The following is a 230,686-nucleotide window of genomic DNA, read 5'->3' on the forward strand; positions in this document are numbered from 1 at the left end:
GTTGTTTCTGGTGTGGTGTTTGAGAACTGTAGAGTGGATGCGAGCATCTTTGTGGTCAAGTTGTTAAGGGCACATGGTGGATGTCTTGGCTTCAGGAGCCGATGAAGGACGTAGGAGGCTGCGATAAGCCTCGGGGAGCTGTCAACCGAGCTGTGATCCGAGGATTTCCGAATGGGGAAACCCAGCACCAGTGATGTGGTGTTACCCGCACCTGAATATATAGGGTGTGTGGAGGGAACGCGGGGAAGTGAAACATCTCAGTACCCGTAGGAAGAGAAAACAACCGTGATTCCGTGAGTAGTGGCGAGCGAAAGCGGAAGAGGCTAAACCGTGTACATGTCAAGCTGTCAGGCGTTGTGTATGCGGTGTTGTGGGACCCGCCTTGAAGAGACTGACATTTCTTCGGGTTGTTGTGCTGGTTAGTGGAACCGCTTGGGATGGCGGGCCGGAGTGGGTGAGAGCCCCGTACGCGAAAATCAGTGGCAAGGACCTTGGTGGTGTTCCCGAGTAGCAGCGAGCTCGTGGAATTTGCTGTGAATCTGCCGGGACCACCCGGTAAGCCTAAATACTTCCTGAAGACCGATAGCGGACGAGTACCGTGAGGGAAAGATGAAAAGTACCCCGGGAGGGGAGTGAAAGAGTACCTGAAACCGTGTGCCTACAAGCCGTCAGAGCTCACTTGTTGGGTGATGGCGTGCCTTTTGAAGAATGAGCCTGCGAGTTAGTGCTGCGTGGCGAGGTTAACCCGTGTGGGGTAGCCGTAGCGAAAGCGAGTCTGAATAGGGCGTATGAGTCGCGTGGTCTAGACCCGAAGCGGAGTGATCTACCCATGGCCAGGGTGAAGCGACGGTAAGACGTCGTGGAGGCCCGAACCCACTTAGGTTGAAAACTGAGGGGATGAGCTGTGGGTAGGGGTGAAAGGCCAATCAAACTCCGTGATAGCTGGTTCTCCCCGAAATGCATTTAGGTGCAGCGTCACGTGTTTCTCTGCGGGGGTAGAGCTACTGGATGGTCTAGGGGCCTTACCGGGTTACCGAAATCAACCAAACTCCGAATACCGTAGTGTGAGAGCGTGGCAGTGAGACGGCGGGGGATAAGCTTCGTCGTCGAGAGGGAAACAGCCCAGAACACCAGCTAAGGCCCCTAAGTGTGTGCTCAGTGGGAAAGGATGTGGGATTGCCCAGACAACCAGGAGGTTGGCTTAGAAGCAGCCACCCTTGAAAGAGTGCGTAATAGCTCACTGGTCAAGTGGTCCTGCGCCGACAATGTAGCGGGGCTTAAGCACACCGCCGAAGCTGTGTCATTCATGCAATACATCGGTTGTTCTCCTTGAGGGAACGATCTAGTGGTGTGGATGGGTAGGGGAGCGTCCTGCATCCGGGGAAGCGGCGGCGGAAGCCAGTCGTGGAGGGTGTGGGAGTGAGAATGCAGGCATGAGTAGCGAATGCAGAGTGAGAAACTCTGCCGCCGGATGACCAAGGGTTCCTGGGCCAGGCTAATCCGCCCAGGGTAAGTCGGGACCTAAGGCGAGGCCGACAGGCGTAGTCGATGGACAACGGGTTGATATTCCCGTACCCGAGCATGTGCGCCCATGACGAGGCGTTTGATACTAACCACCCGAAGCCGCTCGGCGAAGTCTTCGGACCTAGTTGGGTGTGTGGAGCGTGGGGCCTGATTTCGTAGTAGTCAAGCGATGGGGTGACGCAGGAAGGTAGCTCCGCCAGGCGATGGTTGTCCTGGTGTAAGCGTGTAGGCCGGAACATAGGCAAATCCGTGTTCCATATAGGTTGAGACGTGATGCGTAGCCGTTTGAGGCGAAGTAGAGTGATCCTATGCTGCCGAGAAAAGCCTCTAGTGAGTGCATGCACGGCCCGTACCCCAAACCAACACAGGTGGTCAGGTAGAGAATACCAAGGCGATCGGGTGAACTGTGGTTAAGGAACTCGGCAAAATGCCCCCGTAACTTCGGGAGAAGGGGGGCCAAACACTCTGAAGCCTTTTTCGGGCTAGGGGTGGGTGGCCGCAGAGACCAGCGGAAAGCGACTGTTTACTAAAAACACAGGTCCATGCGAAGTCGCAAGACGATGTATATGGACTGACGCCTGCCCGGTGCTGGAACGTTAAGAGGACCGGTTAACTCCCTTTGGGGGTGAAGCTGAGAATTTAAGCGCCAGTAAACGGCGGTGGTAACTATAACCATCCTAAGGTAGCGAAATTCCTTGTCGGGTAAGTTCCGACCTGCACGAATGGCGTAACGACTTTCCGGCTGTCTCAACCACAGGCCCGGCGAAATTGCACTACGAGTAAAGATGCTCGTTACGCGCGGCAGGACGGAAAGACCCCGGGACCTTTACTATAGTTTGGTATTGGTTTTCGGTTCGGCTTGTGTAGGATAGGTGGGAGACTGTGAAGTGGTCACGCTAGTGGCTGTGGAGTCGTTGTTGAAATACCACTCTGGTCGAATTGGGAATCTGAACCTCGGGCCATGATCTGGTTCAGGGACAGTGCCTGATGGGTAGTTTAACTGGGGCGGTTGCCTCCTAAAGAGTAACGGAGGCGCCCAAAGGTTCCCTCAGCCTGGTTGGCAATCAGGTGTTGAGTGCAAGTGCACAAGGGAGCTTGACTGTGAGACAGACATGTCGAGCAGGGACGAAAGTCGGGACTAGTGATCCGGCACCTCCTGGTGGAAGGGGTGTCGCTCAACGGATAAAAGGTACCCCGGGGATAACAGGCTGATCTTGCCCAAGAGTCCATATCGACGGCATGGTTTGGCACCTCGATGTCGGCTCGTCGCATCCTGGGGCCGGAGTAGGTCCCAAGGGTTGGGCTGTTCGCCCATTAAAGCGGCACGCGAGCTGGGTTTAGAACGTCGTGAGACAGTTCGGTCCCTATCCGCCGCGCGCGTAGGATACTTGAGGAAGGCTGTCCCTAGTACGAGAGGACCGGGACGGACGAACCTCTGGTGTGCCAGTTGTCCCGCCAGGGGCATGGCTGGTTGGCCACGTTCGGAAGGGATAACCGCTGAAGGCATCTAAGCGGGAAGCCTGTTCCAAGATGAGGTATCCCACCCTTTGTGGGTTAAGGCCCCCAAGAGACCATTGGGTTGATAGGCCAGAGATGGAAGCACAGTAATGTGTTGTCGAGTTGACTGGTACTAATAGGCCGAGGACTTGCCTACGAAGGTGTTACGCATCCACTCTACGGTTCTGAAACACCACACGCTGCTCTGTGTTGAGCAGATGTGTTGTTTCGTAGTGTTTCGGTGGTTTTAGCGTCAGGGAAACGCCCGGTCCCATTCCGAACCCGGAAGCTAAGCCTGATAGCGCCGATGGTACTGCAGCCGAAGGGTTGTGGGAGAGTAGGACACCGCCGAACTCACGTTGGGGAAGGCCCCGGTCGAGAACCTGCTGGTTCTCCCGGGGCCTTTTCTCATACCCAAATCCGGCCGTGTCGCCCCTCCAATCACGCGAGTTGACCCTTCCAGCACCCTCGCCGGCGTGACTGAGGCCGGAACTGGCGTGATCAGAACCGGAACTCACGTGATCGGAGCCGGAACTCGTGTGATTGAAGCCGGATCTCGCGTGACTGACCGGGCATCTCGCGTGATTGGAGAGGCATCATGCGTGCCTGCAGGGGCATCACTCGTGATTGGCGGGGCGACACGGTTAGTCCGCGGGACGGCGGAGCAGGTAGGTGTCCATGATCCAGCCGTGCCGTTCGCGGGCCTCGGCTCGCGACGAGCGGATCCGGGCCGCCAGCGCCTGGGTCAGCGGACCCGAGATGAGGATTTCGTCGGGCGTGCCGACGTACGCGCCCCAGAAGATGTGCAGGCCGGTGTCCGTGTAGCGGTCGAACGTCGTGTGGGCGTCCAAAAGCACGAACACGTCGTCGACTCCCGACGGCCAGCCCGTTGCCAGGCGGCGGCCCGTGGTCAGCTGGACCGCGCGGCCGATCTGGTTCATCGTCGTCCGGTGGCGGGCCACCAGTGCCGAAATGCTGCTGATCCCCGGGATCACCTCGTACTCGAACGCCATGTTGCCGCGCGCCAGCACCGCCTCGATCAGCGCGATCGTGCTGTCGTACAGCGACGGGTCGCCCCACACCAGGAACGCGCCCGTCGACGACTCGTCCAGCTCCGACAGCAGGAGCTGCTCGTAGACCGCCGCCCGCGCCGCGTGCCAGTCGGCCACCGCTGCCCGGTAGTCCTCCGGCGTACGGTCCCGGGGTGGATCCGCGACCAGCACGATGCGGTGAGGACGGGTGACGAACCGGTCGAGGATCTCCTGCCGCACCCGGACCAGGTCGGCCTTCTCCGTCCCCTTGTCGAGCACGAAGAAGACGTCGACGCGGTTGAGCCGGTCGATCGCCTGCACCGTGAGGTGCTCCGGGTCACCGGCGCCGATCCCGATCGCGTAGAGCTTCCGCATCCCGCGAGTCTGCCGGGGGCCGGTGGAGAACCCCTACCCCCGATGGGTATAAAGGAAGGACCACGAAAGGAGCTGCCGATGACCCGGACGACCTACTCCGTCGAGGGCATGACCTGCGGACACTGCGCCACGTCGGTCCACGAAGAGGTCTCCGAGCTCGCCGGGGTCCACAGCGTGGACGTCGACGTCGCGAGCGGCCGCGTCACCGTGACCAGCGACACCCCGCTGGCCACGGACGCCGTCGCCGCGGCCGTCACCGAGGCCGGCTACCGCCTGGGTGCCTGAGCCGTGACCACCGCGACCCGTGTCGAGCTCGCCATCGGCGGCATGACGTGCGCGTCGTGCGCCGCGCGTGTCGAGCGCAAGCTCAACAAGGTCGGCGGCGTCACCGCGACCGTCAACTACGCCACCGAGAAGGCCCAGGTCAGCTACCCGGACGAGCTGACGATCGACGACCTCAGGGCCGTCGTCGAAGCCGCTGGGTACTCCGCGCGGCTCCCCGAGCCCGAAGAGCCGGCCGAGAGGCCGACGCTGCGCAAGCGTTTGCTCCTTTCGGCGGCGCTCACACTCCCGCTGCTGGCCCTCGCGATGGTTCCGGCCTGGCAGTTCGACTATTGGCAGTGGGTCTCGCTCGTCCTCGCCGCCCCGGTCGTGACCTGGGGCGCGTGGCCGTTCCACCGCGCCGCGGCGGTCAACCTGCGCCACCTGACCGCCACGATGGACACGCTGATCTCCCTCGGCGTCGTCGCTTCGGTGGCTTGGTCGCTGTACGCGCTCTTCTTCGGCATGGCCGGCGAGATCGGCATGCGCCACGGCTTCGAGCTGATCAGCGCGGGCCCGGCCGGCGACAGCCTCTACTTCGAAGTGGCCGCCGCGGTCACCACGTTCATCCTGGCCGGCCGCTTCTTCGAGGCCCGGTCCAAGCGCCGCGCCGGCGCCGCCCTGCGCGCGCTCATGGACCTCGGCGCGAAGGACGTCACGGTGCTCCGCGGTGGCGACGAGCACCTGATCCCGGTCGAGGACCTGCAGGCCGGCGACGTCTTCGTCGTCCGGCCGGGCGAGAAGATCGCCACCGACGGCGTCGTCGTCGAAGGCGGCTCGGCGGTGGACGCCGGCATGCTGACCGGCGAGTCCGTGCCCGTCGAGGTCGGGCCGGAAGACGCGGTCGTCGGCGCCACCGTCAACGTCGGCGGGCGGCTGCTCGTGCGGGCCACCCGCGTCGGCGCGGACACCCGGCTGGCGCAGCTGGCGCGGCTCGTCGAGTCGGCGCAGAACGGCAAGGCCGAGGTCCAGCGGCTCGCCGACCGGGTCTCGGCGGTGTTCGTCCCGGTGGTCGTCCTCCTGGCCCTGGCGACCCTGGTCGGCTGGCTGGCGACCGGCGGAAGTCCCGAAGAAGCGTTCACCGCGGCCGTCGCCGTGCTGATCATCGCCTGCCCGTGCGCGCTCGGCCTCGCGACGCCGACGGCGTTGCTGGTCGGCACCGGCCGGGGCGCGCAGCTCGGCATCCTCATCAAGGGGCCCGAGGTGCTGGAGTCCACCCGGTGCGTCGACACCGTGGTCCTGGACAAGACCGGCACGGTGACCACCGGCCGGATGACGCTCGTCGAGGGCGACGGCGAGGTGCTGCGGCTCGCGGGTGCCGTCGAGGTCGCGTCCGAGCACCCGATCGGCCGCGCCATCGCGGACGCCGCCCGCGAGCGGTTCGGCGCGCTGCCCGCCGTCACGGACTTCCGCAGCACTCCCGGCGTCGGCGTGACCGGAGTGGTCGACGGGCGCACGGTCAGCGTCGGGCGAGGCGAAGGCGACGCCACCACGGTCGCCGTCACCTGGGACGGCGAGGTCCGCGGCACCCTGGCCGTCGCCGACACGATCAAGCCGACGTCCGCGCGGGCCGTCGCCGAACTGCGCGAACTCGGCCTGACGCCGGTGCTGCTGACCGGCGACAACGCGGGCACGGCCCGGGCGATCGCCGCCGAGGCGGGGATCGACGAGGTCGTCGCCGAGGTGCTGCCAGAGGGCAAGGTCGACGTCGTCAAGCGGTTGCAGGCCGAGGGCCGCGTGGTCGCGATGGTCGGCGACGGCGTCAACGACGCGGCCGCGCTCGCCCAGGCCGACCTGGGCCTGGCCATGGGCACCGGCACCGACGCGGCCATCGAAGCGAGCGACCTGACGCTCGTGCGCGGCGACCTGCGGGTCGCGGCCGACGCGATCCGCCTGGCCCGGCGGACGCTGGCGACGATCAAGGGCAACCTGTTCTGGGCGTTCGCCTACAACGTCGCGGCCATTCCCCTCGCGGCGCTCGGCCTGCTCAACCCGATGATCGCGGGCGCGGCGATGGCGTGCTCGTCGGCGTTCGTGGTGAGCAACAGCCTCCGGCTGCGCCGCTTCCGCTGAACCCCCGGAGGGTATAGTCGGTCGTCAGGGACGTCGAGGATGGGGACGGGTGCGCGATGACGGGTTACGGCAGTGAGCGGGAGGCCTACCTCAAGCGGCTGCGCCGGATCGAGGGGCAGATCCGCGGGCTGCAGCGCATGGTCGAGCAGGACAAGTACTGCATCGACATCCTGACCCAGGTCTCCGCGGCGACGAAGGCGCTGCAGTCGTTCTCGCTGGAGCTGCTCGACGAGCACCTGGCGACCTGCGTCGTCCAGGCGGCCGCGGCCGGCGGCGACGAAGCGGATCTGAAGGTGCGGGAAGCGTCCGACGCCATCGCGCGGCTGGTGCGTTCCTAGCGCACCAGCACGGCGAGCGTGAGGCCGCCGGCGTTCGTCACGAAGTGCACGATCACCGACGCGAGCACGCCGCGCCCGAGGTGGCGCCACCAGTGCAGGAAGATGCCCGCGACCCCCGCCGCGGCCATCGCCAGCACCTGGAGCACCACCACCGGCGTCGACCCGAACACCGCGTGCACCGCGGCGTTGCGGCCGATCGCCAGCGCGGGGAGCGCGTGCCAGAGCCCGAACAGCGCCGCCGAGCAGAGGATCGGGGGCCAGCTCCAGCGCTCGTCCGTCGCGCCGAACAGGCCCGGGAGCACCCCGCGGAACGCGATCTCCTCGATGAGGACCGTCCCGAACAGGATCCGGCCGCAGGTCAGCCACAGCAGCTGCCCGAAGTCCGGGTCGCCGACGCGGCCGTCCTGGTACACCGTGCGCAGCGCCGGCACGGCCAGCGCGATCCCGAACACCACCGCCATCAGCCCGGCCCCGGCCAGCCCGGCCAGCGCCGGCCGCCGCAAGCGGCTCAGACCCAGGTCGGTCCACGTGCACCCGGCCGCGCGCCCCAGGACGACCAGGACCACCGCGGCGACCAGCCCGCACACCGGGTACGCCCAGCCGGGCAGCACGCGGTTGGCCAGCGTCGTCGACGCGGCGAGCGTCACCACCGCCACGACCAGGGCCGACACCCGACGGAGAGACATCGGCGACGGGCTTTCCGCGGCCCGGGCGGATCCCGCGAACGTCGTTCGCACGGGCGTCCCCCTCTCAGCCGGTCTCCTGATCATGGAGGGTCCCCGGCCGGGCGACAAGGTTCAGCCCACGGCGTCGGTGAGGTCGCCGGCCGGTGAGCGCCGCTGGACCGGCACTCTCTTCGACATCGGCAGCGTGGCCTCCGGATCGAACGGTGCCGGGCGGTCGTCGAGGGCGACGGCCGCTTCGGCCAGCAAGGAGCGGCAGCCGGTGAGGCTCGCCTTCAGCTTGTCGCGGACGTCGTTGAGCTCAGCGACCTCGCGTTCGGCCGCCTCGACCAGCGTTTCTCCGTGGCGAGTGGCTTCGGCGACCAGGTTCTCGGCCTTGGCCGAGGCGGCGGCCAGCTCGCGCTTCCCGGCGGCGACCAGCTGCTCCGCCTTCGCCCGGGCGGCTGCTTCCCCCTCGGCCAGTTCGCGCATCGCGTCGGCCCGGCGGACCGTCATCGCCCGCGTGTGGTCCTCTTCGAGCCGGGCGCGGCGGTGCGCGGCGGCTTCGTCGAGCTCACGACGGCGTTGCTCGGCCGCGCGCACGAATTCCTCGTGCTCGGCGCGCTGCCGCTCACGCTCGGCCTCGGCTTCGGCGACCAGCCGGCGTTCCTTCTCGGTGAGCCGGACGGCCTCCTGCTCGGCCTCGCGCCGGATGCGGTCCGCGGTTTCCCTTGCCTGCGCGGTGATTTCGGCCGCTTCCTCGCGGGTGAGCTCGATCATCCGGCGCGAGCGCTCCTGCAGCGCGTCCGGTTCGATCGGCGTCCGGCTGATCCGGTCGATCTTCAGCCGGAGCTCGCGGTTGTCCTCGGCGATCACCGACACGCGCTGCCGCGCGGAGTCGCGTTCGGCGGTGAGCCTGCGGATCTCGGCCTCGGCCCACGCGACGTACTCAGCGACCTGGGCGCGGTGAAATCCGCGCCACGCCAGGTCGAATCCGGGCTGCGTCTGCGCCACGTCCTCGCCGCCGCCGGGGGCCATGCCTCACCTCCGAATTGGATGGTTTCTCCTCGGCCGCACGTTTTCCTTGCGGTACCGGGGAATTCCGTCTGCACCCCAGTGTGCCGCAAACCCGCCCCCGCGCGCTGCCCGGGCGGGCGATCATTCGTCGAGCGGTTCCCCGGCGCCGGTGGACGTGCTCCGCACGCCCGGCAGTTCGGCGAGCTCGGCGGCGAGGTCGTAGAGATCACCGCGGCCGTCGAGGCGCAGCGTGACGACCGCGATCCGTTGCCCCTCCTCGGAAACCGGCTCGTGGTCGACCTCGACGTGGTGCACCCGACCACCCGCGTCCGGTGCACGCGGCGAGTGCCGCGCGCAGCACGCCGTGGCCGTCGAGGTAGCTCAACCGCACGACGGGTGGTTCACGCCGGTGCCGCGCGACGAACCGCTGCAGCGGCGGGAAGCCGCGGGTCACCACGAAGTGCCCGACCGTCGTGCCGACGGCGAGCACCGGCAGCCCGGCACCGCAGGCCGTGCCGACCGCGGCGGTGAGCCAGATCGTCGCCGCCGTCGTCAGGCCGCGCACGGCGTCGCGGCGGACGAAGATCAGGCCGCCGCCGATGAAGCCGATGCCGGACACGATCTGCGCGGCGATCCGCGACGGGTCGAGCGCGACGTGGTCGAAGCCGAGCAGGTCGGCGAAGCCGTACTTCGACACCAGCATGAACACGGCCGCGCCGACGCCGACCAGGCTGTGCGTCCGCAGCCCGGCGGCCTTCATGCCGGCTTCGCGCTCGAGCCCGATGGCGACGCTGAGCAGCAGCGCGAGCAGGACCGGCGGCAGCAGCTGCCACTGCGCCGTCGTGGACCACAGGGTGGTCAAGATCACTACCTCCCGGAGTCGGCGGTGTCGGCACGCGGGGAGCACCGCCGGGGCCGTCACCTGGGCACACTGGGCCGGAAGCCCGATCGTGCCAGGTGAGGTGGGGACGCGTGACAGCGAGTCGGCCGGGTGGGGTGGCGGTACGCGCCGTTGCCGGTGCCGGGGCGACTGATGCCAGTGTCACCCCGGGTCGCCGCTGCGAGTCTCAGCCGCCGGGCGGGCTGGCCGTGAGCACCGCTGCCAGTGCCAGGACCACCGATGCCAGCGTCACCTCGGCCGTCACCGCGAGCCGGAGCCGTCGCAGCTGGGAGGTCAGCACCGCCGTGCCGCCTCCTCCGGTGCGGTCGGCCGTCACTCCGCGCTGGACCGCGCGGCGGGCGGTGTTCGCCACCGCCAGCAGGGCCACGAACCCGGTGATCTTCGCCAGCAGGAGCCAGCCGTACGTGGTCGTCCACAGCGCCGACACCGAGGGCACGATCCGCAGGGCCAGTACGCCGCCGCTGATCGCGATCAGGGTTACGCAGGTCATCGCCAGCCGGGAGAACCTGCTCACCACCGGGCCGAGGTCCTCCTCCGGCGCCGGGCGGGCCAAGCAGAGGGCCAGCTGGACCAAACCGCCGGCCCACACCGCGATCGCGCCCCAGTGCACCAGGTCCGCGCCCACCGAGAAGTACATGATCGGGTCCGTCACCGGGTGCCCGCTCGCGGAGAACGTCAGCAGCACCGCCACCCCGGTGACGATCGCGAGGTTCTCGAGCCTCCCGCGTCGCCGCTCGGGCAGCGGCGGGCCCAGCAGCCGCGGCAGCACGAACGCCAGTACGCCGGCCGCGGCCAGCCGGAGCAGCAGCAGCTTGCCGTAGGGCAACCGGAGCGTGTCGGCCAGCAGGCCGGTGTCGAAGAGCCCGCCGAGGCCGCGCCCGGCCGCATACGGGCCCTGCAACAGGCCGGTGGCGACCGCGGTGCCCGCCGTCAGCCAGGCACCCCACCGCAGCACGCGCCGCGCCCGCGGGTCCGCCCGTCCGCCCGGGCGGACGGCCAGGAGGAACACCAGGCCGCCAAGCAGGACCACGCCGGCGTAGGACAGCCAGCGCACGACCGTCGAGACGACGTCGACCGCCGGGTCGGTGCCGGTCGCGGCGGCGACCGCGCCCGCCGACGTGATCAGCGGTCCCGAGCCGACCACGAACGCGAACGTGCCGCGCACCGGGTGCGAGTCGGCGGAGATGAAGGCGTACTCGACCAGGTAGCTGCCGTCGGGCAGGCCCGGCCGCAGCCGGACGGCGACCTGCTCGGCGACGTCGCCGGGCTGGAACACCGGCCCGGTGTCGACGGCCGTGCCCTGGGTGTCGACCACCTTGAGCGAGCCGGGCTGGATGCCGATGTTCTCCGACAGCGTGACCGACACCTGCGCCGGCGCCGTGGTCAGCCGCGTGCCGTCGCCGGGGGTGGCGGAGATGATTTCGACGTGTGCCGACGCCGGTGCGGCGGTGAGCACCAGCCAGCCGGCCAGGAAGGCCAGCAGGGCCAGTGCCCGCCGCACGGTCCGGCCGCTCATGCGCACACCTCGCCGACGCTCGGTGCGGCCTGAGCGGCCAGCGCAGCTCGCGAGCTCGCTCATGCCGCGGCGAGCGAGGGCCGCTCCGGCAGGCCGCAGGTGCAGCCGGTCAGCTCGTGCTCGGCGGCCGAGGCCCGCCGGTGCAGCACGACCGCGACGATCATCGGGATGGTGACGATCGTGTTGTAGAACAGGTGCAGCTCGACCCGCGGCACGAGCAGCTGGATGATGCTCGTGGGCACCTTCTGCCCCGCCAGCCGCCAGCCCGTCTGGGCCTGGACGAACAGCAGCAGGTGCTCGATGTGGTGCCAGAACTGGATGGCCAGCGCCAGGTTCCACCACTGCCGCGACCGGCCGGCGAACCCGTGCCGCAGGATCCACAGGAACACCAGCATCACGAGCGCGTAGCCGTAGTGCAGCCATTCTTGCGAAATGAGCCACGGGAACGGCATCCCGAGGATGCCGCGGGCCCGCGTGGTGGGCCAGCCGAGCCCGTAGATCTGGACCGCCTGGACGATGTGCTCCGCCCAGTGCGCGACCACGATCACCATGAACGCGGTGAGGGCCCGGCTGTGGTGCTTCCCGTTGAGCGTTCCCAAGAACCCGGCGGGCCGGGCGAGTTCGGACGTGGCCATGCTGTCCCCAGTTTCGCGAGTCGACGACGGCGATGCGTCGACGATAACCGTGGCCCGTTCGGCGCCGGTTACTCCGGATTGCCGATCTTTTCCCAGGAGTTGCGACGTCCGGCGGAGTGCGCCGCGACCGCGTCAGTGCACCGCGAGCCCGCTGGCGCGCTCCGGCGCCGGGGGGATGTGGAACAAGCGGGTGAACAGCTCGAGGTGCGCCGGTTCGCCGTGGACGCGGACCTTGCCGCTGCTCAGGGCGTCCTGGGCGGTCAGGTTGCCGTTGAGCAGGTCGAGCATCGCCGGTCCCTGCGGCTCGATCACCAGGTCGGCCGCGGGCAGCGAGCCGGCGGAGACCTTGACCGCGCCGTCGTCGACCATGGCGTGCACGATCATCTCGCCGCCGAGGTGGTGCAGCTCGTAGTTGACGTGCACGCCGGCGGCGGCCTCCTCCTGGAACGTCGTGTAGAGCGAGATGATCGCGGTGTCGAGGGTGAAGACCTCGTCCGGCTTCGGGTACGTCAGCGAGCGGGCACCCCACAGGCCGAGGTCCAGCACGATGTGGTCGAGCTCGGCGCCGTACTCGGTGAGCTCGTAGACGACCCCGGCGTCCAGCTGCGAGAGCACGCGGCGGCGGACGACGCCGGCCTCCTCGAGCTCGTTCAGCCGGGAGGTGAGGATGCTGACCGGGATCTTCGGGAGGGTGCGCTGCAGGTCGGTGAAGCGCTTCGGGCCGAGCATGAGGTCTCGGACGACGAGCAGTGACCAGCGTTCGCCGACGATCTCGAGCGCCCGGGCCAGGCCGCAGAACTGTCCGTACGTGCGAGCGGAAGTAGGCATACTCGGGTCCTCACTTGTTCGTGCCAGGCCGGGCGCGTCCGGCTCGCGCGGGTCCGCGAGCTCCGTTACGGTGCTCGCGAGACGCACCGTGCCGACACGGGCGTCGCTGTCTACGGTGACGGTTCCCCGTTGTGCGCGGCCAGTGAGCCGCACATGTGTGCCCCATGCGTTCCGCATGCCAGGCCATGCGTTTTCCACGATTCGCCCGTGCGCCGTGCACTGGCTGAGCCGCCGTGCCGTGGCGCAGGATTCGGGGTCTCTCGTCCCGCGCCCTTTCGACGAACGGCAGGAGAGCCCAATGCGCACGACAGCGGTGGACGCGCGGGTCCCGGACGACGGCGGGGGCACCGCGGACGCACCGGCCCCTTCGCGGGCTCCCGCGTTCCGGCGGCACCTGCGGGCGGAGGTCCGGGCGGGCAAGGGGGCCTACCTGTTCTCGGAGCAGGGCGTGATCGCCTTGCGCGGAGCGAAGATCGAGTCGCTGGCGGCGTTGCTGGACGGCACGCACGACCTCGACCGGCTGCTGCGCGGACGGCCCGGCGGGATGCCGCCGGAGGAGGTCGCCGCGCTGCTGGCGCAGCTGGTCGACGCCGGCCTGGTGACCCTCCGCAGCGCCGTCGAGGACCCGCCCGGCGACGAACGCGCGCTGGCCTACTGGGACGCCTGCGGGGTTGACGCGGACGTCGTCGCCGCGCGCCAGGGCACCGTGCGGCTGGTCGCCGTGGGCGACAGCGCCGACGGCGTCGACCCCGGCGCGGTCGAGCGGGCACTGGCCGGCGCCGGTCTGGACGTCGTGGGCTCGGACACCCGCGCCGCCGACCTGTCGGTCGTGCTGTGCGCCGACTACCTCGACCCGCGGCTGGCCCGGATCGACGCGCAGCACCGGCTGGCGGGCCGGCCGTGGCTGCCGGCGCGGCCGTTCGGCGCCCAGGTGTGGATCGGCCCGGTGCTGCGGCCGGACGGGGCGTGCTGGCACTGCCTGACCCACCGGCTGTGGGGGCACCGGCACGCCGAGGCGTGCGTGCAGGAGGAGCTCGGTCACGACGGGCCGGCCCGCCGCCCGGTCTCGGCGCTGCCGCCGCTCACCGCGGCCGCGGCCCACCTCGTCGCGCTCGAGGCGGCCAAGTGGGTGGCCGGCTACCGCCACCACGGCCAGGAGTGCGTGTGGACGCTGGACACGCTCGACCTGCAGGGCCGGTTGCACGAGCTGCGCCGCCGCCCGCAGTGCCCAAGCTGCGGCGAGCCGTCCCTCGTGGCGCGCCGCTCGGCGCAGCCCGTCGTGCTGCAGCCGGCGAAGAAGGCGACGACCGGGGGCGGCGGGCACCGGACCGCGACGCCCGCGCAGATGCTCGAGCGGCACCGGCACCTGGTCAGCCCGGTCACCGGCATCATCAAGGAGATCCGGCCCGACCCGGCCGCGCCGTGGTTCGCCAACGCCTACCGCTCCGGGCCCAACGTCGCCCGCGGCGTCACCGGCATGGCCGCGCTGCGGGCCGGCCTGCGCTGCGAGAACGGCGGCAAGGGCGTCAGCCCGCTCGACGCCGAAGTCAGCGCGCTCTGCGAGGCCGCGGAACGGTTTTCCGGCAACTTCCAGGGCGACGAGCTGCGCATCCGGGGTTCGTACGACGAGCTGGGCGAGGAAGCCGTGCACCCCAACGAATGCATGCTCTTCGCCGACCGGCAGTACGCCGACCGGGCGGCCTGGAACGCCGCGCACGCGGACTTCCAGCGGATCGGCGAGCCGTTCGACCGTTCCGCGGTGACCGACTGGACGCCGGTGTGGTCGACGGCCGGGCGCCGCCGCCTGCTGCCGACGTGTTACCTGTACTACGGGACCCCGGCCGAGAGCGCGGTGCGCGGCGTCCGCGCCGACTCGAACGGCGCCGCGGCGGGCAGCAGCCTGGAGGACGCAATCCTGCAGGGCGCGCTCGAGCTCGTCGAACGCGACGCCGTGGCGCTGTGGTGGTACAACCGCACGCCGGTGCCGGGCGTCGACCTCGCGTCCTTCGGTGACCCGTGGCTCGACGAGATGGGCGGCAACTACGCGGGGATCGGCCGCGAGCTGTGGGTCCTCGACATCACGTCCGACCTGCGGATCCCGGTGATCGTCGCGTTGTCGCGGCGGATCGACGGCCCGCACGAGGACATCATGATGGGGTTCGGCGCCCACCTCGACCCGCGGGTGGCCGTGCGCCGGGCGGTGACCGAGCTCAACCAGATGCTGCCCGTCGTGCACACCGCGGGACACACCCTCGACGACCCGGACGCGCGGCGCTGGCTGGCCCACGCCACGGTCGCGAACCAGCCGTACCTGCCGCCCGCGGCGGGCCTGCGGATGCGGACGGCCGCGGACTTCCCGTTCGTCAACCGGGCCGACGTCCGCGACGACGTCGACGCGGTGGCCCGGGTCTTCGGTCGCGCCGGCCTGGAACTGCTGGTGCTCGACCAGACCCGCCCGGACGTCGGGATCCCGGTGGTCAAGGTGCTCGCGCCCGGCCTGCGCCCGTTCTGGGCCCGGTTCGCGCCGGGCCGGCTCTTCGACGTCCCGGTCCGGCTCGGCCGGCTGGACGCGCCGACGCCGTACGAGCGCCTCAACCCGATCCCGATGTTCCTTTGAGAGAGCAGGCGGACGCTGGATGTCCGTTGTTCGTTTGAGGAGTCCGCTTTGCCTGCTGACCGCCCGGCGGAGGTTCCGGAGACCGTCCGGCTCTGGTCCTTCACCGAAGACACGCTGCTGGAGACGGGGGACGGCGACACGCTCGTCGCGATCACCTGGTGGGGTGAGTACGAACTGGCCGGCGTCCCCCCGCCGGTGCGCGAGTCGCTGGGCCGGATGGCGCTGGGCCCGGTCTCGATGGGCAACCTCGCCTCGTCGGCGAGCGGGGCGGCCGAAGCCTGGGCGGCTTCGCTGCGCAAGGTCCTCAACCGGCTGTCCGGCTCCGTGGTGCACTCGCTCGCGCTCAACGACGGCCGCGGGCCGCTGCTCTCGGCCGTCCCGGTGACCCCGGCGCCGGTCTTCCCGGCCGACCCCGTGCCGGCCGGCCGGCCGGTCAAGCTGTCCCGGTACTCGGCGATGCGCCCGGACGGCGGCGTGCTGCAGCTGGAGTCGCCGCGCGCCCGGTACCGGGTCGCGCTGCTGCGCCCGCTCGCGGTGACCGTGGCGTCCTCGCTGGCCGGGCCGGTCACCGTCGCGCAGGTCGCCGCGGTCTCCGGGCTGGCCGAGCCGGTCGTGGCCGAGGTCGTCGCGTTCCTGGTGGCGGCGGGCGTGGTCCTGGTGGCCGACGCCTGGGCCGAGTTCGCCGAGGACACCGACGCCGACCTGGCCGCCTGGTCGCCCGACGACCTGCTGTTCCACGCCCGCAGCCGGACGTGGCTGAAGGGGGCGCCGCCGGACCGGGAGGAGCACCGGTCGGGCGTCGAGCCGCCGGTGGTCAAGCAGATCACCGCCGGCCCGACCTTCCCGCTGCACCGGCCCGACCCGGCGGTGCTCAAGGCGACCGACCCGACGCTGGCCACGCTGCTCGAGCTCGACCACACCTGCCCCGAGGTCACCGAGCACGCCTTGTCGGCCGAGCAGATCGGGGAGTTCCTCTTCCGCGCCGCGCGGGCCCGCTCGATCGGGCCGGCCCACCTGCCCGGCGGCCCCGGCCACGAGGCGTCCCAGCGGCCGTACTTCAGCGTCGCGTGCCTCTACGAGCTCGAAATCTACGTCGGGATCAACCGCTGCGCCGGCCTGGCCCGGGGCATCTACCACTACGACCCGCGGTGGCACACGCTGACGCTCATCAACGACGACCTCGGGATGCTCGACGGCATGCTCGACCTGGCGATGGTCGGCGCGGGCAGCCACCGCAGGCCCTCGGTGCTCCTGACGATGACGGCGCGGATGTCGCGGATCGCCTGGGTGCTCGGCAGCGCCGCCTACGCGACGACGCTGGTGCACGTGGGTGCCCTGCAACAGGTTCTCTACCTCGCGGCGAAGGCGATGGGGCTGTCCGCGCACGCCGTGCCGGTCGACGCCGGCGACCGGGTCGACCGCTCGCTCAAGCTGGAGTGGCCGGCCGAAGTGAGCGTCGGCGAGTGCGTCCTCGACTTCCCCGGCCCCGGCTGACACCTCGGCCGGAAACGTCCACCCTGTTACCTTTGACGTACTGGGGTCTGGGGTGAGTCGGGAGGCGCCGTGGCATTTCCGGCACGGATGCGGGGGAGAGTTCCGTGGCGGGCCGCGCCCGCCGGCGGCACGCGGGGCGGGCAGGTCCGCGGCATCGGCGAGGAGCGGCTCGTCGCGGGCGGGCAGGCGGCGGCCGCCGTCGTGGTCGCGCTCATGGCGTTCCTGCCCGTGCCGGCCGACCGGGATTCGGGGGCCCTGCGGCTGGGCGCGCTCGCCTGCGCGGCGGCGCTCGTGGCGATCCACCTGGCGGCGTTCGCCCACGGCCGCGTCCGCCGCCTCGAGCCGGCCCTGGCCGCGCAGGCGCTGCTCGCCTACCTGCCGATGCTGCCGCTGGGAGCGCCGTGGAGCACCGCGGCCGGGTTCTTCGCCGGGGGGCTGCTGCTGGCCGCCCGGCCCGCCAGGGCGGTCCCCGGGGCGGTCGTGGCGTGCGTCCTGGCCGGGCTGGTCCCGGCCCGGTCCGGCGCGCCGGGCTGGGTGGACACCGTCGTCGCCGGCACGGCGTCGTCCGGGGTGGCCGCGCTGGCGCTGTTCGGGCTGGGCGTGGCCGCGCGGATGGTCGCCGCGCGCGAGGGCGAGCTGCGGGAGCTGCAGCGCAGCGCGGTCGCCGAGGAGCACAAGCGGTTCTCCCGCGACGTCCACGATCTGCTCGGCCTGAGCCTGTCGGCGATCACCCTCAAGGGTGAACTCGTCGACCGGTTGATGCTCGGCAGGCCCGAGCGGGCCAAGGAGGAGCTGGCCGAGCTGCTCACGATGTCGCGGCGCGCGCTGGCCGACGTCCGGACGATCGCCGCCGGCTACCGCGAGCTGTCCCTCGACGACGAGTGCCGGGCCGCGGCCGCCGTGCTGGGCGCGGCGGGACTCCGGGTGACGATCGCCCGCTCCGGCACGGGGGACCTGCCACCGGCGGTCGCCACCACCTTCGCGGTGGTGCTGCGCGAAGGCGTGACGAACGTGGTGCGGCACAGCACCGCGAGCTGGTGCGCGTTCTCGGTGAGCACCGAGGGCGGGACGGCCTGGCTCGAGATCGTCAACGACGGCGCGGGCAGCGCCGCGGGCGGCGCGGGTTCCGGCTCCGGCCTGCGGAACCTGTGCGACCGGGTCGGGTCGCTGGACGGGAAGCTGTCGGTCGAGGTGGGCGCGGACGGCACCCACCGCCTGGTCGCGGCGGTACCGGTGGCGTGCCCCGGGCGAGCGCGGGACGAGCTGAGCGCGTAAGCGCTTTCCGGTGCCGGACGCCGACGCCGTGGCGGCCGTCCACACGCGACCCCGGCCGGCCGGAGCGGTGGCGTGGCTAGAGCCACTCCGCTTCGGTCGCGATGCGGATGGCGTGGACGCGGTTGCGGGCGTTCAGCTTCGTCACGACCGCGGCCAGGTAGTTGCGGACCGTGCCCGCCGAAAGGAAGAGCTCGGCGGCGATGTCGGCGACGTTGCGCCCGCGTGCGGCCAGCGACAGGATCTCGACCTCGCGCGGGGTGAGCGGGCAGTCGTCGGTCTCCCAGGCGGCCAGCGCCAGCTCGCTGTCGATGACCCGCCGTCCGATCGCCACCGAGCGGACCGCGTTCGCCAGCTTGTCCGACGGCGAATCCTTGAGCAGGAAGCCGTTCACCTTGGCGTCCAGCGCGCGGCGCACCGTGCCGGGCCGGCCGAGGCTGGTCAGGATCAGGGTGTGGACGTCGGGCAGGCTCTCGTGGATCTCGATCGCCGCGGAGAGCCCGTCCTTGCCCGGCAGGTCGATGTCGATGACCGCGACGTCGGGCTGGGTCGACTTCGCGGCCGGCAGGATCTGGTCGCCGCTGGCGACCTCGGCGACCACTTCGATGTCGGACTCCAGGTTGAGGAGTGCGACCAGGGCGCCGCGGACCATGTGCATGTCCTCGGCCAGCAACACCTTGATCACGACGGTACCTCGCACCCCAGTCCGACGACTCCGAACGGCGATACTACGCCATTGCGCGGCGGCGCCGGTGCTTTCCGGAAGCGCACTCGGGTGTGCGCCGCGGGGAATGCCCGGAATTCGCCGGTGCCGCCCGCCGGTCCCGGAGTCCGGCCCGGTACCGGCAATCCCGGCCGCGCCGAGTCCCGGCCGCCCATTAACGAACGGAGGATTCGCCGGTGCCGGAATTGCACGGTCGAGCTCAGACCGCCAGCGGGCTCGCCACGGCCGGCCGGCGCAGGTCCGGCAGCGCCAGCAGGACGGGCGGGTCGAAGCCGTTGCGCGGCCGCAGCTGGACGTCGGCCAGGCCCGCCGTGACGCCGCGGTGCACGGTCACCGGCCCGGCGATGCCGGTGTAGGGCCGCAGCGCCTGGTTGTCGGGTGCACCGCAGCCGAAGGCGTGGGTGAGCACGTACCACGAGCCCAGCGGAACGTCGGCCAGCGCGTACGGTCCCGGTCCCCGCAGGATCGCGTACCGCGCCGGCGCGCCCTCGGCGATCCGGGCGGCGAACAACCCGACGAACACCGCCCCGACCTCGGCCGACGGCGAGACGCGCAGCTGGCCGCGCACGGTCGTGCCGGAGCCGGGCCGGGTGGTCCGGTCGGCGATCCGCGGCGCCGGGCCGCGCAGCTGCCGGTAACCCGACGGCGAAACGCCCACGCTGCCGCTGAACCGCGCGCTGAACGTGCCGACGCTGTTGTAGCCGACCTGGTGGCTGATGTCGGCCACCGAGATGCTCGTGGTGGCGAGCAGGCGCTTCGCCTCCGCCAGCCGCAGGGCCGAGAGGAACCGGCCCGGCGACAGCCCGGTGACCCGCAGGAACACCCGGGTGAAGTGGAACTTGCTGAACATGGCGGCCCGGGCGAGGTCGTCGACCGTGAGCCGCTCACCCAGGTTGCCGCGCATGGTCACGATGGCGCGTGCCACTGCTTGCCGGACGATCTCATCCATGGTGGCCGTCCTTCCCGCCTCGACGATGCCGCGCGGGTGGCGTCCCCAGTAGGCGCCCGGCGCGGAGGATGTGATTTCGACCAAACTGTAGGTCGCCGGGCGTCTACTTCTTAAGTGCTCTGTGCACCGGTCGGGATGGATTTCGCGCGTGCCGGACATGCGTTTTGCACATCGGGGGTGAACGGGGTGCGGACCGGGAACTCCCGACCGGGGCGCATGTGCGTTTCTCACAGTGGTCGTAGCGCGGGGGATGCGCTCGGGAGCGCACCGTGACGAATTCGCCGCGATTCGACGGGTACCGACCGGCTGATTAGGCCGTTCGGAGTCTTTCCCGGAACCGCACGGACGATGCGTAAGACACAGCACGCCGATGATTCGGGCACTGGTTGCCGCCGCGGCGCTGGGCGACGATTTATGGCACGTGAAGCATTCATCTTCGCCACTGGGGAGCATCAATGTCCGAGTTGGTTTCCGTGCAGGTTCGCTCTCTTTTCTCCGAGCTGGGGATCGAGTGTGAAAGTACCGCCGACGAGTTGGTCATCGAACGGTTCGAGCTGTGGAACAACGGCGCGGGTCTGGGTCGTCCGGTCCGTCCCACGGTCTGCCGGTACGAGGACCTCGAAGCGGCCTGAGTCGTATTTCCGCTGTTCTGGACCTCGCGGGCCGGTCACCGCCGGCGCCTCTCGTGCGCTCGCGGTGGCCGGCCCGACGCATGTGCGGCTCGGGGCACCCGGGATCCGGGGAAAGTTTCCAACAAGCTGGAAGCATTGTCGGGCACCTGTCACGGCTGGTAGTCGCGTGATCGCGAACCGGCGTTTTTAACCCTGCATTTGCCTACGCACGGGCATTGCGCGGCGAACGTGGCGGAGAGGTGCCCGAATGGTGCAACCGATTCGCCAAATCGAATGTTTAACTGGGCACCTGGGGAATCGTGAGTGCGGAGGCACCTGTGATCAGAGTGCTGGTTGCCGAGGACATGCACATCGTGCGGGGAGCACTGGTGGCGCTGCTGCGGCTGGAGCCCGACATCGACGTGGTCGCCGAGGTCGCCTCCGGGCTCGAGATCCTGCCCGCCGCCCGGGCCACGCAGGCGCAGGTGGCCGTCATCGACATCGACCTGCCCGGCAAGGACGGCCTCACCGCCGCCGGTGAGCTGCACGTACAGCTGCCCGCGTGCCGGACCCTGATCCTCACCAGCCTGGGCAGGCCGGGAACGCTGCGGCGGGCCCTGGACGCCAAGGTGAGCGGGTTCCTGCTCAAGGACGCGCCGCCCGACAAGCTCGCGAACGCCGTGCGCGGGGTGCTCGCCGGCCGCCGCATGGTCGACGGCGACCTGGCGCTGGCCGCCTGGGACTCCGTCGACTGCCCGCTCACCGCCCGCGAGCTCGACGTGCTGCGGATGACCGCGCAGGGCTACGGGACGGTGGAAGTCGCCGCGCGGCTGTACCTTTCCGCCGGGACAGTACGGAACTATCTCACGACCGTCGTCGCGAAACTCAACGCCCGCAACCGGGTCGACGCGATCCGCATCGCCGAGGAGTCCGGCTGGGTGTGACCGCCAATGCCAGGAACCAGGCGGAGACGTCGGGCGCTCGCGCTGCTCCGTACCGGGGCAAGACCAGCTGGGCTCTGACCGTTCTGGCGCTGATTGACCAGTCGCCGAATACCGTGAGGGCACCCATGAGGGTGCCTTCGGCATCACTGCCTCGCACGGCCGGCCGCCGGGAAGAGCCCGCGCCGCGGGGTCAGACCGGGACGACCGCCCGCAGCCGGAACCGGCCGTCCGGCTCGACGCCGGCGGTGAGCTCTCCGCCGAGGTTGGCGACCCGGTGCGACAGGTTGCCGATGCCGCTGCCCGGGGACGTGTCGGCCGGCCCGCTGCCGTTCTCCGCGGCCCGGGGTGCGGGCACCGCCGGCGTCGAAGGCGCCTCGGCCGGGACGTCGGGGCACTCCCGGTCTCCGTCGCGCTCGACGCCGTCGTTCACGATGTCGAGGCAGACCCCGGTGTCGGTGCGGCGCATCGCGATCTCGCAGCACTCCACCTTGCTGTGCCGCAACACGTTCGTGACGCCTTCGCGCAGGACGACGGCCAGCACCGTGCGCACCGGCGGCGGCAGCTCGTCGCCGAGCATCTCCATGCGCACCCGGACGTCGGCGGCGGCCAGCACGGACTTCGCGGTGCGGGACTCGCTGTCGAGGGACAGCTCCCGGTAGCCGCTGGCCACGGACCGGACGTCGGAAAGGGCCTGCCGGGTGAGGCCGAGGACCTCGGTCAGCTCCTCGGTGGCGCGGCCGCGGTCCAGGGGCAGCAGCCGGGCGGTCAGCTCGCTCTTCAGCGCGATCGCGGACAGGCTCATGCCGAGCAGGTCGTGCAGGTCGCGGGCGAAGCGCAGCCGCTCCTCGGCGAGGGCCATCTCGGCCAGCCGGCGCCGGGTGTTGTCGAGCTCGGTGACCAGCCGGACCAGCCACAGCAGCCCGAACACGGCCAGGCCCGTCATCACGGTCGCCGCGGTGTAGAAGACCGTGGCCGTGGCGCTCGCGCCCGAAACCGACTGGATCTCCGCGTAGGCGGCGATGTTGAGCGCGAAGAACACCCAGCCGGCCACCGGCGGCAGGACCAGCAGCGCGCTGCCGATCAGCAGGCCCGGCACGCTGACCCAGTCGGCGCGCAGCGGCAGCAGCGGGAGGTAGGTCAGGCAGGCCTGCACGAACAGCATGCCGTAGCTCTGCGCCGAGCGGAGGTTGGTCGCCGGCCGGTTGAAGTAGGAGAACTGCAGGGCCAGCAGCGCCACGATCGAGCCGACGACCAGGACCACTTCCCACGGCCGGGCCGACAGCTCCAGCACGTGCACCGTCGCGCCGAAGCCCATCAGGGTCATCACGACCGGCAGGAGCCGGCGGATCCGCTTCGACTCGGCCTCCGACCGCCGCTCGGCGCTGTGCGCGGCGGGGGCGCCCGGGCGGCCGGGCACCGGGAGCTCGACGCGCAGCCGGAACCGGCCGTCGGCGCCGGTCTTCGCGGTCGCCGTGCCGCCGAGGGCGGTGACCTCCTCGGGCAGGGTCGTGAGCGTGCTGTCCGGGGTGAGCGCCGGGTCGTCCGCCGTCACGCCGTCGTTGACGATCTCGAGGGTGACGCGGCCGTCCTGGTGCCGGACGTCGATCTCGCAGTGCTCGACGTCGCTGTAGCGCAGGACGTTGGTGACTCCCTCCCGGAGCACCTTCGCCAGCAGCGTGCGGGCCTGCACCGACAGGTCGCCCTGGTCGAGGTGGATCCGGACGGCGATGTCGGACGCCGACAGCAGCGATTCGGCCGTCCGCGTCTCCTTCTCGAGCGACAGCTCGCGGTAGCCGTGGGAGACGGCCCGGACGTCGGACAGCGTGCGCTGGGCGGCGGCGGTGATCTCGGCGAGCTCGGCCTTGGCGCGGTCCGCGGACTTCCGCATCAGCAGGTGCGCGAGCTCGCCCTTGAGCGCGATCGCGGACAGGCTCAGCCCGAGCAGGTCGTGCAGGTCGCGGGCGAAGGCCAGCCGCTGCTCGGCGACCGCGCGCTGGGCCAGCTCGGTGCGGGCCTCGTGGAGCTCGTTGACCATCCGCGCCAGCCGGGCGAGCAGGTAGAAGACCAGGCTGTAGAAGCCCGCCGCGATGACCCCGCCGTAGATGGTGTCCAGCGGCGACGCGCCGAAGATCCGGTAGACGCCGACGACGCTGAGACAGACCGCGCCCAGCGCGGGCCAGGCGAACCGGGACGGCAGCACGAGCAGCACGGCCCCGCCGACGAAGTCGGGCATGTCGGCCCAGAAGATGCCGAAGGTCAGCAGCGGGACGTAGGCCAGTACGACCATGACGCCGAGCAGGACGCGGCTGGTGGTCGAGTCGAGCCGGGCGGACGGGCGGCTGAACCACAGCAGCTGGATGGCCAGGAGGCCGGCGACGGCCGCGACGGCGTACCCGGCGTGGAAGACGTCGACCGAGCGCGGCAGCAGGGTGAGGACGCCGGTCACGCCGAACCCGGCGACGACCACGACGATGATGGCCGAGGTCAGGTAGGTGGCCAGCCGGGGGCGCCGATCGACCGCGGTGGTCCCGCGCGGTTCGGCGGTCGCGGAGAGCCCGCCGGCGGGCTCGCGTGCGGCGACCGGAGACATCATCGCGGACCCCCCGGAATCGACGCGGCCGCCGGGCCGGCCGGGAAGCCCGGTGCGGGGCGCTGAGTGCATGCTGACGGTCGATCCTAACTCACGGCGCGCCCCGGATCCGGGACGAAGGCGCGGGGAAGTCGGCCCCGGCGCCGCGGAACGGACGACGGGGAAGGAACCGGGAGCGCCGCGTCAGCGCTGGTCCGGCAGGGGCGGGAACCCGTCCGGGCCGGCGAGCAGGGCGAGGAAGTCCAGGCGTGGCACGACGACCGACCCGTGGTGCAGCAGGAAACCCTGCTCCAGCCGGAAGAAGCTCAGCCCGGAATCCTCGTCGGCCCACGGGCCGCCCACGGCGCCCGGCACGTGCCGGGTCGCCGGGAAGTCGGCGGTGAACGCGGTGCCCGCCGCGGAGTAGGCGGCCACGTCGCGGCCGAGGTACCGGTGGTACTGCGCCAGCTTGGCGTAGGGCGCGCGGGAGACGAGCACCAGCCGCAGCCCCGGATCGTCCAGCGCGGCGGCGATGTCGGCGGTGGCCACGACGTCGTCGGGTCCGCTGTGGTCGGGCATCGCGTGGTGCACGGCCAGCCGCGGACGGCCGCCGAACAGCTCGGGCAGCGCGACGCGCCCGTCCGGGCCTTCGAACAGGTACTTGGCCCCGGCGACGGCCCGGGGGCGGTCCAGCTCCGGCACGGTCAGCTCCGTCATGACTCGTCCTCCCTGGCGGCGGTCTCCCTGCGGATTGTGGGCCGGGGGCCCGGCCGCGCCCAGGGATCGGCCCGGGAACCGCAAGCTGGGAGACGCGCGGCCGGGGCACCCCGGACCCCCGCCGCCGTGCTCGCCGGCGGCCCGGACCCTAGGCTCTGCGGTCATGGCACGCTATTTCGACCTGCACCCGGAGAACCCGCAGCGCCGGTCGCTGGGCCAGATCGTCGAGATCCTCCGCGGCGACGGCCTGATCGCGTACCCGACCGACTCGTGCTTCGCGCTCGGGTGCCGGCCGGGCAACCGCGGCGGGCTCGACCGGATCCGCACGATCCGCAAGCTGGACCACCGCCACCACTTCACGCTGGTGTGCCAGGACTTCGCCCAGCTGGGCCAGTTCGTCCACATCGACAACGCGGTGTTCCGCGCGATCAAGGCGGCGACGCCGGGCAGCTACACGTTCATCCTGCCCGCCACCAAGGAGGTGCCGCGGCGGCTGATGCACGAGAAGAAGAAGACGGTCGGCGTGCGCATCCCGGACCACCGCGTCACCCAGGCGCTGCTGGCCGAGCTCGGCGAACCGCTGCTGTCGAGCACGCTGCTGCTGCCCGGCGAGGGCGAGCCGATGACCCAGGGGTGGCAGATCAAGGAAGAGCTCGACCACCAGCTCGACGCGGTGCTGGACTCCGGCGACTGCGGCGTCGAGCCGACGACTGTCGTCGACTTCTCTTCCGGGGAGCCGGAGATCCTGCGCGTCGGCGCGGGCGATCCCACGCCGTTCGAGTGAATTCGCTCAGCGTTCCAGCAGTTCCAGCCATTCGGCGGTGTGCTCGCCGGTGAACGTCAGTGCCAGGTCTTCGACGTGGCGGCGGTTCGTCACCAGGAGGCAGAAGTCCTCGGCCGGGCCGGTGACGCGGTCGCCGGCCTCCTCCGGTCCGAACTCCCACACCGTGCCGGACGGCGCCCGCAGCTCGAACCGGAACGGCCCGGGCGGCGTCAGCCGGTGGCGGCGGTAGGCGCGGTCCCGGGACCGGACGCCGTAGTAGGCGACGTGCCCGATCTCGTCGCCGCGCCGCGGCCGGACGCCGAGCGTGTCGGCGATGTCCTGACCGCAGGCGAACAGCTCGGTCAGCGCCGCCGCGGCGAGCACCGACGGGCGCAGCGGTCCGTCGCTCCAGGGCAGCTCCAGGTCCGGCGGGGCGGACGCGAGCAGGGCGTTGGCCTTCCGCTGCTCGATCAGCCACGTCAGGATCGCTTCGTCGAGCGTGTCGTAGGAGATCTGCGGGGTGACGCCGAAGGCCGCCGGGTTCTCGGTGCTGAGCCGGACCAGCCGCGCGGTCGACGTCAGCCGGGCGAAGTGCGCGGTGGTGTCGGGGCCGGGCCCGTACCCGTGGCGCTCGGCCAGCGCGGTCAGCGCGTCGGTCTCGGTCTGCAGGTCCGTGAACACGTCGGCCATCGGTGCCAACCTCCTGGGTCCGGTTACCCATCCGACCAAAAGCAGGCCGACCCGCGAGACGCAGGTAACCGCTGCTACGAAAGCCATTCGGCCGTGACTGTGGTCGGATTGGTAACGATCAGCACACAACCGGCTGCGCGGGTCCAGGCTGGCACGCCGGCGCACCGGAGCTCGACTCCGCGCGTGCGACGTGGTGCCACGGCCGCCCCGGCGATTGGCTATGTTCGTGCCGAGGACGATGCGGCGGCGGCCGAAGGGAGCCCCGAAGGTGAAGTACCTGCTGGCGATGTACCTGAATCCCGAAGTGCTGGCCGGGCTGTCCGAGCAGGACATGGACGGCATCATGACCGGGCACCAGGAGTTCATCCGCACGATCCGCGAGTCCGGCGAGATGATCGGCACCCAGGCGCTCGGCCCGGTCGCCGAGAGCAGCGTCGTGCGGGTGCGCGGCGGGCTGCCGGCGGTCACCGACGGGCCGTTCCTGGAGTCGAAGGAGTTCCTGGCCGGCTACTACCTCGTGGAGTGCGCGGACAAGGCGCGCGCCCTCGAGCTCGCCGCGATGATCCCGGACGCCGCCGTCGAGGGCCTGGGCATCGAGGTGCGCGAAATCGTCTTCTTCGCCGACGCCGAGACGCAGTCCGACTTCACCGGTTCGTGAGGTGACCGCGTCCGCCCCGGTCGCCGAGGTCCTGCGGCCGCTGGTCCCGCAGGTGCTCGGCGCGCTGGTCCGCAGGCACGGCCAGTTCGACGCCTGCGAGGACGCCGTCCAGGAGGCGCTGCTGGCGGCGAGCGAGCAGTGGCCGGCCGAGGGCGTCCCGGACAACCCGCGCGGCTGGCTGGTCGCGGTCGCGACGCGGCGGCTCACCGACCACTGGCGCAGCGAGAGCGCGCGGCGACGCCGGGAAGAGTCGGTCGCCGTGCGGGAGCCCGCGACCGTCGTGGCCGGCCCCGGCGAGGAGCGGCCGCCGGACTCCGACGACACGCTGAAGCTGCTGTTCCTGTGCTGCCACCCGGCGGTGTCGCCGCCCTCCCAGGTGGCGCTGACCCTGCGCGCGGTCGGCGGCCTGACCACGGCGCAGATCGCGCGCGCGTTCCTGGTGCCCGAGGCGACGATGACCCGCCGCATCACCCGCGCCAAGGAAAGCATCGCGGCCGCGGGGTCGACGTTCAGCGAACCCTCGCCGGACGACTTCGGCGAGCGGCTGCGCGTGGTCCTCCAGGTGCTGTACCTGATCTTCAACGAGGGCTACGCGGCGACGTCGGGGGAGAACCTCGTGCGCGCCGAGCTGGCCGCGGAGGCGATCCGGCTGACCCGCGCGGTGCACGCGCTGGTGCCGGGCGAGGGCGAGGTGGCGGGCCTGCTCGCGCTGATGCTGCTGACCGACGCGCGACGGGCGGCGCGCACCGGCCCGGAGGGCGAGCTGGTGCCGCTGCCCGAGCAGGACCGCGGCCGGTGGGACGCGGCGATGATCGCGGAGGGCACCGAGCTCGTCCGGGCGACGCTGGGCCGCGGCCCGGTCGGGCCGTACCAGGTGCAGGCGGCGATCGCCGCCCTGCACGACGAGGCCCCCAGCACGGAGGCGACCGACTGGCCGCAGATCGTCGAGCTCTACGGCGTGCTCGGCGAGCTCATGCCGGGGCCGGTCGTGACGGTGAACCTCGCCGTCGCCGTCGCCCAGGTGGCGGGTCCCGCGGCCGGCCTGGACGTGCTCGACCGGATCGACGGCGAGCCCGGTGTCGGGCAGCGGGTGGACGCCGTCCGCGCGCACCTCCTGGAACGCGCCGGCCGGCCCGGCGACGCGCGCGAGTACTACCTGCGTGCCGCGAAGCGGGCCGGCAGCGAACCGGAACGCCACTACCTGGCGGGCCGGGCGGAGCGGGCCGGGCGGGCCTGACCCGCCCGGCACCGGGACGGCGCTGGGACGGCGCTGGACTCAGTGGACGACGATGCCGGTCGCCGGCTCCGGGGCCGCCGGGACGTGGAACAGGTTCGCGAACAGCTCGAGGTCCGCCACGTCGCCGTCGATGGCGAGCTTGCCCGAGCGGACCGCCGCGGCCGCCGTCAGCTGGCCGCTCATCAGGTCCAGCAGCGCCGCGCCGAGCGTGACGTCGACCACCAGGTCGGCGCCGGGGAAGCGGCCTTCGCCGACCTTGACCACGCCGTCCTCGACCAGGGCGTGCACGACCATGTCGCCGAAGTACCGGAGCTCGTAGCTGATCTGGACGCCCTGGGCGTGTTCGGCGCGGAAGGTGGTGTAGAGCGACAGGATCGCCGCGTCGAGGGTGAGCACGTCGTCGGCGCCCGCGTTCCCCAGCGAGCGGGCCCCCCAGAGACCGAGGTCGAGCAGGATCCCGTCGAGCTCGGTGCCGTACTGCGTCAGCTCGTAGACCAGGCCCGCGTCGAGCTCGGCGCGGACGCGGCGGCGGAGCACGCCGGCCGCCTCCAGCTCGTTGAGCCGGGCGGACAGGATGGACGGCGGGATCTTCGGCAAGCCGGCCTGCAGCTCGTCGTAGCGCTTCGCACCGAGCACCAGGTCCCGGACGATCAGCAGCGACCAGCGCTCGCCGATGATCTCGAGCGCACGGGCGATGCCGCAGAACTGGCCGTAGGCGCGGGTGTGCGGAGTGGGCATCGGACTTCCTCACTTCTTTCCGGTGGTGCGGTTTCGGCGGGGTGCCGGGGAAGCGGTCAGCGGTGGCCGCCTTCGGAGATCAGCTCGCGGTGCAGCAGCTGGAGGTCGTCGCACGGCTCGACGCCCAGCTCCCCGGCCAGGCGGGTGCGCAGCATGCGGTAGACGGCCATCGCGTCGGACCGCCGTCCGCTGCGGCCGAGCGCGCGCATCAGCTGCCCGTGCAGGGCTTCGTCGAGCGGGCTGCCGGTGGTCAGCGAACGCAGCTCGCCGATCAGCTCCCGGTGCCTGCCGCTCAGGATCTCCGCCTCGATGCGCAGGTGCAGGACGCCGCGCCGCTGCTCCAGCAGCTCGGTCCGGTACGCCGACAGCACCGGTCCACATTGGACATTGGTGAAGGGCGTGCCCGACCAGACGTCGAGCGCGGCGCGGTAGGCGTCGGCAGCCGCGGCCTGGTCGCCGGCGTCCTGGTGCTCGTGGCCGGCCTGCTGCAGCCGCGCGAACCGGTGGGTGTCCACCTGGGACGGATCGATGTGGAACGTGTAGCCGGACTGCTTGGTCACCAGCATCGCCTCGGCGTCGGCCGCGAGCCCGTTCTGGACGATGCAGCGGCGGAGGTGGTAGACGTAGGTGTGCAGCGTGGTCCGCACCGTCCGCGGCGGGTGGTCCGACCACAGCTCCCGGATCAGGGTGTCGATGTGTACCATCTTGCCCGGGCGCATCACGAGCACGGCCAGCAGTGAAAGAACCTTCGGTGCCGAAGGCGCGTAGTCGACCCCGTCACGCAGGACTTCCAACGGCCCCAGCACGGTGAAGCGGACCCCGCCGCGGTCCGGCTGCTGTTCGGAGTACATGGCAAGCCTCCAGCATCGTCAATGCGTCCTCGCGCTCCCCAGGTCGTGCCGCGCGGATCGGTGGACGGCCGAAATCCGGGCTTCTATCCGAATGTGACAGAGCGCGGCGCCCACGACCAGTGAACGGCCCACCAGAGTCGGCGTGCGTTCGCCCCGTTCCCACCTGCGTTTCGCATGTTCCGGATGTGCGTGGCGCACCTCGGCCATCCGGCGGAACCTGCGGCTCGCGGGGTGGCGGGGTCCCTGGAACGGACCAAGGGCCCGCCCCGCGGGACCCGCCCCCGATCACTTCGGCGGGCGTCGCGCACGGCGCACCCGGGCGTTCCGCACGGAGGGGCCGGGCGAACCACCCGCGCTCGACCGGGTGTCCCACGAACGGCGGAGGCCACGCCCCGGAGTCCTCGATCGCTCGTCCATCGATCCCCCAGTTCCGGCGTCTTCCCTGGCACCAGGAGAACCGCCATCAGGGGAATTCGAGGTTGGACTGATGATGTTGCACTCTGTCGCGGCTGCCGGATACGACAGCAAGCTCGACGATCCGCCGCGGGAGCCGGCGCTGGATCGCGTGGAGAGATCGATCCGGCCCGCCGTGCTGCAGGCGATCACGTCGATCCGGGACCGGTACTTCGAGTCGATCACGCTCGCCGACCTGGCGTCCGAGGTGTTCATCAGCCGGTTCCACTTCTCCCGCATGTTCGCCGACGCCACCGGTGTCACGCCCGGCCGGTTCCTGACCGCGGTGCGCCTCTTCGAGGCGAAACGGCTGCTGCTGACGACGTCGCTGAACGTCTCCGACATCGTGTGCAGCGTCGGCTACAGCAGCGTGGGCACGTTCACCAGCCGGTTCTCGCGCGCGGTCGGGATGACGCCGACGCAGTACCGGGAGCCGCAGGTCGCCGAGCTGCTCGTGGCGATCTCGCCGACGCTGCAACGGATTCCCCCGCTGCGGAAGCTGCGCGAGGCCGGCCGCAACTGCGCTTCGCTGCAGCCGGGCCCTGGTGTCCTGTCGATGCAGCTCGACCTGCCGGGCTCGGCGCCGGCGGACACCCTGGTCGGGCTCTTCGCCGACCCGGTGCCCCAGTGCGGCCCGGTCGCCTTCAGCGGCATGGCCGGCATGAAGTCGGGGGAGCTGACCCTGCACGGCGTGCCCGCCGGGCGGTGGACCGCGATCGCGGTCGCGCAGCACCGGACGAGCGCGGACGAGCCGTCGCTCTCGATCGGCTACACGACGGTGCAGGTGTCGCCGTTCGGCCGGTCCGCCGGCCGGGTCGCCCTGCGCGTGCCGGCCGCGACCGACGCACCGATCGCGGTCACGCTGGCTTCGAAGCAGTCCCCGTTCACCCAGCGGATGCTCTCCGCGCAGCGGCCGCACCTGCACGCCGCCTGATCCACCGACGAGCAAAGGACGACCAGGACGATGTCCACCTTGATCGGAGTCCTCCGCAAGCGCTTCCTCGCCCCGTCGCTGGCTTCGGTGGGGTTCGCCGAGCGCGGCTTCCCCGTCACCCACACCGACGCGACGGCCCGGCTGGAGGCGGTGCCGCAGGCGGTCGTGTGCGGGTTCGAATGGGCCATCGAGGGCGCGTCGCTGTGGGAGATCGAGCGGCGCCTCGCGCTCGTCGAACCCGAGCAGCGCGGGTTCGCCTACGAGGGCGCGACGATGGGGTACACCATCCTCGACGCCCTGCCGGGCGGCGGCCGCGACCGCACCCGCCTGCTGCTGGAAGGGCCGGCGCGCCCGCACATCTTCCTGACCTACATCGGCATCGGCTTCGCGATGGCGCGGCTGCCGCGTCCACTGTGGCGGAACGTGCTGCCCGAGCTGACCGGGGAGCCCTACCACCCCGTGATGAGCTGGCTCGCCGTCGACGGCTACGGCTTCGACCGCGCCTACTTCGACACCGAGAAGTGGGTCGAACGGCAGGCCGACCCGGTGCCCTACCCGTGGGACGGGCACCCCGAGTACTTCGGGCGGGCGTTCGACCAGGGGGTCGGCCGGGCGCTGTGGTTCATCCACGGCGGGAACCCGGAGGCGGTGGCCGCCGCGGTCGGGCGCTTCGCCGAGCACCGGCGGGCGGACCTGTGGAGCGGCGTCGGGCTGGCCTCGACGTTCGCCGGCGGCAGCGACCAGCTCGGGCTGACGAAGGTGCGCAAGGCGGCCGGGGAGTACTACGACCAGCTCGCACTGGGCGTGGTGTTCGCGGTGAAGGGCCGGACGTACGCGGGGTACGTGCCCGCGCACACCCACCTCGCCGCCGGCGTGCTCACCAGCCTGTCGGTGCAGGCGCTGCAGGACATCTCCGACCGGACCGAGGCCGTGGACGGCGACGGCGGCCCGCTCCCGCGGTACGAGCACTGGCGCGCCGCGATCCGGGCGGAATTCCGCTCCGGCCGCTATCGCGCGGTGGGCTGAAACACCGTCGTCCGGCCCGGTGGCAAACGTGGAGTAGAGCACCCGGTACGAAATCTGTGACCGTGGACGCAGCACTGAACACAAATCCGTGACCCGTGAGGGGGAAGTGCGTTGGGCGACGGTTGGCGCGCGCTGAGGCGCCGGATCCTGACACCGGACGTCTCCGAGACGTCCCTGGACAAGCGTGGTTTCCACAAGAAGAGCCCGCAGGCTCAGGACTTGCTGGAAACGGTGGGCCAGAACTTCCTGCTCGGTTACGCGCACGCCGTGGAAGCCCGCACGCCCGCGCAGTGCGAGGAATGGCTGGGCCGAATTCCGCCGCAGTTCCGCGGATTCGCCTACGAAGGCGCGGGAATGGGTTACGCGATGCTCGACGGCCTGCCGTTCGGCGACCGGCGGCACATCGAGGACTTCCTCGCCGGCCCGGCCGGGACCACGCAGCACTACATCATCCTGGTCGGCGTCGGCTGGGCGATGGCGCGGCTGCCGCGGTTCGCCTGGCCGAAGGCGGAGCGGTTCGACCCGCTGCTGCGCTGGCTCGTCCTCGACGGCTACGGCTTCCACCAGGCGTACTTCAAGACCGAGAAGTACGTGCGGCAGCAATACCAGGACCGCAGCTTCCCGTGGCCCTCGCCGGCGCACAGCGCCTACGCGCTGCGAGCGATGGACCAGGGCATCGGCCGCGCGCTGTGGTTCGTCTGCGGCACGGACGTCGACCTGGTGACCAGGACGATCGCCGGGTTCGACCCGGCCCGCCACGGTGACCTCTACGCCGGGGTCGGCCTGGCGTCGACCTACGCGTGCGGCGTGCGGGAGGACGAGCTGACCGAGCTCGCCCGGCGCGCGGGCGAGCACCGAGGGCAGCTCGCCCAGGGCAGTGCCTTCGCGGCCGACGCCCGGGTGACCGCGGGGCTGCTGATCCCCGAGACCGAGGTCGCCACCCGCGCGCTCTGCGGCCTGTCCGCCGAGCGCGCCGCGGCGATCACCCGGGAGGTGTGGCCGACGGAGGTCGTCGACGGCGAGCTCCCGGCGTTCGAAACCTGGCGGCAGCGGATCGCCGGCGAAGTGCTGACCCATGGAGGAGTGAACCCATGACCGCGACCTTGCGCTGGCTGCGCCGGCAGCTGGCCGGCCTCGTGGCGATCGCGTTGGTGCTGACGCTGTTCTTCGTCGCGCGCCTCCCGAGCGTCTCGGCTGCCGAGCAGGACCAGCTGGCCGCCAAGTTCCATTTCACCCCGATGACGATCGCGTTGCCGGCGGCGGCGAAGTCGCAGAACGTCCGCACGCTGAACAAGCAGTACGAGCACATCTCGGCGTGGATGTCCTCGACCGGCGCCGCGATCGCGATGAACGACCTCGACGGCGACGGCCTGGCCAACGACATCTGCCTGGTCGACCCGCGCAGCGACCAGGTCGTCGTGACCCCGACGCCGGGCAAGGGGCAGGAGCGCTACGCCCCGTTCGCGCTCGACCCGGCCCCACTGCCGACGTGGGACTACATGGCCCCGATGGGCTGTGTCCCCGGCGACTTCAACCAAGACGGCCGGATGGACCTTCTGGTCTACTACTGGGGCCGCACGCCAATCCTGTTCCTGCAGAAGGCCGGCGCCACCAAGCTTGATGCGTCGGCCTACGAGCCGGTCGAGCTCGTGCCGGGCAACAAGCGTGGCCCGGACGGCAAGTACAACGGCCCGCTGTGGAACAGCAACGCGGCCACCATCGGCGACTTCGACGGCGACGGTCATGTCGACGTCTTCGTCGGCAACTACTTCCCGGACAGCCGGGTCCTCGACCCGAATGCCGACGGCGGCATCACGATGAACCAGTCGATGTCGCACGCGAAGAACGGCGGCGGCAAGTACATCTACCGCTGGACCGGCGGCACCGCGGGGGCGCACCCGACCGCGACCTTCGCGGACGCTTCGGACGCGATCCCGCCGGACGACCGGTCCGGCTGGACGCTGGGCGCGAGCGCCACCGACATCGACGCCGACGGCCTGCCCGAGCTCTACATCGCCAACGACTTCGGGCACGACCACCTGCTCTACAACAAGTCCACGCCGGGTCACGTCGCCTTCGGCGAGGTCACCGGCGTCCGCGGGATCACCGACCCGAAGTCGAAGGTGCTCGGCAACGACTCCTTCAAGGGCATGGGCGTCGACTTCGGCGACTTCAACCACGACGGGCTCTACGACATCTTCGTCAGCAACATCACGACGTCGTGGGGTGTCGAGGAGTCGAACCTCCAGTTCGTCAACACCGCCAAGGACACCGCGGACCTGCGCAAGCAGCTGCAGGCCGGCGTGGCCCCGTTCCACGACGAAAGCGGACAAACCGGGACGGCGTGGTCCGGCTGGGGCTGGGACCCGAAGATCGAGGACTTCAACAACAGCGGTGACGTCCAGATCGCGCAGGCGACCGGGTTCATCAAGGGCCAGGTCAACCGCTGGCCGCAGCTGCAGGAGCTGGCCGTGGCCAACGACGGCATGACGTCCAACCCGTTCTGGTGGCCCAACGCCCGGCCCGGGGACGACCTCGCCGGTGACCAGACGCTGCACTTCTTCGTGAAGCGCTCGGACGGCACCTACGTCGACCTCGCGCCGAAGCTCGGCCTGGCCGTCCCGGTGCCCACCCGCGGCATCGGCGTCGGCGACGCGGACGGTGACGGCCTGCCCGAGTTCGCCGTCGCGCGGCAGTGGGAGCAGCCGGTCTTCTACCACAACGACAGCCCGAAGACGGGCAAGTTCCTGCAGCTGAAGCTGAGCACCGATGCCCCCGTGGCGCCGGGGCCGCTGCCGTCGGCCGGCTCGCCGGCGATCGGCGCCGAGGCCACCGTGACCACCGCGGACGGCAAGAAGTACGTGGGCCGCGTCGACGGCAGCAGCGGGCACTCCGGCCGCCGCAGCTTCGACGTCCAGATCGGCCTCGGCGAGAACGTCGCCGGTCCGCTGGCGGTGCACCTGCAGTGGCGGGACCGCACCGGGCAGCTGCGCACCCAGGACCTGAAGCTCGCGCCGGGCTGCCACACGTTCCAGCTCGGTACCCAGGCGAAGGAAGAGATGTGACGTCATGGCGACGCCCATAACGACCAAAGTGGACAGTGCCCCGCCGAAGCGGACCAACAAGGTCATCACGGCCCTGCGCCGCTTCGCCATCTCGATCACGATCTTCAACATCCTCGGCTACACCGTGCTCGGTTTCGAGCAGCCGTGGCTGTACCCCTTCCTCGCCGTGGGGACCGCGTACACCACGGAGATCCTGCTGGAGATCATCAACGCGAAGGTCACCAAGCGGCCGGTCCGCTTCCGCGGCAACGGGTTCCGGGGACTGGTGGAGTTCCTGTTCCCGGCGCACATCAGCGGCCTGGCGCTGAACATGCTGACCTACGTCAACGACCACGTCTGGGCGATGATCTTCGGGGTCGTCGTCGCGGTCGGCGCCAAGTGGGTGCTGCAGGCGCCGGTGTACGGCCGGATGCGGCACTACATGAACCCGTCGAACTTCGGCATCACGATCATGCTGCTGGTGTTCCCGTGGGTCAACATGACGCCGCCGTACCACTTCTCGGAGAAGGTCGACACCTGGGTCGGCTGGCTGATCGTCGCGGTCATCCTGATCTCGGGCACGGTGCTCAACTCGCTGCTGACCGGGCGGATGTGGCTGATCGCGGGCTGGCTGTCGTTCTTCGTCGTCCAGGCGTTCCTGCGCGGGGCGCTGTTCGGTACAGCCATCCCCGGGGCGCTGGCGATGGGCACTGGGATCGCGTTCGTGCTCTACACGAACTACATGGTGACCGACCCGGGCACATCGCCGTCGAAGCCGTTCTCGCAGTTCGCCTTCGGGGCGGGGGTCGCGCTGATGTACGGGTTCTTCACCGCCTCGCACATCGCCTACGGGCTGTTCTTCGCCACCGCGAGCGTGTGCCTGATCCGCGGGCTGTTCCTGTGGGGCCTGCACTTCTCGAACCAGGCGCGGATCAAGTTCGAGGCCGAGCAGGCCGCGCAGAAGGCGACGCTCGCCGTGGCACCGCCCGCCCAGGCCGGCGACGAGAAGCCGCTCGCGGCGTGAACCCGGAGCGCCGGGTGACGGCGCTCCACTTCGGACAGTCAGGAGGTAGGCCGGTGGCCGGCGAAGAGGAAGTCCAGGTGCTGACCCTGGAGGCGTACGCCGACACGATCGTGCCGGGCGAGAAGCGGTTCCCGGAGGACCGCTCGGTGGCGGGTGCCGCCCCGGGCCCCGGTGCGGTGGAGGCGGGTGCGCTGGATCTGCTGAACCACGACGCTACCGGCGTCACCGCCGGCCTGCCGTACCTGGTGCAGTCGCTCAACGACCACGCGAAGGCGTACGCGGGGGAGGTCGAGCTGGAGCTGGACCTCGACCTCCCGCCGTTCGTCGCGTTGCCGTACGAGCACCGGCGGGCCCTGGTGACCCGGCTGACGAAGCCGGGGCACCCGGAGAAGGAGGGCTGGGTCAGCCTGGCGCTGTTCTGCAACATGGCCTACGACACCGCCCCGCACCGGCACACCGCCGAGGCGCTGGCGGCCGGGCACCCGGGCCTGCTCGCGCTGGGCTACCGGCTGCCGGACGCCGACGGCCTGTGGCGGTTCCCCAAGTTCTCCTACGGCCGCAAGCTGGCCGAACTGCATCCCGACACCACACCTTCGGGGAGTCCCGCATGAGCGCGATCGAGAAGACCGACGTCGTCATCGTCGGCAGCGGCTTCGGCGGGTCGATCCCGGCCTACCACCTCGCCGCGGGCGGCGCCAAGGTGGTCGTGCTCGAGCGCGGGCCGTGGCTGGCCGCGGACGACTTCGAGCACGACTACCTGCTCGGGTCGTCCTACACGCGGGTGTTCGACTTCGTCGCCGGCGACGGGATGAGCGTGCTCGGCGGCAACTGCGTCGGCGGCGGGAGCGTGGTGTACTTCGCCGCGATGCCGCGGGCGCCGAAGTTCGTCTTCGACCGCCACGGCAGCATCGGCCGCCGCATGTGGCCGGCCGAGATCAGCCGGGACTCCCTGGAACCGTGGTACGACCGGGTCGACGAGTCGATCCCGGTGTCCAAGCAGGACTGGACCGACGTCTCCTACGCGGGCGGGCTGTGGGCCGCGGCCTGCAACCACTCAGGGCGCACGGCGAACCCGGCGCCGGTGGCGGTGGACAACGACCGGTGCACCAACTGCAACTTCCAGATGGCGGGCTGCCGGTTCGACGCGAAGCGCTCGATGCTGACGAACTACCTGCCCGCCGCGCTGGCGCACGGTGCGCAGATCCGGCCGCTGCACGAGGTGGAACGGCTCGAGCGCACGGAGGACGGCGGCTACCGGGTCCACTTCGACCTGATCGACGAGGTGGACTACCGCATCCACAACGGATCCGGCGTGATCGAGGCGAAGGTCGTCATCATCGCCGCGGGCGCCGGCGCGACGCCGGTCATCCTGCAGCGCTCCGAATCCGCGCTGGGCAAGATGCCGCACGGCGTCGGCCGGTACTTCTCCGGCAACGGCGAACGGCTGAACACCGCGATCATCGACGAGGACCGCGTGCGCGAGGTGCTCGGACTGTCCCGTGAGGACGGTGCGGTGTACGCGGCCAACCACATCGGCAAGGGCCCGACGGTGGCGAACTGGGACAAGCTCGACGGTTCCCTGCCCGAGTACGAGCGGTACTCGCTGGAGCAGCTGTACTTCCCGCCCGGGCTCGGCACCATCCTCGCGCAGGCGCCCGGCGGCGAAGAGCCGCGGTGGTTCGGCGCGGAGAAGAAGGAAATCCTCAAGCAGTGGGCCAACTGGCTCACCATCTTCCTGATGACCGAGGACGACAACGAAGGCGTCTTCGGCACCCCGCCGCCCACCGGCAACGCCTACCGCATCTCGCAGCAGATGCTCGGCCGCGGGCCGCTGCGCTACGAGCCGACGGCGAACACCCGGCGCGGCTGGGCGCTGGCGGACGCGGACTGCAAGGCGATCATCGAGAAGGACGGCCTGGCGAAGGTCTCGCCGTGGACCAACGACGTCGTCGGCGCGTACACCGTGCACCCGCTGGCCTCCTGCCGCATCGGGGACGACCCGGAGACCTCCGCGCTGCACCCCAGTCACGAACTGCGGGACCACGCGGGGATCTTCGTCACCGACAGCGCGTCGGTGCCCGGCGCCCTGACGGTGAACCCCGCCATGACGATCGCGGCGCTGGCCGAGCGGGCCGTCCCGGGCATCGTCCGCGCGCTGAACGAGCGCGGGGTCGACGTCCGGTACGGCGCCCCGGCGCCCGACGGGTCGATCACCGGCCGTCGGGCCGTTTCGAAGCTGGACCTGGTGGCGGGCAGCTGAGCCGGCCGGACGAGAGGACGGGACAAAGTGACTGACACGACAGCGGTGCTCGCCGACCTGACCGCGGAGGCCGCCGAGGTCGACGCGCTCGTGGCCGGCCTCACCGAAGCGGAATGGGAGACGCCCACGCCCGCACCGGGCTGGCGGGTCCGCGAGCAGATCGCCCACCTCACCTTCATCCTGCGCATCGCCGGCCTGGCCGCGGCCCAGCCGGAGGTCTTCGTCGCCATGACGAAGTCGCTCACCGGCGGCCTCGACGTCGCCGTCGACGCGGCGCTGAAGGAGTTCGAACACGACCCGGCGGAAGTGCTGCTGACGAAGTGGCGGGCCGATCGCGACACCGCGATCAAGGCGCTCGCCGCGGTGCCGGGCGACCAGCTCGTGCCGTGGCTGGTGCGGCCGCTGCCGCCGTACGTGCTCGCGTGCGCCGGGATGATGGAGCTGTTCGGGCACGGCCAGGACATCGCCGACGCGCTCGGCGTGCGCCGGGTGCGCACCGGGCGGCTGCGCCACCTCGTGGGCTTCGCCGTCCGCGTCCGGGACTTCGGCTACGAAGCGCACCAGCTGACGCCGCCGGACACCGACTTCCGGTTCGAGATCACCGGGCCGTCGGGCGAGCTGTGGACCTTCGGGCCCGAGGACTCGCCCGAACGGATCACCGGCGGCGCGGAGGACTTCTGCCTGCTGGTCACCCGCCGCCGGCACCGCGACGACCTCGGCCTGCGGGCCGAGGGTGCGCTGGCCGATCGGTGGCTGGACATCGCGCAGGCGTACCGGGGTCCGGCGGGCGACGGCCGGCGGGCGGGCCAGTTCGGCGACTGAGCGCAAATCTGTCCACTGTGGAGTGAACACGATTTGTCGCAGCGTGCGGCCTCGGTGGCCGCGGGCATGGAGAGAGAAGACGAGACCGGCCGGCCGCGACATGCTGGAACGGATCGGTTACTGGGGCACAAAAGCCAGTGGGAGTGCGGTGGCATGAGCGGTGAGCGGATTTCGATCGTGGGTATCGGTCTCCGGTACCCGGACGCAGGTTCCCCGGAGGAGCTTTGGGAGAACGTGCTGGCCGGCCGCCGGGCGTTCCGGACGCTGCCCGACGAGCGGATGAACCGGGCGGACTACTATTCGCCCGATCCCAAGGCGCCGGACCGGTTCTACGCGCAGAAGGCGGCGGTGCTGCGCGACTACGAGTTCGACCGCGTCGCCCACAAGGTGGCCGGCAGCACGTTCCGGGCCACCGACACGACGCACTGGCTCGCCCTGGACGTCGCCCAGCAGGCGCTGGCCGACGCCGGGTTCCCCGAGGGCGATGGCGCGCCGAAGACGGCGACCGGCGTCGTCATCGGCAACAGCCTGACCGGCGAGTTCTCCCGCGCCAACGTCCTGCGGCTGCGCTGGCCCTACGTCCGGCGCACGGTCGCCGCGGCGCTGGCCCAGCGCGGCTGGGGCGACGAGGAGACGGCGGACTTCCTGCGCGAGCTGGAGGGCCAGTACAAGGAGCCGTTCCCGGAGATCAACGAGGACACCCTCGCCGGCGGCCTGGCGAACACCATCGCCGGCCGGGTCTGCAACCACTTCGACTTCGCCGGTGGCGGCTACACCGTCGACGGTGCGTGCTCCTCTTCGCTGCTGTCCGTGGTGAGCGCGTCGAACGCGCTGGCGCAGGGCGACCTCGACGTCGCCGTCGCCGGCGGGGTGGACCTGTCCATCGACCCGTTCGAGGTGATCGGCTTCGCGAAGACCGGTGCGCTCGCCAAGCGCGAGATGAAGGTCTACGACGCCGATTCGAACGGCTTCTGGCCCGGTGAGGGCTCGGGCATGCTCGTGCTGATGCGCGAAAGCGACGCGATCGAGCAGGGCAAGCGGATCTACGCCTCCGTGACCGGCTGGGGCATCTCCTCCGACGGCAAGGGCGGGATCACGCGGCCGGAGGCGGCGGGGCACCAGCTCGCCCTGAAGCGCGCCTACACCCGCGCCGGCTACGGCGTCGAGACCGTGTCCTACTTCGAGGGCCACGGCACCGGCACCGCGCTCGGTGACGCCACCGAGATCGAAGCGCTCTCCACCGCCCGCCGCGAAGCGGACCCGCTGGCCAAGCCGGCCGCGTTGTCCACGATCAAGGGCAACATCGGGCACACCAAGGCCGCGGCCGGCGTCGCCGGGCTGATCAAGGCGACGCTCGCGGTGTACCACCAGGTGATCCCGCCGGCCACCGGGCACTTCGACCCGCACGAGTCGCTGGTCGGCGACTCCGCCCGGATGTACGTGCCGCGAGAGGCCGGCCTGTGGCCGCCCGAGCAGCCCGTGCGCGCCGGGGTGTCCGCCATGGGCTTCGGCGGCATCAACTCGCACATCACGGTGGCTGAGGCACCGGACGCGGCCCGGCGCGGCGAGCTCGACGAACGCTCCCGCGCGCTGGTCGCCGGCCGCCAGGACGCCGAACTGCTGCTGTTCGACGCCGACGACGTCGCCGGGCTCCGCGGCCGGCTCGCCGCGCTGCTCGAGATCGTGCCGAAGCTGTCGTTCGCCGAGCTGACCGACCTGGCCGGCGCACTGGCCGCCGAGCTGTCGGGCAAGCCGGTGCGGGCCGCGGTCGTCGCGGCGAACCCCGAGCAGGCCGAGCGGAAGCTGACCCGGCTGCTCGAGCTGCTCGAGGGCAGCGACTCCGTGTTCGAGGGCGCGGACGGGATCTTCGCGAGCACGCGGCCCACCGCGCCGAAGATCGGGTTCCTCTTCCCCGGCCAGGGTTCCGGGCGGGGCGGGGAGAGCGCGCTGCGCCGCAGGTTCGCCACCGCCCGCGACATCCACGACGCGGCGGCGTTGCCGGTGGCCGGCGACCAGGTCGCCACCGAGGTGGCGCAGCCGAGGATCGTCACCGGATCGCTCGCCGGCCTGCGCGTCCTGCGCTCGTTCGGCATCGAAGCGAGCACCGCGACCGGGCACAGCCTCGGCGAGCTCACCGCACTGCACTGGGCGGGCGCGCTGGGCGAGCGGGACGTGCTGAAGCTCGCGAAGATCCGCGGCCGGGTGATGGCGACCGAGGTCGGTCCCGGCATCGGCGCGATGGCGGGCATCGCCGCGTCGCCCAGCCGGACCGAAGAGCTCGGCCTGGGTTCGGACGTCGTCATCGCCGGCTACAACTCGCCCCAGCAGACGGTGATCTCCGGACCGGCCGCCGCGGTCGACCGCGTGGTCGCCCAGGCGAAGGCCCAGGGAGTCGGCGCGGCCCGGATCAAGGTGTCGCACGCGTTCCACTCCCCGGTGGTCGAGCCCGCGGCGGTCGCGATGACCGAGCAGCTCGGCGGATTCACCTTCGCGCGGCTCGAGCGGCCGGTGGTCTCCACGGTGACCGGCGACGTCCTGCACGCCTCGGAGAACCTGCCGGAGCTGCTGCGCGAGCAGATCGTGCTGCCGGTCCGGTTCCGCGAAGCGGCGGCGAAGGTCGCCGAGCGCAGTGACCTGGTGGTCGAGGTCGGCCCCGGCCGGGTGCTCACCGGGCTGTTCGAGGAGATCGCACCGGGTACGCCGGTGCTCGCGCTCGACACGGACAACGGCTCGCTCGCCGGTGTGCTGCGGGTGCTCGGCGCGGCGTTCGCACTGGGTGCGCCGGTCGACCCGGAGCAGCTCTTCGCCGGCCGGGTGGTGCGCGCGCTGCCGGCCGACGGGGTCTTCAAGTTCCTGGCCAGCCCGTGCGAGGCGGCTCCGGCGATCGACGCCGACCTCGCCGCCGAGCTCGCCGCCGCGCAGGCGACCGACGCCTCCGCGGCCGCGGAGGCCGGGACCGCCGACGCCGGCAGCACCACCCTCGACCTGCTGCGCAAGCTCGCGGCCGAGCGCGTCGAGCTGCCGCTGGAGACGGTCACCGCCGACACGCACCCGCTCGACGACCTGCACCTGTCGTCGATCACGGTGGGGCAGCTGGTCAACGACGTCACCCGGGCGCTGGGCCGGCCCGCGCTCGAAGGCATGCCGAACTTCGCGACCGTCTGCCTCGGCGACCTCGCCGAGATGATCGACGAGCTGGCGCAGACGGCCAAGCCCGCGGACACCGCGGGCAAGGGCGAAGCACCCGGCATCGGGCCGTGGGTCCGGCCGTTCGCGGTCGAGTACCTGCCGGCGGCCCGGCCGGTCGCGGACCTCGCGGCGGGCGCCGGCACCGGGCAGTGGCAGGCCTTCGCCACGCCGCGGCACCCGCTCGCCGAGCCGCTGCGGGCCGCGCTCGCCCGCAGCGGCGCCGGGGACGGCGTCCTGCTGTGCCTGCCCGCCGACTGCGACGCGAGCCACGTCGGGCTGTTCCTCGACGCGGGCCGCGCGGTCATGGCCGCGCCCAACGGCACGCGGTTCGTCGTGGTGCACCACGGCTTCGGCGCTTCCGGCCTGGCGAAGACGCTGCGGCTGGAGGACCCGTCGGCCAAGACCACGATCGTCGACCTCGCGGACCCGGTCCCGGCCGAGCCCGAAGCGATCGACACGGCGGTGGCGGCCGTGGTCGCCGAAGTGGCGGCGACCAACGACTTCATCGAAGCCCGGTACGACGCCCAGGGCGGCCGTTCGGTGCCGAAGCTGGTCAGCCTCCCGGCCGCGCCGTCCGGGCCGGTCCGCGAGAGTCTGGACCGCACCGACGTCCTGCTGGTCACCGGCGGCGGCAAGGGCATCACCGCGGAAAGCGCGCTGGCGATGGCGAAGGACTCCGGCGCGAAGCTCGCGCTCCTCGGGCGCAGCGACCCCGAGCAGGACACCGAGCTGGCGGAGAACCTCGACCGCATGGAGGCGGCGGGCATCCTCCACCGCTACGAGCGGGCCGACGTCACCAACGCCGCGCAGGTCGCCGAAGCCGTCGCCCGGATGGAGGCCGCCCTCGGGCCGGTCACCGCGGTCCTGCACGGCGCGGGCCGCAACGAGCCGGCCGCGTTGTTCAGCCTGACCGAGGACACCTTCCGCAAGACCCTCGCGCCGAAGATCGGCGGCCTGAACGCCGTGCTGAACGCGGTCGACCAGGACCGCATCAAGCTGCTGATCACCTTCGGCAGCATCATCGGGCGCGCCGGCCTGCGCGGCGAGGCGCACTACTCGACGGCGAACGACTGGATGACCGAGGCGACGCTGCGCTTCGGCCGCGAACACCCGCAGGCCCGCGTGTTCGCGCTGGAGTGGTCGGTCTGGTCCGGCACCGGCATGGGCGAGAAGCTCGGCGTCGTGAGCGCCCTGATGCGCGACGGCATCACGCCGATCCCGCTCGACGACGGCATCGCGATCCTGCGCCGGCTGCTCTCCGACCCGGGCACCCCGCCGGTGCTGGTGGTCTGCGGCCGGATGAACGGCCTGCCCACGCTGCCGATCCAGCGGCGCGAGCTGCCGCTGACCCGGTTCATCGACCGGACGGTCGTGCACTACCCCGGGGTCGAGCTGATCACCGAGGCGGAGCTGTCCGCGGGCAGCGACCCGTACCTGGCCGACCACCTGCTCGACGGCCAGCTGCTCTTCCCGGCCGTGCTGGGCATGGAGGCGATGACCCAGGTCGCGTCCGCCACGCTCGGGCGCGGCGGCACCCCGGTGCTCGAAGGCGTCGAGTTCCTGCGGCCGATCATCGTCTCGCCGGGCAAGTCGACCACCATCCGGCTGGCCGCGCTGGCCCGGGACGCCGACACCGTCGACGTCGTGGTCCGCAGCGAGGAGACCGGCTTCAGCGCCGACCACTTCCGGGCCCGGCTGAACTACGTCCGGCCGGAGGTGCTCGGCGAGGCCGCGCCGCGGGACGTCGCGCTGCCGGCGGTGCCGGTGGACCCGATCCGCGAGCTCTACGGCTCGGTCCTGTTCCAGGGCAAGCGGTTCCAGCGCGTCGTCGGTTACCGGCGGGCCAGTGCCCGGCACGCCGTCGCGGAGATCTCGACCACCGCGAACGTGTCGTGGTTCGCGCCCTTCCTGCCGCAGGAACGGCTCCTGGCCGACCCGGGCACCCGGGACGCGATGATGCACGCGATCCAGTGCTGCGTGCCGAACGCGACCCTGCTGCCGCAGAGCATCGAGAAGCTCTACCTGGCCGCGCCGGGCGAGCAGCACGACGAGTACGTCCTGCTCGACGCCCGCGAGCGGTCCCAGGACGGCGACAGCTTCGTCTACGACCTCGACGTCCGGAACCCGGACGGCAAGCTCGTCGAACGCTGGGAAGGCCTGATGCTGCGGGCGGTCCGCAAGAACGAGGGCGCGGGCCCGTGGGTCCCGTCGATGCTCGGCTCCTACCTCGAGCGGGCGTGCGAGCGGCTGCTCGGCGGCACGCGGGCCGTCGTCCTCGAGCCGGACCCGGCGGACCGGCCGTGCGAAGGGATCGCCGAACGGCGGGCCCAGACCGCGCTGGCCGCGGGCCGCACCCTCGACCGGCCGGTCGAGATCCGGTACCGCCCGGACGGCAAGCCGGAGCTCGACGGGGTCGAGGTCACCGCGTCGCACACGGCGCAGCTGACCCTGGCCATCACCGGCACCGGGCTGGTCACGTGCGACATCGAGACCGCGATCGAGCGGACCGACGAGGACTGGGCCGGGCTGCTCGGCGAAGAGCTCGTCGCCGTCGGCCGGTTGCTGGCCGCGGACACCGGCGAGCCGGTCGCGGTGGCCAACACGCGGGTCTGGAGCGCGCTGGAGTGCGTGCGCAAGACCGGCGAGATGACCCAGGCGATCACCGTGCGCCGGGTCGAGGCCGACGGGTGGGCCCTGCTCGCCAGCGGCGGAGCCCTGATCGCCACCTGGTCGACCACCATCGACGACCGCCCGGACCCGGTGGTCTTCGCTGTCCTCCACGCAGAGGGGAACCGAGCATGACCGGCTACTACGAGCTCCGCCACACGGTCGGCTTCGAAGAGACCAACATGGTGGGCAACGTCTACTACGTCAACTACGTCCGGTGGCAGGGGCGCTGCCGCGAGATGTTCCTCGTCGAGCGGGCCCCGGCCGTGCTGGAGGACATCCGCGGCGACCTGAAGCTCTACACGCTCAAGGTGGAGTGCGAGTTCTTCGCCGAGATCACCGGGTTCGACGAGCTGTCCATCCGGATGCGCCTGGAGGAACTGACCCAGACGCAGCTGCAGTTCACCTTCGACTACGTCCACCTGCACCCGGACGGCGAGCGGCTGGTCGCCCGCGGCCGGCAGCGGATCGCGTGCATGCGCGGGCCGAACTCGGCCACGGTGCCGGTGCGGGTGCCGGAGGCGCTGCTGGAGGCGCTGGCCCCGTACGCGACGGCGTCGGCGCTCAACGGCAAGGGAGCGTGAACAGTGGGCTCTCCAGGGGCGAACTCCGTCGAACGGCGGCCGTTGCAGCGGTTGCCGAAGTCGAAGGCCCACCGCGGGCTTTCGCCGGAGCCGGCGCTGCGCCAGGTGATGGCGCAGTTCGCGACGGGCGTCACGGTGCTCACGGCCGGGGGTGAAGACGCGCACGGGATGACGGCGAACGCGTTCTCGTCGGTTTCGCTGGACCCGCCGCTCGTGCTGTGCTGCGTGGCCAAGGCGGCCCGCATGCACAGCTCGATCGTCACCGCGGGCTCGTTCGCGGTGAACGTCCTGGCGGCCGACCAGCAGCGCCTGTCGGAGTACTTCGCCGACTGGCGGCGCCCGGACGGGATGGCCCAGTTCGACGCGGTGGGCAGCACGCCGGGCGCGCGCACCGGCGCCCCGCTGCTCACCGGTGCACTGGCGTGGCTCGAATGCGAGCTCGCCCAGGTGCTCGACGGCGGCGACCATTCGATCTTCCTCGGCCGGGTCGTCGCGACCGGCCGGGGGAGCGGGACCGACGCCCTCGTCTTCTACGGCGGCGGCTACCACCACGTGGACGGCCGGGCCCGAGCGGCGTGACACCGGCGACGGGCCCGGCCGACCCCGGGGCCGCATCGACAGGAGGAGGCTGACCATGACCGCCAGCGACGCAGGACGCCCGGACGCCGGCGCCCCCGCGACCCCGGAGCCCGCCCCGATCGACCAGCTCGTCCGCCCCATGCCCCGGCTGGGCCGCGGCCTGGTCTGGTCGGACGTCGTCGCCGAGATGCAGCGCGACCTGGAGGAGCGGACGAGGGATGCCGCGTGAGCGGTTCCTTCGACGGCGGCGCCCGGCGCGCGGACGACACGGACGTGGTGCCGGTGCCGCCGGAGGTGCGCGCCGGGCGCCGCCGGCTCGCCCGGCCCGGTGACGGCGGCGACGCGCAGGTGATCGCGCTCGCCGGCGCCGCCGGCCGGGCCCCCGAACCCGCGCCCGGCATGCCGTTGCTGCGCCAGCGGCACCAGGAGCTGCGCGAGCACATCGTCGACGGCAAGCTCGACGCGGTGCGGCGCCAGCACTCGCTCGGCAAGCTCACCGCACGGGAACGGCTCGCGCTGCTGCTCGACGAAGACTCGTTCGTCGAGCTCGAGCCGTACCGGCGGCACCAGGCGACCGGCCACGGCCTGACCGCGAACCGGCCGCACACCGACGGCGTCGTCACCGGCTCCGGGACCGTCGACGGCCGCCGGGTGTTCGTCTACGCCCAGGACTTCACGCTCTTCGGCGGGTCGCTGGGGGCGGCGCACGCGGCGAAGATCCACCGGGTGCTGGACCTCGCGGTCGCCACCGGCGCGCCGGTGATCGGGCTCAACGACAGCGGCGGCGCGCGGATCCAGGAAGGCGTGCTCGCGCTCAACGGCTACGGCGGGATCTTCCGCCGCCAGGTCGACGCGTCCGGGGTGGTCCCGCAGATCAGCGTGATCCTCGGGCCGTGCGCCGGCGGCGCCGCGTACTCCCCGGCGTTGGCCGACTTCACGTTCATGGTGCGCGACACCGCGCGGATGTACCTGACCGGCCCCGACGTCGTCGAGGCGGTCACCGGCCGGCGGGTCAGCCACGAGGAGCTCGGCGGCGCCGACGTGCACGGCACGCATTCGGGGGTCGCCGCGGTGGTGCACGACGACGAGGAGGACTGCCTCGCCGACGTCCGCTACCTGGTTTCCCTGCTGCCGTCGAACTACCTCGAGCCACCGCCCGCGACGGCCCCGACCGGCGCGACCGAGGACTACCGGCCGCGGCTGGCGGACATCGTCCCGGCGGCCCCGAACCAGCCGTACGACATGCGCGAGGTGTTCGCCGAGATCGCCGACGACGGCGAGTTCTTCGAGGTCCACGCCGGCTGGGCGCGCAACGTGCTGTGCGCGCTCGCGCGCGTCGACGGCCGGGTCGCCGGGTTCGTCGGCAACCAGCCGATGGTGTCCGCGGGCGTGCTCGACGGGCCGGCCTCGCAGAAGGCCGCGCGGTTCGTCCGGTTCTGCGACGCCTTCGGCATCCCCCTGGTCAGCCTGGTCGACGTCCCCGGCTTCCTGCCCGGCGTGGAGCAGGAGCGGAGCGGGATCATCCGCCAGGGCGCGCAGCTGCTGCACGCCTACTGCGAGGCGACCGTGCCGCGGATCCAGGTGATCCTGCGCAAGGCCTACGGAGGCGCGTACATCGTGATGGACTCGCGGTCCATCGGGTGCGACCTGTCCCTGGCCTGGCCGACGAACGAGATCGCCGTGATGGGCGCCGAGGGCGCGGTGAACGTGCTGCACCGCCGGGATCTCGCGGCCGCGGCGGACCCGGCGGCGTTGCGCGCCCGGCTCGTCGCGGAGTACACCGAGGAGTACCTCGACCCGCACTACGCGGCCGAGCGCGGCCTGGTGGACGACATCATCGACCCGGCGGCGACGCGCGCGGCGATCGCCCGCGGCCTGGCCATGCTGCAGGACAAGCGCAAGCCCGGGCCGGCCCGCAAGCACACCAACCCGCCGGTCTGACGGGGGCACGGGGATGTCTGCGGTGGAGGAACTGGTCCTGGTGGTCCGCGGCCGCCCGGACGACGCCGAACTGGCGGCGCTGGTGGCGGTACTGCTGCGGTGCGCCTCTTCGCCGGGCCCGGGGGGCCCGTCGCGTTCGGCGTGGGCGGGCGAGCCGTGGCGGCCGGCGGCCGGCGGGTGGCGGCGCTCCGGCTTGCCGAGGTGAGTTCACGGTTCGTCCGAAAGCCTCGTCCCGGTGGCGTACCCCCGGGACGGGGCTTTTCGTTGTCCGGAAAGGGAAAAGCCCCGCCTCCGCGTGCACCCTCGACGGGGTGGGAACGCGGAGGCGGGGCTTCCGGGGTGAGCGCCGGTCCGCGGCTCTTCGCCGAACCCGGCCCGGCGCCCCGTTCAGGCGGGGTCCGGTTCGGCGAGCCAGGTGCTGACCCGGCGGGCCGCCGCCATGCTCGCCCACGCCGCCAGCTCCAGCAGCGTGCCGTCGCCCGGAGTGGTGGCCCGGTACGCCGCCACCAGGCCCTCGTCGACCTGGTAGGACGCCAGCGCGATCGCCAGCGCCAGGCGGCCGGCCGCGCGTTCGGCCTCGGGCAGCTCCGCCACGGCCTCGCCGAGCCAGGCCCGGCTCAGGCCCGGCGGCTGACCGTCCCATGTGGACAGCCGAGCCTGTACCAGCGCGCGCACGCCGGGCGGCACCGCCCGCGCGCCCGCCGCCTCCGCGGCCGCGTACGCACGGGCGAAGGCGTCCTCGACGGTCGCGTTCCCGCGAGCCCAGCCCAGCTCGGCCGGGACGGGCACCGCGGGCAGCAGGTCCAGCGACGCCCCCGGCCGCGGCCCCGAGTCCGCCCGCGGCCGCAGCACGCCGCCCAGCACCCGGCGCGCCCGCGGCTTCGCGGACTCCGGGACGTGCGACGGGAACGGCGAGTCGCGCAGGAACACGTTGACCACGCGGTTGTAGTACTGGAACGCCACCGCCACGCCGATCAGCTCGGGGGCCTGCGCCGCGGTGAACGGGGGGACGCCCGCCGCTCCGGTCGCCGACACCCGGGCCCACTTCTCGAGCGCGTCCCGGTCGGACTCGCCGACCGGGATCGCGGCCAGCGTCATGCCGTGCACGTCGACGCAGTAGGGGCAGCTGTTGGCCGCGGAGACCCCGGTGGCCACCGCTTCCTTGGCGGCCCGGTCCGCGATGCCCTGGGCCAGCAGGGTTTCGCGCAGGATCGTCCACGCCGCGGCGAGGACGTCCGGCGCCGCGGAGTGCAGCGCGACCGGCGGGGCGAGCATGCCGAACTCGCGCTCGACCTGCCGGTACACCTCGGCTACCCGGCCGGTGGCCCGGGCCCGCGGGACCACCCGGACGAACCGGGTGTCCCGCAGGGACCGGCGCACCGCCAGCCGGACCAGTCCGGCGACCATCGCGGGCCCTACCGGGCCGCGCGGGCGATCACGGCGCCCACGACGAAGTCCGGGTACTCCTCGGCGATCGCGTCGACGTCCGGCAGCACGGTGACGTCGGCGAGCCCGGCCGCCTCGAACGTGGCGCGCCAGGCCGCCGGCGTCAGGAAGCCGTGCGTCGGGCGCTTCACCGGGTCGGTCATGACGTCGGTGAAGCTGTCGAGGAAGTCGAAGATGATCTCGGCGTGGATGGGCCGCGACAGCTTCGTCGGGCGCACGCACTCGGACACGACGACCGCCCCGCCCGGCTTCAGCGCCTTCGCCGCCTCGGCGACGACGAAGTCCAGGTCGGGCGCCACGTGGAAGCAGTTCACCGCGTAGACCGCGTCGAACGTGCCCGGCTCGACGCCCTGGGCCTCCCACGGAAGCGTCATGTCGACCCGGGCCGACTCGACGGTCGTCGTCGGGGACGCGGCCGCCGTCGCCGCCTTCTCGCCGTGCCGGGCGAACGTTTCGGCCACCTCGGTGAACCGGTAGCGCGTGACGTCGGCGCCGAGGGTGCGCAGCACCTGCTCCGCGCCGCTGCCGCAGCCGCCGCCGATCTCGAGGATCTCGAACGTGCCGGCCGCCTCGGCCGCCAGCCGGGAAAGCGCTTCCGCCCCGACCTTGTTGTTGATGGAGTACAGCAGGTTGTCGTTGGAGAAGTACTTCAGCCACAGCGGGAGCTTGTCCGGCGCGAAGAGGATCTCGTCCCCGGCGGCCTCGCCGGCGAAGAACTTCTTCGCCTCGGTGACCAGCGTCCCCAGGATCTCGACGGCGACCGCGGCACCCGGCTCCCGCACGGCGAGCTCGGCCGCGACGTCGTCGAAGTCCGGCACGGCCACCGCGCCGGGCACGTAGCGGCTGCCGTCGCGGACGAGGATCCCCGAGTCCGACAGCTTTTCGTAGAGGAAGTGCAGCGGGATCGTCCGGCGCCACGGGATCGACAGGTCCCGCTTGGCCTGCTGGACCGAGATCCCGTCGGCGGTGGGCACGGCGCCGATCGCGGCGAGGATCCGGTGCGCGGTCGCGTCGACGAGGCGCGCGAACGTCTCGTTCGCCGCCAGGAACCGGAACGGGAAGTGCGCGCGGACCCGCTCGTCGGCGATGGCGGCGCGCAGCTTCGCGAACTCCGCCGCCTTCGGGTGCTGCTCGGGTGTTCCGTACGCGTGCTCCGCCGAGTCACTCATGATCTTCACTCACTTTCGCGATGTCGGACGGTCAGGCCGCGGAACGGCCGGCTGCCGGGAAGTGGCGGACGGTGAGGGGGAGCCCGCCGCCGAGCCGCAGCGACATCATCGGCTCGGGCTTGGCCGCGTACCCCGGCACCGGGTCGAAGCTCAGGTCGCGCAGCAGCGTGGAAATGATGAAGGTCGCTTCCATCATCCCCAGGTGGTTGCCGACGCAGAACCGCGGACCGGCGCCGAACGGGATGTGCGCGTAGCGCGGCCGGTCCACCGGGACGTCCGGGTCGAACCGCTCGGGGTCGAACCGGTCCGGCTCCGGCCAGTACCGCGGGTGCCGGTGCAGGGTGTACGGGCAGATCAGCACCTCGGCGCCGGCCGGCACGTGGTAGCCGCCGACCTCGTCGTCGGCCAGCGCGCGGCGCGGGAGGATCCACACCGGCGGGCGCAGCCGCATGGCCTCCTGCAGCACCATGTGCGTGTAGCGCAACGACGTCAGGTCCGCGTAGGCCGGACGGCGGTCGCCGTAGACCGCGACGGCCTCCTCGTGCAGCCGGTCCCCGACTTCCGGGTGACGGCTGACCAGGTCGAGCGTCCAGCCGACGGTGCTGGCCGTGGTCTCGTGCCCGGCCAGCAGCAGCGTCACCAGCTCGTCGCGCATGCGGCGGTCGCCGACGCGCTTGTCGGTCTCCCGGGCGGTGGAGGCGATGAGCCGGGTCAGCACGTCGTCGCCGGCCGCGGAGGGCTGGGCCTTCCGCCGTTCGACGAGCGCGCCGACCACCTCCTGGAGGTGGTCGCGGGCCGAGCGGAACGCGCGCTGCCCCTTCAGCGGCAGCCACCGCGGCACCATGCCGAGCGTTTCCATCTCGAACATGGCCTGGTCCTGCACGGCCTCGAAGGAGTGCTCGACGCCGTCGAACTCGCCGAGGTCGATGTCCAGCAGGGTGCTGCCGAGCACGCCCAGCGTGAGGGCGGTGACCTCGGTCAGCACGTCGGCCGGGCGGCCGCGGCCGGCGTGCGCGGCGAGCCGCTCGACCAGGCCGAGCGCCTCGTCGACGATCACGTCGGCCTGCGCGGCGATCCGCTTGTGCTGGAACACCGGCTGGATGGTGCGCCGCTGTTCCTTCCACAGCGCGCCTTCCGACGTCAGCAGCCCGTCGCCCAGCGCCCGCTTGGCCTCCGTGTAGCCGATGCCCTTGTGGTAGTTGGCCGCGTTGTCCGCGAGCACGTGCTTGGCGTGGTCGGGGTGGTTGAAGATGTAGAGCGTCTTCGGGCCGATCGCCACCCGCACGGCGTCGCCGTACTCGCGGACCGCCTCGCTCATCAGGCCCAGCCGGTCCGCGCGCAGCTTGCGCAGGATGCCCGGAGCCGCCCGGCGGGGCGGTCCCGGTGGCACGCGCCGCGAGCCGGTCATGCGGAGACGGCGTCCGTGCCGGGGAAGGGCAGGCCGACCTTCGAGGTCGTGTTCTGGTAGGCGGCGAGCTGCCACTGGCCCTCGGTGCGCACGACGAGCCAGGACGCCCGGATGGCCTGCGCGTCGGACACCTCGGTCTCGCCTTCCGCCAGGACACCGCCCGAGGACAGCAGCAGGGCGACGTCGGCGCCGAGGAACCGCAGGCCGATCGGCTTGCCGACGACCTGCGTGCCGGCGTAGTGGCTCGCGAACGCGTCGGCGAAGTAGGCCTTGATGTCCTGGCGGCCCTTCCGGAACACGCCGGGCAGGATCAGCGTCCCGTCGTCGGTGAACAGGTCGGCGATCGACGCGGCGTCCTGGTGCGCCCAGGCCGCGAGGAGGCGCTGGGGGATCACTGCGACGGCCGCCTGGTCGGCGGCCGACACCTCGGTCGTGGTCATGGTGCTTCCTTTCGGCGCGAGCGACGGAAACCGCGGGCGGACGAAGGAAACTGGCCCCGAACGCGGGCGCTCGTCTCCCAGCCGGCCGGTCCAGGTTCGCATCGGCGCCGCGCCGGCCACGTCTCCCGCAGTGCGGATCGCCGTGGTCAGGCCGCCGATCCGCGGGCGCGGACCGGGGCGTGGGTGCTGTGGCCGGCGTGCACCGCGACGTAACGGACTTCGCCGTCGATCAGCACTTCCAGCTCGGTCCGCCGGCCCGGTTCGAACGCGCCGCCGCACGCCGCGCAGGTGCGCTGGCGCGCAGCCGCGCCTCCCTCGGCGAGCGAAGCCGGGCCGGTGGCGTCTCCGGCGCGGACGCGGCGCGGGGCGGGCTTCTCGGTCATGGGGCACCTCCTGTGCGGACGCCGGCGTCGTCACCGGGCGGGCGTGCGGAACTCCGGTCCGGCCAGTGCACACCGCACGGGTTCGGCGGGACGACTTGTGCGTTGCGCAACCGCCGCGGTATGGCGGATCCACCGGTGCGGCAGCGCACGGCGGGAGATGCCGCCGCGCCCGCGCCCCGGCCAGACTGGAAGCCGTTTGGGCCGGAGTGTCACCGGGCCCGGCGCGGACCAGGCCCGCGACCCGTCCGGGTGCCCGGCGGAGGTTTGAGGGGGAGGCCGGCTGATGGCGATGCGCCTCCAGCTCACCGAGGGGTTCGAGCTGCTCGAGGAGTGGGCCGAATCGGCGTCGCAGGCCGAGCGGAACGTCCTGTACGAGGCCCTGTTCGCCGTCGGCGACGGATCCGCTTTCCTGATCTACGACATTTTCGGCGACCCGCGTGACCGGAGCAATTTCATCCTCGCGGTGAAACCGGCCCTGGTGCTGAAAGTCCTGCTGCGGCGCGCGGATTCGTCGTTCGCGATCCGCTACATCGGCGCACCGGACGACGACCGCGTCGACGCCGTCGAGGACACCGCGCCCGCCCAGGAGCAACCGAGCAGCCCGGACGGGGCCTAGCGGGACGTGGCCGTGTCCGGAAAGCCCGGTGTCCCGGTAGCACGCACGTCAATCTCGCCGGCCGCACCCGCAGGGCCGGCACCTCGACCGCGGGGCGGCGGCCGGGCGCGCCGATCACGAAGTCGATCATGAATTCCTCACCTTGACAGTTTCTCTCAGCATGTGAAAGCCTTTTTACGTTTGCTGGTCAGCCCTCATTACTGGGGTCTTCAACATAGGAGGCTGCACCATGTCATCACCTGAATTGCCGGGGTTGGACGTCTCCGGCCGCGTGCGGGCCCGTGATATTCAGATGACCGGTGTGGCCGACCTCGGCCGCCGGGTGCTGATGATCACCGGCGCGATCGACACCACCGACCACGACGTCGCGGTCAACGTGACCCTGCCGGAGCCGGGCCGCTGGCAGGTCATCAAGGCCGAGACGAACCTCACCGACCGGACCTGGGTGGCCATGCAGGCGGTGCTGGACGAGGATTCGACGTTCGTCGACGACGCCGGCACCGCGGTGATGTCCCCGCAGTTCGCCAAGAGCTTCATGACGCCGGACCAGCGGCGGCTCACCTTCTACGACGGCGAAGTGCGCCCGGGCGAAGCCGTGCTGAAGATGTATTCGATGGAGACGAGCGGCCGCAAGCCGGGCTACTTCTACTCCCGCTACAGCCCGATCGCCACCGACAGCGCCGAACAGTCCGAGGCGACGCTGGACCAGCTGGTCAGCGACGGGATGCAGCAACGCCCGGTGATCGAGCTGATCGTGCCGATCACCGTCGTCGACTGAGCCCGGCAGGGGCCTCGTGATCACGTTCGTGCCCGAGCCGCACCTGCTCGACTCGCCCCGCGGGCGTGACTGGCCGCGCGTGGGCGCACCGGTCCGCCCCGGCACCACGCCCGGGAACTCGGCCGACGTCGTCATCGTCGGGGCCGGCCCGGCGGGGCTCGCGGTCGCTTCCGCGTTGTGGCACCACGGCGTCCGCGACGTCGTGGTGCTCGACCGGACCGGCCGCCCCTGCGGGCGGTTCTTCGACCGGATCGACCGCCTCGGCCAGCGGGTGCTGCGCTCGCCGTACGAGCACCACCCCGGCGTGGAGGGGTACCGCGACTGCGAACTGCTGGACTTCGCCCGGCTGCACTGGGCGCGGTTGACGCGCACCGAGCGGCGGGAGATCCGGATGGCGCAGGCCGGGCACCGCTCGGTCGTGCCGGTCGACGTCTTCGAGGCCTACTGCGACCACCTCGTGACGAGCCACCACATCGCGGAGACGACGTGGCAGGCGTCCGTGCGCGAGGTGCTGCCGACCGCCGACGCGGTGACGGTGCGCGCGGACCGGTTCACCGTCACCGCGCGGCACGCCGTGCTCTGCCTCGGCGAGGAGCGCAGCCCGGCGCCCGACGCCTGGTGGGGCGGCGGCCGTCCGCCGGCCGGAGTGTCCTTTTGGGACGAACCGGGGCCCGCGGGCGGGCCGCGCCAGATCGTGGTCGGCGCCGGGCTCACCGCGGCGCACCTGATCGCCGACGCGCTGCGGGCCGGCCGCCGGGTGCACTGGGTGGTCCGGGAAACGGCCGAGCGCTACCAGTGCGCCGACGTCAATTCGTCGTTCTTCCGCCCGGAAGGCCGTGCGCGCTTCGACGGCGTCGACCGGGCCGGGCGGCTGGAGCTGATGCGCCGCCACCGGCGAGCGTCGATCATGTTCGAGTTCCGCCCGCTGCTGCGGGAAGCCGAGTCCGACGGGCGGCTGGTCGTCCACCGCGGCGAGGCGGTGAAGGAGATCGGCGACGGCGTCGTCTGCCGGCTGGAGAGCGGGCGCGTGGTCGAGGCGGACACCGCCGTGCTGGCCCTCGGCACGACGCCGTCGAGCGGCGCCGGGCTGATCCCCGCGGACCTCGTGGGCGAGCGGGACGGCTGGCCGGACCTGGACGAGCGGACGCTCCGCTACACCCACGCGCCGCGCGTGTCGGTGGTCGGGGCGGCGGCCGGGCTGATGCTCGGGCCGGCCGCGCGCAACATCGACGGCCACCGCGTGGCGACCGCGCGGGTGGCCGCGTCGATCGCGCACGGCCTGCGCCACGGAGACGTCTGCGGGGAGCGAGTCGGTGCCTGACACCCGGTTCGCGCTCCCCGCCGTCGACGATCCGGGCTCGACCGAGGTGGGCGTCGTCCTGCTCGGCCTCGACGCGCAGCGCCTGCTGGCCGGGCTCGGGTTCGCCCGGCTCGCCGACGATCCGGCGCTGGTGACGCAAGCGGTCGACCAGGCCCGGCACGGCGCGGCCGGGTTCGGCTTCCCCGGCCTGGTCGCGGCCGGGTGCACGCGCTGGCGCGCGGTCCGCGGAGCCTTCGCGAGCCCGCCGGGGACATCGTCTCCCGCCTCGCTGCGCCGGGCGTGGGCCGAGGCCGCCGAGCGGGCCGCCACCGCCGTCCCCGACGCCGGCCCGGCCTCGATCGCCTACCTGACCGCCTGTTCGCTGCGCCGCGCGGAAGTCGACCGGCTGGCCGACGGAGACGGAGAACCCGATGTCGTACCTGAAGTCCCTGCCGGCTGAAACCCGGCTCCTGCACGTGTTCGAGGCCTATCCCGGTCCGGCACGCCCGCTGCTGGACCTGCACGAGCAGGTGATGCGCGCCGGCTCGCCGTTCACCCCCGGCGAGCGCGAGCTGATCGCCGCGTACGTGTCGGGCGTGAACAGCTGCGGCTACTGCCACGGCATCCACACGGTCACCGCGGAGGCGTTCGGCGTCCCCGAAGGGCTGCTCGCCGCCGCGGTGCGCGACCTCGGTTCCGCGCCGGTGGACGAGAAGATGCGGCCGGTGCTGGCCTACGTCGGCAAGCTGACCCGCACGCCGTCCCGGATGACCGACGCCGACGCCGAAGCCGTGTTCGCCGCCGGCTGGGACGACCGTGCCCTGCACGACGCGATCCAGGTCTGCGCGCTGTTCAACTTCATGAACCGCGTGGTGGAGGGCGTGGGCCTGCGGGCCGACGACGCCTACGCGACGACGTCCGGCCGGCGGCTGCGCGACATCGGGTACGCCGGCCTGGCCGAGTTCCTCCCGAAGGTGAGCTGAACGGCCACCCCCTGCGCAACCGTGAGGACGCAGGTACTCGCCGTCCCGCCGGATGCTCGATCGGCAGCAGCCCCGCCGGCGCCCGCCGGTGGCGGACGGCGGATGCGCGGAGGGGTGCGGAGATCATGGTGATCGTCATGGCCGTCGATGCCACGGCCGAAGACGTCGAAGCGGTCGTCGAACGGGTGACCGCGGCGGGCGGCGAAGCCTTCGTCAGCCGCGGGGTGAGCCGGATGGTCATCGGGCTGGTCGGCGAGGTCGACCGGTTCGAGGCGCTCAACCTCGGCGCGATGCGGGGCGTGCGCAGCGTCACCCGCATCTCCGCCAAGTACAAGCTGGTGAGCCGGGAGCACCACGCGGACCGGTCGACGGTGCACGTCCGCGGCGTGCCGATCGGCCCGGACACGATCACCCTGATCGCCGGGCCGTGCGCGGTGGAGACGCCGGAGCAGACCCTGGAGTCGGCGCGGATGGCCCAGGCTGCGGGCGCGACGTTGCTGCGCGGCGGCGCCTTCAAGCCGCGCACGTCGCCCTACGCGTTCCAGGGGCTCGGCGAGCTCGGCCTGCGGATCCTGGCCGACGTCCGGGCCGAGACCGGCCTGCCGGTGGTCACCGAGGTGGTCACGGCCCACGACGTCGAGATGGTCGCCCACTACGCGGACATGCTCCAGATCGGCACCCGGAACATGCAGAACTTCGCGCTGCTGCAGGCGGCGGGGGAGGCGGGCAAGCCGGTGCTGCTCAAGCGCGGCATGAACGCCACCATCGAGGAGTGGCTGATGGCCGCCGAGTACATCGCCCAGCGCGGCAACCTCGACATCGTGCTGTGCGAGCGGGGGATCCGCACGTTCGAGACCGCTACCCGCAACACCCTCGACATCTCCGCGGTGCCGGTGGTCCAGCAGCTCTCGCACCTGCCGGTGATGATCGACCCGTCCCACTCCGGCGGCCGGCGCGACCTCGTGCTGCCGCTCTCGCGCGCGGCGGTCGCGGTGGGTGCCGACGGCGTGCTCGTCGACGTCCACCCCCATCCCGAGCAGGCCCGCTGCGACGGCCCGCAGGCTCTGGTCGCCGACGACCTGCGCGTCCTGCAGCGCTCGATCGAAGACCTCGCCGCGGTGCTCGGCCGGAAGCCGCCGACCTGGTGGAACCGGCGCTTCCTGGCCGGGTGAGCGGCCGCAGGGCCCGAGGTCCGCACGCTCGAATGTTCCTTCGTGGCAAGGGTTCTGGCTAATCTGCGGGGACGGTTCCCTCAACCCCGTGGAGTTTTCGTGATGGTCAAGCCGAAGCACACGATGTACCAGACCACCGTGCTCGACGCCGATCCGGACACGGTCTGGACCGAGGTCCGCGACGTCCTGAAGCTGGTGAAGATTCTCTTCGGCGACACCGTGGGCGGCGTGGCGTGGGTCGAGGGCGGTTCGCCGGAGCGGGTGCCGGCGCGCTACCAGTTCACGATGCTGGCCACCCAGGGGCTCGTGCAGCAGGAGGTCGCCGGGCGCGACGACGTGGCCCGGTCGCTCACCTACCGGACGCTCGCGCCCGTGCTGTGCCTCTACGACTACATCGCCACCTACCGCGTCTTCCCGGTGACCAACGATCCCGGCCGCAGCTTCCTGGAGTACTCGCGCGAGTTCATGGTCACCGACGACGCCGAGCCGGGGATCGTCGAGGCGCTCATGTCCATGATGGACAACCAGATCAGCGTCGTACGGGACTACTTCGCGACGCCGGCCCGGTAGCCACGATGGACCGGACACTGCCGCCGGGCGACGTCCCCTTCCTGGACGTCGCCGAGCCCGGGTTCGGCTTCGGGACGCCGGAGGTGGCCGAGGCGCAGGCGAAGAACTGGTACGCGGAAAGCCCCGTGGGCCTGCTCGTCCTGCGCTACGCCGAGGCGCACGCGCTGCTCCGCGATCAGCGGCTCGACCACGACGGCAAGCGGTTCCTGGAGATGAACGGCGTCTTCGCCGGGCCGATCCACGACTGGTTCGTCCCGATGATCATGAACCACGACGGGGCGTACCACCGGGCGCCTGCGCGGCCTGGTGAGCAAGGCGTTCACCCCGCGGATGATCGCGGGACTGCGGCCGTTCGTCCGGACGCGGGCGCGGCAGCTGGCCGAGCGCCTGGCCGCGGTGGCGGAGTGCGAGTTCGTCGAGGACTTCGCCAACCCGTTGCCGCTCGCGGTGCTGAGCGAGATGCTCGGCGTGCCGCCCGAGGACCACGGCGTCTTCCACACGTGGACGACGGACATCGGCTTGGTCTTCAGCCTGGCGCTCGGAGGCGACGTCGTGACGCGCGTCGAGTCCGCGCTCGTCGGGCTCGACGAGTACATCGCTGCGCTGATGGCGCGGAAGAAGGCCGCTCCGGCCGGCGACCTCATCTCCGCGCTCGTCGCGGCGCACCAGGACGACCCGCTGATCAGCACGGAACACCTGCGCAACCTCATCGTCACCATGGTGTTCGCGGCGCACGACACGACCCGCCACCAGCTCGCCAACGCGATGGTGGCCTTCGCCGAGCACCCGGCGCAGTGGCGGCTGCTGGGCAGCCGGCCGGAGCTGGCCGACCGGGCGGTCGACGAGGTGATGCGCTGGCTCCCCTCCTCACCGACGATCTACCGGTTCGCCGCGCAGGACTTCGAGTACCAGGGGCTGTCCATCACCGAGGGCACGTTCCTCACCATGTGCGTGACGGCGGCCCAGCGCGATCCCCGGGTCTTCCGCGACGGCGCCACGTTCGACATCACGGTCGCCCGCGAGGCCCCGCTCCTCCAGTTCGGCGCGGGACCGCACCACTGCCTCGGCGTCGCCCTCGCCAAGGCCGAACTGGCCGAGGCCCTCCCGGCGCTCGCCGCCCGCCTGGCCGCCCCGGCCTTCGCCGGCCCCTTCACCTGGCGCCCCCCGGTCGGCATCCACGGCCCGAACACGCTGCCGTTGCGCTTCGGCCCCGCCTGAGCACGGCGGGGGTTCCTCAAGCGGCCTTCGGCAAGTCCTCCTCGACCGGGACGAGCCGGAGCCTCGCCTCGCGTCGTCCGGCGCGCTGGTCGAGGTAGGTCGCGATCGGTGCGGTCATGGCCGTGGAGACCAGGGCCATGAGCACCAGCATGGTGAACATCGTCTGCGACAGCACCCCGAGGTCCAGCCCCACGTTCAGCACGACCAGCTCGGTGAGGCCCCGGCAGTTCATCAGCACGCCGATCTGCAGGGACCGGCACAGGCTCTCCCCGACGCTGCGCGCCGCCACGGCCGCGCTGGCCAGCTTGCCCACCACCGCGACCAGCAGGATCGCGCCGCACCACAGCCACAGCGACGGGTCGGCGAGGAGCCCGAGGTTCGTGCGGAGGCCGCTGAAGGCGAAGAACAGGGGCAGCAGCAACGACGTGGTGATCCCGTTGGTGTTCTGGTGCAGCCACTTCTCGGCCACGTTGCCGCGCGGGAAGACCAGGCCGAACATGAACGCGCCGAACATCGCGTGCACGCCGATCCACTCGGTCGCCGTCGCGCACAGCAGGACACCGACCAGGGCCAGCGGGGCGAGGCGGCGCAGCGTCGTGTCGGGGGTCCGGGCGAAGAACTTCGCCATCAGCGGGCGGCCGACGAAGAACAGCAGGCCGGCGAACGCCGCGGCCAGGCCGAGCGTCAAGAGCACGCCCACCAGGGACGACGCCGTGACGAGCGCGACGACCATGGCGAGCAGCGACCACGCGGTCACGTCGTCGATCACCGCGCAGGTCAGCGCGACCACCCCGGACCGGGTGTGGAACATCCCGGTGTCCTTGAGGATCCGGACGAGCACCGGCAGCGCCGTGATGCTCATCGACACCCCGATGAACAACGCGAAGGCCAGCGATCCGACGCCCTTCGGCGCGAACTTGGCGTACGCGACGGCGGCGAGCAGGATGCCGAGCACGAACGGCACCGCGATGCTGACGTGGCTGACCACCAGGGCCAGGTGCCCGCGGCCGCGGATCAGCTTGGTGTTCAGCTCGAGCCCGGTCAGGAACACGAACAGCACGATGCCCACCTGCGCCAGCACGTTCAGCTGGGGCATGATCGCCTCCGGGAGCAGGGCGGCCGCGGCCGACGGCGAGATCGCCCCGAGCACCGACGGGCCGAGCACGATGCCCGCGGCGATCTCGCCGATCACCGGCGGCTGGCCGATCCGCTGCAGCACCCAGCCCGCAGCCTTGCACACGATGACGACGACCGCGATCGCCAGCAGCAGCTGGGCCAGCGGATGCCCGATGGCGGCCGCCCTGGACGCCCCGACCGGCCCTCGGTGCTCCCGGGTGAGCAGCGCGATCGCGGCCAGCACGGGGAGCACGACGAGCAGGCCGTAGACACCCACCGCGCGCCGCCCGTGCTTCTGCCTGGTCTGCGTCATCGAGGATCTCCTTTGGTGCGAAGGCCGTGCTACGACGCGTACGGGCGGACCGTGACCGGCACGCCGTTGAACACGGCGTTGCCGGACGGAACGTCGAGCACCAGCTCGTCGGTCAGCGCGTTCGCGTTCACCCCGGGGTGCCGGGCGGCGACGCGCTGGCTGCTGCCCGCGTGGCCCCAGCCGTGCGGGAGGCTCACGACGCCCGGCATGATCGCGTCGGTCGGCTCGACGTCGACGACCACCTCGCCGGCCGACGAGCGCACGACGGCCCGGTCGCCGAGGCCGTACCGGGTGACGTCGGAGGGGTTGACGTGCAGCGTGCACTGGTTGCTGCCGCCGACGAGCGACGGCACGTTGTGCAGCCAGCTGTTGTTGGACCGCAGCTGCCGCCGTCCGATCAGCAGCACCTCCGGCGCCGGCTCGGCCAGCCGCGCGCGCAGCCGGGCGAAGTCGGCGACGATCGGCTCCGGCGTGAGCTCGATCCGGCCGGACGGCGTGCACACCAGCTCCTTCAGCCGCGGCTCGAGCGGGCCGAGGTCGATGCCGTTCGGCTTCTCCTTCAGCTTCGCCAGCGAAAGGCCGTACGGGCCGAACTTCAGCAGCGTGTCCAGGATCCGCTCCGGGCCGTCGTCGCCCTCGATCGTGGCCCGCAGCACCTCGACGTCCATGCCCTCGACCGGCGAGCCGGGCAGCTGCGTGGCCCCGGTCAGCAGCTGGCCGATGAAGCCCTCGTCGACGGCGGACGCCGGCACCTGCAGCGGCGCGCCGCCCGCGATCAGCGTCAGCCGCGCCAGGATCTCCGCCTCCGACCGCTGGTCTTCGTCGAGCGGCAGCGCCGCCGGGGAGTAGCGGGTGTAGTTGCGCACCATGACGATCTGCATCAGGAAGTCGTAGTGCGCCATCTGCAGGATGCGCGGCGGCGGCAGGATGACGTCGGCGTGCCGGGTGGTTTCGTTGAGGTACGGGTCGACGCACACCATGAAGTCCAGCGCGTCGAACGCGCGCCCGAACCGCGGTCCGTTCGGGGCGGCGACGACCTGGTTGGCCGCGATGTTGATCAGCGCCCGGACCTGGCCGTCGCCGGGCGTCTCGATCTCGTCGGGCAGCGTCGCGGTCGGCAGCTCGCCGAGCACCTCCGGGAAACCCTTGACGCGGCTGCGCCAGCGGCCCCACTCGAACGGCTGCCCGGTGCGGAACACCTCGAGCGCGGCGGTCCGCGTGAACATCGTGCCGCCGGGGTTGTCCAGGTTGCCGGTCAGGATGTTGATGACGTCGACGAGCCACTGCGTGAGGGTCCCGAACTCCACGACCGACCCGCCCATGCGCGAGTACACCGCGGCCGTCGGCGCCGCGGCCAGCTCGCGGGCGATCCGCGCGATGTCCTCGGCGGGCACGCCGCACACCAGCTCGGCCGCCGCGGGCGAGAACTCCTCGGTCAGCGCCGTCAGCTCGTCGAGCCCGGCGACGTCGAGGGTCACCGTGGCGAGGTTCTCCTGCAGCAGCGTGTGGACGATCCCCAGCAGCAGCACGGAGTCCGTGCCCGGCCGGACGAAGAAGTGCTCGTCGCAGTGCTTCGCGGTACGGGTGCGGCGCGGGTCGACCACGACCAGCTTGCCGCCGCGCTCGCGCAGCGCCCGCAGCCGCGCCGGCATGTTCGGGGCGCAGAACAGGGAACCGTGCGACTCCATCGGGTTCGCGCCGAGGACGAGCAGGTAGTCGGTCCGGTCGATGTCCGGCACGGCGATGGCGAACGGGTCGCCGTAGAGGTGCGCGCAAGCGACGTGCTTGGGCATGTGGTCGATGGTGCCGGAGGAGTAGACGTTCTTCGACGCCAGCGACTGGATCAGCGGGATGCGGTAGAGGAACCCGGCCATCGTGTGGTAGGTCGGGTTGCCGAAGTAGACGGCGACCGCGTCCCGGCCGTGCTTCTCGATGACGCCGGTGATGCCGCGCTCGACGGCCTGGAACGCCTCGTCCCAGGACGCCTCCCGCCACTGGTCGCCCTCGCGGATCATGGGGTGGCGCAGGCGGTCCGGGTCCTCGTCGAGGGTGCCGATGCTCGCGCCCTTGGGACAGAGGTAGCCGGCGGTGAACGGGTCGTCGGAGTCACCGCGCACTTTCGTGACGCGGCCGGCGGGGTCGAGGTCGATCTTCAGGCCGCAGACGGCGTCGCAGATGGGACAGGTCCGGTGCGCGGTGGTCATCGCCACTCCAGGGGTGGGATCGCCGGTACGGGCACGGCCACGACAGTCCCGTGAGGACTGTCGTGGCCGTGGTGAACAGGGAGAACGGTCATGCCGCCTTCGGCAGCTCGGCGGCTTCGCCGAACGCGGGTTCGACGCCGTCGGCCACCGGGAACGTGTACGGCTCACGGCTGTCCTTCGCCGGGCCGAACAACGACTTCCACAGCACCTTCAGTGCGAAGCCCGGCTTCATCAGCGCTTCCGGCTTCTGGACGAGGCCCGCGGTCTTGAAGTACTCGGCGGTGATCGCGCCGTCGTGGGTGGCGGCGATCTGCACCCGCTTCAGGAACCAGTTGCCCATCTTGACCTTGAACGAGCGCTCGCCCTCGACGCCCGGCAGGCTCAGGTCGATCTGGTTGGTCATCTCCCAGGCCTGGTCGATGGCGTCGGTGGCCAGGTCGCGGAAGTAGTCCTGCGGCACCGGCGCGGCGCCGCTGTGCAGGTGCTGCCGGAGGACGAGCGCGCACAACGCGGCCACGCTCATGCCCTGGGCGTACACGGGGTTGAAGGTGGTGACGGCGTCCCCGGTGACGAGCAGGCCCTCGGGGAAGCGGCGCAGCTTCTGGTAGTGGCGGCGCAGCGTCGTCGGGAACTTGAACGGCATCGCCTTGTCGACCGGGTCCGCGTACCGCAGCGTGTTGTACACGTCCTTGGCGGGCAACGACTTCAGCCACGCCATCAGGCCGTCGTAGTCGGTGGGCGGGTGGTCGCCGAGGATGCCGTAGGTGGTCAGCTCCACCTTGCCGTCCTCGACCAGGAAGAAGACGTTGCCCCGGGGCACGGCGGCGTGCGCGATCTGGTTGATCGCGACGTCGTTCTGGAACCCGTTGGCCCCCTCGCGCAACCGGAAGTGCTGCGTCACGTAGCCGAGGTCGATCTTCTTGCGCTCTTCGAACGGCTTCTCGTAGCCGAGCTGCTCCAGCCAGACCGGGGTCCGCGAGCCGCGGCCGGTGGCGTCGACCACCAGGTCGGCCTCGATGACCTCGTCGGTGTCCGTGCCGCGCTTCTGCACCCGGGCCCCGGTGACCTGGCTCTTGTCGGCCGTCGTGGTGAGGCCGAGGATGTCGTGCTCCTCGACGAAGGTCACGTTGGCGAACTGCTGCACGCGCTCGCGGATGAAGTACTCGAACATCGGCCGCACCACGCCGAGCGTGGTCAGGCCGGCGTGCTGCTGCTTGAGGCGGTTGCCCCGGGCGTACCACCGGCAGGAGCCGGACAGGTCGCCGGACGGCACGCCGTAGTCGATCATCTCCTGGGTGAGCCCGGGGAAGAGCTCCTCCATCACCTGCACGCCGCGGGCGAGCAGCCCGTTGGCCTGGTGGCTCTGCGGGCAGAACCGCCGGACGCCCTTGACGCCGACGAGCTTGTCGCGGTCGACGATCAGCACCTCGTCGTAGGCGTCCGCGAGCACCCTGGCCGCGAACAGTCCGGCAATGCTGCCGCCCAGCACCACCGCGCGGGTTCCAGCTTCCTGGACCATCGCGGTCACCTCCTTGATCCGTGGGGTTTGCGTCACAGCTGAACGGTCGTGTTCATCGGCAGCGAGCCGACGAGCCCGCCGTCCACGCCGAGGTCCTGGCCGGTGATGTAGGCCGCCTTGTCCGACAGCAGGAAGGTCACCGCGTCGGCGACCTCCTCCGGCGTGCCGAGGCGGCCGGCGGGCACCAGCTGCCCGCACACGTCGCGAGCCTCGTCCGTCGGGGCGAGCTCGTCGAGCATGTCCGTGCGGATGAAGCCGGGGCTGACGGAGTTGACCCGGATGCCCTGGCTCGCCAGGTCGGCGGCCAGCAGGCGGGCCAGGCTGGCGACGGCGGCCTTCGTCGACGCGTACATCGTCGCCAGGCCCATCGCCAGGCCCATGCCGCGGTGCGCGAGGCAGGTGCTGTTCAGCACGACGGAACCGCCGTCGTCGAACAGCGGCAACGCCTTCTGGACGGTGAAGAACGCGCCCTTGAAGTTGACGCCGACGTACCGGTCGAAATCGGCTTCGCTGACGTCCGCGCGGGGGGCGATGGGATTGTACGAGGCCATTCCGGCGTTGGCGAAGACGCCGTCCAGCCTGCCGAAGCGGTCGCGGACCCGGGTGGCGAGCTCGTCCAGCTCGTCCTCGCGGGACACGTCGGTACCGACCGCGAGCACCCGATCCCCGCGGGGATCGAGGTCTTTCGCAGCCCGGTCGAGCACCTCGGCGCGACGCCCGGCGAGTACCAGGTTCGCGCCCGCGTCGACGAGCTGCCGCGCGGTGGCAAGACCGATGCCGCTGCCACCACCTGTGATGAGAACTGTCTTGCCGTCGAAAGCAGCCATGCGAAAAGCGTCACACCTGCCACGTGCAGTGACGTCTCCAGCGTTGCGGAAGGGCGGACGTGGCCGGCCGGAAACCGCGCACGTCCGGAGAACCGTGCCGGGTTCGGCGGGTGATGATGGTGGCGGACAGACGTCAACGCACACCGGAGGATCCCGCGTGGGCGTGGGGTGGACAGGCGAAACGCACACCGGAGGATCCCGGTGTGCGTTTCGTGTGTGCGTGGGTGCCGGGGTCAGGCGGACCCGCCGGTCACAGGTCCCGCACCGCGATCGTGGGGTTGGTCGTGACCAGCGCCAGGATCTCGCGGTAGTTCCCCAGCAGCTTCTCGATCGTGGACTCGAGGAAATCCGCCTTGTTGTACCGGGCGTGCGCGGCGATTTCGCCCGAGGGCAGCAGGTCCACCGTGAACACGATCCCGTTCGGGATCTCGGAGGTCTCCGAACTCGACTGCACCCGCCGGCGCACCTCGGTGTAGGTGAGGTCGCCGACGGTGGTGTCCTCCATGAGGCCCGGGAACTGGAACGACTGGAACGCGCAGGCCGAGAGGTTCCCGGCTTCGTAAGGCTTGTTGAGGTCCGGTGCCTCGGCCGCGATGTGCGCGAACGGCAGGTCGTAGGCGTAGGCCTCCAGGCAGGTCGCCCGGGTCCTGGTGACCAGCGCGGTGAACGTCGGGCAGTCGGACAGGTCGGTGCGCAGCGGCACGAGGTTGAAGAACGGCCCGATCGCCTCGGCGAAGCGTGGCTCGCCGCGGCCGGACGACAGGGTCGGGACGACCACGTCGGCATCGCCGGTCATCTTGTACCAGAGAGCGTTGAACGCGGCGAGCAGGACCATGAACGGCGACGCGCGGAGCCCCTTGGCCAGGTTCTGGGCCGCGGTGGCCAGCTCGCGCGGGAAGATCTGCCGGTGCACCGCGTACCCGTAGGGCACGCCCTCGGGCTGGTCCGTCGTGAGCATGGACATCTGGGCGCCGTCGAGCTTGCGCCGCCAGTACTCCCGGGCGCGTTGCGCGTTCTCGGAGGCCAGTGCCTCCTGCTGCCACGCCGAAAACTCCTTGTACTGCACGGGAGCCGGCAGGTCGGCGGGGCCGAAACCCTTGTGCTGCGCGTAGAGTGCGGCGATCTCGCGGATCAGCACGGCCATCGAGTAGCCGTCGCTCGCGGTGTGGTGGGTGAGCAGCACGAGCACCGCGTCGCGCTCGTCGAAGCGGCCCAGCACCGCCCGGATGTGCGGCAGGTGCGCCGCGCGCAGTTCGAAGTGCTCGACCTCGTTGATGAAGCCGTCCGCGCGCTCGTCACGGGATCGGGCGTCGTCGGCGGGCAGGTCGATCACCTGGAGGTCGACCGGAGTCGGCGGCAGCACCCGCTGGTGGTCGTCCCCGGTGCCGCGGATGACCTCGGTGCGCAGGATCTCGTGCCGCCGGACCACGTCGTCGAGTGCGCCGCGCAGCGCGGGGACGTCGATCTCGCCGGTGACGCGCCAGCCCAGGTTGACCAGGTGCCGCGGACCGAACGCGCCTTCGTCGTCGCCCTTGTCGAAAATGCAGAACAATTCGAGGTTCGCCGACAGCGGAAAACGGTTCGGCTGCGCACCCGATGACGGGAACACCTCGGCAACAGTCATTTCCCGGACTCCTCGACATCACGGCTGAATGGGCGCGGCGACGCGCCCGTCGCCGCTGGTCGACGGTAGCAACCTTCTCGTGGGCGCGGTTATCCCAACATGCCGACCGGTCCGGCAACGGGGGAGAAGCAGGTTTCCCCCGCCGGATGTCAAGGTCGGTTCAACGACCGGGAGGATCGATGACCACAGCGCGCACGCAAGTCTTCGAGAACATGGCCGTCGACTACGTCGAGTTCTACGTCGGCGACATCGGCCACAACCTCGACTGGCTCGTCGACGGCTACGGGTGCGCGGTGCGCGCGACGAGCGGCCCGGACGACGGGCAGGCGCCGGTGCGGACGTTCTGCGTCGGTCAGGGTGACATCGACCTGCTGCTCACCGCGCCGCTCGAGAGCGACCACCCGGCGGCCGCCTACGTGGAGCGGCACGGCGACGGGGTGGCGAACATCGGCCTGCGGGTGCCGGACACGGCCGCCGCCTTCGCCGCGGCCGTGCGCGGTGGCGCCCGGCCGGTCATGGCCCCCACCGAGCGGGACGGCATCGTGACCGCGACGATCATCGGCTTCGGCGACGTGACGCACACCTTCGTGCAGCGGCCGGCCGGTTCCGCCGCGCACGACGCGCACGGGCTCGTCGCGGTGCCGGGCGCCGAGGCCGGACCGGGCACCGGGCTGCGCGCGGTGGACCACTTCGCGGTCGCGGTCGAGCCGGGGCAGATCGACGCGACCGTCGAGTACTACCAGCGGGCGCTGGACTTCGATCTCACGCTCACCGAGCGGATCGTGACGGGCGAGCAGGCGATGTTCATCAAGGTGGTGCAGAGCAAGTCGCGGGCGGTCACGTTCACGCTGATCGAGTCCGACGCGTCGATGGAAGCGGGCCACGTCGACGACTTCCTGAAGGACCACGGCGGCGCGGGAGTGCAGCACATGGCGCTCAGCACCGGCGACATCCTCTCCTCCGTGCGGCAGCTCGGGGAGCGGGGCGTCGAGCTGCTGTCCACACCGGACACCTACTACGCCGCGCTGACCGAGCGGGTCCGGCCGGACCGCCACCGCGTCGAGGACCTGCGCGCGCTGGACATCCTGCTCGACGAGGACCACGACGGCCAGCTCTACCAGATCTTCGCCAAGTCCGTGCACCCGCGGAACACGATCTTCCTGGAGATCATCGAGCGGGCCGGGGCGAGCACGTTCGGCAGTTCGAACATCAAGTCCCTCTACGAGGCGGTCGAGACACAGCGCAACCGGGATGGGAACTGACCGCACGCGAAGCGAAGGAGGAATCACGACAATGGTTGGCAAAGACGACTTCGACGTCGTCATCATCGGTGGTGGTCCCGGTGGCTCGGCGACGGCCGGACTCCTGGCGCAACAGGGTCACAAGGTGCTCGTCCTGGAGAAGGAGAAGTTTCCCCGCTACCACATCGGTGAATCGCTGATCACCGGTTCGATGCCGACGATCGAGGCGCTGGGCCTGCGTGAGCGGCTGGACAAGATGGGCTACGTCCGCAAGTACGGCGGTTCCCTGCTGTGGGGCCGGAACCAGGGCACGTGGGACTTCCGGTTCACCGAGGCTTCGGAGTACGAGTACACCTTCCAGGTCCGCCGCGCCGACTTCGACTCGGTGCTGCTGGGCCGGGCCCGCGAGCTCGGCGCGCTGGTCATCGAGGAGGCCAACGTCCAGGAGGTCCTCTTCGACGGTGACCGCGCCGTCGGCGTGCGCTACCAGCGCAAGGGCGACCAGGAGCCGACGACGGCGAACAGCAGGCTGGTGGTCGACGCCACCGGCCAGTCGCACCTGCTCGCGCGCAAGCTCGACCTCATCGACTACCACGAGGACCTGCGCAACATCGCGACGTGGGCGTACTTCCAGAACTGCCGGCGCTACGGCGGCACCCGGGCGGGCGACACGCTGACCGAGAACCGCCCGAACGGCTGGTTCTGGTTCATCCCGCTCTCGGACGGCACGGTCAGCGTCGGCTACGTGACGCACATCGACGCGTACAAGAAGTCCGGCATGACGCCGGAGGAACTGCACGCCGCCGAGCTCGCGGCCGCCGACGAGGTCACCTCGCTCACCAAGGACGCCACCCGGGTGAGCGGCTACCGCACGATCAAGGACTGGTCCTACACCTGCACGAAGTTCCACGGACCGGGCTGGGCACTGGTCGGCGACGCGGCGGCCTTCATCGACCCGCTGCTCTCGACCGGCGTCGGCCTGACCCTGCGCGGCGCGCTCGGCCTCGCGGAGACGGCCAACCTGGCGCTGCGCAACCCGGGTGACGAGGTGGCGCTGTACGACCGCTACGAGCGCAACTACCGCGACTTCCTCAACTCGCTGCTGGAGTTCGTCCGGTTCTTCTACGACCGCACCAAGTCCAAGGAGGACTACTGGGAAGCGGCGCAGCAGAGCATCGACCCGCGGCGCATGCGCCCGCGCAAGATCGACTTCGCGCGGATGCTGTCCGGTGTGTCGGGCACCCGCGACATCTTCGACGGACCGCTGGCCCTGCGGGCGTTCCGGGACAGCGACGCACCCGCGGCGCCGGACGAGCTGGCCAGCTGACGCGGCCCGCGGCGAAAGGTGACGGGAGCAAACTGATGGAGTCTTTCTCGATCCCCCAACGGTTCGCCGAGCAGGTCGCGCGTACGCCGGACGCGGTCGCCGTGTCCGGCGGTACGGCCGGGTTGACCTACCGCGAACTCGACGAGCGGGCCAACCGGCTCGCGCACCGGCTCATCGGGCTCGGCGTCGGTCCGGAAGACCGGGTGGCGGTCCTGCTGGACCGGTCCGTCGACCTGGTGGTGGCCGTCCTCGCGACGGTCAAGGCGGGGGCGGCCTACGTCCCGGTGCACGAGGGCTACCCGCCCGACCGCAGGCAGTGGGTGGTGGACCACTCCGGCGCGGTGGTGCTGCTGGCCGACACCGCGATGCGCGCGGGCGGGCTGCCGACCGGGGTGCCGACGGTGATCGTCGACGACGATCCGGCGACCGCCGGCCAGCCGGCCGGCGATCCCGCGGTGCCGAGTCACCCGGACCAGCTGGCGTACGTGATCCACACGTCCGGCTCCACCGGCGAGCCGAAGGGCGTGGCGGTGACCCAGCGGGACGCGCTGCGGCTCATCTTCGATCCACAGTGGACGGTGGAGCGGCACGAGCGGGTGCTGATGGTGGCGCCGTACGCGTTCAACGTGTCCACCTACGAGATCTGGATGCCGCTGCTGCACGGTGGCGAGATCGTCGTCGCGCCGCCGGGACGGCTCGAGCCGAGCCTGCTGCGCGAGCTGATCACCGGGGCGCGGATCACCGGCATCCACCTGACGGCGGGCCTGTTCCGGGTGCTCGCCGAGGAGGCGCCGGAGACCTTCGCCGGGCTGCGCGAGGTGCTGACCGGTGGCGACGTGGTCGCGCCGGCCGCGGTGCGCCGGGTGCTGGACACCAACCCCGGCCTCGTGATCAGGGCGATGTACGGCGCCACGGAGACCACGCTGTTCTCCGCGCACAACCCGCTGACCGCGGACTACCGGCCGGGCATGGTGGTGCCGATCGGCAGCCCGCTCAGCGACGTGACGCTGCACATCCTCGACGACCGGCTCTCGCCGGTGCCCACCGAGGTCGAGGGGGAGATCTACATCTCCGGCCGCGGGGTCGCCCGCGGCTACTTCGGTGACCCGGAGCTGACCGCGCAGCGGTTCGTCGCCGACCCGTTCGGCGAGCCGGGCACGCGGATGTACCGCACCGGGGATCTGGCCCGCCGGACCGGCGACGGCCTGATCGAGTTCGCCGGCCGGGCGAACAGCCAGGTGAAGATCCTGGGCTTCCGGATCGAGCTGGCCGAGGTCGAGTCGGTGCTGGCCGGCTTCCCGGGCGTCGCGCACGCCGTCGTCGTGGTGCGCGAGCTGGACCAGGGCGAGAAGCGGCTGGTCGGCTACGTGGTGCCGGAGTCGGGCGAGGTCGACCTGGGAGCGCTGCGCGCGCACACCCGGGAGGCGCTGCCCGACTACATGGTGCCGGCCGCGTTCGTCGCGCTCGACGCACTCCCGTTGACCCACAACGGAAAGCTGGACCGCAGGGCGATGCCGGAGCCCGACTTCGCCGCGGTGTCCACCTACCGGGCGCCCCAGACGCCGCTGCAGGAGAAGCTGTGCGCGATCTTCGGCTCGGTGCTCGAGGTGCCCAGGGTCGGGATCGACGACAGCTTCTTCGACCTCGGCGGCCAGTCGCTGCAGGCGATGCGGCTGCTCGGCCGGATCCGGGCCGAGCTCGGCGTCGACCTGCTGATCAACGTGCTGTTCGACGTCCCGACCGTGGCCGGGCTCGCCAAGCACATCGACGACGAGTCCGCCGCGGCGGCCTGACCGGGAGGAGAGGCGGATGACGAACCCGTTCGAGGTGCCGGACGTCAGCTACACCGTGCTGCGCAACGAGGAGGACCAGCACTCGCTGTGGCCGGCGTTCGCCGACGTGCCGGCCGGGTGGACCGTCGCGCACGGGCCGGACCGCCGCGAGGAGTGCCTGGCCTACGTGCGCGAGAACTGGGTGGACCTGCGTCCGCGCAGCGTCGCGGCGTTCGTCGCCGGCCACGCCGGCGATCGGTAGCCCAGCTCCATTCGGGACGAACGACACGAGAGCGCGGCCGCCGGCCGCGCTCTCGTGTCGTTTCGGGTGCCAGCAGCGGATTCCTCCGCAACCACGGAGACGTCATCGGGTTCCGATCGGCAGATGATCGTACCCATCCGTCATTCGAAGGCAGTACCGAAGTACCTGGGAGGCGCCATGACCGCGCTGGTGTTACAACGACTTACCGAACTGATGGTGCAGTGCGGCGACCGGGATCCGGCCGTCGACGTGGCGCTCGACGACAGCATCGGGGACCTCTCCTTCGAGGAGCTCGGGTTCGACTCGCTGTCCCTGTTCAACATGTGCCTGCAGATCGAGAACACCTACCCCGTGCGACTGGCGCTGGACGACGTGCTCGCGGCGGAGACGCCGAACGGTCTGATCGATCTGGTCAACGAGAACCTAAGTCGCAGCGCTTGACGCCAGGGTGGCGGTGGGAGAACTGATGTGTGGAATCGCGGGCTGGGTCGACTTCAGCCGGGACCTGACCAAGGAATACGCCACGGTTCAGGCGATGACGAGAACGCTCAAGAACCGGGGACCCGACGCGGAGGGCATCTGGACGGGACGGCACGTCGCGCTCGGCCACCGCAGGCTCGCCATCATCGACGTCGTCGGTGGCGCGCAGCCCATGGAGTTCACCGAGAACGACCGGCAGCTGGCCGTCCTCACCTTCTCCGGTGAGATATTCAACTTCCGTGAACTGCGCGCCGAGCTGCGCGCCCGCGGCCATCACTTCCACACGCGCAGCGACACCGAAGTGCTCCTGCACGCCTACCTGGAATGGGGCACGGCGTGCGTGGACCGGCTGCTGGGCATGTACGCCTTCGCGGTCTGGGACGCCCGCCGCGAGGAACTGGTCATGGTCCGCGACCACATGGGCGTGAAGCCGCTGTTCTACCTGGAGACGCCGCACGGTGTGCTCTTCGGCTCGGAGCCGAAGGCCATCCTGGCGAACCCGATGGCGCCGTGCCGCACCGATCTCGACGGCTTCCGCGAGATGTTCGACATGGTGAAGACGCCGGAGGAGACCGTTTACGTCGGCATGCGCGAGGTGCGCCCCGGCCACCTCGTCCGCGTCAACGCCAACGGCATCGTCAAACAGCGGTACTGGTCGCTGGAGGCGAAGCCGCACACGGACGACCTGCCCGAGACGATCGGCCACGTCCGGGGTCTCCTCGAGGACATCGTCTACCGCGAGCTCAACTCCGACGTGCCACTGTGCACGCTGCTCTCCGGCGGCCTCGACTCCTCCGCGGTCACCGCGCTGGCGGCGAAGAACCTCGGGCGAGGCGAGGTCCGGTCCTTCTCGGTCGACTTCGCCGGCGCCGAGTACGGCTTCGAGGCCGACGCGGTCCGGGGCTCCGCGGACGCGCCGTTCGCCAGGGAGGTCGCCGAGTTCGTCAGCTCGCGCCACACCGAGATCCTGCTCGACAGCGCGAACCTCGTCGACCCGGCGGTGCGCGCGGCGGTCCTGTACGCGACCGACCGGCCTCCCGCCTACTGGGGCGACATGTGGCCGTCGCTGTACCTGCTGTTCCGCGCGATCCGGCTCACCTCGACGGTCGCCCTGTCCGGCGAGTCGGCGGACGAGCTGTTCGGCGGGTACCGGTGGTTCCACAACCCCAACGCGATCAAGGCCGAGACGTTCCCGTGGCTCACGTCCGGCTCGTCGCGCTACTTCGGCGGGATCGGGCTGCTGAACCGGGGTCTGGTGGAGAAGCTCGACCTGGGGGAGTACCGCAGGCAGCGCTACTCCGAGGCGATGGCCGAGGTGCCGCGGCTGCCGGGCGAGCCGGAGCACGACCGGAAGATGCGCGAGATCACCTACCTCAACCTCACCCGGTTCGTGCAGACGTTGCTGGACCGCAAGGACCTGATGAGCATGGCGGCGAGCCTCGAGGTCCGGGTCCCGTTCTGCGACCACCGGCTGGTCGAGTACGTGTTCAACGTGCCGTGGCAGATGAAGTCCTTCGACGGCCGGGAAAAGAGCCTGCTGCGGGCGGCTTCGGCGAACCTGCTGCCGACCTCGGTCCTGGAGCGGGTGAAGACGCCGTACCCGGCCACCCAGGACCCGCTCTACGAGGCCGCGTTGCAGGCGGAGCTGCGTGAGGTGCTGTCCGACCTGAACGCGCCGGTCCGGCCGCTGCTCGACCTCGACAAGGCCCAGGCCGTGGCGGTCCGGGAGGCCGGTGCGGTGAGCCGGGCCTACGACCGGGGAAGTCTCGAAATGGCGCTGTGGCTCAACCGCTGGCTCACCGCCAACGACGTCATGGTGGACCTGTGACCGAGGAGGTGCGTCCGGTGGACGACAAAGACGTGAGCCATCGGCAGATCCTGCCGAAGGCGTTGGTGCACAAGGACGGCTTCGACGATGTGTTCTTGACCAGCTTCGCGGTCCGGGGCCCCCGCGAGTCGGTGCTCGGCGCGACGCTGCCCCGTTCGCACCGCTTCTACTGCGAGGTGCCGGTCGGCAGCCGCGTGCGGGACCTGGCGACGCTGGTCGAGATCTGCCGGCAGGCGTGCTTCGTCGTCGCGCACGAGCAGTTCGACGTGCCGCTCGGCGGCGCGGCCGACGCGAAGTTCCTGATGCGGGAGCTGTCCGGGCGGTTCGAGGACACCGGTCCGTTCGACACCGACCAACCGGTGAACGTCGCGGTGGACTGCGTGGTCGAGCAGGTGTCCCGGCGCGCCGGCCGGGTTTCCGCACTGGAGTGGGCCTTCACGGTGCGGGTGGGCGAAGTGATCGTCGGCCGGGCGCGGATGGCGCAGACGCTGATGAGCAGGGCCGTGTGGGGACAGATGCGCGACCGGCTGCGGACCGAGCGCGGGGTGCCGGCCCGGATGGGCGCGGTCACGCCGCCGGGGCCCGGGGACGTGGCGCCCGCCGAGGTCGGGCGGGTCAACCCGGACAACGTCGTGATCACCGCGGTGCGCGCGGTCGACGGCGGCTACGCCGCGCTGGTGCACGTGGACCTGCGCCACCCGGTGCTGTTCGACCACCCCGCCGACTACATCTTCGCGATGGTCCAGCTGGAGGCCGCCCGGCAGCTGTCCCTGGTGGCGGCGTCCCGGCGGCTCGCCGTGCCTGCGACGCGCCTGGAGCTGTCCTCGGTCACCGCGGAGTACCTGGCGGTCGCGGAGTTCGACCTGCCGACCGTGCTGCGCGCCAGGTTCGTCGAGGCGGCCGGCGAGCCGCATCCGCGGCTCGCGGTGACGGCAGAGCAACAGGGCAGGCGGGTGTCGGTCTTCGAGCTGACCGTCCGGCCCGCGGTCTGACCCGTCCCGGGTCGGGGGACCCGGGACTCCACCACACCGAGAAGACGAGGAAGCATGCTGGACAGGCGAAGATTGTTGACACTGGGTGGAATCACCGCCGGCAGCGCCATCGGCGGGATGTTGCTCATCCCGCACGCACCGACCCCGGCGTCCGCCGGCGTCGCCGCCGCCGACGACGGCGGCGGGCACACCGGTCACGGGCAGGCCGCGGGCGGGCACTTCACCGTGGGCACGCCGTTCACGCAACGCATGCCGGTCCCGCGGGAGCTGACGCCGAGGACGAGATCCGGCGTCGACACGTTCACCATCCCGATCCAGCCGGCCCAGGCCGAGTTCGTGCCCGGGCAGCCGACGCCCGTGCGCACCTACGCCGGCCAGTTCGTCGGCCCGACCATCCGGGCGAAGACCGGCCGGCCGGTGCGGATCACCTTCACCAACCAGCTGACCGGGCCGACGAACGTGCACCTGCACGGCGGGCACGTCCCGCACGACAGCGACGGCTACCCGATGGACCTCATCGCCCCGGGGGCGAGCCGCGACTACGACTACCCGAACAACCAGCAGGGGGCGACCCTCTGGTACCACGACCACGCGCACGGCCTCGAGGCCGAGAACGTCTACCTCGGACTGCACGGCTTCTACATCGTCGAGGACGACGCGGAGCGCGCGCTCAACCTGCCGAGCGGGCCCTACGACGTCCCGATCATGCTCCGGGACGCCCTGCTCGACGAGAACGGCCAGCTCGTCTACACCGTCCACCCGCCGGAGCGGACCACGATCCTCGCCAACGGCGTGGTGACCCCGCACTTCCCGGTCGCCCGGCGCAAGTACCGCTTCCGGTTCCTCAACAGCGCGACCGAACGGGTCTTCCGCCTCAAGATCGGCGGCGTCGACATGACCCAGATCGCCTCCGACGGCGGGCTGCTCCCCGCGCCCGTGCCCCGGTCCGAGCTCGTGCTCGGCTCGGCGGAGCGCGCCGACGTCGTGATCGACTTCTCCCAGGTCGCGATCGGCACGCAGCTGGTGCTCTACGACGTCTCCGGTGCGGTGCTGCGGTTCGACGTGACGCGGGACGCCGACGACCGGAGCCGGGTGCCGGCCACCCTGCGGCCGCTGCCGTCGCTGGCCGCCGCCGCCGTCGACCGCGTGCTCTCGATGAAGTTCGACCTGTCCGGCCCCGAGCCGATCGGGCTCATCAACGGGCAGACGTTCGACCCGAACCGGGTCGACTTCCAGGTCAAACGGGGCTCGACGGAGATCTGGGAGCTCCACAACGACGACGTCGAGCTCGGCATCCCGCACACGTTCCACGTGCACCTCGAGCAGTTCCGGGTGCTCGACCGGGGCGGGAAGCCGCCGTCACTGGACGACGCGGGGCGCAAGGACACGGTCTTCCTCGCGCCGGGGGAGCCGGTCCGGATCCAGGTGAAGTTCACCGACTACCTCGGCAAGTACCTGTACCACTGCCACTACCTGGAGCATTCGGTGCACGGGATGATGGGCCAGGTGGAGATCGTCGAGTAGCGGTGCACCGCATCCACGCCGTCCGTACTGGAGGAACTGTGTCAGGTTCTGCCGCTTCGACCGGGCCGGTCACGATCGACGTCTGGCTCGCGGGGCACCCGATCCCGCATTTCCACGACACCGCCCGGGAAGCCGCCGAGTCGTTTTCCCGGGCCCACCCCGGCTACCAGATCCGCCTCCGGGAGGTCGGCTTCCGGGAACTGCCGGGTGCGGTCGCGCGCGCGGCGGCGGAAGGCAGGCCGCCGGACCTGGCGGAGTACTACTTCACCGCCACCCAGCTGGCGCTCGACACGCGCGCCGGCGGCGGACGGCCGCTGTTCACCCCGCTCCAGGACGCCATCGGGGACCGCACGAAGATCCTGGGCGAGCCGGTGGTGCTCGACGACGTCGTGCCCGCCGTCCGGGACTACTACAGCCAGGGCGGCCGGCTGGTCTCGATGCCGACCGTGGTGTCGACCGCGGTCCTGTTCGCCAACCAGGACCTGCTGACGCGGGCCGGTGTCGACCGGATGCCGGCGACGTGGCAAGAACTCGAAGCGGCCTGCGAGGCGGTGTCGCGGCTGCCCGGCGCGCCCGCCCACGGCGTCGCGTGGCCCAACCACGGCTGGATGTTCCAGATGGAGGTCGCCGCGCAGGGCGGGCTGCTCGGCGACCACGACAACGGCCGGTCCGGGCGGGCGACGCGGGTCGCGCTGGACTCACCGGAGATGCTCACCTACGTGCGGTGGTGGCGGCGGATGCACGACCGCGGCCACTACCTGCACACCGGCACGCCGCGGGACTGGCTGGCCGGCATGGAAGCCTTCCGGCGCCAGGAGGTCGCGTTCGTGGTCAGTTCGTCGGCGGTCGGGCTGATGCTGTCGGACATGGCCGCCGAGGCCGGGTTCGGGCTGACGACCGGCCACCTGCCGCACAACGGGGACCGGCCGCGCGCGGGCAGCCTCCTCGGCGGCCAGTCGATGTTCCTGACCGCGGGCCTTCCTCGGGAGAAGGAGGACGGCGCGCTCGCGTTCACGCAGCACCTGCTCAACCCGCACCACGCACTGCGGCGCGGGTACACCGGGTCGTTGCCGGTGACGGCCGGGGCGCAGCGGCAGCTCGCGGCCGAGGGCTGGTTCGACCGGCACCCGTACTTCGGCGTCGCGGTGGAGCAGGTCGCCGGGTCGAACGGGACGCCGGCGGCCGCCGGCGCGATGATGGGCGACCTGAGCGGCATCCAGGACGCGATGACCGCGGCCATGCACGACGTGCTGACCGTTCGCGCGGACCCGGCTTCCCGGTTCCTCGCGGCGACCCAGGAGGCGCAGGCACGCCTCGACCGCTACAACGCCTCGTGCCTGGGGAATCCTCCCTCGACGCCGGAGGCCCTCGAGGCAGGCTGAGGCGACGCAACGGAAAGAGTCCAGCCGACGCGCGTCGGCTGGACTTTTTTCGTGCCCGGGCCAAGGACCTGGTCACGAAAAAGCCGGGGCGGACAACGCGTGTCCGTCCCGGCTTCGGTGTGGCGTCAAGCGGCCTTCGGCAGATCCGTGCCCGGTGCGTCGTTCTCGGCGTCCAACCAGGACGGACCGGGTGCCGGCATGCGCGGGGCGAGCCGCAGCACCCGGGCCGCCAGGCCCGGCTTGAACATGGTCTCCGGCCCGGCGACCATGCCGGCCACCCGCAGGAACGCCTTGGTGACCTTCGGGTCCCTGCTCGTGGCGTACTGCACGCGGGCCATGTACGCGTTGGCGAAGCGGGTCCTCGCCGAGCGCTCACCGGGCACCTCGGGGAAGGCGAGGTCGCCGCCCGCGTTCATCTCCCACGGCGTCCGGACCGCGTCCGCGACCACCTTGAGGAACTTCTTCGGCTCGATGCGGCCCGTTCCCCTCTCCCGCAGCATGTCCCGCAGCGCCATCGCCTCGATCGCGGTGACGGTCATGCCCTGGCCGTAGAGCGGGTTGAAGCTGGCGACGGCGTCGCCGAGCACGACCAGCCCGTCCGGGAACCGGGTCAGCTGCTCGTAGCGACGGCGCACGCTCGTCGGGAACCCGAAGCTGGTCGCGTTCTCCAGCGGCTCCGACTCGCGGATCGCGTCGTAGATGACCGACTTCGGCAGCGTGCGGGCGAACTCGAGGAAGCCGGCGGGATCGGTCGGCGGGTGGTCGCCGAGGATGCCGGTCAGCGACAGCACGCAGACGCCGTCACCGAGCTGGCCGAAGAACGCGCCGCGCGGGTGCGCGGGGGAGGCGATGAAGACGATCGACTGCGCGCCTTCGAACCACTTGGGGTCGACCCGGTAGTGCCGGGTCGTGTAGGTGAGGCCGATCTTGATGCGGTCCTCCGCGGGCCGCTGGTAGCCGAGCTCGGCCAGCCAGGCCGGGGTGCGCGACCCGCGTCCGGTGGCGTCGACCACCAGGTCGGCTTCGAGCTCGAGCTCCGCGCCGTCCGACTGCCGGCGCACGAGCACGCCGGTCACCCGGTCGCCCGCCGGGGTGCTCAACGGCCGGAGGATGTCGTGGCGCTCCAGGTACCGGACGTTCGGCAGCGCGGCCACCCGGCCACGCACGTGGTATTCGAGCACCGGCCGGGACGGGGCCAGCATCACCAGGCCGACATCGGTCGGCGCGATCGGCCGTCCGTTGAAGTGCCAGCGGATCCGGCCGATGTCCGAAGCCAGCGCTCCGGTGGCGAGGACTTCCTCGGTCAGCCCGGGGAACAGCTCCTCGACGATCATGAGGCCGCGTGAGTGCAGGCCGTGTGCGTGGTGCGAATGGGGGGTGCCCCGCCGTGACTTCCGCACGCCGATCAGATCGTCCCGGTCGATGACGACCACGTCCGAAAAGGACTCGGCGAGTACACGCGCGGCAAGGGTGCCGGCCATGCTGCCACCGAGGACGACCGCGCGCTCTCTGGTCAGGTTCATCGTGGTTCCTTTCCCGGTATGGGCTCGAAGGTAACAGCGGCGCGACGCCTTCCGGTTATCGTGGAGTGCCGGACCGGCCGCGACCCGGCCGGGTGAAGGTGGCGGCCAGCGCACACTGGAAGATGCGAGTCGATGATCACCGTGTCAGCGTCATTCTTCGGAATCAGAGTGACACCGCCCGTGGTGTCCAGGGTTTGACAACTGGGTCCGTGGCGGAGGTGCCCGACGTGTTGTCAACGGAAGGGGCAGGAACGTGACCGTCGAAAACGCGCCACCGAAAGCGGGGCGCCGAGAATGGATCACTCTCGCAGTGTTGATCTTGCCGACACTGCTGGTCACGATGGATTTGAACGTACTGCTGCTGGCTCTGCCGCGCATCTCCGAAGACTTGCAGGCAGGCCCGATCGCGCAGCTGTGGATCACGGACATCTACGCGTTCATCGTGGCGGGCCTGACGGTCACCATGGGACACGTCGGTGACCGGTTCGGCAGGCGGAAGGTCCTGCTGATCAGTGCCTCGGTGTTCGTCGTCGCCTCGTTGGTGTGCGCGTTCTCGACCTCGGTGCCGATGCTGGTCGTCTCCCGCGGGGTGCTCGGCGCGTCCGGCGCGGCGATCGCTCCGCTGACCCTCGCCATCATCGTCGCCACCTTCAAGAACCCGAAGCAGATGGGCTTCGCGCTCGGCATCTGGGCCAGCGCCCTCGCCGGCGGCGTCGTGCTCGGTCCGCCGGTGGGCGGCATCCTGCTGCACTCGTTCTGGTGGGGCTCGGTCTTCCTGATCGCGATCCCGATCATGGCGGTGGTCCTGCTCGCCGGGCCGTTCGTGCTCAAGGAATCGCGCAACCCGGACGGCGGCTCGATCGACGTGCGCAGCGTCCTGCTGTTCCTGGTGGCGATCCTGCCGCTGGTCGGGGCGCTGAAGGAGACCGCGCGGTCCGGGTTCGGCCTGCAGCCCGCGGCGTTGCTGGTGCTCGGCGTGGTCGGCATCGTCCTCTTCGTGCGGCGGCAGTCGCGCATCCCGAACCCGCTGATCGACCTGACGTTGTTCAGGGACAAGATGGTTCGCTCCGGGATGTCCGTGTTCGTGACCGGTGGTCTGTGGTCCGGTGCGCTCTCCCTGGTCATCGCCTTGTACCTGCAGCTGGTCGAGGGGCTCTCGGTGCTGGTCGCGGGTCTGGTGATGCTGCCGGCCGCGTTCATCGGCATGGTCTGCAACATGATCGCGCCCAAGTTCGCGAACGTGTTCCGGCCCGCGCGCGTGGTGGCCGTCGGGTTGCTGATCGCGATGGTGGGTGCCCTGACGCTGACGCTGGTCGCGCCGCTCGGCGGGGTCGTGATCGTGGTGGTCGGCATGACGCTGGTGATGATCGGGTCCAGCCCGATCGGCCCGGTGACCAACCACGTCGTCATGTCGAACATCCCGCCGGCGAAAGCGGGCGCGGTGGGCGGCATGATCGCGACCGGCGGCGAGCTCGGTGTCGCGATCGGTGTCGCGGCGATGGGCAGTGTGGCGAACGCCGTGTACCAGGGCAACGTCACCGTGCCGGCGGGCGTGCCGGCGGACGCGGCGACGTCGGCCGGCGATGGCATCACCGGTGCGGTGGCCGTCGCGCGGACGCTGCCGCAGGCCCAGGGGACCGCGCTGCTGGACTCGGCGCACGACGCGTTCAACGCCGGGCTGGTGACCGTCGCGGTGATCGCGGCGATCGGGTACACCCTCGTCGCCACGGTGGCGTGGCGCGGGATGGGACACGTCCTGCCGTTCGGCGCCGGGCAGGAAGCGCCCGCGAACGACGGCACGGGCGGGGAACCGGATCCCGACGCCGAACGGGCCGCGGCCTGAGTGCTGAACTGAACCGGGATTCGAACCGGGACGGGCGGAGTCACCGCGCCCGTCCCGGTTCGGCGTTTCCGCGCCGGGACATTCTCCGCACCGGCGGCATGCGCAACTCTCGATAATCGAAGCCGTTGCCGGGCGCTACTCTGAGGTCTCAATGGGGGGTACGCAATGCGTGCAGCGGCGACCTCGCCAACGCGGCGTTCGTTCCTGGTCTCGGCCAGTTCGAGTTAGAGGAGTTGACCTTGTCCGCCAATATCCAGCTGGTCGACGTGAAATCGTCGAACGCGCGCCGAGGGGACCTGCCGGCACTGACCGGATTGCGCTTCATCGCCGCACTCGTGGTGTTCTTCGGTCACGTCATCTTCCCGATCGACCCCGGTAACGCCAATCTCGCGAAGCCGTTCCGCGATCTCGGCGTCACCACGTTCCTCAACACCATCGCCGCCCCCGCGACCTACATGGCGATGACGTGTTTCTTCATGCTCAGCGGATTCGTCATCACCTGGTCCGCCAAGCCGGGCGAGCGGCTGACCTCCTTCTGGCGGCGGCGCGTGGTGAAGATCTTCCCGAGCCACGCCGTGACCTGGGCCCTCTGCATGCTCCTTTTCGCCGGCGCGTACACCGCGAACCACGGCATCCTGAACCTGTTCTTCCTGGACACCTGGCCCAACGAGCTGAGGCTCTGGGGCGGCGCGAACGGCCCGGCCTGGTCGCTGAACGCCGAAATGCTGTTCTACCTGCTCATCCCGCTGCTGCTGATCCCGATCAGGCGGATCCCGGACAACCGGCTGTGGCGGTGGGCGGGCGCTGTCGTGGTGCTGTACGCCGGTGCCCTCGTCTTCACGGTGACGGTCATCCCGGACACCCCGACCTACGGCGGCGCGTACTCGATCCCGCAGTTCTGGTTCGTGTACTTCTTCCCGCCGATGCGGCTGTTCGAGTTCCTCCTCGGCGTTTTCGTGGCGCGCATCGTGCGGAGCGGCCAGTGGCCGCGCATTCCGGCCGTCGTCGTGGGCGTGCTGCTCGCGGGAAGCTACGCGCTCATCTTCTTCGTGCCGTTCGTGTTCCGGATCGCGCTCGTCGCGCTCGTCCCGATGGCACTGGCGATTGGCACCCTCGCGTCGGCGAACCTGCGTGGTCGCCGCACCGTGCTGGGCACCAGGCCGATGATGTGGCTCGGCAAGGTCTCGTTCGGGTTCTACATGACGCAGGCGGCCGTCCTGCTCTGGTTCCGGTACACGGTGTTCGGCGACGCCGAGTTCGGTACGGTCGGCGCCATCCTGCTCATCCTGGCGTTGTTCGCCGTCAACCTGCTCGCCGGCTGGTTGCTCCACATCGGCGTCGAACGTCCGGCGATGAAGCACTGGAGCCGCTCGAAGAAGAAGCCTGTCGCCGATAGCGCGCCGCGGACCGGCGAACCGGACAAGCTGGCGGCGTAGTGCATTAGCCGATGACTCGACTGGCCGGGCGGTTTCTCCGCCCGGCCAGTCGCGTAATACGCAACTCTCGATAATCGAATGCCGTTCCGCGAGCTATTCTGGTGTTCTCGACAGAGGGGTGCGTAATGCGTTTTACGGCGTTCTCGCCGACCCGGCGTTTGTTCCTGGTCACGGCCAGTTTGAGTTAGAGGAGTTGACCTTGTCCGCCACCCTACCGCTGGTCGACGTAAAATCGTCGAACACGCGCAGACAGGACCTGCCGGCGCTGACCGGCCTGCGATTCGTCGCCGCACTGCTGGTGTTCTTCACCCACGTCTCGAAACCGCAGAACCCGGGCAACCCCCACCTGGCGGCGCCGTTCCGCGACGCCAATCTCGTCACGTTCCTCGGCGACAACGGCTTCCGGACCGGTATCGTCGCCGTGTCGTGCTTCTTCCTGCTCAGCGGATTCGTCATCACCTGGTCCGCCAAGCCCGACCAGCGGCTGTCCGCCTACTGGCGGCGGCGCGTGGTGAAGGTCTTTCCCAGCCACTTCGTGACCTGGGCGCTCTGCATGCTCCTCTTCGCGGGCGTGTTCACCACGAACCACGGCATCCTGAACCTGTTCTTCATCGACACGTGGTTCACCGACCCGAGCTACTGGGGCGGCGCGAACGGCCCGGCGTGGTCGCTGAACGGCGAGATGCTGTTCTACGTCGTCTTCCCGCTCATGGTGATCCCGATCAGGCGGATCCCCGAGCGCAAGCTGTGGCTCTGGGCGGGCATCGTGCTGGCCGCGCTCGTGGTCGCCACCGTGCTCTCGCAGGCGTTCCTCCCGGACACCCCGCCGTGGCAGAACACGTCGATCCCGAAGTTCTGGTTCGTCTACTTCTTCCCGCCGATGCGGTTGTTCGAGTTCGCCATCGGCATGATCGTCGCGCGCATCGTGATCAGTGGCCGCTGGCCGAGGATCCCGTTGTCCCTGGTGGGCGTGCTGGCGGTGGGCGGTCTCCTGCTCGCGCTCGTCGTGCCCTACCCGTTCAACATCACGCTGGTCATGCTGATCCCGCTCGTACTGACGATCGGCTCGCTCGCGTCGGCCAACCTCCGCGGCAACCGCACCATTCTGGGTACCAGGCCGATGGTGTGGCTGGGCAAGGTGTCGTTCGGGTTCTTCATGACCCAGGCGATCGTCGTGTTCTGGTTCCGCCCGGCGGTGTTCGGCGCCACGGAGTACGGCACGGCCGGCGGCATCCTGCTCATCGCCGCCCTGTTCGCCGTCAACCTGGCCTTCGGCTGGGTGCTGCACAAGTTCGTCGAGCTCCCGGCGATGAAGTACTGGGGCAGCTCGAAGAAACGGGTCGCCGGCAACGCGCCGCGGACGGAAGAACCGGACAAGGTGCCGGCATTGTGAAATAGCCGACGGCGGCGCCGGCCGGGCGGAATCTCTCCGCTCGGCCAGCGCTCTGCCGGCTCCCGGGATCGTGCCAACGGAATTCTTCGCAGTGGCCTTCCGCACGATCACGGAAGTGTTGCGAAAGGAGACGTGACAGCATGGGACAGCGGGCAAGCGAAGAATGTGCTGCCCCGTATTTTCGGGAAGCCACGATCATGTGACGGTGGCGATGTGACCCGGGCTAGGGAGGATTCGATGGCAACGGACGCGTCCACGGCGCTGGACACGCCCATGGTGCCGGTGGCGGTCGTGCACGACACGGGGGTGGACACGATCCAGCTGAAGCTGGAGGCGTTCAATCGGTACGGATCCCTCAAGGCACGGACCGCCGTCGGACTGGTGGACGCGCTGGAGGAACGTGGCCTGGTGTGGCCGGGTATCCGCATCGTGGAGTCGACGTCGGGCAACCTTGGTGTCGCGCTCGCCGGCGTCGCCGCCGAGCGCGGGTATCGGTTCACTGCCGTCGTCGACCCGCGCACTTCGCCCGCGCTGCTCGCCGGCATGATCGCGCTGGGTGCCGAGCTCGACATGGTGACCGAGGACGACGGCGCGGGCGGCTACCTGATCTCGCGGCTGCGCCGGGTGCGTGAGTTGACCGAGGGCGCCACCGACCGGGTCTGGACCGACCAGTACGGCTGCCCGGCCAACCCCCGGGCCCACGAACTCGGCACCGGCCCGGAGCTCGCCCGGCAGGCCGGTGGCGCCATGGACGCGGTGTTCGTCGCGGTGTCCACCGGCGGCACGCTCGCGGGCATCGCCAGTTACTTCCGGGAACACCATCCGGAGTGCCGGGTGGTCGGCGTGGACGTCCCCGGCTCGGTGGCGTTCGGCGGGCCACCCGGGCCCCGGGTGCTGACGGGCATCGGCTCGAGCGTCCGGTCACAGTTCCTGCGGCCGTGGATGTACGACGAGCACATCGAGGTCGAACCCGGTGCGGCGCTGGCCGCGTGCCGCCGGCTCGCCGCGCAGACCGGGATCGAGGTCGGCGGGTCCGGCGGCGCCGTGCTCGCCGCCAGTCTGCGCTACCTCCAGGCGCACCCGGAGATCCGGCACCCGGTGTGCCTCTGCCCGGACAGCGGGTCCAGCTATCGCCAGACGATCTTCGACGACGACTGGCTGACCGCCAACGGGCTGGGCTGCGCGCTCGACCCGTGGCCGGGTGGCGCGCCGCTGTTCCTGCGTGGGGAGCTGTGATGACGACCAGAGAGATCCAGGCATCCTCGTTCGGCTCGGCCGCCGCCACCTACACGGCGGTGCGGCCCGGCTACCCCGGCTCCGCGATCCGGTGGGGCCTGCCACCGGACGCGCGAGTCGTGCTCGACCTGGGTGCCGGCACCGGCAAGGTGACCGAGGCGCTGCTGGCACAGGGACTGACCGTGCACGCGGTGGAACCGGACGAGCGGATGCTCGACGAATTGCGCCGCGTCGCTCCCGCCGCGGACGCCCGGCTCGGCCCGGCCGAGGCGATCCCGCTGCCCGACGCGAGTGTCGACGCCGTGTGCGTCGGCCACGCGTTTCACTGGTTCGGCCCGTCCGCGCTGGCCGAGATGGCCCGGGTGCTGCGTCCCGGTGGCACGGTGGCGCTGCTCTGGAACCTCCGCGACGACGCCACCGACTGGGTCGCGCGGTTCGGCACGCTGATCGCGCTGGGCGCACAGGACAGCACGCGCTACGAGTCCCCGTCCCCGTTCGCGGAGAACGCCGACTTCACGGCGCCGGTCCGGCAGACGTTCGCACACACCCAGCGGATCGACCGCGCGGGGTTGCTCGCCCTGGCCGGCACCCGCGGCTATGTCCTCGCCCTGCCGGCGGACCGGCGGGACGAGCTGCTGGCCGAGGTGGCCGAGCTCGTCGACACCCATCCGCAGCTGGCCGGCCGGGACCAGTTCGAACTGCCCTACGTCACCGAGGTCTGGCGCGCTGTGCGCCGGAATGGAGCCGACCATGCGTGAGGCGCTGTTCCGCGCCGCCCAGCAGGGTGCGTATTTCACCGACGAGGAAACGGTCGGGCGCTGGCAGGACGTCGAGCTGACCGATCGAGTACTCGCCGGGTCGCTCGTGCCCATCACCGCCGCGACCGCAGCGCCCTCCACCGAAGAACCGCTCGTCGTGTGGCCGTATCCCCGCGGCACCATGCACATCATCGACCGGGCGAACTGCGCGGACCACTTCCTGCGCGCCAGGCCGGAGTTCCAGCTCATCACCGAGTCCGGATTGGACAGTCCGGCCGAATTGCCGGCCGGTCCGGTCCTCGTCTTCGCCCCGTTCGACGCGATCCTGCCGATGCTGCGCGCGGCGGACGACGGCTACCTGACGCTGGCCGGACGGCCGATCACCGCGCTGCTCAACGAGCTGTCGCTGGCACACCTGGTCCGCCACGGTGTGCTGGCCACGGACACGGTGACCGCGGCGGGTTACCAGCCGATCGTGCCGCCGCCGCGTACCCACCTGATCAACGGCACGCAGCTCACCCTATTCAAGGGGCGGCAACTGAGGCACGTCGCGGACCTCGCGGGCCGGCTGGCGCCGCTCGGGGTCGCACCGATGCCGTACGCCACCAGCGCCGGCCGGGCGGACGCGATCGAGGCGGTGGTCGCGCTCGGCGCGACCGGCAACGCCGTCGTGGTCCGGCCCTTCGGCGCGTCGCAGGGCACCGGCGTCACGGTGATCGGCCATGCCGAGGACGCGGCCGCGGTCGAGGCGGGCCTCGACCGGCTCGACCGGGCGGTCGCCGGCCGCTACGGCGGGTCGGGTGCCTACCCGGTCACCATCACGCCGTTCGTCGAGGGCCGCAAGATCGACGGCGCGGTGACCGACGTGCGGATGTTCGTGGTCTACGACCCGGCCGGCGGCGGGCTGCGCGCGCTGCCCGGCATGGTGCGCCGCGCCGCACAGGCGTTCCGCCCGGACGAGATCACCGGAGAAACGGTGCTGGCCAACGTGTCCGGCGCCGTGTCGGCAGACGACCTGCCCGGGCCCCGGGTCTTTCCGGCGAGCCGGGCCGACATCCTGGAAAAGCTCGGGCTCAGCCCCGAGGGGCTGGTCGACCTCGGCCGGGCGGCGAGCATCCTGTGGGCCACCGCGGTCGAGGCCGAGGCGGCCGAGCGCGGGACGCCGGTGCCGTTCAGCTACGGCAGCGTCGACTTCCTGATCCGGCAGGACGACGGCCGCGCGGTACCGATCGAGATGAACGGCGCCAACGTCGGCGAGCACCCGACCGTGGCGGTGCACCGGCTCGACCTGTTCGCGGAGGCGACCACGGCGGCTCTCACCGGGCTCGGACTGTCCGCTTTGGAGCCGGCATGGACCCGTTGAGCCTGTGCTACATCGACGCGGCGGAGGTCGCCGCGGCGCTGGCCACGATCGACCCGGTCGACCGGGTCCGGGATGTCCTCGCGCTGCACGCCAAGGGCGAGACCGTACTGCCGGACGAGGCGTACCTGCCGTGGACCGGCCCGGACGGCTCAGCGTGCCGCAGTCTGAACATGCCGGGAATCATCCGGGGCGGCGTGGCGGGCATCGAGACCGCGGGAACCAAGATCATCAACGCCAGCCTCGGCAACCCGGACCGCGGGCTGCCGAGGGCCGCCGGGCTGGTCGTGCTGTTCGACCCGCTCACCGCCCGGCCGCGGACCCTGCTGGACGGCACCGCGATCAGCGCGCTGCGGACCGCAGCGGTGTCGGTGTGCGCGATCGAGCAACTGGCGTCCGCGACCGGGGTGCTGGCTCTGGTCGGCTGCGGTGCGCTGGCCGCGGCGCACCTGAGCCTCATGCTCACGCGACTTCCCGGCGTCGCCGAGGTGCGCCTGTTCGACCGGGTGCCCGAACGGGCCGCTGCTCTCGGCGCCTCGGTCGACCGGGACGTCCGGGTCGTGCGCAGCGCGGAGGAAGCGGTTCGCGGCGCGGACATCGTGGTCCCGGTGACCACCACCACCGAGGGCTACCTGCCGATGTCGTGGCTCGCACCGGGGGCGGTCGTGGTGAACGTGTCGCTGGACGACGTGCTGCCGGACGTGGTGCACGGCGCCGGGCTCGTGGTCGTCGACGACTGGGGACTGGTCGCCGCCGACGACCGAAGGCTACTCGGCCGGATGCTGCGCCGTGGCGAGATCTACGGGCCACGCGAGCCGACACCCGCCGGCCCGGCACGCCGGATCGACGCCGAGCTCGGCGAGATCCTCATCGGCGCCCACCCCGGGCGGGCCGACCGCGACGACGTCGTGCTGGTCAACCCGTTCGGCATGGCCATCGCGGACCTCGCCATCGCCGCCGCGGTGGAGGGGAAGGTCAGGCAGGAAGGCCGGGGCCGATGGCTGCCGTTCGGCTGACCAGCCGGCTCGGCGGGGTCGTTCGCCCGCCCGGCGGGCGGGCCGGCCGGGTGCTGGCCACCAGCATCACCGTGGACGCGGTGGGGCGGGGGCTCTTCCTCGCCGGATCCGTGGTGTTCTTCACCCGCGAGGTCGGGCTGTCCGCGGCCGAGGTCGGCGCCGGGCTCGCGATCGCTGGCTTCGTGGGACTGCTCGCCGGGTACCCGGTCGGCCTGCTCGCCGACCGGTTCGGCGCCCGCCAGGTGCTTGTCGGGCTACACGTCTACCGGGCGCTCGCGCTCGCGGCGTACACGCTCATCGACTCGTTCATCGGCTTCGCCCTGGTAGGCGGGTTGGTCGCGGTCGCGGCCGGGAGCACCGTCCCGGTACTGCAGACGCTGGTCGGAGACGCGGTAGGGCCCGAGCAGCGGGTCACCACGATGGGCTACCTGCGCGCCGTGCAGAACGCCGGGTTCGCGATCGGCGGGTTGCTCGCGGCCGCCGCGATCGGCATCGACACCCGGACCGCTTATGTGACGCTGATCCTGGTCAACGCGGCCAGCTTCGTGGTCTCGGCGCTCCTCGTGCGCCGGTTGCCCTCGGCCGGGTCCTCCCATCGGGCCGGGGGTACCCGCGCGCTGGACGCCTTGCGGGACATACGTTTCCTCATGGTCACGGCGGGCAACGGGATTCTGCAGCTGCACACCACGCTGCTCGCCGTCGGCGTGCCGCTGTGGATCCTGCTGCACACCACCATGCCGCCGGTCGTGGTGGCCGCGGTGTTCGTGCTGAACACGGTGCTGGCCGTGGCCCTGCAGGTGCCGGTCAGCGCGACGGCGACCACGCTGCCCGGCAGCGGCACGGCGTTCCGCCGGGCGGGTCTCGCCCTCGCTCTCTGCTGCCTGCTGCTGGTGGTCTCCGGGTACCAGACCGGGGTGGTGGCGGTCGCGCTGCTCGTGCTCGCCGTGATCGCGCTGACGTTCGGCGAGATGCTGCAGGCGGCCGCGGCGTGGAGCGCGGGCTACGCCCTCGCGCCCGAACAGCGCCGGGCCAGCTACCTGTCCGTACTTGGGATGGGTACCAGCGTGCAGAGCATGGCCGGTCCGGTGATCGTCACCGCCGTGGTCGGCGTCGGAACGTGGGGCCTGCTGCTGCTTGCCGCCGGCCTGATGGCCGCAGCGGAAGTGGTCCGCGGCGTGATCCGCGGCCGAGGAGGTTCGTTATGATGCCCTATGTCGGTCAAGCAGACGGAAGCCCTTGTCCCACAGTGGTTCTGGACCGACGGCAGCTGCCGGAGGATCCGGCCGAGCTGACCGCGGCGCTCGCCGCGGTGCGCTACCGGCACCAGTCGGACCAGTGGGCCGGGGCCATGAAGATCGCGTTGATCTCGCCGTCCGCCAACCCGCTCTACGACCTCGACTACCGGTTCGTGCAGTGCCTCGACCCGCACTGGAATCGCCTGGATCTACGCGGAAACTGTGGCCACTCGATGCTGGTCGCGATCACCGCCGCCACGCGGATGGGCTGGGTTCCGCTCTATCCGGGGGCGCGGGTCCGGGTCAACGTGATCAACAACGACGATCTGGTGGTCGGCGAGGTCGACCGGCTCAGCCAGCGGGTCGCGGAGTTCACCGTGCACCTCCTGAGCACGCGGCCGCGCCCGGTGGCCGGGGTGCTGCCGACCGGCGCGCCGCTCACCGCCCTGCGCACGCCGTTCGGCCGGCTCGAGGTGTCCTTCGTGGACTGGGCCAACCCGTACGTCCTCGTGGAGGCGGCCGATCTGGGCGTCACTGACCAGGCAGCGTTGTTCGCCGCCGACACGGACCTGCTCGAGCGGCTGCGGGCGGTCCGGGCGTGCGCGGCCGAGGTGCTGGGATGGGCGCCGGACGGGGCCTTTCCCAAGATCGCCGCGCTCGGTCAGTACCGGCCGGGCGAACTCGCGGTGCGCGCGGTCACGGTGCCGAGCTGGCATCCAAGCCTCGGGCTCACCGGCGCCTGCTGCCTGGCGGTCGCCGCGGAGGTGGCGGGCACGGTACCCGCGATACTTCGCGATCGGGCCGGGATGAGGCGTGGTGAGCTGGTCCTGTGCACGCCCGGTGGCACCGTGCGGGCCAGCGCCGCCCTGGTCGACGGCGCCGTCGGCTGGGCCAGCGTGTCCGGCAAGACCGTGCGGTTCGAAGAAGCCCGCGCGCCGCAGACGATTGAGGTGAGCTGACCGTGATCGACACATTGCTGATCAACACTGTGAGCACTGACCCGATCGAGTCGCTGGAGACCGACCCGGAGATCCGGCTCACCGTGCTCACTCACCCCGAGTACGCGCATCACTACCGGCCCGATACGCCGGTGCTGCTCGTCGACGACGTCACCGATCTGCACCAGGTGCGGAACACCGTGGTCGAGCTGATCCGCACCAGACCGATCGACCACGTGGTCGCGCCGTCCGAGCGCGGCCTTCAGCCGGCCGGCTACCTGCGCTCGTTCCTCGGCCTGCCCGGCACCGGCTACGACACGGCCAACCGGTTCTCCAACAAGTACGCGATGAAGCGCGCGCTGGCCGCGGCCGGCCTGCCGGTGGCCCCGTTCGCCCCGCTCGGCAGCCTGGCCGACCTGCCGCGGCGGGCGACCGAACTGGGCTGGCCGGTCGTGGTCAAGCCGGTGATCGGAGCCGCCGCGCGGGACACCCACGTGCTCGCCGACCCGGCCGCGTTCACCGAATTGCTCTCCTCGCCGCACGCGGCCGGGCTGCGCGACTGCCGGTATCCGCTCATCCTGGAGCGGTTCGTCGACGTCGAGGCGGAGTTCCACTGCGACGGGGTGGTCAGCGACGGCGTGGTCCGGTTCGCCTCGGTCTCCCGCTACGTGCTGCCGCCGCTGGTGCGCCGCGGCCGCATCGCCGGCTCGTACACGCTGCCGGCCGACAGTCCCGAGCTGGCGCCGATCGCCGAACTGCACCGGGCCGCGGTGGTGGCGCTCGGTCTGCGCGACGGGGTCACCCACCTCGAGGTCCTGCGCACCGGCGCCGGCTTCCTGATCGGCGAGATCAGCGCCCGCCCGGGGGCGGGCGGGATCGGCGAGATGGTCCGGCTCCGGCACGGCGTGGACCTGTGGCAGGCGTTGATCGATGTCTCCGTCGGCCGTGAACCTGCTTGCACCTCAACCGATTCCGGCGATGTGGTGATCGCCTGCATGCTGCCCGCGCGTCCCGGTCGGGTCGAGTACGTGACGCCGGCCGCCGCGCTGGCCGCGCTGCCCGGCGTGGTCGGCGTGCGGGGGCTGGTGGAGCCCGGTGCAGTGGTGCCGGACGAGAGCAGCTCCGGGATCTACGCCGGCGTGGTCTTCCTTCGGGCGCCCACCGAGGCGGCGGTGCCGGCGAAGATCGCCGCGCTCGAACGCGCCTTCACCCTGAACGTCAGCCCAGCGAAGGCGGCATGACGATGAATTCCCGGGTACTCCTTTTCGGCGGCTCCCGGCAGACCATGCGCCGCGCGGACGAACTCGGCATCGAACCGCTACTGCTGCAGCGGCCTGCCGACCACGACGAGAGCTACCGGCCGCTGGTCACCGCGCTGCGTGTGGTCGACTACGACGACACGGCGGCGGTGCTGGCCGCGGCGCGAGACCTCCACCGGCGATGGCCGTTCGACCGGGCCGTCTCGGTGACCGAGGCCGGGATGCTGGCCGCGGCCAGGGTCAACGAGTTGTTCGGCCTGGGCGGCAATCCGGTGAGCTCGGTTCGCCTGCTCAAGGACAAGGCCCGGATGCGTAGCGTGCTGAACGGGATCGGCCTGAGCCCGGTGGCCGCAGCTGTTGTCACCGGACCGGCCGGAATCCGCCGGTTCGGCGCCGAGCACGGCTTCCCGGTGATCGTCAAGCCGGTCGACGCCTCGGCCAGCGTCGGGGTGTCCCGTGTGGACGGACCGGAGGGCGTCGCCGCGGCTTGGTCGGTCGCGAACGGGCTCGGTCTGCGCCGCATGCTCGTCGAGGAGTACCTGTCCGGTCCGGAGATCAGCGTCGAGGCGTTCAGCTTCGGCACGGGCCGCCACCACGTCGTGGCTCTGACCGCCAAGACCACCCTGCCCAACTTCGTCGAGGTCGGGCACGTGGTGCCCGCGCCGGTACCCGAGGACGTGGCGCCGGCCATCACCAGCCAGGTCACCGCGTTGCTGAACGCGGTGGGTCACCGGGACGGGCCCTCGCACACCGAGCTGAAGCTCACCAGTGCGGGGCCGAGGGTCATCGAGTCGCACAACCGGCAGGGTGGTGACCGGATCACCGATCTCGTCGAGCAGGTCTACGGCGTGGACGTGATCAAGCTCGGGCTGGCCTGGGCTACTGGGAAACTCGAGCCGTGGGCGGCCGCCCCGGCCGCCGATGGCGCGGCCGCCATCCGTTTCATGACCCCGCCACCTGGTGTCGTAGGCGCGATCACCGGTGTCGACGAGGCCCGCGCCCGGCCAGGGGTGGTCGGCGTCTACCTGGACGTGGCCCCCGGCGACACGATCCGGGAGGTCCGCAGTTCGCGTGACCGGGCGGGCAGTGTCGTCGCCCGTGCCGCCGACGCCGCGACTGCGACCGTCCTCGCGTCGAGCGCCGCCGAGCGGATCCGGTTCCAGCGGGTGTCGTCGGCCGGCCGGGGCGACGGGCGGGACGCCGCGGCCGGCTAGTGTCGCGCGTCCGAGGTTCGCTGCCAGCGGCCCGGATGTACGACGGCGTGCGACGCGCGACACCAGGTGAACCGATTCCGAGGCCCTCGTAACCGACCATCACCTGGCCTTGTGCGGCCAGGTGATGGTCGACCTCGTGGCTGCCGTTCGCCGACGGCTATTTGACGACCTGGTATCGCATCCGCACGGTCTCGGTGCCGGTCGCGGCCGAGATGAGCCGGAGCTCCGTTCGGGCGTCGAGGTGGTCGAACAACCGGATGCCCTTGCCGAGCAACACGGGCACGACGTGCATCTGCAGCTCGTCCAGGAGCCCGGCGTTGAGACACTGCTGGGCGAGGCCGGCGCCGCCGAGCACGTACACCGCGCGGCCGCCGGCCAGTTTCCGCGCCCGTGCCACCGCGGCCTCGATACCCGACTCGAACACGAAGCTCGTCCACTTGCCGCTTGCGACCTCGTCGGGGACGTCGTGCGACAGGATGACGTGGGGCACCTTCATCGCCGGGTCTCCGCCCCAGCCACTGGCCAGGTCGAACGTCCGCCTGCCCGCGAGGACGGCACCGGCGTCGACCTCGGCCAGCACTTCGTGCAGCTCATCGCTGAAGCGCATGTTCTCCGTGCCTGCGCCGGTGAACACCCACCGGTGCAGGCGCTCCACGTCGTCGCCCGGTCCGGCGACGAAGCCGTCCAAGGACACCGACATGTCGAGCAGAACCGTCCCCAAGATCTTGTTTCCTTCCGCGGTCATGGCCAGAGCTCGGGCTCGGGTACGCGGGTTCGATTCCGCTGGGCCGGGCACCCGGCTGCGGAACAGCCAGGTGCAGCACGGAGAAGGCCAATGCGACGAGCAATGTGGGCGGCCCGAGGACCACCGACGCACCCCATCCCCGTCGCCCGCTCCCGGAGTCGTACTTGCACTGGTGACGATTCTGATCCGTGTCCTCGTCGACGTCACCCGTGGCGCTCTGGCGTGTGGTGCCTGTCGTGGTGCGGTTACGAGTCGGTCACTCGCTCAGCGCGGCCTCGATCTCGAGGTGGATGTCGACCTTGTCGCCCATGATCACCTTGCTGCCCTCGGTCGCCACCCCGAAGCTGACGCCGAAATCGCTGCGCGTGATCGACGTGCGGCCGTCGAAGCCGACTCGCTGCTCGCCCTGCAGTCCCGTCGGGTCCACGCCGAGGAACTCCAGCTCGATCTCCACCGGCTTGGTCACGTCCCGGATGGTCAGATCCCCGCTGAGCACCCAGGAATCGCCGGCCGGGCGCACGCCCGTGGTGGTGAACGTCATCTTCGGGGTCTGCTCGGTGTCGAAGAAGTCCTTGGTGCGCAGGTGGTTGTCCCGCATGTCGTTGCCCGTGTCCACCGAAGCCAGCTCGATGGTCACCGTCGCGCGGGACTGCTCTGGCGTGTCGGCGATGGTGATCTCACCGGCGAACTCGGTGAACCTGCCCCGTACCCGACTCATCAGGTGCCGCACGGAGAACCCGACGTTCGAGTGCGCGGGATCGATCACCCAAGTGCCGGCGACCACCCCGGGCAACGCACTCTGACCGACGGAGTTGATTACAGCCTCGCTCACAATTCCTCCTAGATAGCACGCGATGCCGAATACGCGCGGGTGACCACCCGGCTGTCCGCCTGTCACGTCCTACCACTCGTCGCGACCGCCGGACAGCCCAGCGGTCTCCGCATGTTCATCGTCGACCGGGGCGCACGACATGGCATCTTCGAGAGTGCTGTTTTTGGGCCGTGCGCATTTCCACCACCCCTTTCGGGGTGTTTTAATGACAGCGCTGAAACGAAGCCGGCGAAGCATTTGAAAAACAGGAGGTGGGAATGAGCGGCGCGGTGCAGGTCGTTCTGTCAATGTCCCTCGATGGGTTCATCACCGGAAAAGACCCCACCGTGGAGAATCCGCTCGGCGACGCCGGCGACATCATCCGCCCTGGCGGCGAGCGGTGGATGCGCGACGAGACGATGGCCGCCATGGGTGCGGTCGTCGCCGGTCGTACGGTCTACGACCACACGCACGGATGGGGGGACGAGCCGCCGTTCGAGGTGCCGGTGTTCGTGCCGACCCACCGGCCACGCGACGTCCGGGTGGCCGGCGCCACCACCTTCACGTTCGTGCCGGACGTGAAGACCGCGGTCACCATGGCGAAAGAAGCCGCCGGTGACAAGAACGTCTACCTCATGGGTGGCGCGAACACCGCCAACCAGGCGTTGCGGCTCGGTCTGGTGGACGAACTCATCCTGCACATCGAACCGGTGTTGCTCGGTGCCGGCGCCAGGTTGTTCGCCGACCTCGGTGACCAACGGATTCCCCTGGAGCGGGTCAAGGTCGTCGAGGGTGAGAAATCGACCCACGTGTGGCTGCGCGTACTGCACGCCTGACCGCGGCGTCGGCTCCGACACTCGGCAAAGCAGAAGGTGCGTCTCGTGCCGGTGGTGGTGGACCATGGCGGGGACAGAGCAGACAGGAGGCCCGCATGGCTGGCAACGGCTGGAAAGTTGCAATGAACTCCGACGGTGTCACCATTTCGAGTGACCTCTTCCAACTCACCACCAATTCCGCGGAGCCGACTCAGTTGGAGACCGTGGTAACCGAGCTGCAGAACATCACGCACGGCACGTACGGGCAGTACTGCGGCCTTGCCCGGGCCTCCGAGATGATCGGGGAACGCTGGAGCCTGCTGATCCTGCGGGATCTGCTGGTGAGCCCGAGGACGGTGGCCGACCTGCGCGCCGGCCTTCCGCGGATCTCGGCCAACGTGCTGGAAACCCGCCTGCGGGAGCTGGAGTACAGCGGCGTGGTCCGCAAGCAGGGCCCCACGCGGGAGCCGGACCAGGCCGTCTACGAGCTCACCGAGTACGGCCGGTCGGTCGAGGATGTCATGCTGGCGCTGAGCAGGTGGGGCGCGATGGCGCTCGCCGCCCCGCGCCCGGAGGACATCCTCACCGAGGATTCGGTGGTGATGGCGTTGCGCTCGACGGCTCACCGCGAGGCGGCAGGCGAGCGCAAGGTGAGCTTCGAGGTGCGCCTCGGCGAGGTCGTGGTGCACGCCGTGGCCGACAACGGCGAGCTCACGGTCAACGGCGGGGCGTTGCCCGGCGCCGACCTGGTCATCGAGTCGTCGACCGAACTCAAGGGCCTCCTCAGCGGCGCGTCGAGCCCCTCCGACGCCATCGCGGCCGGGCAGGTGACGGTGACGGCGGGAGACCCCGCGCTGCTGGACACGTTCGTCGAGCTGTTCCACCTGCCGTCCTTGCCGGAGCCCGTGCGGATCTGAGCGGCGGACACACAGGACGAGGCCCGCGCACCGGAGCGCGGGCCTCGTCCTGTGTTGTCGTTACGCGGTTCGCATCGGCGCAACTTCGGCGCGCACAGCGGCCGTCGCGGCGCGATCAGGATCACGAAGCCCGGCATCGGGTGTCCGATGCCGGGCCGGTGACGAACAGCCGAGTTCTTGTCGCCCTTCGCGGGCCGGTCGATCCGGGGGCCTAGCCGCCCAGCGTGCCGCGGCCGAGCCGGCCCAGGTCCGTGAACGACTCGAGGTCCGGCACCGTCCAGCCGTCCAGGTCGTACTCGGAGAGGCACTGGTCGACGAGCTCCTTGTACCCGTCCAGCTGCCCGTCGCCCAGTTGCCCGTACAGCAGCTCCACCCGGGTGTTTTCGTGGTTCCCCGCGTAGTTACGCTCGTAGAGCTCGTGGCGTCCCCCGAATTCGGTACCGACCGCGTCCCACAAGAGCTTCATCACCTTGACCCGCTCGACCGAGTCGACGCCGTGCGAGCCGCGCAGGTATTTGTCGAGATACGGCCGGACTTCCGGATTGGCGAAATCCTGCGCGCTGGAATTCAGGTAGACCAGTCCACTCGCGACGTCCTGCAGCGCGATCTCGCGGATCCGCGCGTAACCGAGCTGGGAGAACCACCGGTACGCCATGCCGTAGCGCGGGTTGGGCAGCACCGCCCCGTTGCGCCAGGGCACCGGGTTGCGGGCGGCCGCGTCGGACAGCCCCCAGAACAGGTTCCGCCAGGCGAGCACCTCGCCGAGGCGTGCCTGCACGCCGCGGAAGTCGGCGGACCCGGTGATCTCCAGCGCCTTGGCCAAGAGCCCGGCGAGGAACTCGCACTTCACCGCGAGCCGGGTGCAGCCGTGGAAGGTGAAGCGCTCGATGAAACCGGACTGCCCGGTGAACATGCCGACCTTGGCCACGTCACCGTAGATGAACACGTTCTCCCACGGGATGAGCACCTTGTCCAGCACCAGGATGGTGTCGTTCTCGTCCAGCCGGGAGGACAGCGGGTAGTCGAACGGGCTGCCGGTCAGCGCGGACGCGGCCGTGTAGGACTGGCGGCAGATCAGCTTCATACCGGGCGAGTCCATCGGCACGGTGGCCACGAGCGCGAACTTGCGATCCTTGATGGGCAGTCCGTAGTGCGCGATGAAGTTGTAGTGGGTCAGTGCCGAACCGGTCGCCACGACCTTCGCGCCGCTGACGATCACGCCGGCATCGGTCTCGCGTTCCACGTGGACGAACACGTCGGCGACCTCGTCCGGCGGCCGGTGCCGGTCCACCGGCGGGTGCACGATCGCGTGGTTCCAGTACAGGACCTTCTCCTGCGACTCCCGGTACCAGCGGCGCGCGTTGTCGGCGAAGGGGTTGTAGAAGTCGGCGTTCGCGCCGAGCGTGCCGAGGAACGACGCCTTGTAGTCGGGGCTGCGGCCCATCCAGCCGTAGCTCATCCGCGCCCACGCCGCGATCGCCTGCTGGTCGGCCACCAGGTCGTCCGCGTTGTGCGGCGTGGTGTAGAAGCGGTGGGTGTAGCCGCCGGGGCCGCCCGCGTCGGTGGCCGTGGTGAGCACGTCACGGTGCGCCGGATCGTGCAACGCGTCGTAGAGCCGCGCGGTCATCCGCACCGGGTTGCGGAACGCGGGATGCTCGGTCACATCCTTGACCCGCTCGCCGTAGAGGTAGATGGCGCGGTCGTCGCGCAGGCTTTCGATGTACTCGGCGCCGGTGAGCGGCCGGGTCTGCTCGGTCATCTGATCACCGCTCTCGGGTGCTGGCATCGGGTCAGCCGGCCACGTCGAAGACCAGCTCGGCGAGCTGGCGGTTGGCCACGGTCGCGAGGAAGACACTCACTCCGGCGTGGCTGTGCTGGGTCGACATGTCCCGCCAGACCCGCTCGATGCGGGCCCCCGCGCGCACCGCGCTCGACCCCGCGGTCGGGAACAGGTGCTCGGACACCGCGCTCCAGGAAAGCCGGATGGCCTCGCGGCTGATGGTGGACAGCCGCAGGTCCAGCTCACGGGTACACGCCTGCGGCCCGCGTCGCGCCGCTGTGTCCCACTGCCGCACCGCGTCGTGCAGCGCCGCGGCCGCGGCCGCGATCCGGCCCGCGGCCTCGCCGTAGTGGGTCTGGAAGTCCGGGTTCTCCGCGCGGAGCGTGATCGGCGGGAACGTCGTGCTGCGGCTGCGCATCAGGTCGGCGTAGGCGTCCAGTGCGCCGGTGGCCATGCCGACCGCCAGCGCGCCGAGCTGGAACTGCAGCGAGCTCAGCACCCCGCCGCCGTACAGGGGGTTGCCGTGCAGCTCGCGCCCGGGCGTGCCGTCGGCGACGCTCGTCAGGCCGAGGTGCGTGCCCGGCAAGGCACGGTGCTCGGGAACGTGCACCTTCTCGATCGCGATGCTGTGCGAGCCGCTGCCCTTCAGGCCGAGCTGCGCGCCCCAGTCGTCCAGGCGCGTCCACTGTGCCCTGGGCACGGCGAACATCATCGGCGCCGGCGGCTCGCCCTCCTCGCCCGCCACCAGGGTGTGGCCGATGAAGTAGGTGGCGTAGGGGGAGCCGGAGCAGTAGCCGTGCACGCCGTCGACGATCCAGCCGCCGTCTTCGGCCCGCTCCGCGAACCCGACCGGCGCGACCGTGGCCGGGCAGATGAAGTCGCCCCCGGCGAACAGCTCGTCCTGCGCCGCTTCGTCGAACAGTGTGGCGGCGGCGAGGGCGTGCGTCGCGCCGAACGCGTACATCCAGGCCGTCGACGGGCAGCCGCGGGCGAGCGCGGACACCACTCGCACGCTGGTGTCCAGGCCGAACTCGTAGCCGCCGTAGCGCCGGGGCACCAGCAGCCGGTACAGGCCGGCGCCGAGGAACTCGTTGTGCGTGTCCAGCGCGTAGTACCCGCGCTGCTCGGTTTCCGCTTGCCGGTCCACGAGGGTCGCCGCGATCCGCTCCGCGCGGACGACGACGTCGTCCGCGGTCAATCCCGGCTCCGGTGGGGACGGGTGGCCGTTCGCCGACACGCTCCAGGCGGTTGTCATGTCCGGTACATCCCTTCGGAGAGCCCTGATCCGCACCGCACCCGAGCATCACATCGCGGCCGGGCACGGACATCCTTGTGAATGCGGTGTTCTCGTAACCGGAAAGCGACCCTCGCCGCACGGCAGAAGAAGAACAGTCCTCGACGGTGCGGTCGGCGTGCCGAAATACGTTGCGCCGCAACCAGGTTCCGCCGCCGGTCACCCGACCGGCACGGGAGGAGATGCGCACGCGTCCCCCGCGGCGGCAGTCTCGGAGTCGAACATCCACGGACGCCCACGCGGTTTCGAGCGACTTCCTTTCCTTGCTTGGAGGATATCTTGGCCACCACGATCCCGACCCGCGAGGAAATCGTGCGCAAGGTGTCGGACCTGATCCCGTCCCTGCGCAAGCAGTCGCTGTGGGCCGAGGAAAACCGCCGGCTGCCCGAAGAGACCATCGAGGCACTGGCCGACGCCGGCGTGTTCAAGTTGCGGCGGCCCAAGCACTTCGGCGGGTACGAGGCGGACACCACCACGCTCACCGAGGTCGCGACCGAGCTGGGCCGCGGGTGCGCCTCCACCGCCTGGGTGGCGTCGGTGTACTGGATTCCGACCTGGATGGCGTGCCAGTTCCCGGACGAAGTCCAGGAAGAGGTCTTCTCGACCCCGGACACGCGCATCTGCGGCACGCTGAGCCCGTCGGCGATGGCCACGCCGGCCGACGGCGGCATCGTCGTGAACGGCAAGTGGGGCTTCATCAGCGGCGCCCACCACGCGCAGTGGCAGGAGATCATCGCGATCCTCGTCCCGCCGGACGGCGAGCCGTACCCGGTGATGGCGCTGGTGCCGCTGTCGGACCTGCTGGTCGTCGACGACTGGGACACCTCGGGCCTGCGCGGCACCGGCAGTATCAGCACGTTCGCGAAGGACCTGTTCGTGCCGCAGGAGCGGGTGCTGCCGCTCCCGGTGGTCCTGTCCGGCCAGAGCGCGTCCAAGCGCAACGCGAACTCGCCGATCTACCGCGCCCCGCTGATGCCGGTGGCGGCGGCGTCCTCGACCGGCGCGATCGTCGGCATGGCCCGCGGCGCCATGGACGTCTTCCAGAACCGCCTGCCCGACCGCAAGATCACGTACACGAACTACGACAGCCAGCGCGAGGCGCCGATCACCCACTTCCAGGTGGCTGAAGCGGCGCTGAAGACCGACCAGGCGGCGTTCCACGCGTGGCGCGCGGGCAACCTCGTGGACCGCAAGTGCGAAGAGGGCACGGAGTGGAAGCTCGAGGAGCGGGCCCGCACGCGCGCCGACGTCGGCAGCGTGATCCAGCTGGCCAAGGAGGCGATCGGCATCCTGGCCAACGCGAGCGGCGGGACGTCCATCTACAAGGGAATCCCGATCCAGCGCATCTACCGCGACATCCTGACGGTCAACCAGCATGCGCTGATGCACCCGAACACGAACTTCGAGCTCTACGGCCGGGTCCTGTGCGGCCTCGAGCCCAACACGCTCTACATCTAGTCCGGGCCCGGGGACGTCCGCGCCCCGACGAAGAAGCCGCCGTGGCGGCCTGACCCGCGAGGGGCCGTTGTCCGTGCCGCGGACAACGGCCCTTCTGCTAGGGGGAGGTTCGATGCTGGTCAGTGTCACGGGCGGCACCGGGTTCGTCGGCGCGCACTCGGTCGCGGCGCTGCTCGGGGCGGGCCACCGCGTCCGCCTGCTCGTCCGCGACGAAGCGGGCGTGGAACGGGCATTCGCGCCGCTGGGCGTGGATTCCGCGGCGGTGGACGTGGTCACGGGCAGCGTGCTCGACCCGTTCAGCGTGGACCGCCTGGTGCGCGGCGCGGACGCGGTCCTGCACGCGGCAGCGGTCTACTCGTTCGACAGCCGGGCCCACCGCGAGCTGGCCCGCACCAATGTCGCCGGCACCGAACGGGTGCTGGAAACGGCACGCCGCGCCGGGACCAGCCGGATCGTGTACGTGTCCAGCTTCGGCGCGCTGCTCCCCGCGCGGACCCTCGGCCCGGACTCGCCGGTCGGCCGTCCCCGCGAGACGTACCTGGCGGCCAAGGCCGCGGCCGAGTCCGTCGCGCGTGCCCATCAGGCCGCGGGCGTCCCGGTGACGATCACGTACCCGCCCGCCCTGCTCGGCCCGCACGACCCCAAGCTGGGCGACCAGGCCACCCGGCTCCGCAACACCCTGCGCGGGCTGATGCCGGTGTGGCCGTCGGGCGGCCTCCCACTCGGCGACGTCCGAGACACGGCCGCCCTCCACGCGGAGCTGATCAGCGGCCGAGGCCCGGCCGGAAACCGCCACTTCGCCCCCGGCCGCTACCTGACCACCCGCCGATTCGTGGCGACGCTGCGCGAGGTCACGGGCCGCCCCCTGCCGACGGCGTACCTGCCGGCCCACGCAATGCTGCCCCTCGGCGCGCTGATGGGCCTGGTGCAGCGAGTGTGGCCATGGCACATCCCGGCCGAGTACGGCGCGATCTACACATGCGCGTGCGCGGCCCGCGTGGCCGAAGAGGCAAGCGCCCGCCCCGGCCGACCGACGGAGGAGACGTTCGCCGACACGGTCCGCTGGCTGCACGACGCGGGCCTGCTGTCGGCCCGCGCGGTCGGCACGATAGCGGCCGCCGGCCGGCGCGCGGCCTGACCGGCGCGAAGGTCGCTCCGGCGGGTTCTTGGCTGCTCGTCGCTGATTCGAGCGCGACTGCCTGAACCGTCCTCATCGGACACCGCAGGTCGCCTCGTGGTCAGCGCCGTGGTGACCGCGGCCGGGCCTGCCGCGAACCACGGCCCGGCGGGTTCGCTGTGCGGGCGGACCGCCTCGGGCCCGGCCGTGCCAGCTCGTCTGTGATCGCGCTTTGACCCGTGACGCTTCGGCGTTTCCTCTTCGGATGCCGCTTCGCTCGCCGCTGGCGCTCCACAACTGGGGTGAACATCGCTGTTGCGGCCGCGTGTCCGAACCGTTATGCGGCCTGCGGTGGATCCTCCGAGCCGCGGGTTGGTAGGACTGTCCTCGGCACGGTTGGAGCGCCGTTCCCGGAGGCCTCCGGGAACGGGCTGCTGTCCGGCAGATAACCGGCGCGGTGTCGGCCGGTCCGGCGGGCTCGCTCGGAAAGGCGGGTGAGCTTGAGGATGTGGCGTTGCACGAGCCCTGCCCGCCGGGCTTCGGCGAAGGCTGCGCGTGCCGTGTTGTTGGTGCGCCGGCGCTGATGTCGTTCCGGTTCGTTCTCGTCCACAATGGTCTCCTCGGTCGCCGCGCATCCGCGGTCGCTGTCGCTGACTGTGATGGGTTGGTTTCACCCGTGCGTTCAGGCCGCGTTAGGTGGCGGTTTTCCTGCGGGGAGTTTCGGCCGGATGGCGGCGGATGTTCGCCCGATCGGGGCTGGGTGGCCGCGGACGCGGGTGCATCCACTGTGGCCGTAAAGGGTGTGGGCTCGGTCACGCGTCTTGGATGCGCCGTGCGCGTTTCGCGCACGGCTTCCCGAAGGCGCCCCCGGCAGGACTCGAACCTGCGACCTAGAGATTAGAAGGCTCTTGCTCTATCCAGCTGAGCTACGAGGGCCGGCGCCGACGACCTCTGCCGGCCGCGCCGGTTTCCCGGCTTGGGCAGCTTAGTCGTCGCCATCCTCTCGATCGTTCGACACCGGCGAATCGTTTCAGTCTCGATCGACGTAATCCGGGACTTCGGCGAAGAGGACGTCACGGCACGGCAACGGTCGTGGCTGCTGTGTTCGACTGACCCCGCTGGGTGATGGTGGTGTGGACCTCTTCCGGTTCGGGACGGATTCGGGTGGGCGCCACCGGCGCTGTGCTGAGGGGATGGCCCCGGTAGCTCGGACCTCCGCCGCCTCGGGAAGGTGCCGCCGCCGCGCTGAGGACGGGTTCATGTGGCCTGGACCGGAACAGCGCTGGTGGACCCGTGGGCGCGCCCTGCCGCAAGGACGCGCCCACGGGGTGGGGCCGCTGTCGGGAGCAGCGGCCCCGGACGGGCCCGGCCGCCGCCGCGAGCCGGCTCCCCCCTTGGTGCGGACGGCGGTGCGGGCCCAGCTCAGGACGTCACTCCCAGATCTGGATCCCCCTGACCAGGAAGGGCGCGTCCGGGACGAACGTGCCACCACCCGGATAGGTGACGAAATCTCCCTCGGTCGAGCATTCCTCGCTCTGGTAAACCGTGACGTCCCGCGTCAGCAGATTCGCGAATGACGATCCGGAGAACCCCTCGGGCAGGGGAATGCATTCCCCGGGATTCGCCGTGCGCAGGTCGAAACGCTGGGTGTCGCCGCCGTAGTCGTTGGCCGACCACAGGCAGAACTCGCCTTTCTGGCACCCCGGGTCAGACGCGGCCTGAGCCGTTCCGACGCTGGTCATCAGCCCCAGTGCGGCCAGGACCAGCAGGTGCGGCAGCCGGGCGCGGAGACGGCGTGAAGACATGGTGTGGATTTCCCCTCTGGATTCGCGGCTTTCGGGAGCCGCGGTGAACTGGTGATTCCAGATTGGCGGGTGGGGGGAGGTTTGTCAGCCCGCCTTTTCGATTCTGTGGACAACCGCCGGGGCGGGAGCCGGTTGTCCACAGATCCGCGAACGGTCTTGCCGGCGAGCTGTGCCGGTGCTACGCGGGTCCCGTGCTGGCCCGCACGACCAGCGAAACCGGCACTTCGGAAGGCGGAGGCACGTCGCCGCCGTCCAGCAGCCGCAGCACCAGCTCCCCGGCGATCCGGCCCTTGGCCGCGAGGTCCTGCCGGACCGTGGTGAGCGGCGGCGCGGACCACGACGCCGGCGGGCTGTCGTCGAACCCGACCACCGAAAGCTCGGCGGGCACGCGGATCCCGAGCTGCGCCGCCGCGGCGAGCACGGCCAGCGCGAGCTGGTCGGACATGCACAGCAGCGCGGTCGGCCGCGGCGTCCGCCCGAGCAGCGCGAACGCCCCGGCCATCGCGCTCTCCGCGCTGAGCCCGGCCGCCTCCTCGACGACGACCGCAGCCGCCCCCAGCTCGCCGAGGTAGCCGGCCAGCCGCTCCCGGGTGTCGCGGAACGCGGCGGCCGCGGCCGAGTCCACGGAAAGCGGCCCCCCGCCGGGCCGGACGCGGCTGCACGCGGCGAAGATGCCGAACCGCTCGTGCCCCAGGTCCAGCAGGTGCCGCGCCGCGAGCGCCGCGCCCACCCGGTCCTGGCAGCCGACCAGCGCCGCGCCGGGCAGCTGCGGCTGGTCGATCACCACCAGCGGCAGTCCTCGCGCCCGCACCGCGTCCAGCGCCGGCGTGCCGTCGGCCAGTGAGTACGCGACCGCGACGTCCGCCTGCGCGGCCAGCACGCGCGCGGCGGGCGGCCCGCCGTCCCGGCCGCCCGGCAGGAGCAGCAGGGCGTGCCCGTGCGGGTCGGCCACGCGCGCCAAGGCGTCCAGCGTCAGCGACAGCGCCGGGTCGGAGAACGCCGTCGACAGCGAAGTGTCCAGCAGGACCGCGATCGCGCCGGTCCGGCTGGTCGCGAGGCTTCGCGCGGTCGGGTCCGGGCCCGCGTAGCCGAGCTCGGACGCCGCCCGCAGGACCTCTTGCCGCAGCTGTGCCGACAGCTGGTCAGGCCGGTTGTAGGCGTTGGAGACCGTGGCTCGCGAGACGCCGACGGCGACAGCGACGTCGTCGAGCGTGGGACGGCGGCGCCGGGTCATCCGCGCAGTGTAGCCATGGACATTCTGAAGCGCTTCAGTCACGCTGGAGCCATGCAGCGGGATCGGCTCGCGGTGTTCACCGTCTTCGCGCTCAACGGGCTCGCGCTGGGCTCCTGGGCGTCCCGCACGCCCGCGCTGGCGGCGCAGGTGCACGCGGCACCCGGCGTTTTCGGCCTGGCCCTGCTGGGCGCGAGCGTCGGGATGCTCGCCGCGGCGTCGGTGTCCGGCCGGATCATCGAGCGGCTGGGCGCCCGCGCGGTCGTGGCCGGGAGCACCGCGCTCGCGGCCGCCTCGCTGGTGCTGGTCGGCTTCGCGCCGGACGTGCCGCTGCTGGCCGGCGCGCTGCTCGTGATCGGCGCGAGCGTCGGGTTGCTCGACGTCGCCATGAACGTCGCCGCCGTCGCCGTCGAACGCCGGGCAGGCAAGCCGCTGATGCCGGTGTTCCACGCGGGGTTCAGCTTCGGCGCCCTCGCCGGTTCGCTGGCCGCGGGCCTCGCCGCCGCCCACGGGTGGTCGCCGGGACGGCACCTGACGGTGGCCGCCGTCGTCGCCGTCGCCGTGCTGCTGCTCGTGATCCGCGCGGTCCCCGGCAGCCGGCCCGAGCACAGCGAAGAAGGCACGCCGAGCCGGGCGCCGATCCGCCGTCCGGTGCTGTGGCTGCTCGCCGCCGTCGCGTTGTGCTCGGCGATCGCCGAGGGCGCGTCGTCGGACTGGTCCGCGCTGCTGATGTCGGTCGAACGCGGCGTGGGCCAGGGTGCCGCGGCGCTCGCGTTCGCCGGGTTCCAGCTGGTCATGGCCCTGACCCGGCTCGCCGGTACGTACGCGCAACGCCGCTTCGGCCCTGCCCGCTGCCTGGCCGCGGGGTCGGTGCTCGCCGCCGTCGGCCTGCTCGCCGCGGCAACGATCCCGGTCGCCGCGGTCGGTTACGCCGGGTTCGCGCTGGCCGGCGCGGGCCTGGCCGCCTCGTTCCCGATGGCCCTCAGCCTGGCCGGCGACGCCGGGAAGCGCGGCGACGGCACCGGCGGCGAGCGCGAGATCGGCTTCGTCACGGCCATCGCCTACACCGGGTTCCTCGCCGGTCCGCCGATCGTCGGCGGCATCGCGCAGGTGACGGACTACGGCATGGCGTTCGGGTTCGTCGCGGTGGTCGCCGCGCTGATCCTGCCCGCAGCCCTTGGCGCCCGGCGCGCGCGGGACCGGGAGGAAGCCGCACTGACGGTCGAATCGTGACGCAACGCCGGGATCCGGGCGCTCGGCCGCGCGTCTCTTCCGTACGGGCCCCCTACCGCCGTGGCCCCGTTGACAGTGCGGAACCGGGCGCGGCAAGCTGAGCGCGTCGTAAGCTGAAATGAATGTGCCGACGTTACGAGTTCAGGTGGGCTGGTCAGGGTAGGGGCCCTGACCCGGGGAGGACGTCGTGAGGGTTGTGCTGCTCGGCGGCGCGGGGGCGCTCGCCGGCGGAGCCGGGCTGCCGCTCGTGCAAGGGGCGGTGCCGAGGTTCGTGCTCGTGCCGGTCGCGTTCCGGCTCGCGCTGTTCCTGCAAGCGGTCTGGGCCGGCGGCCCGCCGGGCGCGCCGGTGCTCGGCCTCACCATCGCGCTCTACCTGGTGCCGAACCTGGCCGAGGTGGCCTGGGTCTTCCACCGCAGCACCGGCATCCGGCCGGTGCTCGCCGCCGACACCGCGTACACGCTCGTCACGAGCTTGGCCGCGGCGATGTTCGCACCCGGCCTGCTCGCCCTGACCTGGCCGAACATCATGGGCACGGTCATGGTCTGGACGTTGCTGCGCGGCGCTCCGGCGGGAGCGATCGCGATCTCCGGCGCGGTGCTCCTGCGCTACGGCATGGCCGCGGTGTCCGGCACGTCCGCGCCCGCAACGTGGATCGTGCTCGCCCTGGTCGCGGCCGCCGCGACGGCGCTGGCGATCGTCCTGCTCGTCGCCGGCGCGATGCGATTCGCGCACCGGCTGGGGGAGCAGCGCGGCCGGGCCGCCGAACGGGAGCGGCACCGGCGCGACCTGCACGACACGGTCCTGCAGGTGATGGAGTCGATCGCGCTGCCGGCCCCCCGCGACGGCCTCGACCCGGTGGGCAGCCTCGACCAGGTCCGCCGCATCGCCCGCGCGCACGCTCTGCGCCTGCGGCTCAGCCTCGACGGCGACGAGCCCGCCGAGCCGGGCGGCCTCGAGCACCGCCTCGGCGCGCTGGCGGTCGAGATGACGGCGGAGGGCCTGCGCGTGGACCTCGTCGCGCTCGCGAAGCCCGCCGAAGTCCCCGAGAGCGTCGTCAACTCGTTGCACGACGCGGCTCGCGAAGCGCTGCGAAACACGTTGAAGCACGCGAAGACGCTGAAGGCCGTCATGTGCCTCGAAGAGCACAACGGGATCGTCACGGTGTCCGTGCGCGACCACGGGACGGGCTTCGACGCCGGGGCGCACCGCGCCGGGTTCGGCATCGAGAACTCGATCCACGCGCGAATGGCCGAGATCGGCGGCACCGCGCGCATCGACTCGGCGCCGGGCCAGGGCACCCGGGTCGTGCTGACCGCGCCGTTAGAGCTGGGTTTCGCCGTCGGGTGAGTCGCGCCACTGCGCGAACGGACGGTCCAGCGCCCACTTGCCGTCCTGCTCGTCGAGGACGCGGTATTCGCAGGTCCCCGGGTTGGACAGCGACTCGAACAGCTCGGTGCTCCAGCCGAAGAGCCGTCGGCACAGCAGTCGCAGCGTGAGCCCGTGGGACACGATCAGCACCGTCTCCGGGTGACGTTCGTCGCGCAGGCGCAGGTCCGAGAGGAACGCCGCCACGCGGTCGTCGACGTCCGCGCCCGACTCGCCGAAGGGCAGCCGGTAGAAGAAGTGCCCGAACTGGTGGCGCCGCGCCTTCTGGACCTCCTGGTCGGCCGGGTCCTGGAGATTGCCCCAGTCCTGTTCGCGCAGCCGTGGCTCCTGCAGCAGCCGCTCGCACGACGCCTCGATGTCCAGCAGCCGCAACGTTTCCCGCGTGCGCAGGTACGGGCTGACGTAGACGGCGGGCCGCTCCCCGTCGAGCAGCCGGGCGATCTCCGGCGCGACCGCGCGGGCCTCGCGTTCGCCCTTCGTGGTCAGCGGCAGGGCGTGGTCGGGGATCCGCGTGTAGGCCAGCTCGTCGACGTTGCCGAGCGACTCGGCGTGCCGCAGCAGGATCATTCGCACGCTCCCATCCTGCCCGTCACACGGGCCTGACCGGGGCTGGGCATACCCTCAGTGGCGTGTCCGCGACGAAATCCGACGTCCCCACCCAGCGCCGGGCCAGTGTGCTGCCCCTGCTCGCGGTCGGCGTGCTGCTGGCCGCCGTCGTCGCGATCGGGCTGATCGCGCTCACCGGCGGGGCCGGCTACGTCATCGCCGGCCTGCCGGATCCGGGCCTGGTGACCAAGTACGGCATCACGGTCATGCGCGTGCTGTCGGAGGCCGCGTCGGTGATCTGCGTCGGGTCGCTGCTGCTGGCCGCGTTCCTGGTGCCGCCGCAGAAGTCCGGCACGCTCGGCCCCGAGGGCTACGGTGCCCTGCGCGCGGCCGGGATCGCCGCCTGGGTGTGGTTCGCCGCGGCGCTGCTGTCGGTCGCCTTCACCGCCGCCGACACCGCCGGGAAGCCGTTCGGCGACGTCCTGGATCCGCAGACGCTGCTCGACCTCGTCGGCGCCATCGAGCAGCCGAAGGCCTGGTTGTGGACCGCCCTGATCGCCGTGCTCGTCGCACTCGGCTGCCGGCTCGCGCTCTCGTGGGGCTGGACGGCGGTGCTGTTCTTCCTGGCCGTCGGCGGCCTGGTCCCGGTCGCGGTCACCGGGCACTCCGCGAGCGGCGGCTCGCACGACGTCGCCACCAACAGCCTCCTGTTCCACCTCGTCGCCGCGTCCCTCTGGGTCGGCGGCCTGATCGCGGTGCTGGCGCTGGGCTACCGGCGCGGGAACCACCTGAGCCTGGCGGCGCAGCGGTTCTCGCGGCTCGCGCTGGTGTGCTGGATCGTGATGGCGATCTCCGGCGTGATCAACGCGCTGGTGCGGATCGAGCTGAACGACCTCTTCACCACCGACTACGGCCTCCTGGTCGTCGCCAAGACGGTCGCCCTGCTGCTGCTCGGCGTCTTCGGCCACCAGCAGCGGCAAAAGGGCGTCAAGGACCTCGTCGACGGCAGGGGCGGCGCGCAGCTGCTGCGCCTGGCGGCGGTCGAGATCCTGATCATGTTCGTCACGATCGGGATCGCGTCCGGACTGGCCAGGACGCCGCCACCGGCGGACGCGATCACCCAGCCGTCCACCACCGAGCTGCTCATCGGCTACAACCTCGACGGCGCGCCGACGGTGTGGCGGCTGCTCTTCGACACCCGCTTCGACCTCGTGTACGGGACGCTCGCGCTCGTCCTCGGCGGCCTGTACCTCGCCGGCGTGCAGCGGCTGCTGCGCCGCGGCGACACCTGGCCGGCCGGCCGCACGGCCGCCTGGATCGTCGGCTGCGTCGTGCTGCTGATCGCGACGTCGTCGGGGATCGGCCGCTACTCGCCGGCGATGTTCAGCGTGCACATGGGCAGCCACATGCTGCTGTCGATGGTGGCGCCGGTGCTGTTCGTGCTCGGCGGACCGGTGACGCTCGCGCTGCGCGCCCTGCCGGCCGCCGGCCAGGACACCCCACCGGGGCCGCGCGAGTGGATCGTCGCGGCGGTGCACTCGCCGGTGTCGCGGTTCCTGACCCATCCGGTGGTCGCGCTGCTGCTGTTCGTCGGCTCGTTCTACGCGCTGTACTTCTCCGGCCTGTTCGACAACGCGCTGAACTACCACTGGGCGCACCTGGCGATGAACGCGCACTTCCTGCTCGCCGGGTACGTCTTCTACTGGCCGGTGATCGGCGTCGACCCGGCGCCGCGGCGGATCCCGTACCTCGGCCGGCTCGGCATGATGTTCGCCGCCATGCCGTTCCACGCCTTCTTCGGCGTGATCCTGATGAGCAAGCAGACCGTGATCGGGCAGGCGTTCTACAGCCAGCTGCACCTGCCGTGGGTGGCGGACCTGCTCACCGACCAGCGGCTCGGCGGCGGCATCGCGTGGGCGTCGGGCGAGCTGCCGGTGCTGCTGGTGCTGATCGCGCTGCTGGTGCAGTGGTCGCGCCAGGACGAGCGCGAGGCGAAGCGGCGTGACCGGCGCGAAGCGGCGACGGGCGACGAGGAGCTGAACGCCTACAACGCGATGCTGAAGAACCTCGCCGAGGGCAAGCGACCCTCGGGTTCCAGTTGAGGTTGAGGTCTCGTCGGACGCCCGGAAACAGCGCTTCCGGTGATCCCGGGCTGACATTCGGTAGTCCGACGGTGACCGGCGTCAGGCCGCGATCAGGTGCGCTCTACGATCGTGCGTATGGCCGAGTTCATCTACACCATGAAGAAGGTGCGCAAGACCGTCGGGGACAAGGTCATCCTCGACGACGTCAGCACCGCGTTCTACCCCGGCGCCAAGATCGGCGTGGTGGGGCCGAACGGTGCCGGTAAGTCCACCGTTCTCAAGATCATGGCGGGGATCGAGCAGGCCAGCAACGGCGAAGCGTTCCTCCAGCCGGGCGCGAGCGTCGGCATCCTCATGCAGGAGCCGGAGCTCAACGAGGAGAAGACCGTCCGCGGGAACGTGGAAGAGGGCCTCGGCGAGATCAAGACCAAGCTGGACCGCTACAACGAGATCGCCGAGCTGATGGCGACCGACTACAGCGACGCCCTGATGGAGGAGATGGGCCAGCTCCAGGAGGAGCTGGACCACGCCGACGCCTGGGAGCTCGACTCGACCGTCGAGCAGGCCATGGACGCGCTGCGCTGCCCGCCGGCCGAGGAGGGCGTCTCGCACCTGTCCGGTGGTGAGCGCCGCCGCGTCGCGCTGTGCAAGCTGCTGCTGTCCGCGCCGGACCTGCTGCTGCTCGACGAGCCCACCAACCACCTGGACGCCGAGAGTGTCCTGTGGCTGGAGCAGTTCCTCTCCCGCTACGCCGGCGCCGTCCTCGCCGTCACCCACGACCGGTACTTCCTCGACAACGTCGCCGAGTGGATCATGGAGATCGACCGCGGCCGCGTCGTCGGCTACGAGGGCAACTACTCGACGTACCTGGAGAAGAAGCGCGAGCGCCTCGAGGTCCAGGGCAAGAAGGACATGAAGCTCGCGAAGCGCCTGAAGAGCGAGCTCGAGTGGGTGCGGTCCAACGCCAAGGCCCGCCAGACGAAGTCCCGGTCGCGCCTCGACCGCTACGAGGAGATGGCCGCGGAGGCGGACAAGCACCGCAAGCTCGACTTCGAAGAGATCCAGATCCCGCCGGGCCCGCGGCTGGGCAACGTCGTGGTCGAGGTCGAGAAGCTCAAGAAGGGCTTCGACGACCGCGTCCTCATCGACGGCCTGTCGTTCGACCTGCCGCGCAACGGCATCGTCGGCGTCATCGGCCCGAACGGTGTCGGCAAGACGACGCTGTTCAAGACCATCGTCGGGCTCGAGGAGCCGGACGACGGCGTGGTCAAGATCGGCGAGACGGTCAAGCTGTCCTATGTGGACCAGAACCGCGGCGGGATCGACCCGAAGAAGACCGTGTGGCAGGTCGTCTCCGACGAGCTGGACTACATCCACGTCGGCCAGACCGAAATGCCGTCGCGCGCGTACGTCAGCGCGTTCGGCTTCAAGGGCCCGGACCAGCAGAAGCCGGCGGGTGTGCTCTCCGGCGGTGAGCGCAACCGGCTCAACCTGGCGCTGACGCTCAAGCAGGGCGGGAACCTGATCCTGCTCGACGAGCCGACGAACGACCTGGACGTCGAGACGCTGGGCTCGCTGGAGAACGCGCTGGAGCAGTTCCCCGGCTGCGCCGTCGTGATCTCCCACGACCGGTGGTTCCTCGACCGGGTCGCGACGCACATCCTGGCCTGGGAAGGCACCGACGAGAACCCCTCGCAGTGGTTCTGGTTCGAGGGCAACTTCGAAGGGTACGAGAAGAACAAGGTGGAGCGGATGGGCGCCGAGGCCGCCCGCCCGCACCGTGTCACCCACCGCAAGCTGACCCGCGACTGAGGGGGCGGGTTTCCCCGTGGAAGCCAGCAAGCAGCACCGGACGGGCCCGCTCTCGCGCACCGAGAGCGGGCGCTCCGGCAATGCCGGGGGAACCCTCTCCGCGGTCGGACGGCTCATCGAGCGAGCGGACGCGCTGCACCTGCGCGCGCCCGAACTCGCGCTGGTCCTCGGGGAGCGCGCGGCCGCGCTTTCGGAAGCGGCCGGGGCGGACGAGCAGTGGATCCGGGCCGAGAGCCTGGTCGTGTCCGCGCGCGTCCGGCTCGGCGACCGGCCGGCCACGGTGGCCCGGGCGGTCGCGGCCCTGCGCGCGGCCGAGCACGCCGGCTACGGCGACATCGCCGCCCGGCTGCGCATCGATCTCGCCGTGTGCGCCCGCAGCCTGGGCGTGCCGCTGACCGGGCTCGCCGCATTGCGGCCCGTCCTCACCGACCCGGTCGTCTCGCCGGTGCACCGCGCCGCCGCGCTGACCCACCTGGTCGGCTGCCTCGGCTTGCTGGGGCGGAAGGCGGAACTGGACCGGGTGCTCGTCGAGGCGGACAAGCTCGTCCTCGGCGACGAGTCACTGGGCGCCGACACCCAGCTGCTGGTGCGGGCGCTGCTGCGCGTCGGCACGGCCGCGCACCGCCGCCGGCACGGAGATCTGACCGCGGCGGCCGACGCCGCCCGGACCGGCCTGGGTTTCCTGGAGAAGCTCGACAACCCGGCCGACGACGGCGGGCTCGTCCGGATCCGGCTGGTGCTGCTGCTGGTGAGCACGTTGCTCGACCGCGGCGACGCCGAAATGGCGTACGAGATCGCCGAACCGATCCTGGCCGAGCCGGTGCGGGCGGCGGGCGTCGCGCCGATGGGCTGGCTGCGGCTGGCCGTCGCGACGCGCATCCACCTGCCCGCGGGCGCCGGCGAGGCGGCGACCGAGCTGGTCCGCGAAGCCGTCGCGAGCACCGACCGGCACGGGCTGTCCGCGGTCACCGCGCGGTTGTGGCTGGAGCTGGCGCAGCTGGAGGAGCGGTTCGGGCATGCCGAGGAGGCCATCGCGTGCCTGTACCGCTCGCGGGCGGCCGAGCAGCTCCACGCGCGGGCCCGGCGGCAGGCGTGCAGCGTGCTGGCCGGCGAGTTCGGCACGGGGGAGCCGGCGTCGGTCGACCTGGACGAGGTGTTGAAGGCCGTGCCGTCGCGGCCGGTCCCGGTGGCCGCGGCCGCGCCTGCCGAGCCGGTGGACTCGCCTGCGCCGGCCTGGTCGTTCGGACGCGAGGAACCGCCGAAGTCCGAGCCTCGGCAGCCGGCGCCGGCGTGGTCGTTCGAACGGCCGCGGGTGACCGCCGACGCGGCCGAGACGTCGGTGATCCCCGCGGTGCGGGACGAGCCCCTCGTGCGTCCCGAGCCGGTCGTCGTGGAGCGGCGGCGGCCCGAGCCGGCCGAGGCGCAGCCGCCGGGCCGGCGGCGGGCGCCCGAGGTCCAGGCGGAGCCGATCGAGGTGAAGTCGGTTCCGGCCGAGCCGGTACGGCGGCGGGAGCCGGAGCCCAGCGAGGCGAAGTCGGTTCCCGTGGAGCCGGCACGCCGATGGGAGCCGGAGCCGATCGAGGCGAAGTCGGTTCCCGTGGAGCCGGCACGCCGATGGGAGCCGGAGCCGATCGAGGTGAAGTCGATTCCGGTCGAGCCGGCACGTCGGCGTGCGCCGGAGCCGATCGAGGTGCGGTCGGCGTCCGTCGACCCGCCGTGGCGGCGTGAGTCGCCCCGCCAGGCGCAGCCGGTTCCGGCGGCCGCGCCGGAACCGGCCGACGCGCAGCCGTCCGGACGACGGCGCGCGCCGGAGTTCCCCGCCGAGCCGATCGAAGTCCGCACCGAAACCCACGGCGAACCGGCCGAGGTCCGGGCTGCCGTTTCCGAGCCACCGGCGCCGGCGGAAAGCGAGAAGCCCAAGTTCTCGTGGGCGGCGCTCGCCGAGTCGCGGCTGCGGGAGACCGCCGCCGAACGCGAGTCCGCGCCGACGCGCATCACGCCCGCGTTGCCGCTCGCGCCGGAGCCCGCCGCCGAGCGGGAGTCGTGGGAGCCGGAGGTGCGGCACGAACCGCAGCCGTCGACCCGGCACGACGCCGAGCACGGCTCGGAAGCCGCCCGGTCGGTGCTGGACCGGCTGGGGATCTCGTCGTCGGGCGGAGCGGGCGGCGGCCGTCGCCGGGCGGAGGACGCGGAGAGCCCGCGCGCCGAGGTGCGTCCCGAGCCCGAGCTGGCCCCGCCGCCGCGGCCGGAGGACGAGCCACCTTCGGTGCCCGACTACCGCGACGAAGCCGAGCCCTGGCTGCCGCGGCTGCGGATGCCACCGTCGCTGGAGCCGATGGAGGACTTCGGCCACTGGACGCCCGCGACGGCCCCGTTCCCGGAGAGCTACGCGCGCGCCATCGCGGAGGACGAGCCCCCACCGGACGCGGGCCTAGCGGACCTGCTGGCCCGCGCGCTGGCCGAGCACCAGGCAGGCACGGCGAGCGCGGCCGCGCTGGTCAAGCAGCTGGGGTCTCAGGACACGGGCCGCCGCAACGGCCACGGCCGCAACGGCCACGGCGCCGAGGTCTCGGACTCCCGCCGCCACGGCTCAGGCGACTGACGGCCCGCCGCACGGCTGCGGCTTCCCGCTGGGACAGCTGGTGTCTTGAAGGACTCGTTCAAGACGCATCGCCGGAACCACCCCCCCCCCCCCGGGGGGCCGAGTTCCCCAAGCGGTTCGAGTCGGCGAACTTTCGAGCCGCACCAAGCTGGCGCCGCGCCGGGCCGCGCCGCTCTGGGACGCGCCGCGCCGGCCGAACAGCGCCTGGGCGAGCAGCGCCGCGCCGCGGCGGGCTCCGCTGAGTCGGGCTTTGCCGTGGAGCGGCGGCCGCGCTGAGCGGTGGGCCGCGCTGAGTTGGGCCAGGCTGCGCCGGGCCGAGCGGCGCTGCGCCGCCGCGAGCCGCGCTGAGTCGGGCTGAGCCGCGCGAACCCCGGCGCCCGACTACCCCGGCTCGTCGCCGAATCGCCGGATTCGCCCCACCCGGCTCGCCTCCGCGACTGCCCGCGTCGGCGAGACACCCCTATTCGTCGCCGACCTGTCCGGCCCGTGACGAGAGTGGGATCCGTCGCACCTCGACGTCGCCGACCGGCCGACACCCTTCGGCGAACGGCGTGTGCCTGGCTCTGCTGAACCGATCATGTTGGCTTCACCGGCCGTAACGTCTGCGGAGCCGGGCTGGTCAACGCCGCGCAGACCTCGGAAACCGAACCCGTCAGTAGCTTGACCGATCATGCGAATCCGCTGGCCCGGAGGGGTTTTTCGACGCTGGGGAACCCCTGGGTCTTCATGTGATCCCCGACCGCGGCGCATTAGTGTGGGGTGGCCGGAGTTCAACGCCGAACCGGCGCGGTGCCACCTCTCGCATACTGGAGTGTTGTTTCACATGAGCTCGACCGGAGTCTCGTCCCCACCCGGAACCGGAGCCGAAACCGAACCCGAATTCGGTCGGCCCTCCGCGGCCAGCCCGGAGCAGATCAGGGACGACCTGATCGACGCCGCCGCCGGACTGGCGCCGGAGATCGGTGAGCTCATCCGGCTCTACTACCGGCACATCCCCGCCGAAGAGATCGTCGGCGACGAGCCCGTCAACCTGGTCGGCGCGGTGCGCTCGCACCTGCAGCTCGCGAAGTCGCGGATGCCCGGCCGCCCGGCCGTGCGGCTGCTGAACCCGACCGTCGCCGAAGACGGCTGGGCGCGCGAAGCCACCGTCGTGCAGGTCGTCACCGACGACATGCCGTACCTCGTCGACTCGATCGCCGCGGAGTTCGCCCGGGACGGCGTGCAGGTGCAGCGGATCGTCCACCCGATCGTCGTCGTCAGCCGCGACCTGACCGGCGAGCTCCAGGAAGTCCACCCGGACGCCGACCCGGCCGACCCGCCCGCGAACTCGGCCGCCGAGTCGTGGATGTACATCGAGATCGACTTCGTCACCGACCCGAACCGCGCCCGCGAGCTCGACAACCGCCTCTCCAGCGTCCTGGGGGACGTCCGCGAGGTCGTCGAGGACGCCGAGAAGATGGCCCAGACGGCCTGCCAGCTCGCGAGCGAACTGGAAACCGAGCCGCCGCACCTGCCGCAGGCCGAGGTCGCCGAGGGCGCCCGCCTGCTGCGCTGGCTGGCCGACGGGCACTTCACCTTCCTCGGCTACCGCCGCTACGAGCTGATCGACAACCCGCACCCGGACTCGGACGAGCCCGCGTTGCGCGCGGTGCTGGCCTCCGGGCTCGGCGTGCTGCGCCAGGACAGCCTGGCCGCCCGCGGTCTCACCGCGGGCCCGGACACCGCCGCGTCCGCGCTCTCGCCGACGCTGCTGGTGCTGACCCAGGCGAGCGCGCCGTCGACCGTGCATCGCCCGGTCTACCCGTACTACGTCGGTGTGAAGACCTTCGACGGCGAAGGCAACGTCACCGGCGAGCACCGCTTCCTCGGCATGTTCACCACCACCGCGCTGCACGAGAACGTCCTCGACATCCCGGTGGTCTGCAACCGGGTCCGCGAGGTCATCCACCGCGCCGGGTTCCCGATGGAGTCGTTCTCCGGCCAGCGGATGCTCGAGGTGCTGCAGAACTGGCCGCGCGCCGACCTGTTCTCCGCCGACACCGACTCGCTGTACTCGACGACGACCGGCGCGATCACGCTGTCCGACCGCCGCCGGCTGCGGCTGTTCCTGCGCCGCGACCCGTACGGCCGCTTCTACTCCTGCCTCGTCTACCTCCCGCAGGACCGCTACACGACGCGGTCGCGGCTGGCGATGCAGGAAGTCCTGCTCGAAGAGCTCGAAGGCACCCAGCTCGAGTACAGCGCGCGGATCGGCGAGACCGTCCTGGCCCAGGTGCACTTCATGGTGCACACCGATCCCGCGCGCCGGCTGGAGCCGGACACGGCGAAGATCCAGGACCGGCTGAACGACGCCGTCCGCAGCTGGGACGACCGGATGGTCGAGGCGGTCCTCGACGAACGCCGTGAGCGCTCGGACGGCGGCGTGGCCGTCGGCGTGCTCGGCGAGGAGTCGGCGACCGAGCAGGGCCAGCGGTACGCGAGCATCTTCCCGGAGGGCTACAAGGAGGACTTCTCCGCCGAGGAGGCGCTGGCCGACCTCCGGTCGCTCGACTCGCTGACCGACGAAGGCGACCTCGCGCTGTCGTTCTACCGGCCGGCCGACGCCGAGCCGGGCGAGCGGCGCTTCAAGCTGTACCTGCGCGGCGAAGGCGTCACCCTCTCGAAGGTGCTGCCGGTGCTGCAGGCCATGGGCGTCGAGGTGGTCGACGAACGGCCGTACGAGCTGCACCGCGAAGACGGCGGCGCCTGCTGGATCTACGACTTCGGCCTGCGCGTCGCGCAGAAGATGCTCGACGAGTCCGACGACCACGCGGTCGAGCAGCTGCGCGGCCGGTTCCAGGACGCCTTCGAAGCCGCCTGGCGCGGGGACGCCGAGGTCGACGGGCTCAACGGCCTGGTCCTGCGCGCCGGGCTGACCTGGCGCCAGGCGGCCGTGCTGCGCGCGTACTCGCGGTACCTGCGCCAGGCCGGCAGCGCGTTCTCCCAGGACTACATCCAGAACACGCTGCTGAACCACACCCAGGTCGCGACGAAGCTGCTGCGGCTGTTCGAGGCCCGGTTCGACCCGCAGCTGGGCGACGCCGACCGCGAGGCCGCCACCGAGGCGCTCGCCGGTGAGCTGAGCGCGATGATCGACGAGGTCACCAGCCTCGACGAGGACCGGATCCTGCGCCGGCTGATGGCCGTCATCCGGGCCACGCTGCGGACGAACTACCACGTGACGGACGCCGACGGGAAGCCGCGGACCTACCTGGCGATCAAGCTCGACCCGGCCGGCGTGCCGGACCTGCCCGAGCCGCGGCCGCGGTTCGAGATCTTCGTGTACTCGCCGCGCGTCGAAGGCGTGCACCTGCGCTTCGGCGAGGTCGCGCGCGGTGGCCTGCGCTGGTCCGACCGGCGCGAGGACTTCCGCACCGAGATCCTCGGCCTGGTCAAGGCGCAGGCGGTGAAGAACGCGGTGATCGTGCCGGTCGGCGCGAAGGGCGGTTTCGTCGTGAAGACGCCGCCGGCCCCGACCGGCGACGCCAGCATCGACCGCGAGGCCCTGCTCAACGAGGGCATCGCCTGCTACCGCATGTTCATCTCCGGGCTGCTCGACCTGACCGACAACCGGATCGAGGGCAAGACCGTGCCCGCGCCGGGCGTCGTCCGGCACGACGCCGACGACTCCTACCTGGTCGTCGCGGCCGACAAGGGCACCGCGAAGTTCTCCGACATCGCCAACGAGATGTCCGCGCGGTACGGCTTCTGGCTCGGCGACGCGTTCGCCTCCGGCGGTTCGGTCGGTTACGACCACAAGGCCATGGGCATCACGGCCAAGGGCGCCTGGGAGAGCGTCAAGCGGCACTTCCGCGAGCTGGGCAAGGACACCCAGACCGAGGACTTCACCGTCGTCGGCATCGGCGACATGATGGGCGACGTCTTCGGCAACGGCATGCTGCTGTCCGAGCACATCCGCCTGGTCGCCGCGTTCAACCACATGCACGTGTTCCTCGACCCGAACCCGGACGCGCCGTCGACGTTCGCCGAGCGCCGCCGGCTGTTCGACCTCCCGCGCAGCTCGTGGGACGACTACGACCGCTCGCTGATCAGCGAAGGCGGCGGGATCTACCCGCGCACGGCGAAGTCGATCCCGATCAGCCCGCAGGTGCGCGCGGCCCTCGGCCTCGACGAGGGCGTCACCGCGCTGGCGCCGATGGACCTGATCCAGGCGATCCTGCTGGCGCCGGTCGAGCTGCTCTGGAACGGCGGCATCGGCACGTACGTCAAGGCGGAGACCGAAACCCACGCGGCCGCCGGCGACAAGGCCAACGACGCCATCCGCGTCGACGGCAAGCAGCTGCGCGTCAAGGTGTTCGGCGAAGGCGGCAACCTCGGCCTCACGCAGCTGGGCCGGATCGAGTTCGCCCGGGGCGGCGGCAAGATCAACACCGACGCGCTGGACAACTCGGCCGGCGTCGACTGCTCCGACCACGAGGTCAACATCAAGATCCTGCTCGACCACCTCGTCCAGACCGGCAAGCTGGAGCGCGAGCAGCGCAACGAGCTGCTGGAGGAGATGACCGACGAGGTCGGCGCGCTGGTGCTCAAGGACAACTACCGGCAGAACGCCGTCCTCGGCGTCAGCCGGGCGCACGCCGCGCCGATGGTGTCGGTGCACGCCCGCCAGGTCCAGGCACTGGTGTCCGCGGGTGCGTTCGACCGCAAGCTCGAAGCACTGCCGAGCAACTCGGAGTTCCGCGAGCTGGAGAAGGCGGGCAAGGGCCTCACGTCGCCGGAGCTGGCGACCCTGCTCGCGCACGTCAAGCTGGAGCTGAAGGACGAGCTGCTGGCCAGCGACCTGCCCGACTCGAAGGTGTTCGCCGGCCGGCTGTCGGAGTACTTCCCGAAGCCGCTGCGCGAGCGGTTCACCGACGCGATCGGCGAGCACCCGCTGAAGCGCCAGATCATCACCACGATGATCGCCAACGAGGTCGTCGACGGCGGCGGCATCTCCTTCGTCTACCGGCTGATGGAGGAGATGAGCGCCACGGCGACCGACGCGGTGCGCGCGTACGCCGTCGTGACGCGGGTGTTCGACCTGCCGGCCCTGTGGGCGGAGATCGACGCGCTGGACAACGTCGTGCACACCGACGTCGCCGACGCGATGGTGCTGGAGACGCGGCGGCTGCTCGACCGGGCCGCGCGCTGGTTCCTCACCAACCGGCCGCAGCCGCTGGCGCCGCTGTCGGAGATCAAGCGCTTCGGCCGGGTGCTCGGCGAGCTGGTGCCGAAGATCGGCGACCTGCTGCGCGGCCGCGAGGCGGAGTCGGTGCAGAAGCACGTGGAGGAGCTGATCGCCGCGAACGTGCCCGAGGGGCTGGCCCGCCGCGTCTCGCTGCTGCTGCACACCTACGGCCTGCTCGACGTCACCGAGGTGGCCGAGCTGGCCGAGCAGCAGATCGGCGTGGACGCCACGCACAGCCCGGCCGAGACCGCGGAGCTGTACTACGCGCTGTCGGATCACCTGGGCATCGACAAGATGCTGACCGAGATCAGCGCGCTGGAACGCGGCAACCGCTGGCACGCGCTCGCCCGGCTTTCGCTGCGCGACGACGTCTACAGTTCGCTGCGCGCGATCACGCTGGACGCGTTGCGGCACAGCGATCCCGGCTCGTCCGGGGACGCCAAGATCGCCCAGTGGGAGAAGACGAACGCGTCGCGGCTGCAGCGGGCGCGCGTCGCGCTGGACGAGATCACCAAGTCCGGCCGGCTCGACCTCGCGACGCTTTCGGTGGCGGCCCGCCAGATCCGGAGCACGGTTCGGTGACCTACGTTGCGCACGTCCGCCCGCGCTGGACGGACATGGACGTCTACGGCCACATCAACCACGCGAAGATGGTGACGCTGCTCGAAGAGGCGCGGATCCCGCTGCTGTTCAAGGGCGCCGTCGAGGCGGGGCTCGACCAGCTGCCGAAGGGCATCGTCGTGGTCAAGCTGGAGGTGGCCTACAAGGCGCCGATCGTGGTGTCCGGGCAGGAGCTGCGCGTCGACATCGACCTGACGGAGCTGCGCGCGGCGAGCTTCACGCTGGCCTACCGCGTCCGCACGGGGCCGGCCGAGTCCGATCCCGTGGCGGTCACCGCCGAGACGGTGCTGGCGCCGTACGACACGGTCGCGTTGCGGCCGCGTAGGCTCAGCCCGGCCGAGTCGGAGTTTCTGAAGCAGGGGTTCGCGGATGCCTGAGTTGTTCGTACCGGACGCGGCGGACCGCGAGACCCTCGGCGCGTTCGTCGCCCGCGCGGTCCGGCTGGACGGCCAGACGGCCGTCCGGTTGCGGCAGCGCGGCGACGGCGTCGTCGAGGCCTGGACGGCGACGCCGTTCGAGTGCTTCGCGACGCGCGCGGTGGCGGGTGACGTCACCCCCGGCGACGTCACGGTGTCCGGCAACGAGCTGCTGGCGGCGCTGACCGTGGCGGGCGGCCCGCGGATGGACCCGGGCCCGGCCCGCGACCTGCTGTGGCACGGCGAACTGCCCCCGTCCGGCCGCTGGCCGCTGGTCGACGAGCTGCCGGCGCGGGTCGTCGCGGAGCTTGCCGACCGCGGCGTGACGCTGGCCAGGGACAACGCCGGTCCGCACGGCACCCCGCCGTCGTCGCTGATGGACCAGGCGGTGCTGACCGTGTCCGGCGAAGCGGTCGAGGTCAAGGTCCAGATGCGCTGCCTGTTCGCGATGTCCGGCATGGGTTTCGTGGATGCGGACCTGGCCGAGGACGTCGTCCGCGTGTCGGCGACGGACTCGTGGCTGCGCCTGGACGCTCGCTACGGCGCGATCGTGCGGCGCCGGCACGCGCTGCTGCCGCTGCTGTTCTGATTACGGAGTTCTTGCGTCGCGGGCGTGCGCCGGTTTTCGGTGGCACGCTGGAGCCGTGCCCCCGGAAGACGACCGGACGGCGGACTTCCTCGACGAAGTCCGCGCGGAAGAGACGCCATGGCGCCGCGAGCGTCCGCCCGGGGAGCAGGCGCCGGGGCGCGCCGAGCGTCCTGAGAGGTGGGGCCGCACGCGAGCGGCGGGCCGGGCGGCCGCCCAAGCTGCGCCCTACCTCCAGGCCGCGGCCCTGGTGGCCTGGCTGGCGAGTGGCGCCTTCGACGACGGCTCGGGCTCGGGCGACGCGTCCTGAATGACTCGTTCAGGACCTCACCAGCCCTGAATGAGTCATTCAGGACACCGCCGGGAAGCCGTGTCAGACCAGCCAGGCGGCCGAGTCCGCCGGCAGCTTCCCGTCCACCAGCGGGCTGCTGCTCAGCAGCACCTCACCCGGCGGCAGCGCGATCGGCGACGCGGACGTGTTCAGCGCGCACACCAGCCCGCCGCCCTTGCGGCGGAACGCGAAGCAGCCTGCCGGGGCGCCGTACCACTCCAGCTCGTCGCCGTCGAACGCCGAATGCGTCTTCCGCAGCTCGATCGCCTGCCGGTACAGCGAAAGCGTCGAGTCCGCGTCCTCGATCTGCTTCTCGACGGTCAGTCCGGCCCATTCGCCCGGCATCGGCAGCCACGTCCGCGGGTTGCGCGAAAACCCGAACGGCGGCAGGTCGCCCTCCCACGGCAGCGGAACCCGTGAGACGTCCCGGCCGAACTCCGCCCCGCTCGTCTTGGCGCGCGGATCGGCCATCTCCGAAACCGGGATGTCCACGTTCGCCAGGCCCAGCTCTTCGCCGTTGTACAGGTAGACCGCGCCGGGCAGGGCCAGCTCGACCAGCGCCATCGCCCGCGCGCGCCGCACACCCGCGGCGCCCCCGCCGTAGCGGCTGACCTGGCGCCAGACGTCGTGGTTGCCCAGCGTCCAGGTCGCGGGCGCGCCGACCTTCGCCGGCACCGTCAGGGACCGCTCGATGGCCGTGCGCATCGCGTCCGCGTCGAAGTGGGTCAGGACCAGGCGGAAGTTGAACGCGAGGTGCAGCTCGTCGGGCCGCAGGTACCGCGACAGGCGCTCCTCGTCGGTCACCCAGATCTCGCCGACGGCCATCGCTTCCGGGAACTCGTCGAGCACCTTGCGGATCATCTGGTGGATCTCGTGGACGCCGTCGTAGTCCCAGCGCGGGTCGTAGTAGTGGCTCGGCCCGAGCGGGTCGGCGCGCGGGTCCATGTCCGGCAGGCCGGGCGGCTTGGCCATGCCGTGCGCGACGTCGATGCGGAAGCCGTCGACGCCGCGTTCGAGCCAGAAGCGCAGGGTGCGTTCCAGGTCGGCGGCGACCTCCGGGTTGGCCCAGTTCAGGTCCGGTTGCTGCGGCGCGAACAGGTGCAGGTACCACTGGCCGTCCGGCACCCGGGTCCACGCCGGGCCGCCGAACGCGCTGACCCAGTTGTTCGGCGGGTCCTCGCCCTGGGGGCCGACGCCGTCGCGGAAGACGTAGCGCTCGCGCTCGGGGCTGCCCGGCTCGGCCGCCATCGCGGACTTGAACCAGGCGTGCTGGTTGCTGGTGTGGTTGGGGACCACGTCCACGGTGACCTTGATGTTGCGCTTGTGCGCCTCGGTCAGCAGCACGTCGAAGTCGCCGAGGGTGCCGAACATCGGGTCGACGTCACGCGGGTCGGCGATGTCGTAGCCGTGGTCGGCCATCGGGGACCGGTAGAACGGCGTCAGCCACAGCGCGTCGACGCCCAGCAGCTCCAGGTAACCGAGCCGGGAGTGGATGCCCTCCAGGTCCCCGACGCCGTCACCGTCCGAATCGGCGAACGAGCGTACGTAGACCTGGTAGAAGACGGCGTCCTGCCACCAGGCTTCCCGTCTCATACGAAGCTGTTCATCATGCTGTGCGCGGCCATCTCCAGGTAGGCCCAGAGCTGCCCGCGGTAGGGCTCCTCGAGGTTCTCCTCGTCGACCGCGATCCGGATGCAGCGCAGCCAGGCGTCGCGTTCGATCGGCCCGATCTTGAACGGCGCGTGCCGCATCCGCAGCCGCGGGTGCCCGCGCCGGTCGGAGTAGGTGTGCGGGCCGCCCCAGTACTGCATGAGGAACAGCCGGAACCGCTCCTCGGCCGGGCCGAGGTCCTCCTCGGGGTAGAGCGGGCGCAGGATCTCGTCGCGCGCGACTTCCTCGTAGAACCGCCCGACGATCCGGCGGAACGTGGGTTCGCCGCCCACCGCTTCGTAGAGGTTCGCCGGTTCGCTCACTGCAGACACGCCTTCCATTTTGCCCTCCGGGTTCGGGTTCCCGACGCCCGGTCCCGCCCCTCGCCGGAAGGTCGCGAACCCGTTTCCCAGCGTAACCACCGGGGCCGGGTCGTGAGGCAGCTCACGACCCGGCCGCGGGGTTCGCTACTTCTCGATGGCCGGGGCCGAGTTCGGGAACAGCCGGCCGAGCGGGGGGTCGAAGCCGGCTTCTTCCAGTGCCGCCAGCAGCTGGGCGCGCAGGGCTCGCTGGACGGCCCACTGCTTGCCCGGCCGGACCTTCACGGTCAGGCGCAGCTCCAGGCCCTCCGGGGTGACGCTTTCCACCCCGAGCATCTCCGGCGGCTCGAGGACGTTGTCCTTCAGCAGGTCGCTCTCGGTCGCCGTGGAGGCGGCCTCGCCGAGCACCGTGGTCGCGCGCTCGACGTCGGCCGTGTAGCCGAGCGGGACGTCGACGACCGCGACCGCGAAGCCCTGGCTCGAGTTGCCGACGCGCAGGATCTCGCCGTTGCGGACGTACCAGACCGTGCCCTTGAGGTCGCGCAGCGTGGTGATCCGCAGGCCGACCGACTCGACGGTGCCGGAAGCCGCGCCGACGTCCACGACGTCGCCGACGCCGTACTGGTCCTCGACCATCATGAAGATGCCGGACAGGAAGTCCTTGACGAGGTTCTGCGCGCCGAACCCGATCGCGACGCCGATGATGCCGGCCGAGGCGATGATCGGGCCGAGGTTGATGCCCAGTTCGCCCAGCACGAGGATGAACGCGAGACCGTAGATCAGGAACGTCGCCATCGACTTCAGCACCGAGCCGATGGTCTGCGCGCGCTGGCGGCGCCGTTCGATCACGGCGGAACCGAGCACCTCGGGGGCGCGCTCACGCAGGGGACGCAGCAAGGCAGGGAGCTTTCCGCTGCCTCGGGGGAGCGTCGTGACCCGGTTGATCAGCCGCCGCACGAGCAGCCGCACGACGAACGCGATCACGATGATCATCAGGATCTTCAGCGGCTTGGTCAGCAGCCAGTTCGCCGAGCCCGCCAGCCACGCGTTGTGCGTCGCCTGGAACACCGTGTAGCAGAAGGTGCTGGGGTCGGTGGTGCAGGGTGGGTCGGCGGAGAGCAGGGGGAACACGGGAGTTCGATCATCCTTCCGATCAGGTCGGTGAGCCCAACTGTAAGTGGATGTTGGGTCGCGCGGATGTGACACGTCTTGTAACACACGTGCGCTGGGGGCCTGTTCTGTGGTCGACTATGCCTACGCCCCTGGAGGTGGTCGAGTGCCAGACCGACAACCCAGCCCCCGCGGCGTCTCCGGCCAAGCCATGGCCGCCGAGACGCCAGAGGTGGTCCTGCGCGCCTATCCGGGGGGTTCCGCATCCGGCGGAGCCGTCCCGGCCGGGCCGGGGAACCGCCCAGGGGGAGTTACCCGCCCGCCCGGACAGCGTAGTAGAGGCCGGGATCCGGCCGCCCCGGCCTGGGGCCGGCGCCGGGTGCTCCTGCTCAACGCCACCTTCGAGCCGCTGACCGCGTTGCCGCTGCGGCGCGCGGTCGTGCTCGTGATGTGTGGCAAGGCCGAAGTGGTGCACGGCGATCCCGGCGGCATCGAGCTGCATTCGGCCAAGGTGTCGCTGCCCGTGCCCTCGGTGATCCGGCTCAGCACGTACGTGCGCGTGCCGTACCGGGCGCAGGTGCCGCTCACCCGCGCCGGGCTGATGCACCGCGACCGGTACCGCTGCGCCTACTGCGGGGGGCGGGCCGAGACGATCGACCACGTCATCCCGCGCAGCCGGGGCGGACCACACGCCTGGACGAACTGCGTCGCCTGCTGCGCCAAGTGCAACCACCGCAAGGCGGACCGGCTGCTCTCGGAGATCGGCTGGCGGCTGCGGGTCGTCCCGCGGGCGCCCCACGGCCCGCACTGGCGGCTGCTGGCGCACTCCAAGGAGGCCGATCCGCTCTGGCGGCCGTATCTGGGCTCCGCCGCCTGACGTCCGGCCTGACTGCGGAGCCCCGGACATGCCGGCGCCCCGGCTGCCTGTGCGGCGGCCGGGGCGAGCCGGGTGCTTGCGCGTGTTCAGGTAGTGCGTGCGGCCCTGGGGAGGTTCAGGCAGCGAGCGCGTAGTCGCTCTGGCAGGTGACGCGGGTCCCCATGGTGACGCGCGTGCCGCGGGTCACGCGGGTGCCTCGCGTGACGCGGGTCCCGCAGGTGACGCGCGTGACGCGGGTCCCGCAGGTGACGCGCGTGCCCGCCGTGACCCGCGTGCCCATCGTGACCCGGGTGCCCCTGGTGACTCGTGTACCGCGGGTGACGCGCGTCCCGGCCGTCACCCGGGTGCCCATGGTCACGCGGGTTCCGGCCGTCACGCGAGTACCGCGAGTGACGCGTGTACCCCGCGTAACCCTTGTGCCCGCCGTCACACGCGTTCCGGGCACGAATTCGATTTCAGCGGGTGACGAGGTGGTCTCGGTGATCGCCTGTGCGGGGGTGTGGGCGCTGTTCATGGCAAGGCCTCCTGGGACCGGTGCGTTACCTGCTGGGGCTGGGGAGCGGGGCGCAAGGCCCGTACAGGTGAAAAAGCTACGAGGATTTCAAGGCTGCGACAAGGCGACAGCGGCGGGTGCGGCCGCCTGTACGTTGAGTTGCAACCTTTCGGCCCGACGGTCTTCGCCCCAACGTTCCAGTGGCCGCGAGCCAAGCGGCGGACGGCACTCGGCTTACGACGAACGGTCGAGTGCGGCGCGCGCGGTGGCCGCCGAGGTCATCCGATACGCTCAGCGCCGTGAACATCGTCGAGACGATCCTGGTCTTCGCCGTGATCCCGCTGGCCATCTACGGCCTCGCCGGACTGCTGACGCTCCGGCGCAGGTCCGGCGGCGCCGCGCGGTACCGGTCCGGCCAGGCCTGGGACTACCCGGCCATGTGGTGGAGCGCCAACCCCGAAGGGGTCGGTGCCGGGCACCGGCACGCCGGCGCCGAGAACAGCGCGCCCGAGGGCGCCCCGACCGCGGCGGGAGGCGCTCGTGGCAACTGGTGAGCTGACGAAGCGGGTCGACGAGTCCGAACTGGGCTACGGCGAGGGCCTCACGTCCAGCGGCCGCGTGTCGGCCGCGAAGATGTACGAGCCGGCGGCGCCGACGAGCCCGTTCAGCACCCGCCAGCTGGCCCGCCTCGACGAGGCGCTGACGTTCGCGAGCCGCGAGACGGGTCTCGACTTCAGCCTGTACCTCGGCGAGCTGGGCGACGACAGCCGCTCGGCGGCGGAGAAGCTGCACGCGACGACGGCGGACCCGGCGAACTCGGTCCTGATCGCGGTCTCCCCGAGCGAGCGCCTGATCGAGATCGTGACGGGCACGACGGCGCACGTTCGCCTCCCCGACCGCGGCTGCAAGCTGGCGGTGGCGAGCATGGTGGCGTCCTTCAAGGAGGGCGACCTCGTCCGCGGGCTGGTCAACGGCCTGGTGAACGCGCTGCGCATGCTGTCCGACCAGGCAGGCCCCGCGCCCCGCTGACCCGAGACACGAAGAGCCCCGCACCTCGGTGAGGTGCGGGGCTCTTTCACGTTCGGTGCCGGTTGTCCACAGCGTCTCCGTGATGTGGACAACCGGGCCGCCGAAGTGGCCGTAACCCGCCTTTCGTCGGGCGCCCCCGATACGCTGGACAAGGGCACGCCCCCCAGGGAGGGCGGGGCGTTTTCGGGGGCGGTGGGGCTCAGGCCTGGGCGTCGAAGTCCCGGGCCGCCAGCGCCCGCACGATTCCCGCCCGGCCCTCCGAAACCAGCCGACGCAACGCCTGCGAGTGCTCGCCGGCCAGCCACTCGTCCGACGCCGTCACCGTCTGCGGGGCCACCGCCCACGACGGGTACAGCCCGATCGCGATCGGCTGCGCGCGCTCGCTCGAGCGCCGCTGCCACACCTCGTCGATCACCTCGAAGTACTTCGCCACGTACGAGCCCAGCAGCGCCTTCTGGCCCGGGTGCGAGAAGCCCGAGATGAGCGAGTCGCTGACCGCGTTCGGCAGCTCGTCGTCGTACACCGCGCGCCGCCACGCGTCGGCCTTGGCCTCCGCCGCCGGGCGCAGCGCGCGGGCGCGCTCCGCCTGGCGACGGCCCGCGGCCGTGTCGTCGCGGGCCAGCTCGGCGTCGATCTCCGCCGTGTCCGCCTTGCCGTGCGCCACCAGCGCGTGCAGCAGGCGCCAGCGCAGGTCCGTGTCGACCGTGAGACCCGGCAGCGGCGCGGACCCGTCCAGCCAGCCCGCCAGCACGTCCAGGGAACCCGCGTCCAGCACCGACCCGGAGAGGGAGTTGACGAACGCCAGCTGGTGATCCGAGCCCGGCTCGGCGCCGCGGACCAGCTCGAGCAGGCGCCCGGTGAACGCCGGCCAGCCGGTCGACGCCGCCCAGCCCTGCTCGGCGTAGGAGTTCAGCGCCGTCTGGGCCTGCAGCAGCAGCCGCTGGACGACGCCGACCTCGGTCTCGGTGTGGATGCCGCGCTGGACCAGCGTGACGAAGTCGCGGGCCTTCAGCTCGGCCTCGCGGGTCATCTCCCACGCCGCCGACCAGCACAGCGTCCGCGGCAGCGGCTCGGTGATGTCGGCGACGCGGTCGATCAGCGTCGTCAGCGACGCCGGGTCGAGCCGCATCGTGCAGTAGGTCAGGTCGTCGTCGTTGACCAGCACGAGCTTGCCCGCGGGCCGGCCGACCAGGTCGGGCACCTCGGTGCGCTCGCCGTCGACGTCCAGCTCGACGCGCTGGGTCCGGACGATCTTGCCGGAGCCGTCCTCGTCGTAGATCCCGACGGCGACGCGGTGCGTGCGCAGCTCACCGGCGCCCGGCTTCGCGCCGGACTGGACGACGGCGAACGAGGTGAACGTCCCGTCCGCGCCGACCTCGTAGCGCGGGCTGAGCGAGTTGAGCCCGGTGGTCTCGAGCCACTGCGCGCTCCACCACGACAGGTCGCGCCCGGACGCCGCCTCCAGCGCGCCCAGCAGGTCGGCCAGGGTCGCGTTGCCCCAGGCGTGCTTGCCGAAGTACACCTTCAGGCCGTCGAGGAAGTGGTCCAGCCCGACGTAGGCGACGAGCTGCTTGAGCACGCTCGCGCCCTTGGCGTAGGTGATGCCGTCGAAGTTCACCTCGACCGCGTGCAGGTCGACGATGTCGGCCGCGATCGGGTGCGTCGAGGGCAGCTGGTCCTGCCGGTAGGCCCACGACTTCTCGATGTTCGCGAAGCTGGTCCACGCGTTCTTGTACTCGGTCGCCTCGGCCTGGGCCAGGACGCTCGCGAAGGTCGCGAACGACTCGTTCAGCCACAGGTCGTCCCACCAGCGCATGGTCACCAGGTCGCCGAACCACATGTGCGCCATCTCGTGCAGCAGCGTCTCGGCGCGCCGCTCGTAGGCGTAGCGGGTGACGCGGCTGCGGAAGACGTAGTCCTCGAGGAACGTCACCGCGCCGGCGTTCTCCATCGCGCCCGCGTTGAACTCGGGCACGAACAGCTGGTCGTACTTGGAGAACGGGTAGGGCGTGCCGAACTTCTCGTGGTAGAAGGCGAAGCCCTGCTTGGTCTCGGTGAACAGCTTGTCCGCGTCCATGTGCTCGGCCAGCGACGCGCGGCAGTAGACGCCCAGCGGGATCGTCTTGTGCTCGTCGGCGTACTCGTCGCGCCACTCGGCGTACGGTCCGGCGATCAGCGCGATCAGGTAGGTCGAGAGCCGCTCGGACTCCTTGAACACCGTGCGGACGGCGCCTTCGGGCGTCTCCTCGGTGGACTCCGCCGCCGTGTTCGAGATGACCTTCCAGTCCTTCGGCGCGACCACGGTGAGCCGGTAGACCGACTTGAGGTCGGGCTGGTCGAAGCAGGCGAACATCCGCTTGGCGTCCGCCGTCTCGAACTGCGTGTACAGGTAGACGCTGTCGTCGACCGGGTCGACGAACCGGTGCACGCCCTCGCCGGTGTTCGTGTAGCGGCAGTCGGCGGTCACGGTGAGCTCGTTCGCCTCGGCCAGGTTCGCCAGCGCGATGCCCTTGTCCTCGACGTAGGCGCTGACGTCGACGTCCGTGCCGTTCAGGGTCGCCGAGTGCACGCGATCGGCGATGAGGTCGACCCACGTCCGCTCGCCGGCCCGGGCGCTGGAGAACCGGACGGTCGTCTTCGACGCGAAGGTCTTCTCCCCGGGGCCGCCGTGGCCGTCGGTGAGATCCAGCTCGATGTCGTAGCCGGTGACGTCGAGCAGGTCCGCGCGCAGCTTGGCTTGGTCGCGGGTCAGGTTGGGGGCGGGCACAGGCACCTCTGGTCGTTGGTATCGGTTTTCAACTCCCCGCATCCAATCATGGGGACGGGGTGCCGGGCGACGGGGAACAAGCCCGGGTCTTCCGGTGTTGGCCCGCGGTGGAGGGGTGTGCCCGCCCCCGGACCGGACCTGACTTCGCACAGGAGAACCTGATGACCGCTGCCGAGCAGCCCACGAAGGTCGACTTCTACTTCGACCCGATCTGCCCGTTCGCCTGGATCACCTCGCGCTGGATCCTCGAGGTGGAGAAGCACCGCAACCTGGACCTGAACTTCCGGATCATGAGCCTGTCGGTGCTGAACGAGGGCCGGGACGAGCTGTCGGAGAAGTACAAGGAGCTGCTGGCGCAGGGCTGGGGCCCGGTGCGCGTGGCCGTCGCGCTGTCGCAGCTCAAGGGCGAAGAGGTGCTGCGCGACTACTACACCGAGTTCGGCACCCGCTACCACAACCAGGGCAACAAGGACCGCGACGCGGTGATCAAGGAGGCGCTGGCCGCCATCGGCGCGCCGGCCGAGCTGTACGACGCCGCGAACTCCACCGAGTACGACGAGGCGCTGAAGAAGAGCCACCACGAGGGCATGGACCCGGTCGGCATGGACGTCGGCACCCCGACGATCCACATCGACGGCGTCGCGTTCTTCGGTCCGGTGCTCAGCTCGATCCCGCGCGGCGAAGACGCGCTGAAGGTGTTCGACGGCGCCGTCGCGCTGTCGAGCTACCCGGACTTCTTCGAGCTGAAGCGCACTCGCTCCGGTGAGCTGAACTTCGACTAAGGCGTGTTCAGCGCGGCCAGGGTGACGTCGCCGGGGTAGCGGGACGCGGCCACGGCGGCGGCCTCGGTCGTCTCGCCGCGCCCCATCGCCGCCTTGAGCGCGATCAGCTCGTGCAGGCCGTGGCGGTGGTAGCGGACGAAGTCGGCGTCGACGGGGTCGCCGTGGCCGGGCACGATCACCCGCGGCTCCAGCGCGAGGAGCGTGTCGAAGGTGTCCGGCCAAGCGGTCAGGTCCGTCTCGGCGCTGAAGGAGAACGCGCTGAAGCCGTGTTCGGCGTTCTCGACGACGTCGCCCGCGAAGAGCACGCCCGCGTCCGGCACGTGCACGACGGCGTCGTGGTCGGTGTGGGCCCGGCCGGGGTGCAGCAGGACGGCCGTGCGGCCGCCCAGGTCGAGCTCGGTCCGGTCGGTGAACAGGTGGTCGGGGGCGACGAGCGTGGTGCGCGCGATCGCGTCGGCGGTGTCCGGCTTGTTCTGTTCGCGGTAGTAGGCGATCCACTTGGCCCGGTCGGCTTCCCCGGACTCGGCCAGCTCGGCGCGGCAGCCTTCGTGCGCCCAGATCGCGCAGGGCGTGAACGCCTCGGTGCCCCAGGCGTGGTCGAAGTGCGCGTGCGTGTAGACCACCGACCACGGCAGCGGGGTCAGCTCCCGGATCGCCGCCGCCAGTTCGGCGCCCTGCTCGACGTCGCCGCGGGTGTCGACGACCAGGCACCGCTCGGCGCCGACGACGAGCCCGACGGTCAGGTCCAGTTCCGCGTAGCGGCGCGCGTGCACGCCGTCGGCGACTTCGATCCAGCGGCCGGTCATGCCAGTACTCCTTCGCTCAGTACGGGAGCAGCATCGCTCACGTCGAGCCGCGCGGCCAGCGTGACGTCGCCGCCATGCCCGGCCTCGGTCAGCTCGCGGCCGGACACGCAGCCCGCCAGCGCTGTGACGTCGACCGACCGGGCGGCGAGTGCGGCTTCGGGGGACAACGACAAGCCTTGCCCGGCCAGCGCCGCGGCGATCGCGCCGGCGCCCATCTGGTCTTCGACGCACGGCCGCAGCGGCCCGCACGCTTCGCCCGCGCCGAAGATGGTCACGCCCCAGCGTTCCCCGGCGGCGATGAGCCCGATCGGCCCGCCCAGGTCGGATGCCTTCGCGGCGACGGCGGAGGCGTTGCGCAGGCAGCCGGCGAGGACCCGCGCGCCGGTCGCCGCGGCGGCAGCGCACAGCGTCGCGCCATTGGGTGAGGGGAGCGCGAGCAGTGTCCCCGGCGGGATTTCCGTCACAGAAGACGGCCTGAGCGTGAACGCGCCTTCGCCCGCGATGACGGCACCGGCCGCGCGCGCCTGAGCCACACCTCGGTCGTCGCGCCAGCGGACCGGCAGCACGCGGCCACCGCGGCCGACCACGAGATCCGTCGTGGTGCTGAAGGAAAGGACGTCGACGACGACCAGCACCGCGCATTCCCGGCCGAGCGCGGCGACGCCTTCGGCACCCCAGTCGAGCCGGACGTCGTACCCCGGCTGCTCCCAGCTGCCCACCCCCGGAGCATGCCCGAAACCGGCCGTGATGGCAGACTCCCAGCCGTGCGTGTCTACTTGGGATCCGACCATGCCGGCTTCGAGCTGAAGAACCACCTGGTGGCTCACCTGGAGAAGCAGGGCCACGAGGTCACCGACATCGGTCCGCGGGTCTACGACGCGGCCGACGACTACCCGGCGTTCTGCGTCGAGACGGCGTTGCGCGTGGTGGCCGACGAGGGCAGCCGCGGCATCGTCGTCGGCGGCTCCGGCAACGGCGAGCAGATCGCCGCGAACAAGGTGCCCGGTGCGCGGGCCGGCCTCGCCTGGAGCGTCGAGACCGCCCAGCTGTGCCGGGAGCACAACCACGCCCAGCTGATCGGCGTCGGCGCCCGGATGCACACCGTCGAGCAGGCCACCGAGATCGTCGAAGCCTTCCTGGCGACCGAGGTCTCGCCGGAGGAGCGGCACGCGCGCCGCGTGCAGCAGCTGCTGGACTACGAGCGCACCGGGACGCCGCCGGCGCTGCCGGAGGCCTGATGCCCGAGGGGCACACGCTCCACCGGCTCGCGCGGCTGCACAAGCGCCGGTACGCCGGCTCTCCGGTCGAAGTGAGCAGTCCGCAGGGCCGGTTCGCCGCCGAGGCGTCCCGTTTGGACGGTCAGGTGTTCGTCGGCGCGCAGGCGTACGGCAAGCACCTGTTCCACGACTACGGGTCCCTCGGGATCGTGCACATCCACCTGGGCCTCTACGGCACCTTCGGCGAGTCGCCGCTGCCCGCGCCGGAGCCGGTGGGGCAGGTCCGGCTGCGGCTGGCCGGGCAGACCCACTGGACGGACCTGCGTGGGCCCACCCGGTGCGAGCTGCTGTCCCCCGACCAGGCTGACGCGATCAAGGCGCGGCTGGGCCCGGACCCGCTGCGCCGCGACGCGAAACCCGAGCAGGCCTGGGCGCGCATCTCGCGGTCCAAGACGTCGATCGCGGCGCTGCTGATGGATCAGGCGGTGCTGGCGGGCGTCGGCAACGTCTACCGCGCCGAGGTGCTGTTCCGCCACGGCGTCGCCCCGCTGACACCCGGCCGGGCGCTGGATCGCGCGCTGTGGGACGACCTGTGGGCCGACCTGGTGACCCTGATGCGCGACGGCGTCCGCGTCGGCCGGATCGACACGGTCCGGCCCGAGCACCTGCCGGAGGCGATGGGCCGCGCGCCGCGCGTCGACCGCCACGGCGGTGAGGTGTACGTCTACCGCCGCGCGGGCGAGCCGTGCCTGGTCTGCGGGACGCCGGTCGCGAACTCGGAGCTGGTCGGGCGGAACCTCTACTGGTGCCCGACCTGCCAGCCCGCCTGACTCAGAGCCTCGCCGCGAACGCCTTCGCGAACGTGTGGACGTCGCCGGGCCAGCGGGCCGAGACGTAGTTGCCGTCCTCGACGACGAACGCCGGCCGCGCGTCGCCGAGCCGGTCGCGGGCGCGGCCGCTCGCCTGGACGCGGTCGGTCGTGTCGCGGAAGTCCTCCGGCCGCGCCAGCGCGCGCGTGACCTCCTGCTGCACCGACATATACCCCTGAGGCTGCCCCGGCGCTTCGCGGTAGGTGCGGTAGTAGTCCGGGTCCCAGAACCGGGTCCGCCGCGCGAGCCGCCAGGCCGTCCGTTCCAGCTGCCAGGTCAAGGCCGTCGTCGTGCGGCCGTGCAACACCGACCGCCCGGTGGCCGGGTCGACGCTGCGCGCGGCGAGCAGAACACCGTGGCAGATCGCGCCGACCGGCAGGTCGCGGCGGAAGGCGTCGACGACCACGTCCTGCAGCACCGGGCTTTCGAGGTACTCGCGCATCCCGCGGGCCCGGTGCCCGCCCGGCAGCAGCAGGCCGTCGAAGTCGTCGAGCGCGATGTCGTCCCAGCGGATCGGGGCGCGCCACGCGGGATCCGCGAGCAACGCGCGGTGCGCGTCACGCGCGGCCTGGTCGGCTCGCAGCACGCGGCCGAGGGCCGTGAGCTTCCGCAGGCCCGGCACCCGGCTCCACGGGTCGAGGCCCTCGCCGGTGACCATGATTTCGTCGCAGGTCGCCTGCGACCCGTCCGGCGTCGCGAAGACCACGGTGTGCCCGGCGAGGACCGCCCGGCTGACGGCCACTTCGGACGGGTCCGAGTCCCGGGCCGGGACGGGGATCAGCACGGTCGCCACGGCATCCTCCTGAAGGTCGTCCAGGAGGATGCCAGCCGGCGGTCAGAAGTCGAAGCCGCCCCCGTCGAAGCCCCCACCGTCGAACCCACCACCGTCGAAGCCGCCCCCGCCCCAGTCACCGCCGCCCATGTCGCCTCCGCCGTCACCGCCGCCGAAGTCGCCTCCGCCGTCGCCACCGAAGTCACCGCCGTCGCCACCCAGGTCACCGGACTCGAGTGCGTCCTGCTGGCCCGCGTCGTAGCCCGATTCCCAGGCCGACGCGCCGGCGATGCCGCTCATGCCGGAGAACATCGCGCTGAACAGGACCATCGACCCGAGGCCCCAGGCGCCGGCGACGAGCGCGGGCTTCCACCACGGCTCGCTGTACCAGCCCTGCGGTACCGGCCGCCCGGCCACGCGGCCGCCGGGGTAGTAGTACGGCGTGTCCTGGCCGGCGTCGGGCGACGCGGCGTAGCGCTGGCCTTCGACGTCCACCTCGCGGTGCTCGGTGACCTTGCCGGCGCGCTCGCGCTCGGCCTCCTCCGGCAGCTGGGGGCCGGGGTCCATGCCCATCGCGGTGCGCGCGGCGCGGACGTAGTAGAGGCCCTCGATGGCGGTCTCCTTGACCAGCCGGGCCTGCTCGATCGTGCGGGCCTGCTCCATCTGCGAGCCGGCCGCGTTGTAGCGCTCGGCGGCGTCCGCCATCGCCTGCTGCGACGCGGTGTCGTTGCCGCTGATGTTGAGGACCTGACCGCCGAGCCGTTCGACGAGGCGCCGGGCGTCGGCCTTGGCGTCGTCGAGCTCCCGCTGCCGGGCCGCGGCGCGCTGCCGCGAGAAATAGAGGCCGCCACCGACGATCACGACGACGAGCACGATCAGGAAGATCGCGGTGCCCATGGACCACTCCCAGAAGCTCGGTGCCCGGTGACCGGAAGTCACCTTTGATTCGGACAACGCGGACGTTACGCGGAGGGTTCCCGGGACGTGATCCGGCACACCGCGCGGGCTGGCCGAGGAAACTAGAACACGTTATAGTTCCGACATGAAGTTCACCCTGTCGATCGCGATGAACCCCCTCGATCAGCTGGGCGAGCTCGCCCGGGCCGCCGAAGAGGCCGGCTTCGCCTCCATCGCCCTGCCGGACTCGCTCTTCTACGCCGAAACGGTGGACACGGACTACCCGTACACCCCCGACGGCAGCCGGTTCTGGACCGCGGACACCCCCTGGGTGGACCCGCTCGTCGCGACCGCGTCGATGGGCGCGGTCACCAGCCGGATCCACTTCTACACCTCGGTGCTCAAGCTCGGCTCGCGCAACCCGGTGCTGCTCGCGCGCCAGGTCGGCTCGGCGTCGGTGCTCACCGGCGGCCGGTTCGGCCTCGGGCTCGGCGTCGGCTGGCTGCCGCAGGAGTTCGAGTACTGCGGCGTCCCGTTCGAGCGGCGCGGCAAGCGCGTCGACGAGGCCATCGACGTCCTCCGGCTGATCCTCGACGGCGGGATGGTCGAGTACCACGGCGAGTTCTACGACTTCGACAAGATCCAGATGAGCCCGGCACCGCCGTCGCGCGTGCCGTTCTACATCGGTGGGCACACCGAAGTCGCGCTGAAGCGCGCGGCCCGGGTCGCCGACGGCTGGTCGTCGGCGATGATGAAGCTCGAGGAGCTGCGCGACACGATCGCCCGGCTCAGGGAGCTGCTGGCCGAGCGCGGCCGCGCCGACGACCCGTTCGAGTACCAGGCCGTCTGCATCGACAAGTTCGGTCTCGACGGCTACCGCGAGCAGGCCGAGGCAGGCGTCACCGACATCATCACCATGCCGTGGGTGTTCGACGGCGTCGGGTTCGACGCGCCGGTCGAGCCGAAGCTCGAAGCGATCCGCAAGTTCGGCGCCGAGATCATCGCGAAGTTCGAGGAGTGACTCCCATGGGCGTGCAGGTCAGCTGGGACACCGCGGCGGAGCAGCCGCCCGCGCGGCGCGCGGCGTTCGCGTCGATGACCGCGGTGACGGCGGGGGACAAACAGGCGTGGCTGGACCTGTTCGCGCCGGACGGCGTCGTCGAGGACCCGGTCGGGCCGTCGTTCTTCGACGAGGAGGGCAAGGGGCACCACGGCCGCGAGGGGATCAGCGCGTTCTGGGACAAGACGATCGCGAACGTGGAGCGCTTCGAGTTCACGATCCGCGACTCGCACGCGGCGGGGGACGAGTGCGCCAACGTCGGCACGATCACGACGTACCTGCCGGGCGGCTACCGCGTCGACACCGACGGGGTGTTCGTCTACCGCGTCGGCGAGGACGGGCTGATCACGTCGATGCGGGCGTTCTGGGAGACCGAGCGCGCGATGGCGACGGCCCGGCAGGTGACCGCGGAGTAGCGTCCCGGCCAGCGGAAACCCAAATTCATATCTGATACATGATCTCTTGACTCCCGGTTAGGCAGGACTCTTTACTAACGGGTGCAGACCTCCGACGTCTTCATCCACCGGGAGTGCGTATGTCCTTTCTCCGGCGAATCGCGGGCGCGGGCGCCGCGCTCGCGATCGCGGCCAGCGGTCTCGTCCTGTCCCAGTCCCCGGCGCTCGCCCTCGAGAACGGGCTCCTGCGCACGCCGCCGATGGGGTTCAACAACTGGAACTCCACGCAGTGCAAGGCGGACTTCAACGAGACGATGATCAGAGGTATCGCCGACCTGTTCGTCAGCAAGGGGCTCAAGGACGTCGGCTACACCTACGTCAACATCGACGACTGCTGGGCGCTGCCGGATCGGAACGCGAAGGGCGACCTCGTCCCCGACCCGGCGCGCTTCCCGCACGGCATCAAGGCGCTGGCCGACTACGTGCACGGGCAGGGCCTGAAGTTCGGCATCTACACCAGTGCGGGCACCCACACGTGCAACAAGGCCGGCTTCCCCGGCGCGCTCGGCCACGAGCAGCAGGACGCGAACCTCTTCGCCTCCTGGGGCGTCGACTACCTGAAGTACGACAACTGCAACAACCAGGGCGTCGACGCGCAGCAGCGCTACAAGGCGATGCGGGACGCGCTCGCGAAGTCCGGTCGCGCCATCGCGTACTCCATCTGCGAGTGGGGCCAGAACCAGCCGTGGACGTGGGCCGCGCCGGTCGGGAACCTGTGGCGCACCACCGGTGACATCTCCGACAAGTGGTCGAGCATGATCTCGAAGGCCCAGGCGAACCGCGGCCTGGCGCAGTACGCCGGGCCCGGGCACTGGAACGACCCGGACATGCTGGAAGTCGGCAACGGCGGCATGACCGCGGCGGAGTACCGCACGCACTTCAGCCTGTGGGCGATGATGGCGGCGCCGCTGCTCATCGGCAGCGACCTGCGGAAGGTGTCCGACGACAGCTTCTCGATCCTGAAGAACACCGACGTCATCGCGCTCGACCAGGACTCGCTCGGCAAGCAGGCGACGGTGCTCAGCGCGACCGGCGGCCTGGTCGTCTACAGCAAGGTCCTGGCCAACGGCGACCGCGCGGTGGCGCTGTCCAACGAGACGTCGGCCACGGCGACGATCAGCACCTCGGCCTCGGCGACCGGGATCGGCAGCGCGTCGTCATATTCGCTGAAAGACTTGTGGAGCAAGGCTGTCCGCACGACTTCGGGGTCGATCAGCGCCTCGGTGCCCGCGCACGCGACGGTACTGTACCGGGTTTCTCGCGCCGGCGGTTCCACTCGTTACGAAGCCGAATCGGCCACCCTGTCGGTGGGCGGCACGGTGGACTCGAACCACGCGGGCTTCTCGGGGACCGGCTTCGCGAACGGCGCCAACGCGGTGGGCAGCTACGTCGAGTGGCAGGTGACGGGGCCGGCGTCGGCGCTGACGTTCGGCTACGCGAACGGCACGGCGGCGGCGCGCCCGGTGGACATCACGGTCGACGGCACGGTGGTGGCGACGGCCGTACCGTTTCCGGCGACCGGCGCGTGGACGACGTGGAGCACGGTGACACGTCCGGTGGCCTTGGGTGCGGGTCCGCACACGGTCCGCCTGACCGCGACGGCCGCGGACGGCCCGGCGAACCTCGACTACCTGGATTTGGCGTCGTAGGCCTGGCGCGCCTGCTCGACCTTGCCGAGGTTGGGTGACCATTCGGCGAGGCTGGCGAACAGCGGCCCGAGGCTGCGGCCCAGCTCGCTGATCTCGTACTCGACGCGCGGCGGCACCTCGGCGTGGTAGGTCCGGACGACGAGGCCGTCGCGCTCGAGCTGCCGCAGCCGCTGGGTGAGCACCTTCGGGGTGATCGTGGCGATGCTGCGCTGCAGCTCGACGAACCGCTGGCGCCCGTATTCGTTGAGCGCCCACAGGATCGGCGTCGTCCACCGGCTGAAGACGATGTCGACGACCGGGGCGATCGGGCAGGCGAGCTCGGGTGTGGTTCCGGTCACTTTCGGGCCCTCCAGTCATTACTTTCCTCTAGGTACCTACTATACGTCGGAATGTAGCGTCGTTCCCATGATTGTTGTGACAGGAGCGACGGGAAACGTCGGACGGCCATTGGTGGAAGCGCTGGCGGCGGCGGGTGAAGAAGTGACGGCGGTGTCCCGCCGGGGGCCGTATCGAGGTGACTTGTCGGACGCGGCATCGTTGCGTCCGGCGTTCTCCGGAGCGTCGGCAGTGTTCCTGCTGCTGCCGCCGGGCTTCCGGGGTCCGCTGGAACCGGTGCTGGACCAGATCGCCGGGGCGCGGGTCGTGTTGTTGTCGTCGCAGGGCGTCGGAACGGGCCGTCATCCCTCGGTGTTCGAGGACGCGGTGCGGAAGTCGGGTCGGGAGTGGACGATCCTGCGGCCGGGCGGATTCGCGTCGAACGCGTTGCAGTGGGCGGAAAGCGTGCGTTCGTCGCGGACGCTGTCCGCGCCGTTCGGGGACGTCGGGTTGCCGCTGGTCGACCCGTCGGACATCGCCGCGGTGGCGGCGGCGGCGCTCGTGAACGCCTCGCACGCGGGCCGAACGTACGAACTGACGGGCCCGGCGCTGGTGACACCCCGCGACCAGGCGGCGGCGATCGGAGAAGCGCTGGGGGAGCCGGTGCGGTTCCTCTCGCAGACGCGGTCGGAAGCGTTCTCGGTCATGTCGGGCTTCATGCCCGCCGAGGTGGCGGAGGCAACGCTGGACATCCTGGGGACGCCGTTCCCGGCGGAGCAGCGGGTGAGCCCGGACGTATCGCGGGTGCTGGGTCGCCCACCGCGTCCGTTCTCGGAGTGGGCGGCCCGCACCGCGGTGGCGTTCAAGTGAGTCCTTTGTCCTATGTGGACGTCGGCGCGGGCGCACCGGTAGTGTTCCTGCACGGCAACCCGACATCGTCGCACTTGTGGCGCACCGTGATTCCTGCGGTGCCGGGCCGCCGGCTGGCCCCGGACCTGATCGGCATGGGCGCCTCGCCGCGGCCGGCCATCGAGTATTCGTTCGCCGACCACGCGCGGTACCTGGAGGCGTGGTTCGACGCTCTGTCCTTGGACGACGTGGTCCTGGTGGGCCACGACTGGGGCGGAGCGTTGGCGGCCGACTGGGCATCGCGGCACCCGTCCCGGGTCCGCGGCTTGGTGTTCACGGAGGCGGTCCTGAAGCCGATGACGTGGGAGGAGTTCCCGCCGGCGGGAGCGGCGGTGTTCCGCGCGCTCAAGGAGCCGGGCGTCACCGACCTCCCGGAGTTCATGCTGCCTCGGGAGTACGCGGAGACGTACCCGACCGCGGAGTCGCGGATCCCGTTGCTGCGCTGGGCCAAGTCCCTCCCGCTGGGCGGCGCACCGCCGGAGGTGGTGGCCCGGATCAAGGCATTCGACGACTGGCTGGCATCCACGCCTTCGATTCCGAAACTGTTGATCACGTTCGACCCGGGTCCGGACACGATGCTGACGCCACCGACGATCGAGTGGATGACGTCGAACTTCGCATCGCTGGAGGTGATCCACCACCCGGTAACGGCGGGCCACCACACGCCGGAGGACCAACCGGCGCTGATCGCGTCGACGCTGACGTCCTGGCTCGCTCAGGCCGTCAGCGCTTGACGCGGGCGCGGATCGCCAGCGCGGTCAGAGCGAGTAAGAGCGGGCCGAGGAACCGCGCGACCATGACCGTCCAGGTGCCTGTCGTCGTGAGCTTCTGCCCGGCGTCCCGGAACACGACGGCACCGAGCGCGATGCGCGTGGCGTCGCCGGCGCGACGCCACGTCCATCGTTGCCCGGCTGGCGGGAGCTGAGCGGGAAGATCCACCGTGGTCGTCACCGTCTGGGACGACGTCGTGGTCGTCGTCGATTGGGAGGCGGGGCCGGGGCTGGGCAACCCGAAGCCGATCAGCAGGCTGGTGACCACGGCGACGAGGAGCAGGAGCGCCGCCGTGGCTCTCGAAGCGCGCTGACCGTATCCGGAGATCAGCCAGTAGGCCCAGAGGATGATCTTCTCCACGCGCGAGGTGGCGTCGGCGCGACGCCGTGCTTCTTGCTCGCCGTAGTAGAAGTCGCCCGCGCCGGCTTCGTTCTTCCCGTCCTCCAGCGCTTTCCGGAGCGATCGGTAGACCGCGGCCAGGCGTTCGGCGCCCACGTCCTCGGCCCGGCCGCCCTGGGGCTCCCACGGAGTGGCGCTCAGCCACCCTTCGCGTGGCCGGAGACCAGCGCGCCAGAGGTGCTCCTCGAAGAGGACCTGCCGCGAGGTGCGCCACCTGCCCCGGGGCGGCTTGTGGAACAGGCTGACGCCTTCGATGCGGAGCTTGTCGAGATGGTGTGCCCCGGCGAAGCGGCACCACCGGACGTCGACGTCCGTGAGGGCCAGTTCGCTGACATCCGTGCTGCGCAGCGACATGAGGACCGGCCGGTGGTCGGCGGACTCGCGGTCGTCGCCCGAGGAGAAGCGGGCGGCCGACGTGGACAGCGAAGAGGCGGAACCGAAGAACGCTTCCGCGAGGTCCACCCGGCCGTGCCGGACGCGGAGTTCGGCTCCGCCGGTGAACCTCGCACCGCCACAGGACAGTTGCGTGGTCTCCGCTTCGATGACCACCGGGTTCTTGAAGGACGCTCGGGTGAGGAGGATCGAATCGGCGACCAGCGGGCCCAGCCGCTGGAGCTCATCGAACTTCGCGCGGCTGAAGTCGAGGTGGTCGAACGTGGAGCCTTCAGCGTCGAACCCTTTGGCAAAGGTGGTCTCGTGGAAGCGCGCGGTCGCGAAGCGTGAATCGGAGAAGAAGGCGTCGCGGGCGAACGTGGCGCCGGCGAAGTCGGCACGAGCGGCGAAAGCGGTGCGCGTCAGGTAGGCGTCACCGTCGAAGATCGCGCCGGAGAAGTCGCTGCCGTTCCTGAACGTTGTCCGGTCGAAGTGCACGTCTTTGGCGAAGTGTGTTGGATCGCCCATGACTTCGCGATCACGGGTGGACGTCCGCGAGAAGTAGGCGCCGTTCGTGAACGTGACCTCGGTGAAATACGCGTCGTCCTCGAAGGCTGTGCCGGTGAAGTAAACGTCTCCCGCGAATTTGGTGCGACTGAAGTAGACCTTCTTCATGAAGGTCGTGTCGGTGCAGTAGACGTTCCCGGTGAATCCCGGTGGGTTGTCGCCGATTTCGGAGAAGTACACGTCGCCCAGGAACGTGGCGCCGGAAAGGTAGAGATTTCCGGTGGCCGGGCTGCCGTCGAAGTAGGTGTCGCCCGTGAAGGTCGCGCCGACGAAATAGGCGTCGTCGCCCTCCGGTCGGTCGGTGCCGGTCCACCGGATGTGGGCGTCGCCCAGGAAGGTCGCGGCGGACAAGTTGATCTCACGAGATGGTTTCGGCGCGTCTTCGACTCGGGCGTCTTCGGCGAGATTCGTGACGACGCGATCGAGAAGTGTCTCGGCAATGGGCGGGTCGAGCAAGTCGCGCTCGGTGACGTCCCGGCTGAGGCCATGGACGTACCGCTCGAGTTCGGCGGAGGTCAGATGGTGCAGGCAGCGATCCGTGCCCCGGACCCGGACTCTCGTGCACCTGGTACCGGCCGCGGATTCCGCGCAGGGTTCCCGCCCGCCGTTGACGACCATGTCCGTTGACTCCCCGTGGCACCCCGGGCCGTTGCAGCCAGCCCGCCCGGGGTGCGGCGGCCCCTCCGGACCGAAGGGGCAACGCCGTCGTCCATGGTCAAGCTGGTCGGGATGACAGGATTTGAACCTGCGACCCTTCGCTCCCAAAGCGAATGCGCTACCAAGCTGCGCCACATCCCGTGACACCCCCAGGGGGGTGTGTGGTCAGCCTAGCGGGTCACGCTAAGCTGGCCCCGCACCCGGGTACCTCGGGGGCACGCGGGTGTAGCTCAATGGTAGAGCCCTAGTCTTCCAAACTAGCTACGCGGGTTCGATTCCCGTCACCCGCTCCACCGAACGACGCGGCGTCCGCCTCCAGGGACGCCGCTATCACGTCCAGTAGCTTGTCCGTGTCCACCGGCTTCGTGATGTAGTCGTCCGCGCCGCTGGCCAGGGTCCTGGCCCGGTCTTCCGGGGTTGCCTTCGCCGTCACCGCGATCACCGGCAAGTCCGCGTTGACCGCCTCCGCGCGGATCGCCGCGATCGTCGCGTTGCCGTCCAGCTCCGGCATCATCACGTCCATCAGGACCAGCGCGGTGTCCTCGTGGCGCTCCAGCGCCCGGATCCCGTCCACGCCCGTCTCCGCGTAGACCACCTCCAGGCCCGCCTGCTCCAGGACCGCGGCCAGGGCGAACACGTTGCGCAGGTCGTCGTCGACGATCAGGACCTTTTCGCCGTGGAAGCGCTTGGGCGTGACGTCCGGGGCGGCGACCAGGACCGTGCTCGGGACCGCCGGCAGCCGCGGTGACGACAGCGCCGTCACCGCCGGGTCGACCAGGTTGGCCGCCGCCACCGGGAGGTACAGCGTGAACGTCGACCCGACTCCTGGTTCGCTCACCACGCGCAGCTCGCCGCCCAGGAGCTCCGTCAGCTGCTGGCTGATGTTCAGCCCCAGGCCGGTGCCGCCGTACTTGCGGCTCGTCGTGCCGTCCGCCTGGCGGAACGCCTCGAAGATGACCGCCAGCTTCTCCTCCGGGATCCCGATGCCGGTGTCCTCGACGGCGAACGCGATGATGCCCGGCGCGTTCCGGAGCGCCTCCTGCTCCACCTCGGCGGGGTCGGCGGCCCGGATGTGGAGCCGCACGCTGCCCTCGTCGGTGAACTTCGCCGCGTTCGAGAGCAGGTTCCGGAGGATCTGCTGGAGGCGGTGCTCGTCGGTGTGGACGCTGCCCGGCACCGGCGGGTCGATGTGGACGGCGAAGTCGAGGCCCTTGTCCGCGGTGAGCGGCCGGCACAGCGATTCGACGTAGTCGACCAGCTCCGGCAGCGTGATGTCGGACATCTGCATGTCCAGCCGGCCCGCCTCGACCTTCGCCAGGTCCAGGATGTCGTTGATCAGCTGCTGCAGATCGGACCCGGCCGCGTAGATCGTCTTCGCGAACTGGATCTGCTTCTCCGTCAGGTTGCCCTCGGGGTTCTCCGAGAGCAGCTTCGCCAGGATCAACGCGCTGTTCAACGGCGTCCGCAGCTCGTGCGACATGTTCGCCATGAACTCGGTCTTGTACTGGGACGCCACCGTGAGCTGCCCGGCACGCTCCTCCAGCTCCTGGCGCGCCTGCTCGATCTCGCTGTTCTTGACCTCGATGTCGCGGTTCTGCTGGGCCAGCAGCGCCGCCTTCTCGGCCAGCTCCGTGTTGGACCGCCGCAGCTCGCCCTGCTGCGCCTGCAGCTGCTCCGAGCGCGCCCGCAGCTCCTGGGCCAGCCGCTGCGACTCGGTCAGCAGCGCTTCGGTCCGCGAGTTGGACAGGATCGTGTTCACGTTGACGCCGATGGTGTGCCGCAGCTGCTCCAGCAGGTCCTGGTGGACCGTGCTGAACTCGTTGACCGAAGCCAGTTCCAGCACCCCGAGCACCTCGCCCTGGAACAGCACCGGCAGCACGATCAGGTTCACCGGCGACGCCGAGCCGAGCCCGGACGACACCAGCGCGTACTCCGGCGGCGCGTCCTGGACGAGGATCGTGCGCTGGTCGACGGCGGCCTGGCCGATCAACGACTCGCCCATCGCGAACCGCAGCCCGGCGCGGGACTGCGCGAGCCCGTACGCGGCGATGCACTCGAGCACCGTGCCGTCGCGGTCGTCGTCGCGGGCCAGGAAGAACGCGCCCTGCTGGGCGCGGACCAGCGGGGCCAGCTCGGACAGGATCAGCGCGGCGACCGACGCCAGGTCGCGGTGGCCCTGCATCCGGCCCGACAGCTGCGCGAGGTTCGTCTTCAGCCAGTCCTGCTCGCGGTTGGTCCTCGTCGTCTCCTTGAGGTTCGCGATCATCTGGTTGATGTTGTCCTTGAGGTCGGCGACCTCGCCGGACGCGTCGACCGTGATGTGCCGGGTCAGGTCGCCTGCCGTGACGGCCGTCGCGACCTGGGCGATCGCGCGGACCTGCGTGGTCAGGTTGCCCGCCAGCTGGTTCACGCTCTCGGTGAGCCGCTGCCAGGTGCCCGACACGCCGTCGACCTCGGCCTGGCCGCCCAGCTTGCCCTCGGTGCCGACCTCGCGCGCCACGCGCGTGACCTCGGAGGCGAACGCCGAGAGCTGGTCGACCATCGTGTTCATCGTGGTCTTGAGTTCCAGGATCTCGCCGCGGGCGTCGACGTCGATCTTCTTCGTCAGGTCGCCCTTCGCGACCGCGGTGGTCACCTGCGAGATGTTGCGCACCTGGCTGGTCAGGTTGTGCGCCATGAAGTTGACGTTCTCGGTGAGGTCCTTCCAGGTCCCGGCGACGCCGGGGACCCGGGCCTGGCCGCCGAGGATGCCTTCGGTGCCGACTTCGCGCGAGACGCGGGTGACCTCGTCGGCGAACGCGCGCAGCGTCTCGACCATGCCGTTGAGCGTCTCGGCGAGTGCCGCGACCTCGCCCTGGGCGTCGATGGAGATCTTCTTCGACAGGTCGCCGTTGGCCACGCCGGCCGCCACGGTGGCGATGCTGCGCACCTGGTCGGTCAGGTTGGTGGCCATGACGTTGACGTTGTCCGTGAGGTCCTTCCAGGTGCCCGCGACGCCGCGGACGGTGGCCTGGCCGCCGAGCTTGCCTTCGGTGCCGACTTCGCGGGCGACGCGGGTGACTTCGTCGGCGAAGGCGGAGAGCTGGTCGACCATCGTGTTGAGCGTGGTCTTCAGCTCGAGGATCTCACCGCGCGCGTCGACCGAGATCTTCTGCGTCAGGTCGCCCTTCGCGACCGCCGACGTCACCGTGGCGATGTTCCGGACCTGGTCGGTCAGGTTGTTCGCCATGAAGTTGACGTTATCGGTGAGGTCCTTCCACGTCCCGGCGACGCCGGGCACGGTGGCCTGGCCGCCGAGCTTGCCTTCGGTGCCGACTTCGCGGGCGACGCGGGTGACTTCGTCGGCGAAGGCGGAGAGCTGGTCGACCATCGTGTTCAGCGTGGTCTTGAGTTCCAGGATCTCGCCCCGGGCGTCGACGGCGATCTTCTGCGTCAGGTCGCCGCGCGCGACGGCCGTCGCGACCTGGGCGATGTTGCGCACCTGGGTGGTCAGGTTGTTCGCCATGAAGTTCACGGACCCGGTGAGGTCACGCCACGTCCCGGCGACGCCGGGGACCTGCGCCTGCCCGCCCAGCTGACCTTCGGTGCCGACTTCGCGGGCGACTCGGGTGACTTCGTCGGCGAAGGCGGACAGCTGGTCGACCATCGTGTTCATGGTCGTCTTGAGCTCGAGGATCTCGCCACGTGCGTCGACGGTGATCTTCTGGGTCAGGTCGCCCTTCGCCACGGCCGTGGTCACGTGCGAGATGTTGCGGACCTGGTCGGTCAGGTTGTCGGCCATCTGGTTGACCGAGTCGGTGAGGCTGCGCCACGTTCCGGCCGCGCCCGCCACCTCGGCCTGGCCGCCCAGCTTGCCCTCGGAGCCGACCTCCCGCGCCACGCGGGTGACCTCCCCGGCGAACGCCGAGAGCTGGTCGACCATCGTGTTCAGCGTGTTCTTCAGCTGCAGGATCTCGCCGCGCGCGTCGACGTCGATCTTCTTCGTCAGGTCGCCGTTGGCCACCGCGGTCGCCACCAGCGAGATCCCGCGGACCTGGTCGGTCAGGTTGTCGGCCATCTGGTTGACCGAGTCGGTGAGGTCGCGCCACGTCCCGGCGACGCCCGCCACCTGGGCCTGGCCGCCGAGCTTGCCGTCCGAACCGACCTCGCGCGAGACGCGGGTGACCTCGTCGGCGAACGACGAGAGCTGGTCGACCATGGTGTTGATGGTGTTCTTCAGCTCGAGGATCTCGCCGCGGGCGTCGACGTTGATCTTCTGGGTCAGGTCGCCGCGGGCGACGGCGGTGGTGACCTGGGCGATGTTGCGGACCTGCTCGGTGAGGTTGTCGGCCATGAAGTTGACCGAGTCGGTGAGGTCGCGCCAGGTGCCGGACACGCCCGGGACGACCGCCTGGCCGCCGAGACGTCCCTCACCCGCGATCTCGCGCGAGAGCCTCGTCACCTCGGCGGCGAACCTCGACAGCTGCGCGATGAGGCCGTTGACCGTCTTGGCCAGCGTCGCGTACGCGCCCTGGAGCGGACGGCCGTCGAGCGTCAGGGTCATCGGCTGGGAAAGGTCACCCTCCGCGACCGCGCCGAGCACTCGGTCCAGCTCGATCGTGGGGCGCGTGAGGTCCTCGACCAGGCCGTTGACGCTCTCGACGGCGGTGCTCCAGCCGCCGGGGCCGACCTCGGCCTCCACCCGCTCGCTGAGCCTGCCGTCCTGGCCGACGGCCGCGCGCACCCGCAGCAGTTCGCTGACCAGCCGCTGGTTGCGCTCGGCGATGTCGTTGAACGCGACCGCGAGCTGCGCCGAGATGCCGTCGCCGTGCGGCACGAGCCGCCGGCGGAAGTTGCCGTCCCCGAGATCCCGCACCGCCACGAGCAGCCGCTCCAGCGCCGCCGCCTCGCTCTGGGATTCCGTTGTCATGTGTGCCGACCCTCTCCACCACGCATGCGCCAGCCATGGTCGTCGACCCAGCGTGCCATGATTCGCCCTACACTTCGAGCCAGTCCGCCCGCTCACGCGGTAGCCGTGCGATAGCAGTCCGGAGGCAGGAGGTCCGTGCATGGTGTCACGTCCGGCTCCGGCCTCGGCGGCCCTGCCGCCGATGACCGGTGAGGACGTACCGCCGGGCTTCGACGCCTTCGGGCGGGCCGTCCTCGAAGACGTGCGCGACGCGGTGTTCCTCCAGGACGCCGACGGCGCGCTGCGCTGGGCGAACCCGGCGGCGCGGACGCTGACCGGCGGCGTCGAGCCGCGGCTGCACCCGGTCGCCGAAACCTCCGGGCACGTGGAGGTGTCCGGCAATCGTCGTCCGGCCCGGGTCCGCGCCCTGCCTGGCGGCTGGCACTCCTGGACCGTCCCGGCGGAGGACGTCCCGCAGCGGCACGTGGGCGACTTCCTCGCCGAGGCCGGCCCCCGGCTGGCCGGGGCGCGCGGGCGGCACGGCACCGCGCGGGTGATCGCCGAGCTGGCCTCGGCCGCGCTGGCCGACACCGTCTTCGTGCTGTTGCCGACCACGCGCGGGCGGTGGGAGTGGTGGAGCTGCGAGCGCCCGTCGGCGCACGGCCACGGCCGGATCCGGCGGGTCCCGGCGCAGGTCGCGCCGGTGCTGGCGGCGACGTTCGCGGCCACCGGCAAGCCGCAGCCGGCCCCGGTCCCCGCACCCGAGGTCGCCACGCTGCCCTCGATCGTCGCCGACCGGTTCGCCGGGCACGCCGACGTGACGGTGGTGTCGCTGGGCCCGAGCGCCGGCTCCGGCGTCACCGGGGCCCTGCTGCTGGGCCGCCGGGCGGACCCGGAGTTCGGCGCCGAACAGGGGCGCGCGGTCGTCGAGTTCGCCAAGGCGGCCGGGACGGCGCTGGCCAACGCGCAGCGCTACGCCCGCCAGGAGGAGGCCACGCGCGGCCTGGAGACGACGTTGCGCCCGGTCGACCCGCCCGAGCTGGACGGCGCCCGGTTCGAGACCTGGTACGAGCCGGCCGCCGGGGTGCTCGCGGTCGGCGGCGACTTCTACGACGTCCTCGCCCACGACGATGGCAGCGCGTTCCTGGTGCTCGGCGACATCTGCGGCAAGGGCGCCGAGGCCGCGGCGCTCACCGGGCGGGTCCGGCACGCGCTGACCGCGCTGGCGATGGTCGAGCGTGACGGCCGGACGCTGCTGCGGCTGCTCAACGAGCTGCTCATCGCGGGCGGCAGCAGCCGGTTCGCCACGCTGGTGCTCGGCACGGCCCGGCCGTCCGACGGCGGTGTCGGCCTGACGCTGGCCTCGGGCGGGCACCCGGCGCCGCTGATCGTCCGCCGGGCCGGCGTGGTCGAAGAGGTCACCGTCCCGGGGACGCTGGTCGGGATCTCGCCGCAGGCCCGGTTCGCCGAGGCGGAGGTGCGGCTGGAGCGCGGCGACGTCTGCCTCCTCTACACCGACGGCATCACCGAGGCCCGCAACCGGCACGACCCGACGGAGCTGTTCGGCGACGACCGGCTGCGCGCGGTGCTGGCGGCCGCGGCGGGGGAGCCCGCCCGCGAGGTCGTGCGGCGGCTGCGGCAGGCCGTGCGCGACTGGCTGGGCAGTTCGGCGCACGACGACATCGCCGTGCTGGCCATCGAGTGCGCGGACTGAGTCTCTGTCCTCTTTGGACCGCGTTTGACCGCCTCCGGAGGGGGTAGTTCCTTCGTGCATTGATCCCGACGGAGGAATCCCATGGCGAACGCACTGCAAGGCCGCCGCGTTGCGATCCTGGCCGCGGACGGCGTCGAACAGGTCGAGCTGGAGAAGCCGCGCCAGGCTGTGCTCGACGAGGGCGCGACGGTGGAGCTGGTGTCGCTGGACACCGGTGAGATCCAGGCGATGAACGGCGACATCGACAAGGGCGACCGGTTCCCGGTCGACCGGAAGGTGGCCGACGTCGGCATCGGCGACTTCGACGCGCTGCTGCTGCCGGGCGGCACGATGAATCCCGACAACCTGCGGACGAACGGCGAAGCGGTCAAGTTCGTCGGCGACTTCGTGCGCGCGGGCAAACCGGTCGGGGTGATCTGCCACGGTCCGTGGACGCTCGTCGAAGCGGATGTCGTGCGTGGCCGCACGCTGACTTCGTACCCCAGCATCCGGACCGACCTGCGTAACGCCGGCGCCACCGTCGTCGACGAAGAGGTAGTGGTCGACAACGGCTTGGTCTCGAGCCGCAATCCGGACGACCTGCCGGCGTTCTGCCGGACGGTCGTGCGCGAGTTCGCGGGCTGAAGTCCTTTGTAGACAATCACCCGGCCGTGTGTTAAGTCCCGCTTAAATCTGTTGGCTTTCGGCACCCCGGCGGAGGACGCTGAGGGGGTGACCAGGATCGCCCGTGGAGAGGAGGTGGACACCATGACAGTGCAGGCACGCCGCTACGGCCGCTGGTGCCGGGAGCACTTCGACGTGGTCGCCGCCCAGGGCGTTCCCGCTCCCCGGCCCGCCGACGCCGCCGAGGTCCCGGCGGAGCCCGAGCCGGAGCCCGTCAAACCGGTCGCCGAACAGCCGCAGGGCTGACCCAGCGCACGAAGAAGCCGCCCCGGTCGTGGCCGGGGCGGCTTCTTTCGCGTGCGTCAGCCGTAGTAGCTGCGGCGGCGGTACCAGACCCGCCTGGGTCCCGGCACGCCGATGCGGGCGATGACGTCGGTCAGGATGGCGCCGATGGCCAGCCAGATCAGCGCGGCGAGACCGTCGTTCAAGAACGTCCGCAGCTTCTCCGAATCCGGCGTGAACAGGTTGCGCAGGCCGAGCGAGACGTTCGACGACCACTCGGTGATCAGGTGCGCGAAGCCGTTCGCCGAGTTCGCGTCGCCCAGCACCAGCACGATGTGCACCGCGAGGACCAGGGCGAACACCGCGCACACGAGGTGGATCAGGGCGTTGACCGTGCGGACGATCCGGATGCGCGGGTGGGTGCGTTCCACGACTTCTTCGGCCGCGGCGGGTTCGTACCGCGGATCGTAGGGCTGCTCCGGGGGCGGGGGATACGGCATCGTCGTCGCCGTCCTTTCGAGGAGTCCGATGTGGACGGACCTGGGCGTACGGTGGCACCGGGGGATACCCGGTACTCGGGTGAGCGAACCGCGCATTCCCTAAACTTCCTTATCACTTGACATGATAGGGTAGTTTGTGGAACATAAGGAGGGTCATGACGCAGGAGGTCTTCTCCGTCGAGCAGGTCGCCGCGAAGCTCGGCCTGCACGTCCGGACGGTCCGGAACTACGTGCGCGACGGGCGGCTCAAGGCGGTCCGGATCGGCAAGCAGTACCGGATCGCCGCCGACGACCTCGAGGCGTTCACCGGGCTGCCGGTGGCCGAACCGCGGCCGGACCGGCCCGTCGCCGAGCTTTCGGGCGTCGCCGAGGTCACCGGCGTCGACCGGGCGACCGCCGACCGGATCGCCACCGTCGTCGTCGCTTCGGTGAACGGGCCGCGGGACGGGGGTGAGCGGCCCCTGCGCGTCGAAACGATCTACGACAAGGAGCGCTCCACCATGAAGATCATCGTGCTCGGCGACCTCGCCGCCGGCGCGGAGCTGCTGCGCTTCGTGGCCTCCTTCACCGAGGGCCTGACGTGACCACGGTCTACCGCTCGGCCGAAGGCGCCGTGGCGGTCCGGCAGCGCTACGACACGCTCCTGCGCCGCTGGCCCGTGCCGCACGAGACGCGCACCCTCGCGACCCGCCTCGGCGACACCTTCGCCGTGGTCTCCGGCCCGGTGGCCGCGCCGCCGCTCGTCGCGCTGCAGGGTTCCGGCGGCACCGCCGCGCACTGGCTGCCCGACATCGCGACGCTCGCGGAGCACCTGCGCGTGCACGCCGTCGACGCGCCGGGGGAGCCGGGCCGGACCCAGCTGCGGGAAGCCCTCCCGGGCGCCGACGTGCGGCCGGCCGAGGACGCCGGGCACTTCCTGCCCGGCTGGGCCGCGGCCGCGGCGGAATTCCTGAAGGGAGAAGGATCGTGATCGACCAGCGCCACGGCGCCGGGGTGTGGTTCGTGCCGTCCGAGGGGCCGGAGCTGGCCACCGAGCAGGACGCCGTCGACCTCGTCGGGGCCACCTTCGGGCAGAGTGCCGACGTCCTCGTCGTGCCGGTCGAGCGGTTCCCCGCCCGGTTCTTCGACATGCGCACCAAGCTGATCGGGCACTTCTTCTCGAAGATCGTCCAGTACGGCTTCCGGCTGGTGCTGCTCGGCGACGTCGGCCCGCACGTCGAGGCGAGCACCGTCTTCCAGGACGTCGTGCGGGAGTCCAACCGGGGTCGGCACGTCTGGTTCGTGGCCGACCTCGCGGAGCTCGACGCCCGGCTGGCCGCGGCGCGCTGAGCCGCGCGGTGGAACCTCGCGCCACGCGGGCAACCCCGTCCCGCGCGGCACGTCCAGGGGATCATGAGAATCCCGGCGCTGCTCGCGTCCGTCCTCACCCTCCTGGCCGTGCTCGTCTCTCCCGCGACGGCGCAAACCCCTGTCCCACGGGGGTTCCGGCCCGCCTCGACGAGCTGGACCGGCCCGGACACCGGGTACGTCCTGGGGTACTCGCCCTGCGCGAAGTCGTGGTGCCCGGCGCTGCTGGGCACCACCGACGGCGGAACGCACTGGCGCCGGCTGGGCGCGCCGCCGATGTCCTTGCCGGACAACCACAACCACGTCGCGCTGACCTTCACGAGCGACCGCGTCGCGTACGTCAGCGACGGCGTCCACGTGCGCACGACCCGCGACGGCGGCGCGAGCTGGCACCCGGTCGGCCTCATCGGCGCGCGGCAGCCCTACTACCTCTCGAAGATCACCGAAACCGCCGGCCGGGTCTTCGCCGTCCTCACGACCTTCGGGGACGGCCACGGTGCCACGCGGTTGTACTCCGGTGTCGCCGGCTCGCCGGTGCTCGCCCCGGTGCCCGGTTTCGCGGCCGCCGGCGGGATCACCTACGGCGACCTGGCCGTCGGCGGTGGCCTGCAGGTGGCGCTCGGCGCGGACTACGGCACCGAGAAGTACTGGACCTCGCGCGACGGCGTCCGCTTCACCCCGGCCGCCCCGCCGTGCCCGGCCGGGACGGTCGCCTCGCTCGCCGGGGTGCGGGAGCAGCAGGTCGTGGCGTTGTGCAGCAGCAGCCCCGGCTCGCCGCAGCCGGGCTCGACCGAGCGGGAGCTGCGGCACGCGGCGAAGCTCGGCGGGACGTTCAGCGGGAGTGACGCGGCACCCTTCATCGGGATCACGCAGGGCTTCGGCGCGGCGTCGCCGACGTCCGCGACGGTGGCGGCCGAGGGCGGCGGCACCGGGTTCCTGCACAGCACGGCCGACGGCGGCCGCACGTGGACGACGACCGTGCTGTCCGACCGCGGGCTCAGCCTGACCGATCTGGACTTCCCCGGCCGCTCCACCGGCGTAGTCGTCGACGGCCAGCCGGATGCCGACGGCGGCTCCGCCCTGTACCGCACCACGGACGGCGGACACCTGTGGCGTGAACTGCTGATCGGATAGTTGTGCCTGGCAGGCAAGGCCCTTCGGCCCGGTTCACTTGGTGAACGGCATGTCGTAGTCTGTGCACTGTCCGTTGCCGGACGAAGGTGGCCGGGCCCCGGGGCAGGGGCCGGCGCCCCAGACGAGGGAGAACAGTCGATGACGCCTGGCGACCTGCGGTCGGGAACCGAGGGGGGCTCGGCGTCCCTCGATTTCTCCAAGGCGAGCCTGGCCCGGCTGTCGGACGCACTGCTGGGCGGCCACGACCACTACGAGGTCGATCGGGAAGCCATGCGGCGCCTGCTGGCCATCGCGCCCGGTGCGCGCGCGATGGCCAAGGAACACCGCGACTGGCTGGTGCGCGCGATCCGGTTCCTCGCCGGGAAGCGCGGCATCGACCAGTTCCTCGACCTCGGCTCCGGCATGCCGACCGCGGAGAACACCCACGAGGTGGCCCAGCGGTACAACCCGGACGCGCAGGTGGTGTACGTCGACAACGACCCGGTCGTGCAGGTGCACGGCCGGGCGCTGCTCGAAGAGAACTACCTGACCCACGTGACCGGCGCCGACCTGACCCGGCCGGCGGAGACGCTGGCCGACGACGTCGTCGAGGAGTACCTCGACTTCACCCGGCCGGTGGGGCTGATCCTGACCTCGATCGTGCACCACATCGACGACTACGAGCGCGCGAAGTCGATCGTCGCGGAGTACGTGGCGGCGCTCGCGCCCGGGTCGTACCTGCTGCTCACGCACAACTTCGACCCGGAAGAGGACTCGCCCCGCCAGGAGCTGGCGCGCCTGCTGGAGACGAGCTTCCAGGGCACCGGGCTGGGCAGCGTCTACCGCACGCGGGAGCAGATCACGTCGTTCTTCGACGGCACCGAACTGCTCCGGCCGGGGCTGGTCTACCTGCACGAATGGTGGCCGGACGGCCCCCGGCTGCACCCGCTGAGCGAGCTGAACTTCCTGACGCTGGGCGGCGTGGCCCGCAAGCAGTGACCCGCCCGCCGTCGTGAGTGAGAAACAGGATTAGAACACTGTTTCTCACTCACGACCAGGCGGGTGCGCGGGGTCAGGCGGCGTTGAAGGTGTCCGGGTCGGGGCCGGTGCGCTCGCCGCGGTCCAGCGGCGTCAGCGACTCCAGCTCCTCCTCCGACAGGGTGAACCCGAACAGGTCGAAGTTCTCCTCGATCCGCGACGGCGTCACGGACTTCGGGATCACCACGTTGCCCAGGTGCAGGTGCCAGCGCAGCACGATCTGCGCGGGCGTGCGGCTGTGCTTCACCGCCAGTTCCGCGATGATCGGGTCGCCCAGCAGCGAGCCGCCCTTGGCCAGGGGGCTCCACGCCTCCGTCGCGATCCCGTGCTTCGCGTCGAACTCGCGGAGCTCCTGCTGCTGCAGGTACGGGTGCAGTTCGACCTGGTTGAGCACCGGGGCGACGTCGGCCGCGTCGAGCAGGCGCTCCAGGTGGGCGGGCTGGAAGTTGGACACGCCGAGCGCGCGGACCCGGCCGTCGGCGTGCAGCTTCTCGAACGCCTTCCAGGTGTCGAGGTACTTGTCGCGCTCCGGCGTCGGCCAGTGGATCAGGTACAGGTCGAGCTGCTCCAGGCCGAGCTTCTTCATGCTCTCGTCGAACGCCTTGAGCGTCGAGTCGTAGCCCTGGGCCGAGTTCCACAGCTTGGTGGTGACGAACAGCTCGTCCCGGGCGAGGCCGGACTCGGCGATCGCCCGGCCGACGCCCTTTTCGTTGCCGTAGAGGGCGGCGGTGTCGATGCTGCGGTAGCCCGCGTCGAGGGCGGCCTTCACGGCGGCGGTGGTCTCGTCGTCCGGGACCTGGAACACGCCGTAGCCGAGCTGTGGCATCGCCACGCCGTTGGAGAGTTCGATGACGGGCACGCTGGTCACGAGGGGTCCTTTCGGTGGGTGGTTCATCGGGCGGGTACCCGTTCCCCGGTGTCGAAACTTGCAGGGTGCCGATGGCGCCGGCGACGCCCAGGGCGAGCTGGCCACCCAGAACGTCGATCGCCGGTCGAAGGCCTGGCCGAGCGCGCTGATGGCCGTTGCGAGCAGGGCGGCGGGCACCCGAGCCGCCGGACGGAGGGGCAGGCCCGGTCGCGGGCCGAGGGGCTCGAAGATCCGGAGCGCGGAAACACTTGATCGACTGCGGCGATGTAGTCCGGGTGGACCTCCGCACGCCCAGGGGGACCGCGCTCGCCGTGGTGGCGGAGCGCGCCGCGGTGAGCGGGGTCCCGACCCGCGTCCGGTCGGGGGCGATCGGCGCGGGCTGAATCCGGCGAACTGGAGGAAGTCATGGGGAAGATCGGTGTCTGGTTGATCGGCGCCCGGGGGTCGGTGGCCACGACGGCCGTCGCCGGGGCCGCCGCGATGCGGGCGGGACTGGCGCCGCCCACGGGGTGCGTGACCGAGCTGCCGGACTTCGCCGGGGCGCCGCTGCCCGGGCTGGGGGACCTGGTCTTCGGCGGCCACGACGTCGTCGACACACGGCTGGTCAAGCGGGCCGAGCAGCTGGTCGCGGCGGGCGTGCTGCCCTCGACCCTGCCGGGCCCGATCAGCGCGGAGCTGGAAGCCACCGAAGCCCGGCTGCGCCCGGCCCCGTCCGGGGGCGGCCGGGCGGCGGCCGACCGGATCGTCGCCGACCTGACGGCGTTCGGCGAGGGCCTGGACCACGTCGTCGTCCTCAACGTCTCGTCCACCGAACCACCGTGCGAACCGCACCCGGCGCACGAATCCCTGGCCGCGCTGGAAGCGGACCTGGGCGTCCTGCCGCCCAGCGCGTTGTACGCCTACGCCGCCTTCCGCGCGGGCTGTGGCTTTGTCGACTTCACCCCGTCCACGGGCGCGCGGCTGCCCGCCCTCGACGAGCTGGCCCGCACGACCGGGCAGCCGTACGCGGGCCGCGACGGCAAGACCGGCGAGACGCTGCTGCGCTCGGTGCTCGCGCCGATGTTCGCCCAGCGCGCGCTGAACGTCTTGTCCTGGTCGGGCACGAACCTGCTCGGCGGCGGCGACGGCGCCACGCTCGCCGACCCCGGTGCGGCGTCCAGCAAGAACGCGTCGAAGCAGCAGGTGCTGTCGCAGAACCTCGGCCGGGACGTCGACGGCGAGGTGCACATCGACTACGTCCCGGCGCTCGGCGACTGGAAGACCGCCTGGGACCACGTGCTGTTCGAGGGGTTCCTCGGCGCGCGCATGACGCTGCAGCTCACCTGGCAGGGCTGCGACTCCGCGCTCGCCGCGCCGCTGGTGCTCGACCTCGCCCGGCTGACCGCCAAGGCGTGCCGCGACGGCGTCGCCGGGCCGGTGGCCGAGTTCGGGTTCTTCTTCAAGGATCCCGTCGGCGAGGGCCCGCACGACCTCGCGTCGCAGTACGCGGCCCTGCGTGAGTGGGCGAACCGGTGAAGGCGCTCGTCGAACTCGTCCGCGCGCCCGCCGCGCTGACCGTGCCCGGGGACGCCGTCGCCGGGGCCGCCGCGTCGGGGTGGCCCTTCGGCCGCCGCACGCTGGCGCTGACCGGCGCGTCCGTCTGCATCTACTGGGCGGGCATGGCGCTCAACGACTACGCCGACCGCCACCTCGACGCGATGGAACGGCCCGAGCGGCCGATCCCGTCCGGCCGGGTCAGGCCGGAGACCGCGCTCGGCGTCGCGACCGGGCTGACCGCGGGCGGGCTGGGCATCGCCGCGGCGGCGGGTGGCAAGCGGGCCCTGCGCGTCGCGCTCCCGCTGGCCGCGACGGTCTGGGCGTACGACTTCGTGCTCAAGGAGACCGTGTTCGGCCCGGCCGCGATGGCCGCGGCCCGGGCACTCGACGTGCTGCTCGGCGGGGGCGGGGCCCGGGCGGCCCTGCCGGCCGCGCTGACCGTCGGGGCCCACACCTACGCGGTGACGACGTTGTCAAGGTCCGAAGTGGACGGTGCCAAGCCCGCTCTCCCGGCGGCCACCCTCGCCGCGACGGCCGGGGTGCGCGTCGCCGCCGGCCGCGTCGGGCCGCTGGCCTCGGCGCTGCTCGGGACGTACGTGGCGACGACCGGGCGGGCGCAGTACGACGCCGTCCGCGACCCGGCCGCGCCGAAGATCCGGCGCGCGGTCGGCGCGGGCATCCACGGCATGATCCCGCTGCAGGCCGGGCTGATCGCCCGGACCGGCGCGTGGCGCTCGGCGCTGGCCGTCGCCGCCGCGTTCCCGATCGCGCGGGCGCTGAGCCGGAAGGTGTCGCCGACATGAGGTTCGGGTACGGCACCAACGGCTTCGCCAACCACCGCCTCGGCGACGCCCTGCACGTCCTCGCCGACCTCGGCTACGACGGGGTCGCTTTGACGCTGGACCACCAGCACCTCGATCCGTTCGGGCCGGACCTGGCGAGCCGCGTCGCCGCGCTGGCCGCCGAGCTGGACCGGCTCGGGCTGGCCGTGGTGATCGAGACCGGCGCGCGGTTCCTGCTGGACCCGTGGCGCAAGCACTCGCCGACGTTCCTCGACCCCGACCGGGCCGTGCGCGTGGCGTTCCTGACCCGCGCGGTCGAGATCGCCGCGGACCTCGGCGCGGAAGCCGTGTCGTTCTGGAGCGGGAACAAGCCCGCCGGTCTCCCCGCCGAGGACGCCTGGACACGTCTGGCCGACGGCTGTGCGGAGGTGCTCAAGGCGGCCGACGAGCACGACGTCAAGCTCGGCTTCGAGCCGGAGCCGGGGATGCTCGTCGAGGATCTCGACGGCTACTTCGAGCTGGCCCGGCGCCTGGGCGACCCGGAGCGGTTCGGGCTGACGCTGGACATCGGGCACTGCCGCTGCACCGAGTCCGCGTCCGTGCCCGACTGCGTGCGTCGCGCGCTGCCGCGGTTGGTGAACGTCCAGATCGACGACATGCGCCGGGGCACCCACGAGCACCTGGAGTTCGGCCAGGGGGAGATCGACTTCCCGCCGGTGCTGGAAGCGCTGTCGCCGTACACCGGGCTGGTCGCGGTGGAACTGCCGCGGGACAGCCACGCAGCCCCGCGGATCGCCCGTGCGTCCCTGGAGTTCCTGCGCAGGGCGGTGACCGCGTGAACGCCTGGCTGGAAAAGGCACTGCACGACGTCGCCCACGACGCGTCGGTGTTGCGCACGCTGTTCCCGGGCGTCGGCCGCCGGGTTGGCCGGGGCCCGTCGGAAACGCCGGGCTGGACGGTCGACGACGTCGCCCGGGTCCGGCTGCTCCAGGCCGCGCCCGACGCGGCCGCGGAGCTGCCGGACCTCTACCGGTACGGCGACGCCGCCGAGAAGCGGGCGGTCCTGCGTGGACTGTCCGTTGTGGACACCGGCGACGCGGGGCTGGACCTCGTGGCGGACGCCTTGCGGACCAACGACCCCCGGCTCGTCACCGCGGCCATGGGGGAGTACGCCGCCACGCACCTGGCCGACTCCGCGTACCGCCATGGCGTCCTCAAGTGCGTCTTCATGGGCATCCCGCTGGCCGAGGTCGCCGGGCTGGACCGCCGGACCGACGAGGAGCTGGTGCGGATGATGCGGTCGTTCGCCGCCGAGCGCACCGCCGCGGGCCGCGACGTGCCCGCCGACCTCCTCCCGCTGCTGACCGAACAGGACGCCTGATGCGCATCTTCGATCCCCACATCCACATGAGCTCCCGGACCACCGACGACTACGCGGCCATGCACGCCGCCGGCGTCCGCGCGCTCGTCGAACCGGCGTTCTGGCTGGGCCAGCCGCGCACGAACGTCGGCAGCTTCACCGACTACTTCGACGCGCTCGTCGGCTGGGAGCCGTTCCGCGCGAGCCAGTTCGGCATCGCCCACCACTGCACGATCGCGCTCAACCCCAAGGAGGCCAACGATCCGCGCTGCGTGCCGGTGCTCGACCTGCTGTCGCGCTACCTGGAGAAGGACGGCGTCGTCGCGGTCGGCGAGATCGGCTACGACTCGATGACCGCCGAGGAGGACAAGGCGTTCGCCGCGCAGCTCGCCCTCGCCATCGACCACGACCTCCCGGCGATGGTGCACACGCCGCACCGCGACAAGGCCGCCGGGACCGAGCGCAGCATCGCCGTGGTCCGCGAGTCGGGGATCGCGCCCGAGCGCGTGGTGCTCGACCACCTCAACGAGGTGACCGTCGCCGTGGTCAAGGATTCGGGCTCCTGGATGGGCTTCTCGATCTATCCGGACACGAAGATGGACGAGGACCGGATGGTCGCGATCCTTCGCGAGTACGGCACCGAGAAGGTGCTGGTGAACTCGGCCGCCGACTGGGGCAAGAGCGATCCGCTCAAGACCCGCAAGACCGGTGACGCGATGCTCGCCGCGGGGTTCACCGAGGACGACGTCGACCAGGTGCTGTGGCGCAACCCCGTCGAGTTCTACGGCCAGAGCGGGCGGCTTTCCCTGGCATCCGACACCGTGGACGCCGAGTTCGCGGGCAACTCGATCCTGCGGGGTGCGCGCAAGTGAGGTTCCGGCACCCCGACGGCACGCTCGTCCACCTCGCCTACTGCACCAACGTCCACCAGGCCGAGGACCTCGGCGGCGTGCTCGCCCAGCTGGCCCGCTTCGGCGAGCCGGTGCGGGACCGCCTGGGCGTCGACCGCCTCGGGCTCGGCCTGTGGCTGGCCCGGCCGGTGGCCTCGGAGCTGGTGGCGAACCCGGCCGCGATCGCCCGGCTGCGCAGCGAACTGGCCACCCGCGGCCTCGAGGTCGTCACCCTCAACGGGTTCCCGTACCAGGGGTTCCACGACCCGGTCGTCAAGCACAAGGTCTACCGGCCGGACTGGTCGACGCCCGAGCGGACGCGGTACACCCTCGACCTGGCCGGGTTGCTCGCCGAGCTGCTGCCGGACGACGCCGTGCGCGGCAGCGTCTCGACCCTCCCGCTCGGCTGGCGCACGGAATGGCGGGACGACCGTGGCCAGCTCGAAGTGCTCGCCAAGGGATTGGCGGCGCAGGACCGTCCGGTGCGGGTGGCGTTCGAGCCGGAACCCGGCTGCGTCATCGAGACGACCGCACAGGCCGCGGCTTTGCTGTCCGAAGTGGACAAGGACTGGCTGGGCGTCTGCCTCGACACGTGCCACCTCGCGGTCGGGTTCGAGGACCCGGCCGCCGCGCTCGGACGGCTCGAAGCCGCCGGGCTGGACGTCGTCAAGCTGCAGGCGTCGGCCGCGCTGGAAGCTGCTTTGCCGAACGATCCCGCGACTCGCCGGGCGTTGGAGTCCTTTGTGGAACCGCGATTCCTCCACCAGAGCAACGAAAGTGCGCCACCGGGCGCCGACGACCTCGACCTGGCGCTCGCCGGTGGCCTGCCCGGGGACGCGCCGTGGCGGGTGCACTTCCACGTGCCGCTGCACGCCGACCCGGCGCCGCCGCTGACGTCGACCCGGCCGGTGCTGGCCGGGACGCTCGCCGAGCTGTTCGGCGGCGCGACCGCGCGCACCGACCACGTCGAGGTCGAGACCTACACGTGGCAGGTGCTCCCGGACGCACCCGCCGACGACGCCGGGCTGGTCGCGGGCATCGCGGCCGAGCTGGACTGGACCCGGCGAGAACTGATCACCCTGGGCCTGGAAGAGGTTGCGAAATGAGCTTGCTGGTCCTCGACGTCGTCGGGCTGACGCCGCGGCTGCTCCCGCACATGCCGAACCTGCGCAAGATGGCCGAACCCGGCTTCACCGCGCAGCTCGACACCGTGTTCCCGGCGGTCACGTGCTCGGTGCAGTCGACGTTCCTCACCGGCCTGCAGCCGGCCGGGCACGGCATCGTCGGCAACGGCTGGTACTTCCGCGACCTCGGCGAAATCTTCTTGTGGCGGCAGCACAACAGGCTGGTGCAGGGCGACAAGTTCTGGGACGCCGCCCGCCGCGCGCAGGCCGGGCACAAGGTGGCCAACGTCTGCTGGTGGTACGCGATGGGCATGGACGTCGACCTCACCGTCACCCCGCGGCCGATCTACCACGCCGACGGCAAGAAGTCCCCGGACGCCTACACCCATCCGCCCCAGCTGCACGACCGGCTCGTCGGCGCGCTCGGCGAGTTCCCGCTGTTCACGTACTGGGGTCCGACGGCGGCGATCACGTCGTCGAAGTGGATCATCGCGGCCGCGCAGAAGATCATGGCCGAGGACCAGCCCGACACCACGCTCGTCTACCTCCCGCACCTGGACTACGACCTCCAGCGCTTCGGCCCGGACGCGCCCCAGGCCGCGGCCGCCGCGCGGGAGATCGACGACGCCTTGAAGCCGCTGCTGGACCAAGCGGCCGCGGGCGGGCACACCGTCGTCGCGCTCTCGGAGTACGGCATCACGAACGCGAGCCGTCCCGTCGACATCAACCGGGCACTGCGTCGCGAGGGCCTGCTCAACGTGTACGTCCAGGCGGGCATGGAGTACCTCGACCCGTGGACGTCGCGGGCGTTCGCGGTGGCCGACCACCAGGTCGCGCACGTCTACGTCGCCGACCCGGCGGACATCCCGCGCGTGCGGGACATCGTGGCCGCACTGTCCGGAGTGGACGCCGTGCTCGACCGCGACGGGCAGGCGGGCATCGGGATCGACCACGAGCGAGCCGGCGAGCTGGTCGCGATCGCCGAGCCGGACGCCTGGTTCACGTACTACTACTGGCTCAGCGACGACCGCGCGCCGGACTTCGCGAAGACCGTCGAGATCCACCGCAAGCCCGGTTACGACCCGGCCGAGCTGTTCTTCGACCCGAACGACCCGGCGGTGAAGCTGAAGGCGGCGTCGGCGTTGGTCCGCAAGAAGCTCGGCCTGCGGTACTCGATGCAGGTCGTCCCGCTCGACCCCGCGCCGGTGAAGGGCAGTCACGGGCGGCTGCCCGACTCGCCCGAGGACGGGCCGGTGCTGCTGTGCTCGGAGCCGTCGCTCGCCCGCGAAAAGATCCACGCCACCGAAGTCAAGGACTTGTTGCTGGCGGCTATCCGTACCGAATAGGGCCATGAAGGGCACCCTCCTGGACGCAAGAGCCATGAGGGTGCCCTTCATGACCGTCAGCGGACGCCGAAGAGGTGCTCCAGGGCCAGCTGGTTCAGGCGGGTGAAGTGGTAGCCGCGCGCGGCCGCCGCGTCGAGGTCGAAGTCGTCGTTCAGCAGGTCGTCGAACGACTCGCCGGGGGCCAGCGTCGGCGTCGACAGCTCCGGGACGCGGGACGCCGCCAGTGCCTCCGCGACCTCCGGGTCGGCGCGGAACGCGGCCGCCTTCTCCTTGAGGATCAGGTACGTCCGCATGTTCGCCGCCGCGGACACCCACACGTCCGACGGGTCCTCCGTGCGCATCGGCTTGTAGTCGAAGTGCCGCGGGCCGTCGTAGCCGGCGTTCTCCAGCAGGTCGACCAGGAAGAACGCGCTCTTCACGTCGCCGTGGCCGAAGATCAGGTCCTGGTCGTACTTCGGGCCGTGCTGGCCGTTGAGGTCGATGTGGAACAGCTTGCCCTGCCACAGCGCCTGTGAGATGCCGTGGACGAAGTTGAGCCCGGCCATCTGCTCGTGCCCGACCTCGGGGTTGAGCCCGAACATCTCGGGCCGCGCGAGCTGCGAGATGAAGCCCAGCGCGTGCCCGATCGTCGGCAGCAGGATGTCGCCGCGCGGCTCGTTCGGCTTCGGCTCGAGCGCGAACCGCAGCGAATAGCCCTTTTCGACGACGTAGTCCGCCAGGAGGTCGAGGCCCTCCTTGTAGCGGGCCAGTGCCGCCCGGACGTCCTTCGCGGCGTCGGATTCGGCGCCTTCGCGGCCGCCCCAGACGACGTACGTCTCGGCGCCCAGCTCGGCCGCGAGGTCGAGGTTGCGGCGCACCTTCCGCAGCGCGTAGCGCCGGATGTCGCGGTCGTTGCTGGTCAGGCCGCCGTCCTTGAACACCGGGTGGGTGAACAGGTTCGTCGTCGCCATCGGCACCTTGAGCCCGGTTTCGGCCAGTGCCTTGCGGAACGCCTCGATCGCCTTGTCGCGGTCGGGCTCGGTGGCCAGGAGGTCGTCGTCGTGGAACGTCACGCCGTAGGCGCCCAGCTCCGCCAGCCGGTGCACGCTCTCCACCGGGTCGAGCGGCGGCCGCGTCCCGACCCCGAACGGGTCGTTCGCGGGCCAGCCCACGGTCCAGAGGCCGAAGGTGAACTTGTCGGCCGGCTGGGGAGCGTAGTCGCTCATGACTGTCCCTTCATTTAGTTCACGTTGTAGACTAAATATGCGCCGGGGTGGTCCCGCGCGTCAAGAGGCCGGTTAAGGTGCTCCCCGGGAGGACGCGATGACCCAGGCCGTGCGGCACGACTCGATGCGTGCCCGCAACCTCGAGGTCGTGCTCGGCGCGGTCAGCCGCGGCGGCCCGCTGACCAGGGCGGCGCTCGCCGAGCGCACCGGCCTGACGAAGTCCACGGTCAGCAAGCTCGTCGGCGACCTCGTGGACGCGGGCCTGCTGGCCGAGACCGGGCCCGCGCGGGCCGGCGAACGCGGCCGGCCGGGCGTGGACGTCGTGCTCAGCGGCGCACGCGTGGCGTCGCTGGGGCTGGAGATCAACGTCGACTACCTCGCGGCGCGCGTCCTCGACCTCACCGGCGAGGTCCGCTTCGCCGCGCGCCGCGAGCGCGACAACCGCGGCTCACGGCCGAAGAAGGTGCTCGCCGAGCTGCAGGCGCTGGCGGCCGAGGCGCTGACCGAGACGCACCGGCTCGGGTTGGCGGCCGCGGGCGCGGTGCTGGCGGTGTCCGGCCCGGTCGGCGACGGCGTGCTGTTCAGCGCCCCCAACCTCGGCTGGCAGGACGTCCGCCCGGCCGATCTGCTGCGCCTGCCCATCCCGGTGGAGCTGGACAACGAGGCCAATCTCGCGGCGCTGGGCGAACTCTGGTTCGGCGACGGCGAGCGCGACTTCCTCTACGTGTCGGGCGAAGTCGGCATCGGCGCGGGCCTGGTCGTGAACGGCGAGCTGTTCTCCGGCGCCCGCGGGCTGGCCGGCGAGCTGGGCCACGTCGTCGTGGCGCCCGAGGGCCCGCGCTGCCGGTGCGGCGGCAGCGGCTGCCTGGAGACGTACGCGGGGCAGGAAGCGTTGCTGGCCGCGGGAAACGCACCCACGCTGTCCGCCCTGGTCACCGCTTTGGAGCGCGGCGACGCCGTGGCGCTGGATGCGTGCGCGGCGGCCGGGCGCGCGCTCGGCATCGCGCTGACGTCGGCGGTGAACCTGCTGGACCTGGACCGCATCGTGCTGGGCGGGGTGTTCACCCAGCTGTACCCGTGGCTGTCCGGCCCGGTGTCGGAGGTGCTGTCCGCGCGGCTCGGCGGCCTGCGCGGCACGCCGCCGGTGCTGTCCGCGTCCCGGCTGGGCGGCGACGCCGCGACGCTGGGGGCGGCGGGCCGGGTCGTGCACCGCGTCCTGGCCGACCCCGCGCCGTTCGTGACCCGTGCCCAGGAAGCCTAGGCCGGGCAAGGGAAAGCCGCCCCGGGCGGACCCGGGGCGGCTTCCGCTGAATCGACTTAGCTCACCGAGCTGATCTGCACCAGCGAGCTGCCGACCGGCACGCCCGTGTCGGTCTGCACGGTCAGCTGACCGCGCAGGGTCCGGCCCGCCGCGGGGGCGGTGGTGGCCGTCACCGTCGCCGGCACCGTCCACGAGCTGCCCGACGCCCGCGCCGCGTTCGCCTCGGTCACCGCGACCGAACCGAACGCCGGGTTGGTGAACACGTCGAGGTAGTCGTACGCGGTGGGGGCGCCACCGGGCACGGCGTACCCGTCGACGAGCGCGACCCAGACCCCGGGCGCCGGGTTCGGCACGGTCACCGACTCCTCGGAGTCACCGTCCGCGCTGATCCCCGCCTGGACGCAGGAACCGGTCGTGCAGTTGTACAGCACCAGGTCGAGGTCGGTGCCCACGACCGCGGGGCTGCCGATCGTGGCGGTCAGCGACGTCGAGCCCGGCGTCACCGCGATCTGGTACTGCTGCTGCGTGCCTTCGGCGATCGACGGCCGCAGCGTCTTGGCGCTGCCGAGCGTGGCGCCCGCCAGCTTGCCGGTGAACGCGCCGAGCGTGTTCGTCACGGTGTAGGACCGCGCGATCGGCGTGTTCAGCGTGGCCGAGGCGATGGTGTCCGGGTTCGGCGAGATCGCCGTGCCCAGCACCGAAGCCGACAGCTTGTACGCGGCATTGTCCACATCGGACGTCCGGCGCGCCTCGACGACGATCTCCCACACACCCGGCAGCGGGTTGGCGAAGGTCCGGCTGGTCGGCGTGCCGCCGGGGCAGCCCGCACCCGCGTCGGGCAGGTAGCAGGACGTGGTGGCCGTGCTCGCCTCGGCCGGCACGCCGGTCGGGTCGTAGCGCAGGAACCGCACCTGGCCCTTGCCCGGGGCGCCGCCGCCGGCGTCCAGGTCCACCTTCAGCGCACTGGCGCCCTGCGGCACCCGCACGAAGTAGCTGGTCGCCTGGTTGCGGGCGATCTTGCCGGCCACGTCGACCTGGAAGCCCTTGTCGGCGGTGAACTCCTGCGGCGCGAAGACCGTGTTGAGGGTCTGCACGTCGATGCCGACGGTCAGCGGGTTGTCCAGGTACAGCAGCGCCGAGTGGACGCCCGCGTTCTTCGGGTTCACCTTGACGTCGAACTTCACCGGCGTGTTCAGCGGCAACACCACCGTCGACGCCGAGGAGAACGTCCCGTCGTTCCCGGTCCACCGCGCGAAGTACGGCACGGGGTGCGCCGAACCCGTGGTGCGGGTGATCGTGTACGTGCGGGTGTAGGCCTTGCCCGTGGTCACGCCCTCGCGGTCGTGGATGCCCACGCCGGTGTTCGGGGTGGCCAGCAGGCCCGACAGCGCGGTGTGCACCTCGACCGACGTCGAAACGGCGTCCGGCTTCGGGTTGAGCGACAGCGCGACGAACGCGGCGGGCACGTTGAACAGGCCCGCCCCCTGGGCGTACGCGCCGATGCCCGGCACGAACCGGGCGGTCGACTTGATCGCCGAACGCAGCTGCGCCACCGGCGGCCGCTGCCCGTTGTGCGTCGCCTTGTACGCGCTCACCAGCAGCGCGGCCGCGCCGGTCGCCTGCGGCGCCGCCATCGACGTGCCCTGCAGCATCGCGTAGCCGGCGGGCAGGCTGTAGGTGCCGGGTACCGGACTCGGGGACTCCCACCGCGGGGTGGTCGAGATCGCCGCGCCGGGCGCGACGATGTCCGGCTTGAAGCCGCCGTCCTCACGCGGGCCGCGCGAGGAGAACGGGTGCAGTGACTCGGCGTTCTGCGTCTTCGAGCCGTAGTCCGCGAGCCAGGTCTCCTTGGTGATGTAGGAGCCGACCGAGATCGCGTCCGTGGCCACCGACGGGTCGCCGACGGTGTTCGCCCCGGCGCCGCTGTTGCCCGCCGAGATGAAGATCTGGACGTTGTACTCGGCGATCGTGCGGTTGTAGAGCTCCGCCCGGGCGTTGTTGCCGTCGTTGAGCGCCGGCAGGCCGCCGATCGAGATGTTGATGACGTCGGCGCCGTGGCTGGCGGCGTAGACGACCCCGTCGATCAGGCCGCTGGACGTGCAGGCGCTGCCGGTGAGGCAGACCTTGACCGCCAGGACCTTCGCGCCCGGGGCCGCGCCGTCCATCTTGCCGCCGAACAGGTCGTTGCCGGTGGCGATGCCCGCGACGTGCGAGCCGTGCTCGGCGCCGGCGATCCCGATGCCGACGTAGCCCGGCTTGTCGGTCTGGACGACGAAGGCCATCCGCTCGGCGATGTCGGTCGCCGGGTTGTCGGTGCCGAAGTAGCCGACGTCGTACTTCTTGTTGTAGTCGGTCATCGGCTTTTCGTCGGTGAAGTCGCCGTTGCCGTTGAGGTCGACGCGGACCTCCTTGGTCACGCTGTCGAGCAGCACGCCCCAGGAGTCGGCGCGGTCACCGTCGCGGTTGACGTCACCGCCGGTCTCGCTGTCCGCGGCGCCCAGGTCGCCCGCGGTCTCGCTGAACACGCCGAAGGTGTACGGGCCGCCGGTCGCCGGCGCCGTCCAGCTCTTCCCGTTGGCGGTGAAGGTGCCGGTGTAGGTCTGGGTGGACTGCTTGACCCAGGTGCCGTCACCGGAGTTGGTGGCGTTGGCGTCGTACCAGTCGACGATCTTGCGTTCGCCGTGGCTGGTGGTCGCCAGCGCGGGGGTGTCGAGGTCGACGCCCGAGTCGAGCACCGCGACGGTGGCGTCCTTGCCGTCCCAGTTGGGCAGGACCTGGCCGAACTGCGCCGCGTAGGTGTCGCCGGTGGGCAGGTACGGGTTGACGCGCGGGGTGTCCTTGCCCGGGGCCGGCTGCGGCAGCGGGGTGATCGCGCCGTCGGGCTTCGGGTCGTCGCGGTAGACGAGGCCGTCGACGTCGACGGCCTCGACCGACTTGAGCTTCGCGGCCTTCTCCGCCTTCTCGGGCGGGATGGTGACCTTGACGTAGTCGAGCTTGGCGTCGGTGGACTGGACGACGCCGCCGAGCGCTTTGAGCTCGTCGACAGCGGCGCCGGTCTGGCCCTTCTCCGCCGCGATCAGCAGCGTGACGTCCGGCTTCCCGGCCTTCTCGGCTTCGGCGACGAGTGCGCGGTCGTGCTCGTCGAGGGTCTTGCCGTCGGCCGCGCCCGAGGTCGGCGGGGCCAGCTGGGCGGACGCCACGGGAACGGCGATGCCGAGGACGGAAGCGCCGAGAGCGGTGGCGAGGACGGTGATCCCGGCCCGCCGTCTCCAGCGCGATCTGTGCGTTGTCACTGAGAACGACCCTTCGTGAAGAGATGCGTCCGTGAAGTAGACAACGTGAGATCTTCGTCAGCAATCAGACAGTTAGCCCATCGACCGCAATTGGTTGCGGGCCGAATGGCCTAATCGGATCACCGGTTGGGCGGCAACCTGATGTGACTTGGAGGGGTGATCCGTCCACTCTTGCTATACGCACGTATAGGAGACTACATTTCGATGTAGTCAACTATATGAACGTATAGGACCAGGATGACCACCGAAGACCTCACCGCGCGGGCCCGGATCCGGGACGCCGCCATCACGCTGTTCACCGAGCGCGGCATGGAAAAGACGTCGATCCTCGACATCGCCGAGGCCGCAGGGGTCTCGGGCGGCCTGATCCGGCACCACTTCGGCTCCAAGGACGGCCTGCGCGAGGCCTGCGACACCTACGTCTTCGACGAGCTCCTCCGCTTCAAGGAGGACGTGCTGGCGAAGGGGGTCGCGGACCCGGGGTTCCTCCCGACGTTCGACGCCCGCCAGCTGCTCTTCCGGCGGTACCTGGGCCGCGCGATGATCGACGGCTCCGAGGCCGCCGCGGCGCAGTTCGTCGAGATCGTCGACGGCACCGAACGCTACTTCCGCGAGCAAGGCATGGAGCTGCCCGACCCGCGGGGCGTCGCCGCCGCGCTCGCCGCGATGACCGGCGGGCTGATGATCCTGCAGGACCACGTCGCCCGCGCGCTCGGCGAGGAGCCGGGCACGCACGAGGCGATGCTGCGGATGTCGCTCGCCGCCGGGCACCTGTTCCTGAACCCGCTCGCGGGCCCCGAAGTCCTCGAAAAGGCCCGCGAAGCGCTGGCCGCCTACCGACGGAAGGAATGACATGGCCGAAGCGATCACCGCCGACGGCCTCACCAAGGCGTTCGGTGCGGCGAAAGCCCTCGACGGGCTCGACCTGACCGTCCACGCCGGCGAGGTGCACGGCTTCCTCGGGCCGAACGGTGCCGGCAAGACCACCACGATCCGCGTCCTGCTGGGGCTGATGCGGGCCGACGGCGGCCGCGCCACCCTGCTCGGCGGCGACCCCTGGACCGACGCCACCGAGCTGCACAAGCGGCTCGCGTACGTGCCGGGCGACGTCACGCTCTGGCCCAACCTGACCGGCGGCGAGGTCATCGACCTGCTCGGCAGGCTGCGCGGCGGCCTCGACGTCGAACGGCGCGCCGAACTCGTCGAGCGCTTCGACCTCGACCCGCGCAAGAAGGGCCGGACGTACTCGAAGGGCAACCGGCAGAAGGTCGCGCTGGTCGCGGCGCTCGCGTCCGATGTGGAGCTGCTGGTGCTCGACGAGCCGACGTCCGGGCTCGACCCGCTGATGGAGGAGGTCTTCCGGCAGGTCGTCGCGGAGGAGCGGGAACGCGGCGACCGGACCGTGCTGCTGTCCTCGCACATCCTGTCCGAGGTCGAGGCGCTCTGCGACCGCGTCACGATCATCCGGGCCGGGCGCACGGTCGAGTCGGGCACCCTGGACGAGCTGCGCCACCTCGGCCGGATCACGATCGACGCCTCGCTCGCGCACGTCCCTTCGGACCTGGCTGCGCTGCCGGGAGTGCACGACCTGAGCACGTACGGCTCGCACGTCCACCTGTCCGTCGACCCGGCTTCGCTGGACGACCTGATGCGGCGCCTCGCCGAAGCCGGGCTGCGGAGCCTGGTGAGCCGGCCGCCGACGCTCGAGGAGCTGTTCCTGCGCCACTACCGCCACGACGAGCCGGTCGGAGCGGCGCGGTGACCGGGACCTGGTCGCTGCTGCGGCTGGTGCTGCGCCGCGACCGGCTGCTGATGCCGCTGTGGATCGTCGGCCTGGCCGTCGCGCCGATGGGCTACCTGTCGTCGATCGAGGCGGCGTACCCGGACGCGGCGTCGCGGCAGCACTTCTACGACCTCAACGCTTCGAGCGCGACGTTCGTCGTCCGCAACGGTCCGCTGTACGGCTCTTCGGCGGGCAATCTGCTGGCGTGGCAGTGCGGGTTCGTCCCGGTCGTCGTCGGGCTCATCGCGCTGCTCACGGTCGTCCGGCACACCCGTGCGGAGGAGGAGGCGGGCCGTCGTGAGCTGACCGGCGCGACCGTCGTCGGGCGGCACGCCGGGCTGGCGGCGGCCGTGATCGCCACGTGCGGCGCGTGCCTGGTCTACGGCCTGGTGGTCGGGCTCGGCGTCGCCGCGCAGGGCGTCCCTTTCGCTGGTGCGCTGGCGCTGGGGCTCGGGTTTTCCTTGGCGGGCTGGGTGTTCGCCGGCGTCGGCGCGGTCGTCGCGCAGCTGACGTGGGGCGCGAGCGGCGCGCGGGGGCTCGGGATCGGCGTGCTGGTCCTGGCGTTCCTGCTGCGGGCCGCGGGGGACAGCGGCTCGGCGGGGTGGCTCGCGTGGCTGTCGCCGATCGGCTGGGCGCACCGGATGCGGCCGTTCGCCGGGGAACAGTGGTGGGTCCTCGTCTTGGGTATCTTCGCGACCTGCTCGCTCTTCGCGGTGGCGGTCCTGCTGTCCGCGCGCCGGGACCTCGGCGCGGCGCTGCTCCCGGCCCGGCTCGGGCGGGCGACGGCGCGGGCGTCCCTGCGGACGCCGTTGGCGCTGGCCTGGCGGCTGCAGCGGGGGACGCTGCTGGTCTGGACCGTCTGCCTGGTGCTGGTCGGGCTGCTGATGGGCGGGGTCGCGCAGAACGTCGCGGAGATGATGCGGGACAGCAAAGCCGTCGCGGACGTGTTCGCGCGGCTCGGCGGCGGAGGCGCGGTGACGGACGCGTACCTGGCCGGGACGATGACGTTGTTCGGCCTGGCCGCGGCGGGATATGCGGTGCAGGCGACGCTGAAGCTGCGTGCGGAGGAGACGGCGGGCCGGGTGGAACCGGTGCTGGCGACGGCGGTGGGGCGGATCGGCTGGGCGCTGGCACACCTGACGTTCGCGTTGGCGGGCTCGGCTGTCCTGCTGGCTTTCACCGGGTGGGCAACGGGGTTGGCCTACGGGAGTGGTGCTTCGCTGATCCCGGCGGCGCTGGCCCAGCTCCCGGCGGTGTGGGTGCCGGCCGGGCTGTCGGCCTTGCTGATCGGCTTCTTGCCGCGTTACGCGGCGGCGGCATGGGGACTGCTGGGCGCGTTCCTGTTGCTGTCGCTGGTGGGGTCGGCGTTGCGGTGGAACGCCGTGGTGCTGGGGATCTCGCCGTTCTCGCACTTGCCGCGCCTGCCAGGCGGAACGTTCTCGATGGCACCGGAGATCTGGCTGCTGGCGATCGCCCTGGTGGCGGGTGCAGCGGGCCTGGCCGCATTGCGACGCCGTGACATGCCGGTGGGCTGACAACGAAACGCAACCACAGTGGGGGTCCAGGGGGCTTGCCCCTGGCGGGGGTCCGGGGGTTCGACCCCCGGGAGACACCGCGAGGCGAGGCCCGGTGCGCGCTTTCCGCGCACAGACCTCGCCCCGAGCATCGCGCGTGGCAACCGAGGGAGTCGAACCCTGCGCGGCTTGTGAAGGCGGCGCCCATGGACCGGCCCTGACCCTTCGGCGGGCGACGGCTGCCGGACTTTACAACAGTAGCTACTACCCATCTCATTCCCATCTCACTCCGTGCTTCACCCGGATGAGTCCGGCTGGCAAGGTGGTCCGCATGGATGATCTACTGCTGCGCCGCGTGCGGCCGGGGCTCGGCGGGGACCTGTCCGACGTCCGGGTGAACGACGGCCGCGTCACGGCGATCACCGAACCGGGGTCGGCCGGGTTCGCGGCGCGGGTCGTCGACGGGCACGGGGGCACGCTGCTGCCGGGTCTGGTCGACGCGCACGCGCACCTCGTGCAGTGGGCGACGTTCCGCCGCCGGATCCCCCTCGATGCGGCGCGGTCGGCGGGGGAGGCGATCGAGCTGCTGCTGGCGCACCTGCTCGCGACGCCGGCGCGGGCGGAGGAACTGGTCGTGGGCGCGGGCTTCCGCGATGCGCTCTGGCCGGACAAGCCGCACAAGGACCTGCTGCAGCGGGCGCTGCCCGGGCGGGCGGTCGCGTTGTTCAGCGCGGACCTGCACACGCTGTGGCTGAGCCCGGCGGCGCTGAAGCTGATCGGCCGCGACCACCCGACGGGTGTGCTGCTGGAGAACGACTGCATGAGCGCGACGGCCCAGCTCCCGACGGCCGCGATCGACGTCCAGGACCGGTGGGTGGCGGAAGCGGTGTCCGCGGCGGCGGCGCGGGGCGTGACGCAGATCGTCGACTACGAGTACGCGGACACGGTGGCGGACTGGACGCGCCGGGGTGCCCCGGCGGCCCGGATCTCGTGCGTGATCGCGCGGCACCTGCTGGACCAGGCGATCGAGCGTGGCCACCGCACGGGCGACGTTCTCCCGGATTCCGGTGGGCTGCTGACGGTGGGCCCGTTCAAGCTCTTCGTCGACGGCTCCCTGAACACCCGCACGGCCTATTGCCACGATCCTTACCCTGGCTCGGATTCACCGGGTCTGCTGGAGCTGCCGCCGTCCGCTTTGGTTCCCTTGCTGGACCGGGCTTTCTCGCACGGGCTGATCCCGGCGGTCCATGCGATCGGCGACCACGCGAACACGATCGCGCTGGACGCGTTCGAGGAGGTCGGCTGCCCGGGCCGGATCGAGCACGCGCAGCTGCTTTCTCCGGCCGATGTCCCGCGGTTCGCGGCGCTGGGCGTGATCGCGGCGGTCCAGCCGGCGCACCAGCCGGACGACCGCGACGTCGCGGACCGCCATTGGCACGGCCGGACTTCGCGGGCGTTCCCGTACCGGTCCCTGCTGGAATCGGGCGCCCGCCTGGAGTTCGGCTCGGACGCCCCGGTGGCCCCGCTGGACCCGCGGGACGGAATCGCGTCGGCGGTGTTCCGCACCGACGACGACCGGCCCCCGTGGCACCCGGAGCAGTCCCTGCCGTTCGCGGAGGCACTGGCGGCGTCCTCGGGCGGCCGGCGCGGGGTGTCGGTGGGCGACGTGGCGGACCTGATGGTGACGGCGGCGGACCCGTCTCTGCTGTCGGCGGCGGACCTGCGAGCACTCCCCGTGACGGCGACCGTCCTGGCTGGGCACGTGACCCATCAGGTCTGAACGACTTTCGGGGGTTGATTTGTCCGCCGGACAACCGAAAAGGTCCTTCCGTACGGGTTGACAACGTTGTCAGGAGGAGACGGATGAGACGGTGCACCCCCAAGACGGGGACGCGCGTCCTGGCCACCCTGCTCGCCGGGGCCACCGCGGTCGCTCTCGCGACGCCCGCCGAAGCCCGGAACCAGCCGAGATTCGCCGAGGACCCCACCACCCTCGTCGACACCTCGATCGGGAACAACGGGGACGGCACCAACTTCCCGGGCGCCACCACCCCGTTCGGGATGGTGCAGCTCAGCCCGGACACCCAGCTCAAGAAGTACGCGTCCTACGACTACGCGCAGGACACCACCCTCGGCTTCAGCCACACCCATCTCTCCGGCGTCGGCTGCCAGACCATGGGCAACTTCCGGTTCATGCCGACCACCGGCGCCGTCACCAGCAGCGATCCCGCGCAGTACGGCGCCAAGTTCAGCCACGCCAACGAAACCCGCCGGCCCGGCTACTACGGGGTCAAGCTCGACAACGGCATCGAAGCCGAGCTGACCGCCACCCAGCGCACCGGCCGGCACCGCTACACCTTCCCCGGCAACACCAGCGAGAACGTCCTCATCGAGGTCGGCGAGAGCAACGGCTACACCTACGCCGGCGACGTCCACGTCGTCGGGGACGACACCGTCGAAGGCTGGCTGCAGGGCGGCAACTTCTGCTGGGAGACGCAGAAAGAGCGCTACAAGGTCTTCTTCTCGGCCAAGTTCGACCGCAAGTTCACCAGCTTCGGGACCTGGACCGACGCCAAGCTCACGCCGAACCAGCGTGATGCCAAGCTCGGCAGCCGGCGCACCGGCGCGTGGCTCACCTTCGGCAGCGACCAGAACCAGGTCGGCGCCTCCGTCGGCCTTTCCTACACCTCCATCGACGGCGCCCGGCTGAACCGCACGGCCGAGCAGCCCAAGTCGTTCGACCGGGCCGAGAACCAGGCTCACGACACCTGGAAAGACGAGCTGAACCGGATGCGCGTCGCCGGTGGGACGACCGCCGACCAGCGGACCTACTACAGCGCACTGTACCGGTCGCTGCTGCACCCGTCCGTCGGGTCCGATGTGGACGGTTCCTACCGCGGCTTCGACGACGCCGTCCACCGCAGCCGGGACACGTACTACCAGATGTTCTCGCTGTGGGACACCTACCGCTCGCAGAACCAGCTCGTCGCGCTGCTGCACCCGGACAAGGCCGCGGACATGACCAAGTCCGTCCTCGAGATCTACCAGGACGGCGGCTGGGTGCCGCGCTGGGCGCTGGCCGGCGGCGAGACGAACGTGATGAGCGGCGATCCCGTCACGCCGTGGGTGGTCGACAACTACCGCCGCGGCATCCTCGACGACAAGACCGCGCGTCAGCTCTTCGACGCGCTCTGGCGCAACGCCAACGAAGTGCCGAAGGACCAGTCGATCTTCCGCGGCCGCGACGGCAACCCGACGTACGTGAAGAACGGCTGGATCGGCTACCAGGACCTGCCGGGCTACACCTACGGCGACACCCGCCAGGCCGGCTCGGCGACCCTCGAGTACGCACTCGCCGACTGCGCGCTGTCCACCATGGCGCAGGGGCTCGGCTACCGGGACCAGGCCAAGACGCTCAAGGACCGCTGCGGCAACTTCGCCAATCTGTGGGACACCGGCGTCGAGTCCCACGGCTTCACCGGGTTCCCGCGCACCAAGGCCGCGGACGGCACCGGCGTCGGCGACCCCGACCCGGCGCAGTCCGTCGGGTTCCACGAGGGCACGCCGTGGCAGTACCAGTGGCTCGCGCAGCAGGACACCGCGAAGCTGTTCGGCCTGATGGGCGGCCCGGCGCAGGCCGAAAAGCGGCTCGACACGTTCTTCGACCTGCCGCTGCTGCTGTCCGACCCGGCGAAGGCCGCCAAGGACTCCTGGGTCCACGGCGCGTACGACTACCACAACAACTTCGCCTTCAACCCGAACAACGAGCCCGACCTGCACGCGCCCTGGATGTACAGCTGGACGGGCGCGCCGTGGAAGACGTCGGCCGTGCTGCGCGCGGCGCGGACGCTCTTCACCGACACGCCGTACGGCATGCCGGGCAACGACGACCTCGGCACCATCTCGTCGTGGCTCGTGTTCGGCATGACCGGCGTCTTCGAAGCCCAGCCCGGCTCCGGGACCTACCTGCTCAGCACGCCGATGTTCGAGAAGGTCGAGATCCGCCCGGCCGGCGGCCGCAAGCTCGAGATCGAGGCACCCGGCGCGAGCGCGGCGAAGCTGCAGTACACAAAGGACGTCCGGGTCGGCCACCGCGGCTACGACCGCAGCTGGATCTCGCACGCGGACCTGCTGCGCGCGGGCAAGATCCAGTTCCGCTTGAGTGACACCCCGACGGCCTGGGGCACGAAGTCGGCGCCGCCGGCGATGTGATCGCGTAACGGCCTCCCCGGCGCCGGGGAGGCCGTTACGATCCCCCGCATGCCGAGACCCGACGCCCGCGAGCGCATCCTCGGAACCGCCGGCCTGCTGTTCGACCGGCACGGGGTGCACGCCGTCGGGCTGCAGCGGATCATCGACGAGTGCGGCTGCGGCAAGAAGCTGCTCTACACCTGCTTCGCGAGCAAGGACGAGCTGGTGGTGGCGTACCTGACGCGGTGTGGCGCCGACTGGGACGGCCTCGTCGCCGGCGCGCGGGCGGCCGCTCCGCAGCGGCCGCTGGTGGAGCTGGTGCGCGCGGTCGGCGTGCGCGCGACCCGGCCGGGCTCGCGGGGGTGCCCGCTGCGCACGACGCTCGCGGAGTTCCCGGACCGGCGGCACCCGGCCCACCGGGTGGCGGCCGACCACCTGGTGCGGGCGCGGGCGCAGGTGCGGGAGCTGGCGGCCGGGGCGCCGGACCCGGAGCGGCTGGCGGACCGCGTCATGCTCATCATCGACGGCCTGTACGCGACCGGCCCGCTCTTCGGTGACGACGCGGCCAAGGCGGCGGTCGCCTTCGCGGAGGACGTCGTGACCTGACCCCGGGCCGGACAGCCCGGCACGAACGGGGCGAAAGGTGCCTCCCCGTGCGCCGATCTGCCGTTCGTGCTGAGCTTGGGGGCATGTCGGAGACGAAGACGACCGCGACCGAGAAGTTCTTCCGCATCGCGATCGCGATCAAGGGCCTCGACGGCGGCCTGCAGGTCGTCGGGGCGCTGATCCTCGCGTTCATCCCCGCCTCGACCGTCAGCGGGTTCACCCACGCGGTCATCACCCGCGACCTGCTCGGCGACCCGTCCGGCACGCTGGCGCGGCACCTGCAGTCGGCGACGGAGAGCTTCCTGCACGGGGACACGAAGACCTTCGCCGTCGCGTACCTGCTCGCCCACGGCCTCATCAAGCTCGCGCTGGTCTGGGCGCTGGCGCGCAAGATCCGCCGCGCGTACCCGGTCGCGGCGGTGGTCCTCGCGGCGTTCGTCGTCTACGAGATCTTCCGGGCGATCCACACCCACTCGGTCGCGCTGCCGTTCTTCGCCGCGCTCGACATCGTGATCATCATCCTGGTGCTGCGCGAATACCGGCAGCTCAAGCGGGACAGCTAGGCGGCGACGGGAAATCGCACCGTCGTGCTGTCGGCCTCCAGGGGTTCGACGTAGATGGCGGTCGCGTTGTCCGAGCCGCCGCGGGCCAGCGCCGCGTCGACCAGCTCGGCCGCGCCCGTGCCCGGCTGGGCCAGTACCGCGCGGATGCCCGTGCCCGTCAGGGGCTTGTGGATGCCGTCGCTGGTCAGCAGCAGCCCCGCGCTCGACGTCTCCGCCGTGCCGATCTCCTCCGGCTTGGCCGTGCGGACGCTCGTGGTGACCACGTGCTCCATCCGCGGGGTCACCGGCTGGTGGCGGCTGCGGAAGTACTCGGCCAGCGTGTGGTCGGTGGTCAGGCGGCCGAGCGTGGTGCCGTCCCAGGCGTACGCGCGAGCGTCGCCGACCCAGGCGATGTGGTACCCGCCGTGCTCGGCGGGCATCGCGACGACGAGCACCGCGTCCCCGAGCGTCTGCTCGCGGACCGCGCGCTGCGCGGCGAGCACGGCCTCGACAGGTCCTTTGTGGACAGGAGTGCGGGCGGCGGCCGCGGCCGCGGTGCGAGCGGCCCGCACGGCGGCGGGATCGTCCCCGACGCCGTCCGCGAGCGCGAACACGATGCCGGGCCCACCGGCGGCGGCGTAGGCCCCCACGGCGTCGGCGTTGAGCGAGCGCGGCCCCTGGGCGCTCGCGGTGTGCCAGCGCGGGTAACCCGGACGTGTCGTGATCATCGCGGCCTCCTCATCCCCTCTGTATCCGATGATCCGCGCTCAAGCTGTGGGCTGTCTGAGACTTCCCTGTGCTCGCGGTGTCAGTCCTGGTCCTCGGCCACCACCTGTGACGCCGGCCGTAACGAGCCGCTGACCTGCGACGATTTCGGTAAAACGACCGAAGGAGCAGGCCATGGACGCAGCGCCGCACGACTCCCGGCCGCTCATGGTTCGGCCTGCGCTTCTCCGGTGGCATGGTGGCCGAGGGTGATCTGCTCGCCGCGGTGGAGCTGCAGGCCCAGCTCGGAACGGCCGTGAGACTCGTCGAGACCGAGTCGCTCACGGAGGAGGAAATCCGCTCGGACCTCATCCTGATCGGCGGCAATTCACTGACCGGACGCGTCCTCGAGCGCCTGGACGGCGTGCTTTCGCTCGGGTTCGCCGAGCACGGCGCCTCGGTCTACGACCGCAAGTCCGGCTTCGCGGCCTCGCCCCGCTACGACGACGCCGGCGAGCCGCGCGTCGACTACGGCCTGGTCATCCGCGCGGCGAACCCCTTCGCGCCGGAGACCGCGGAGGTCGTGGTCGTCGCGGGGTGCGGGAGCCACGGGACCGCCGCCGCGGCCGAGGCGTTCGACGAAGCCGAAGCCCTCGGCGGGTACCGGCACTTCGAGGCGCTCGTCGAGACGACGATCTTCCGGGGCTCCCACCGCGACACGTTCGTCCGGGAAGCCCGCGGGATCGCGTGAAAGGGCCCGGGCTTCCGAAGAAGCCCGGGCCCTGCGGAACTCACTTCTGCAGGTCGTACACCGTCTGGCCGTCGACCGTGGTGGCGGTGAAGTTCGCCGTCACCCACGCGGTGATCTCCGAGGAGCCGCCGCCCGGGCCGCCGCCGCGGCCGCCCTCGACGTAGTACTTGACCTGGCCGGCCGCGACGTACGCCTTGAACTCGTCCAGCGTCGGGGCCGGGTCGGAGCCGCTCCAGCCGCCGATGCCGATCACCGCCTTGCCGCTGGCCAGTTCCAGCGAAGCCGCGCTCTGCGAGCCCGTCGTGGCCGCGGCCCACTTCGTCGTCGTCTTCGCCAGCAGGGCACCGATCGCGCTGGACGACGAGTCCTCGCCGCCGAAGCCGCCGCCCATCGCGCTCGACGTCGGTCCCGAGGTCGGGATCGAGCCGCTGTGCGCCACCGACGCCGTCTCGACGCCGTAGGCCGCGGTCGAGATGCCCAGGGTCAGGACCACCGCCGCCGCCACGACCGTGGCCGCCTTGCGGAAGCTCGGCACGCCCATCACCAGCACCGTCCCGGCGAGGACGCCGAGCACCGCGACGATCCAGCGCAGCGCCGGGGACCAGTCCGGCGTCCGGTCGAGCAGGATGAACGACCACACCGCCGTCGCCACGACCATCCCGGCCAGCGTCGCCCGCGGGGCCAGGTTGGCCCGGCCCTGCCACAGCGCGCGGCCCGAAATCGCGACCAGCGCGGCGATCGCCGGGGCGAGCGCGACCGAGTAGTAGGGGTGAACGATGCCGCTCATGTAGCTGAACACCAGCGCGGTGACGACCAGCCAGCCGCCCCACAGGACCAGCGCCAGGCGCGTCCGGTCGGTGCGCGGCGCGCGGCGGGTGAACCACAGCCCGGCGACCAGCCCGATCAGCGCGGCGGGCAGCAGCCACGAGATCTCCGTGCCGAAGCTCGACCCGAACATCCGGAACAGCCCGGACGCGCCGCCGAAGCCGATGTTCCCGCCGCCGCCCATGCCGCCGCCACCGCCCGGGCCGGCACCGTCACCGCCGCCGAAGATGCGCGACAAGCCGTTGTAGCCCAAGGCGAGTTCGAGCAGGCTGTTCCCTTCGGACCCGCCGATGTAGGGCCTTGACGCCGTCGGCCACAGATCGACGAGCGCGACGTACCACCCCGCCGAGACGACCAGCGCCACGACCGCGCCGCCGAGGTGCAGCAGCCGCTTGCCGAGCGACGTCGGCGCCGCGATCAGGTACACCAGTCCGAACGCCGGCAGCACCAGGAACGCCTGCATCATCTTCGTCAGGAAGCCGAACCCGATCGCGACACCGGCCAGCGCGAGCCACTTGGGGCTGGCCTTTTCCGTGGCCCGCACGACGAAGTAGCCGCCCGCGACCATGAGCAGCACGAGCAGCGCGTCCGGGTTGTTGAACCGGAACATCAGCGCCGCCACCGGCGTGAGCGCCAGCATCGCGCCGGCCATCAGCCCGGCGATCGGGCCCGAAGTCCGTTTCACCGTCAGGTACAGGATTCCGACGGACGCGACACCCATCAGCGCCTGCGGGGCGAGCACGGTGAAGCTGGAGAACCCGAAGATCCGCGCGAAAGCCGTGGCGACCCACAGCGCGGCGGGCGGCTTGTCGACGGTCAGCACGTTGCCCGAGTCGAGCGACCCGAACAGCCACGCCTTCCAGTCCTGCGTCCCGGACTGCACGGCAGCGGCGTAGAAGCTGTTGCCGTAGCCGGAGGCGGTGAGGTTCCAGAAGTAGAGCACGGCGGTCGCGGCCAGCAGCCCGAACACGGCCGGGCGGGTCCAGCGCGGCGGCGCGTGCGCCGCGGAATCCTTGCGGTGACGCGGTTCCTGCGTCACGGGACCGGACAGGACGGCGGTCATCAGTACTCCTTCTGGGTAGCGGTCTGGCGGCGCGGGTTGAACACCCAGCCGCGCAGGAGCAGGAACCGGAGGACCGTCGCGGCGAGGTTCGCCAGCACGAGCACGGTGATCTCCAGGACCAGGCCGGGGGTGGTGGATCCGTTGAGCAGGGCCAGCGCCCCGCTGGTCAGGGCGAGCCCGAGGCCGAACACGATCAGCCCTTCGAACTGGTGGCGCCCGGCGCCGGTGCGGCCGCGGATGCCGAACGTGAGCCGCCGGTTCAGCGCGGTGTTCCCGACCGCGGTGACCAGCAGCGCGGCGAAGTTGGCCGGCTGCGCGCCGACGGCCGTGCGCAGCAGCAGGAACAGCACCAGGTAGGCCAGCGTGCTGCTGACGCCGATGGCGGCGAACCGCACCAGCTGCGTCACCAGCCGCGGCGGCACGCCCGGCGCCTCGACACCGATCGGCTGCCTGCCGAGCTGCTCGCGCAGCCTGCTGATCGGGATCTCACCGGTGAAGGTGGCCTTCGTGACGCGGACGATGCCCTTGAGGTCCGCGGTCGCCGTCTTGACGATGTTGACCGACGAATTCGGGTCGTCGACCCAGTCGACGGGCACCTCGTGGATCCGCAGCCCGGCCCGCTGCGCCAGGACGAGCAACTCGGTGTCGAAGAACCAGCCGGTGTCCTCGACGTGCGGCAGCAGCTCGCGAGCGACATCGGCGCGAATGGCCTTGAAGCCGCACTGCGCGTCGCTGAACTTCGCGGCGAGCGTGGACTTGAGGATGAGGTTGTAGGCGCGGGAGATGAACTCGCGCTTCGGCCCCCGCACGACTCGCGCTCCCCGGGCGAGCCTGCTGCCGATGGCGAGATCGGAGTGCCCGGACAGCAGCGGAGCCACGAGCGGCCCGAGCGCGGCGAGGTCGGTGGAGAGGTCGACGTCCATGTAGGCGAGGACGGCGGCGTCGGAGGCCCGCCACACGGCGTTGAGCGCGCGGCCGCGGCCCTTCTCGTCCAGGTGGTGGACGGCCACCTCGGGAAATTCCCTGGCGAGTCTTTCGGCCACCCGCAGCGTCGCGTCGGTGCTCGCGTTGTCGGCGATCGTGATCCGGTAGGGGTAGGAGACGTGGTCGGCCAGGTGCGCGTGCAGCCGGCGGATGCACGGTTCGAGGTCGGTCTCTTCGTTGTAGACCGGGATGACGACGTCGAGGACGGGCTGCGGGCCGGCCAGATCGACCGGGACGGTCCCGGGCCGTGCTGCGGAAGCGGTGGCTGTCATGCGTACTACGGTCGCGGGCTCCGCTTTGGTGATCGTGTGATCGCCCTGTGCGGTTGCTGTGCGCCGCGCCCGGCGCCCGCTCGGTGGACGCCGGGCGCCGGCTCAGCTGTGCGCCCGCAGTGGCACGACCCCACCGGGCGACACGGGCCGCCCGGGCTCGCGCCGGGGCGCCGTCGTGCCGATCGTCAGCGTGACCAAGGCCCCGTACTTCGGATGCCGGTCCACGTAGATCTCCGTCGCGAAGCAGGCGTCCGCCAGCACCTCGCGCCGCGAGTGGATCTGGTCGAACCCGATGCCCGCCGGGCAGAACAGCGAGACCACGATGTCTCCGTCGACCGGGCGGGTCCACAGGATCGCCGGGCGGCGGCCGTCGACCGTGCAGATCCGGGCGCTCGCGAACGCGGTGCGCAACCGGTGCTGCACCACGATCGCGCGCAGCCGGCCGCGGACGTGACGGCGGGCCGCGCGCCAGTAGAACACCCAGTTGAACGCCGCCACCAGGGCGACCGGGGTCCAGACCGGGCCCAGCCACCAGACCAGGTTGACCAGGGCGTACGGCAGGAGCGTGACGGCGAGGAGCTCGTAGCGCCAGTGGTAGAGCCACAGCACCGGGTTGGGCCGCTTGACGGGGGCCAGCTGCCGGGCCAGTTCGGGGACGTGGTTGTCGTGGGTCATGACCGTGCTCCTTCGCAGCCGTCGGCGACCGGGACGGCGGTCGCGGGTGCCCGGCGGACGACTCCGGTTCCGGCGCAGCCCGGGCAAGCCGCGCCGTCGGAGGGGCTGAGCCCGTAACCGCCGCACGAGGCGCAGGCGTGCACGGTGTCCCAGCGGGGATCGCGGTAGCCGCGGGTGCCGCGGGCCCCGCGCCGGACCTCCCAGCCACGCGCGGTCGCGCGGGCGTCTTCGTCGGCGGCGAACAGCCACTCGCCGAGGCGGAGCAGCAGCCGATCGAACCAACCGCGCTCGCGGGACGTAGGTAAGTTGTGGTCTTGCATCGTGACACCCCCGGGAACTCCGCACGGATTCGGTCGGGCGGCCGGAAACGGCGCCCACGGGCGGCTCGGGGAGGCCGCCGGGCACTTGGCGTAGTGCCCCGGTTGCGGGTGACCGCGACTCGGTGCGACGCGCCGAAGACCCCTGTTGAACTGGGGTTTCACCCCTATCGGGGCAAGTCTTCGAACTTCGCACCACCGAGGAGCCGCGGATGGGCTAGGCTGCGCTCTGTGTCCACATTCTGTCACCTCCCCTACCTTCGCCTACCTGAGTAGGTTGGACGGGTGCCGAGTGCTTACCTACATTCTATGTCGACCGCGCCGCGGCCGATAGGTACTGATGTGGTAACGGCCGAGGACCTGGGCGCCGAGCTGCGCCGGCTGCGCAAGGCAGCCGGGCAGACGCAGGCGGACGTGGCCAGGATCGTCGGCGTGAGCCGGGCGAACCTGACCCAGTGGGAGACCGGGCGCTACCTCCCGTCGGTGGAGAACGCCCGCCTGCTCGACGATCACTTCCGAGCCGCGAATGCCCTGGTGGAGATGGCCGAAGCGGCTCGTACCCCGACTCCCGCCGCCGGGGAGGTCCTGACCACGGGCGCGTCCCTGCTCGAGGTCTTCCGCCGGGCCGGGACCAGCCTCGCCGAGGAGCTGATCCGCGACGCGAACGGTCGCGCCGTCGGCTGGCGGCACAACCTCCAGAAGCGGGGCGCGCACACGACGCTCGCCACCGCCTACGGGATCTCCGCGATGGTCGTGGTAGGCGAGCCCTACCTCGACCTACATGCGGTCGTCGAGGACCTCTACGCGAAGCGGTCCGACTTCGGCTGGCAGGGCCGGTCGGAAGGCCGCCGGCCCGAGGTCACGGCCGCGGTCGTCGGCGCTCTGTTCCAAGCCAGCACCATCCTCACGGCCCAGGACGGGCTCACGTACCTCGAGCGCTCGCTCGACGACCGCACCCGGACGCGTCCGTTCCTGCTCTCTTCCGCGTTGCGCACTTCGGTCCGGCTCGCGCCGGACGCCCCGCTGACCCGGCGCCTGACGGACGACCTCCTCGCGGCCCGGCTCGACTTCGACGGTGTCCCGCTCTGGGGCGAGAAGAAGGAAGAAGTGCTGTTTTCCCCGGAGCCGTCCACCGCGCACACCGCGCGGGCGGTGGTGGCGCTGCGCGAGCTGCTGCGCTCCGGGCACGGAAGCGATGAAGTCTCCGACGCCGTCGAGATCGGCACCCGCTGGCTCGTCGAGCGGGTCCACCCCGATGACGGCGTCTCCGAAGACCTCGCACTGCCCCAGCCCCAAGGGCGGCCGGACGTGCGGGTCACGATCAAGCACTTCACGTCCGCCTGGGTCCTCCAGGCGCTGGCCGAGGCGCCACAAGTGCCGGCGGCCAGGCTGAGCCGCGCGCTGAATTCGTTGTGGGAACGCTACGAACCCTCGCGCGGCCTGTGGGCCTGGGGCAGTGGCGATCTCCCGATCTGGATGACGCTCGACGCCGTGACGGCTCTGCGCGCCGTCGCGCTGGCGTTCCCGGCCCCGCAGTTCCTCCCTCCGCCAGCCGCAGAATAGAGACCCGCACCATGAGCACGACCCCTCCGGTGGTCAACGGCGATCACCCGTTCCCGCGGCAGCTCGCGGAAGCGTTGCGCGGCAACGGTTCCCGGCCCGGCCTGGACCAGCTTCAGCAGGCCGCGGAGCACCTCCGCGCCCACCGCGGCGCGTTCGCGGACTGGCTGCGCGACCTGGCGGCCGACGCCTCGGCGGTCGCCGAGATCGCGAAACGCTCGTACTGGCATCCCAACGGCTTCGCGAAGATCGTCCTGCACACCTGCGTCGAGCCCGAGTTCCGCCTCCGATTGCACGTGTGGCCGCGCGCCGAGGAGGTCTCGAGCGGAGAGTCCAACCCGCACAGCCACCGGTGGGAGTTCGCCTCGCACGTGCTGACCGGTGCGGGCATGCACATGGTCGACTTCGTCGAGACCGTCGAGGGCGGCAAGCCCTATCGGCGGTTCCGCTACGGGGCCGACCCCGCGAACCCGGCCGCGCTGGTCGCCGACGGCGATGTCCGGCTCAAGCGCCGCGCTTCGCCGCACGTCCAGGGCGGAGAGGTCTACACGTGCGACACCACGGTCGTCCACACGGTCCGGCCGATCGACGCCGAGCTCACCGCGACTGTCGTCGTCCAGGGGCCCCACCGGACGTCCACCACCGTCGTCTACTGCGAACTCGGGGAGAGCGACGACCAGCCGAACCGCGACCTCGCCGAAGCGGACTTCCACCGGCTCGTGACCGCCGTACTGGCGAGCCTGGACAGCGAGACCGCACCATGTCGCTCGTGAAGCGGCCACAGCGCGGCGTGCTTACCGACCGGGCGATCCGGCGGGCGTACGAGACCGGCGAGCTGCGGGTGGACCCGTTCGACGCGGCGTTGGTGCGGCCCGCCGCGCTCAGCCTGCGGCTCGGGCACGAGGCGTTCTCGCTCGTGACTCACCGGCCCGTCGACGTCGCGGACCGCTCGACCCATCCCGAGCTGGCCCCGAAGGTGCTCGACGAGAACGGGCGGTTGGTCGTCGAGCCCGGCGAGGTCGTGCTCGCGCCGACGCTGGAGCGCATCGGACTGGCGAAGAACCTCGCCGGGCTCGTGGACGGCACCAGCAGCTACGCGCGGCTGGGGATCAGCGTCGTGCTGTGCGGTCAGGTCAGTCCCGGTTTCGGCTGGGACACCGGCGCCGTGCTCACCCTGGAGATCGTCCACCACCTGCGGCATCCGGTCCTGCTGTATCCCGGCGCCCGGATCTGCAACTTGATGCTGTTCGCTTCGACCGGAAGCGAACGGCCGTACGGCGCCATGCCGCACAACTACTCCAGCGACCACGCGGTGGTCGCGTCCCGATTGGCGGATCATGTCCGGCACCAGTGAAACTCTCGGTGACCTGGGTGAGCGGGGCATCCAGCGAGAAGTACTGCGGCCGCGTTACGGCGGCACCGAAGGCTTCGGCGACGACAGCGCGTTCCTCGCGAAGCTGGACAAGCCGAGCGAACTCGTCGCGACGACCGACAGCTGCCCGACCCCGGTGGTCGACCTCCTGCGCGCACCCGACCTCTACCACGCGGGCTGGCTGCTGGCGACGATCAACCTGTCGGACCTGGCCGCCGCCGGGGCCGAACCGCTCGGTCTCCTCGTCAACTACACGCTGCCCAAGACGACCACCGTGGCGGCGTTCGAGCGGCTGCTCGACGGCGTCGACGACTGCTGCGCCGCCCACGAAACGAAGGTCGTCGGGGGCGACCTCCGGGACGGCGCCGCGACGCAGCTGACCGCGACGGCCGTCGGGCGGTGTGCTCCGGGCAGCAGGTTCCGGCGGTCCGGAGCGAAGGCCGGGGACCGCCTGCTGCTGGTCGGATCGCCCGGGTACCTGTGGGCCGCGGCGCTGCTGGAGACGGGGCGGGCGACGCTCCCGGCACCGGCGCGCGACGAGATCTGGCAGCGCGCCTGCCGCCCGATGGCCCAGCTGAAAGCGGGCCAAGCACTGGCCAGGGCCGGGCACGCGCGAACGGCGATGGACGTCTCGGACGGCCTGTTCGCCACGGTCCGGACCCTGTGCGAGGCGAACGGCCTCGGTGCCGTGGTCACGGGCGAATTCGACCTCGACGAGCCCGTGGCCGAGGTGGCCGCCCAGTGCGGCGTGCGGCCGTTCGACCTCGCCGAGACCTGGGGTGACTGGGGTCTGGTCGTGGTGGCCGAGGACGCCGGTCAGGTCAAGAAGACGCTGTACGAAGAAGGCATCGCGGTGCAGGACATCGGGAGGCTCACCGCGGACACCGGGATCACGAAGGGAACCGCTCCCTGGCAAGGGATCGCCCAGGAGCGGTTCTCGGCAGGCTCGTGGCACGGCGGTGATCTGTCCACTTTGGTCACCGAGGTGCTGGGGGTCTAGCTGTGGGCCCGCAGGGGCACCACGTTGCTCGGCAGGACCGCCCGCTCACGCGGCGCCTCGGTCGGGCTGATCGTCAGCGTCACCAGGCTCGCGTACCGCGGGTGGCGGTCGACGTAGACCTCCGGGACCGCGCACGCCGCCGCGAGGACCGTGCGGTTGCGGTGCAGGTGCTCGAACGCCTCGCGGCCGAACAGCGACACCACGACGTCGCCGCCGCGGGGACGGGACCACAGGATCGCCGGGTGGCGGCCGCCGGGCAGGCGCAGCAACGGGAACGCCGCGCGCAGGCGGTGCTGCAGCCGGACCGCCTGGATCCGGGCCCGCACCTGACGCCGTCGCAGCACCGCCCACCCGAGCGCGGTGGCGAAGACCGCCGACGCCCACAGCGGGCCGGCCCACAGGGCGAACGTCACCAGGGCGTAGGGGAGCAGCGTCACCGCCAGGATCTCCCACCGCCAGTGGTAGAGCCGGGCGGGGAAGGACGCTTGCCTGCTGGTCATTTCCGTGTTCCTTCCGGTCAGCCGGCGGCGCACGAGGCCGCCGAGGTGGCGTGAGAGACGTCCGGCGGCGATGCCGAGCACGAGGGCCGCGACGATCACCGGCCCGGACGTCATGTCGGGATCCGGGTCTTCGGGGCGGGCTCGGGCCGGCGGTCGCGGTCCCGGCCGAGCTGCCAGGTCCAGCGCCACCCCGCCCAGATCGCGACGACGGAGCCCAGCAGGATCAGCACGAAGGCCTGGCCGACCAGGCCGTCGAGGGGTGCCAGCCGAAGCAGCACCAGCAGTGCCCAGATCTGCGTGGCGGTGAACGGGATGACCAGCCCGGCCGCGTAGACGCCCCGGCGCCAGCGACTCCGACGCGGTGCGGTCGTGTAGGGATCCATGAATGCCCTCCTCTGCCCTGGATCCAGGAAACCTCCGGGTCGCCGCACCTTCTGTGTCAGCTGACACAGAAGGTGGGATTCAGCTCGCGAGACGGCGAAGTTCGGCCAGGCGGTGGATCGTCACCTGTCTTCGTCCGGTGCTGATCACGCCCTGGCGCCGCAGTTCGCGCGTCGCGCGGGCCCACGATTCGCGGGAGATCGCCGCGGTCATCGCCAGCTCGGCTTGGGTGGCCGGGAACCTGATCTCGATGTCCTGGCCCCGCGGCACGCCGTGCTGGACGGCCAGCTGCATCAGCTGCGCGGCCACCCGCCGCGCGGCGGCGCCGCCCCCGACCTCCAGCCACTGCCTGCCGACCGACCGCAGCCGCGTCGACAGCACGAGCAGCAGCGCCCAGGAGATCCGCGACCGCGACCGGCACAGCGCGGCGAAGCGGTCGCCCGGCACCTCGAGCACGTCGACGGCGTCGAGCGCTTCCACGGTCGCCGAGCGCGGCTGCGCGTCGATCGCGGCCAGTTCGCCGATGACGTCCCCCGCGGCGCGCACCCCGACGACGACCTCGCGCCCGTCCGGCGTCCCGTGGACGATCCGCACGTGCCCGGCGAGCAGGACCAGCACGACGCTGGAGCGCTCTCCTTCGCGGCAGAGGGTGGCGCCGCGCGGGTAGGTGCGCCGCGTGGCGGACTCCGCCAGCACGCGGCGATCGGCCGGGCCCAGGTCGGCCCAGAATCCCGTCGGTTCCACGTCCCCACCTCGTTTCCGGTCCTACGCGGTCAGTCCCTCCTCCGGCGCGCCCGCTTCGGGCGTGTAGAGCCAGCCGCGGAGCCGTTCTTCGCCGAGCTTGATGTGGACGGCCTGGGTGAAGGCGGCCCGGTCGATGCCGGGGTAGCCGTGCCGCACGACGGCGCGGTGGATCTCCTGCGACACGGCGAGCGCGAGCGGCGCGGTCGTCTCGCCCAGCCGCCGCTTCAGCTCGGGAGCGTCGACCAGCCGGCAGGCGATGTCGACGTCCTCGCCGTAGGAGGCGCGCGAGTCCCGGTGCACCTCGCCGGCGTGCACGGCGACGCGCAGCCGGAAGGCCAGCTCCGGCCGGCTTTCGGCGTGCTTCTCGAGCAGATCGCCCAGCGCGGGCACGACCGTGGTGAGCAGGAGCGTCTTGGGCAGCTGGTCGTAGGGCCGGATCAGGCAGAGCGCCCCGTCCCCGCGGTCGACGAACGGATCGCGGTGCTTCTTGCCGATCCCGCCGGCCGCGAGGGCCTCGTCGAGCAGCTCGAAGAGGACGGTGCGGAGCTGGGTGCGCACCGAGTTCGTCCGCTCGGTCGACTTCTCGATGTCGACCGCCACGATGGCCCGGTGCCGGGGTATGTCAGCTGCTGTGGTGTCCATGGCCCGCTCCCTGCCTTCAGGTGTCAACTGAAGTTCAGTCAAGTTCACTGTAGGAGCTGGAGTACTCTGGAGCAACCAGGTTGAATCGGCGTTACCCGTTTGGTGCGAGGAAGTTTTGCCTGGCGTAACGGTTCAGTCCTTGCTTCCGCGGGTCGCCGATCGTGACTTTAGCTACAGGGAGTACTATCAGGCCACTCTCGGCACTACTGAAATTTACTGAAGGGTGGCGGAGACTGTGTCGTCAGTCGCGCCGCGGGCGCTCGCCCGCCGCCTCAAGGGGCTGCGCGAGGAGCACTGGCCCGACGCCGGGCTCACGCAGGCCCAGCTCGCCCAGGCGCTCGGCGGGGTGAGCATCTCGCTGATCTCGTCCTGGGAGAACGCCGACAAGCCGGTCCGCACGCCGGTCCGGCGCCTCGAGGCCTACGCGACCTTGTTCGCCACCCGCCGATCGCTGGCCGGCGACTCCGTGCGCGTCCTCCCGGTCGAAGAACTGACGGACGAAGAGCAGGAGCGGCGCAAGGACCTGCTGGACGAATTGCTGTGGCTGCGGGAAGGCAAGGAGGTGGCCCCGGGGAGGGCCGGCACGGGCGACCTCTGGACCTTCGCGGAGGACCAGCGGATCACGATCGTCTGTGCCCAGCTCCCGGAGCAGTTCCGCCAGCACCTCAGCTACGCGGATCCCGAGAGCCCCGACTTCGTGTCGCTCTACACCTACGCGGATCCCGACGCCCTGATCGAGCTGTTCGGGCACATCCGGGCGCGCAACCCCGACAACCCGGTCACCTTCCACACCAGCGACGAACTCACGGCGGACGACTACACGAGCCACCTGGTCCTGCTCGGCGGCGTCGACTTCAACAACGTGACCCGGGACGTGATCGAGCGGGTGGACCTCCCCGTCGAGCAGGTCGGGCGCGAAGCCGTCGGTGCGCACGGCGGCTTCCGCGTCCAGGAGGACGGCCGGTCGAGGCTGATCGAGCCGCAGCTCGACGCGGGGGACCACCTGCTCGAGGACGTGGCGCTGTTCTATCGGGGCGTAAGTCCGTTCAACCGAAAGCGCACCGTGACCGTGTGCAATGGTATGTACGGTCGAGGCACGCTGGGTGCGGTCAGAGCGCTTACGGACGCGCGGTTCCTGGACCGCAACACGGCCTACGTCCGGGAGCGGTTCGGCGACGCGGAGTCGTTCAGCATCATCAGCCGCGTCCTGGTGCTCGAGGGCAACGGGCTGACTCCCGATTGGACCGTCGAGGAGAACCGGCTCTTCGAGTGGTCCGAGGCGGCCGAGTGAACGCGCGGCACCACGAGTCCCACCAGGATCTGCTGGACCACTTCGACTCGGCCGGCGCTCCGTGCGAGACCCTCGACGCCATCATCGTGCCCAACGGGCGTCCGGCGGCGTACCTGAAGGAGGCCATCACCGCGGCCAAGCTCCTCGACGCCCACCTCGTGCTCCTGTGCAGCATGCGAGCCGACGCCTCGAGCGCGGCGCTGGCCGCCAAGCGGGAAGGCGTCCGGGTCACCGCCGTCGACGTCGACTTCCTGCCCGACGGGGTCGTGCCCGACTTCGTCACCGACCGGCTGCTGCGGCTGAGCCGGTTCCACCGGCCCGTCGACACCAGTCTCAAGCGGAACCTCGGCCTGCTCATCGCGACCTTCGCCGGGTGGAAGCGGATCCTCTTCCTCGACGACGACATCAAGCTGCCCAACCCCGGTGATCTCGCGGCCGCGGCGGGACTCCTCGACGACCACCCCGTCGTCGGGCTCGCGAACGCCGGGATGCCGGACAACTCGGTGGTCTGCCACGCACTCCGCGACGTCGGCGGGGTCCAGGACGTGTTCATCGGCGGGGGCGCGCTGGTCGTCGGTGAACCCGCGTTCTCCTCGTTCTTCCCCAACATCTACAACGAGGACTGGTTCTTCCTCCTCGACGGCCTGCGGCTGCGGCCGTCGGCCGTCACCGGAACCGCGTGGCAGTACCCCTACGACCCGTACAACGACCCGCGGCGGGCTCGCGGCGAAGAGCTGGGGGACACCCTCGCCGAAGGGGTGTTCGGCCTCCTCGACAACGGTCGCGGCCTGGCCGACGCGACGAAGCGGTACTGGCACGAGTTCCTGCGCGAGCGGCGGCGGATGATCAGCACGACCGTCGACCGGGTGCGCTCCTCGGCCATCCAGCCGGAGCAGCAGGCCCGGATGGTCGCGGCGCTGAAGGCGTCGATCGGGCGCAGCCACCTGATCACGCCGGAGCTGTGCGTCCAGTACCTGGAGGCGTGGCAGTCGGACTGCCTGCGCTGGCAGCGTCACATCGGCGAACTGCGGCGTGACCGCCGCGGCGGGCTGGGCATCGACGGTGCCTTGGCGACCCTGAACATCGGCCACCTCGCCCAGCCCGGCATCGACGGGCGGATCAGCACCGGCTCGAGGCGCCGACCGTCCTGGGCTCGCCCCGCGGTGCCGGCGTAGTCACGCCCAGGTCTTTGACCAGGACGTGGCAGCGTTCCGGCACGGCGACGACGTTGCCGTTCGGCAAGGTCAGCTGCGCGTAGCAGGTGACCTTGCCGTGGCCCCAGTCCCGGTAGCCGAGGCGGTGGTACAGCCGGGCCGCGGCCGGGTTGTCCGTGCGGACCGCCAAGGCGAGCCGCTCGTGGCCCTGCCCGGCCAGGTGCCGCTCCACCGCGCCGACCAGGGCCGCGCCGACGCCGCGGTTGCGCAGCTCGGGGTGCACCTGCAGGTGGGTGAGCAGGGCGACGCCCGGCAGGTGCCGGCGGATGGGCGGTTCTTCGGCTTCCTCCAGCCACAGATAGACCGCGCCGGCCGGGCGGGTGCCCAGCCACGCGAGGAAGAGCACGCCCTGGTCGTTTCGCTGGCGGATCAAGCGATCGATCAGGAATCCGCCGTCGCCGAGCGCCGCGGCGAACGGAATCAGGTCTGCGGAGCGGGCCGGCCATACCTGGGGCTCGGTCATCTGCAGAAGCTCCGTTCCTCCGGGTACTTCCATAGTGCCGGAGGCGGCACGGAGTTGACCAGGTCATCCGGCCCGCACCCTGCTTTCGTCGGTGCGTCAGGCGGTCGCGGTCAGGTCGTAGACGGTCACGCCGTCCACCGTGGACGACTGGTAGTGCGAAGCCACCCACTCCGCGATCTGCTGGGCCGCGTCCGAGCCGGTGCTGCCCTGCATCGTCGTGCCGTCGCCGAGGAAGTAGTGGATCCGGCCGCTCGCCACGTACTGCTGGAACTGTGCCAGCGTCGGGTACGGGTCGGTGCCGTTGAACCCGCCGACCGCCATGACCGGGGCGCCGCCGGCCAGCTGGTAGCCGGCCGCCGCGTTCGAGAGGACCGTCGCCGCCGTCCAGGTGTACTTCGCCGCGTCCTGTTTCAGCAACGCCGTCAGCTGAGCGCCCGGCAGCGTCGTGGTCAGCAGAGCGCCCGGGCCGCCGCCGCGACCGCCGCCGAAGCCCCCGCCCGGGCCGCCGCCGGGACCACCGAACCGGCCGCCGAAGCCCGAGGACGGCCCCGCCGACGGAATCGCGCCGCTGTGCGTCGTCGCCGCGGTCGCCAGGGTGTACGCGCCCGTGCCCGACAGCAGCACGACCAGCCCCAGCGCCGCGACCGAAGCAGCCGCCCAGCGGGTCAGGTGGGACGCGAAGAACAGCGCCACCGCCGCCAGCAGCCCGCCCACGAGCACCGTCGGCGCCAGCCACGGCTGCCACGACGATCCCGACAGCAGCAGGTACGTCGTCAGCGCCGTCAACGCCACGCCGCCGCTGAGCAGGCCGGACGCCGACGGACGCGCCCGCAGCCGCCACAGCTGGACCGCCGCCGTGCCCACCAGCGCCGCGATCGCCGGCGCCAGCGCGACCATGTAGTACGGGTGGATGATCCCGCCCATGTAGCTGAACACCAGCGCCGTCACCAGCAGCCAGCCGCCCCACAGCAGCAGGGCCGCCCGCGACCGGTCCGTGCGCGGGGCGCGGCGGGTGAACCACAGGCCCGCGCCCAGGGCCAGCAGCGCCGCGGGGATCAGCCACGCGATGCCGCCCGCCATTTCGCTGCCGAAGAGCCGGGTCAGGCCCGTCGAGCCCCAGCCGCGGCCGCCACCGCCGCCGACGCTGCCGACCTCGTCGCCGGTGATGCGGCCGAAGCCGTTGTAGCCGAAGACCAGCTCCCACAGCGAGTTCGTCTGCGACCCGCCGATGAACGGCCGGTCGGCCACCGGCCACAGCGCGACGACCACCAGGTACCAGCCCGCCGCGACCAGCGTCGCCGCCAGCGCGCCGAGCAGGTGCAGCAGCCGCTTGCCGAGCGAGACCGGCGCGGCAACCAGGTACGCCACGGCGAACGCGGGCAGCACCAGGAACGCCTGCAGCATCTTCGCGAGGAAGCCGAACCCGACCGCGACGCCGGCCAGCGCCAGCCACCTCGGGCTCGCCTTCTCGAGCGCGCGGACCACGCAGTAGGCGCCCGCGACCAGCAGCAGCACGAGCAGCGCGTCCGGGTTGTTGAACCGGAACATCAGCGCCGCGGCGGGGGTCAGCGCCAGCACGAGGCCCGCGACGAGCCCGGCCGCCGGGCCGGAGGTCCGCTTGACCGTCGCGTGCAGCAGCCAGACCGAGCCGACGCCCATCAGCGCCTGCGGCACCAGGATGCTCCACGCGTTGACGCCGAACACCCGCGCCGACAGGCTCATCACCCACAGCGCGGCCGGGGTCTTGTCCACGGTGATCGCGTTCGCCGCGTCGCTGGAGCCGAAGAACAGCGCCTTCCAGCTCTCCGAACCGGCCTGCGCGGCCGCGGAGTAGAAGGCGTTGGCCCAGCCGGAGGCGCCGAGGCCCCACAGGTAGAGCACGGCGGTCCCGAGCAGCAGCACGGCGAGCGCGAGCCGATGCCACGACGGGCGAGCGGGTACTGAAGGGGTCGAAACGGTTTCGCGGGAGGCGAGAGCGGCTTCTTTCCGGGGGCTCCGGGTGGCGGAGCCCCCGGCCCGGGGCGAAGCCCCGGATGTCAGAGCGGTCATGAGCTCAGCTTCCGGTCTCCAGCTGGGGCAGCGTTGTGCCGGTGCTGTGCACTCGCTGTGCGGGCACGGCCACGGGCAGCCGCACCGAGAACTCCGTGCGGCCGGGGCGGCTGTGCACCTCGATGGTGCCGTGGTGGGCGACGACGACGGCGCACGCGATCGCCAGCCCGAGCCCGGTGCTGCCGGCGGTGCGGGAGCGCGACGAGTCGCCGCGGGCGAACCGCTCGAAGACGTCCGGCAGCAGGTCCGGCGCGATGCCGGGACCGTTGTCGGTCACCGTGACCACCGCGCTGCCGTCGGCCGAGCGGGCGAGCGACGTCGCCACCGTGGTGCCCGGCGGCGTGTGCGTGCGGGCGTTGGCCAGCAGGTTCGCCAGCACCTGGTGCAGCCGCTGGACGTCGCCGAAGACGAGCACCGGGTCCGGCGGCAGCGCGAGCAGCCACCGGTGCTCGCGCCCGGCGACCTGGGCGTCGCCGACGGCGTCGGCGACCAGCCGGGTGAGGTCGACGTCGCGCACGTCCAGCGGGCGGCCCGCGTCGAGCCGCGCCAGCAGCAGGAGGTCCTCGACGAGCGCGCTCATCCGGACGGCTTCGGACTGGATGCGGTTCATCGAGTGCGCCACGTCCGGCGGCACCAGCGCGCTGCCGCGGGCGGCCAGCTCGGCGTACCCGCGGATCGCGGCCAGCGGCGTCCGCAGCTCGTGGCTGGCGTCGGCGACGAACTGGCGGACGCGCAGCTCGCTGTCGTGCCGCGCCTCGAGCGCCTGCGCGACGTGGCCGAGCATCAGGTTCAGTGCCGAGCCGACCTGGCCGACCTCGGTCCGCGGGTCGGTGTCGGCCTCCGGCACGCGGATGGACAGCGCCACCTGGCCGCGATCGAGCGGCAGCTCGGTGACGCGTCCGGCGGTGGCCGCGACGCGGTCGAGCGGCCGCAGCGTCCGGCGGACCGCGAACGCGCCGAGGAAGGCCGCGCCGAGCACGCCCGCGGCGGCGACGCCGAAGAGGATCAGCCCGACCGTGAGCAGCGTGTCGGTGACCGGCTTCATCGGCAGGCCGGTGACCACGACCTCGGACGTCCCCGGCACCGGCAGCGCCATCAGCCGGTAGTCGCTGAGGTCGCTGAAGGACACGGCGTGCGGCTTGCCGTCGGCGGGCACCGAGAGCATGACGGCCTGCTGGGCCGGGGTGAGGCTCATGCCGACGCCGCGCTCGGAGATGCTGTCGTCGTGGACTTTCGTGGTCCCGTCGAAGGTGGCGCTCACCGTGCCGACGTTCTGCCCGAGCGGGTGCTCGCCGCCCCGGCCGGCCGGCGGCGCGCCGTCCTGGCGCCCGGGGTTGGTCGCGAAGACCAGCGAGCGCGTCGCCGCGGCGGAGAGCTGCTGGTCGATCTGACGGGTGAGGAACACGTCGAGCGCGAACTCGCTGACCACCCCGACGATCAGGCACACCACGGTGAGCAGCACGACCATCGAGCCGGTCAGCTTCGCGCGCAGCGAAAGGCGCCCCCGGCGGCGGGGGAGCGACGAGAGGGTTCGCGCGGCCATGGGTTCAGCGTCCGTCCGCGCCGTGTGTGCGGGTTGTGTGCTGCCTGTGAGGCGGCTGTGGGGCGACCGGCCCGTCGCGGATGTCCGCTTCCTCCGGTCACAGGAACGGCTGACGGCAGGCACAGTGCGCACACAGCGAGCGGCTCCACCGTGGATCGCACCGAAGCATCTCGTTAAGGAGCACCACGATGACCACACCGCAGGCACCGTCCACTCCGGACCAGACGTGGGGCGCGGCGCCCGCACCGGGCGCGCCGCCGCGGCCGGGCTGGACGCCGGGCAAGAAGATCGCGGCGGGTGCCGTCGCGGTGGCGATCGTGGCGGGCGGGGGAGCGGCGATCTGGGCCGCTTCGTCGTCTTCCGCGACCACGGGCGCCCAGGCCGGCCCGGGTGGCATGACGGGCCGGACCGGCGGCCCGGGCGGCGCCGGCCTCGCTTCCGCCCTGCACGGCGAGTACGTCACCTCGGACGGGAACGGTGGCTACGTCACGAAGATCACGCAGACGGGCGAGGTGACCGCGCTCAGCGCGACCTCCCTGACGGCGAAGAGCGACGACGGGTTCTCGAAGACGTACACGATCACCTCGGCGCAGGCGACCGGGCTGGCGACGGGCGACACGGTGACGGTCGTGGCGACGGAGTCCGGCACGTCGGCGACGGCGACCTCGGTGACCGACGGCGCTTCCGGTCCCGGCCAGGCGCAGGGCAACCGTCAGGGAACTCCGCCGTCGGGCGCTCCCACGCAGACCGGCTGACCCCGGCGCGGCGGTCCCGGGGGTCAGCGGCGGTCGTAGTCGACCGCGACCTCCGGGGTCGTCGCGCGGGAGCGGCACGTCAGGATCCGGGCCGCCGCCACGTCGTCCACCGTCAGCGCGTAGCGGACGTCCATGTCGACCTGGCCGTGCAGCAGTGTGGCCCGGCAGGTGCCGCACGCACCGCCCGTGCACGAGTACGGCACCTCGAACCCGGCCCGCAGCGCGGCGTCCAGCACCGTCTCGCCGGCTTCGGCCGGGACGCACGTCGTCGTCCCGCCCAGCGTCACGGCCACCGTGGCCGGCGTGCCCGCCGGGTCACGCAGGGGCGCCGCGCCGCGGAAGAGCTCGAAGTGGACGTTCTCCTCCGGGACGTCGGCGTCGGCCAGCGTCCGGCGGGCCAGGTCCGTCAGGCCGCGCGGCCCGCACAGGAACCACTCGTCGACCTTCGCCGGGTGCAGGCGGTTCTGCAGCAGGGCGCGCAGGCGCGTCCCGTCGAGCCGGCCGCGCTGGTAGCGCTCGTGCGAGATGGCGAGGGCCTCGCCGACCGTGTCGAACTGCCGGGGCCGGTGGGTGTGCAGGTCCGGGTCGCGTTCGTCGGTCCGGTAGTGGACGACGTGCAGCCGTCCGCCGAATCCCTCGGCGAGCGCGCTCAGCTCGCGCGCGAAGAGCGTCGTCGCGCCGGAAGTGTTGACGTACAGCAAGGTCGCGCGGCTGTGCGGTTCCGCGGCCAGCGCGCTGACCACGATGGACAGCACCGGCGTGATGCCGCTGCCCGCGGCCAGCGCGACGTAGTGCGCCGCCCGCGCGGGATCCGGGGTGAGCGTGAACCCGCCGGACGGCGGCAGGACGTCCAGGAAGTCGCCCACCGCCAGCGTCGTGGTCGCGAAGCCGGAGAACGCGCCGCCCGGGCGCCGCTTCACCGCGATCCGCAGCTCGCCGGACCCCGCCGGCGCGCAGATCGAGTACGTCCGGCGCACCGGCTGCCCGTCGAGGACGGCGCGGACCACCACGTGCTGACCCGGCGTGAACCGGAACTCGGCCGCCAGCTGGGGCGGGACGTAGAAGGTGATCGCGACCGCGTCCGCGGTCAGCGGCCGGATCTCGCGCACCCGCAGCCGGTGGAACCGGCTCGGCCCGAGCGGCGGCGGTTCCGGCGCGGGCTCGTCGGCGCCGAAGTCGTCGGCCAGCCGCCGCCACGCGCGGTACTCCGCCGTCGTCAGCTCGCGGCCCCACGCCGTGATGATCGGGACGTCGCGGGCGAGGTAGGCCTCGCGGTTGTCCTTCCAGGCGCGCAGGTAGCGGTAGAACGGCACGGCGGGGTGGAGGTGGTGCACCAGGTGGTAGTTCTGGAACAGCATCATCGGCGTCATCAGCCACTCCAGCCCGACGCGCACCCGCGTGGTGCCGAACTTGTCGCGCGGCTGCGCGGCCGGGAGGTCGTGGTGCGGCAGCCAGTCGAACCACCAGGCCAGCAGGGCCAGCCCGATCCGCTGCGGCAGCACGTACCCGAACACGAGCTCCCGGCCGTGGCCGGCCGCGATCAGCGTCGCGGCCGCGGCGAACGCCAGCGACAGCACCACGATCGTCTCGGCCCGCTCCTGCGGCGACCGGCCGTGGACGCGGGCGGTGTAGAAGCGCGCGTACCAGAAGTCGATGGTCAGCCAGCGGAACGGCAGCTGCCACCAGGCTCCCTGCGACGTCCAGGCGTCCGGGTCCGTGTGGGAGTCGGCGTTGGTGTTGCGGTGGTGTTCGCTGTGGATGAACCGCAGCAGCGGGAAGGCCGCGTAGGCCGCGACGAACGGCATCGCCAGCCGCCCGAGCACCTCGTTGACCCAGGTGAGCTTCCCGGCGGCGTGGTGGGCCGACTCGTGCACCACGGTGAACATGGTGAAGGTGACGATCGCGTGCAGCGGCACGGTGAACACCGGCGGCGCGATCCCGGCCAGCAGCAGCCAGGTCGCGGTGCCCCACACGGCGAGCCCGCCCGCGAACAGCAGCAGGGTCGGCACCGAGACGCGCGGGAGCGGGATGCGGGGCGAGGGCACCGGACGCGAAGCCGGCCCGCCGGCCGCGGGCGACGGGGAGTTCCCGGAGCCACGCGGCTGGGTATCGACAGCGGGCATCGAGCGGTCTCCTCGGTCGAGAAGCTCCTGGCCAGGCGGGAGTCACCGTAGACAACTCGTCGGGGTTTGTAAACGTTACGGCAGGCTTCGAAAAAAGGTGTCGGCCAGCGGAACGGAAGCCACGGGTAAGCTCACGGTGTGAAGGCGGTCACCCACCCGGCCCCGGCGCGCACCCGGGCGAAGCTGCTGGACGCGGCGGCGGACGTCATCCGCGCCGACGGCTGGGCCGCCGTGACGATGGGCAAGCTGGCCGCCCAGGTCGGCGTGAGCAGGCAGACCGTCTACAACGAACTCGGCTCCAAGGCCGAGCTCGCCAAGGCGTTGATGCTGCGCGAAACCGACCGCTTCGTCGAGCGCGTGACCGCCGACGTCGCCGCGCACCCCGGCCGTCCCGTCGACGGTGTCACCGCCGCGTTCCGGCACAGCCTCGAGGCCGCCCACGCGAACCCGCTGCTGCAGATCGCGCTCGGCGGCCCCCAGGGTGGTGGCGACGACTTCCTCCCGCTGCTGACCTCCCGGCCGGAGGCGGTGCTGGGCCGCGCCGTCGACGCGGTCGCGGCGATCTTCGCGCGCAGCTACCCCGAGGTGCGGCTGACGGCATCGGAGTGGGCGGTGGCGGTCGAGGCGTTCATGCGGCTGCTGCTGTCCCACCTGGTGCAGCCGAGCGGCTCGGCCGAGCACGCGAGCGGCCAGATGCGCTGGGTGATCGGCCGGATGCTCGGCTCGTGACGCGGTCCGTGCCCCGGCCGTGACGCCGCAGGTGGCCCCCGCCCCGGCGGCGCAGGCCACTGGCCTAGACTCGGACGTCCCGGTCTGCAGGTGACCTGGGGCCATTTCCGCAGGATTGTCCTACACAATCGTTACCGCTCGAGGAGAAGACCTTGAAGAGCACCGTCGAGCAGCTGAGCCCGACGCGAGTCAAGATCAATGTCGAGGTGCCGTTCGACGAGTTGAAGCCGAACTTCGACCGCGCCTACCGCAAGATCGCCCAGCAGGTGCGCATCCCGGGCTTCCGGCCCGGCAAGGCGCCCGCTCGCGTCCTGGAAAGCCGGATCGGGCGCGGCCCGGTGCTCGACGAGGTCGTCAACGAGGCCATCCCGGCCAAGTACATCGAGGCCGTTCGCGAGAACGAGGTCCGCACGCTCGGCAACCCCGAGTTCGACGTCACGAAGCTCGAGGACCGCGACGTCCTCGAGTTCACCGCCGAGGTCGACGTGCGCCCCGAGATCGAGCTGCCCGACCTCGAAGGCTTCGCGGTCACCGTCGACGACGTCGAGCTGACCGACGCGGAGGTCGACGAGCAGCTCGACGAACTGCGCGCCCGCTTCGGCACGCTGACCGGCGTCGAGCGCCCGGCCGAGACCGGCGACTTCGTCTCGATCGACCTCGCCGCGACCGTCGACGGCGAGGCCGTCGAGGAGGCCGCCACCACCGGGCTGTCCTACGAGATCGGCTCCGGCCAGCTCGTGGACGGCATCGACGAGGCGATCGTCGGCGCGAACGCCGGCGAGACCAAGACGTTCACCACCCAGCTCGTCGCGGGCGACCACGCCGGCAAGGACGCCGAGGTGACCGTGACCGTCCAGTCGGTCAAGCAGCGCGAGCTGCCCGAGGCCGACGACGAGTTCGCCCAGATGGCCAGTGAGTTCGACACGATCGACGAGCTCAAGGGCGACCTGCGCGAGCGCCTCGCCCGCGTCAAGAAGATGCAGCAGGGCGTCCAGGCCCGCGACAAGGTGCTCGACGAGCTCCTGGAGCGCACCGAGGTGCCGATCCCGGAGAAGGTCCTCGACTCCGAGATCGAGAACCGCAAGCACGACGCGATCCACCCGTTCGACCACGACGAGGCCCAGTTCGCCCAGGCCCTCGAGGCCGAAGGCCGCACGGTGGAGGAGTTCGACGCCGAGACCCGCGCCGAGTCGGAGAAGGCCGTCCGCACGCAGCTGCTGCTGGACACCATCGCCGACAAGGAGCAGGTCTCGGTCAACGACGGCGAGCTGACCGAGCGGATCATCTACCAGGCCCAGCGCTTCGGGATCAGCCCGGACGAGTACGTCCAGCGTGCCCAGCAGTCCGGCCAGCTGACCGCGATCTACGCCGACGTCCGCCGCGGCAAGGCGCTCGCCTCCGTGGTCCGGAAGGCGGTCGTCACCGACGGCTCGGGTGCCGAGGTCGACCTCTCGGAGCTGTTCGGCGGCGACGAGCCGGCCGGCGACGAGGCAACTCAGGAGACGCAGGTCACCGACGAGGCGGCGAAGACTCCGGCGGAGTGAAGCTGTGAGCGAACTTGGGCGGTGTCAGGCATTCTGCACCGCCCGAGTTCGTTAGGGTCGGATACAAGATCTCAAGCATCTGAAACGACAGCGGCGGCCGTCAGCACCGGGTCGCCGCCGGCGAAAAGGCAGGCAGACGTGACGCAGCACACGCCCGAGGCGCGGACCGGCACCGCAGGGCTCACCCTCACCGACTCGGTCTTCGAGCGATTGCTCCAGGAGCGCATCGTCGTCCTCGGTTCCGAGGTCAACGACGAGATCGCCAACCGGATCACCGCGCAGCTGTTGCTGCTCGACGCCGACGACGCCGAGTCCGACATCCGCTTCTACATCAACTCGCCGGGTGGTTCGGTCACCGCCGGGTTCGCCATCTACGACACCATGCAGCTGATCCGCCCGGACGTCGCGACCTACGCGATGGGCATGGCGGCCTCGATGGGGCAGTTCCTGCTCTCCTCGGGCACGCCGGGCAAGCGCTACGCCCTCCCGCACGCGCGGATCCTGATGCACCAGCCCTCGGCCGGTGTCGGCGGCACGGCGTCGGACATCGCGATCCAGGCCGACCTGTTCAACAAGTGGAAGCAGGAGCTGGCCCGGATCACCGCGGACCAGACCGGGCAGACGGTCGAGCAGATCATCAAGGACGGCGACCGCGACCGCTGGTTCACCGCGCAGGAGGCGAAGGACTACGGCTTCGTGGACCACGTCCTCACCCGCGACATCGCCCGTCCCGGCAACTGAGCGCGAAGCACACAGGAGACTCGATCATGAGCAACTTCCGGCTCCCGGGTGACTTCCGGGCCCCGAACATCCCCCAGTCGCGGTACATCCTCCCGTCGTACGTCGAGCGCACCAGCTACGGCGTCAAGGAGTCGAACCCGTACAACAAGCTGTACGAAGAGCGGGTCATCTTCCTCGGCGTGCAGGTGGACGACGCGTCGGCCAACGACGTGATGGCCCAGCTGCTGCACCTCGAGCACGAGGACCCGGACCGCGACATCCTGGTGTACATCAACTCGCCGGGTGGCTCGTTCACCTCGCTGATGGCGATCTACGACACCATGCAGTTCGTCCGCCCGGACATCCAGACGTACTGCCTCGGCCAGGCCGCTTCGGCCGCCGCGGTGCTGCTGGCGGCCGGCACGCCGGGCAAGCGCTACGCGCTGCCCAACTCGCGCGTGCTGATCCACCAGCCGGCCACCGAGGGCACGTACGGCCAGGTCTCCGACCTGGAGATCCAGGCGAACGAGATCCAGCGGGTGCGGCGCCAGATGGAGGTCATCCTGGCCAAGCACACGAACAAGGACCCCGACCAGATCCGGGCCGACATCGAGCGGGACAAGATCCTGACCGCCGAGGAGGCCAAGGCGTACGGCATCATCGACGAGGTGCTGCCGTACCGGAAGGCGTCGGCTCTGTAGATCCGCCAGGCCGGTGTGTGTCGAGGAGACGACATACACCGGCACTCTGGTTTAGGGTCGTCCTTCTGACGTGCTCCCCGTTCCCGTGGGTGTTCCCGCCCACGGCATCGGACGGGTACCGTCAGTGGCAATGCGTGAGGCTCCGCTCGGTCACCCGTGACCGGGGTCGCACCGTCGCAACACACGTCAGGCGCGGAAACCCGCGCCGGAGGGGACGAGGTCAACGGCCATGGCACGGATCGGTGACGGCGGAGACCTGCTGAAGTGTTCTTTCTGTGGGAAGAGCCAGAAGCAGGTGAAGAAGCTCATTGCCGGCCCCGGGGTCTACATCTGCGATGAGTGCATCGACCTCTGCAATGAGATCATCGAGGAGGAGCTGGCCGAAGCCGGCGACGTCAAACTCGACGAGCTGCCCAAGCCCGCCGACATCCACGAGTTCCTCGAGCAGTACATCATCGGCCAGGAAGACGCCAAGCGGACCCTCGCGGTAGCGGTCTACAACCACTACAAGCGGATCCAGGCGGACGACAAGGCCGGGCCGAAGGACTCCAAGGAGGAGTCGGTCGAGCTCGCCAAGTCGAACATCCTGATGCTCGGCCCCACCGGGTGCGGCAAGACCTACCTGGCGCAGACGCTGGCGAAGCTGCTGAACGTACCGTTCGCCATCGCGGACGCCACGGCGCTGACCGAGGCGGGCTACGTCGGCGAAGACGTCGAGAACATCCTGCTCAAGCTCATCCAGGCGGCGGACTACGACGTCAAGCGGGCCGAGACCGGGATCATCTACATCGACGAGGTCGACAAGATCGCCCGGAAGAGCGAAAACCCGTCCATCACGCGGGACGTCTCCGGCGAGGGGGTCCAGCAGGCGCTGCTGAAGATCCTCGAGGGCACCACCGCCTCGGTGCCGCCGCAGGGCGGCCGCAAGCACCCGCACCAGGAGTTCATCCAGATCGACACGACGAACGTGCTGTTCATCGTGGCCGGCGCGTTCGCCGGGCTGGAGAAGATCATCAACGAGCGGGTCGGCAAGCGCGGCCTCGGCTTCGGCGCGGAGATCCGCACCAAGTCCGAGATCGAGGAGAGCGACGTCTTCTCCGACACCATGCCCGAGGACCTGATCAAGTTCGGGCTGATCCCGGAGTTCATCGGCCGGCTCCCGGTCGTGGCGACGGTCAACCACCTGGACAAGGAATCGCTGGTCAGCATCCTCACCCAGCCGCGCAACGCCCTGGTGAAGCAGTACAAGAAGCTCTTCGAGATGGACAACGTCGAGCTCGAGTTCACCAAGACCGCGCTCGAGGCCATCGCCGACCAGGCGGTCCTGCGCGGGACGGGTGCCCGCGGCCTGCGCGCCATCATGGAAGAAGTGCTCCAGCCGGTGATGTACGACATCCCGAGCCGCGACGACGTGGCGAAGGTCGTCATCACCGAGCAGACCGTCCGGGAGAACGTGAACCCGACGATCGTCGCCCGGCAGCCGACGCGGCGCGCGCGCAGTGAGCGCGGCGAGAAGTCGGCCTGAGGCCGGGCGTCTCCGGGCCGCCCGGCCCGGAGACCCGACAGGAAAGCTGAATGACTGCTGATTCTGTGCCGGTGACCGGCGGGGGCACCGCCCCCGCCGGTGGCGTGCAGGCACCGCCGCCACCGGAACCGGCGCCGGTGCCCGCCGGGCCGGTCCTCGGGTTCCGCGAACTGAGCGAGCGCGTCATCGCGTCCGTGTTCGACCGGTACCCGTGGCTGGACCGGGTGCTGATGGGCGTGCTGGCCGTGTGCACGGGCACGTGCGTCGTGGCCGTGGTGTCCCGGTTGTCGCCGTTGCCGCTGATCCCGGTGCCGCTCTTCCTCGTCGCCGGTTACGGCCTCTGGCGGGCCCGTGGGGTGACCGAACGCCGTTCGCTCGTCAACTGGGTGCTGTTGTTCGCGCTCGCGACCATCGTCGGCTTCTGGCTGATTTCGGTCGTCGGCCGCTGGGTCGAGTGAAACCCGCCGTCCGACCCGTTTGAACTCGCCGGGCCGTGGGTACGCCACCTCAGTGGTAGATGCCCTCAGACCGTTCCGGCATCCCGCACTCTTCTACCGCGGTGACACCGAGTACTTGGCCGGTGTCATGCCGTTCCTGTTCGAAGGTCTCGACCGGGGCGAGCCGGTGGCCGTCGCCGTGCCCGGGCGCAACCTGCTGCTCGTCGAAAAGGCCCTGGAAGACCGGGCCGGCGAAGTCCGGCTGATCGACATGTCCCGCGCGGGCCGCAACCCCGGTGCCATCCTGCCGTCGGTGCTGCACTCCTTCGCGGGCGCGCACGACGGCCCGGTGCGGATCGTGGGCGAGCCCATCTGGGCCGGCCGGACGGATGCCGAATACCCGGCCTGCGTGGAGCACGAGGCACTGATCAACAACGCCTTCGCGGGCCGCGACCTGGCGGTCCTCTGCCCGTACGACGTCGCGGCGCTGTCCCCGTCGGTGCTGGCCGACGCCGAGCGCACCCACCCCGAGGTGTGGGGCCTGGCGGGACCGTTCCTCAGTCCACGCTTCGACCCCGATGGCGTGCGCGCGGACTTCACCCGGCCGCTCGTCCCTCCGGTGGGCGTCGTCGAGCGCGCGTTCGACATGGGGCAGCTGGCGTCGCTGCGCGGCTACGCGGAGATCTGGGCGGCCCGGCACGGCCTGCGCCGTCCCCGCCGGGACGACTTCGCGCTCGCGGTCGCCGAGCTGATCACGAACAGCGTGCTCTACGGCGGTGGCCGCGGCGTCCTGCGGCTGTGGCCGGAGGAGGAGCAGGTGGTCGCCGAGGTGACCGACGCGGGCACGATCACCGACCCGCTGGCCGGCCGCGTCCCGCCGCCGGCGGCCACGCTGGGCGGCCGCGGGCTGCTGCTGGTGAACCGGCTGGCGGACCTGGTCCGCACGTACTGGGTCCCGGGCCGCACGACGACCCGGGTCCACTTCACCTGCTGAACGTCAGTCCTTGCGGGGGACGTGCTTGCCGAGGAAGCTGATCACGCTCGGCACCACCGTCCGGTTGAACGGGTCGCCGTGCTTGCCGTGGGCCGTGTGGGCGACCGCCGGGTGGGCCGCGTCGATGTAGCGGCGGACGCCCGTGATGAACGGGTCCTCCGTGCCGCAGTAGATCGCGTTGGCCACGCTCTTCGTCTCGTCGATGTGCTTCAGCGGGTCGAGCGCGGTCCAGTCGTTCAGGCCGGTGAAGATGTGCCGCTTGGCCATCTCCGGCCAGGACAGGATCAGTGCCGGGGCCAGCGTCGCGACCGCGGCGGGTGGCTGGCGCCGCTCCACGCGGCGGCGCGTGTACACCAGCGCGCCGAACCCGCCCATCGAGACGCCGGTGCACGCGAACGGCTGGCCGGTGTCGCCGCCGAAGCCGCGGGCCCGCAGCCACTGCGGGACCTCCTCCAGCAGCATCGCCATCGGGTCGTCGCCCGGGTGCACCTCGTGCCAGTAGTTGTCCCCGCCGTCGACGGCGACGAAGCCGAACGCCGGGACCGCCTTGCGGGCGACGTCGCTCGAAAGCTGCTTGAGCGTGCCGGTCGGGGCCGCGCTGCGGGCGTTGCCGTGCAGGCCGTGCAGCATGAGCGACATCGGCAGCCCCTTCGGCGGGGTCTTCGACGGCAGGATGAACACCAGGTCGACCATCCGGCCGCGAGCCTGGGAGTAGACGCGTTCGACGCGCGTGCTGCCCAGCTGGGTCGTCGGGTTCGACGACGCCACGCCCAGCGCGCGCTGCAGCGCCGGGCTGAACGGCAGCTGGCCGGTCGCCGTGCCGACCGCCAGGCCGGACACCGCCAGCCCGGACGCCCCCGCGATCAGCACGGAGCGGCGGCTGAGCCACCGCCGCGCGTCGCGGACGGCCGCCTCGCCGGCCGACTGGGGCTCGGCGTCGGAAGGCTGCGCCTCGCCGCGATCCCCGTTTTCCTCGTTCACCTGTCTCCGTCCCCCGCCTGCCGCTCTTGGGACGCCGCGCACCCGCTCCGCGTTCCCCTCACGTCCCTGTTCGCCGGGTTAGTCGTTCCCACCCTGCCCGGCGTTTCGGTTTCTCGCGCGCCAGGCCGCCTTCGCGGCCTCGGTGGAGCGTTCCGCCTTCTCCACAGTGTCCCCGAGACCGACCGCGAGGGTGATCCCCAGGGGTATCAAAATGTGCTCGATGCCCTGTTCGCCGGGGCCGAAGTGGCCCGACGCCTCGAGGGTGACGAAGCCGTGCAGCGCGCTCCACAGCTGGGCGGCCGCCTGGTACTTGTCGGCGGGCCGGAACCGGCCGGCCTCGATGGCCCGCTCGGTGGCCCGGACGATGTGGTCGAAGGCTTCCAGGCCCTCTTGAGCGGCTTCGCGGCCCTCTTCGGTGGTCAGGTCCGACAGCGTCGCGCGCTTGCCCCCGGGCGTGGACTGGCCGAACGTCACCGCGTACAGCTGCGGCTGCTCGGCGACCGCCTGCCGGTAGGTCCGGGCCAGGCTGAAGATGTCCGCCACCGGGTCCTCGGTCTCGCCCACCTCGGCCAGCCACGCGCTGAGCCTCAGGAACCCCGTGCGCGCCACTTCGTCGACCAGCGCGGCCATGCCCCCGAAGTGCGTGTAGACGGCCATCGTCGAGACGCCGACTTCGGCCGCCAGCTTGCGGGCCTGCAGGGCTTCGGGGCCGCCCTCGCCGATCAGCCGGATGGCGGCCTCGACGAGCCGCTCCTTGACGTCGTTCGCGCGCGGTTTCGGGCTCATGCTTGCCAGTATCTCATAACCCTGTTATAAAAGGTGTCATAACCGAGTTATGGCAGCTTCGGAGGGTCAGGCATGGGCAACAAGTTCCTCGAAGGCAACTTCGCCCCGGTGCGCCGGGAGCACACGAGCACCGAGCTGGCCGTCACCGGCCGCATCCCGGACTTCCTCGACGGCCGTTACCTGCGCAACGGGCCCAACCCGCTGTCCGAGGTGGACCCGGCGGCCTACCACTGGTTCATGGGCGACGGCATGGTCCACGGCGTCCGCCTGCGCGACGGCAGGGCCGAGTGGTACCGCAACCGGTGGGTGCGCAACCCGTCCGTGGCGGCGACGCTGACCGGCGAGGACGCGAGCCGCTTCTGCGGGCTGGACGCGCTGGGCGCCAACACCAACGTCATCGGCCACGCCGGCAAGACGCTCGCGCTCGTCGAGGCGGGCGCGCCGATCTACGAGCTGACCGACGAGCTCGACACCGTCGGCAAGTGCGACTTCGACGGCACGCTGCCCGGTGGCTACACCGCCCACCCCAAGCGCGACCCGCGAACCGGCGAGCTGCACGCCGTGTCGTACTTCTTCGGCATGGGCAACAAGGTCCAGTACTCGGTGATCGACGCGGCCGGCCGTGCGGGCCGCACGGTCGACGTCGAGGTCACCGGGTCGCCGATGATGCACGACTTCTCGCTGACCGAGACGCACGTCGTGTTCTACGACCTGCCGGTGACGTTCAACGCCGAGATGGCGGTCGCCGCGAACGTGCCGGCTGCGCTGCGGACGCCGGCGAAGCTCGTACTCTCGGCCCTGGTCGGCAAGGTCCCCGTGCCGGACCCGGTGACGGCGATGATGGCGCGCAAGATCGGCGCGAACGGCGGCCTGCCGTACCGCTGGGACCCGAAGTACCCGGCCCGGATCGGCGTCATGCCGCGGGACGGCGGCAACGGCGACGTCCGCTGGTTCGAGGTCGAGCCGTGCTACGTCTTCCACCCGCTCAACGCCTACGACGACGGGGACTCGATCGTGCTCGACGTCGTCCGGCACCCGAAGATGTTCGACCGCGAGCTGCACGGCCCGGACGAGGGTGGCCCGACGCTGGACCGCTGGACCGTCGACCTCGTCGCCGGAAAGGTGCTGGAGGAGCGGCTCGACGACCGCGGCCAGGAGTTCCCGCGCGTCGACGAGCGACTCGTCGGCCGCCGCCACCGCTACGGCTACGCGATGTCGGCCGACGGCGGCGCGGACCCCGGCGGATCCGTGTACAAGCACGACTTCCACACCGGTTCACGCCAGGAACGCGCGTTCGGCGCGGGACGCCAGCCGGGCGAGTTCGTCTTCGTGCCGTCCCACCCGGACGCGGCCGAGGACGACGGCGTCCTGATGGGCTTCGTCTTCGACCCGGCGACCCGGCGCAGCGACCTCACGCTCCTCGACGCGGGCACGCTGGAGACGGTCGCCGCGATCCACCTGCCCGACCGCGTGCCCAACGGCTTCCACGGCAACTGGGTCGAGACGGCCTGAGCCGTGTCGACCCTCCGGACACGCGTGTCGGCTCGCCAGTCACGCGGGTCGACCGTCCGGACATGGCGTTCGACCGGTGGGCCCGCGGGCGCCCCGTGATCGGAGCGCCGACTCGCGTGGTTGCGGGGACGACACGACGTCCCGGTCGAGACGGTCTAGGTCAGGACGCGGTGGTCGCCGGTGTAGAGGTTCATCGAGTCGCCGCGCAGGAAGCCGATCAGCGTCATGCCGTTCTCCTCGGCCAGCTCGACCGCCAGTGACGACGGCGCCGACACCGCGGCCAGCAGGCCGATCCCGGCCATCGCGGCCTTCTGCACCAGCTCGAACGACGCGCGCCCGGACACCAGCAGGCCGTGGCCGGGCGCGGGGATCCGGCTGTCGAGGACGGCCCAGCCGAGCACCTTGTCGACCGCGTTGTGCCGGCCGACGTCCTCGCGCACGACGGCGATCTCGCCGTCCGGGGTGAACAGCGCCGCCGCGTGCAGGCCGCCGGTGCTGGCGAACACCTTCTGGCGGGCGCGCAGCGCGTCCGGCAGGCCGGCCAGGGTCTCGCTCTTCACGGCGAAGGCGGCCGAGGCTGGGGAGAACCTCGTGCGCAGCTTGACCGCGTCCAGCGCGGCCTTCCCGCAGACCCCGCACGAAGACGTCGTGTAGAAGTTGCGCTCCACCCCGGCGTCCGGGGGCGGCACGCCGGGCGCGAGCGCGATGTCCAGGACGTTGTAGGTGTTGCGGCCCTGGTCGTCGACGCCGTCGCAGTAGCGGGCGACGGCGATGTCCTCGCGGCCGCCGATCACCCCTTCGGACAGCAGGAAGCCGTGGGCGAGCTCGACGTCGTGCCCGGGCGTGCGCATGGTGACGGCCAGCGCCTTGCCGCCGACCCGCAGCTCCAGGGGCTCTTCGGCGGCCAGGGTGTCGGGGCGGCGGCGGTCACCGGTCGCGGAGATCTTCCGCACCGGCCTGCGCACGGTCACCCTGCCCATCGCCCACACCCTTCTCCGCCGGAAAGTTAGACACTCGCATGGTGCAACACCGGGTATTTAGTAATACATTCCCTCCATCATCCCACTCTAGAAGAGGGTTCCGATGGCTCTCGGCTTCCTGGACCGTTCCCGGATCGTGGCACCCCCAGGCTGGACGCGCTGGCTGGTACCACCGGCGGCCCTTTCGGTACACCTGTCGATCGGGCAGGCCTACGCGTGGAGCGTCTTCAAGACGCCGCTCGAGAAGACGATGCACCTGAACGGGACGCAGAGCTCGCTGCCGTTCCAGCTGGGCATCGTCATGCTCGGGCTGTCCGCCGCGTTCGGTGGCACGCTCGTGGAGAAGAACGGCCCGCGCTGGGCGATGTTCGTCTCGATGTGCTGCTTCGCCAGCGGGTTCCTCGTTTCCGCGCTCGGCGTCGCGACCGGTCAGTTCTGGCTGGTGGTCGTCGGCTACGGCGGGATCGGCGGCATCGGGCTCGGCATCGGCTACATCTCGCCGGTGTCGACGCTCATCAAGTGGTTCCCGGACCGGCCGGGCATGGCCACCGGCATCGCGATCATGGGCTTCGGCGGCGGCGCGCTGATCGCGTCGCCGTGGTCGTCGTCGATGCTCGGCACCGCGCCGACCACCGGCACCATCGCGACGGCGTTCCTCATCCACGGCATCGTCTACGCCGTGTTCATGTCGATGGGCTGGCTGCTCGTGCGGGTGCCCGCCGACGACTGGAAGCCGGCGGGTTGGGAGCCGAAGACCGACCACGGCAAGGCGATGATCAGCACCGCGAACGTCTCGGCCGCGAACGCGATCAAGACGCCGCAGTTCTGGTGCCTGTGGGTCGTGCTGTGCTTCAACGTCACCGCGGGCATCGGCATCCTGGAGAAGGCGTCGCCGATGATCGTGGACTTCTTCAAGAACACGTCGACGCCGGTGGGCGTGGCCTCGGCGGCGGGGTTCGTCGCGCTGCTGTCGCTGTGCAACATGCTCGGCCGGTTCGTCTGGTCGTCCACTTCGGACCTGGTGGGGCGCAAGAACATCTACCGCACCTACCTCGGCGTCGGCGCCGCGCTGTACCTGGTGATCGCGTTGACGCAGAACTCGTCGAAGCTCGTGTTCATCTTGTGCGCCATGGTGATCCTGTCCTTCTACGGCGGCGGGTTCGCGACGGTCCCGGCGTACCTGAAGGACCTCTTCGGCACCTACCAGGTCGGCGCGATCCACGGCAGGCTGCTCACGGCGTGGTCGGTGGCCGGCGTGCTCGGCCCGCTGATCGTCAACCGGATCGCGGACAGCGAGAAGGCGGCGGGCAAGTCCGGCCCGGACCTGTACACGACGTCCTTCTACATCATGATCGGCCTGCTCGTGGTCGGCTTCGTGGCCAACGAGCTGGTCCGCCCGGTCAAGGAGAAGTACCACGAGCCCGTCGCGGCGGGCACGGTCGCGAGGAGTGAGGCGTGATGAGCGAGCAACCGCGGGAAGCGAACCGGACGCCGCTGATCGTGCTGGCCTGGGCGTGGGTCCTGCTGCCCTTCGCCTACGGCGTGTACGAGCTGTTCCTGAAGCTGGTGCAGCTCTTCGGGTAGATCCCTGTGAGCTGAGTCACCCGTGCAGCGGGAGGGGGCCCGGCGGCGTCGGTAGGACGTGCACCTACTGGGGAAGATCGCCGTCGCCGGGCTCGCCTTCGCGGTCCTGTGCGGTACCGCGTACGGCTACTCGGACCTGCGCGCCCTCGACGACGTCACGCGCGACAGCGTCATCGACGCCGACGGCGGCACGGCGCCCGGGGAGCAGCCCGCCGACGGCTCGCTCGACATCCTGCTCGTCGGCCGCGACTCGCGCACCGACGACCAGGGGAAACCGCTTTCCGCGGACGTCCTGCGCGAGCTGCGGGCCGGCGCCAACGGCGACGACCTCACCGACACCCTCATCGTGCTGCGGATCCCGAACGGCACGAAGGAAGTGAAAGCGTTTTCCATCCCGCGCGACAGCTACGTGTCGCTGCCGGGCGGGAAGGAGAAGATCAACGCTGCGTTCGGGCGCGCGAAGGCCGCCGAAGCGCGGCGGCTGCGCGAGGCGGGCGAGACCGACAAGGCGAAGATCGACCATGCCGGCCTGACCGCCGCGCGGCGGGGGACGCGGCAGGCGGTCGAGGACCTCACCGGCATCAAGATCGACCACTTCGCCGAGGTCAACCTGCTGAGCTTCTACGAGATCAGCAAAGCCGTCGGCGGCGTCGACGTGTGCCTCAAGCAAGCGACCAAGGACGAGAACTCCGGCGCGGACTTCCCGGCCGGCGAGCAGCGGATCGCGGGTGCGGACGCGCTGGCCTTCGTCCGGCAGCGGGACAACCTCCGGGGCGGCGACTTCGACCGCGTCCGGCGCCAGCAGGTGTTCCTCGCCTCGCTGGCCCGGCAGGTGCTGTCGGCCGGGACGCTGGCCGATCCGGGGAAGCTGTCCGACCTCATCGGCGCCGTCAAGCGGTCGGTCGTGCTCGACGACTCGTGGAACCTGCTGGACTTCGTCTCGCAGATGCGCGGCGTGAGTGGCGGCGGCATCCAGTTCGAGACGATCCCGGTCGTCAACCGCGACTACCGGTACGACCCGAAGAACCCGCGCGCCACCGCTGTCCAGGTCGACCCGGCCGCGGTGAAGTCCTTCGCCGCGGGTCTGATCGGGGCCGCCGCGCCGAAGCCGCAGCCCGCCGCCCCGGTCACCGTCGACGTCGTCAACGCGAGCCCGAAGGACGGTCTCGCGCTGCGGGTGTCCGGGTTCCTGGGGGAGCACGGGTTCGCCAAGGTGACGACCGGCAACACCGCCGGCCGCCGGACGTCGCTGGTCAGCTTCGGGCCCGACCTCGCGCAGCGCGGCGCGGAGGTCGCGAAGCTGCTGGGCGGGCTGGCGACGCAGGAGTCGGCGACGGTGCCGGCGGGCCACATCGAGGTCGCCCTCGGCTCGGTGTACTCGGGCCCCGGCGCAGCCGGCGGCGGGGGTGCCGCGGGCAGTGGCGACGAGCCGATCACCTCCGGCGGGGTCGTCTGCGTGAATTGACGCCGGTGGCGCGCGGATTTCCGTTCGAATCCGGGAATTCGCGCGAAGAATTTCCGTGAAGCGCCGCAAGCCCGTTTTCCGCCGACCGGACCACGGCGGACCACCGGGGTGACTGGTCTTGACGCTGCCACCCTGGTGAGGCAGTGTGCGGTGACCGTCAGCGGCAGCACCGCGCGGCGGACCGGAAAAGATCACCGGATCGGTGGCGAACCGGAAAGTCGATTTCAGGAAATACGGAAAGTCCGGAACCTATGCGTAGCAGCGTTGCCCGCGGAGGGTGGCTCCTTCCGGTGCTCGCTTCCGCCGTTCTCTGCGCCGGATGCCAGTCGGCGTCCGCTTCGGCGCACTACCCCGCGTCGATCGACGCCTGCAAGCTGCCCGGGCCGAACGTGCGCACCCAGCTGGCCCCCGGCACCGTCGAGATCTCACCCGATTCGGTGAAGACCGCCGACCCGAAGGTCGTCCCCGAGGATCGCTCCACCGAGGGCAACGACCTCACCAGCTGCAAGCGCCTCTTCGCCCGCGACCTCGGCGGCGGGAAGCCCGACCTGCAGGACTACCGGCTCGTCACGATCGCCGTCGTGCGGTTCACCGACTCCGACGCCGGCACCGCCGCCGCCCAGGCGACCCAGCTGATGACCGACGCGCTCGGCGACCACTCGGGCGTCCGGCTCGCCACCGGCGTCGGCGACGAGGCCGGGTTCTCCGAGCAGTGGGCCGCCGTGCGCAGCGGGAACGTCGTGCTCAGCGTGGCCATCGCCGACGGCGGCACGGAGGCCGCGCTGATCCCGCCGGCGACCCTCGACAACGTCCAGGCCATGGTCACCGACATGACCAGCACGCTGCAGCGCGACTACCAGGGCTGAGTGCTCAGGGCAGCGGCTCGAGCCGCACCACGATCGCCTTCGACACCGGCGTGTTCGACTTCTCCGCCACCGAGTCCAGCGGCACCAGCGCGTTGGCCTCCGGGAAGTACGCCGCCGCGCAGCCGCGGGCCGTCTGGTAGGCCACCACCCGGAACGACGGCGCGCGGCGGTCGCCGTCCCGCCACTCCGAGACCAGGTCGACCATCGACCCGTCGGTCAGGCCGAGCGCCGCGATGTCGGCGGGGTTGACCAGCACCACCCGGCGGGCGTTCTCGATGCCGCGGTAGCGGTCGGAAAGCCCGTAGATCGTGGTGTTGTACTGGTCGTGGCTGCGCATGGTCTGCAGCAGCAGCCTGCCCTCGGGCACGGCCGGGTACTCCAGCTCCGAGACCGTGAAGTTGCCTTTGCCGTTCGCGGTGCCGGTGAACTCGCGGGAGTCGCGCGGCGCGTGCGGCAGCACGAACCCGTCCGGCTCGCGGACGCGGCGGTTGTAGTCCTGGCAACCCGGCACGACCCGGGAGATGCGGTCGCGGACCAGGTCGTAGTCGGTCTCGAAGGTCCGCCACGGCACGGCGTGCCCGGCGCCGAACAGGGTTTCGGCCAGCCGGCAGACGATGGCGACCTCCGACAGCAGGTGCTCGCTCGCCGGCTTGAGCCGGCCGCGTGAGGTGTGCACCTGGGACATCGAGTCCTCGACCGTGACGAACTGCTCGCCGCTCGCCTGGACGTCGCGTTCGGTGCGGCCGAGCGTCGGCAGGATCAGGGCGGTGCGGCCGTGCACGACGTGCGACCGGTTCAGCTTCGTCGAGACGTGCACCGTCAGCGAGCACGACGCGAGCGCCTTCCCGGTTGCGTCCGTGTCCGGCGTCGCCGACGCGAAGTTGCCGCCCACGGCGAAGAAGACCCTGCCGCGGCCGTCCCGCATCGCGCGGATCGCGTCGACGGTGTCGAAGCCGTGCTCACGCGGGACGTCGATGCCGAACTCGGCGGCGAGGGAGTCCATGAAGGACTGCGGCATCTTCTCCCAGATGCCCATGGTCCGGTCGCCCTGGACGTTCGAGTGCCCGCGCACCGGGCACAGGCCCGCGCCCGGCTTGCCGATCATCCCGCGCATCAGCGCCAGGTTCGCGATCTCCGAGATCGTCGGCACGGCGTGCTTGTGCTGGGTGAGCCCCATGGCCCAGCAGTAGATCGTGCGCTCCGACGACGCGATCATCCGTGCGACGCGCTCGATCTGCTCGCGCGGCAGCCCGGTGGCGCGCTCGACCTCGGGCCAGTCGATCTCCCGCAGGTGCTTGGCGTAGTCGTCGAAGCCCTCGGTGACCCGCTCGACGAAGTCGCGGTCGACGATCGCGCCCGGCGCCTCCTCGTCCCAGGTCAGCAGCAAGTGCCCGACGGCCTGGAACAGCGCGAGGTCGCCGCCGAGGCGGATCTGGGCGAATTCGTCGGCCAGCGGCGTGCCCTTGCCGACCACACCGCGGACGTTCTGCGGGTTCTTGAACCGCATCAACCCGGCTTCGGGCAACGGGTTCACGGCGATGATCTGCGCGCCGTTGCCCTTGGCCTCCTCGAGCGCCGAGAGCATCCGCGGGTGGTTGGTGCCCGGGTTCTGCCCGACGACGACGATCAGGTCGGCTTGGTGGATGTCGGCGAGGCTCACCGAGCCCTTGCCGACGCCGGTGGTGGCCGACAGCGCCGCACCCGAGGACTCGTGGCACATGTTCGAGCAGTCCGGCAGGTTGTTGGTGCCGAACGAACGCACCAGCAGCTGGTAGAGGAACGCGGCTTCGTTGCTGGTGCGGCCCGAGGTGTAGAAGATCGCCTCGTTCGGGTCGGTCAGCGCCTTCAGCTCACCGGCGACCAGCTCGAACGCGTCGGCCCAGGAGATCGGTTCGTAGTGCGTCGCGCCGTCGCGCAGGACGAACGGCTCGGTGACGCGGCCCTGCTGGCCGAGCCAGTAGTCGGTCTTGGTCTTCAGGTCGTCGATCGGGTGCTTCGCGAAGAACTCGCGGTCCACCCGGCGTTTCGTGGCTTCCTCGGCGACGGCCTTGGCACCGTTCTCGCAGAACTCGGCCAGCTTGCGCTTCTCGCCGTCGACCTCGCGGGGTTCCGGCCACGCGCAGCCCGGGCAGTCGAAGCCTTCGCGCTGGTTCAGCAGCCGCAGCGCCTTGACCGTCCGGCCCGCGCCCATCTGCTCGACGCTGCGCGCGAGCGACACGGCGACCCCGGGTATCCCGGCCGCCCAGCCCTTCGGCTTGCCCACCTCGAGGCGGGTCTCGTCCACGTCCTGCGCCGGCGCTTCACGGGTCATGCGTTCATCGTGCGCCTCGATGATCGTGAAGCGCCAACAGGGTCAGGCTTCGGCGGCGCGCAGTCCCCGGTCGGCGACGGTGACGACGAGCAGGAGAACGCTGACCACGATCAGCGCGACCGCCAGCCGGTGCAGCCCCGCCGAGTCGGCGTGCGGTCCGTAGCAGAGCGCGATGAGCGTCGACGCCACGATCGCGCCGAGGTACTGGGCCGTGCGGAACAGGCCGCTCGCCGTGCCCATCTGCTCGGCCGGGGCCTCGCGGTACAACGTCGTCTGGTTCGCGACGCTCGTCAGGCCCTGGGCCAGGCCGAACAGCGCGGCCAGCGCGAGCAGCGCGCCGGCCCACGTGCCGTCGTGGACCAGCAGCAGCAACGCCGAGCCGCCGACGAGAGCCACCGCGACCGTCACCAGCCGCGCCCGGATGCCGGACGCGCGCCCGGAGAACGCCGCGGCGCAGACCGCCGTGCCCGACATCGGCAGCAGCATCAGCCCGGCCGCCTCCTCGGACAGCTGCCGCGTCGTCTCCAGCCACTGGACGTACCCGAACATGATCGCGTAGATGGCCATGAAGCTCAGGGCCTGCCGCAGGTAGGTCCGCAGGATCGCGCGGTTTGCCGCGAGCATCCGCAGGTCGAGGAACGGGTCGCCGCGCCGCAGCTCGACGAGCGTGAACGCGGTGCCGAGCGCTGCGACCACGGCGAGCAGCCAGGCCTCGGAACCCGGGTCCATCACGAAGAACAGCAGCGCGAGCAGGGTTGCGGAGAACAGCGCGATGCCCAGGACGTCGATCCGCTTCGCGGTGCGTGCGCCGCGGTCGTCCTTCGGCACCCACAGCAGCGCCAGCACCAGCGACAGGCCGGCGAGCGGGATGTTCACGGCGAAGATCGCGGGCCAGCCGAAGAGGCCGATCAGCACGCCGCCGAGCGTCGGGCCGATCACCATGACCGTCTGCGCGGACATCGACAGCACCGAGAGCACGCGGGCGGGCACGCCCTGCCCGGTCGCCTCGGCGTGGTGGCGCAGCACGGCCATCGCGGCCGGGAACCCGGCGCACGTGCCGAGGCCGAGCACGACCCGCACGCCGGTCAGCCAGCCGACGGAGAGCGGGATCATGCCCGCGATCCCGGCGATGATCACCAGCGTCGCGCCGCCGAGCAGCACGCGGCGGGCGCCGTAGCGGTCGACCAGCAGGCCGACCACCGGCTGCCCGACCGCGGTGGCCAGGTAGAGCGCCGAGATCAGCCAGGCCGTCTGGCCGGGCCCGGCGCCGAAGCTCCGGCCGATCGGCACGAGCGCGACGGCGATGAGGGTGGAGTTGATCGGGTTGAGCACCGCGCCGGCCACCAGCGGGGTGACCAGGCGGGCGCCGAACTTCGCGGGGGCGGTGACGGTACTCGTGAGAACGCCCTTTCTCTTACCGGCCGAGGAGGTCTAGTGCTGGGCCACGCGCTGCAGCAGCGGCAGCACGCGGGTGACGGCGTCGAGCTCGGCCGGGGACAGCTCGTCCAGCAGGGCCTGGGCCAGCCACTCGTCGCGGTTTTGGAAAACACCGCGCACGGTGTCGGTGCCGGATTCGGACAGGCTGATGACCACGCGGCGCCGGTCGGCCGGGTCGGGGGTGCGGGCGAGGTAGCCGAGCTCGTCGAGGACGCCGAGCGTGGCGGCCATCGACTGCTGCCGGACGTGCTCGGCCGCGGCCAGCTCGCCCTGGGTGGCGGGACCTTCGCGGTAGAGCCGGTTCAGCACGGCGGACTGCGACGGCGTCAGGATGCCGGCGTTGTCGACCTGGCGCAGCCGGCGGTGCAGCTGCCCGACGACCGCGCGGATCCAGCCGGCGCTCTCGGCGACGTGTGCGGGTACTTCGCCCATACACACAGTCTAGCTGTACAGTCCAGACTGTGCATCCGGATGTGACGAGAATGCTCAGTTGCAGCCGTCGAGGGTCGGCACCGGGTACTTCGGGTCGTAGTAGCCGGGCGCGTCCTGGTCCGCGCCGGTGCCCGGGCCGGTCGGCGGGTTCGCGTAGCCGGGGGCGAGGAAGCCCTCCCGGGCGGCGGCGCAGCCGACCGACGAGAACGCGCTGTGGACGTTCTCGAGCCAGAGCCCGTTGCTGCTCGCGGCGAAGGTCCGGCCGCTGCGGAGCACGTACGTCTCGTCCACGCGCAGGAAGCTGACGATCTCCGCCGGGCTCGTCAGCCCCTCCGGGTGGACGTTGTCGAAGGCGTAGGCGATCACGTACTTGGCGTCGACGGCCAGCTCACCGGGCTTGCCGCCGGGGTGCGCCGTCAGGGTGCCGAACGTGCGCGGCCCGGCGTCGAGCAGGTGGTAGCCGTCGGCGATCTCGGTCAGGTAGGAGTCGAAGCCGGCGGTGTCCTTCGTCGGCTTGCGGGCCAGCACCGCGGTCAGCTGGTCGCGCATGTCGGGCGCGACCAGGGCGAGGAACGCCTTCGGGTCGTGCCCGGTCAGTACCGCGGGATCGAGCCGGGCCGCCGAGATCACGTGCTTGACCTTGGCGTACGCGGCGGCTTCGGCGGCCCCGGCCTGGGCCGCGGTGATCCCGTCCAGGCCCTTCGGCCAGGCGTCGGCCGGGGTGTTCGCATAGGGTCGGGCGAGGTCGACGCGGGCGTACTGCGGAACGCCGGTGGGGTTCGGCGGCGCGGCGTTCTCGGCGGGCCGGCGGCCGACCAGCACGATCGCCGCGGTGGTCACGGCCAGGATCGCCACCAAGACGGCGAAGACCCACCAGCGTCGCCGGGGCTTCCGGGACGCGCGCTTCTGCTGCTTGCGGAACTGCTTGCGGTCCTTCTTCGAGCCCAGCCAGGCGTCGGTCCGCGCGTGCTTGCGCCACTCCGGATCGATCAGGTCCGGGTGCGAATCGAGCAGGTCGTCGTCGTCCACGTACTTCCCCCAAGGTCGATGCCTGATCATCGACAGCGGGGGACGAGCGTTACTAGCGGAAGAACAGGAACGGGTCCTCGTTGACGCCGACGCCCTGGATCTGGTGCACGACGATCGCCGCGGCGACCAGGACGACGACCAGCAGCAGGGCCAGCAGGCCCGGCCAGCGGCTGTGCCCCGGCTGGTGGCCGCCCGCGCGGCCCTCGCGTTTGCGGCGCTTCTTGAGATCCTTCTTCGCGCCCAGCCAGGCGTCCCGCTGGGCGTGCTTCTGCCAATCCGGGTTCATCAGGTCGGGGTGCGTCTCCAGGCGCCGGTCGTCCGGATCCTGCGGCTGCTGAGGCTGTGCCATCCCGAGTGCCTTCCCCCTGGGTGACCCGCCGTGACGGGTTCGTAGACTTGTCCATTGTGACCGAGAACGCTCCGCAGCAGACCACCGACCTTCCGGGTGCCTGGGACCCGGCCGCCGAGGAAGCCCCGATGTACGACCGCTGGGTAGCGGCCGGGTACTTCACGGCCGACGCCTCGTCGGGGAAGCCGCCGTTCTCGATCGTACTGCCGCCCCCGAACGTCACCGGCAGCCTGCACATGGGGCACGCCCTCAACCACACCCTGATGGACGCGATGAGCCGCCGCCGTCGCATGCAGGGCTACGAGGTGCTGTGGCTGCCGGGCATGGACCACGCGGGCATCGCGACGCAGAACGTCGTCGAGCGCCAGCTGGCCGGCGAGGGCCTTTCCCGCCACGACCTGGGGCGCGAGAAGTTCGTCGAGCGCGTTTGGGAGTGGAAGGCCGAGTACGGCGGCAAGATCCTCGGCCAGATGAAGCGCCTCGGCGACGGCGTCGACTGGTCGCGCGAGCGCTTCACCATGGACGAGAACCTGTCCAAGGCCGTCCAGACGGTGTTCAAGAACTTCTTCGACGAGGGCTTGATCTACCGCGCCGAGCGGATCATCAACTGGTGCCCGCGCTGCCAGACCGCGCTCTCGGACATCGAGGTCGACCACAACGACGACGACGGCGAGCTCGTCTCGATCCGCTACGGCGACGGTGACGACGCGATCGTCGTGGCGACCACCCGCGCCGAGACGATGCTGGGCGACACCGCGGTCGCCGTCCACCCGGACGACGAGCGGTACGCGCACCTGGTCGGCACCGAGGTCGAGCTGCCGCTGACCGGCCGCCGCATCCCGATCGTGGCCGACAAGCACGTCGACCCCGAGTTCGGGACCGGCGCGGTCAAGGTGACCCCGGCGCACGACCCGAACGACTTCGAGATCGGCCGTCGCCACGACCTGCCGATGCTGACGATCATGAACGAGCGCGCGGAGATCACGGTTTCGGGCCCGTTCGAGGGGCTCGACCGGTTCGAGGCGCGGCCCGCGGTGGTCGCGGCGCTGCGGGAGCTGGGCCGGATCGTCGCCGAGAAGCGCCCGTACGTGCACGCGGTCGGCCACTGCTCCCGCTGCGACACGGTCGTCGAGCCGCGGCTGTCGCTGCAGTGGTGGGTCAAGGTCGAGGAGCTGGCCAAGCTGGCCGGCGACGCGGTCCGCGACGGCCGGACGAAGATCCACCCGCCGGAGCTGGGCAAGCGGTACTTCGACTGGGTCGACAACATGCACGACTGGACGATCTCGCGCCAGCTGTGGTGGGGCCACCGGATCCCGGTGTACTACGGCCCGGACGGTGAAGTCGTGTGCGTCGGCCCGGACGAGCAGCCGCCGTCCGGCGAGGGCTGGACGCAGGACCCGGACGTGCTGGACACGTGGTTCTCGTCGGGCCTGTGGCCGATGTCGACGCTGGGCTGGCCTGCCGCTTCGGACGACCTGGCCAAGTTCTATCCGACCAGCGTCCTGTCGACCGGCTACGACATCCTGTTCTTCTGGGTCGTCCGGATGATGATGTTCGGCGTGCACCAGATGAAGGGGTCGCAGCCGTTCGACCACGTGTACCTGCACGGGCTGATCCGCGACGCTCAGGGCAAGAAGATGTCGAAGTCGCGCGGCAACGTGATCGACCCGCTGGAGTGGATGGACGCGTACGGCGCGGACGCCACCCGCTTCACCCTGGCCCGCGGCGCGAACCCGGGTGCGGACATGGCGCTGGCCGACGAGTGGGCGGCGGGCTCCCGCAACTTCTGCACGAAGCTGTGGAACGCGACGAAGTTCGCGATGATGAACGGCGCTTCGGTCGCTTCCGATCTTCCCGCTGCCGCCGACCTGACCGAGGCCGACCGCTGGATCCTCGGCCGTCTCGGCGCGTTGGTGTCCGAAGTGGACGGTCTGTTCGAGGACTTCCAGTTCGCGAAGGTGGCGGGCGCGCTCTACCAGTTCACGTGGAACGAGCTGTGCGACTGGTACCTGGAGCTGGCGAAGGTCCAGCTGTACCAAGGGGATTCCGCGCGCGTCGCGGCGACCCGTTCGGTGCTGGGGCACGTGCTCGACACGGTGTTGCGGCTGCTGCACCCGTTCATCCCGTTCATCACGGAGAAGCTCTGGACGGCGCTGACCGGCGGTTCCTCGGTGGTGGTCGCTTCCTGGCCGGTTCCTTTCGAGGGGTACGCGGACGCGGTGGCCGACACCCGGATCGCGGACGTCCAGAAGCTGGTGACGGAGATCCGCCGCTTCCGCGCGGACCAGGGCCTGAAGCCGGGCCAGAAGGTGGCGGCCCGCCTGACGGGCTATGCGGGCGGCCACGAGGAGGCGGTCCGTTCCCTGGTCCGCCTGACGGCCCCGACGCCGGAGTTCGCGGCGAGCGCGGCACTGGAAGTGGCCCTGGCGGACGCGGTGGTCACGGTCGAGCTGGACCTGTCGGGCACGGTCGACGTGGCCGCCGAGCGCAAGCGCCTGGAGAAGGACCTGGCGGCGGCGCGGAAGGAGCTGACCCAGACCGAGGCGAAGCTGGGCAACGAGGCGTTCATCGCCAAGGCCCCGGCCCCGGTGATCGACAAGATCAAGACCCGCAAGCAAACGGCGGCCTCGGACATCGACCGCATCACGGCTCGGTTGGCGGCGCTCCCGGCTTCCTGAAGTTGTGGACGAGCCCGGCACTTTCCCATGAGAGCGCCGGGTTTTGTCGTACCCCTCCGATAGCGTGGAAAACGGGGGCTGCTCAGTCGGCTTCGATCGTCCGCGCTGCTTCGATCAGGGCCACCAGTTCCGGCGTCAGCCGCCGGTCCGACGGCGTCGCCAGGTACGTCGGCATCCGCGGTGACGGGTCCACCAACGGCCGGAACACCACGCCCGGGATCGGCAGCAGGTTCGCGTGCGCCCGGTAGAACACCGTCCAATGCGGACGGCCGAAGCCGAGCGTGCCCAACGTGTCCTGCGCCGTCGTGAACTCCTTGCCCAGCACCGGCTCGAACCCCGCCTCGCGGCAGCACGACACGACCAGGTCGTGCAGCGGCTGGTTCCGCGACGGCGGGCTCAGCCGCACCGGGAGCGACGCCAGCGAGGCGAAGGAAACCTCCGCGGACGAAGCCAGGGGATGCGACGCGGGCAACGCCACCAGCACCTCGTCCGTCCACAAGGGAGTGAAGTCGAGGCCGGGTGACGGCCACGAGCCGCGCACGATGGTCGCGGAAAGCGAACCGTCGCGGACCCGCTGAAGCCGGTGTGCGGTGGGCGCGTGGACCAGCTCCAAGGAAGCCGAAGGGGAAAGCCGCGCGAACGCGCCCAGCAGGACGTCCAGCCGGTCGCCCAGGCCTTCGCTCGTGCCCAGCCGGACCAGGGGCCCGGACGGTCGGAACTCGGAAACCGAATCCGCCGCCCGGTCGGCCGCCGCCAGGACCGCTCGCGCGTGCGGCAGGAACCGCTGCCCGGCCTCCGTCAGCGACACGCTTCGCGTCGTCCGCGCGAACAGCGGGACGCCCAGCTCCCGCTCCAGCCGCCGGACCTGCTGGCTCACCGCCGGCTGGACGATGGTCAGCCGCGCCGCCGCCCGGCCGAAGTGCAGCTCCTCGGCGACCGTCACGAAGTACCTCAGCTGGCGAAGCTCCACGGACCACCCCATTCATAAGAATCCGTGATCAGTGTAGGAGCGGACTGCCCATCGAAAAGCGAGCACCCGGACACGAAGCTCGGGGCATGCCTTACTTGGACGTCAACGACACCCGGCTCCACTACGAAGACGCCGGCGACGGCCCGGCCCTGCTGTTCCTGCACGGCTGGGGAACCAGCGGCCGCGTCTGGCAAAGCTGCCTGCCCGATCTCGTGCGCGACCACCGGGTGATCACCCTCGACTGGCGCGGCTGCGGCCGCTCGGACCACCCCGCCGAGGGAAACACCATCGCCGCCATCACCGCCGACGTCGCCGCGGTGATCGAAAAGCTCGGTGCGAAGCCGACTGTCGTCGGTTCGAGTATCGGCGGGATCTTCGCGACGGAGCTGGCGCTGGCCCGGCCGGAACTCGTCACGCGCGTCGTCGCCGTCGACAGCCCGGGGTACTGGCCGAGCGCCGGTATCCGGGAAAAGGTCTACGACCTGCGGGAACGGCTCGTCGACGATCGCACCGGCACGTTCGCGGGCTGGGTGCCGAACTGGTTCGGCCCGGCCGCCGCGCCCGGGCTGGCCGACTGGACGATCCGGCAGCTGCTCGACTCCGGCGTCTACATCGACGAGCTGTTCACCGAGTGCACCACCTACGACCCGCGACCCCGGCTGGCGGACCTCACCGTCCCGATCACCTACCTGCACGGCGAACTCGACGCCGAGATCCCGCTCGAAGTCCCGCGCAGCTGCGCCGCCGCCACGCCCGGCGCCCGCGTGCACGTCCTCGCCGGCTGCGGCCACGTGCCGCACCAGGAAAACCCGCGCGCCTTCACCGCCGCCCTCCGCTCGATCGCCTGAAAGAGACGACCATGCCCGAAGTGACCGTCGACGACACCGTCGTCCACTACGACCGGACCGGGGACGGCCCCGCGCTGCTCCTGCTGCACGGCACCGCGGCCTCCCGCGAGCAGTGGGGACCGCTGACGGCGAGGGCGGGCCGCTTCACCGTCCTGGCCCCGGACTTCCCCGGCTCGGGCCGGACGACCGACCACGGCGGCCCGATCACCGTCGAGGACCTCGCCGTCCAAGCCGAAGCCGTCCTCGACCACGCGGGAGTCGACGCGGCCCACGTCGTCGGCCACTCGCTGGGCGGCGTGGTGGCGGCCCAGCTGGCCGGCACCCGTCCGCACCGCGTCCGCTCGGCCGTCCTGCACGCGGCGTGGCCGGCCACCGACACGAGGCAGGACGCCGAGTTCCGCTACTGGCTGGACCTGCTCGCGACCGGCACCTTCGCCCGCATGCTCCCGTTGATGGCCTTCGGCCCGCGCTACTGGGAGCAGGCCACCGCCGAGAGCAACGAACAGCTCGTCAAGACACTCGAGACGATGATCGAGCCCGGGACGGACCGGCAGATCGCGACGGACCGGACCGTCGACCTGCGGCCGGTCCTGCCGAAGATCACCGCGCCCGTCCTCGTGCTCGGCAGCGCGCACGACCGGCTCATCACGGCCGAGCAGCAGCGCGAGCTGGTCGCCGCGATCCCGGACGCGCGGGCCGCCACGATCGACGCCGGGCACGGCGCTCCGGCCGAGCTGCCCGCCGAGTTCGCCCGGCTGGTGCTGGACTTCGTCGCGGCACACGCCTGACCGTCGCGCCGAAGGCCGCCGTGGGCCTTCGGCGCGAACGGGGTCAGCGCAGGGACTTGAGCACGACGGCGGCCACGCCCGCCATCCCCGCCTTGAGCGGGTGGTACGCGGCCGCCTCGAAGATGTTCTGGTCCTTGCCGTTGATCCACGCCGAACCGCCGCGCGCGCACGCGTCGTGGCCGCGCGACGGGCCGAACGTGTCCACGAACTCCGCGGCGCCGTTCGCGGCCGCGTCCTCCAGCGCCTGGTTGAGATCGCTCTCCACGCGGTTCAGCCACGCGTAGTCGCCGTCGGCGAACGGCAGGATGTCGGGGCAGTAGCCCTTCTCCGGCGCGATCCGCGGGTAGCCGACGACGAGCACGCGCGCCCCTGGAGACCGCTGGTGGATCCCGGCCAGCACGGCCTCGACGCGCGGCTCGATGTTCGCCATCGCCGTCTTCACCGTGTCGACGCCGTTGCTCGTGAAGTGGTCTTCGCACGGGTTGCCGGTCGGGTCGGCCGCACGCAGGCCCGGGCAGGTCGCGGTCAAGCGGCCGAAGACGTCGAAGTCGTTGCCGCCGATCCCGAGGGTGACCAGGTCGGTGTCGATGCGCAGGGCGCCCAGCTGCGGGGCGTTGGTGCCGTTGAAGGGCACCGCCTGGGGATGGGTCATCGAGCCGGTGTCGGCGCCGGCGCAGCTGACGTCGGTGAACTCGCCGGCGTGCAGCGCGTTCGACACCACGGACGGGTAGTTCGCCGTCGACCGGCCGCAGCCGAGCGGGTCGAGCCGCTGGACCGGGATGAAGGGCCCGGAGGTGTAGGAGTCGCCGAGGGCGACGTAGTGGTGGAACCGCGGCTCCGCCGAAGCGGCGGCCGCGGTGGTGGCGAGCAGAGTGGCTGCCGAGACGACGGCGACGAGCAGCCGGGTGATGCGCATGAAGACCCCGTTCTGTTCCGGAAACGCTGCGTCCACTTCTAGCGAGCGCCGGACCGTCGGGGGACGGACTTCACCCGCCAGTCGGGTCACCGTCGCCGTGCTCACGGTAAGTGATCAGGGTGCGCCAGAACAGCAACGGCTTGACCGTGCTCCCGGGCAGCAGCCGCGCCGTCTCGCGCCGCAGCTCGGCCAGCGTCGGGTAGTCGTCGACGACCGGGGCCTTCGGGCCGTCCTCCGGGCCGCCGTTCAGCCGCTCGCCGGCGTAGACGACCAGTCGCGCCAGCGCGTTGACCGGGACGGCCGCGACCGCCTTGGCCCAGTCCGCGGGCGTGCTCGGCCGGGCCAGGCCGAGCACCACGAGCACCCCGCCCGGCACCAGTGCGCGGCGGAGCTTGGTGACCGTCCCGAACGGCATGTGGTGCAGCGACGCCAGGCACGAGATGAAGTCGTAGTGGGCTTCGGGCAGCGCGTCGGTGGTGACGTCGGCCTGCCGGTAGACGATCTCGCCCGGCCCCGGCGAACCGAGCCCCGCCGCCGCCTCGACCATCGCGGCCGAGACGTCGACCGCCTCCACCGCCATGCCGGTCGCGGCCAGCCGCCGCGCGAACCGGCCGGTGCCGCACCCGACGTCCAGCGCGATGCCCGGACCGGGCGGGAGCTGGTCCAGCAGCAGCGGGTGGTAGTGGTCGTTGTGGTTGAACGGCATGCGTCGAGAGTGCCATCCCCGGCGCACGTAGACTCGGAAGGCAAGTGCGAAACCCCAGGCCGGAGGAGAGTCAGTGCCGCAGGATGAGACAGGTCGGGAGCCGGACCTGTCGGATCTGGACAGCTTCGCGGGCGTCGACGAACTGGGGACGTCGGGCTACGAGGAGTCCGACGACCACGACCCGGAGCTGGACGTCCGCGACACCGCGTTCGAGGCGGGCGGCGGCGCGCGCGGCGGTATCGGCGGCGTCGGCCAGCTGGGCGACAACCTCGCCACCGGCCCGGTGCCCGACCTGACCGTGCCCGAGGACACCGAGCTGCACGAGCTCGACGACCAGGGCGAACCCGAGGTGTACGGCAGCCCGGACGGCCCCGAGGCGCGCCGCGAGCTGATGGCCGTCGAGGCCGAGCTGAACCAGCGCTGGCCCGAGACGAAGATCGAGCCGTCGCTGACCCGGATCTCCGCGCTGACGCAGCTGCTGGGCGAGCCGAACCGCGGCTACCCGGTGCTGCACGTCGCCGGCACCAACGGCAAGGGCTCCACGGCCCGGATGATCGACGCGCTGCTGACCCGGATGGGCCTGCGCGTCGGCCGCTACACGAGCCCGCACCTGCAGCTGGTCACCGAGCGGATCGCGCTCGACGGCGTGCCGATCTCCGCCGCGCGCTACGCCGAGCTGTGGCACGACATCGCGCCCTATGTGTCCATGGTGGACGGTGCCGCCGCGGACGGCGTCGCGATGAGCAAGTTCGAGATCCTCACCGGGATGGCGTTCGCCGCGTTCGCCGACGCGCCGGTCGAGGCGGCGGTGCTCGAAGCGGGCCTGGGCGGCGCCTGGGACGCCACGAACGTCGCGGACGCCGACGTCGCGGTCATCACCCCGATCGGCATCGACCACGTCGAGTACCTCGGCCCGGACATCCTGGGCGCGGCGCGCGAAAAGGCGGGCATCATCAAGCCCGGCTCGGTCGCGGTCATCGGCGAGCAGGACCCCGAGGTGCTGAAGGTGCTGCTCGAACGCGCCGTCGAGGTCGACGCCGCGGTCGCGCGCGCGGGCAGCGAGTTCGGCGTGCTCGAGAAGGAGGTCGCCGTCGGCGGGCAGCTGCTGAAGCTGCAGGGCCTCGGCGGTGTGTACGACGAGATCTTCCTGCCCCTGCACGGCGCCCACCAGGCTGCGAACGCCGCGCTCGCGCTGGCCGCGGTCGAGGCGTTCTTCGGTGCGGGCAAGGACCGGCAGCTGGTCGTCGAGGCCGTCCGCGAGGCGTTCGCCGAGGTCGAGACGCCGGGACGGCTGGAGCGGGTCCGCTCGGCGCCCACGGTCCTGCTCGACGCGGCGCACAACCCGCACGGCGCCCGCGCGCTGGCGGCGACCGTCGCCGAGGAGTTCGCCTTCCGCCGCCTGGTCGCGGTGGTCGGCGTGATGGCCGAAAAGGACGCGCACGGCATCCTCGATGCGCTGGAGCCGGTCGTGTCCGACATCGTCGTGACACGCAACTCGTCGCCGCGCTCGATGCCGCTCGACGAGCTGAACGAGCTGGCCATCTCGGTGTTCGGTGAGGATCGGGTGGTCGCCGAGACCGACCTGGAGACGGCGATCGAGACGGCGATCGCCCTGGTGGAGACCAACGACGACCCCGAAGAGCCGCTCGCGGGCGGCGGCGTGCTCGTCACCGGCTCGGTGGTCACCGCGGGCGAAGCACGCACGCTGTTCGGGAAGGAGCCGGCGTGAGCGAGACCGCGGAAGCGCCGAAGCCGAAGGACCCGATGAAGGGCTTCCGCGGCGTGATGTCGGGAACGCTGATCATGGAGGCGATCACGGTCGCCCTCGCGCTGCCGGTGGTGAACAAGCTCGGCGGCGGGTTCGGCACGGGCACCGGCTGGACGGTGCTGGCGGTCGCGCTGGTGCTGGTCGTGCTGTGCGGGTTCGTCAAGAAGCCGTGGGCGGTGCCGGTCATCCTGGCACTGCAGGTGGTGCTGATCGCCCTGGTGTTCTGGCTGCCGGCGATCTCCGTGCTGGGCGTGGTGTTCCTGGCGATCTGGCTGTGGCTGCTGTGGCTGCGCAAGGACGTCGCCCGCCGCATGGCGGCCGGCACCCTCGCGAGCCAGCAACCCCCGCGCTGACCCTCACGGGTGCCGGCACGCGCGCACCCGGGTGGTGAGGGCGCCAGGACCCGGGTCACCGGGCCTCGGCCCACCACGAGAACGCGCTTGCCCGGCACTAGTGCTAGCGGAGCACAACGACCCGTAGCGCGGGGGAGCGCAGGATGTCGGCTTCGCAGAAGCGTTCCTGCACCCACTCGCTCCGGCTGTAGAGCTTCGTCTGGTCGCTGAAGTACGGCGAGTTCGGGTTCGCCGACTGCGAGTACGTCAGCAACGTCGAGGAGTCCGGGCACGCGCGCCCGCGGAAGCCGACCACCTGGATGTAGCTGGACCCGTGCACGACCTCGATGTTCCCGCGCGCCGGATCCCACTGCGGCGTCATGACGTTGAGCACGCCCAGGAAGCCCTGGCTGCCGTGGATCGGGATCCGGTCGCCGGTGCGGGTGACCGCCTGGCCGTCACGCAGCCGCGCGTCCGCCGGGAGGCCCGCCGCGCGCAGGTCCGCCAGCGCGTCCCCGAACGCCGTCCGCACGTCCGGATTCGCCACGTTGAGCGTGTTCGGCGTGGTCAGCGGCGCCTTCGGGTCGAACGGCACGGTGAACCGGGCCACCCCGCCGAGCCGGCTCGCGAACCGCTCGAACAGCAGCGAGCCGCGGGTGTCGAGCGTGTACGTGTGATCCCAGCTCGCCAGCGTGGTGCACGCGTCGCCGACCGGGACCGGGCCGGACGACGACGGCGCCTGCCCGCCCGGGAACGACGCGCACAGCTTCGCCAGGTCCGCCGCCGTGAGGTCGGCGAACAGGCTGTGGTCGGCGAAGAGCATCTTCTTCATCGAGTCCGTCGTGAACTCGCCCTTTTCGGCGGTGAGCAAGGCTTCCCGCGTGCGCGGCGAACGCTCGGTGCCGAGGTCGCCGACGATGTGCGGGTAGCCGGTGATCGGTGCTTTCGCGTTGGCCAGCCAGGCGCTGTCGTTCGTGTTCAGCTCGTAGTCCCGGCGTTGCTGCTGCGGCAGCCGCGACGGCGCGAAGATGCCCGGTTCGAGCGCGCCGGGGTCGGCACCCCACTGGCACGACGACTTCGAACCGTCCAAAATGGCCAGTCCGACCTGCTCGAACGTCGCCTGCCCCAAGGGAGTGCTGCACGTCTTCGCCAGCTCGTCGGTGACGTGCGGGACGACCTGGATGTCCGCGTAGAGCGCGTTGCCCGCGCGGTCGGTGGCGATGGTGTTGACCCACGGTACGCCCTGGGTGTCGCTCAGCGCGCGGACGACGTCACCCGTGCTGTGCGCCTGGTCCAGCTCGAACCACGTGTTCAGGCCGCGCAGGTTCGTCGCGTTGGCGTCGCGCACCGCGTACGCCGACTTCGTCGTCCACGGCAGCGGAATGCCCTGGAAGTCGCCGATCACCGAGCCGTACCGCGTCGACCAGAACGTCTGGTGGGCCGGCTTCAGCGAGCCCTCGGCCTGGCGCACCTGGACGGTGACGTCCCGGGACGTCATCTTCTCCGGCTTGCCGTCGACGAGGTACGTCGTCGGGTCGCCCGCCTTCAGGGGCACCTCGAAGAAGCCGAACGTGACGGGCGTGGACACCGTGTGCGTCCAGGCCGCGTCGGCGGTGTGCCCGATCTGGACGAACGGCATCCCGAGCAGGCTCCCGCCGGCGACGTCGAACCGGCCGGGGATGGTGAGCTGGCTCTGCCAGAACCGCCGTCCGCCCTGCCACGGGTAGTGCGGGTTGCCGAGCAGGACGCTGCCCTGGCCCGCCGCGGTCGAGTCCGCGCCGATCGCGATGCCGTTGCTGCCCAGCCCGCTCCCGCCGAGCGCCGCCCGGACCTTGTCCGAGAGCTGCCCGGCCGTGCCCGGCGCCGGTGTTGCGCCGGCCGGCGGCGCGGTGAACAGGCTTTCGGTCACCACGCCCTGGCCGGCGGTGATCGCGATGGCGTAGAAGTGCCGGTAGAAGTCCTGCTCGGTGATCGGCCGGACCCACGCGGCGCCGCGGCAGGCCGGGTCGGAGATCCCGGACCGGCCGGTGCGGGCGAGATAGGCGTTGAACCCCTTGACGTAGCCCGAAACGAGCTGGCGGACTTCGGGCCGCGGCCCTTGCGGCGCGGGCTGCGCGACCAGCTTGTCGACGACGCCCGAGTCGTTGATTCGCTGGAAGAACAGGTCGCTGTGCAGGTTGCTGCCGGCTTCGGACAGCGACGGGTAGCCGCCGCCGTCCGGGCCGAGGTACTTCGACCGCTGCGCGCTCACCGTGAGGTAGATGTTCGCGAGCTCGCAGACGTTGTCGGTCGCCGCCGCGAAGCCGTACCCGTAGCCGAGCCCGGCGAAGTCCTTCGCGACGATGTGCGGGATGCCGTGCTCGGTGTAGCGCAGGACGGCCTTCCCGCCGTCTTCGCCCGCTTGCGCGATGCCGGTCCCCAGTGTGGTGATGGTGAGTGCCGCTGTCAGAACCGCCAGGCTTTTCCCGAATGGTCTCATCTGACCCCCTTGTCGTGATCGCCACGCTACCGATGGCGACGATGTGCGGACATGGGGGAAAACCCGGGAATTCCGGCACGCGCCGCCGGCCACCGGGGCGTCGCGGTGGCCGAAGAAGCCGCACCCGGAGGGCCGCTGGGCAGGGTCGGCTACGCTCACGCGCACCGACCCGCACCCGTACCAAGGAGAAACACCGTCGTGACTGAACGCACGCTGGTCCTCGTCAAGCCTGATGGCGTCGCGCGCGGCCTCGTCGGCGAGGTCGTCTCTCGGATCGAGCGCAAGGGCCTGAAGCTCGCCGCCCTCGAACTGCGGACCGTTCCGCAGGCACTGGCCGAGGAGCACTACGCCGAGCACAAGGAGCGTGCGTTCTTCGGCGACCTGCTGGAGTTCATCACCTCGGGCCCGCTGGTCGCGCTCGCCGTCGAAGGCCCGCGCGCCATCGCGGCGTTCCGCCAGCTGGCCGGCGGCACCGACCCGGTCGAGAAGGCCACCCCGGGCACCATCCGCGGCGACTTCGCGCTGGAGACCCAGTACAACCTGGTCCACGGCTCGGACTCGCCGGAGTCGGCCGAGCGCGAGCTGAAGCTCTGGTTCCCCGACCTGTGACCGGCACCGGGGCCACGCCCGCGCGTGGCCCCGGCCTGCACCCGGAGCAACCATGACGACGATGCCGTTCCCGGCCCGCGACTACCTCCCCGTGCTGCGGGAGCTGACCGGCGCGTTCGCCGAGGTCCTGCGCAGCGCCGACCCGGCCGCTCCGGTGCCCGACTGCGCCGGGTGGACGCTGGCCGATCTCGGCACGCACCTCGGGAACGTCCACCGCTGGGCCACCTCCGTCGTCATCACCGGCGAAGCGCAGCGGCAGAGCTTCGAGGACGGCCCTGGTGCCGACCTGGCGTCCTGGTACGCCGAAAGCGCGCACGGGCTCTTGGCCGCCCTGGACGCCGCGAACCCCGGCGACCGCTGCTGGCACTTCGGCGGCACCGAGAAGACCAAGGCGTTCTGGTACCGCCGCCAGGTCCACGAAACCGCCGTCCACCTCGCCGACTCGGGCAGCGCT

201 protein-coding genes, 3 tRNA genes and 2 rRNA genes (1 of these 206 running past the window's edge) are annotated in these 230,686 nt (G+C 71.3%); 130 read left to right on the forward strand and 76 right to left on the reverse strand.

The genetic code is table 11. The annotated features are described in order from the left end of the window. The first annotated feature begins 53 nt into the window (after positions 1-53). Positions 54-3,178, forward strand: a 23S ribosomal RNA gene (locus tag OG738_RS22980). An 80-nt stretch (positions 3,179-3,258) separates the two neighbouring features. Then, positions 3,259-3,375 (forward strand): 5S ribosomal RNA (rrf, locus tag OG738_RS22985). 290 nt (positions 3,376-3,665) lie between these two features. Here rrf and cobF read toward each other — a convergent pair. Continuing rightward, the gene (cobF, locus tag OG738_RS22990; RefSeq protein WP_329056485.1) at positions 3,666-4,427 is read right to left on the reverse strand and encodes a precorrin-6A synthase (deacetylating); all 762 of its coding nucleotides are present in this window, start codon (positions 4,425-4,427) and stop codon (positions 3,666-3,668) included. Between the two features lie 78 nt (positions 4,428-4,505). Here cobF and OG738_RS22995 point away from each other — a divergent pair, with 78 nt between their 5' ends. The 3 genes from OG738_RS22995 to OG738_RS23005 are packed head-to-tail and all read left to right on the forward strand — an operon-like array spanning position 4,506 to position 7,159. Further along, positions 4,506-4,712: a heavy-metal-associated domain-containing protein gene (locus OG738_RS22995; RefSeq protein ID WP_329056487.1), complete on the forward strand. Its 207-nt coding sequence runs from the start codon at positions 4,506-4,508 to the stop codon at positions 4,710-4,712. Between the two features lie 3 nt (positions 4,713-4,715). Continuing rightward, on the forward strand, positions 4,716-6,821 hold the full coding sequence (locus OG738_RS23000; RefSeq protein ID WP_329043991.1) for a heavy metal translocating P-type ATPase: 2,106 nt from the start codon (positions 4,716-4,718) through the stop codon (positions 6,819-6,821). Between the two features lie 56 nt (positions 6,822-6,877). Then, the gene (locus tag OG738_RS23005) at positions 6,878-7,159 is read left to right on the forward strand and encodes a metal-sensitive transcriptional regulator (RefSeq protein ID WP_329043993.1); all 282 of its coding nucleotides are present in this window, start codon (positions 6,878-6,880) and stop codon (positions 7,157-7,159) included. Here OG738_RS23005 and OG738_RS23010 read toward each other — a convergent pair. From OG738_RS23010 to OG738_RS23035, 6 genes are all read right to left on the reverse strand, one after another. Beyond that, entirely contained in the window at positions 7,156-7,845 is a 690-nt protein-coding gene (locus OG738_RS23010) for a CPBP family intramembrane glutamic endopeptidase (RefSeq protein WP_329043994.1), read from the reverse strand. The genes OG738_RS23005 and OG738_RS23010 overlap by 4 nt on opposite strands. Positions 7,846-7,956: 111 nt before the next feature. Further along, positions 7,957-8,859 carry a M protein gene (locus tag OG738_RS23015; protein ID WP_329043995.1) on the reverse strand — a complete coding sequence of 301 codons (903 nt, stop codon included), beginning with the start codon at positions 8,857-8,859 and terminating at the stop codon, positions 7,957-7,959. 205 nt (positions 8,860-9,064) lie between these two features. Further along, positions 9,065-9,700, reverse strand: a complete 636-nt coding sequence (locus OG738_RS23020) for an MgtC/SapB family protein (RefSeq protein WP_442875800.1) — start codon at positions 9,698-9,700, stop codon at positions 9,065-9,067. Between the two features lie 205 nt (positions 9,701-9,905). Beyond that, positions 9,906-11,255: a copper resistance CopC/CopD family protein gene (locus OG738_RS23025; protein ID WP_329043996.1), complete on the reverse strand. Its 1,350-nt coding sequence runs from the start codon at positions 11,253-11,255 to the stop codon at positions 9,906-9,908. Between the two features lie 59 nt (positions 11,256-11,314). Beyond that, positions 11,315-11,890 carry a hypothetical protein gene (locus tag OG738_RS23030; protein WP_329043997.1) on the reverse strand — a complete coding sequence of 192 codons (576 nt, stop codon included), beginning with the start codon at positions 11,888-11,890 and terminating at the stop codon, positions 11,315-11,317. 132 nt (positions 11,891-12,022) lie between these two features. Next, positions 12,023-12,718: a helix-turn-helix domain-containing protein gene (locus tag OG738_RS23035; protein ID WP_329043998.1), complete on the reverse strand. Its 696-nt coding sequence runs from the start codon at positions 12,716-12,718 to the stop codon at positions 12,023-12,025. A 298-nt stretch (positions 12,719-13,016) separates the two neighbouring features. On the opposite strand from OG738_RS23035, the gene OG738_RS23040 reads away from it, so the two are divergent. From OG738_RS23040 to OG738_RS23050, 3 genes are all read left to right on the forward strand, one after another. Further along, the gene (locus OG738_RS23040; RefSeq protein ID WP_329044000.1) at positions 13,017-15,335 is read left to right on the forward strand and encodes a TOMM precursor leader peptide-binding protein; all 2,319 of its coding nucleotides are present in this window, start codon (positions 13,017-13,019) and stop codon (positions 15,333-15,335) included. Between the two features lie 48 nt (positions 15,336-15,383). Beyond that, positions 15,384-16,829 carry a SagB/ThcOx family dehydrogenase gene (locus tag OG738_RS23045; protein ID WP_329044001.1) on the forward strand — a complete coding sequence of 482 codons (1,446 nt, stop codon included), beginning with the start codon at positions 15,384-15,386 and terminating at the stop codon, positions 16,827-16,829. Positions 16,830-16,898: 69 nt separating this feature from the next. Then, entirely contained in the window at positions 16,899-18,104 is a 1,206-nt protein-coding gene (locus OG738_RS23050) for a sensor histidine kinase (RefSeq protein ID WP_329044002.1), read from the forward strand. A gap of 76 nt (positions 18,105-18,180) precedes the next feature. On the opposite strand, the gene OG738_RS23055 is transcribed toward OG738_RS23050, so the two are convergent. Together OG738_RS23055 and OG738_RS23060 are read right to left on the reverse strand one after the other, a co-directional pair. Next, on the reverse strand, positions 18,181-18,786 hold the full coding sequence (locus OG738_RS23055) for a response regulator transcription factor (protein ID WP_329044003.1): 606 nt from the start codon (positions 18,784-18,786) through the stop codon (positions 18,181-18,183). A 238-nt stretch (positions 18,787-19,024) separates the two neighbouring features. Further along, entirely contained in the window at positions 19,025-19,774 is a 750-nt protein-coding gene (locus tag OG738_RS23060) for an AraC family transcriptional regulator (RefSeq protein ID WP_329044005.1), read from the reverse strand. A 455-nt stretch (positions 19,775-20,229) separates the two neighbouring features. Between OG738_RS23060 and OG738_RS23065 the strand changes: the two genes are divergently transcribed. Both OG738_RS23065 and OG738_RS23070 read left to right on the forward strand, forming a co-directional pair. Next, positions 20,230-20,406, forward strand: a complete 177-nt coding sequence (locus OG738_RS23065) for a hypothetical protein (RefSeq protein ID WP_329044007.1) — start codon at positions 20,230-20,232, stop codon at positions 20,404-20,406. A gap of 317 nt (positions 20,407-20,723) precedes the next feature. Further along, the gene (locus OG738_RS23070; protein WP_329044008.1) at positions 20,724-21,329 is read left to right on the forward strand and encodes a response regulator transcription factor; all 606 of its coding nucleotides are present in this window, start codon (positions 20,724-20,726) and stop codon (positions 21,327-21,329) included. 190 nt (positions 21,330-21,519) lie between these two features. Here the strand turns inward: OG738_RS23070 and OG738_RS23075 are convergent, their stop codons facing one another. Both OG738_RS23075 and OG738_RS23080 read right to left on the reverse strand, forming a co-directional pair. Further along, a complete protein-coding gene (locus OG738_RS23075) occupies positions 21,520-23,919 on the reverse strand; it encodes a sensor histidine kinase (protein WP_329056803.1) in 2,400 nt (799 codons plus the stop codon). Between the two features lie 183 nt (positions 23,920-24,102). Next, positions 24,103-24,615, reverse strand: coding sequence for a DUF899 family protein (locus OG738_RS23080; RefSeq protein ID WP_329044009.1), 513 nt, complete (start codon positions 24,613-24,615; stop codon positions 24,103-24,105). A gap of 163 nt (positions 24,616-24,778) precedes the next feature. Between OG738_RS23080 and OG738_RS23085 the strand changes: the two genes are divergently transcribed. After that, entirely contained in the window at positions 24,779-25,399 is a 621-nt protein-coding gene (locus tag OG738_RS23085) for an L-threonylcarbamoyladenylate synthase (protein ID WP_329044010.1), read from the forward strand. A gap of 6 nt (positions 25,400-25,405) precedes the next feature. On the opposite strand, the gene OG738_RS23090 is transcribed toward OG738_RS23085, so the two are convergent. Continuing rightward, a complete protein-coding gene (locus tag OG738_RS23090) occupies positions 25,406-26,068 on the reverse strand; it encodes a maleylpyruvate isomerase family mycothiol-dependent enzyme (RefSeq protein ID WP_329044012.1) in 663 nt (220 codons plus the stop codon). A 268-nt stretch (positions 26,069-26,336) separates the two neighbouring features. Between OG738_RS23090 and OG738_RS23095 the strand changes: the two genes are divergently transcribed. Together OG738_RS23095 and OG738_RS23100 are read left to right on the forward strand one after the other, a co-directional pair. After that, on the forward strand, positions 26,337-26,726 hold the full coding sequence (locus tag OG738_RS23095; protein WP_329044013.1) for a YciI family protein: 390 nt from the start codon (positions 26,337-26,339) through the stop codon (positions 26,724-26,726). Position 26,727: 1 nt separating this feature from the next. Further along, complete coding sequence (locus tag OG738_RS23100; RefSeq protein WP_329044014.1) at positions 26,728-27,963, forward strand: RNA polymerase sigma factor; 1,236 nt, start codon at positions 26,728-26,730, stop codon at positions 27,961-27,963. A 39-nt stretch (positions 27,964-28,002) separates the two neighbouring features. Here OG738_RS23100 and OG738_RS23105 read toward each other — a convergent pair whose 3' ends face one another. Beyond that, on the reverse strand, positions 28,003-28,701 hold the full coding sequence (locus OG738_RS23105; RefSeq protein ID WP_329044015.1) for a winged helix-turn-helix transcriptional regulator: 699 nt from the start codon (positions 28,699-28,701) through the stop codon (positions 28,003-28,005). Between the two features lie 56 nt (positions 28,702-28,757). Then, positions 28,758-29,552, reverse strand: coding sequence for an AfsR/SARP family transcriptional regulator (locus OG738_RS23110; RefSeq protein WP_329044017.1), 795 nt, complete (start codon positions 29,550-29,552; stop codon positions 28,758-28,760). 487 nt (positions 29,553-30,039) lie between these two features. Here OG738_RS23110 and OG738_RS23115 point away from each other — a divergent pair, with 487 nt between their 5' ends. From OG738_RS23115 to OG738_RS23180, 14 genes are all read left to right on the forward strand, one after another. Next, the gene (locus OG738_RS23115) at positions 30,040-30,939 is read left to right on the forward strand and encodes a helix-turn-helix transcriptional regulator (protein ID WP_329044018.1); all 900 of its coding nucleotides are present in this window, start codon (positions 30,040-30,042) and stop codon (positions 30,937-30,939) included. A 30-nt stretch (positions 30,940-30,969) separates the two neighbouring features. Beyond that, positions 30,970-31,965 carry a DUF1702 family protein gene (locus tag OG738_RS23120; protein ID WP_329044020.1) on the forward strand — a complete coding sequence of 332 codons (996 nt, stop codon included), beginning with the start codon at positions 30,970-30,972 and terminating at the stop codon, positions 31,963-31,965. Positions 31,966-32,076: 111 nt separating this feature from the next. Beyond that, a complete protein-coding gene (locus OG738_RS23125; protein ID WP_329044021.1) occupies positions 32,077-33,060 on the forward strand; it encodes a DUF1702 family protein in 984 nt (327 codons plus the stop codon). Beyond that, the gene (locus OG738_RS23130) at positions 33,057-35,030 is read left to right on the forward strand and encodes a CRTAC1 family protein (RefSeq protein ID WP_329044024.1); all 1,974 of its coding nucleotides are present in this window, start codon (positions 33,057-33,059) and stop codon (positions 35,028-35,030) included. Before OG738_RS23125 ends, OG738_RS23130 begins: the two co-directional genes overlap by 4 nt. Before the next feature lie 4 nt (positions 35,031-35,034). Then, on the forward strand, positions 35,035-36,033 hold the full coding sequence (locus OG738_RS23135) for an enediyne biosynthesis protein (protein ID WP_329044025.1): 999 nt from the start codon (positions 35,035-35,037) through the stop codon (positions 36,031-36,033). A 53-nt stretch (positions 36,034-36,086) separates the two neighbouring features. Further along, positions 36,087-36,644 (forward strand): DUF5987 family protein, encoded by a 558-nt coding sequence (locus tag OG738_RS23140; RefSeq protein ID WP_329044026.1) that lies wholly within the window; start codon positions 36,087-36,089, stop codon positions 36,642-36,644. Continuing rightward, a complete protein-coding gene (locus OG738_RS23145; RefSeq protein ID WP_329044028.1) occupies positions 36,641-38,293 on the forward strand; it encodes a GMC family oxidoreductase in 1,653 nt (550 codons plus the stop codon). The genes OG738_RS23140 and OG738_RS23145 overlap by 4 nt, the downstream gene beginning before the upstream one ends. A 27-nt stretch (positions 38,294-38,320) precedes the next feature. Then, the gene (locus OG738_RS23150) at positions 38,321-39,115 is read left to right on the forward strand and encodes a TIGR03084 family metal-binding protein (RefSeq protein WP_329044030.1); all 795 of its coding nucleotides are present in this window, start codon (positions 38,321-38,323) and stop codon (positions 39,113-39,115) included. A 153-nt stretch (positions 39,116-39,268) separates the two neighbouring features. Then, a complete protein-coding gene (locus OG738_RS23155; protein WP_329044032.1) occupies positions 39,269-45,106 on the forward strand; it encodes a type I polyketide synthase in 5,838 nt (1,945 codons plus the stop codon). Beyond that, positions 45,103-45,555 carry an acyl-CoA thioesterase gene (locus tag OG738_RS23160; protein ID WP_329044034.1) on the forward strand — a complete coding sequence of 151 codons (453 nt, stop codon included), beginning with the start codon at positions 45,103-45,105 and terminating at the stop codon, positions 45,553-45,555. Before OG738_RS23155 ends, OG738_RS23160 begins: the two co-directional genes overlap by 4 nt. A gap of 3 nt (positions 45,556-45,558) precedes the next feature. Then, positions 45,559-46,134 carry a flavin reductase family protein gene (locus OG738_RS23165; RefSeq protein WP_329044037.1) on the forward strand — a complete coding sequence of 192 codons (576 nt, stop codon included), beginning with the start codon at positions 45,559-45,561 and terminating at the stop codon, positions 46,132-46,134. Between the two features lie 55 nt (positions 46,135-46,189). After that, a complete protein-coding gene (locus OG738_RS23170; RefSeq protein WP_329044039.1) occupies positions 46,190-46,363 on the forward strand; it encodes a DUF6222 family protein in 174 nt (57 codons plus the stop codon). After that, entirely contained in the window at positions 46,360-48,075 is a 1,716-nt protein-coding gene (locus OG738_RS23175; protein WP_329044040.1) for an acyl-CoA carboxylase subunit beta, read from the forward strand. The genes OG738_RS23170 and OG738_RS23175 overlap by 4 nt, the downstream gene beginning before the upstream one ends. Before the next feature lie 22 nt (positions 48,076-48,097). Beyond that, positions 48,098-48,280 carry an acyl-CoA carboxylase subunit epsilon gene (locus tag OG738_RS23180; RefSeq protein WP_329044041.1) on the forward strand — a complete coding sequence of 61 codons (183 nt, stop codon included), beginning with the start codon at positions 48,098-48,100 and terminating at the stop codon, positions 48,278-48,280. A 182-nt stretch (positions 48,281-48,462) separates the two neighbouring features. Here the strand turns inward: OG738_RS23180 and OG738_RS23185 are convergent, their stop codons facing one another. From OG738_RS23185 to OG738_RS23205, 5 genes are all read right to left on the reverse strand, one after another. Next, positions 48,463-49,482 (reverse strand): carboxymuconolactone decarboxylase family protein, encoded by a 1,020-nt coding sequence (locus tag OG738_RS23185; protein WP_329044042.1) that lies wholly within the window; start codon positions 49,480-49,482, stop codon positions 48,463-48,465. Between the two features lie 8 nt (positions 49,483-49,490). Beyond that, on the reverse strand, positions 49,491-50,690 hold the full coding sequence (locus tag OG738_RS23190; protein ID WP_329044044.1) for a class I SAM-dependent methyltransferase: 1,200 nt from the start codon (positions 50,688-50,690) through the stop codon (positions 49,491-49,493). A gap of 31 nt (positions 50,691-50,721) precedes the next feature. Next, the gene (locus OG738_RS23195) at positions 50,722-52,098 is read right to left on the reverse strand and encodes a cytochrome P450 (RefSeq protein WP_329044046.1); all 1,377 of its coding nucleotides are present in this window, start codon (positions 52,096-52,098) and stop codon (positions 50,722-50,724) included. Continuing rightward, on the reverse strand, positions 52,095-52,538 hold the full coding sequence (locus tag OG738_RS23200) for an SgcJ/EcaC family oxidoreductase (RefSeq protein WP_329044047.1): 444 nt from the start codon (positions 52,536-52,538) through the stop codon (positions 52,095-52,097). The genes OG738_RS23195 and OG738_RS23200 overlap by 4 nt, the downstream gene beginning before the upstream one ends. Before the next feature lie 146 nt (positions 52,539-52,684). Continuing rightward, positions 52,685-52,921, reverse strand: a complete 237-nt coding sequence (locus OG738_RS23205; RefSeq protein WP_329044048.1) for a hypothetical protein — start codon at positions 52,919-52,921, stop codon at positions 52,685-52,687. A 283-nt stretch (positions 52,922-53,204) separates the two neighbouring features. Here OG738_RS23205 and OG738_RS23210 point away from each other — a divergent pair, with 283 nt between their 5' ends. From OG738_RS23210 to OG738_RS23240, 7 genes are all read left to right on the forward strand, one after another. Continuing rightward, a complete protein-coding gene (locus OG738_RS23210; protein ID WP_329044049.1) occupies positions 53,205-53,537 on the forward strand; it encodes a DUF6235 family protein in 333 nt (110 codons plus the stop codon). A 292-nt stretch (positions 53,538-53,829) separates the two neighbouring features. After that, the gene (locus OG738_RS23215; RefSeq protein WP_329044051.1) at positions 53,830-54,315 is read left to right on the forward strand and encodes a DUF6423 family protein; all 486 of its coding nucleotides are present in this window, start codon (positions 53,830-53,832) and stop codon (positions 54,313-54,315) included. A 16-nt stretch (positions 54,316-54,331) separates the two neighbouring features. Beyond that, positions 54,332-55,636: an NAD(P)-binding protein gene (locus tag OG738_RS23220; RefSeq protein ID WP_329044052.1), complete on the forward strand. Its 1,305-nt coding sequence runs from the start codon at positions 54,332-54,334 to the stop codon at positions 55,634-55,636. Continuing rightward, the gene (locus OG738_RS23225) at positions 55,629-56,075 is read left to right on the forward strand and encodes a DUF6187 family protein (RefSeq protein WP_329044053.1); all 447 of its coding nucleotides are present in this window, start codon (positions 55,629-55,631) and stop codon (positions 56,073-56,075) included. The genes OG738_RS23220 and OG738_RS23225 overlap by 8 nt, the downstream gene beginning before the upstream one ends. After that, on the forward strand, positions 56,047-56,598 hold the full coding sequence (locus tag OG738_RS23230; RefSeq protein ID WP_329044054.1) for a carboxymuconolactone decarboxylase family protein: 552 nt from the start codon (positions 56,047-56,049) through the stop codon (positions 56,596-56,598). The genes OG738_RS23225 and OG738_RS23230 overlap by 29 nt, the downstream gene beginning before the upstream one ends. Positions 56,599-56,735: 137 nt before the next feature. Next, complete coding sequence (aroF, locus tag OG738_RS23235; RefSeq protein ID WP_329044055.1) at positions 56,736-57,770, forward strand: 3-deoxy-7-phosphoheptulonate synthase; 1,035 nt, start codon at positions 56,736-56,738, stop codon at positions 57,768-57,770. Between the two features lie 102 nt (positions 57,771-57,872). Then, positions 57,873-58,340, forward strand: coding sequence for an SRPBCC family protein (locus tag OG738_RS23240; protein WP_329044056.1), 468 nt, complete (start codon positions 57,873-57,875; stop codon positions 58,338-58,340). Here the strand turns inward: OG738_RS23240 and OG738_RS23245 are convergent. Beyond that, positions 58,316-58,582 carry a hypothetical protein gene (locus tag OG738_RS23245; protein ID WP_329044057.1) on the reverse strand — a complete coding sequence of 89 codons (267 nt, stop codon included), beginning with the start codon at positions 58,580-58,582 and terminating at the stop codon, positions 58,316-58,318. The two genes, OG738_RS23240 and OG738_RS23245, sit on opposite strands and share 25 nt — an antisense overlap. 64 nt (positions 58,583-58,646) lie before the next feature. On the opposite strand from OG738_RS23245, the gene OG738_RS23250 reads away from it, so the two are divergent. Next, on the forward strand, positions 58,647-59,558 hold the full coding sequence (locus tag OG738_RS23250) for a cytochrome P450 (RefSeq protein ID WP_329044058.1): 912 nt from the start codon (positions 58,647-58,649) through the stop codon (positions 59,556-59,558). A gap of 16 nt (positions 59,559-59,574) precedes the next feature. Here the strand turns inward: OG738_RS23250 and OG738_RS23255 are convergent, their stop codons facing one another. The 5 genes from OG738_RS23255 to OG738_RS23275 form a co-directional block, all read right to left on the reverse strand. Then, positions 59,575-60,987 carry a cation:proton antiporter domain-containing protein gene (locus tag OG738_RS23255; RefSeq protein ID WP_329044059.1) on the reverse strand — a complete coding sequence of 471 codons (1,413 nt, stop codon included), beginning with the start codon at positions 60,985-60,987 and terminating at the stop codon, positions 59,575-59,577. A gap of 29 nt (positions 60,988-61,016) precedes the next feature. Next, on the reverse strand, positions 61,017-63,191 hold the full coding sequence (locus OG738_RS23260) for a molybdopterin oxidoreductase family protein (RefSeq protein ID WP_329044060.1): 2,175 nt from the start codon (positions 63,189-63,191) through the stop codon (positions 61,017-61,019). Positions 63,192-63,279: 88 nt separating this feature from the next. Then, a complete protein-coding gene (locus OG738_RS23265; protein WP_329044062.1) occupies positions 63,280-64,746 on the reverse strand; it encodes an NAD(P)/FAD-dependent oxidoreductase in 1,467 nt (488 codons plus the stop codon). Then, the gene (locus tag OG738_RS23270; protein ID WP_329044063.1) at positions 64,743-65,537 is read right to left on the reverse strand and encodes an SDR family NAD(P)-dependent oxidoreductase; all 795 of its coding nucleotides are present in this window, start codon (positions 65,535-65,537) and stop codon (positions 64,743-64,745) included. The genes OG738_RS23265 and OG738_RS23270 overlap by 4 nt, the downstream gene beginning before the upstream one ends. Before the next feature lie 250 nt (positions 65,538-65,787). Then, a complete protein-coding gene (locus tag OG738_RS23275; protein WP_329044064.1) occupies positions 65,788-67,161 on the reverse strand; it encodes a condensation domain-containing protein in 1,374 nt (457 codons plus the stop codon). A 179-nt stretch (positions 67,162-67,340) separates the two neighbouring features. On the opposite strand from OG738_RS23275, the gene hppD reads away from it, so the two are divergent. The 9 genes from hppD to OG738_RS23320 all read left to right on the forward strand — a co-directional run bounded on the left by hppD (position 67,341) and on the right by OG738_RS23320 (position 77,969). Next, positions 67,341-68,423: a 4-hydroxyphenylpyruvate dioxygenase gene (hppD, locus tag OG738_RS23280; protein WP_329044066.1), complete on the forward strand. Its 1,083-nt coding sequence runs from the start codon at positions 67,341-67,343 to the stop codon at positions 68,421-68,423. 31 nt (positions 68,424-68,454) lie between these two features. Next, on the forward strand, positions 68,455-69,729 hold the full coding sequence (locus OG738_RS23285) for an NAD(P)/FAD-dependent oxidoreductase (protein WP_329044067.1): 1,275 nt from the start codon (positions 68,455-68,457) through the stop codon (positions 69,727-69,729). A gap of 35 nt (positions 69,730-69,764) precedes the next feature. Continuing rightward, a complete protein-coding gene (locus OG738_RS23290) occupies positions 69,765-71,522 on the forward strand; it encodes a non-ribosomal peptide synthetase (RefSeq protein ID WP_329044070.1) in 1,758 nt (585 codons plus the stop codon). Positions 71,523-71,538: 16 nt separating this feature from the next. Continuing rightward, on the forward strand, positions 71,539-71,763 hold the full coding sequence (locus tag OG738_RS23295) for an MbtH family protein (protein WP_329044071.1): 225 nt from the start codon (positions 71,539-71,541) through the stop codon (positions 71,761-71,763). Positions 71,764-71,940: 177 nt separating this feature from the next. Next, positions 71,941-72,204: an acyl carrier protein gene (locus OG738_RS23300; protein ID WP_329044072.1), complete on the forward strand. Its 264-nt coding sequence runs from the start codon at positions 71,941-71,943 to the stop codon at positions 72,202-72,204. 25 nt (positions 72,205-72,229) lie between these two features. After that, positions 72,230-74,071, forward strand: coding sequence for an asparagine synthase (glutamine-hydrolyzing) (gene asnB / locus OG738_RS23305; protein ID WP_329044074.1), 1,842 nt, complete (start codon positions 72,230-72,232; stop codon positions 74,069-74,071). Between the two features lie 17 nt (positions 74,072-74,088). Then, positions 74,089-75,063 (forward strand): AfsA-related hotdog domain-containing protein, encoded by a 975-nt coding sequence (locus tag OG738_RS23310; protein WP_329044075.1) that lies wholly within the window; start codon positions 74,089-74,091, stop codon positions 75,061-75,063. Between the two features lie 75 nt (positions 75,064-75,138). Continuing rightward, positions 75,139-76,587 carry a multicopper oxidase family protein gene (locus OG738_RS23315; RefSeq protein ID WP_329044077.1) on the forward strand — a complete coding sequence of 483 codons (1,449 nt, stop codon included), beginning with the start codon at positions 75,139-75,141 and terminating at the stop codon, positions 76,585-76,587. A gap of 38 nt (positions 76,588-76,625) precedes the next feature. Next, the gene (locus OG738_RS23320; RefSeq protein WP_329044078.1) at positions 76,626-77,969 is read left to right on the forward strand and encodes an extracellular solute-binding protein; all 1,344 of its coding nucleotides are present in this window, start codon (positions 76,626-76,628) and stop codon (positions 77,967-77,969) included. A 125-nt stretch (positions 77,970-78,094) separates the two neighbouring features. Here OG738_RS23320 and OG738_RS23325 read toward each other — a convergent pair whose 3' ends face one another. After that, the gene (locus tag OG738_RS23325; protein ID WP_329044079.1) at positions 78,095-79,492 is read right to left on the reverse strand and encodes an FAD-dependent oxidoreductase; all 1,398 of its coding nucleotides are present in this window, start codon (positions 79,490-79,492) and stop codon (positions 78,095-78,097) included. 310 nt (positions 79,493-79,802) lie between these two features. Here OG738_RS23325 and OG738_RS23330 point away from each other — a divergent pair, with 310 nt between their 5' ends. From OG738_RS23330 to OG738_RS23380, 11 genes are all read left to right on the forward strand, one after another. After that, positions 79,803-81,335 carry an MFS transporter gene (locus tag OG738_RS23330; RefSeq protein ID WP_329044080.1) on the forward strand — a complete coding sequence of 511 codons (1,533 nt, stop codon included), beginning with the start codon at positions 79,803-79,805 and terminating at the stop codon, positions 81,333-81,335. A gap of 239 nt (positions 81,336-81,574) precedes the next feature. Continuing rightward, positions 81,575-82,771: an acyltransferase family protein gene (locus OG738_RS23335; protein WP_329044081.1), complete on the forward strand. Its 1,197-nt coding sequence runs from the start codon at positions 81,575-81,577 to the stop codon at positions 82,769-82,771. 199 nt (positions 82,772-82,970) lie between these two features. Then, on the forward strand, positions 82,971-84,164 hold the full coding sequence (locus OG738_RS23340) for an acyltransferase family protein (RefSeq protein ID WP_329044083.1): 1,194 nt from the start codon (positions 82,971-82,973) through the stop codon (positions 84,162-84,164). A 237-nt stretch (positions 84,165-84,401) separates the two neighbouring features. Beyond that, on the forward strand, positions 84,402-85,400 hold the full coding sequence (locus OG738_RS23345; protein ID WP_329044084.1) for a pyridoxal-phosphate dependent enzyme: 999 nt from the start codon (positions 84,402-84,404) through the stop codon (positions 85,398-85,400). Then, a complete protein-coding gene (locus OG738_RS23350) occupies positions 85,400-86,158 on the forward strand; it encodes a class I SAM-dependent methyltransferase (RefSeq protein ID WP_329044086.1) in 759 nt (252 codons plus the stop codon). The genes OG738_RS23345 and OG738_RS23350 overlap by 1 nt, the downstream gene beginning before the upstream one ends. Continuing rightward, complete coding sequence (locus OG738_RS23355; protein ID WP_329044087.1) at positions 86,151-87,521, forward strand: hypothetical protein; 1,371 nt, start codon at positions 86,151-86,153, stop codon at positions 87,519-87,521. The genes OG738_RS23350 and OG738_RS23355 overlap by 8 nt, the downstream gene beginning before the upstream one ends. After that, the gene (locus OG738_RS23360) at positions 87,509-88,534 is read left to right on the forward strand and encodes an ornithine cyclodeaminase (protein ID WP_329044089.1); all 1,026 of its coding nucleotides are present in this window, start codon (positions 87,509-87,511) and stop codon (positions 88,532-88,534) included. The genes OG738_RS23355 and OG738_RS23360 overlap by 13 nt, the downstream gene beginning before the upstream one ends. Next, entirely contained in the window at positions 88,516-89,739 is a 1,224-nt protein-coding gene (locus OG738_RS23365; RefSeq protein ID WP_329044091.1) for an MFS transporter, read from the forward strand. Before OG738_RS23360 ends, OG738_RS23365 begins: the two co-directional genes overlap by 19 nt. A 41-nt stretch (positions 89,740-89,780) precedes the next feature. Next, on the forward strand, positions 89,781-90,728 hold the full coding sequence (locus OG738_RS23370) for a PrpF domain-containing protein (protein WP_329044093.1): 948 nt from the start codon (positions 89,781-89,783) through the stop codon (positions 90,726-90,728). A 2-nt stretch (positions 90,729-90,730) separates the two neighbouring features. Next, the gene (locus tag OG738_RS23375; protein WP_329044095.1) at positions 90,731-91,948 is read left to right on the forward strand and encodes a hypothetical protein; all 1,218 of its coding nucleotides are present in this window, start codon (positions 90,731-90,733) and stop codon (positions 91,946-91,948) included. After that, the gene (locus OG738_RS23380) at positions 91,945-93,180 is read left to right on the forward strand and encodes an ATP-grasp domain-containing protein (RefSeq protein ID WP_329044096.1); all 1,236 of its coding nucleotides are present in this window, start codon (positions 91,945-91,947) and stop codon (positions 93,178-93,180) included. Before OG738_RS23375 ends, OG738_RS23380 begins: the two co-directional genes overlap by 4 nt. Positions 93,181-93,337: 157 nt before the next feature. Here OG738_RS23380 and OG738_RS23385 read toward each other — a convergent pair whose 3' ends face one another. Beyond that, on the reverse strand, positions 93,338-93,925 hold the full coding sequence (locus OG738_RS23385) for a dihydrofolate reductase family protein (protein WP_329044098.1): 588 nt from the start codon (positions 93,923-93,925) through the stop codon (positions 93,338-93,340). 256 nt (positions 93,926-94,181) lie between these two features. Further along, positions 94,182-94,757: a YceI family protein gene (locus OG738_RS23390; RefSeq protein ID WP_329044099.1), complete on the reverse strand. Its 576-nt coding sequence runs from the start codon at positions 94,755-94,757 to the stop codon at positions 94,182-94,184. A 257-nt stretch (positions 94,758-95,014) separates the two neighbouring features. Between OG738_RS23390 and OG738_RS23395 the strand changes: the two genes are divergently transcribed. Continuing rightward, on the forward strand, positions 95,015-95,572 hold the full coding sequence (locus tag OG738_RS23395; RefSeq protein ID WP_329044100.1) for a dihydrofolate reductase family protein: 558 nt from the start codon (positions 95,015-95,017) through the stop codon (positions 95,570-95,572). A gap of 203 nt (positions 95,573-95,775) precedes the next feature. After that, a complete protein-coding gene (locus tag OG738_RS23400) occupies positions 95,776-96,468 on the forward strand; it encodes a winged helix-turn-helix transcriptional regulator (RefSeq protein WP_329056804.1) in 693 nt (230 codons plus the stop codon). A gap of 211 nt (positions 96,469-96,679) precedes the next feature. Here the strand turns inward: OG738_RS23400 and OG738_RS23405 are convergent, their stop codons facing one another. After that, entirely contained in the window at positions 96,680-98,227 is a 1,548-nt protein-coding gene (locus OG738_RS23405; RefSeq protein ID WP_329044102.1) for a 4-hydroxyphenylacetate 3-hydroxylase family protein, read from the reverse strand. Positions 98,228-98,258: 31 nt separating this feature from the next. Then, on the reverse strand, positions 98,259-99,503 hold the full coding sequence (locus OG738_RS23410; protein ID WP_329044103.1) for an acyl-CoA dehydrogenase family protein: 1,245 nt from the start codon (positions 99,501-99,503) through the stop codon (positions 98,259-98,261). Positions 99,504-99,821: 318 nt separating this feature from the next. Here OG738_RS23410 and OG738_RS23415 point away from each other — a divergent pair, with 318 nt between their 5' ends. Further along, entirely contained in the window at positions 99,822-101,000 is a 1,179-nt protein-coding gene (locus OG738_RS23415) for an acyl-CoA dehydrogenase family protein (RefSeq protein ID WP_442875801.1), read from the forward strand. A gap of 112 nt (positions 101,001-101,112) precedes the next feature. Then, a complete protein-coding gene (locus OG738_RS23420) occupies positions 101,113-102,138 on the forward strand; it encodes an NAD-dependent epimerase/dehydratase family protein (RefSeq protein WP_329044104.1) in 1,026 nt (341 codons plus the stop codon). Between the two features lie 841 nt (positions 102,139-102,979). Here the strand turns inward: OG738_RS23420 and OG738_RS23425 are convergent. The 3 genes from OG738_RS23425 to OG738_RS23435 all read right to left on the reverse strand — a co-directional run bounded on the left by OG738_RS23425 (position 102,980) and on the right by OG738_RS23435 (position 105,156). Further along, positions 102,980-103,053: transfer RNA gene (locus tag OG738_RS23425), tRNA-Arg, on the reverse strand. A 494-nt stretch (positions 103,054-103,547) separates the two neighbouring features. Further along, on the reverse strand, positions 103,548-103,922 hold the full coding sequence (locus OG738_RS23430; protein ID WP_329044106.1) for a peptidase inhibitor family I36 protein: 375 nt from the start codon (positions 103,920-103,922) through the stop codon (positions 103,548-103,550). 178 nt (positions 103,923-104,100) lie between these two features. After that, complete coding sequence (locus OG738_RS23435; RefSeq protein WP_329044107.1) at positions 104,101-105,156, reverse strand: LacI family DNA-binding transcriptional regulator; 1,056 nt, start codon at positions 105,154-105,156, stop codon at positions 104,101-104,103. Between the two features lie 51 nt (positions 105,157-105,207). Between OG738_RS23435 and OG738_RS23440 the strand changes: the two genes are divergently transcribed. Together OG738_RS23440 and OG738_RS23445 are read left to right on the forward strand one after the other, a co-directional pair. Further along, entirely contained in the window at positions 105,208-106,386 is a 1,179-nt protein-coding gene (locus tag OG738_RS23440; RefSeq protein ID WP_329044108.1) for an MFS transporter, read from the forward strand. 196 nt (positions 106,387-106,582) lie between these two features. After that, complete coding sequence (locus OG738_RS23445) at positions 106,583-107,734, forward strand: sensor histidine kinase (RefSeq protein WP_329056806.1); 1,152 nt, start codon at positions 106,583-106,585, stop codon at positions 107,732-107,734. Here OG738_RS23445 and OG738_RS23450 read toward each other — a convergent pair. After that, entirely contained in the window at positions 107,708-108,346 is a 639-nt protein-coding gene (locus tag OG738_RS23450) for a phosphoglycerate mutase family protein (protein ID WP_329044109.1), read from the reverse strand. The genes OG738_RS23445 and OG738_RS23450 overlap by 27 nt on opposite strands. A gap of 56 nt (positions 108,347-108,402) precedes the next feature. On the opposite strand from OG738_RS23450, the gene OG738_RS23455 reads away from it, so the two are divergent. From OG738_RS23455 to OG738_RS23485, 7 genes are all read left to right on the forward strand, one after another. Beyond that, entirely contained in the window at positions 108,403-110,421 is a 2,019-nt protein-coding gene (locus tag OG738_RS23455) for a cytochrome c oxidase assembly protein (protein WP_329044110.1), read from the forward strand. 117 nt (positions 110,422-110,538) lie between these two features. Beyond that, on the forward strand, positions 110,539-112,215 hold the full coding sequence (gene ettA / locus OG738_RS23460; protein ID WP_329044111.1) for an energy-dependent translational throttle protein EttA: 1,677 nt from the start codon (positions 110,539-110,541) through the stop codon (positions 112,213-112,215). A gap of 16 nt (positions 112,216-112,231) precedes the next feature. After that, positions 112,232-114,817 (forward strand): hypothetical protein, encoded by a 2,586-nt coding sequence (locus tag OG738_RS23465; protein ID WP_329044112.1) that lies wholly within the window; start codon positions 112,232-112,234, stop codon positions 114,815-114,817. An 823-nt stretch (positions 114,818-115,640) separates the two neighbouring features. Continuing rightward, on the forward strand, positions 115,641-120,626 hold the full coding sequence (locus OG738_RS23470; RefSeq protein WP_329044113.1) for an NAD-glutamate dehydrogenase: 4,986 nt from the start codon (positions 115,641-115,643) through the stop codon (positions 120,624-120,626). Next, positions 120,623-121,042, forward strand: a complete 420-nt coding sequence (locus OG738_RS23475) for an acyl-CoA thioesterase (protein ID WP_329044114.1) — start codon at positions 120,623-120,625, stop codon at positions 121,040-121,042. The genes OG738_RS23470 and OG738_RS23475 overlap by 4 nt, the downstream gene beginning before the upstream one ends. Beyond that, positions 121,035-121,670 carry a hypothetical protein gene (locus OG738_RS23480; protein WP_329044116.1) on the forward strand — a complete coding sequence of 212 codons (636 nt, stop codon included), beginning with the start codon at positions 121,035-121,037 and terminating at the stop codon, positions 121,668-121,670. The genes OG738_RS23475 and OG738_RS23480 overlap by 8 nt, the downstream gene beginning before the upstream one ends. A 55-nt stretch (positions 121,671-121,725) precedes the next feature. Next, positions 121,726-121,977, forward strand: a complete 252-nt coding sequence (locus OG738_RS23485) for a hypothetical protein (RefSeq protein WP_329044117.1) — start codon at positions 121,726-121,728, stop codon at positions 121,975-121,977. Between the two features lie 63 nt (positions 121,978-122,040). Here OG738_RS23485 and OG738_RS23490 read toward each other — a convergent pair whose 3' ends face one another. The 3 genes from OG738_RS23490 to OG738_RS23500 all read right to left on the reverse strand — a co-directional run bounded on the left by OG738_RS23490 (position 122,041) and on the right by OG738_RS23500 (position 125,099). Further along, complete coding sequence (locus OG738_RS23490; RefSeq protein ID WP_329044118.1) at positions 122,041-123,591, reverse strand: glycoside hydrolase family 13 protein; 1,551 nt, start codon at positions 123,589-123,591, stop codon at positions 122,041-122,043. Next, positions 123,588-123,971 (reverse strand): globin, encoded by a 384-nt coding sequence (locus OG738_RS23495; protein ID WP_086862933.1) that lies wholly within the window; start codon positions 123,969-123,971, stop codon positions 123,588-123,590. The genes OG738_RS23490 and OG738_RS23495 overlap by 4 nt, the downstream gene beginning before the upstream one ends. Positions 123,972-124,115: 144 nt before the next feature. Then, positions 124,116-125,099: a mechanosensitive ion channel family protein gene (locus tag OG738_RS23500; protein ID WP_329044119.1), complete on the reverse strand. Its 984-nt coding sequence runs from the start codon at positions 125,097-125,099 to the stop codon at positions 124,116-124,118. Positions 125,100-125,457: 358 nt separating this feature from the next. On the opposite strand from OG738_RS23500, the gene OG738_RS23505 reads away from it, so the two are divergent. Continuing rightward, a complete protein-coding gene (locus OG738_RS23505) occupies positions 125,458-125,955 on the forward strand; it encodes an HNH endonuclease (RefSeq protein ID WP_329044121.1) in 498 nt (165 codons plus the stop codon). Positions 125,956-126,070: 115 nt separating this feature from the next. On the opposite strand, the gene OG738_RS23510 is transcribed toward OG738_RS23505, so the two are convergent. Then, positions 126,071-126,331: a hypothetical protein gene (locus tag OG738_RS23510; protein WP_329044122.1), complete on the reverse strand. Its 261-nt coding sequence runs from the start codon at positions 126,329-126,331 to the stop codon at positions 126,071-126,073. 416 nt (positions 126,332-126,747) lie between these two features. Here OG738_RS23510 and ctaJ point away from each other — a divergent pair, with 416 nt between their 5' ends. Together ctaJ and OG738_RS23520 are read left to right on the forward strand one after the other, a co-directional pair. Then, positions 126,748-127,002, forward strand: a complete 255-nt coding sequence (gene ctaJ, locus OG738_RS23515; protein ID WP_329044123.1) for an aa3-type cytochrome oxidase subunit CtaJ — start codon at positions 126,748-126,750, stop codon at positions 127,000-127,002. Further along, positions 126,989-127,477 (forward strand): DUF5130 family protein, encoded by a 489-nt coding sequence (locus OG738_RS23520; RefSeq protein ID WP_329044124.1) that lies wholly within the window; start codon positions 126,989-126,991, stop codon positions 127,475-127,477. The genes ctaJ and OG738_RS23520 overlap by 14 nt, the downstream gene beginning before the upstream one ends. A 199-nt stretch (positions 127,478-127,676) precedes the next feature. On the opposite strand, the gene pepN is transcribed toward OG738_RS23520, so the two are convergent. Next, positions 127,677-130,244 carry an aminopeptidase N gene (gene pepN / locus OG738_RS23525; protein ID WP_329056807.1) on the reverse strand — a complete coding sequence of 856 codons (2,568 nt, stop codon included), beginning with the start codon at positions 130,242-130,244 and terminating at the stop codon, positions 127,677-127,679. 161 nt (positions 130,245-130,405) lie between these two features. Here pepN and OG738_RS23530 point away from each other — a divergent pair, with 161 nt between their 5' ends. Next, on the forward strand, positions 130,406-131,026 hold the full coding sequence (locus tag OG738_RS23530) for a mycothiol-dependent nitroreductase Rv2466c family protein (protein WP_329044126.1): 621 nt from the start codon (positions 130,406-130,408) through the stop codon (positions 131,024-131,026). Here OG738_RS23530 and OG738_RS23535 read toward each other — a convergent pair. Both OG738_RS23535 and OG738_RS23540 read right to left on the reverse strand, forming a co-directional pair. Further along, positions 131,023-131,832, reverse strand: coding sequence for an MBL fold metallo-hydrolase (locus tag OG738_RS23535; RefSeq protein WP_329044128.1), 810 nt, complete (start codon positions 131,830-131,832; stop codon positions 131,023-131,025). The two genes, OG738_RS23530 and OG738_RS23535, sit on opposite strands and share 4 nt — an antisense overlap. Then, positions 131,829-132,551, reverse strand: coding sequence for a 2-phosphosulfolactate phosphatase (locus tag OG738_RS23540; RefSeq protein WP_329044130.1), 723 nt, complete (start codon positions 132,549-132,551; stop codon positions 131,829-131,831). The genes OG738_RS23535 and OG738_RS23540 overlap by 4 nt, the downstream gene beginning before the upstream one ends. 45 nt (positions 132,552-132,596) lie before the next feature. Between OG738_RS23540 and OG738_RS23545 the strand changes: the two genes are divergently transcribed. Together OG738_RS23545 and OG738_RS23550 are read left to right on the forward strand one after the other, a co-directional pair. Beyond that, the gene (locus OG738_RS23545; RefSeq protein ID WP_329044131.1) at positions 132,597-133,070 is read left to right on the forward strand and encodes a ribose-5-phosphate isomerase; all 474 of its coding nucleotides are present in this window, start codon (positions 132,597-132,599) and stop codon (positions 133,068-133,070) included. Continuing rightward, positions 133,070-133,879 carry an Fpg/Nei family DNA glycosylase gene (locus OG738_RS23550; RefSeq protein WP_329044132.1) on the forward strand — a complete coding sequence of 270 codons (810 nt, stop codon included), beginning with the start codon at positions 133,070-133,072 and terminating at the stop codon, positions 133,877-133,879. Before OG738_RS23545 ends, OG738_RS23550 begins: the two co-directional genes overlap by 1 nt. A 1-nt stretch (position 133,880) precedes the next feature. Here OG738_RS23550 and OG738_RS23555 read toward each other — a convergent pair whose 3' ends face one another. Next, positions 133,881-134,711: a type 1 glutamine amidotransferase domain-containing protein gene (locus tag OG738_RS23555; RefSeq protein ID WP_329044133.1), complete on the reverse strand. Its 831-nt coding sequence runs from the start codon at positions 134,709-134,711 to the stop codon at positions 133,881-133,883. Between the two features lie 42 nt (positions 134,712-134,753). After that, a complete protein-coding gene (locus OG738_RS23560) occupies positions 134,754-135,587 on the reverse strand; it encodes a hypothetical protein (protein ID WP_329044135.1) in 834 nt (277 codons plus the stop codon). Positions 135,588-135,732: 145 nt separating this feature from the next. Between OG738_RS23560 and OG738_RS23565 the strand changes: the two genes are divergently transcribed. From OG738_RS23565 to OG738_RS23575, 3 genes are all read left to right on the forward strand, one after another. Then, positions 135,733-136,608 (forward strand): LLM class F420-dependent oxidoreductase, encoded by an 876-nt coding sequence (locus OG738_RS23565; RefSeq protein ID WP_329044136.1) that lies wholly within the window; start codon positions 135,733-135,735, stop codon positions 136,606-136,608. Between the two features lie 5 nt (positions 136,609-136,613). Next, positions 136,614-137,063: a nuclear transport factor 2 family protein gene (locus OG738_RS23570; RefSeq protein WP_329044138.1), complete on the forward strand. Its 450-nt coding sequence runs from the start codon at positions 136,614-136,616 to the stop codon at positions 137,061-137,063. Positions 137,064-137,182: 119 nt separating this feature from the next. Next, positions 137,183-138,751 (forward strand): carbohydrate-binding protein, encoded by a 1,569-nt coding sequence (locus OG738_RS23575; protein ID WP_329044140.1) that lies wholly within the window; start codon positions 137,183-137,185, stop codon positions 138,749-138,751. Here OG738_RS23575 and OG738_RS23580 read toward each other — a convergent pair. Then, positions 138,730-139,089, reverse strand: a complete 360-nt coding sequence (locus tag OG738_RS23580) for a winged helix-turn-helix transcriptional regulator (protein ID WP_329044141.1) — start codon at positions 139,087-139,089, stop codon at positions 138,730-138,732. The two genes, OG738_RS23575 and OG738_RS23580, sit on opposite strands and share 22 nt — an antisense overlap. Before the next feature lie 67 nt (positions 139,090-139,156). Between OG738_RS23580 and OG738_RS23585 the strand changes: the two genes are divergently transcribed. Both OG738_RS23585 and OG738_RS23590 read left to right on the forward strand, forming a co-directional pair. Next, the gene (locus tag OG738_RS23585; RefSeq protein ID WP_329044142.1) at positions 139,157-139,936 is read left to right on the forward strand and encodes an SDR family oxidoreductase; all 780 of its coding nucleotides are present in this window, start codon (positions 139,157-139,159) and stop codon (positions 139,934-139,936) included. Further along, the gene (locus OG738_RS23590; protein ID WP_329044143.1) at positions 139,933-140,709 is read left to right on the forward strand and encodes an alpha/beta fold hydrolase; all 777 of its coding nucleotides are present in this window, start codon (positions 139,933-139,935) and stop codon (positions 140,707-140,709) included. The genes OG738_RS23585 and OG738_RS23590 overlap by 4 nt, the downstream gene beginning before the upstream one ends. On the opposite strand, the gene OG738_RS23595 is transcribed toward OG738_RS23590, so the two are convergent. Together OG738_RS23595 and OG738_RS23600 are read right to left on the reverse strand one after the other, a co-directional pair. Further along, complete coding sequence (locus tag OG738_RS23595) at positions 140,699-142,435, reverse strand: pentapeptide repeat-containing protein (RefSeq protein WP_329044145.1); 1,737 nt, start codon at positions 142,433-142,435, stop codon at positions 140,699-140,701. The genes OG738_RS23590 and OG738_RS23595 overlap by 11 nt on opposite strands. A 370-nt stretch (positions 142,436-142,805) precedes the next feature. Beyond that, positions 142,806-142,882: transfer RNA gene (locus OG738_RS23600), tRNA-Pro, on the reverse strand. A gap of 78 nt (positions 142,883-142,960) precedes the next feature. Between OG738_RS23600 and OG738_RS23605 the strand changes: the two genes are divergently transcribed. After that, positions 142,961-143,034, forward strand: a tRNA-Gly gene (locus tag OG738_RS23605). Here the strand turns inward: OG738_RS23605 and OG738_RS23610 are convergent. Then, on the reverse strand, positions 142,986-147,650 hold the full coding sequence (locus OG738_RS23610; RefSeq protein WP_329056809.1) for a HAMP domain-containing protein: 4,665 nt from the start codon (positions 147,648-147,650) through the stop codon (positions 142,986-142,988). The two genes, OG738_RS23605 and OG738_RS23610, sit on opposite strands and share 49 nt — an antisense overlap. 139 nt (positions 147,651-147,789) lie before the next feature. On the opposite strand from OG738_RS23610, the gene OG738_RS23615 reads away from it, so the two are divergent. The 3 genes from OG738_RS23615 (at position 147,790) to OG738_RS23625 (ending at position 150,252) form a co-directional block, all read left to right on the forward strand. Continuing rightward, on the forward strand, positions 147,790-149,343 hold the full coding sequence (locus OG738_RS23615) for a SpoIIE family protein phosphatase (protein ID WP_329044147.1): 1,554 nt from the start codon (positions 147,790-147,792) through the stop codon (positions 149,341-149,343). 81 nt (positions 149,344-149,424) lie between these two features. Continuing rightward, positions 149,425-149,967, forward strand: a complete 543-nt coding sequence (locus tag OG738_RS23620) for a type 1 glutamine amidotransferase domain-containing protein (RefSeq protein WP_329044150.1) — start codon at positions 149,425-149,427, stop codon at positions 149,965-149,967. 123 nt (positions 149,968-150,090) lie between these two features. Continuing rightward, on the forward strand, positions 150,091-150,252 hold the full coding sequence (locus OG738_RS23625) for a hypothetical protein (protein WP_329044152.1): 162 nt from the start codon (positions 150,091-150,093) through the stop codon (positions 150,250-150,252). Positions 150,253-150,308: 56 nt separating this feature from the next. Here the strand turns inward: OG738_RS23625 and OG738_RS23630 are convergent, their stop codons facing one another. Next, entirely contained in the window at positions 150,309-150,728 is a 420-nt protein-coding gene (locus tag OG738_RS23630; protein ID WP_329044153.1) for a hypothetical protein, read from the reverse strand. Between the two features lie 155 nt (positions 150,729-150,883). Between OG738_RS23630 and OG738_RS23635 the strand changes: the two genes are divergently transcribed. The 5 genes from OG738_RS23635 (at position 150,884) to OG738_RS23655 (ending at position 154,187) form a co-directional block, all read left to right on the forward strand. Continuing rightward, entirely contained in the window at positions 150,884-151,312 is a 429-nt protein-coding gene (locus OG738_RS23635; protein WP_329044155.1) for a helix-turn-helix domain-containing protein, read from the forward strand. Next, a complete protein-coding gene (locus tag OG738_RS23640) occupies positions 151,309-151,698 on the forward strand; it encodes an alpha/beta fold hydrolase (RefSeq protein ID WP_329044157.1) in 390 nt (129 codons plus the stop codon). Before OG738_RS23635 ends, OG738_RS23640 begins: the two co-directional genes overlap by 4 nt. Continuing rightward, positions 151,695-152,057: a DUF4180 domain-containing protein gene (locus OG738_RS23645; RefSeq protein ID WP_329044158.1), complete on the forward strand. Its 363-nt coding sequence runs from the start codon at positions 151,695-151,697 to the stop codon at positions 152,055-152,057. The genes OG738_RS23640 and OG738_RS23645 overlap by 4 nt, the downstream gene beginning before the upstream one ends. Positions 152,058-152,120: 63 nt before the next feature. Further along, entirely contained in the window at positions 152,121-153,209 is a 1,089-nt protein-coding gene (locus OG738_RS23650) for a sialidase family protein (RefSeq protein WP_329044160.1), read from the forward strand. 138 nt (positions 153,210-153,347) lie between these two features. Next, on the forward strand, positions 153,348-154,187 hold the full coding sequence (locus OG738_RS23655; protein WP_329044162.1) for an SAM-dependent methyltransferase: 840 nt from the start codon (positions 153,348-153,350) through the stop codon (positions 154,185-154,187). 73 nt (positions 154,188-154,260) lie between these two features. Here the strand turns inward: OG738_RS23655 and OG738_RS23660 are convergent, their stop codons facing one another. Next, positions 154,261-155,094 carry an aldo/keto reductase gene (locus OG738_RS23660; RefSeq protein WP_329044163.1) on the reverse strand — a complete coding sequence of 278 codons (834 nt, stop codon included), beginning with the start codon at positions 155,092-155,094 and terminating at the stop codon, positions 154,261-154,263. Between the two features lie 405 nt (positions 155,095-155,499). Between OG738_RS23660 and OG738_RS23665 the strand changes: the two genes are divergently transcribed. From OG738_RS23665 to OG738_RS23695, 7 genes are read left to right on the forward strand one after another with little or no spacing between them, the layout of a single operon-like run. Beyond that, positions 155,500-156,609 carry an inositol-3-phosphate synthase gene (locus OG738_RS23665; protein ID WP_329044164.1) on the forward strand — a complete coding sequence of 370 codons (1,110 nt, stop codon included), beginning with the start codon at positions 155,500-155,502 and terminating at the stop codon, positions 156,607-156,609. Beyond that, positions 156,606-157,433 (forward strand): SCO3242 family prenyltransferase, encoded by an 828-nt coding sequence (locus OG738_RS23670; protein WP_329056810.1) that lies wholly within the window; start codon positions 156,606-156,608, stop codon positions 157,431-157,433. The genes OG738_RS23665 and OG738_RS23670 overlap by 4 nt, the downstream gene beginning before the upstream one ends. Next, the gene (locus OG738_RS23675) at positions 157,430-158,251 is read left to right on the forward strand and encodes a sugar phosphate isomerase/epimerase family protein (RefSeq protein WP_329044165.1); all 822 of its coding nucleotides are present in this window, start codon (positions 157,430-157,432) and stop codon (positions 158,249-158,251) included. The genes OG738_RS23670 and OG738_RS23675 overlap by 4 nt, the downstream gene beginning before the upstream one ends. Further along, a complete protein-coding gene (locus tag OG738_RS23680) occupies positions 158,248-158,793 on the forward strand; it encodes an EboA domain-containing protein (RefSeq protein ID WP_329044166.1) in 546 nt (181 codons plus the stop codon). The genes OG738_RS23675 and OG738_RS23680 overlap by 4 nt, the downstream gene beginning before the upstream one ends. After that, positions 158,793-159,644: a TatD family hydrolase gene (locus OG738_RS23685; RefSeq protein ID WP_329044167.1), complete on the forward strand. Its 852-nt coding sequence runs from the start codon at positions 158,793-158,795 to the stop codon at positions 159,642-159,644. The genes OG738_RS23680 and OG738_RS23685 overlap by 1 nt, the downstream gene beginning before the upstream one ends. Continuing rightward, entirely contained in the window at positions 159,641-160,768 is a 1,128-nt protein-coding gene (eboE, locus tag OG738_RS23690; RefSeq protein WP_329044169.1) for a metabolite traffic protein EboE, read from the forward strand. Before OG738_RS23685 ends, eboE begins: the two co-directional genes overlap by 4 nt. Then, entirely contained in the window at positions 160,765-162,132 is a 1,368-nt protein-coding gene (locus tag OG738_RS23695; RefSeq protein WP_329044170.1) for a nucleotide pyrophosphatase/phosphodiesterase family protein, read from the forward strand. Before eboE ends, OG738_RS23695 begins: the two co-directional genes overlap by 4 nt. Before the next feature lie 56 nt (positions 162,133-162,188). Here the strand turns inward: OG738_RS23695 and xylA are convergent, their stop codons facing one another. After that, positions 162,189-163,337 carry a xylose isomerase gene (gene xylA / locus OG738_RS23700; protein WP_329044171.1) on the reverse strand — a complete coding sequence of 383 codons (1,149 nt, stop codon included), beginning with the start codon at positions 163,335-163,337 and terminating at the stop codon, positions 162,189-162,191. Positions 163,338-163,434: 97 nt separating this feature from the next. Between xylA and OG738_RS23705 the strand changes: the two genes are divergently transcribed. Beyond that, positions 163,435-164,598 carry an ROK family transcriptional regulator gene (locus OG738_RS23705; protein WP_329044172.1) on the forward strand — a complete coding sequence of 388 codons (1,164 nt, stop codon included), beginning with the start codon at positions 163,435-163,437 and terminating at the stop codon, positions 164,596-164,598. Between the two features lie 56 nt (positions 164,599-164,654). On the opposite strand, the gene OG738_RS23710 is transcribed toward OG738_RS23705, so the two are convergent. Continuing rightward, positions 164,655-167,891, reverse strand: coding sequence for a S8 family serine peptidase (locus tag OG738_RS23710; protein WP_329044174.1), 3,237 nt, complete (start codon positions 167,889-167,891; stop codon positions 164,655-164,657). A gap of 237 nt (positions 167,892-168,128) precedes the next feature. Here OG738_RS23710 and OG738_RS23715 point away from each other — a divergent pair, with 237 nt between their 5' ends. The 7 genes from OG738_RS23715 to OG738_RS23745 all read left to right on the forward strand — a co-directional run bounded on the left by OG738_RS23715 (position 168,129) and on the right by OG738_RS23745 (position 176,548). Then, positions 168,129-168,743 carry a TetR/AcrR family transcriptional regulator gene (locus OG738_RS23715; protein WP_329044175.1) on the forward strand — a complete coding sequence of 205 codons (615 nt, stop codon included), beginning with the start codon at positions 168,129-168,131 and terminating at the stop codon, positions 168,741-168,743. Position 168,744: 1 nt separating this feature from the next. Beyond that, entirely contained in the window at positions 168,745-169,653 is a 909-nt protein-coding gene (locus OG738_RS23720; protein WP_329044177.1) for an ABC transporter ATP-binding protein, read from the forward strand. Beyond that, positions 169,650-171,209 (forward strand): ABC transporter permease, encoded by a 1,560-nt coding sequence (locus OG738_RS23725; protein ID WP_329044178.1) that lies wholly within the window; start codon positions 169,650-169,652, stop codon positions 171,207-171,209. Before OG738_RS23720 ends, OG738_RS23725 begins: the two co-directional genes overlap by 4 nt. 310 nt (positions 171,210-171,519) lie before the next feature. Next, on the forward strand, positions 171,520-172,968 hold the full coding sequence (locus OG738_RS23730) for an amidohydrolase (RefSeq protein WP_329044179.1): 1,449 nt from the start codon (positions 171,520-171,522) through the stop codon (positions 172,966-172,968). Positions 172,969-173,051: 83 nt separating this feature from the next. After that, positions 173,052-175,400, forward strand: a complete 2,349-nt coding sequence (locus OG738_RS23735; RefSeq protein ID WP_329044180.1) for a GH92 family glycosyl hydrolase — start codon at positions 173,052-173,054, stop codon at positions 175,398-175,400. 48 nt (positions 175,401-175,448) lie between these two features. After that, the gene (locus OG738_RS23740; RefSeq protein WP_329044181.1) at positions 175,449-175,985 is read left to right on the forward strand and encodes a TetR/AcrR family transcriptional regulator; all 537 of its coding nucleotides are present in this window, start codon (positions 175,449-175,451) and stop codon (positions 175,983-175,985) included. A gap of 83 nt (positions 175,986-176,068) precedes the next feature. Beyond that, positions 176,069-176,548, forward strand: a complete 480-nt coding sequence (locus OG738_RS23745) for a DUF2127 domain-containing protein (protein WP_329044182.1) — start codon at positions 176,069-176,071, stop codon at positions 176,546-176,548. Here the strand turns inward: OG738_RS23745 and OG738_RS23750 are convergent. Beyond that, positions 176,545-177,255 carry a PP2C family protein-serine/threonine phosphatase gene (locus tag OG738_RS23750; protein WP_329044183.1) on the reverse strand — a complete coding sequence of 237 codons (711 nt, stop codon included), beginning with the start codon at positions 177,253-177,255 and terminating at the stop codon, positions 176,545-176,547. The genes OG738_RS23745 and OG738_RS23750 overlap by 4 nt on opposite strands. 236 nt (positions 177,256-177,491) lie before the next feature. Here OG738_RS23750 and OG738_RS23755 point away from each other — a divergent pair, with 236 nt between their 5' ends. After that, on the forward strand, positions 177,492-177,983 hold the full coding sequence (locus tag OG738_RS23755; RefSeq protein WP_329044185.1) for a hypothetical protein: 492 nt from the start codon (positions 177,492-177,494) through the stop codon (positions 177,981-177,983). Positions 177,984-178,023: 40 nt separating this feature from the next. Here the strand turns inward: OG738_RS23755 and OG738_RS23760 are convergent, their stop codons facing one another. The 4 genes from OG738_RS23760 to OG738_RS23775 form a co-directional block, all read right to left on the reverse strand. Further along, positions 178,024-179,871, reverse strand: a complete 1,848-nt coding sequence (locus OG738_RS23760) for a glycosyltransferase family 39 protein (RefSeq protein ID WP_329044186.1) — start codon at positions 179,869-179,871, stop codon at positions 178,024-178,026. After that, positions 179,871-181,127 (reverse strand): bifunctional glycosyltransferase family 2/GtrA family protein, encoded by a 1,257-nt coding sequence (locus tag OG738_RS23765; RefSeq protein ID WP_329044187.1) that lies wholly within the window; start codon positions 181,125-181,127, stop codon positions 179,871-179,873. The genes OG738_RS23760 and OG738_RS23765 overlap by 1 nt, the downstream gene beginning before the upstream one ends. 102 nt (positions 181,128-181,229) lie before the next feature. Further along, positions 181,230-181,802, reverse strand: coding sequence for a hypothetical protein (locus OG738_RS23770; RefSeq protein WP_329044188.1), 573 nt, complete (start codon positions 181,800-181,802; stop codon positions 181,230-181,232). Continuing rightward, the gene (locus OG738_RS23775) at positions 181,799-182,122 is read right to left on the reverse strand and encodes a hypothetical protein (protein ID WP_329044189.1); all 324 of its coding nucleotides are present in this window, start codon (positions 182,120-182,122) and stop codon (positions 181,799-181,801) included. Before OG738_RS23775 ends, OG738_RS23770 begins: the two co-directional genes overlap by 4 nt. 306 nt (positions 182,123-182,428) lie before the next feature. On the opposite strand from OG738_RS23775, the gene OG738_RS23780 reads away from it, so the two are divergent. From OG738_RS23780 to OG738_RS23795, 4 genes are read left to right on the forward strand one after another with little or no spacing between them, the layout of a single operon-like run. Next, on the forward strand, positions 182,429-183,682 hold the full coding sequence (locus OG738_RS23780; RefSeq protein ID WP_442875802.1) for a helix-turn-helix domain-containing protein: 1,254 nt from the start codon (positions 182,429-182,431) through the stop codon (positions 183,680-183,682). A gap of 11 nt (positions 183,683-183,693) precedes the next feature. Then, positions 183,694-184,452: a hypothetical protein gene (locus OG738_RS23785; RefSeq protein WP_329044192.1), complete on the forward strand. Its 759-nt coding sequence runs from the start codon at positions 183,694-183,696 to the stop codon at positions 184,450-184,452. Further along, a complete protein-coding gene (dcd, locus tag OG738_RS23790; RefSeq protein ID WP_442875803.1) occupies positions 184,440-185,033 on the forward strand; it encodes a dCTP deaminase in 594 nt (197 codons plus the stop codon). The genes OG738_RS23785 and dcd overlap by 13 nt, the downstream gene beginning before the upstream one ends. Continuing rightward, entirely contained in the window at positions 185,017-186,051 is a 1,035-nt protein-coding gene (locus OG738_RS23795; RefSeq protein ID WP_329044194.1) for a thiamine-phosphate kinase, read from the forward strand. The genes dcd and OG738_RS23795 overlap by 17 nt, the downstream gene beginning before the upstream one ends. Here the strand turns inward: OG738_RS23795 and OG738_RS23800 are convergent. From OG738_RS23800 to OG738_RS23815, 4 genes are all read right to left on the reverse strand, one after another. Next, positions 186,048-186,665, reverse strand: coding sequence for a hypothetical protein (locus tag OG738_RS23800; protein WP_329044195.1), 618 nt, complete (start codon positions 186,663-186,665; stop codon positions 186,048-186,050). The two genes, OG738_RS23795 and OG738_RS23800, sit on opposite strands and share 4 nt — an antisense overlap. Continuing rightward, positions 186,662-186,934, reverse strand: a complete 273-nt coding sequence (locus tag OG738_RS23805) for a hypothetical protein (RefSeq protein ID WP_329044197.1) — start codon at positions 186,932-186,934, stop codon at positions 186,662-186,664. Before OG738_RS23805 ends, OG738_RS23800 begins: the two co-directional genes overlap by 4 nt. Positions 186,935-187,013: 79 nt before the next feature. Then, a complete protein-coding gene (locus tag OG738_RS23810) occupies positions 187,014-187,676 on the reverse strand; it encodes a Crp/Fnr family transcriptional regulator (RefSeq protein ID WP_329044198.1) in 663 nt (220 codons plus the stop codon). Positions 187,677-187,697: 21 nt separating this feature from the next. Next, on the reverse strand, positions 187,698-188,318 hold the full coding sequence (locus OG738_RS23815; RefSeq protein WP_329044199.1) for a hypothetical protein: 621 nt from the start codon (positions 188,316-188,318) through the stop codon (positions 187,698-187,700). 235 nt (positions 188,319-188,553) lie between these two features. On the opposite strand from OG738_RS23815, the gene OG738_RS23820 reads away from it, so the two are divergent. Together OG738_RS23820 and OG738_RS23825 are read left to right on the forward strand one after the other, a co-directional pair. Then, a complete protein-coding gene (locus OG738_RS23820; protein ID WP_329044201.1) occupies positions 188,554-189,609 on the forward strand; it encodes a helix-turn-helix domain-containing protein in 1,056 nt (351 codons plus the stop codon). Beyond that, entirely contained in the window at positions 189,606-190,784 is a 1,179-nt protein-coding gene (locus OG738_RS23825; RefSeq protein WP_329044203.1) for a hypothetical protein, read from the forward strand. Before OG738_RS23820 ends, OG738_RS23825 begins: the two co-directional genes overlap by 4 nt. Here the strand turns inward: OG738_RS23825 and OG738_RS23830 are convergent. From OG738_RS23830 to OG738_RS23840, 3 genes are all read right to left on the reverse strand, one after another. Continuing rightward, entirely contained in the window at positions 190,729-191,286 is a 558-nt protein-coding gene (locus tag OG738_RS23830; RefSeq protein WP_329044205.1) for a GNAT family N-acetyltransferase, read from the reverse strand. The genes OG738_RS23825 and OG738_RS23830 overlap by 56 nt on opposite strands. 96 nt (positions 191,287-191,382) lie before the next feature. Beyond that, positions 191,383-193,188, reverse strand: a complete 1,806-nt coding sequence (locus OG738_RS23835) for an ArnT family glycosyltransferase (RefSeq protein WP_329044206.1) — start codon at positions 193,186-193,188, stop codon at positions 191,383-191,385. 151 nt (positions 193,189-193,339) lie between these two features. Continuing rightward, positions 193,340-194,878, reverse strand: coding sequence for a sensor histidine kinase (locus tag OG738_RS23840; RefSeq protein WP_329044207.1), 1,539 nt, complete (start codon positions 194,876-194,878; stop codon positions 193,340-193,342). 188 nt (positions 194,879-195,066) lie between these two features. Here OG738_RS23840 and OG738_RS23845 point away from each other — a divergent pair, with 188 nt between their 5' ends. Then, positions 195,067-195,633: a hypothetical protein gene (locus OG738_RS23845; protein ID WP_329044209.1), complete on the forward strand. Its 567-nt coding sequence runs from the start codon at positions 195,067-195,069 to the stop codon at positions 195,631-195,633. Positions 195,634-195,656: 23 nt separating this feature from the next. Here the strand turns inward: OG738_RS23845 and OG738_RS23850 are convergent, their stop codons facing one another. Further along, complete coding sequence (locus tag OG738_RS23850) at positions 195,657-197,756, reverse strand: fatty acid desaturase (protein WP_329044210.1); 2,100 nt, start codon at positions 197,754-197,756, stop codon at positions 195,657-195,659. A gap of 138 nt (positions 197,757-197,894) precedes the next feature. On the opposite strand from OG738_RS23850, the gene OG738_RS23855 reads away from it, so the two are divergent. From OG738_RS23855 to OG738_RS23885, 7 genes are all read left to right on the forward strand, one after another. Then, positions 197,895-198,485, forward strand: a complete 591-nt coding sequence (locus tag OG738_RS23855) for a TetR/AcrR family transcriptional regulator (RefSeq protein ID WP_329044212.1) — start codon at positions 197,895-197,897, stop codon at positions 198,483-198,485. Between the two features lie 152 nt (positions 198,486-198,637). Next, positions 198,638-200,029 carry a trigger factor gene (gene tig, locus OG738_RS23860; RefSeq protein WP_329044214.1) on the forward strand — a complete coding sequence of 464 codons (1,392 nt, stop codon included), beginning with the start codon at positions 198,638-198,640 and terminating at the stop codon, positions 200,027-200,029. A gap of 138 nt (positions 200,030-200,167) precedes the next feature. After that, positions 200,168-200,770: a ClpP family protease gene (locus OG738_RS23865; protein WP_329044215.1), complete on the forward strand. Its 603-nt coding sequence runs from the start codon at positions 200,168-200,170 to the stop codon at positions 200,768-200,770. A 26-nt stretch (positions 200,771-200,796) separates the two neighbouring features. Further along, a complete protein-coding gene (locus tag OG738_RS23870; RefSeq protein ID WP_329044216.1) occupies positions 200,797-201,450 on the forward strand; it encodes an ATP-dependent Clp protease proteolytic subunit in 654 nt (217 codons plus the stop codon). 229 nt (positions 201,451-201,679) lie between these two features. Further along, a complete protein-coding gene (gene clpX / locus OG738_RS23875) occupies positions 201,680-202,975 on the forward strand; it encodes an ATP-dependent Clp protease ATP-binding subunit ClpX (RefSeq protein WP_093951347.1) in 1,296 nt (431 codons plus the stop codon). Positions 202,976-203,025: 50 nt separating this feature from the next. Further along, complete coding sequence (locus tag OG738_RS23880) at positions 203,026-203,433, forward strand: hypothetical protein (RefSeq protein WP_329044217.1); 408 nt, start codon at positions 203,026-203,028, stop codon at positions 203,431-203,433. A gap of 52 nt (positions 203,434-203,485) precedes the next feature. After that, positions 203,486-204,406, forward strand: a complete 921-nt coding sequence (locus tag OG738_RS23885; RefSeq protein ID WP_329044218.1) for an anti-sigma factor RsbA family regulatory protein — start codon at positions 203,486-203,488, stop codon at positions 204,404-204,406. A gap of 3 nt (positions 204,407-204,409) precedes the next feature. Here the strand turns inward: OG738_RS23885 and OG738_RS23890 are convergent, their stop codons facing one another. Together OG738_RS23890 and OG738_RS23895 are read right to left on the reverse strand one after the other, a co-directional pair. Beyond that, positions 204,410-205,387 carry an alpha/beta hydrolase gene (locus OG738_RS23890; protein ID WP_442875804.1) on the reverse strand — a complete coding sequence of 326 codons (978 nt, stop codon included), beginning with the start codon at positions 205,385-205,387 and terminating at the stop codon, positions 204,410-204,412. 78 nt (positions 205,388-205,465) lie between these two features. Further along, positions 205,466-206,173 carry a TetR/AcrR family transcriptional regulator gene (locus tag OG738_RS23895; RefSeq protein ID WP_329044219.1) on the reverse strand — a complete coding sequence of 236 codons (708 nt, stop codon included), beginning with the start codon at positions 206,171-206,173 and terminating at the stop codon, positions 205,466-205,468. 72 nt (positions 206,174-206,245) lie between these two features. Between OG738_RS23895 and OG738_RS23900 the strand changes: the two genes are divergently transcribed. Then, the gene (locus OG738_RS23900; RefSeq protein ID WP_329044220.1) at positions 206,246-207,685 is read left to right on the forward strand and encodes a carotenoid oxygenase family protein; all 1,440 of its coding nucleotides are present in this window, start codon (positions 206,246-206,248) and stop codon (positions 207,683-207,685) included. A 155-nt stretch (positions 207,686-207,840) separates the two neighbouring features. On the opposite strand, the gene fdhD is transcribed toward OG738_RS23900, so the two are convergent. After that, positions 207,841-208,665, reverse strand: coding sequence for a formate dehydrogenase accessory sulfurtransferase FdhD (fdhD, locus tag OG738_RS23905; protein WP_329044222.1), 825 nt, complete (start codon positions 208,663-208,665; stop codon positions 207,841-207,843). Between the two features lie 103 nt (positions 208,666-208,768). Between fdhD and OG738_RS23910 the strand changes: the two genes are divergently transcribed. From OG738_RS23910 to OG738_RS23925, 4 genes are all read left to right on the forward strand, one after another. Then, on the forward strand, positions 208,769-210,124 hold the full coding sequence (locus OG738_RS23910) for an L-lactate MFS transporter (protein ID WP_329044223.1): 1,356 nt from the start codon (positions 208,769-208,771) through the stop codon (positions 210,122-210,124). After that, on the forward strand, positions 210,124-210,249 hold the full coding sequence (locus tag OG738_RS23915) for an MFS transporter small subunit (protein ID WP_329044224.1): 126 nt from the start codon (positions 210,124-210,126) through the stop codon (positions 210,247-210,249). The genes OG738_RS23910 and OG738_RS23915 overlap by 1 nt, the downstream gene beginning before the upstream one ends. A gap of 58 nt (positions 210,250-210,307) precedes the next feature. Further along, entirely contained in the window at positions 210,308-211,714 is a 1,407-nt protein-coding gene (locus OG738_RS23920) for an LCP family protein (RefSeq protein ID WP_329044225.1), read from the forward strand. A gap of 290 nt (positions 211,715-212,004) precedes the next feature. Further along, a complete protein-coding gene (locus OG738_RS23925) occupies positions 212,005-212,580 on the forward strand; it encodes a hypothetical protein (RefSeq protein ID WP_329044226.1) in 576 nt (191 codons plus the stop codon). 4 nt (positions 212,581-212,584) lie between these two features. On the opposite strand, the gene OG738_RS23930 is transcribed toward OG738_RS23925, so the two are convergent. The 5 genes from OG738_RS23930 to OG738_RS23950 form a co-directional block, all read right to left on the reverse strand. Further along, positions 212,585-214,891 (reverse strand): FdhF/YdeP family oxidoreductase, encoded by a 2,307-nt coding sequence (locus OG738_RS23930; protein ID WP_329044227.1) that lies wholly within the window; start codon positions 214,889-214,891, stop codon positions 212,585-212,587. A 42-nt stretch (positions 214,892-214,933) separates the two neighbouring features. Continuing rightward, positions 214,934-216,235, reverse strand: a complete 1,302-nt coding sequence (locus OG738_RS23935; protein WP_329044228.1) for an MFS transporter — start codon at positions 216,233-216,235, stop codon at positions 214,934-214,936. Positions 216,236-216,322: 87 nt separating this feature from the next. Then, the gene (locus tag OG738_RS23940; RefSeq protein ID WP_329044229.1) at positions 216,323-216,760 is read right to left on the reverse strand and encodes a MarR family winged helix-turn-helix transcriptional regulator; all 438 of its coding nucleotides are present in this window, start codon (positions 216,758-216,760) and stop codon (positions 216,323-216,325) included. Positions 216,761-216,814: 54 nt separating this feature from the next. Then, positions 216,815-217,789 carry a hypothetical protein gene (locus OG738_RS23945; RefSeq protein WP_329044230.1) on the reverse strand — a complete coding sequence of 325 codons (975 nt, stop codon included), beginning with the start codon at positions 217,787-217,789 and terminating at the stop codon, positions 216,815-216,817. Between the two features lie 52 nt (positions 217,790-217,841). Further along, the gene (locus OG738_RS23950) at positions 217,842-218,138 is read right to left on the reverse strand and encodes a hypothetical protein (RefSeq protein WP_329044231.1); all 297 of its coding nucleotides are present in this window, start codon (positions 218,136-218,138) and stop codon (positions 217,842-217,844) included. A gap of 56 nt (positions 218,139-218,194) precedes the next feature. Between OG738_RS23950 and OG738_RS23955 the strand changes: the two genes are divergently transcribed. After that, a complete protein-coding gene (locus OG738_RS23955) occupies positions 218,195-220,816 on the forward strand; it encodes a valine--tRNA ligase (RefSeq protein ID WP_329044232.1) in 2,622 nt (873 codons plus the stop codon). 82 nt (positions 220,817-220,898) lie between these two features. On the opposite strand, the gene OG738_RS23960 is transcribed toward OG738_RS23955, so the two are convergent. Then, positions 220,899-221,798: a LysR family transcriptional regulator gene (locus tag OG738_RS23960; protein ID WP_442875805.1), complete on the reverse strand. Its 900-nt coding sequence runs from the start codon at positions 221,796-221,798 to the stop codon at positions 220,899-220,901. Between the two features lie 74 nt (positions 221,799-221,872). On the opposite strand from OG738_RS23960, the gene OG738_RS23965 reads away from it, so the two are divergent. Together OG738_RS23965 and OG738_RS23970 are read left to right on the forward strand one after the other, a co-directional pair. Beyond that, positions 221,873-222,634, forward strand: a complete 762-nt coding sequence (locus OG738_RS23965) for an alpha/beta fold hydrolase (protein ID WP_329044233.1) — start codon at positions 221,873-221,875, stop codon at positions 222,632-222,634. 11 nt (positions 222,635-222,645) lie between these two features. Further along, on the forward strand, positions 222,646-223,422 hold the full coding sequence (locus OG738_RS23970; protein ID WP_329044234.1) for an alpha/beta fold hydrolase: 777 nt from the start codon (positions 222,646-222,648) through the stop codon (positions 223,420-223,422). Between the two features lie 43 nt (positions 223,423-223,465). Here the strand turns inward: OG738_RS23970 and OG738_RS23975 are convergent, their stop codons facing one another. Both OG738_RS23975 and OG738_RS23980 read right to left on the reverse strand, forming a co-directional pair. Then, positions 223,466-224,338, reverse strand: a complete 873-nt coding sequence (locus tag OG738_RS23975) for an SGNH/GDSL hydrolase family protein (protein ID WP_329044235.1) — start codon at positions 224,336-224,338, stop codon at positions 223,466-223,468. A 70-nt stretch (positions 224,339-224,408) separates the two neighbouring features. After that, positions 224,409-225,044 (reverse strand): class I SAM-dependent methyltransferase, encoded by a 636-nt coding sequence (locus OG738_RS23980; protein ID WP_329044236.1) that lies wholly within the window; start codon positions 225,042-225,044, stop codon positions 224,409-224,411. 73 nt (positions 225,045-225,117) lie between these two features. On the opposite strand from OG738_RS23980, the gene folC reads away from it, so the two are divergent. After that, positions 225,118-226,773 carry a bifunctional tetrahydrofolate synthase/dihydrofolate synthase gene (gene folC / locus OG738_RS23985; RefSeq protein ID WP_329044237.1) on the forward strand — a complete coding sequence of 552 codons (1,656 nt, stop codon included), beginning with the start codon at positions 225,118-225,120 and terminating at the stop codon, positions 226,771-226,773. 35 nt (positions 226,774-226,808) lie between these two features. Beyond that, positions 226,809-227,165: a DUF4233 domain-containing protein gene (locus OG738_RS23990; protein ID WP_329056816.1), complete on the forward strand. Its 357-nt coding sequence runs from the start codon at positions 226,809-226,811 to the stop codon at positions 227,163-227,165. Between the two features lie 103 nt (positions 227,166-227,268). On the opposite strand, the gene OG738_RS23995 is transcribed toward OG738_RS23990, so the two are convergent. Continuing rightward, positions 227,269-229,623, reverse strand: coding sequence for a penicillin acylase family protein (locus tag OG738_RS23995; protein ID WP_329044239.1), 2,355 nt, complete (start codon positions 229,621-229,623; stop codon positions 227,269-227,271). A gap of 198 nt (positions 229,624-229,821) precedes the next feature. Between OG738_RS23995 and ndk the strand changes: the two genes are divergently transcribed. Beyond that, on the forward strand, positions 229,822-230,232 hold the full coding sequence (gene ndk, locus OG738_RS24000; protein ID WP_004561228.1) for a nucleoside-diphosphate kinase: 411 nt from the start codon (positions 229,822-229,824) through the stop codon (positions 230,230-230,232). Between the two features lie 52 nt (positions 230,233-230,284). Next, positions 230,285-230,686 carry the 5' portion of a maleylpyruvate isomerase family mycothiol-dependent enzyme gene (locus tag OG738_RS24005; RefSeq protein ID WP_329044241.1) on the forward strand. 309 nt of this gene lie beyond the right edge of the window, so only the first 402 of its 711 coding nucleotides appear in the window; it begins with the start codon at positions 230,285-230,287; the stop codon falls past the right edge of the window.

The sequence above is a fragment of the Amycolatopsis sp. NBC_01488 genome (assembly GCF_036227105.1).
Classification (GTDB): Bacteria; Actinomycetota; Actinomycetes; order Mycobacteriales; family Pseudonocardiaceae; genus Amycolatopsis.

What these genes read in the sequence shown, in the direction of transcription:
- OG738_RS23990 (WP_329056816.1), top strand. Translation starts at nt 226,809, where the DNA reads ATGAAGGGCTTCCGCGGCGTGATGTCGGGAACGCTGATCATGGAGGCG.
- OG738_RS23260 (WP_329044060.1), bottom strand. Translation starts at nt 63,191, where the DNA reads ATGACCACCGCGCACCGGACCTGTCCCATCTGCGACGCCGTCTGCGGC.
- OG738_RS23360 (WP_329044089.1), top strand. Translation starts at nt 87,509, where the DNA reads ATGGACCCGTTGAGCCTGTGCTACATCGACGCGGCGGAGGTCGCCGCG.
- OG738_RS23135 (WP_329044025.1), top strand. Translation starts at nt 35,035, where the DNA reads ATGGCGACGCCCATAACGACCAAAGTGGACAGTGCCCCGCCGAAGCGG.
- OG738_RS23470 (WP_329044113.1), top strand. Translation starts at nt 115,641, where the DNA reads ATGAGCTCGACCGGAGTCTCGTCCCCACCCGGAACCGGAGCCGAAACC.
- fdhD (WP_329044222.1), bottom strand. Translation starts at nt 208,665, where the DNA reads ATGGGCAGGGTGACCGTGCGCAGGCCGGTGCGGAAGATCTCCGCGACC.
- OG738_RS23365 (WP_329044091.1), top strand. Translation starts at nt 88,516, where the DNA reads ATGGCTGCCGTTCGGCTGACCAGCCGGCTCGGCGGGGTCGTTCGCCCG.
- hppD (WP_329044066.1), top strand. Translation starts at nt 67,341, where the DNA reads ATGACCACAGCGCGCACGCAAGTCTTCGAGAACATGGCCGTCGACTAC.
- OG738_RS23625 (WP_329044152.1), top strand. Translation starts at nt 150,091, where the DNA reads ATGACAGTGCAGGCACGCCGCTACGGCCGCTGGTGCCGGGAGCACTTC.
- dcd (WP_442875803.1), top strand. Translation starts at nt 184,440, where the DNA reads ATGTCGCTCGTGAAGCGGCCACAGCGCGGCGTGCTTACCGACCGGGCG.
- ettA (WP_329044111.1), top strand. Translation starts at nt 110,539, where the DNA reads ATGGCCGAGTTCATCTACACCATGAAGAAGGTGCGCAAGACCGTCGGG.
- OG738_RS23085 (WP_329044010.1), top strand. Translation starts at nt 24,779, where the DNA reads ATGGCACGCTATTTCGACCTGCACCCGGAGAACCCGCAGCGCCGGTCG.
- OG738_RS23930 (WP_329044227.1), bottom strand. Translation starts at nt 214,891, where the DNA reads ATGACCCGTGAAGCGCCGGCGCAGGACGTGGACGAGACCCGCCTCGAG.
- OG738_RS23585 (WP_329044142.1), top strand. Translation starts at nt 139,157, where the DNA reads ATGATTGTTGTGACAGGAGCGACGGGAAACGTCGGACGGCCATTGGTG.
- OG738_RS23720 (WP_329044177.1), top strand. Translation starts at nt 168,745, where the DNA reads ATGGCCGAAGCGATCACCGCCGACGGCCTCACCAAGGCGTTCGGTGCG.
- aroF (WP_329044055.1), top strand. Translation starts at nt 56,736, where the DNA reads ATGGCCGTCGATGCCACGGCCGAAGACGTCGAAGCGGTCGTCGAACGG.
- OG738_RS23205 (WP_329044048.1), bottom strand. Translation starts at nt 52,921, where the DNA reads ATGACCGAGAAGCCCGCCCCGCGCCGCGTCCGCGCCGGAGACGCCACC.
- OG738_RS23870 (WP_329044216.1), top strand. Translation starts at nt 200,797, where the DNA reads ATGAGCAACTTCCGGCTCCCGGGTGACTTCCGGGCCCCGAACATCCCC.
- OG738_RS23635 (WP_329044155.1), top strand. Translation starts at nt 150,884, where the DNA reads ATGACGCAGGAGGTCTTCTCCGTCGAGCAGGTCGCCGCGAAGCTCGGC.
- OG738_RS23535 (WP_329044128.1), bottom strand. Translation starts at nt 131,832, where the DNA reads ATGACCGGCCGCTGGATCGAAGTCGCCGACGGCGTGCACGCGCGCCGC.
- OG738_RS23630 (WP_329044153.1), bottom strand. Translation starts at nt 150,728, where the DNA reads ATGCCGTATCCCCCGCCCCCGGAGCAGCCCTACGATCCGCGGTACGAA.
- OG738_RS23665 (WP_329044164.1), top strand. Translation starts at nt 155,500, where the DNA reads ATGGGGAAGATCGGTGTCTGGTTGATCGGCGCCCGGGGGTCGGTGGCC.
- OG738_RS23620 (WP_329044150.1), top strand. Translation starts at nt 149,425, where the DNA reads ATGGCGAACGCACTGCAAGGCCGCCGCGTTGCGATCCTGGCCGCGGAC.
- OG738_RS23325 (WP_329044079.1), bottom strand. Translation starts at nt 79,492, where the DNA reads ATGAACCTGACCAGAGAGCGCGCGGTCGTCCTCGGTGGCAGCATGGCC.
- OG738_RS23010 (WP_329043994.1), bottom strand. Translation starts at nt 7,845, where the DNA reads ATGTCTCTCCGTCGGGTGTCGGCCCTGGTCGTGGCGGTGGTGACGCTC.
- OG738_RS23435 (WP_329044107.1), bottom strand. Translation starts at nt 105,156, where the DNA reads ATGACCCGGCGCCGCCGTCCCACGCTCGACGACGTCGCTGTCGCCGTC.
- OG738_RS23570 (WP_329044138.1), top strand. Translation starts at nt 136,614, where the DNA reads ATGGGCGTGCAGGTCAGCTGGGACACCGCGGCGGAGCAGCCGCCCGCG.
- OG738_RS22995 (WP_329056487.1), top strand. Translation starts at nt 4,506, where the DNA reads ATGACCCGGACGACCTACTCCGTCGAGGGCATGACCTGCGGACACTGC.
- OG738_RS23030 (WP_329043997.1), bottom strand. Translation starts at nt 11,890, where the DNA reads ATGGCCACGTCCGAACTCGCCCGGCCCGCCGGGTTCTTGGGAACGCTC.
- OG738_RS23770 (WP_329044188.1), bottom strand. Translation starts at nt 181,802, where the DNA reads ATGACCCACGACAACCACGTCCCCGAACTGGCCCGGCAGCTGGCCCCC.
- OG738_RS23490 (WP_329044118.1), bottom strand. Translation starts at nt 123,591, where the DNA reads ATGAGACGGGAAGCCTGGTGGCAGGACGCCGTCTTCTACCAGGTCTAC.
- OG738_RS23300 (WP_329044072.1), top strand. Translation starts at nt 71,941, where the DNA reads ATGACCGCGCTGGTGTTACAACGACTTACCGAACTGATGGTGCAGTGC.
- OG738_RS23145 (WP_329044028.1), top strand. Translation starts at nt 36,641, where the DNA reads ATGAGCGCGATCGAGAAGACCGACGTCGTCATCGTCGGCAGCGGCTTC.
- OG738_RS23410 (WP_329044103.1), bottom strand. Translation starts at nt 99,503, where the DNA reads ATGACAACCGCCTGGAGCGTGTCGGCGAACGGCCACCCGTCCCCACCG.
- OG738_RS23185 (WP_329044042.1), bottom strand. Translation starts at nt 49,482, where the DNA reads ATGGTCGCCGGACTGGTCCGGCTGGCGGTGCGCCGGTCCCTGCGGGAC.
- OG738_RS23270 (WP_329044063.1), bottom strand. Translation starts at nt 65,537, where the DNA reads ATGGCTGCTTTCGACGGCAAGACAGTTCTCATCACAGGTGGTGGCAGC.
- OG738_RS23380 (WP_329044096.1), top strand. Translation starts at nt 91,945, where the DNA reads ATGACGATGAATTCCCGGGTACTCCTTTTCGGCGGCTCCCGGCAGACC.
- OG738_RS23005 (WP_329043993.1), top strand. Translation starts at nt 6,878, where the DNA reads ATGACGGGTTACGGCAGTGAGCGGGAGGCCTACCTCAAGCGGCTGCGC.
- OG738_RS23210 (WP_329044049.1), top strand. Translation starts at nt 53,205, where the DNA reads ATGGCGATGCGCCTCCAGCTCACCGAGGGGTTCGAGCTGCTCGAGGAG.
- OG738_RS23795 (WP_329044194.1), top strand. Translation starts at nt 185,017, where the DNA reads ATGTCCGGCACCAGTGAAACTCTCGGTGACCTGGGTGAGCGGGGCATC.
- asnB (WP_329044074.1), top strand. Translation starts at nt 72,230, where the DNA reads ATGTGTGGAATCGCGGGCTGGGTCGACTTCAGCCGGGACCTGACCAAG.
- OG738_RS23430 (WP_329044106.1), bottom strand. Translation starts at nt 103,922, where the DNA reads ATGTCTTCACGCCGTCTCCGCGCCCGGCTGCCGCACCTGCTGGTCCTG.
- OG738_RS23295 (WP_329044071.1), top strand. Translation starts at nt 71,539, where the DNA reads ATGACGAACCCGTTCGAGGTGCCGGACGTCAGCTACACCGTGCTGCGC.
- OG738_RS23880 (WP_329044217.1), top strand. Translation starts at nt 203,026, where the DNA reads ATGACTGCTGATTCTGTGCCGGTGACCGGCGGGGGCACCGCCCCCGCC.
- OG738_RS23575 (WP_329044140.1), top strand. Translation starts at nt 137,183, where the DNA reads ATGTCCTTTCTCCGGCGAATCGCGGGCGCGGGCGCCGCGCTCGCGATC.
- OG738_RS23675 (WP_329044165.1), top strand. Translation starts at nt 157,430, where the DNA reads ATGAGGTTCGGGTACGGCACCAACGGCTTCGCCAACCACCGCCTCGGC.
- OG738_RS23530 (WP_329044126.1), top strand. Translation starts at nt 130,406, where the DNA reads ATGACCGCTGCCGAGCAGCCCACGAAGGTCGACTTCTACTTCGACCCG.
- OG738_RS23740 (WP_329044181.1), top strand. Translation starts at nt 175,449, where the DNA reads ATGCCGAGACCCGACGCCCGCGAGCGCATCCTCGGAACCGCCGGCCTG.
- OG738_RS23195 (WP_329044046.1), bottom strand. Translation starts at nt 52,098, where the DNA reads ATGACCGGCTCGCGGCGCGTGCCACCGGGACCGCCCCGCCGGGCGGCT.
- OG738_RS23200 (WP_329044047.1), bottom strand. Translation starts at nt 52,538, where the DNA reads ATGACCACGACCGAGGTGTCGGCCGCCGACCAGGCGGCCGTCGCAGTG.
- OG738_RS23015 (WP_329043995.1), bottom strand. Translation starts at nt 8,859, where the DNA reads ATGGCCCCCGGCGGCGGCGAGGACGTGGCGCAGACGCAGCCCGGATTC.
- OG738_RS23830 (WP_329044205.1), bottom strand. Translation starts at nt 191,286, where the DNA reads ATGACCGAGCCCCAGGTATGGCCGGCCCGCTCCGCAGACCTGATTCCG.
- OG738_RS23115 (WP_329044018.1), top strand. Translation starts at nt 30,040, where the DNA reads ATGATGTTGCACTCTGTCGCGGCTGCCGGATACGACAGCAAGCTCGAC.
- OG738_RS23405 (WP_329044102.1), bottom strand. Translation starts at nt 98,227, where the DNA reads ATGACCGAGCAGACCCGGCCGCTCACCGGCGCCGAGTACATCGAAAGC.
- OG738_RS23730 (WP_329044179.1), top strand. Translation starts at nt 171,520, where the DNA reads ATGGATGATCTACTGCTGCGCCGCGTGCGGCCGGGGCTCGGCGGGGAC.
- OG738_RS23960 (WP_442875805.1), bottom strand. Translation starts at nt 221,798, where the DNA reads ATGGGGTGGTCCGTGGAGCTTCGCCAGCTGAGGTACTTCGTGACGGTC.
- OG738_RS23950 (WP_329044231.1), bottom strand. Translation starts at nt 218,138, where the DNA reads ATGGCACAGCCTCAGCAGCCGCAGGATCCGGACGACCGGCGCCTGGAG.
- OG738_RS23745 (WP_329044182.1), top strand. Translation starts at nt 176,069, where the DNA reads ATGTCGGAGACGAAGACGACCGCGACCGAGAAGTTCTTCCGCATCGCG.
- OG738_RS23615 (WP_329044147.1), top strand. Translation starts at nt 147,790, where the DNA reads ATGGTGTCACGTCCGGCTCCGGCCTCGGCGGCCCTGCCGCCGATGACC.
- OG738_RS23695 (WP_329044170.1), top strand. Translation starts at nt 160,765, where the DNA reads ATGAGCTTGCTGGTCCTCGACGTCGTCGGGCTGACGCCGCGGCTGCTC.
- OG738_RS23970 (WP_329044234.1), top strand. Translation starts at nt 222,646, where the DNA reads ATGCCCGAAGTGACCGTCGACGACACCGTCGTCCACTACGACCGGACC.
- OG738_RS23565 (WP_329044136.1), top strand. Translation starts at nt 135,733, where the DNA reads ATGAAGTTCACCCTGTCGATCGCGATGAACCCCCTCGATCAGCTGGGC.
- OG738_RS23290 (WP_329044070.1), top strand. Translation starts at nt 69,765, where the DNA reads ATGGAGTCTTTCTCGATCCCCCAACGGTTCGCCGAGCAGGTCGCGCGT.
- OG738_RS23655 (WP_329044162.1), top strand. Translation starts at nt 153,348, where the DNA reads ATGACGCCTGGCGACCTGCGGTCGGGAACCGAGGGGGGCTCGGCGTCC.
- OG738_RS23075 (WP_329056803.1), bottom strand. Translation starts at nt 23,919, where the DNA reads ATGTCTCCGGTCGCCGCACGCGAGCCCGCCGGCGGGCTCTCCGCGACC.
- OG738_RS23025 (WP_329043996.1), bottom strand. Translation starts at nt 11,255, where the DNA reads ATGAGCGGCCGGACCGTGCGGCGGGCACTGGCCCTGCTGGCCTTCCTG.
- OG738_RS23980 (WP_329044236.1), bottom strand. Translation starts at nt 225,044, where the DNA reads ATGCCGTTCAACCACAACGACCACTACCACCCGCTGCTGCTGGACCAG.
- OG738_RS23800 (WP_329044195.1), bottom strand. Translation starts at nt 186,665, where the DNA reads ATGACGTCCGGGCCGGTGATCGTCGCGGCCCTCGTGCTCGGCATCGCC.
- OG738_RS23190 (WP_329044044.1), bottom strand. Translation starts at nt 50,690, where the DNA reads ATGAGTGACTCGGCGGAGCACGCGTACGGAACACCCGAGCAGCACCCG.
- OG738_RS23080 (WP_329044009.1), bottom strand. Translation starts at nt 24,615, where the DNA reads ATGACGGAGCTGACCGTGCCGGAGCTGGACCGCCCCCGGGCCGTCGCC.
- OG738_RS23110 (WP_329044017.1), bottom strand. Translation starts at nt 29,552, where the DNA reads ATGTACTCCGAACAGCAGCCGGACCGCGGCGGGGTCCGCTTCACCGTG.
- OG738_RS23440 (WP_329044108.1), top strand. Translation starts at nt 105,208, where the DNA reads ATGCAGCGGGATCGGCTCGCGGTGTTCACCGTCTTCGCGCTCAACGGG.
- OG738_RS23285 (WP_329044067.1), top strand. Translation starts at nt 68,455, where the DNA reads ATGGTTGGCAAAGACGACTTCGACGTCGTCATCATCGGTGGTGGTCCC.
- OG738_RS23915 (WP_329044224.1), top strand. Translation starts at nt 210,124, where the DNA reads ATGAGCGAGCAACCGCGGGAAGCGAACCGGACGCCGCTGATCGTGCTG.
- OG738_RS23815 (WP_329044199.1), bottom strand. Translation starts at nt 188,318, where the DNA reads ATGGACACCACAGCAGCTGACATACCCCGGCACCGGGCCATCGTGGCG.
- OG738_RS23765 (WP_329044187.1), bottom strand. Translation starts at nt 181,127, where the DNA reads ATGACAGCCACCGCTTCCGCAGCACGGCCCGGGACCGTCCCGGTCGAT.
- OG738_RS23940 (WP_329044229.1), bottom strand. Translation starts at nt 216,760, where the DNA reads ATGGGCGAAGTACCCGCACACGTCGCCGAGAGCGCCGGCTGGATCCGC.
- OG738_RS23775 (WP_329044189.1), bottom strand. Translation starts at nt 182,122, where the DNA reads ATGCAAGACCACAACTTACCTACGTCCCGCGAGCGCGGTTGGTTCGAT.
- OG738_RS23035 (WP_329043998.1), bottom strand. Translation starts at nt 12,718, where the DNA reads ATGCCTACTTCCGCTCGCACGTACGGACAGTTCTGCGGCCTGGCCCGG.
- OG738_RS23715 (WP_329044175.1), top strand. Translation starts at nt 168,129, where the DNA reads ATGACCACCGAAGACCTCACCGCGCGGGCCCGGATCCGGGACGCCGCC.
- OG738_RS23130 (WP_329044024.1), top strand. Translation starts at nt 33,057, where the DNA reads ATGACCGCGACCTTGCGCTGGCTGCGCCGGCAGCTGGCCGGCCTCGTG.
- OG738_RS23275 (WP_329044064.1), bottom strand. Translation starts at nt 67,161, where the DNA reads ATGACTGTTGCCGAGGTGTTCCCGTCATCGGGTGCGCAGCCGAACCGT.
- OG738_RS23840 (WP_329044207.1), bottom strand. Translation starts at nt 194,878, where the DNA reads ATGGCCGCGCGAACCCTCTCGTCGCTCCCCCGCCGCCGGGGGCGCCTT.
- OG738_RS23240 (WP_329044056.1), top strand. Translation starts at nt 57,873, where the DNA reads ATGGTCAAGCCGAAGCACACGATGTACCAGACCACCGTGCTCGACGCC.
- OG738_RS23995 (WP_329044239.1), bottom strand. Translation starts at nt 229,623, where the DNA reads ATGAGACCATTCGGGAAAAGCCTGGCGGTTCTGACAGCGGCACTCACC.
- OG738_RS23910 (WP_329044223.1), top strand. Translation starts at nt 208,769, where the DNA reads ATGGCTCTCGGCTTCCTGGACCGTTCCCGGATCGTGGCACCCCCAGGC.
- OG738_RS23040 (WP_329044000.1), top strand. Translation starts at nt 13,017, where the DNA reads ATGCGCACGACAGCGGTGGACGCGCGGGTCCCGGACGACGGCGGGGGC.
- OG738_RS23895 (WP_329044219.1), bottom strand. Translation starts at nt 206,173, where the DNA reads ATGAGCCCGAAACCGCGCGCGAACGACGTCAAGGAGCGGCTCGTCGAG.
- OG738_RS23705 (WP_329044172.1), top strand. Translation starts at nt 163,435, where the DNA reads ATGACCCAGGCCGTGCGGCACGACTCGATGCGTGCCCGCAACCTCGAG.
- OG738_RS23750 (WP_329044183.1), bottom strand. Translation starts at nt 177,255, where the DNA reads ATGATCACGACACGTCCGGGTTACCCGCGCTGGCACACCGCGAGCGCC.
- OG738_RS23350 (WP_329044086.1), top strand. Translation starts at nt 85,400, where the DNA reads ATGACGACCAGAGAGATCCAGGCATCCTCGTTCGGCTCGGCCGCCGCC.
- OG738_RS23160 (WP_329044034.1), top strand. Translation starts at nt 45,103, where the DNA reads ATGACCGGCTACTACGAGCTCCGCCACACGGTCGGCTTCGAAGAGACC.
- OG738_RS23805 (WP_329044197.1), bottom strand. Translation starts at nt 186,934, where the DNA reads ATGGATCCCTACACGACCGCACCGCGTCGGAGTCGCTGGCGCCGGGGC.
- OG738_RS23965 (WP_329044233.1), top strand. Translation starts at nt 221,873, where the DNA reads ATGCCTTACTTGGACGTCAACGACACCCGGCTCCACTACGAAGACGCC.
- OG738_RS23850 (WP_329044210.1), bottom strand. Translation starts at nt 197,756, where the DNA reads ATGCCCGCTGTCGATACCCAGCCGCGTGGCTCCGGGAACTCCCCGTCG.
- OG738_RS23170 (WP_329044039.1), top strand. Translation starts at nt 46,190, where the DNA reads ATGACCGCCAGCGACGCAGGACGCCCGGACGCCGGCGCCCCCGCGACC.
- OG738_RS23685 (WP_329044167.1), top strand. Translation starts at nt 158,793, where the DNA reads ATGCGCATCTTCGATCCCCACATCCACATGAGCTCCCGGACCACCGAC.
- OG738_RS23060 (WP_329044005.1), bottom strand. Translation starts at nt 19,774, where the DNA reads ATGGATGAGATCGTCCGGCAAGCAGTGGCACGCGCCATCGTGACCATG.
- OG738_RS23900 (WP_329044220.1), top strand. Translation starts at nt 206,246, where the DNA reads ATGGGCAACAAGTTCCTCGAAGGCAACTTCGCCCCGGTGCGCCGGGAG.
- OG738_RS23785 (WP_329044192.1), top strand. Translation starts at nt 183,694, where the DNA reads ATGAGCACGACCCCTCCGGTGGTCAACGGCGATCACCCGTTCCCGCGG.
- OG738_RS23760 (WP_329044186.1), bottom strand. Translation starts at nt 179,871, where the DNA reads ATGACCGCCGTCCTGTCCGGTCCCGTGACGCAGGAACCGCGTCACCGC.
- OG738_RS23780 (WP_442875802.1), top strand. Translation starts at nt 182,429, where the DNA reads ATGTCGACCGCGCCGCGGCCGATAGGTACTGATGTGGTAACGGCCGAG.
- OG738_RS23385 (WP_329044098.1), bottom strand. Translation starts at nt 93,925, where the DNA reads ATGACCGCGGAAGGAAACAAGATCTTGGGGACGGTTCTGCTCGACATG.
- OG738_RS23735 (WP_329044180.1), top strand. Translation starts at nt 173,052, where the DNA reads ATGAGACGGTGCACCCCCAAGACGGGGACGCGCGTCCTGGCCACCCTG.
- OG738_RS23120 (WP_329044020.1), top strand. Translation starts at nt 30,970, where the DNA reads ATGTCCACCTTGATCGGAGTCCTCCGCAAGCGCTTCCTCGCCCCGTCG.
- OG738_RS23090 (WP_329044012.1), bottom strand. Translation starts at nt 26,068, where the DNA reads ATGGCCGACGTGTTCACGGACCTGCAGACCGAGACCGACGCGCTGACC.
- OG738_RS23355 (WP_329044087.1), top strand. Translation starts at nt 86,151, where the DNA reads ATGCGTGAGGCGCTGTTCCGCGCCGCCCAGCAGGGTGCGTATTTCACC.
- clpX (WP_093951347.1), top strand. Translation starts at nt 201,680, where the DNA reads ATGGCACGGATCGGTGACGGCGGAGACCTGCTGAAGTGTTCTTTCTGT.
- OG738_RS23975 (WP_329044235.1), bottom strand. Translation starts at nt 224,338, where the DNA reads ATGCGCATCACCCGGCTGCTCGTCGCCGTCGTCTCGGCAGCCACTCTG.
- OG738_RS23845 (WP_329044209.1), top strand. Translation starts at nt 195,067, where the DNA reads ATGACCACACCGCAGGCACCGTCCACTCCGGACCAGACGTGGGGCGCG.
- OG738_RS23255 (WP_329044059.1), bottom strand. Translation starts at nt 60,987, where the DNA reads ATGACGCAGACCAGGCAGAAGCACGGGCGGCGCGCGGTGGGTGTCTAC.
- OG738_RS23420 (WP_329044104.1), top strand. Translation starts at nt 101,113, where the DNA reads ATGCTGGTCAGTGTCACGGGCGGCACCGGGTTCGTCGGCGCGCACTCG.
- OG738_RS23550 (WP_329044132.1), top strand. Translation starts at nt 133,070, where the DNA reads ATGCCCGAGGGGCACACGCTCCACCGGCTCGCGCGGCTGCACAAGCGC.
- OG738_RS23215 (WP_329044051.1), top strand. Translation starts at nt 53,830, where the DNA reads ATGACCGGTGTGGCCGACCTCGGCCGCCGGGTGCTGATGATCACCGGC.
- cobF (WP_329056485.1), bottom strand. Translation starts at nt 4,427, where the DNA reads ATGCGGAAGCTCTACGCGATCGGGATCGGCGCCGGTGACCCGGAGCAC.
- OG738_RS23155 (WP_329044032.1), top strand. Translation starts at nt 39,269, where the DNA reads ATGAGCGGTGAGCGGATTTCGATCGTGGGTATCGGTCTCCGGTACCCG.
- OG738_RS23480 (WP_329044116.1), top strand. Translation starts at nt 121,035, where the DNA reads ATGCCTGAGTTGTTCGTACCGGACGCGGCGGACCGCGAGACCCTCGGC.
- OG738_RS23105 (WP_329044015.1), bottom strand. Translation starts at nt 28,701, where the DNA reads ATGCCCACTCCGCACACCCGCGCCTACGGCCAGTTCTGCGGCATCGCC.
- OG738_RS23230 (WP_329044054.1), top strand. Translation starts at nt 56,047, where the DNA reads ATGTCGTACCTGAAGTCCCTGCCGGCTGAAACCCGGCTCCTGCACGTG.
- xylA (WP_329044171.1), bottom strand. Translation starts at nt 163,337, where the DNA reads ATGAGCGACTACGCTCCCCAGCCGGCCGACAAGTTCACCTTCGGCCTC.
- OG738_RS23560 (WP_329044135.1), bottom strand. Translation starts at nt 135,587, where the DNA reads ATGGGCACCGCGATCTTCCTGATCGTGCTCGTCGTCGTGATCGTCGGT.
- OG738_RS23065 (WP_329044007.1), top strand. Translation starts at nt 20,230, where the DNA reads ATGTCCGAGTTGGTTTCCGTGCAGGTTCGCTCTCTTTTCTCCGAGCTG.
- OG738_RS23650 (WP_329044160.1), top strand. Translation starts at nt 152,121, where the DNA reads ATGAGAATCCCGGCGCTGCTCGCGTCCGTCCTCACCCTCCTGGCCGTG.
- OG738_RS23395 (WP_329044100.1), top strand. Translation starts at nt 95,015, where the DNA reads ATGAGCGGCGCGGTGCAGGTCGTTCTGTCAATGTCCCTCGATGGGTTC.
- OG738_RS23345 (WP_329044084.1), top strand. Translation starts at nt 84,402, where the DNA reads ATGGCAACGGACGCGTCCACGGCGCTGGACACGCCCATGGTGCCGGTG.
- OG738_RS23610 (WP_329056809.1), bottom strand. Translation starts at nt 147,650, where the DNA reads ATGACAACGGAATCCCAGAGCGAGGCGGCGGCGCTGGAGCGGCTGCTC.